Origin of the sequence: Pseudomonas sp. MWU13-2100, assembly GCF_023242365.1 — a bacterium.
Taxonomy (GTDB): domain Bacteria; phylum Pseudomonadota; class Gammaproteobacteria; order Pseudomonadales; family Pseudomonadaceae; genus Aquipseudomonas.
The window spans coordinates 57,672-248,563 of sequence record NZ_JALLIX010000004.1; the positions used below are offsets into that span (position 1 = coordinate 57,672).

Genomic DNA, 190,892 nt, shown 5'->3' on the forward strand with positions numbered 1-190,892 from the left:
TTAGCGGACTCAGCCGCCAGTTTCAACCGGTCAGCTTTACTGATGTATTGGTTTTTTTTAACCGGTGCCAATTTGGCGCTGGCCTTTTTGGCGTTAGCCTTTAATAACTGGTTTATTTTTTTACGACGATTCATGTTTTCCGACTCGGTTTGTCAACTGCTGAATGATATCAGCTTATCGATTGACCGATCAGTCGACTGAGAGGCTGCCTTGGACCCCAAGGCAAAATTGGAGGGATCGAACCGCTCGCTCGTGTCCATCCGAATATTTCGCAGGTTCAGCGTTTCCAGGTGTGACGCGTACAGGACCTCCGAAAAATAGCTGATCAGGATCGAGCGACGGCGTGCGCCGACTGAGTTCAGGCTGCCCGCATGCACCAGATCGACATCAAATACCAGGATGTCACCCGCAGAGCCTGCAAGCCGCACCGAGCGGGACTCGTCATTGAAGTCGAATGGCGGCTCTCCCGGCGCGGGGCGATGGCTGCCGGGGACAATACGCGTCGCGCCGTTCTCGGGGCCATAATCGTCGAAATAAGCCAGGGCAGCGACCATGTCGCCGGGGCGTTGGGCCGACAGGTCGCGGTGCAGTTGCTGCTGTCCGCCACCGGCAAGGGGCTCGCGGCCCTCCACCTGCGAGAGGAAAAAGCGCTCTGCGATCAACTCCCCCACCACCGTCAGCAGCTGTGGCAGCCGACACACCGCCTGCACCGTCGAATCAAGGTCCAACAGCGAATGGCGACAGTCCATGCCCCGCGGCACTGGCCATTGGTCCGAGGGCTTCACGCCCGCATCGAACACGGCACGAAGATCATCCAGCCACTCAGCCGGGATCGCGCGGCGCAGCAGTACATAGCCCTCTCGATGGAGTTGTTCACGGTCAGTCATATTCACCATTCAGTGCAGAGGGGTCAGGCCGAGTCGAGTTTTTCAACAGCATAGGCCGAAAGCGGACACTCAATAACATGAATCTACCCGCGCTCACAGCACCCGACTGAACTCAACAAGCGTGGCTTTCAAATAGTCAAGCTGGGCACTGGTAAAACCAAGATTATGATCCAACCCTCGATTGCGAATTTCGGTGATCTGGCTGTCCTTATCAATATTTCCAATTTGAGCAAAGCCCTCGCGATGAAGAGCAATAACGTGTGGATTACCTTGAACGCCTGCCTCTTGATGAGCTTTTAACACAATACCCACAGGGTGCCTTATATCAGCCGAGAACACCAACTTTATGATGATACCGCTGGCATCCGTGGCGTTTTCATTGCCGAACTCTCTGACCTTGCCCAGAGAGGATGAGATCCAGTAGCGATAGTTTGCCGTATTATGGTGATCAAACACCGGCTTAAACGGGTTAGGCGCGCCATTAATAGCGTTCCATTCAGCCTGGGATATTTTTCGATAATACGTATTAGGCACGCAGACGCCGGAGACTTTGAGCATTTTATCAAAAGCAGACGAGTTAAATAATTTATTGCTCAGCCAAAAATTTTGCAGCTCATCCCTGGTTTCCTTCAGCATCCGCTTCTGGCTTTCAGCATTACGCCACTGTACGTATAATTCTTTCTTAATATGGGGATTGCTAGCAATATGGCCTTCGTTATGCACTTCCGTCATCGACGGATTCCATTTCTTTGTCTTGTTACCTATGCGCATATGGCGCCCCTCTCCAAAGTGCAAACCATCATGAACGTTTGTTTGTTAAAGTCTTTTATTATTTTTCATAAAGCTGAGCCCGCCTGACAAATTCTAGCTTCAAATTCACGGGCTCGCTATGCGGCTTTTGCTGGCTTCAGGCGCCGCCATTTGAAATGCGCGGCATTGCTCGATAGAGTCGCGCCCCGATCCGGGCAAAGGTGCCGGATGCTTGTGGTGAAAAGGGGTTGCCGTTGAACGAACAGAGATTGTCCATGCGCCTGGAGCGCGTGGCGGCGCATGTGCCCGCAGGGGCGCGCCTGGCCGATATCGGCTCGGATCACGGCTACCTGCCGGTGGCGTTGCTGCGCCGTGGCGCCATTGCCGCGGCGGTGGCTGGCGAGGTGGCCTTGACGCCGTTCCACGCGGCCGAACGCACTGTGCGCGAGAACGACCTGCAACAGCGGATCAGCGTGCGCCTGGCCAATGGCCTGGCGGCAATCGAACCGGGCGACGGCATCACGGCGATCAGCATCTGCGGCATGGGCGGCGAGACGATCCGCGACATCCTCGACAGCGGCAAGGCCCGCCTGAGCGGCCAGGAGCGCCTGATCCTGCAGCCCAACGGCGGCGAGCAGCCACTGCGCCAATGGCTGATGGAAAACGGCTACAGCATCCTCTGCGAGGAACTGCTGCGGGAAAACCGCTTCGATTACGAAATCATCGTCGCCGAGCGCGCCGGGCCGGTGATGTACAGCGCCGAGGAGCTGTACTTCGGCCCGTTGCAGATGCGGGCTCGCAGCCCGGTGTTCCTGGCCAAGTGGCAGCGCCTGCTGCGCGAGAAGCAGAAGACCCTGGGCAATTTCGCCCGGGCGCGGCAGGCGGTGCCCGAGGAGAAGGTGCGGGACGTTGCAAGGCAGGCGCGGTGGATCACTGAGTTGCTGGCTTGATGAGTGATGGCTCCACTACCCAGGAGTGGAGAAGCAGCATTCGGCCAGAACCTATAATTTTCGACGGGCAGTTTCCAACCATAGCGGTTATTCGGACGCTTCCAGAAACCGCGACAGCGATTTCGCCAAGGCATCGAACACCAATGCGATACGCCTTACTCGCCGGAGGTCTTGGTGCATTGCAATCCATACACCTACTTTAAAATCGACCAGTTTCGGTAGCACTCGCACCAGCCCATGCCGACTCGCCAACTGGCTAGAGCACATCCCAATTCCCAGTCCTGCCCTCAGCGCCGCAAATTGGGCCAGATGATCGTCAGTACGAATGACCGCGCGTTCCGCCGTGCACAAATAGCCCTGTTGCCCCAAGAATGCTACCTCCGTCAGATTGCGATCCGGACCAATCAGCGAATACTTGTCTAATTCGCTTTCATGGCGAGGAGTGCCATTCAGCGCTACCAGTTCTTCGGTTGCGTACAGCCCTAACCGAAGATCCCCGACATGGCGGGTCACCACCGCAGACTCGGTGGGGCGATGAATACGCACCGCGACATCGGCCTCTTGCATCGCTAGATCCTCTTGGCGATTGCAGACGCTCAGTTCCAGCCTCAACTCCGGATGCGCATTACGAACATCTCGCAACAGAAGAGGCAATACTTCAACACTCATTAAACGACTACTTGTTACGCGCACGGTGCCCCCTGGCACGCTGGCTTCGGCGGAAGCGGCACGGGTGAATGCCTCGGCGGCCAAAGCCATGGACTCGGCATGGCCAACCAGCCCTCTCGCAGCGTCAGTCGGCATCAACCCCTTTGGCGAGCGTACAAACAGGCTCATCCCGACGCTTCGCTCCAGTTCGTCTATACGGCGTCGTGCAGTGGCTTGCGCCACACCCAGTGCTCTTGCAGCGGCGGAAAGGCTGCCGGTTCTAAGGACTGCCAGGAAAACACGCTGAGTTTCCCAATGAAGCTGCGGTGTATTCATACATTTCCTATGAGCTGCTAGGTAAGTTTGATTAGTTTCAATCATACCCAGACTCGCGCATGCTTTCCCCAACCCTACTTTGCCCATCCAGCGCCCATCCGCGCACCACGAGATAAAGCTGATGATACTTTCGGGAACCTGCCGTTGCGGACACGTCACTTTTGAGACCGATTGCCCACCTGTCATGACTACTGCTTGTCATTGCGTCGGATGTCAAAAAATGTCCGCTAGCGCATTTTCTCTGACGGCACTTTTTCCTGCTGCAGGCTTTGCAGTGACCCAAGGCGAAACGGTCATCGGTGGTCTACATGGCCCGACTCGCCACTATTTCTGCGCACACTGTCTGACTTGGCTATTCACCCGGCCCGCCGGAGTCGACGAGTACGTAGGTGTGCGCAGTAGCCTGTTGGAAAACCCGCAGCACTACCCACCGTTCATGGAAACCTGGACGAGAGAGAAATTACCTTGGGTGACGACCGGGGCTTCGGTCAGTTATGAAGCACTCCCGGAACCGCAGGATTATCCAGCACTGATGTCTCAATTTCGATCCGGGGATAAGTAAGCGCAGCTGCGTTGCCGTTTTGAAACCCTATCCAGTGGGGGCCTTGTGAATGTTGTCCCAAGCAAACAATATTCGTGTCCGGTGAACCTACCTTGCGCAGTTAAACGGGCGCCCACTCATGCGGCAGCAGCTCCATAATTTCACTCGCCCGCTGCGTCGGTGGCTCGTTTTCTGCCTGATGCAAGAGGCAGAGCGGCGATGATCACGCCTTTGGCCGAGCGCAGCAGGCGCGCCGTGCTGTCGTGAGGCAGGAGCATGCTGCCCATCGGCGTCAGCGTAGCGGCGGCCGTGGCCAGCAACTTGGGGTCCAGACCGAACAGCATGGCCGAGCCGCTGGCCCCACCGAGCAGGCCCACGCCCCCTTCAATGAACACACAAGCGCCTTGGAAGTCCTCGCGGAGCAGACTGCGGGCGGCGATCGAGTCTGCAACCAGCACTTTGTCGAACGACGTAAAGTCTTCGCTAGCGCCCGCTGCCCCGACGCTCTTGCCCCGCATGTGCAAGTTGACCTTGCCGAACCGCGGCAGGCGCGCGCCGACGCCCATGCCGACCCCGACCGAGCCATAGCGAAACTGCTGGTCGCCACCCCTTGGGGTCGGTCAGTGTCAGTGCCCCGCCAACGGCGGCCGCGAACACTACGGTCAATCCGCCACAGCTGGCAGTCTTGTAGCGCCAGTCACTGACAGTTACAGGTAATGGGATTTGCATTTGAATATCCTTATTTGGGCCGCGCCATCTGGCGCCGGCGCATCCATGCGGCCATGTGGTAGCCGCCCCCTGCGCTGAACACGATTGCGAACAGGCCCGCCAGCAGGCTCGCACCCCATAGCGCGCCATGGTCTTCAATGATCGCGGTGCTGGAGGGTGCATCGGCGCGGTAGAGCACCGTCACTGAGTCGCCCACCGCGTAGCCGAATATAAACCCGCTCTCGGGGTAGCTGACCGCCTTGCCCGTGGCGTCGGTGAAGTCAATTTGTGGGTGGCTGCCGCCCGCATTCAGGGCGCTGACATGCCCTTCGGCGCGTTGCGCCAGGGCCAGAAAGCCCAGCCGGTCTTCGACCAGCCATAGGGTGAGGTAGAGCAGACACAGGCCCAACGGGATGAAAATCAGCGCGCGGGGCAGATCGCCCCGGCCAGAAGATGGCGTCTTGGTCATGGCAGGTCCCTTGCGTCGTCCGTAAACGCCGGCTATTACAATGAGCGGGTGGGTATCTGTCAATCGGATGGGGAAGAACTGCGCCTGGCGCTACCAAACCTCACGCAGTCCACCGCCGCGCTGACCCTTGGGGGCGGCAACGTTCGCGTTGCCGCTGCGGCCGCCTCCATATAGACCCTCCCTTCGTAAAGAGCGGTCGCTTGACAGAAAGCCTACCTACTAGTAGGTTTACAGCGCCTGGCCGCCCGCTGGTTGACTCCTCCTCCCAGGGGGCCAAGCATATCCGGCGTTGCGCGGTAACTTTATGGGATTGTCTATGAACACAGAACTGTCTGCGAAGGCGACCGAGATTGCCGATTATGCCCAGTCGTTGCTGGCACTCGGGGGCTACAACAGCTTCAGTTATGCGGATATCGCCGAGCGGGTGCGCATCACCAAGGCGAGCATTCATCACCATTTCCCCAGCAAGGCCGAGTTGGTCCGCGTCGTGGTCGCCCGGTATCGCGAGCAAGCGCGGGAAGGCTTGGCGGCGCTAAGCCGACAGATTGCCGATCCATTGGCACAGCTCAATGCCTATGTCGATTATTGGTCCACCTGTATCCGTAATGGCAGCTCGCCGTTCTGTATTTGCGCAATGCTGGCCGTCGAACTGCCGACGATTCCTGAAGAAGTCGCGACCGAAGTTCGCGGGCATTTCCAGGACCTGACGGATTGGCTCGCAGCGGTCCTCGAAAAGGGCACCGCCACCGGGCAATTTCACTTGCAGGACAGCCCGACGATCGAGGCAAAGGCCTTCATGGCCAGCGTGCATGGAGCAATGCTGGCCGCACGAGGGTTCGCTGATCCCGAATCCTTCAAGACGCTTGTTCAGTTGTCCATCAGCAGGCTGACTTCAGCTCGCTGATCCGTCTTGAGAAGACCGGTGCAGGCCGGTCTTTTTTTCACCCTCACACCCAACCAACTAGTAGAGAGACATCCACCATGACTCACCCTATATCGTCTTTAGGCGCCATCCATACCGTTATCAGCCTGATTCCGGTTATTGCGGGCGCCTACAGCTTTATCCGCTATGACAAGATCGACCCGAAGACGCCCGCCGGCAGTCTCTACCTCATCAGTTTGACGCTAACGGTCGCCACGTCCTTCGGGGTCTCCAGTACCGGTGGTTTAAATGCCGGGCATGCGTTTGGCCTCTTTGTACTGCTTGTCGCCTATGCCGGTGCGTGGGCGCCAAAGATGAGTTTTCTGGGGCGCGCCCGTCCGTATCTGGGCGCCTTCGGACTGTCGTTCAGTTTCCTCCTGTCATTCGTGCCTGCTACCAATGAAACCCTGACCCGCCTGCCCCTCTCGCATCCGCTGGCCGATCATCCGATGGCACCCGTGGTGCTGAACACGCTAGTGGTGTGGCTAGGCTTCTTCATCGTGGGGTTTGTTGCACAATGCCGGCAGATTTATTCACGGAACAAGGCCTTGGTACAAACATAACGCGGGATCATCAGACAGTTACGCGGCTCAAGCACGGTATCCCCTCGGCATCATCGCCAGCAGCAATCCCAACGAGCCGCATACCAGCAAAGTCAGGCCCAACGCCTGGGACCACGCCGCCAGCAACATCCCCACCCCCATCAGCAAGTAATACAACAAGCCGAACAACGCACCGGCGGTGCCCAATCGATCAGCATAGTTCGAGAGCGCCGACCCCAGGACATTGGGAATCGCCATGCCAAACGCCAGCACCACCAGCAGCATCGCCAGCACAAACAGCGCGCTGTCCTGCAGCAGCCATACGCCCACGCCGCCCGACAATCCCGCCAGCGCAGCCATACGGATCAACTGGGCACCGCTCAATCCTCGGCGCAACAAGCGTTTGTTGAACCAGGCACCCAGGCCCGACCCCATGGCCAGCACCACACCACTGTAACCGAACAGACGGCCACTCGACCCCAGCGTTTCAAACATGAAGGGCGCGAGGCTGTAGTAGCTGAACAGGGCAATGTTGAACACCGCTACCAACAGCGCCGAGCGCCAGAGTTCCAGGTCCCGCAGCATGCGCCACAACGTCTCGAACAGACCGGCAGTGACCAACTGCTGCGGCCGGGTTTCCGGCAGCGCTCGCCAGGACCACAGCGCCAACCCCAGGGACAACAGCAACAGACACCCCAGCATGCCTCGATAACCGAAGGCCTGCACCAGACTCGCCCCACCAAACAGGCCGATTGCCGGGCTGGCGGCCAACGCAATGCCCACCAGCGAAAACACCTGCGCCAACTGCGCACCGCTGAAGCGGTCGCGCAGCAGGGTCTGCGTGACCACCGAGCCCACCGCCGCACCAAACGCGGCCAACACCTGGGCAACCAACAGTGCCTCAAAGGTGCGGGAGGCCAGCGCCAGCACCGACGCCGCGGCGTACAACAACAGCCCCGCGAGCATGGCCGGCCGCCGCCCGATCCGATCACACAGCCGCCCCCACAGCACCACACCGAAGGCGAAGGACAGGAAGTACACCGACAGGGTTTGCGCCGCCTGCCCCGGCCCCACGGCAAAGGCCCGGCTGATATCCGCCAGCGCAGGGCTGTAGAGGGTTTGCGCGATTTGCGGGAACATCAACAGGGCAATCGCCAGCCCCAACCACTTTGTTGACTTCATCACGGCTGCACTCGCCAGAAAAACAGGCGGCCAGTTTGAAGCGTGTCAAATGTCGTATTATCAAGACTCGGACAACTAATCATTGAAATCGGACAATCGATGGCCTGGCTCGACGCCCATGACGCGTTCAACCCCGACCGGTACCCGGCGCCGGTGATTGGTCTCGCGTCCACGCTGGGCGATCACGACTCCGGCCTCCATCAACATCAACGAGGTCAGCTGCTGTTTACTCATCAGGGCTGCACACGCATCACGCTGGCGCAGCAACTGTGCCTGCTGCCGCCCTCCCGCGCCGCCTGGATCCCCGCGGGCGTGAAACACCGCGCCGTGATGCAGCAGGCCGTGGACTATCGATCAATTTATCTGTCAGCCGAGTTATGCGCCGAACTGCCACGGCAGGTCTGCGTGATCGCCGTCACGCCGCTGTTGCGCGCCGTCCTGGAGCCCATCGCCACGGCCGACTTCGACACCGATTGGCGGCAAGGCAAATTCGTCCATTTGCTGGGGCTGTGCCTCAGCGAAATTCGCGACGCGGTGCGCCAGCCCATGCTGTTACCCCTGCCCCGGGACCGGCGCTTGAAGCCACTGCTGGCCATGCCCGAACAACTGCCGCCGAGTGTCCAGACACTCGAGCAGCAAATCGGCGCCAGCAGCCGGACCATCGGCCGTATTTTCCAGCGCGAGACCGGCATGAGCTATCAGCAATGGCGGCAACAATGGCGGTTGATGCGGGCCATCGAGCTGCTGTCCACCGGCCGCAGCCTCAGCTACAGCGCCTTCGAACTGGGCTTTTCCAGCGACAGCGCGTTTATTGCGTTCTTCAGGGACCTGACCGGCACGACACCGGGGGCGTGGCTCAAGTAACCCCGCTCAACCGTACCGATGCGCCGATGGACGCTGAACGAAATGAAGCGCTAGTTAGGCGCTGAACTGGAGAAGGTCACCCATGGCCGGACGGGCGGACCACGCATGAAGTCTCGCCAATCGGCTGTGGGCAACCTAAGCACATCTACGCGCAGCAAGCGACGCCACTTCCTACATTTAACCCGGAAGCAACTGGCTATCTCGACCCATTGAGAAGGAGACATCATGAATAGATCAACGGTGGTGTCTGACGCGTTTTCAACCATCAGCGTGCCACCGGAAAAAACGGAGTCGCGTAGAGGCTTGGGAGGCCGAAGTGCAAAACCTGGCATCAAAATCCTCTCTGACACGAACAGAGAAACAACGGCTCCAAAAAACCGAAGATCTGGGTCGAGAACTGCATGGCTCGATCAGCGAACTGCGCACCGAAATCAAAGATCTCAGCGAATCGGTCGAAGCCCAAAGTGCACAGATAAGCGCTCTTGGCCTGGCCGCGGCTAATCACGGAAACGAGCTGCGCACTGAAATCAGAGAGCAAGGCAGCGAATTTCACTCGGCAATGGAAAAACAAAGCAACGAGCTTCGTGCCGAAATCAGAGAGCAAGGCAACGAATTTCGCTCGGCAATGGAAAAACAAAGCAACGAGCTTCGAGCCGAAATCAGAGAGCAAGGCAACGAATTTCGCTCGGCAATGGAAAAACAAAGCAATGAGCTTCGAGCCGAAATCAGAGAGCAAGGCAACGAATTTCACTCGGCAATGGAAAAACAAAGCAACGAGCTTCGTGCCGAAATCAGAGAGCAAGGCAACGAACTTCGCCTTGCAATAGAAAAACAGAGCCATGAGTTCTGGATGGCTATGGAAAAGCAAAGCAATGCGCTTCGTAACGAAACCAAGGGCCAGGGCGTCGAGCTACGGGTTGCAATCAAAGAGCAGGAAACTGCTCTCCAACTGCTCGCTGTCAAACTAGAAGCCTCCAACAAAGAGGTCGAGTCGAAATTCAAGCTCGTGTACTGGCAGCTCGGCATTGTCCTCGTCACTGTGGCGCTTCCACTGACCAAAACAGCCTTCGACTACATCGTAGGCAAATAGCTTTTTGTTGATCGCAGCAGCGCGTCAGAACAGGCACGTATTGCGCCAGCCTACGCCGTGCCGGCAAGAGCCACTGCGATGCAGGCACAAATCCAGGCCGGCAGCCCCCTTCTCGACATACGAAGCCCGTCAAGCCAAGCGCCGTGCGTTCATGCGCTCTTCAAAGACCTGAGCGCCCCTCCTCGGGCGCCGGGCAAAAAAATGATCGATTCAAGCAAAGCAACCCCAATACTCAGCCACGAAAAAGCTAATTAATGATTTTTTCAGTCATTAACTCTTGCTAATCACGATCACTTCAATCACTCTCGTTCCAATTACAACAAAACGAGAGACCCTCTTCATGAAATTCCACGGCATCGTTCCCGCTTTAGTCACCCCGTTTACCGCCGACCAGCGTTTGGACGAAAAGGCCCTGCGCGGCCTGGTCGAAAGCCTGATCGAAGCCGGTGTTCATGGCCTGTTCGTGCTGGGCACCAACGGCGAATTTTTTGCCCTGTCCGATGAAGAAAAACTCGAAATCGTCCGTATCACCCTCGACGCCTCGGCGGGCCGTTTGCCCGTAATGGTCGGTACCGGGGCGTTCAGCACCCACGAAGTGATTGAAATGAACAAACGCGTCGAAGGCATGGGCGCCGATGCGTTGTCCGTTATCACCCCATACTTCAATGCCGTCAGCCAAGCAGAACTGATCAAGCATTACGAAGCCATCGGTAACGCCACCTCGTTGCCGGTGATGATGTACAACATTCCGGCCAAGACCGGCATGTCCATCGGTATGGGCGCCGTGGCCACCTTGTCGCAACATCCACAGATCAAAGGCATCAAGGACAGTGCCGGCAACTTCGACAACCTGGTGCAGATGATCAAATACCGCAGCGACGACTTCGCGGTATTCGCCGGCACTGACTCCCTGATCTACTGGAACCTGCTGGCCGGCGGCGACGGTGCCGTGGCCGCCACCGCCAATGCCGTGCCTCATGTGGTCATGTCCATCTGGAATCAGTTCCAGGCCGGCAACCATGACGCCGCCAAAGCCGCCCAGGAACTATTGCGTCCGCTGCGCGATGCTTTCGCCCTGGGCACCATGCCCTCTGTGCTGAAAAAAGCTACCGACCTGTTGAACGTGCCGGTCGGCCCCTGCCGCGCGCCGGTTACGTCCCTCGATGCGGCGACCACGCAAAAACTCGAAGAGATCCTGGCTGTTTACCACCAAAACGCCTGAGGGGGCTGACATGTCCGCGACCTATCACTTCCAGACCGTCAAGAACATCATCCACGGCCCCGGCAGCCTGGAGCAGTTGGGCGAAAAACTTTATCTACTGGACACCCCGCTCAAGCAGGTGCTGCTGGTCACCCAGCAGTCCATGCACCGCCTCGGTGTCACCGCGAAGATCAAAGAGCAGCTCACCAGACGTGGCATCGCCGTGCAGACGATTGATAACGTCGAAATCGAACCGACCCTGGAAAACATCGAGCGGGTCTTTCACGAGCAGGTCGCCCCCTTTGCACCGGACGCGTTGATCGCCGTGGGCGGCGGCAGCGTGCTCGATGCGGCCAAGCTGTTCGCCGTGATGCTGACCAACGATACCCCGCTCAAGGCGCTGCTCGGGATCGACAAGGTGGGCAACCCCGGCAAGCCGATGGTGCTGATTCCGACCACCTCGGGCACCGGCTCCGAAGTCACGCCCAACGCCATCGTTACCTTGCCCGACGAAGAATTGAAGATCGGTGTCGTCAGCCGTCACTTGCTGCCAGACCTGGTGATCCTCGACCCGTTGCTGACCCTGAGCCTGCCCAAGGCGATCACCGCCGCTACTGGCATGGATGCGTTTACCCACTCCCTGGAATCGTTTATTTCCACCAAGGCCAACCCCATCAGCGACACCTTTGCCCTGGAATCCATGCGCCTGATCGCCGGCAGCATCGTCGAGGCCTATCAACAGCCCGACTCGGTGCGGGCCCGTGGCGATATGCTGCTGGGTTCGATGTACGGCGGCCTGGCACTGACCGGAGCCGGCACCGCCGCCGTGCATGCCCTGGCCTATCCGCTGGGCGGCAAGTTCCATGTCACCCATGGCGTCGCCAACGCGATGCTGCTGCCCCATGTCATGGCCTTCAACCTGGACAGCTGCGCCGGTCGCCTCAAACGCGCCGCCTGTATCTGTGGCGTAGCCCTGGAAAGCGACAGCGACGAAGCGGCCGCCGGCAAACTGATCGAACAGATCAGCGAGTGGACGGCGACCCTGAACATTCCGCAGAACCTGCGCGAATTCGGCGTGGCCGAAGAGCATCTGGCCGACATGGCGGTGGCCGCGTCGAAGGTGACGCGCTTGATGGCGAACAACCCCAAGGCCCTCAGCCTCGACGATATCCAGCAGCTTTATGGGTGCCTGCTGCCATGAGCACCACGCCCATGCCACGCCTGCTGATCATTGCCGATGACCTTTCCGGGGCGGCTGACTGCGCCGCCGACTTCGCCGGGCGTATGGTCACGCAGGTGATTCTCAGCCACGTCGGGCTGGAGGTCGGCGCGTCGCTGGGCACGGAGGTGATCGCCCTCGATCTCGACTCCCGGCGCCTCGATGCGCAAGCCGCCGCCGCGGCCCATCGCGATGTATTGAGGATGGCGCAGGTGGCTGAGCTGCCACTGTACAAAAAGATCGACTCCACCTTGCGCGGCAATGTGGCAAGCGAAGTGGCCGCGTTGCAAGCCCTTCGCGGCATGGCTTTGGTGGCGCCGGCGTTTCCGTTGATGGGCAGGACCACCGTGGACGGGGTTCAACACCTCGATGGCGTTCCCGTCGATCAAACCGACGTCTGGCGCAATGAGCGCCTCGCGGGCACGGCCAATCTGCTGGAGCAGTTGAGTACCCAAGGTCTGCGCTGTGCGTCGCTGTCTCTTGATGCCGTACGCGACACAGAGCGATTGCAGGCCGATCTGCTCAGGCATTTGGTCGCCGGGGTACAGGCACTGGTGTGTGATGCGCAAACCGAGACGGACCTGGCGAATATCGCCCAGGCGTCGGCGGCGCTGCATACGCGGCTGTTCTGGGTCGGCTCCGCCGGACTGGCCCGACACCTGCCACAGGCGTTGGGTTTTGCGCCGGTCTCACCTCGGTTGAATGGTCCGATCAACGGACCGGTACTGAGCGTGGTGGGCAGTATGTCCTGTCACTCCCAGGTGCAAGCCGACTACCTGGCTGAACACAGCGATCAACTGCGCGTGCGCCTTGCCCCTGCCACCTTGTGCGCGGGACCGGCGACGGCCGAATGGCTATCCATCGCCGCCACAATCGAGACGGCCCAGCAACAGGGTCGGCATGTGCTGGTCAGCCTGCAACAGGGGCACCGCGATCCCGGCCTGGCCGCGCAGTTGAGTACCGCCCTGGCCCAATTGCTCCAGCCCGCCCTGCTCCGCTCTGGCGCGCTGATCGCCACCGGTGGCGAAACCGCCCGCGCCATGCTCGGGGCCGCCGGCATTCAGCGCCTGGACCTTCAGGGCGACCTGGCCCCCGGTGTGGTCTTCTCCCGCGCCCGCTGGCGTGGACGTGAGCTGGCCGTCGTCACCAAAGCTGGCGGCTTCGGCCAGCCCAGCAGCCTTTTCGATGCCTGGCGGCAATTGACCGCCACGCCGCACCCCTAACAAAGGAAGACCACTATGTCTGAGCGTCCCGTTATCGGCATCACCATGGGCGATGCCACCGGCGTCGGTCCGGAAATCATCATGAAATGCCTGGCTCACGCCGCGCTGTACGAAACCTGCCGGCCGCTGGTGATCGGCGATGCCGCTCGACTGGCCGATGCCAACCGTATTGTCGGCGGCAGCCTGAAAGTGAACAGCATTGAACGCCCCGCTCAGGCACGCTTTGAGCACGGTGTCGTCGACTGCATCGACCTGGGGCTTATTCCCGCCGATCTGCCCTACGGCAAGCTGTCGGCTATCGCCGGCGATGCCGCCTTCCGTTACATCGAGCGTACGGTGCAACTAGCCGAAGCCAGTGAGCTGGATGCCATTTGCACCGCGCCGCTGAACAAGGAAGCCTTGCATGCGGGCGGCCATATTTTCCCAGGCCACACTGAGCTGCTAGCGCACCTGACCGGCATCGAAGAGGTCTCGATGATGCTGATGACGCCGACGCTGCGGGTCATTCACGTCACCACCCATATGGGCATTATCGATGCCATCGCCAAGATCGAGCCCGGCCTGGTGAAACGCACCATTGAGCGCGCCCGCGAAACCCTCGTACGCGCCGGTATCGAAGACCCACTGATCGCGGTCTGTGGCATCAACCCCCATGCCGGGGAAAACGGCTTGTTCGGTTACGGCGAGGAAGCCACCAAGATCCAGCCTGCCATCGACGAGCTGCATGCGCGCGGCTGGCGTGTGGAAGGACCGCTGCCGGCGGACACCCTGTTCTTCCGCGCCGGGCGCGGTGACTTCGATGCGGTGGTTGCGATGTATCACGACCAGGGCCATGGCCCGGTAAAAGTCATGGGCCTTGAAGCCGGGGTGAATGTCACGGTCGGCCTGCCGGTGATCCGCACCTCCGTCGACCACGGCACCGCCTTCGACATTGCCGGGAAGGGGATTGCCGACGAACGCAGCCTGACCGAAGCGATGCGCCAGGCCGTGGAGCTGGCCGCCCACAAGCGCAGCCGTACGGCGGCCTGATTGCCCACGAACGCCTGAGTCAGCAAAACCTATAAAAACAATATGAGGACATCACCATGAAAATCGTCTGCACCTCACCGTCTTTTGCCAAGTATTCGACGGTCCCCCTGACATTGCTGGGCGAGCAGGCCGTCGAATGCGTCAACCTGCCGGCCGACATCGGCGAAGACGAGTTCATTGCCCAGGCCAAGGGCGCACAAGCGGCCATCGTCGCCTTCAACAGCATCAACGCCCGCGTGCTCGATGCACTGCCCGAGCTGCGTATCGTCTGCAAGCACGGCGTCGGCGTGGATAACATCGACCTGCCCGCCGCCCGTAAACGCAAGGTGTGGATCTGCAATGTCCCGGACTCCAACAAGCATGCGGTGGCGGACTACACCTTTGCCCTGCTGCTGGCCTCGGCCCGCAAGATCGCGCTGGCCGATCAACAGACCAAAGCCGGTGAATGGCCGCGTTTGTTCGGCGCCGATGTCCACGGCAGGACCCTGGGCATCATCGGGCTGGGCAATATCGGCAAGGAGGTCGCGCGGCGCGCGGCAGGCTTCTCGATGCAGGTGATCGCCCATGATCCCTACCCGGACCAGGTCTTTGCCGAGGCCAACGGTATTCGGTTGGTGGCGTTGGACGCGCTGCTGGCCGAAGCCGATTACGTCACGCTGCATATCGGCCTGAATGACGCGACCCACCACCTTATCGGTGCCGAACGCCTGGCCTTGATGAAACCGCACGCCCACCTGATCAATGCCGCACGGGGCGGCATTATCGATGAAAACGCCTTGTTTGCCGCGCTGCAAAACGGCCGCCTCGGTGGTGCCGCGCTGGACGTTTTCGAAGAGGAACCGGCCACCCGCCACCCACTCTATGCCCTGCCGAACGTGATCGCCTCACCACATATCGCCGGCTACACGCCAGGGGCACTGGACATTCTGAGCCTGACTTGCGTGCGCAACATTGTCGCGGTGCTGAAAGCCAATGCACGCCCCGAACACGTGGTGAACGGCCTCTAGCTCGTCCGCGCCGCCGACCTCAAGCCACTCAATGTGCTAGGCCATCCGGCCTGCCGTGGGCGCAATCACGCTGTTGCCGAACACCCCGAACACCGAACCCGGAGTTGGAACCATGCATAACAATAATAAGGCTTCCTCGGTACGTTGGCTGATCGCCGGATTGATGTGGACCGCCATTGCGGTCAATTACATCGACCGTGTCGTGCTTTCCGCCGCCGCCCCCATCATCAGTAAAGAGTTCGCCCTGAATACCGCGGAAATGGGCCTGATCATGTCGGCGTTTTTCTGGTCCTACGCCCTGCTGCAGTTGCCGGCAGGTTGGTTGGCCGACCGTTTCGGCCAGAAACTCACCCTCGGCGGCGCGGTACTGTGGTGGTCGGTGGCCACCGCCATGACCGGCCTGGCAAACGGCTTCAATTCCTTGTTCGCGCTGCGGGTCGGCCTGGGCGTGGGTGAAGCGGCGGCCTATCCGAGCAACGCCGGGATCTCCTCGCGCTGGTTTCCGGATAAGGAGCGCGCCACCGTCGCGGGCATCTTCGACAGCGGCTCGAAATTCGGCGGCGCGATCGCCATGCCCTTGATCGTCTGGCTGATCGCCCTGGTGGGCTGGAAGATGACGTTTGTCCTGAGCGGCTCCATCGGAATTGTCTGGGCACTGGTCTGGTTTGCTTTTTACAAAAACGATCCCGAACAGCACAGCGGGGTCAACGCAGCCGAACTGAAGTACATCCGCGAAGGCCAGCGGCGCCAGGAAGGCACCGGCGACAAGCCGACAATGCGCTGGTACGACCTGCTGCGCTACCGCAACGTCTGGGCCATGTGCCTGGGGTTTTTCTTCATCAACTACAACTCGTACTTCTTTATCACCTGGCTGCCCACCTATCTGGTGAAAGAGCGTGGCATGGACCTGATCTCCATGGGCTTCGTCGCGGCGCTGCCATTGCTGATCGCCATGCTGGTGGAAATCTTTGCCGGCTGGCTGTCCGACCGTATCTACCGCCAGGGGCGCTGGTCATTGACGCGGATTCGCAAGACCTTCCTGGTGGCCGGCCTGTTGATGGCCTCCTGCATCGGCTTCGCCGCCTTCGCCGAGTCGTCGTGGCTGGCCATCGTCCTGCTGTGCATCGCCAAGTCCGGCACCACGGTCGCGGCCACTCAGGTCTGGGCCCTGCCCGGCGATGTCGCGCCACGGGGCATGACCTCGATGCTGGCCGGCCTGCAGAATACCGTGTCGAACATGGGCGGCGTGGTCGGTCCGATCATCACCGGGTTTATCGTCGCCGCCACGGGGTCCTTCATTCCCGCCCTGCTGTTTTCCGCCGGATTGATTGTCGTGGCCATTCTCAATTATCTGTTTCTGCTGGGTGATGTCGAACCGATCCAGGAGCTGCCGCAAGCCCCGAGCCCGCAACCCGTCTGAACCCTTGATCGATAAAACGCTCGGACGCTCAGGGCGTTTTACCCGCTGACTTTCCCGGGCGACCTTTTACGGCCTCGTTGAAAAACCGTATAAAGGCACTCGGGCCAGATCTCCAGGACATCCATGAAAGTTGCCACACGCCGCCAAGCCATTCTGAACCTCGTGCTGTCAGGCACTGCGAACGTCGAGGAGTTGTGCCTGCATTTCGGCGTCTCCGAGGCCACGATGCGCCGGGACCTCACCGCCTTGGCGGAAGAAGGACTGATCTTGCGCACCTATGGCGGGGCCGCCCATGTCGGCCTGCGTGAGCCGGAGACCTCCGTCGAGGAACGGCGCTATCAGCACAGCCAGGAAAAGCTCGCCATTGCGCGTGCGGCGCTGGCCCATGTGCGGGACAACGACACGCTATTGCTCGATGGCGGCACCACGACCTGTGCATTAGCGGAGCTATTGGTGGCGCGGCGCGGTTTGCATGTGATCACCAACAATATCCTCGCACTGCCGGCCCTGGCTCGGCTTCCGGAGGCCAAGATCACCCTGCTCGGTGGCGAACTGCGGGCCTCCAGCATGTCGACCTTCGGTGCCGCCGCGCAGGCAACCTTGGAGCACTTGAGTGCCGACAAGATCTTTCTCAGCGCCGATGGTGTTGTGGCCGAATTGGGGCTCTGCGAAGCCAGTGCCGATCAGGCTTACCTCAAGGCCAACATGATCGGGCGCTCGGCCCAAGCCTTCGTGTTGGCTGACGCGACAAAACTGGGGCGCGCACTCCAGCAACACTGGTCGCCCCTGAAAGGGCCGTGGACGCTGATTACCGACTCGCTGGCGGATGAGTCGCTGCTGGCGCCGTTCCGGGTCAACAAACTGATCAGCATTGAAATAGCCAACGACTGACTGTTTCTATAACAAGGCCAAGGCGTCCGCACCTGCAGCAATGCGAAACGGCGCTGATGGGGCGTTGGCCGCCCGCCCCGGGAGTACCAGGCTCACGCGTTATGCGCAGAGCGAGGCGGACCCGCTCATGGCCGGCTGAGGTTATCCGTGATCGCCGTCACCACCATGCAGCCCTCGTCCACGCAACGTTCGGTGTCACCCGCCATGACCCATTGTGCAAACGCCTCACCCGGCAGCGGGATCGAGAACAAATAGCCTTGCCCGACTTCATAGCCCTGCGCCATGAGGATGTCGCGCTGGGCGACCTGTTCAATGCCTTCAGCCACCACGTGCAAGCCAAGCCCCTTGCCGATGCCAATGACGGACTCACTCAGGGCGCGGCAGGAAGCATCGCGCTCCAGGTCGTCGACGAAGCTCTTGTCCAGTTTCAACTCGCTGATCGGTAGGCGCCGCAAATACCCCAGGCTGGAGTAGCCGGTACCAAAGTCATCGATGGCCAGGCGCACGCCCAAGGCGTGCAAATCGCGCAGGGTTTGCTCGGTACCTGCGCTATTGGACAGCAAGACGCCCTCGGTCAACTCTACACACAGGTCGCTCGGCTGCAAGTCGCAAAATTGCAATTGCCGGTCGATCAACTCGGCCAAATTGCGATTGTGGAAGTTGATCGGCGACAGGTTGATCGACAAGGAAGGGATCCCCAACCCTTGCCGACGCCACTGCGCCAGTTGCTCGCACGCTTGCTCCAGTACCCATTGACTCAGCGCATTGATCAGCCCGCACTCCTCGGCCAGAGGAATGAACCGGTCGGGCCCGATAGGGCCCAGCGTCGGATGCACCCAACGCGCCAGCGCTTCGGCCCCCACCAGTCGTCCGCTGCGCAGATTCACCTGCGGCTGATAAACCAGATACAGCTCATCGCAGGCTAAGGCCCTGCGCAAGTCCGTCTCCAGCATCAAGCGCTCCTGGGCGGTCTTGTTCATCTCCTCGAGAAAGAAACTGAAGCTGCCGCGTTCGACTCGCTTGGCCTGGTACATGGCGATATCGGCGCAATGCAGCAGGCTTTCCATATCCTGCCCATCCCTGGGGAACAGGCTGATGCCGATACTGGCCGACAACACCACGCAAGTCCCGGCAACGGTGGCCGGGACGCTGAGGGTCAGCAGCAGCCGCTCAAGAAAGAACGTGACCTGGGTCGCGCCCATCCGTGGCAACACCAGCACGAACTCATCTCCGGACAAACGCCCGACAATGTCCGACTCCCGCAGCACACTGCGCAGCCGTTGCGCCATGACTTGCAGCAGTTCGTCCCCCGAGGCGTGCCCCAGGGCATCGTTGATCTGCTTGAAACGGTCCAGGTCGACAAAGAGTACCGCCAGTTCGGTCTGCTCTTCAGCCGCTTCAAGCAGGGTCCGCTCGGCCTGGGCCAAGAGGAAATTACGATTGGGCAAGCCGGTCAGGGCATCATAAAAGGCCAGCCGCAGAATGGACTGCCGGGCCTCTTCCCGCTCCAGCGCCAGCAGGCACAGGTGGATACCTGCCGTCACCAGATGGGTATGAAGAGGATCAGGTCCACGAGGTTCCCTGAAGTAGAGCGCAAAGGTCGCCGCGACCCGTCCCGCAGCGTTGTGCACCGGAAACGACCAGCACGCCCGGAAACCCGACTGTTGCGCCAGGACCCTGTAGTCGGCCCAGAGCGGATCGTGGAGGATGTCCGTCACCAGAACCGGCTCGCCCCGGTAGGCCGCCGTGCCACAGGAGCCACTGGCCGGACCGGCTGACAGGCCCTCAATCGCCCTGGAGTAGTCCGGCGGCAAACCCGGGCTGGCCAAGGGGTGCAGGATTCCGCTCTTGTCCACACTGAGGATCGAAACCGCGACCTCGGGGGCAATGTGTTCAATCTCCTGGCACAGCAAGGTCAACACGCTCTCCAGCGACGCCTCTTTCAACAGCGCGCCGATGATTTTGTCCTGCAACACCTCATGCAGCTTTGTCCGGGTAATGTCGGTCAACACGATCACGATGTTTTCGACCTTGCCCCGGGCATCGAACACCGGCGTCGAGGAAACATGCAGCCACAGCCGTTGGCCATTACGCTTACCGATCAGCGCGCTGGTTTCATTGGATTGACCGCCGAGGAGTTTTTCCAACACCTGCTGTGCATTCGCCTCGGCTTGGGTACCCGGGGTAAAGAATATCAGCAGTGACTGACCGATCACCTCTTCACGGGAATAGCCCAACAACCGAACGAACCCGTCATTGACATAAATGAGGTCGCCATTCGCATCGGCGATACAGGTGGCCGAACGGGTGGCATTGACGGATATCGAGAGCAGGCGGTGCTCGATGTCCTTCAAGCGTGCCTGGGTGATGTCCTTGAGAAAGGCGGCGTAGAGAATGCGGTCCTGCAAGGTGATTTTCGAGATGGACAACGAGCCCCAGCGTTCTTCGCCATCCTTGCGCACAATACGCAGATCCCGGCTGGAGCCGACAATCTTGTTGACCCCGGTCTCGCGGTTGGCGCTGATAAAACCGTCATGTTGGGCATAGACAGCCTGAGGCACCAACGTATTGACGTTGTGGCCCAGCACCTCGTTGCGCGGGCACCCCCAGAGCTGCTCGGCCGCCCCATTGAAGAACACCACGCAGTTGTGATCATCAATGACCACCACTGCATCGATAGCCTGCTCCAGTGTCTGCACGAAAAAGGGTTCCGCTTCTTCGCCACTGATCAATCCGACGCTAGAGTCCATTTTTTTACCACTGACGGATACAAACCGTTCTTGACGTGTCAGTTTAACGGCTCTGTGTATTTACGCTGTAGACCGCCTGAGTTTTTTGCAAAAAAAGTTAAGCCCGCCGGTCGCCGCACACAAGGCACACGCAATGGCTGCCATTTTTTGAGGGGAGGTCATATCACTGGAATCCCCCCTGGCATCTTCGACGAGCATTCGCCCCTCGTCGGTCAAGCTCATGGCACGTGTAGTGCGGTTCAAAAGACTGACGCCGAAATGGGCTGCCAGCGCCGCGAGCCGCTCCGATACGGTGGTCGATGACAGCCCCACCTCGCGCCCCGCCGCCGCGAGGCTGCCTTTCTCAACTATTTGCATGAAAAGCGCGATGTTATCGAGCAGCATTAAACGGATTCTCCGGATTATGTTTCCGTAGATAGCCGGTTTTTCCGTAAAAGACAAACACCTAACCTGACCTCGCCTTCAATAAGCGAGAAACGTTCAAATGACAGCGCACATCCGCATCGGCCATATCGACCTGTCCTTTCATGAGGCAAGCGCCCTGGAGGTCGGTCGTGTCCTCATCGAACAGGGTCACACGGTGAGCTATGCCTCGGCCGCTCACGAGGCGGCATTCGAAATGCTGGGACGTGGCGAAGTCGACACCCTTGCATCCGCCTGGCTGCCGTCCAGCCACGAAAAGTATCTTGATCCGCTGCTCGCTCGGGTCGAGAAGGTCACCGTGCTCTATGAGCCCTATTGCATCTGGGGAGTCCCGGACTTCGTAGCGGTGACTGACGTGAAAAGCATTGAGGATCTTCTGCGAGAACCCGCTTTAAGCCGTATGGAACGTTTGATCCAAGGCATAAATCCGGGTGCTGGCATCAGCCGGTTTTCGACTGAAATGATCGCTGATCGTGCGCAACGACGCCCGCGAACGAATGGGTACTCGCGCGATGGAAGCGCTGTCGCGGCTCTACATCGGCAACTCGAAGTTGAGCGCCCTCGAGGACGCGTTGCGCAAACAGGCTTCCAGCTGACCACCGCGGTATATTCATCTCTGGACCGTAGCTGGGTTTTCTCTAAGATAGTCTCTGCCCTCTCCGTCGATCCCCACCCAACAACCAGGAATTGCAATGTCCACCCTCAGCTTTCGTAATGCCGTGCCGTCAGACGCTGCGCGCTGCTATCAAATCGAGTCCTGCGCCTACGAAGGCGACGAAGCCGCGACCCTGGAGAAGATTTCCACGCGCATCGGCCAATACCCGCAGGGTTTTCTGATTCTGGAGGATGGCGGTGAAGTCATCGGTTTCATCAACAGTGGCTGCGCCCACGAGGTGGTGATGTCCGATGAGGCCTTCAAGGAGCTGGTGGGGCATTCAGCCGATGCACCAAATATCGTGATCATGTCCGTGGTGCTGGATCCCGCGCAGCAGGGCAAAGGTCACTCCACGCGGATGATGGGCGAGTTCGTCCAGCGCATGAAGGCGCTGGACAAGAAAACCATCCACCTGATGTGCAAGGAGCAGCACGTGGCGCTGTATCAGCGCATGGGCTATCGCTACGTGCGGCCCTCGCCTTCCGACCACGGCGGGATGGCCTGGCATGAGATGGTCATGGAGCTCTAACGCCTGCTCACCCTGTACCCGAGATCAAAAACGCGGCTTGAGCGCCTTCCAGTCCGGCTTGTAACGCTGCATCTGCCGCACGTCATCGCGCTGGCGGATACCGCAGCTCAAGTACTGGTCATGCAGCTTGCCCAACTGGTCGTGATCCAGCTCAAGACCCAACCCGGGGGCGCGGGTAATTTTCACGCAGCCGTCGACAATCGGCAGCTTGCCGCCCCTGATCACCTCTTCATCCGGTTCCTGCCAGGGGTAATGGGTATCGCAGGCGTAATCGAGGTTGGGCACCGAGGCCGCGACATGGGCCATGGCCATCAGGCTGATTCCCAAGTGCGAGTTGGAATGCATGGACACCCCCAGACCGAAGGTCTGGCACATCTTGGCCAATACCTGAGTGTCGCGCAGGCCGCCCCAGTAGTGGTGGTCGGCGAGTACGATCTGCACGCTGTCCAAGGCCACGCTGCGGCGAAACTCATCGAAGTCGGTGACCACCATATTGGTCGCCAACGCCAGACCCGTGCGTTTGTGCAGTGCGGACATGCCCTCCAGGCCCGGTGTCGGGTCTTCGTAATATTGCAGGTCATCGCCCAGCAGTTCGGCCATGCGAATCGAGGTTTCCAGGGACCAGTTGCCGTTCGGGTCGATCCGCAGCGGATAACCCGGGAACGCCTTTTTCAGCGCTTTGATACACGAGACCTCATGTTCCGGATCCAGCGTGCCGGCCTTGAGCTTGATGCTCTTGAAACCATAGGTCTCGATCATGCGCCGCGCCTGGGCCACGATCTGCTCCTCGTTCAGGGCTTCTCCCCAACTGTCCGGCTTGTAGGGCGAGTCGACATGCTGGGCGTACTTGAAAAACAGATAGGCGCTGAACGGGATCTCGTCACGGATCGCACCGCCCAGCAGATCCACCAGCGGCACATTCAATGAGTGTGCCTGCAAATCGAGAAAAGCTACTTCGAACGCCGAATAGGCGTTGCTCACCGCCTTGCTGGCGTGGGAACCCGGCGCCAGCTCCGCACCGGCGAGGCGGGTGGTTTTGTTCGCCGCCACAGTGGCCTGCACGATGGCGCGCATTTTATTGAGATTGAACGGGTCGAGGCCGACCAACTGGTCTTGCAGCTGCTGCTGGATCGCCAGCGCCGGGGCATCGCCGTAGCTTTCGCCCAGGCCGATATAACCGTTGTCGCTCTCGATCTCGATGATCGAACGCAGCGCAAAGGGCTCGTGAATACCACTGGCGTTGAGCAACGGCGGATCGCGAAAGGCAATGGGGGTGACGGTGACGCGTTTGATTTTCAAGAGACTGCTCCCTGTGGGCCTAGGCTCAAGGCTTGATGACTGATCGGTGTTTTGGCGGCCGGGCTCTCGGCGGGTTTAGCGGGCTGCGCGCGCGGGGCATTGCCACGGGGAGCAGTACGCACGAAGAAGATCACCACGGCCGCCACCAGCGAGGTGGCCGCCAGGCCATAGAGTCCGCCTTCGATGGAGCCGGTGGTCTGCTCCAGGAAACCGAAGGCGGTCGGCGCGACGAAACCGCCGAGGTTGCCGATGGAGTTGATCAAGGCGATCACCGCCGCGGCGATGCGGGCGTCCAGATAGCCTTGCGGAATCGGCCAGAACAACGCGGAGGCGGCCTTGAAACCGATCGCGGCAAAACAGATGGCGACGAACGCGAAAATCGGCCCACCCGTGGTGGACATGAACATCCCGAACGCGGCAATCACCAGGGTCAATGCCACCCAGGCCTGCTGGTGCTTCCATTTGCTGGCCATGGCAGCGAAACCATACATTGCGACGATCGAGATAAACCACGGAATCGAGTTGAAGAGACCGACGTGGAAGTCGCCGATATTGCCCATTTTCCTGATCATGCTCGGCAACCAGAACGTGGCGCCATATATGGTCAGGGCAATGGAAAAGTAGATGAAACAGAACAACGCGATCTGCCTGTCCGCCAGCAGTTTGAACATCGACGGCTTGACCGTCAGCACGGCTTCGCGAGCCTGCTGTTCCAGTGCAATGGCACCAATCAGCGCGGCCTTTTCTTCTGCGCTCAGCCATCTCGCCTGGTGCGGATGGGACTGCAACCAGAACCAGACAAAACCGCAGAGCACGATGGAAGCAAAGCCTTCAATCAGGAACATCCACTGCCAGCCATGCAGGTTGAATCCGTTGACGCTCAGCAGCGCACCGGACACCGGGCCGGAAATCACCGACGCGATGGCCGAACCGCTGAGAAAGATCGCCATGGCCTTGCCCCGTTCGGTCGACGGCAACCATTGGGTGAAGTAGTAAATGATGCCCGGAAAAAACCCCGCTTCAGCCGCACCGAGCACAAAGCGCAGCACATAGAAGCTGGTTTCGCCGCGCACAAAGGCCATGGCCATGGCCGCCGCGCCCCAGGTGAACATGATGCGCGTCAGCCAGGCCCGCGCACCGTAGCGTTGCAGCAGCATATTGGAGGGGACTTCGAATATCGCGTAACCGATGAAAAACAGCCCGGCACCCAAGCCATAGGCCGCGGCGCCAATGCCCAGGTCGGTTTCCATGTGGCTGCGCACAAAGCCGATGTTGACCCGGTCGATGTAGTTGACGATGAACATCACCACGAACAGCGGCAGCACATGGCGCTTCACCTTGGCCGCGGCTCGGGCCAGCAGATTCGGGTCCGGCGGACTCTGGAGGGTATTCAAGGGCGACTCCCGATCATTGTTTTTTTAGGGACAAACCGATCATGGACGCCAGCATTGATCCCGTCTAATCTAACTTGGCATTCGATTGATACCTGGATTAGATCAATGTTCGAGCTCACCCAACTGCGCTGTTTCACTACCGTGGCGACCGAACTCAACTTCCGTCGCGCCGCCGAACGGCTGAACATGACGCAACCGCCCCTCAGTCGACAGATTCAACTGCTGGAGCACCACCTGGGCGTGGAGTTGTTCACCCGCACGACCCGCAGCGTCGCCCTGACCGCCGCCGGCCGCGCCTTCTTCATTGAGGCGCAGAACTTGCTGGAGCGCGCCCAGCAAGCCGCCGCCAGCGCCCGGCGCTTCGCCGTAGGGGACATCGGTTCGGTCAATATCAGCTTCGTCGGCAGTGCGGTGTACGAATTCCTGCCCAAGGTCATCGCGGAAGCACGGCTCAAACAACCCCATGTCAAAATCGAGCTGTCGGAGATGAACACCTACCAGCAACACGAGGCCCTGCGCGCTCGCCGTATTGACCTGGGCATCGTCCGCGCTCCGTTGCTGGAGCCGGGCTACGCCACCGAGTGCCTGGTACGTGAGCCGTTCGTCTTGGCCGTGCCCAGCAATCACCCGCTGGTCAGCGCTGAAAGCGTGTCCGTCCAGGATCTGGATGAACAACCCTTTCTCATGTATTCCCACGCGGCCTACCCGCCCTTCAATGAACTGCTGACCGGCATGCTCCGCTCGGCTCGCGTCGCCCCGCAGTACGTGCAATGGCTCGGCTCCTCGCTGACGATCCTGGCGCTGGTCAACGCCGGGATGGGTCTGGCCCTGGTGCCGCGCTGCGCCACCAGCGTCGTGTTCAAGAACGTGGTATTTCGCAGCATCGATCTGGGCGAAGGCGTGCAGAGCGAGCTGCATCTGATCTGGCGCGAGAACAATGACAACCCGGCGTTTGCGATGCTGTTGGAGGGGATTCGAAAAGCGGTGCGCGAGGGTTGGGGAGGATGAAATCCGGCCGGCCGTTCGATCAATGAATCGCTACGTGGGCGCCCTGCTGATACTCCCGCGGCGTACAACCGAACTCACGACGGAATACCGTGTGCAGGTATTGCGCCGATTTGAAGCCGCAATTCTGGGCGATATCGGCAATCGCCGAATCGGTGTGTTCCAGTCCGTTGGCCGCCGCCGCCAGCTTGAAGCGCAGAATTTCGTCGTGCACGCTGCAGCCGCGCTCCTTGCGAAAGTGCGACTCCAACGATGAGCGCGACACACCCACGTACCCCGCCACCTGCGCGGTCTTGATGCCCTGGCAGGCGTATTGGCGGATGAAGAGCAGCGCCTGCATGACGTAGGGGTTGCCCAACGGTTGATGCAGACTTGAGGCCTGCACGTTGATCGCATCAGGGGCTATCAGTATCTGCGTACCCGTCGACGGCATGCCGTGCAGCATCTGGTGGAGCAGCTGCGCGGCGGTCCGCCCCATGGTTTCAGTGCCTTGAATCACGGAACTCAACGGCACCCTCGTCAGGCTGCGGGTCAGTGGGTCGTTGTCAATGCCGATCAACGCTACCTGCTCCGGCACGGCGATCCCGGCGGTCAGGCAGGCTTGCAGCAACTGCCGGGCACGCGCGTCACTGACGGCGATGATGCCGATGGGTTTGGGCAAGCTTTGCAACCAGGCGATCTGCTGTTCGACGGCGCTGTCCCAGAGCGGCGCGCTGGTGCCCATGCCGCGATAGACCTCGACAGGCAAGCCATCGCGTTTAAGCAGCCGGCGAAAGGCTTTTTCCCGCTCCTGCGCCCAGCGATTGGCTTGCGCTTCAGGCAGACTGAAACAGGCAAAGCGGGTCAACCCGGCCTCGATCAGATGCTCATAGGCCAATTTCATCAGCGCGTCATTGTCGGTGGCGACATAGGGAATGCCCTTCGGATAGGCGCGCTCATCCTGATAGGAGCCGCCCACCGCCACCACTGGCAACTTGATCCCGGCCAGCGCCTCGCCGATCAGCGGGTCGTCGAAGTCGGCAATGATCCCATCACCCTGCCAGCGCTCGATCCCTTTCAACCGACAGAGAAAATCCTCTTCAAGGAACAGGTCCCAGGATGCGCGGGTGCTGCTCAGGTAGTTGCCGATGCCGCTGATAATGCCGCGATCGTAGATCTTGCTGCCATTGAACAACAGCGCAATGCGGTGGACGGGTGGGACGGTTTTCATTGTTTTGATCCTGGACCGGTCAACACAGACTAGGCGCGCAAACGATGAATCTCAATACTCAAAATCGCACTGCGCATTGGTGATTTTCATAATTTTCAGCCACTGGGCCGTTGCTAGTATCGAGGTACAGCCAAGAACAACAAGGACATTCCAATGCCGTTCTTCCCCGTTGTCGACAAGATTCGCTACGAAGGTCCCAGCAGCGACTCTCCCTTAGCTTTCCGCCACTACGACGCCAACAAGCTGGTCCTCGGCAAACCCATGCGCGAACACCTGCGCATGGCAGCCTGCTACTGGCACACCTTCGTCTGGCCGGGGGCGGATATGTTCGGTGCCGGCGCCTTCAAGCGCCCGTGGCAACACGCCGGGGATCCAATGGAGCTGGCCATCGGCAAGGCCGAAGCAGCCTTCGAGTTCTTCTCCAAACTGGGCATCGACTACTACAGCTTCCACGACACCGATGTCGCCCCGGAAGGCAACTCGCTGAAGGAATACCGCAACCACTTCGCGCAGATGATCGACCACCTGGAGCGCCATCAGGAACAAACCGGGATCAAACTGCTGTGGGGCACCGCCAACTGTTTCAGCAACCCGCGCTTTGCCGCGGGCGCCGCCAGCAACCCCGACCCGGAGGTGTTCGCCTGCGCCGCCGCCCAGGTATTCAGCGCCATGAACGCCACCCAACGGCTTAAAGGGGCCAACTACGTACTGTGGGGCGGTCGTGAAGGTTACGAAACCCTGCTCAATACCGATCTGAAACGCGAACGTGAACAATTGGGCCGCTTTATGCGCATGGTGGTCGAACACAAGCACAAGATCGGTTTCAAAGGCGACCTGCTGATCGAACCCAAGCCCCAGGAGCCGACCAAGCACCAATACGATTACGACAGCGCCACGGTCTTCGGCTTCCTGCATCAGTACGGGCTGGAAAACGAGATCAAGGTCAATATCGAGGCCAACCACGCGACCCTGGCCGGGCACAGCTTCCATCACGAGATCGCGACAGCCGTCTCATTGGGGATCTTCGGCAGCATCGACGCCAACCGCGGCGATCCGCAGAACGGCTGGGACACCGACCAGTTCCCCAACAGCGTCGAGGAGATGACCCTGGCCACCTACGAAATCCTCAAGGCCGGAGGTTTCACCCATGGAGGGTTCAACTTCGACTCCAAGGTCCGTCGCCAGAGCGTAGACGAGGTCGATCTGTTCCACGGCCACGTCGCGGCAATGGACGTCCTCGCCCTGGCCCTGGAGCGCGCGGCGGCCATGGTGCAGAACGATCAACTCCAGCAATTCAAGGATCAACGCTACGCCGGCTGGCAACAGCCGCTCGGCCAAGCGGTGCTGGCGGGTGAGTTCAGCCTCGAATCACTGGCCGAACATGCCTTCAGCCACGAGCTGAATCCGCAGGCCGTCAGCGGTCGGCAGGAGATGCTCGAAGGCGTGGTGAACCGTTTCATCTACTCCTGAGGACAGGCAAGCCCCGGCGTCGCGGTGACATTCTCACGACAAATCCATGCTCGCGGAGCCCTGCGACGCTCTACAGTTCCACCGGCAACTTATGCATCGTCAGGCAGTGTCTTTCAAACAACAATAAAAGGACGCACCATCATGAACCTACTAAAACGCACCCTGCTCGCCAGCGCTCTGGCCCTGCTCTCGCTACCGGCCATGGCCGATGCCGCCCACCCGAAGATCGGTTTCTCCATCGATGACCTGCGTCTGGAACGCTGGTCACGAGACCGTGATTACTTCGTCGCGGCGGCGGAAAAAATGAACGCCAAAGTCTTCGTACAGTCGGCCGATGCCAACGAGCAGAAGCAGATTTCGCAGATTGAAAACCTCATATCCCGTGGTGTCGATGTGATCGTCATCGTGCCGTTCAATGCCACCGTGCTGACCAATGCCGTCGCCGAAGCCAAGAAAGCCGGGATCAAGGTGGTCTCCTACGACCGGCTGATCCTCAACGCCGATATAGACGCCTACATCTCCTTCGATAACGAAAAGGTCGGCGAAATGCAGGCCAACGGCGTGCTGAAAGCCGCCCCCAAGGGCAACTACTTTCTGCTCGGTGGCGCGCCCACGGACAACAACGCCAAGGTCCTGCGCGAAGGTCAGATGAAAGTGCTGCAACCGGCCATCGACAAGGGTGATATCAAGATTGTCGGTCAACAGTGGGTAAAGGAATGGAACCCCACCGAAGCCCTGAGCATTGTTGAAAATGCCCTGACCCGGAACAACAACAAGATCGATGGCATCGTCGCCTCCAACGACGCCACCGCCGGCGGCGCCATCCAGGCACTGGCCGCGCAGCAAATGGCCGGGAAGGTGCCGATCTCAGGTCAGGACGCAGACTTGGCAGCGGTCAAGCGGGTGATCGATGGCACCCAGACGATGACCGTCTACAAGCCGCTGAAACTGATCGCCTCCGAAGCGGCCAAGCTCTCGGTGCAACTGGCGCGCAACGAGAAACCCACCTACAGCTCGCAATACGACAATGGCAGCAAGAAAGTCGACACCATCCTGCTCACCCCGATCCCGTTGACCAAAGACAACATCGACCTGCTGGAAAAGGACGGCTTTTATACCAAGGCGCAGATTGCCGGACAGTGACCCATCGAGCTGTACAGTGTGAGTACCTCGCCATGTCCGACTACCTGCTGCAAATGAACGGCATCGTCAAAACCTTTGGCGGTGTCAAAGCCTTGAATGGCATCGACCTCAAGGTCAAGCCTGGTGAATGCGTGGGGCTGTGCGGCGAGAATGGCGCCGGCAAATCCACGCTGATGAAAGTCCTGTCGGCGGTCTACCCCCATGGCACCTGGGAGGGAGAAATCCTCTGGGACGGGCGGCCCTTCGAGGCGCATTCCATCAGCGACACCGAAGCCGCCGGGATCGTCATCATTCACCAGGAACTGACCCTGGTCCCCGATCTGTCGGTGGCCGAAAACATTTTCATGGGGCATGAGCTGACACTGCCCGGCGGGCGCATGAACTACCCGGCGATGATCCACCGTGCCGAAGCCCTGATGCGTGAACTCAAAGTGCCAGACATGAACGTATCGCTACCGGTTTCACAGTACGGCGGTGGCTACCAGCAACTGGTGGAAATCGCCAAGGCACTGAACAAGCAAGCGCGTCTGCTGATCCTCGATGAACCCTCGTCGGCCCTGACCCGCTCGGAAATCGAGGTGCTGCTGGACATCATTCGCGACCTCAAGGCCAAGGGCGTTGCCTGCGTCTATATCTCCCACAAACTGGATGAAGTGGCCGCCGTGTGCGACACCATTTCGGTGATCCGCGATGGTAAACACATCGCCACTACCGCCATGACGAACATGGACATTGCGCAGATCATCACCCAGATGGTCGGACGGGAAATGAGCAGTCTCTACCCCACTGAACCCCATGACATCGGCGAGGTGATTTTCGAGGCGCGCCATGTCACTTGCTACGACGTCGACAACCCCAGACGTAAACGGGTCGACGATATTTCGTTCGTCCTCAAGCGTGGGGAAATCCTCGGCATCGCCGGGCTGGTCGGCGCCGGACGCACGGAACTGGTGTCGGCACTGTTCGGTGCCTACCCTGGTCGCTATCAGGGTGAGGTCTGGCTGGACGGCCAGCCGATCGACACCCGCACGCCACTCAAAGCCATCCGCGCCGGTCTGTGCATGGTGCCTGAAGACCGCAAGCGCCAAGGCATCATTCCGGACCTGGGGGTCGGCCAGAACATCACCCTCGCCGTCTTGGACAACTACTCGAAAATGACCCGCATCGACGCCGAAGCGGAACTGGGCTGCATCGACAGGGAAATCTCGCGCCTGCACCTCAAGACCGCGAGTCCGTTCCTGCCGATCACCAGCCTCTCCGGCGGCAACCAGCAAAAAGCCGTGCTGGCGAAGATGCTCCTGACCAAACCCCGCGTGCTGATTCTCGATGAGCCCACCCGCGGGGTGGATGTCGGCGCCAAGTATGAGATCTACAAGCTGATGGGAGCGCTGGCGGCCGAAGGCGTGTCGATCATCATGGTGTCCTCGGAACTGGCCGAAGTGCTGGGCGTTTCCGACCGCGTGCTGGTAATCGGCGAAGGCCAGTTACGCGGTGACTTCATCAACCACGAGCTGACCCAGGAACAGGTGCTCACCGCCGCGCTCAACCACCCCGATGACCATAACAATAATGATCGGAAAACCGCGTAGATGAATCAGGTCAAACAATTTTTCACCCGCTACAAAATGCTCGCGCTGGTGATCGCCGTAGCGATTATCTGGCTGTTCTTCAGCTGGCAGACCGACGGCGGGTTTCTTACCCCGCGCAACCTCTCCAACCTGCTGCGGCAGATGTCCATTACCGGGATTCTCGCCTGCGGCATGGTGCTGGTGATCATCAGCGGCGAGATCGATTTGTCGGTGGGGTCATTGCTTGGCCTGCTCGGCGGCCTGGCGGCAATCCTCGACGTGATCTATCACGTACCGCTGTTGGCGAATCTGGGTATTGTCGCCGTCTGCGGATGGATGATTGGCTTGGCAAACGGCTTTATGACAGCCTACCTGCGCATTCCGTCTTTCATTGTGGGCCTGGGGGGCATGCTGGCGTTCCGCGGGATTCTGCTGGGGATCACCGGCGGCACCACCATTGCCCCTGTATCCGCGTCGCTGGTCTATGTCGGCCAGGGTTATTTGCCACACACGGTAGGCGGCGGGCTCGGCGTACTGCTGTTCGCCTTGACACTTTTCCTGACCTGGAGGCAGCGCCGCAATCGTGCCCTCCATGGCCTGGCGGCCCACTCATTGGTTCGTGACGTGTTACGCGTGGTGTTGATCGGCGCGGTGTTGGCCGGGTTCGTCTATACCCTGAACAGCTACGACGGCATCCCGGTTCCGGTGCTGCTTCTGCTGATTTTGCTTGGTCTGTTCAGCTACGTCACCAGCCAGACCGTGTTCGGACGCCGTATCTACTCAGTGGGCAGCAACATGGAAGCCACGCGCCTGTCGGGTATCAACGTGCAGGCCGTCAAGCTGTGGATCTTCGGTATCATGGGCCTTATGTGCGCCCTGGCCGGGGTGGTCAATACCGCGCGCCTGGCCGCGGGCTCACCCTCGGCCGGGAACATGGGCGAACTGGACGCCATCGCCGCCTGCTTCATTGGCGGCACCTCCATGCGCGGAGGCTCGGGCACCGTTTACGGCGCCCTCCTCGGCGCGCTGGTCATCACCAGCCTGGACAACGGCATGTCCATGCTCGATGTCGACAGCTACTGGCAGATGATTGTCAAAGGCAGCATTCTGGTGCTGGCCGTGTGGGTGGACGTGAGCACCCGGACCGGGCGCCGCTGATCGTCTGCCGCCCCTGACATCAAGGCCGTCCACCGGAATTACCGGCGCCGCTCAGCCAGCCCTCAATTAAGCAATCCGAGGATATAAGCTTTAACCGCGGCCTCGGTCTTGTTGGCCGCATTCAACTTGCGCATGGTATTGACCAGATGAAATTTTACGGTGCGCGCATCAATCGACAGGACGCAGCCAATCTCACTGTAGGTCTTCCCGATAGCCGTCCATTTCAGCACCTCCTGCTCACGCGAGGTCAGTTCTTGAGTGGCTTCGGGCACCCACTTGGGGGTGATCAAGTTAGCCATCGTGGAGTGCACATTCATCGCGACCCACATCATTTTTTCTTCATTCGACAGCATTTCCTTTTCGCTCAAGCGATCGGCCGAGCGCATCAAGGACAATAAGCCGATCGAACCAAAACCGCCATGTACCGGCATGCTCCAACCGTTACATAACCCTGCCTGTTGCGCCTCTTCCCAAAACTCCGGTCGTCCAATCGGATTGGTCGCGGACCAGATCAGTGGAGTGCTATTTCTCAACCCGTGCTGGACCGTAGGATCGATTGCAAAATAATTATTACTGACGTACTTCTCTTCCCAGCCTTTCGGAAAATCCGACAAGAGATAAAAACCAGGATCAGTGACGGGAATAGGTATACGCATGCCATAGGAGCAATGTTCAAACCCCAGCTCGGACGTTATCTGCTTCAACCCTTCAAACAGAACAAGCTCGGACTTTGATTCCGTGCACAAGTTAAAAATCCTTTCGCGAAACTCGTCCAAAATTCTCATCCTGTTACACATTGGCACTGAGGTGCCATTCCAACCCCGTGACACAGTGCGTAGGATTCTCCATCGTGCCCCTATCACGGCACCAAAAAACTTGATGCTTCATCACTGAGCTCCCATCCTTGTGAGTAGCGCGATCATTTCGCAACCTATAGCTATCAATCGAGAACGACTATGCTGACTCCAGACGGATACATTCGCATGACATTCAGCGATTTCTGCACCCTGTCGCTGAAGCAGGATATTGCCTGGCCTGACCCCTCACTGCTGGAAGAACTTCGAGGCCTGGGCGTCAGCGTCGAATCGGCCGGGTACTGCGAGTGGGCCGGGGATCGCACAATACCACGGGTCAGTCTAGGTTGGGGGTGGTTGCGGCGCGCCAATACCGCCACCCTCGTATTAGCCCCCGGCGGCATCAGCTCCAACGTCATGTTGCGCACCCCCAACGGCTATGATCTGGGCGCCAAATTGACTGAAGAACTGCTCGCTTCCTGGCTCCACAGTCAACCCTGGCAAGTTGGCGTCCCTCAGCCCTGCTGAGCGCCCCCCCCCTGCCCAAAAGGGCAGCTTATCCTGATCAACCTCTTGTGACTAACTAAGGATTCATTTTCAACAGTCCGAGAGTCGCATGCTACAGACCATAACCGGCACCGCCAGGGAGCTAGGCTCTCGCGTAGAGACGGCACTGGCATCATATCGTCATAAGATTTTCCTCGAAAAACTGGGATGGCCGCTCCCCTCCAAAAACGGAGAGGAAGTTGACGAATTTGATCGAGCCGATACTGTTTATGTTGTTGCAAAAAACCCACTGGGTGACATTTGCGGGTGCGCCCGACTCCTCCCCACGACACGCCCTTACTTGCTCAGTGAGGTGTTCCCCGAACTGATGGGTGACACCCCTCTGCCACACGCCGCCGATACTTGGGAGCTCTCTCGCTTTTCCGCAACAGCGCTTAACGAACCCAACAGCAATACACTCCAATCCTGGAGAAACACCTGCACCCTGGTGGCAGAAACTGTCGCGGCAGCGATTCAACTCGGGGCCGCACGGTTAATTGCCTTCTCCGCAGTGGGCAACGAACGTCTCTTGCGGCGTATGGGTGTCACGGTTCACCGGGTGTCAGCGCCGCAGTTGATCGATGGAAAACCAGTACTGGCATTCTGGATTGAGATTGATGAGCAAACGAAAAGCGCACTCAATATAACCTACCCACCCTCCTCGCACCCGCTTAAAACAAACTCATAGTTTTCACGAAAAGCCCCTATCTTGCTTATCGCGCGCTACATACGGTTTTGGCCATATCACAATATTCCAGTTGCCTATCTGTAAAGCTGTCCACGTCAACAACCAGAGATCACAACTTCGATTTTTTCAGTATTGAACATATCGACTTAAACCGCGCAGGAAGCCTTTGAAGAATGAACAGCCATCATGACCCGCTCCTCGGCAGCTCCCAACCTGTAACCCCCCTCCCTTTATCCACTGCCCAGCGCGGGGTGTGGGTAGCACAGCGCATAGACCCGAGTAACCCTCGCTATAACTGCGCAGGATACCTTGAGATTGTGGGGCCTGTTGAGGTTGAGCTCTTTCAGCAAGCCATCGCCCTTGCCTTGCAGGAGACAGAAGCGCTACGGGTACGATTCGTTGAGAAGCAGGGTGAACCCTGGCAGGTCATTGAACCGCACGACGCTCAGCCACTGATGGTGATTGACCTGAGCGAACAAGCCGATGCTCGGCAGGCGGCCCAGTCCTGGATGAAGCGAGACCTGAGTACCGCCCAGGACCTCACCCACTCACAACTGCACCTGCATGCACTGTTCAAGCTGGGTCCTGAGCATTCATTCTTTTACCTGCGTTATCACCATATCCTGATGGATGGGTACGGCCAGACGCTCTATTGGCGGCGTATCGGCGAAATATACAGTGCATTGTCGGCGCAACAGGAATGCCCCGTTTCCAACGCCAGCCCCTTGTCCGTGATTCTTGCAGACGAAGCCCAATACGAGGCAAGCGCCAAGCACGAGGAAGATCGACAGGCGTGGCTGGACAAGTTGCAGCAACCGCCGGCGTCCTTGCAACTGTCCGAGAGCGTCACGCTTTCCAACCGCGGCATGCGCCGCCTGAGTACGCCACTGCCGGCGCTGATGGAAACTGGCTTACAAGCATGTGCCAGGTCCATCGGGACACGCTGGTCGGTACTGATCATTGCTGCAATGGCGATCTACATCCGCAAATTGAGCAACAGCAATGACCTGCTGCTCACGCTGCCTGTTTCAGCCCGGCTGGACGCCGCGGCACGCTCAACACCCACCATGCTGGCCAATGAACTGCCGCTGCGTCTCCATGTAACGCCCCATTCGTCTTTCAAGCAGCTGGTCCACGACGTCACACGTAACCTCGGCTTCGTTCTGGCCCACCAGCGTTATCGTGGCGAAGCCCTTCACCGGGATCAACAGCGTGGCGGTGCGCGCACGCGTCTGGGCGGACCGGTGATCAACGTCATTTCGTTTGACCAGGAAGTTCGCTTTGGTGATTGCGTGACGGTGCCGCACTACCTGTCTACCGGCCCAGTGGAAGATCTGCTGATCGGCTGTTACGGGCGAGCCGATGGCAGCGGGCTACAACTGTTCTTCGACGCCAATCCGGAGCGCCATAGCCAAGCGGACCTGAAAACGCATCAAGATCGGTTTCTGCAAGTATTGGGTGCGCTCCTGGAGGCGGAACCCGACCTGCCCGTCCAAGGGATCGATGGCCTGTTACCCGTTGAACGAAGCCTGCTGGCGAAGTGGAATGCGACTGAACGCCCCTATGACCTGACTCGCAGTCTTGATGAGCTCTGGGACGAACAGGCACGGCGCACACCTGATCGCATCGCGCTCGCAGGTCCTGCAGGCACGCTCACCTATAGCGAGTTGCAGAGCGCCATCAATCGTTTGACCGCTCACCTGGTCGCCTTGGGCGTGCAGCCTGGGCAGAGAGTGGGGGTCTGCGACGTTCGCTCGCTAGAGATGGTCATTTCCCTGTTCGCCGTACTTAAAAGCGGTGCCGCTTACGTCCCACTCGATCCGGAACTGCCGAGCGAGCGCCTTGCCTTTCAGGTCGCTGATGCGCAGTTGGTAATGGTCCTGACCCGCAGCACCCTGACCAGCACCCTCGCGGAACTGCAGGACAGCGAATGCATGATCCTCTGCGTGGATCGAACGTTGCCTGATTTACCCCATCCGGCCGTCCCGTTGAAGCACCTCGCCAGCCCGGAACAAGCCGCCTATGTGATCTACACATCGGGGTCGACCGGGCAGCCCAAAGGTGTCGCGGTCCCCCATCAAGGGGTGGTGAATCGCATTCTGTGGATGCAGGAACAGTACTCGCTTCAAGCCGACGATTGCGTACTGCAAAAAACCCCCTTCACCTTTGATGTCTCGGTCTGGGAGTTTTTCTGGCCATTGCTGTTCGGCTGCCAACTGGTCCTGGCCGAGCCTGGCGCTCACCGAGACCCGCGTCACATTGCCCAACTGATTCGTGACTACAAGGTGACCACCCTTCACTTCGTGCCCTCCATGCTCGATCTCTTTCTCGAAGAGCCCGGTCTGTCGGATGCGAGTCCGTTACGTCGCGTTTTTTGCAGCGGCGAGGCCTTGCGCGCAGGTACCGTGAAGACTTTCTTCGAAACCTTCACACCTGCGACTCAAGTCGCCTTGCTCAACCTCTACGGCCCCACAGAGGCGTCCATCGACGTCACGCACTGGACCTGCTCCGCGGCCGATACACAGGGCTCGGTACCCATTGGCTACCCCGTTGCCAATACCCAGTTGCATATCCTCGATGAGGCCAGGTGTCCGGTGCCGATCGGAACGGTGGGTGAGCTGTACATCAGTGGTGTGCAGGTTGCCTTGGGCTACATCAACAGGCCGGAAATGAGCGCCATGCGTTTCTTGCCCGATGCCAACGGCCGGGGCCAGATCTACCGCACCGGTGATTTGGCGCGCTATCGACGAGACGGCGCCATCGAATTCCTCGGACGCCTGGATGACCAGGTCAAGATCCGCGGATTTCGTATCGAGCCCGGAGAAATTGAAAGCGTCCTGATGAGTCATCCCCGCGTCGCAGTGGCTGCCGTCACAGCCTGGCAACCTCCCGTGGGAGAGCCCCGCCTGGTGGCCTATATCGTAAACACCACCGGTGAGACCTCGTCGACGAAAGAACTGGTCGAGCATCTGTCACTCAGCCTGCCTGAGTACATGATTACGCAGCATTTTGTGTTCCTCGACGCGCTGCCCCTTTCGCGAAATGGCAAGCTTGACCGTAGCGCGTTGCCGGCACCGCTGATCGAGCAAGTCCGTGCTGCGTTGCCCCTCGAGACACCCGAGGAACACCTGCTTGGCGATATCTGGCAAAGCCTGTTGGGCATCGACTCGCCCGATCCCGAGCTGTCATTTTTTGCGCTGGGTGGGGATTCAATGCTCGCCATTCGCGCCCGTTCACTGGCCGAGCAACAAGGTTACAGCTTCGACGTCCAGGACGTTTTCAACTACCCGACCCTGCGCCAACTGGCCACACGCTTGCGACCGTTCAACAGGGAAACGCCGGTCACCCGTGCTCAACCTTTCGATCTGTTGCGCCCGCAGGATCGCTCGCGGCTACCTTCCGGCCTGGTGGATGCCTATCCCTTGTCCGCGATGCAAGGCGGGATGATTTACCACGCGGAACTGGCCAGCGACAGCTCGGTCTACCGCGTGGTGACCAGCCTGCATATCGCGACCCGTCTTGATGAGACGTTGTTGCGCAACGCCATCGACGCCACCGTGCAAAGGCACCCGGTACTTCGAACGCGCTTTGACCTTTCAACGTTCAGCGAGCCCTTGCAGTTGGTGCAGGAGCACGCCACAGCGCCACTTGAAGTGATCGACAGCCTGCTGGGACAGCCGGCGGAGGCCATCGACAGGCACCTGGCGGCCTGGGTCGATAACGCCAAACACCATCATTTCGAGCTTTCCAATGCCTCATTGATGGCCTTTACCGTCCACCTGCGCGAGCCCAATGCCTTCCAACTATCGGTCATCGAGCACCACGTCATCCTCGATGGATGGAGCGATGCGGCGATGCTGGAAGAAATTGTCGAACGTTATGCCGCCGCACTGGAAGGCCAAGACCTCTGGCTGCCGCAACTCCCCTCGTCCTACCGCGACTTCGTGGCTGCCGAGCGCGAAGCCATGCTGGACCAGTCGGCCCGTGACTTCTGGCGCAAAACCTTGGCCGGCAGCGAACCCACCCTCCTGCCACGCGCCAGTGACAAGCCCTTGGGCAGCAACACCAGCCGACACCGAGCATTCGAAGTCAGCGTAGCACCTGCGCTGCTGGGCCAATTGCAGCAGTTGGCGCGCACACAAGCCCTGCCCTTGAAAAGCTTGCTGGCGGCGGCGCACCTGGCCGTTCAGCGCCTGGTGGGCAACGCCGAGCACGTAGTCACCGGGATGGTGGTCAATGCCCGACTGGAAGAGGATGGTGGTGATGCCGTACTCGGGGTGTTCCTCAATACGCTGCCGCTGAGCGTCGACACCCGCGAGCAAAGCCTGCTCGAGCTGGCCCAGCGCGCCTTCGCTTTCGAGCGCGATGCCGCCCCCTACAGGCGCTTTCCCTTTACCGAGATAGAACAACTGGCCGACGGCCTGCAACTGGACAGCTATGTCAACTTCATTGATTTTCACAGCCTATGGAAACGCCGAGACGCAAACGGGGCTCTGATTCGTCACGGCATCGGTGTGGCAGAGACCAACTACCCCTTGGCAGTGAACTTCCTCATTGATCCGGTCGAGGGGCATTTGCGCGCATGGCTGGACTGTGACCTGAATAGTCTGGATGAAGCGTTCTGCGACCGGCTTGCCGGTTATTACGCCAAAGCGTTGATCGCCTTGGTGCAACAGGGTGACTGCTACGTCGCTGAGCTGGCACTGATGGAGCCTGCCGAGCACGTCAGGCTCGATGCCTGGAACCAGACGGACGTCGACTTCGACAGAAGCGCCACCGTGCACAGCCTGTTCGAGCAGCAGGTGGACCTCACCCCTGATGCGATCGCACTGGCCCACCGCGATAGCGACATCAGCTATCTGGCACTCGATACACAAGCCAATCGCCTGGCTCACCAGCTCATCGCCGGAGGGCTCAAGCCTGGCAGTCTGGTAGGGGTCAGCCTCTACCGAGGCATCGACATGGTGACAGCCATCCTTGCCGTGCTCAAGGCTGGCTGCGCCTATGTGCCACTCGACCCGGAGTACCCCTACCAGCGTCTTGCTTTCATTGCCGAAGACTCCGGCTTGGCAGCCCTGGTAGCGGAACGCAGCTGCCAGATAGTCGACCGGGTCCAGCACTGTGTGCTGATCGACCGCGACAAAGCGGCTATCTCACAGCGCTCAAGCCAGCGCCCCAATCTGGAGCTGGAAGCCGAAGCCACGGCCTATGTGATCTACACGTCCGGCTCTACCGGCTTGCCCAAAGGCACGGTCATTCGTCATCGCAACGTCACCAACTTTTTCGAAGGCATGGACCGACGTATCGGCTGCAAGGCGCAAGACACCGTACTGGCGCTCACCAGCATGTCCTTTGACATCTCCGTACTGGAGTTGCTGTGGCCACTGGCGCGAGGAGCCAAGGTGGTTATTGCCGGGGAGCGGATCATCCAGAACCTGGTGCCGGATCCCCAGGCCGCGGTCCGTCCTCTTGGACTGAGCCTGTTCTTCTTTTCGGCAGGCGCTGCCGATGATCAACGCCAGGAAGGTTATCGCCTGGTGCTGGAAGGCGCAAAAGCAGCGGACGCCATGGGACTGGAGGCCATTTGGACTCCGGAGCGGCACTTCCATGAGTTTGGCGGACTCTACCCTAACCCTTCAGTCATGTCCGCCGCGCTGGCGGCAGTGACCCAGCGGATCGCCATACGTTGCGGCAGCATCGTGGCGCCCTTGCACGATACGCTGCGAATGGCCGAAGAGTGGTCGCTGGTCGACAACATCTCACAAGGACGGGTTGGACTGGCCTTCGCTTCAGGCTGGAATGCCAATGACTTTGCCTTGGCGCCGCAGGCGTATGCCAATCGCAAACAGCAGATGCTTGAGCAAATCGACGAATTCAAGCGTCTCTGGCGAGGCGACTCGGTCGAACGGATAAATGGCAACGGTGACAGCGTCGCATTGCGCATTTTCCCAAGGCCCGTTCAGTCGCAACCGCCTATGTGGCTGACGTCGGCCGGCGCCATGGAGACCTTCGAACGTGCGGGGGCAAGCGGCGCGAACCTGTTGACCCACCTTCTGGGTCAGGACATCGACGAACTGGCACGCAAGATCAGTACCTATCGCAACGCCCGAAAAGCAGCAGGACACGCCAGTCCCGGACACGTGACGGTAATGGTGCACACCTACCTCGACGAAGACGCCGAACTGGCGCGCAGCAGGGCACGCGGCCCCTTCAGGGAATACCTGCGGACCTCCACCGAGCTGTGGCGGCTGTTGTTCTCCAGCATGGGCGTCGAGTACCCCGAAGTCATGACCGAGGAAGACATCGACTCGGTTCTGGATATGGCGGTTGATCGCTATTTCGACCGATCAGGCCTGTTCGGCTCTCCGGAATCGGTGAGCCCCACCTTGCGCGCCCTGGCCAGTGCCGGTGCGGATGAAGTGGCATGCCTGGTGGACTTCGGCATTGCCACCGATGACGCGTTGCAAGGCATAGCCGCACTGGGTCGGCTCAAGCAATTGCACGATGCCCAAGTGGCCGATGCCAGACATTGCTTTGCGCAACTGTGCCGTCGGCATGAGGTGACGCTGGTGCAAGGCACCCCGTCACTGATTGCCGCGGTCTGTGCGGAACCGCAAGCACTGGCAGCCCTGGAAAGCACCCGGGCAGTACTGGTCGGTGGGGAAGCATTCCCCGCGGGGCTGGCTGACCGTTTGCTGGCAGCCCTGCCCCACACACGCCTGTTCAATATGTACGGCCCTACCGAAACAACCATCTGGTCGACCGTGCACGAGTTACAGCGCCACCAGCATGGCAGCCTGATCCCGATTGGCAAACCCATCGCCAACACCGAGGTGTTGATATTGGATGCCCAGATGCGGCGTCTCCCCATCGGGGTGGCCGGCGAGCTGTGGATCGCGGGTGAGGGTGTATCCGGACTGTACCTTGGCCGCCCGGACCTGACGGCCGAGCGCTTCCCTGCCCATCCGCAGGGTCGCGGGCAGATTTATCGCACGGGCGATCGGGCACGCTGGAGGCCGGACGGCACGCTGGAGCTGCTCGGTCGTATCGACCGTCAGGTCAAGATTCTCGGACACCGTATTGAACCGGATGAAGTGGAAAGTGTGCTATCCCGGCATCCGGATGTCACCGCAGTGGCTGTTGTTCCCGTTGAAACCGCGACCGGCTATGAACTGATCGCCTATCTCTCCATGCAGGCCAATCCGGCCGACGCGCTGGCGCAAGACCGCCACATCTCGCGCTGGGGCGATATCTGGGAAGGCGCCTACGCCAACCCACAAAGCGGCGTCAGTCATGTTCCAGGCAGCGAGTTTGCAGGCTGGGCAAGCAGTTACACCGGGCTCCCCATCCCGATCGAGGAGATGCAAGAGTGGTTGGATCACACCGTTGCACGCGTGCGCAACCTGCTACCGCGCTCACTGCTAGACGTCGGGGTCGGGGTCGGCTTGTTGCTTCGCAACCTTGCGCCGTCGGTTGAGGCCTACCTGGGTATCGATGTGTCACAAACCGCATTGGCGGCCGCCAAGCAAAGCCTGTCAACGGTTGAGCATGCCCAGTGTCGGGTTGAACTGATCCATGGCGATGCCGGTGAACTGTCTTCGGTCACTACCGGAGCGGCTGATACGGTCGTCATCAACTCGGTCATCCAGTACTTCCCGAGCAGCGAATACCTGGAACGGGTAGTGACCGAGGCCGCGCGAGTTGTCAGCCCCCACGGCCAGGTGTTTATCGGCGATGTTCGCCATCTCGGCCTGCTGGAAGCCTTCCACGCTACTGTCCAATTGGAAAAGGCCGCGCCGCTGACAACGGCGGCCGAGCTGATCAACAACATCGCACGCAACGTCAAGGAAGAAGGTGAGCTCTGCCTGGCACCCGGTCACTTCATCGAACTGGCCAATCGGCTGGGTGGCTTCAGCGAGACACGCATCGAGCTCAAGCGCGGTCATGCCATCAACGAGCTGACCACGTTCCGCTATGACGTATCACTGATTGGCCGCGCCAAGCCGCAACCACACGAACCTGGCGTGAGCCGTGCGTGGGGCAGCCCCGAGCAACCCGCGAGCTTGGCCGCGCTGGAACAGTCGCTGTCCCGGATCGGCCAGGCGCCATTGACCGTCACCGGCATAACCAATCTGCGCCTGGTCAAGCCCCTGGCCCTGCTTCGCTTATTGGCCGAAATGCCATCCAGCACCATTGCCTGGGAACTGCAGCGCCAATTGTGGCTGGTCGAGGATCCGCACGCGCTCAATCCAGAAGACATCGCCAGCCTGGCTGAACGTATGGGCCTGGAAGTTCGACTGTTGATGCCGGAGCAAGAGCGGATGGATCGTTTCGATGCCTACTTCTCGCTACCCACGCCTCGCACTCAGCCCACAGAACGAACGGATGTTCAGTCCGCAGCCGTGTCCTTGGAGCAAACCTCTTGAATACGTCGACACGAACCAACAACCCCCTCGCGTCTATCACTCAGTCGGCCCTGCGCACCCAGTTGCGCCAGTTCGCCCGGCAACACCTGCCTGCCGCGATGCTGCCCTCGCGTTTCGTGCTGCTGGACGCGTTACCCAAGCTGCCCAATGGCAAAGTGGATCGCAAACGCCTGCCTGCGATCGAATTGACCCAGGAGGGCCGCGCCACGGGCGCGCAGGTCTACCAGCCGCCAGGTACTGCGGATGAGTTCCAACTGGTGCAGATCTGGCGTGACTTGCTGGGGGTCGAAAAAATCGGCATCACCGACAGTTTTTTCGACTTGGGCGGCAACTCGCTCAGCGCGGTGCAAATGATGGCCCGGGTGCGTGAAAGCTTCGGCACCTCGCTCAGTTTGCGCCAACTGTTCGAGAAACCGACGGTGTCCGCGCTCGCCCTGATGCTCGATGTGTCGCGCTCTGGAATTGCCGCATCGGCCTCTGGCGAGCGCAGCATGGCCCCCTCCGCCCTGCTCGAAGAGGCCCTGCTACCTGCCGATATCGTGCCTGTGGCGTTCATACCCGGCCAACCGACGGGCCCCTACAACAGGGTGCTGCTGACCGGCGGAACCGGATACACCGGTGCCTTTCTGCTACGCGAGTTGCTTGATCGTTCACAAGCCAGCATTGATGTGCTGGTGCGCGCCGCCGATACCGAACAAGCCAATCTCCGTATTCGCCAGAACATGGCCGAATACGGTTTGTGGCGTGACGCCGATGCGGCTCGCCTGCACGGTATTGCCGCAGATATCGGACGGCCATGGCTCGGCCTGGATCGTGCGAGCTACAGCGCACTGGCAGAGTCTGTCGATCTGGTGGTCCATAACGGAGCCCTCTCCAACTATGTACAGTCCTATTGGCAGCTCAAGCCTGTCAACGTACTGGGCACACTGGAGGTACTGCGCTTCGCCTGCCATTCGCGGACCAAGCCGGTTCACCACATTTCATCCCTGGCGGTATTTCCGGTGCTCAACGGCGAGCATCACTACAGTGAAGGGCCCCTACACAGCCCCGAACACGTGCTGGGCGGCTACCAGCAAACCAAATGGGTAGCCGACCGCCTGGTTACCCAGGCCGGCGAGCGTGGCCTGCCGGTCTGTATCTATCGACCCGGCCAGATCTGTGGCTCGCAAAGCAGCGGTGCGGCCTCCAGCGATACCTTTCTCAATGCTGTCATCAAAGGCTGTATCCAGGCTGAAGCGGCCCTGCCCTTCGACATCACCCTGGAGATGGTCCCCGTCGACTTCTGTGCCGCCGCCGTAGCTCATATCGCTCTCAACGGTCGACACCACGGACGCACGTTCCACCTGACAGGCGCTCGCCGCCTGCACTGGCAGGACGTGATCGACATGATCCGTGACTGTGGATTCCCCCTGCGGGACCTCTCCTACCAGGATTGGTACCGGGCAGTGGTCGGCGCTGTCGAGCGCGGCGAAGACAATGAACTGGCCAAGTACCTGATGCTGTTTGCCGAACATGAACCGTCGGCGGATGTCGGCCAGACCGGGGCGGCCTTGAGCTTCGACACTTCGCAATTGGATGCCGCCCTTTGCGGATCGGGGATTCATTGCAGGCCCCTGGACAGCGCGATGATGGCGACTTACCTGGACTACTTCCAACGCAGCGGCTTTCTGAAACCGCTGCCCGCCTTGTGAAACCCAACTGTCTCTCACCGCATATGAGCCGCCCGCTGGCGCGCGACTGGAGGATATGAACATGGTCAATTTGCAAAACACACCAACCGTACTGGAACTGATGCGCCACCACGCCTTGAACCGAGCGGATCAGGAGGCGGTCACACTGGTGCAGGACATCGAGAATGATGAAGCGCTGACGCTCAGTTATCGACAACTTGATGCCGCCGCCCGCGAATTGGCGGGCTGGTTGCAGGCCCGCTTCAGCACCGGCGAACGCATCCTGCTGCTGTACCCCGTGGGCCTGGATTTCAGCATTGCGTTCATGGCCTGTATCTACGCCGGGATGATCGCGGTCCCGGCACCGCTGCCCGGGCAATATCGGCACGAGCGCCACCGGGTGAAATCGATTGCGGTCGATGCCGGAGTCAGTGCGATCCTCACGGACCAGGACAATCTTGAAAAGGTCAAGACCTGGGGCAACGAAGAAGGTTTGCGCGGCTGTACCTACCTGGCCACCGATCAGCCTATCGAGTCAGATGCCAGCTGGCGCGCGCCGCAGATCGATCGCCAAACGGTAGTGCTGTTGCAATACACCTCGGGGTCAACCGGCGACCCCAAGGGCGTCATGATCACCCATCAAAACCTCTTGCATAACGTAGACAGCTACCGCCAGGCGCTCGGGTTCGACGAGAACACCCGTTTCGGTGGCTGGATCCCCCTGTTCCACGATATGGGGCTGATGGCGCAGTTGCTGCCCGCCCTGTTCCTCGGCAGCAGCTGTGTACTGATGACTCCCCAGGCGTTTGTGCTGCGCCCCTACAGCTGGCTGCGAATGATCGACAAGCACGACATTCACTATTCGGCCGCGCCAAACTTCGCTTTCGATCTTTGCTGCCGGCGCGTCACCGACGAACAATTGAGCCGACTCGATCTCTCTCGCTGGGCCTTTGCCACCAATGGCTCCGAGCCGATCCAGGCGGCGACCCTCAAAGGTTTCAGCACGCGCTTTGCGCTTGCCGGTTTCAACCCCGAAACCTTGTGCCCCTGCTACGGCATGGCCGAAGCGACAGTCTATGTCTCCGGCTATGGAAAGCGCGGCCCGTTGATCCGGAATGTGGACCTCCAGGCGCTCGCCAGCAAACGCTTCGAACTCGCCCGTGATGGCCAGCCTTCACGCCAACTGGTCAGTTGCGGTGTCCCGGTGGGGTTTGACGTTCGTATCATATGCCCCTCCTCACACGCTGCATTGGCCGCCGACCAGTTCGGTGAAATCTGGCTACGTGGCGACAGTGTTTCACCCGGGTACTGGCGCAAGGAAGCGGCCACGCAGACCACGTTCAACCTCACCACTGCCGAGGGCGAGAGCGGCTTCATGCGTACGGGGGATCTGGGCGTGATCCACCAGGGCGAGCTCTACGTCTGCGGCCGCATCAAGGAAATGCTCATCGTCCGGGGTCGTAACCTGTACCCCCAGGACATCGAGTTCGAACTGCGCCGCCATCATCCGGAATTGGCCAGTCGCCTGGGCTCCGCCTTCGGTGTGATGCTGGAGGGTGGTGAAGCGCTCGTGGTCACCCACGAAGTGCGCGGCCTGCCCGACACAGAGAAGCTGATCAGTCTCAGCCAGGCCATTCGCGGCACCGTCATGCGCGAGTTTGGTATTTACGCCGTGGGCGTGACATTGCTGCGTTCAGGCAGCGTAAGGCGGACCACCAGCGGCAAGATCCAGCGAGGGGCAATGCGTGAGCTGTTTCTGGCCAATGAACTGCCGGCGCTGTACGAGTCCCTGGATGCCACCGTTCAAGAACTGCGCCTGATGCAAGCGAAGAACGGTCTCATTGCCCAGGACCCGGCAATGGCCGGTGAATCAGCATGACGGGGCAAACCTCCTGTACTGAACCGGTAAGCCCAGCGGCGATTGGCTTGCTGTCGCCGGAACCCGTCGATCAGCAACTGGCCCGCCTGCTCAGAGCCTCCCAACGTTCCCGGGGGGCGTTTGCCGACGACCTATTGGCCGACCTGGACAGGCAGGAGGTTTTTCCATCAGCCGCGTGCCAAGTGCTGAATGATTTTGGCCTGCCTGCGTATTACGTTCCCCTGCAACACGGGGGGAAGCTCAACGACATGACCGAGTTGATGCAACTTTGGCGCGCGATCTCCCGTCACGACCTGACAGTCGCCATTGGCCATGGAAAAACCTTCCTGGGTAGTGTCTGTTATTGGCTGGCAGGCAGCCCGGATCAGCAGCTCCGGGCGGCCAACGAGGTCATCACTGGCAGTGTCTATGCCTGGGGGTTGACCGAACGCTCCCATGGCAGCGATTTATTGGCCGGGGAGCTGACGGCCACGCCGCAGGATAATGGCTGGACGCTGGAAGGTGAGAAATGGCTGATCAACAATGCCAGCCGAGGTCAAGTGATGTGCCTGCTGGCACGCACCTCAGCCGCCGGTGGTTCGCGGGGGTACAGCCTGTTTGTGTTGGACAAGCGCTTGCAGCCCGACACGGCTTTCAGCCTGCTGCCCAAGGTGAAAACCCATGGCATCCGTGGCGCGGACATCAGCGGCATAGCCCTGCACAAGGCCTTTGTGCCCCAACAGGCGATGATTGGTGCCCCAGGTGCAGGTCTTGAAATCGTCCTCAAGGCCTTGCAACTGACCCGTACCGCGTGCGTCGGGTTGTCATTGGGTGCGGCAGATCAGGCGTTTGAGATTACCGTGGATTTCATGCGGGCACGTGCCCTCTACGACCACCACCTGATCGATCTGCCTCTTGCCCGTGCCACCCTGGGCGAAGCGCTCGCCATGCACCTGTGCGCAGAACTGGTCGGGCTAGCCGCTACCCGCAGCGTCCACGCATTGCCCGAGGAGATGAGCGTGATCTCCGTGGTTGCCAAGGCCTTTGTTCCCGGCACCGTGGAGAGCCTGATCAAGCGGCTCGGTGAAATGCTCGGTGCCAGGGCTTTTCTCGATCGCGTGCATCGCGACGGGATGTATCAGAAGCTTGAGCGCGATCACCGTATCGTGCCGATTTTCGATGGCAGCACGGTGGTTAACCGCAGCAGCCTGATCACCCAGTTCCCGCTACTGGCCAGTGCCTGGAAACGGCCTCGGACCAGCACCACCGGCCTGGAGATCGTGTTGACCCCTGGCCTGGATCTACCTGCGCTCAACCCCGCACAGCTGCAGTTGATTGCATTGCAAGGCTGCAGTGTCCTGCAAGGACTGCCCAAGGCCTCAGCCCGAATCATTGCGCTGGCGACGGCGAAAAAAATCCCCAAACCCGTGGCCAGCCAATGCCGGCGCCTGCTTGCTCACGTTGAAGCACTGTACCGCGAGCTCGATCAGTACACCCCCACAACAGAGGGTGTTCCAGACGCCGCGTTCGAATTGGCAGGCCAGTATGAACGTTGCTTCGCCGGCGCAGTTTGCCTCCAGTTCTGGTTGTTCAATCACACCCGCGACGATGGCCCCGCATTGCGGCGCAAGCCGCAATGGCTGCAAGCGTGCCTTGCCTGGGTGCTGGGCACGCTGGGCGACCGGACAGAGGGTGAAGACAACGCCTTTGAAGCACTGACGTCGCTGCTGCTGGACCACGGGACAGCGTGGCCCGTTAACGGCATCTCCTTGCTGCGTGACACACCAGAAGAGGCTCATCCATGAACCCGACGCTACAGCCAAACGATGTCTCGCAACTCGAGGCACTCCTGGGCGATCCATGGCAAGTCCACAACACCACCGGTTTCAGTGCGGTCATTGATGCAGATGAACGCCAAGAGCTGTTACCGGCCGGAGAAACACTACTGGACCAATACCAACTCAATGCTCAATTCGTGCCGTTGGAATTGGGGGGACGCCTGGTCAGCCTCAATCGGCTGATCGCGGTGATGCGCTGTATCTTCCGGCGAGATCCGAGCCTGGGATTGGGATACGGTGCGAGCTCATTCCTCGCGGCCGTGAACGTGTGGACTGCTGGAAACCCCACGCAACAAGCCCAAGTGGCAGACGTACTGCTCAGCAACGGCAAGCTGGCGTGTGCTTATCATGAGCTCGAACACGGCAACGACATCTCCCGTGTCGCATGCCGCGCACAGCTCGGGCAGGAACGACTCACACTTGAGGGCGGCAAGCAGGTGATCGCCAACGCCGCGAGGGCCCGGGCACTATTGGTCTATGCCAGGACAGCCAGCGGCACAGGCGGCAGAAGCCATTCACAAATACTGTTTGAACGAGCGCAGGCTTCAGCGGGGAGCCTGGTGGACCAGCCGCGCTACAGCACTTCGGGGATGCGCGGGATCGCACTGGGTGGGGTCGAATTCAAGCAATGCGAGCTCCCCGTCGACAACCTGGTCGGAAAGCCGGGTCAAGGTCTGGAAACCACGCTCAAGGCGTTCCAACTGACCCGTGTCGCATTGCCGGGAATGTTCAGTGCCATCCTCGACAGCGGCCTACGCCTGACATTGAAACATTGTCGTACTCGCAGGCTGTACAACAAGCCCGCCAGCGAGCTGCCACAGGTTCGCGCCCGATTGGCAGAAAGTTTTGTCGACCTGCTGCTGTGCGATGCATTTGTCAGCGTTGCCGCCAATGCCGCCCATGTGGTCCCCGCCGAGCTGAATCTGTATGGCAGCGCCGTCAAGGCCCTGGTCCCGGCCGTCCTGGTAACGGCAATGGACTCATTGGCCAGTGTCCTGGGTGCGCACTCGTACGTGCGTGAAGGGGAAATGGCGATCTTTCAGAAGCTGCTACGTGATTTGCAACCGGTAGGTTTTGGGCATGCCGCGCGTATCAGTTGCCTGATGACTTTGCTACCGCAACTCCCCCTGCTGGCCAAGACCGGCTGGAACAGTGCAGCACCTGCTCCAAAGGGGCTCTTTGCGCTTGATTGGCAGCAGTCCCCGTTACATTTTGATCGTCTGGCGCTGTCCAGCGGCGGGCAGGACACCTTGCTCGCGTTCTTGCTGACGCTCTCGACCCAAGAGACACCCGAAGGTCGTTACGAAAGCGAGATTTTTCACTTGGTACGTCTGTTTGCCGACGAACTCAAGGCCCTTCGCGAACAATGTGCCGCCCTGCCCGCCCAGGAAACAACCGCGCGGGCGAGTCCGCAAAGCTTCCGCCTGGCCAGCCGCTACAGCGTCCTGCTGTGCGCCTCGGCCTGTCTGGGCATATGGCGGACACAGCAGGAGAACACCCGCGATCCGTTTCTGGCCGAGCCCGCCTGGGTCCTGGCCGTGCTGCTGCGCTTGGCTGCGCTTTGCGGACTGCCCCGTCAACGCCTGTCCGCGGCACTGACTGAAACGCTGCTCGACGAACTGACGCGGCGCTACTTGTCCCGGCAGAGCTTCGATCTGGCCCGACTGCCGTTGGCCGCGACGGCGGGTTGGCACTGACGCCCGATACACCCTAGGCACAGCTCACTCCACCACCACACAGGATTTTTTCGATGTTGACGCAAACATGTCCCACATTTTCCGCAGATGAATTGAGTCGTTGGCTGGCGACCCGCATTGCCGACTACGTCAACCTTCCCCTGGATGCCATTGAGCCTGATGTGCCTTTGAGCGAATACGGACTCGACTCCGTCTACGCGCTGACACTGGTAGGTGAAGTCGGCAGCCATCTTGGCATGGTTGTCGACCCGACCGTGATCTGGGACTTTCCAACCCTGCGCGCGCTGGCTCAAGCATTGGCCGGCAATGCGGGCAGTTGCTGATGCAGCACCTCAAGGACTCAATGGAGAACACCATGGACGCGGCGCTATACGACATTCCGACACAACGAACCTGCCCCTTTGATCCGCCACCCGAGTACCGGCATCTGCGTGTCGAGCAGCCGATACTTCGAGTGAAAACACCGCGTGGCGACAGTACCTGGCTGGTAACGCGCTACAAGGACATTCGCGCCGTCCTGAGTGACAAACGCTTCAGTTCAGATCCTCGTCGACCAGGATTCCCCTCCTATCTGACCGGTGATATCGCCCCGCCCCCCGGTTTTTTCCTGTTGATGGATGACGCTGACCACAAGCGCCTTCGCGCCTTGATTGTCGGTGAGTTCATCGGACCTCAACTTGAGGCGCTGAACCCGCTGATGCAGAGCGTGGTCGCACGGAACATGGCAGCGCTGGAATCACTGACGCCGCCCCAGGATCTGATTACGACCTTCGCCCTGCCGATTGCAGCCCAGGTGATCTGTGAGCTTCTGGGGGTTCCGTACGCCGACCACGGTTTTGTTCAGGAGCGCACCGATACCATCCTCGACAGAAGCCGCTCCCCGGAGGAGCAAGAAGCCGCCGTGGTCGAATTGATGGGGTATTTCGACCAGCAGGTGACCCTTAAGGAAAATGCGCCCGGAAACGACCTGATCGGCAGACTGATTCAGGACCCGGTGCGCTACAGCCAAGTCAGTCACGATGAGCTGGTCGGCCTGGCGGCTTTGCTCTTGCTCAGCGCCTACGACACGATGGCTCAAGTCATCGGGCTGGGGACCGTGGTCCTGCTTCAACAACCGGAACAGTTGAACGCCTTCCTGGAAGAGCCGGCCTTGGCGGATAACTTCATTGACGAAATGGTCCGCTATCTTTCGGTCAACCACACCGGCCTGCCCCGGGTAGCAACCGCTGATGTCGAAATCGGCGGCCAGCTTATCCGGGCTGGCGAAGGTGTCGTGGTCATGCTCAACTCAGGTAATCGGGACGAACTGATCTATACCCAGCCCGACCAGCTCGATATCCACCGCAAAGCCAGGAACCACCTGGGCTTTGGTCATGGCCTGCACAAGTGCATCGGCGCCCATTTCGCCCGGGCCGAGCTGAAAATTGTCTTTCGCAGCCTTTTCAAGCAACTGCCTACCCTCGCATTGACCTGTCCCATCGATGCCCTGCCGTTTCGCCACGAAATGGTGTTGTATGGTTTGAAACGACTACCGATCACCTGGACCGATGGCCCCAGGCAAGCCGCTACCGAGCCGGTCCATAGCAGGCCTGTCCAGGTGCCACCGAACGAGGCAACGCAGCGAGGCTGCCCTTACACGGGGAGCCCACTATGATCCATGTTCTGGCCTTGTCCGGGAGTTTGCGAGCAGCCTCGGTGAACACCGCATTGCTGCGCGCCTGCGCTCGGCTTACCCCTGCGGACATGAACGTCACATTGTTCGAGGCCATGGAGCAAATCCCTTTGTTCAATCCCGACAATGAGGGACATGAGGCCCCCGCCGTGCTGTCACTGCGTGAAGCGCTGAAAAATGCCGATGCGGTCATTATTGCCAGTCCTGAATATGCCCATGGCGTGACAGGTGTCATCAAGAACGCATTGGACTGGATCGTGGGCAGCGGCGAACTCGAGGCCAAACCCCTCGCCCTGCTCAACGCCTCGAAACGCCCGACTCACGCCCCCGCCGCGTTGAGGGAAACCTTGACCATCATGGGCGCCCACGTACTGGACTCAGGCTCCCCGACGTTATCACTCTCCAGCAATCAGGTGAGTGAGGAGCAGGCCCTGGCCATGCCAGACATCACTACTGCACTGAAAGACATGCTCTCGGCCCTGGCCCAAGCCATCGGGGCCAGGGCACTCGAGTGCGAGCCTGCTGAGTACCCCAGGCCGTCTTCGATCACTTTTGATTCACCAAAGAGATAAAAACCATGAGTCTCTCCACACAAACACCACTACACACCGGACAATCACGCCCGGCCTTGATCCTGCTGGCCATTCTGCTGGCAATCTTTGTCATCCCGACGTCGATTTCGGGCACGGCCGTCGCATTGCCAAATATCGCCCTGCAACTCAAACCCGAATTAACGACCTTGCAATGGGTGGTGACGGCATTCAACCTGACATTTGCCTGCTTCACACTCGCCTGGGGCGCCGTGGCCGACATTATCGGGCGTAAATTGGCCTTTACGCTGGGTGCCCTCATTTATGCCGCCGGCGCCCTGATCAGCGCCACGGCGACAGACATCCTGGTCCTGGATTGCGCCCGCGCAGTTGCCGGCATCGGTGCAGCGGCGATTTTTGCCGCGGGCAGCGCCATATTGGCAACGGAGTTCGATGCCGCCGCTCGACTGAAAGCCTTTGCCATGGCCGGTGCAGCGGTCGGGATCGGCGTGGGTATCGGCCCGACGCTCTCCGGGTTGCTGGTGGAGAGCATCGGGTGGCGCTCCATTTTCTACGTGCATGCGGGCATCATTGGCGTGGTGATCGCCATTATTCCTGCAATGCGACTGCAGGCACCTCATTTCAGTAATGCGCGGATCGACTACGTCGGCATTACGCTGTTTGTCCTGAGTGCATTGCTACTCGTCACCGGCATTGTGCAAGGCTCCCAGTGGGGTTGGGGCAGTCGGGACACCATCGGCTTGTTTGTCTTGTCCATGGTTTCGTTCACTGCCTTTATCCTCGCCGAGCGGTACCAGCGCCAGCCCATGCTGGACCTGTCGATCCTGCGTAACCGGCAATTCGTTGGGTGGTGCCTGGCCACCGTCACCCCGTCCTTCGGTTTTTTCACCTTGCTCACCTACCTGCCCAGCTACTTGAGCTCGGTCGCCGGATACAGTGCGGGGACAACTGGCTTGGCCATGTTGTTACTGGCCTTGCCACTGTTTATCTGCCCGGTGATTTCCGCAAAGCTCGTAGAAGCCGGCATCAAGGCCAAGACTGTATTATTCGTGAGCCTTGGCGTCCTGATCGTGGGTGATATTTGCCTTCTGTTCATCAGCACCGGTGCATCACTCCTTGCGTTTGCAGGCCCCATGCTGCTCGTCGGCGCGGGAACTGGCCTGTGTGCGGGCCTGGCCGACGGCCAGGCACTAGGCAACGTCGCACCAGAGAAGTCCGGCCTGGCAGCCGGCTTCTTGAACACGCTTCGCCTCGGCAGCGAAACGATTGCCATTGCATTTTACGGCTCTTTGCTGGCGACCAACTTGCATAAGGTCATGAGCGCCGATTTACCGGATTTTGCGAGGGCACTGGATATCAAGCTACTGGCCAACACGGTTGCGACAGGCAATCTGACAACGCCGCTACAATTGGTCGATGCCAGCCATGCCGAGCTGTTCCGGACGTTCATGGACTCGAGTTACAACGCCTCCTTCCACGATGTCATGCTGGTGCTCATTGGCATCTGCATCCTCCTGTCCCTCGTCATAATCAAACTCCTCAGCCCCTCTGCAAACACCAAGCCTCGCTTGGCCACAGCATCTGATCAAGCCTAGAGGGCATGAGGGATTGGCGTCCGGAGAAGCCCGGGCACACCGGGCGCCGAATAAAGGGCGCGCAGCCCGACGATTTTTCTACCTGATCACCGTCGGCGAACGGATTGCCCAGGCCCCTCGCTTCAAGGGCGCATTTCAGCGCCCCGGCTCACCACACGAAGCAGCGACGGCGAAATATCGCCTGTCCCTGCTTCCCCCTACAGACATCGATAAATGTGCAGGTTTAAATAATCTGCTCAAATCAAATCGTTTGAGTGATGCACTGAACAATCAGATGTGACAGTGGAATATTGATATAACAAAAACCAACAAGACATTATTCATATTCAACTCGCTGACACTTCGACTGTTCGGAACAAGACAACGCCCTCCCGCCGTCCCTGCTCTATCACCCTTCAGCAGGGAAACGAACAGCCACAGATGGAAAACGGCTCCCACCGTAATGGATAGATCTGGGACCGCCAACAGCACGATCACTCAAGAAGGACTCTTATGCATGTGATCATTACCGCCATCGGCTCAGCCGGTGACGTTCACCCCTTTGTCGGGATCGGCCGCACACTTGCCGCACGCGGGCATCGGATAACGTTTTGCGCCAGCGCCGCGTTCGCCCCGTTGATCGAGCGTTGTGGCTTCACGTTCTTGCCCTTGGGTACCCGGGAGGAATATGACAAGGTCATGGCCGACCCGGCGTTGTGGCATCCTCGGACCTCGCTTCCCACCCTCTGGAAAACCATCGCCAGTACGTTGCGCGAACAGTATCGGCTGCTGGAGCAAGCGTGTGACGATCAGACCGTGATGCTGGGCTCCTTGTGGGCATTTTCCGCACGTCTGCTGCAAGAGAAACGCGGCATCCCGCTGATCACCGCGCAAGTCTCGCCATTCGGCTTCTGGTCGGCCGCCGCGCCCTCCACCCATCCACCGGGAACGAACTTGCCGGCCTGGTTTCCCTATCCGGTCAAACGCACCTTGATGAGTGTCATCGAACGCCTCTTTCTGGATCGGGCCATGGCGCCGGAACTCAATGGTTTCCGCAGCGAGTTGGGCCTGCCACCGGCCAAGCGCATTATCAGCCAGTGGATCTCCTCACCCGATCGGGTATTGGGTCTGTTTCCAGAATGGTTCGCCCCCGTGCAACACGACTGGCCCACCCAGACCGGACTGACCGGGTTCCCGCTATTCGATGAATCCAGCTTCCAGGAAACCGATGCCGAGCTCGATGACTTCTTGAATGCGGCCTCACCGGTGGTGTTCACCCCGGGTTCGACCATGGTCGATAGCGGCCAGTACTTTGCCGCGGCGGTGGGGGCACTCAAGTTGATCAACCGTCGCGGTGTGTTTCTGACCAACCAGCCGGTAGACCCGACGGTGGCCGCCGAAGGACGGATTCTGGTACGCCGTTACGTACCGATGAGCCGCATCCTGCCGCAGAGCTCGGCTCTGGTGCATCACGGTGGCGTCGGGACTACGGCGTTGGCGATAGCCGCCGGGGTGCCGCAAATCGCCACGCCTTTCGCCCATGATCAGTTCGACAACGCCGCGCGAATGGAGCGTTTGGGTTGCGGCTTGCGAGTCTTCCCTCCGGCTTCCGCCGAGTCGCTGGCGAAGGCGCTGGACCAGGTGTTGAACAGTCATGAAGTGCGCGCAAGCTGTGACCGCTATCGCAAGTTGATACCCAGCGGTGAGTCGGCGTGTGAAGCCGCGGCACTGCAAATTGAAGCACTTGCCTGGCGCTGACAGGTATCGCAAAGCCTCATCAGGGATGATCAGTGACAGGGAGTGAACGGCCGGCCGTTTGCTTTGCCTGTCGACTTTCGACAAGGACGACGAATATGCACAACAACCCTATGACCCAGGTCACGCCCTCTTCGACTGGAGAGCCTGCGCTTTACCCACTGACCGCCCCCCAACTGGATATCTGGCTGGACCAGACGCTGCATGGCGAGACCCCTTTGTACAACATCGGCGGTTATGCCCGAATCAACGGCGTGGTGGATGCGGCAAGGCTACAACAGGCCATCGATCAGGTCGTCCGCGACCACGACGCCCTGCGAATCCAGTTGGAACCCGGATCGCCCGATCATCCCCTGCCGCGACAACGTTTCCTGGTGTCGGTCAGCGTGCCGCTGGCCTTGCTCGATGTGTCAGGGCAAGACGACCCAGAGGCCGCCGCGCTGGCCCTGATGCAGGAAAACCTGCAGACCCCGTTTTCCTTTGATGGCGGGCTGTTGTTGCGCATGGTCCTGCTCAAGGTTGGCGAGGGCCTCTACTACCTGTTCGTCAATTGTCATCACCTGATCGTCGACGGTTGGGCCTTTGCCATGCTCGGCCGAGCGGTCAGCCAGGCCTATACCGTACTCCAGAACCAAGGGGAAAGCGCGGCATGCGCGCCGACTTATCGGGCGTATATCGAGCGGCAAAAAACCGACCGGGACTCGCCGTCCTTTCAGCGCCAACGCCAGTACTGGCTGGATAAATACCGCAGCCTGCCCGAGCCGCTGCTCACGCCCCGCCATGAAAGCCGATTCGGACAGCGCCTGGCCCCCAGCCAGAACCATGCCTGGCGCTTGCCTCGCGCGCTTTACAATCGCCTCGGTGAACTGGCGAAGGCCTCCAGCCAGGCGACCGTGTTCCATGTGATGCTCGGGGCGTTGTACAGCTATTTCACGCGGGTCGCCCAACGCGATGAACTGGTGATCGGCCTGCCCGTCCTCAACCGCGCCAATGCCGCACACAAAGCCACCCTGGGTTTGTTCGTCGGCATGAGCCCGGCACGTCTGAGCCTGGGCACCGACCTGGGCTTCAGCGAGTTGGTCAGCAAGATTGCCCTGACGCTCAAGCAGGACTACCGCTATCAACGTTTTCCATTGAGCGAGCTCAATCGTGAACTCGGGCTGCAGAACCTGGGCCGGGGCCAGTTGTTCGACCTGGTGCTGTCCTACGAACTTGACGCTGACACCTGGTATGGTGCGGCCCCCGCGCAGCCGGTCAAACTCAGCAATGGATACGAACAACGACCGCTGGCGCTGCATGTGCGTGAGGCGGCGCCGGATGCCGATGTGTGGATGCACTTCATCTACAGCGAGGTCTATTTCGACGCGGCGCAGATCGAGGCGCTGCAACAGCGCTTCATGAATATCCTGCACGGCGTGGTCGCTGATTTTGACGTACCGGTAAAAGCCCTCGACCTGATGCCGGCACCTGAACGCCGGCAGATACTGGAAGAGTGGAATCGCACCGACGTCGACTACCCGAAAGAGCCTTTGCTTCATCAGTTGATCGAAACCCAGGTCGCCGCTCGCCCCGAGGCGATCGCCGTACGCTTCGAAGAGCAAACGCTGAGCTATGGCGAACTGAACCGTCAGGCCAATCAGTTGGCCCACAGCCTGATTGAAGCGGGCATCCGCCCGGACGCTCGCGTCGCTCTCTGCGTGGAGCGCAGCCTGGAGATGGTGGTGGCTCTGCTGGGCATTCTCAAAGCCGGCGCCGCCTACGTGCCGATGGACCCGGGTTATCCAGCCGAGCGCTTGCGCCATATGCTCAGCGACAGCGCGCCGAGCACCCTGATCACCACCCGCGCGCTACTGACTGGCCTGCCCGCCGTGACGGTACCGGTACTGTGCCTGGATACCGACCATGCACGCCTGGCCCGGCAACCGCAGCACAACCCGGACGCCACCGCGCTCGGCCTGACGCCCCAGCACCTCGCCTATGTAATTTACACCTCCGGCTCCACGGGCTTGCCCAAAGGGGTCATGAACCAGCATGACGGGGTCGTCAACCGACTGCTCTGGGCCCGCGATGCGTATGGCGTCGATGAGCACAGCCGGATCCTGCAGAAGACCCCGTTCAGTTTCGATGTGTCGGTCTGGGAGTTTTTCCTGCCACTGCTCAGCGGCGCGCAACTGGTGGTCGCCGCCCCTGGCGGGCATCAGGACCCGGGCTATCTGATGGACATCATGGTGAGCAGCGGCATCACCCTGTTGCATTTCGTCCCATCGATGTTGCAACTGTTTCTCGACCAGGTAGAGCCGCATCGCCTGCCTGAGTTGAAACAGGTCCTGTGCAGTGGCGAAGCCTTGCCTTATGCCTTGCAGGAACGGTTTTTCGAACACTTGCCCAAGGTGCGGTTGCACAACCTCTATGGTCCCACCGAAGCGGCGATCGACGTCACGTCCTGGCATTGCCGCCCCGGTGCACACCCAGGCATCGTCCCCATCGGCAAGCCGATCGCAAATACCCAATTGCATATCCTCGACGCGAACCTGCAACTGCTGCCGCCGGGGATCGCCGGAGAGCTGCACATCGGCGGGATCGGGGTCGCCCGGGGTTACTTGAATCGCCCGGAGCTGACGGCCGAACGCTTTATCCGCGACCCCTTCCAGGTGGCTCCCCAGGCGCGCCTGTACAAGACCGGCGACCTGGGCCGTTGGTTGCCCGATGGCAGCATCGAGTACCTGGGGCGCAACGATTTCCAGGTGAAGATCCGTGGCCTGCGCATCGAGCTGGGCGAGATCGAAGCGCGACTGGTGGCTTGCGCGGGCGTCAAGGACGCGGTAGTGATCGCTCGCCAGGCGTCGGCGGACGATACCTGCCTCTGTGCCTATCTGGTGGGCGAACCGGGATGGCTGCTGTCACCGCAGGTGCTTCAGGAAGCCCTGCGCCAACAGGTCCCCGACTACATGGTGCCCAGGCATCTGATCCAGCTTGAGCAACTGCCGTTGAACGTCAACGGCAAGCTGGATCGCAAGGCCCTGCCCGAGCCCGAAGCAGACTTGGGCAGTCGCGATGCAACCGCGCCACGCACAGCCTTGGAACAGTCGCTGGTCGACCTCTGGCGGGACAATCTCAAGCGCGCGACGCTGGGCATCCACGACAACTATTTCATGCTCGGCGGCGACTCCCTGAAGGTCATTCACTTGCAGGTCAAGGCCCGTGAACAGGGGATCATGCTGACGCTGGCACAGATCTACCAGCATCCGAGCATCGCGCAGCTGGCCCAGAGCGTGGAGGCCCAAGAAGGTCTATCGACGAATCTGCCGCCCTTGCTGCGTACGGCGCCTTTTGCCCTCGTGCCGCAAGCCATCCGCCTGGCCAGCGAGGAGGTGTTCGAAGACGTGTTTGCCGCGTCGCAGTTGCAGGTCGGGATGATCTACCACGCGATGATGCACCCGGAGTCAGCGATCTATCACGACATTTTCCGCTACCGCCTGCGCCTGCGTTGGGATGCCGCAGCCTGGGAGCGGGCTTGCAACGCCTTGATCCGGCGCCACCCGGCCTTGCGCATGTCGTTCGATGTCGCTCATGCCGATGCCCCCATGGCCCGGGTGCACAGGACGGTCGAGGCGCCTGTGCGGATCATCGACGCCGTCTCCCTGAGTACCCTTGAGCGCTCGAACGCCGTGGCCGCCCATGTGGAGGGGCGCAAGCGCTACCGCGCCGACTGGCAGCGGGCACCGCTGTACCAGCTCTGCGTCTTTGTCGCGGCGGATGAAATCGACCTGGTGTTCAGTTTTCAACATGCGCTGCTCGACGGCTGGAGCGTCGCCACCTTGATGCGTGACCTGATCACGCTGTACACCTCGGCGCAAGGCGCGGACGCACTACCGGCCTTGACCAGCACACCTGCCGACTTCGTCAGCCTGGAGCTGGAGGCTTTGGCCAACGAGGCCCATGGCCGGTTCTGGAGCGAATACCTGCACGACGCACCCGTCGCCTCCATGACCAGTTGGGTCCCTGCGCTGGCCCCTGACTCAACGCCGCACCGCTCGGCCTATCGAGAAATGCCCGTCGCGGATCTGGCCCGGCTCGAAGCCTTCTGCCGCGAACAGGACCTGCCGTTGCGCGCCGTCTTGCTGGCGGCTCACGGTTTCGCCCAAGCCATCCTGTCCAATCAGCAGGAAGTGCTGTGTGGCGTCATCAGCCATGGTCGACCTGAGTTCGAGGACGCCGCCTCGGTGCTGGGTCTGTTCCTCAACACCCTGCCCGTGCGCTTCAGCACCCTGGGCCAGAGTTGGCTTGAGCTGATCCGCGGGGTGATGAGCCAGGAGCAACAGGTGTTCCCCCACCGGCGTTACCCGTTCGCTCTGATTCACCGCGAAACCTCGGTCAGCTTGAACCTGGTGTTCAACTACGTCGATTTTTATGTACTCAACGACATGCTGGCGCAGGGTAAGGAAATCCTCACCGACTGGGAAACCACGGAAGCCAGTAACTACGACCTGCTGACCACCGTGGGTCGTCACCCGGCCAACGGTTCGCTGATGTTGAAAATGGACTACCGCCCCGCACGCGTCGCGACCCTCCAGGTCGAGGCCTATGCCGATTACCTGCTGCGCACACTGGAGTTGATGATCGCCGCCCCCCAGGCCACGCCACGCATACCGGCCTGGCGGCCAAGCCTCGAGCAAGGCACGCCGACAGCGGTCACGGCTGTCCCCCGGCGCAATCTTTCGACCCTGTTACTGGACAGCTTCACCCGCCATGGCGAACAGATCGCCGTGAGTTTCGAACAGGCCCGGCTGTCGTACCGCCAACTGGCAAACGCCAGCGCACAACTGGTGAGTTGGCTGCACCAGCAGGGTATCGGCCAAGGCGATCGAGTCGCCATCTTGATGCCGCGCTCGCCCGACCTGATCGTCGCGCTGCTGGGTGTGGTACAGGCCGGCGCCGCTTATGTACCGATCGACCTGAGCTACCCGCAGGAGCGCATCCGACTGATTCTCGAGGATTCGCAACCGCGCCTGGTGCTGTTCGCCGATGCCTCCGCGAACCTGGTGACGGCGCTGGCCGGCACGCTGGACCAGCGTCACTGGGACAGCGTGGCCGCCGAGTTCAGCGACGACCTGCCGGGCAGCCATGCGCGGGTCGCCTCGATTGCCGCCGAAATTGCCGCTGACGACAACGCCTACTTGCTCTATACCTCAGGCTCGACCGGACGCCCCAAAGGCGTGGCCATGCCGCACCAGGCATTGACCAATATGATCCTCTGGCAAAACCGCCGGCAGGCAGAAGGCTCCAGCACGGCGGCAGCGCTGAAGACGCTGCAATACTCGCCCATTTCGTTCGACGTCTCGTTTCAGGAAATTCTCTCGACCCTGACCTGCGGTGCAGAGCTGGTGATGATTGATGAGGAGCTGCGCTATGACTTCATCCGGTTACTGAGATTTATCGGCACACAGGGCATCAATCGGCTGTTCCTGCCCTACGTCGCCTTCCAGGGCCTGGCCGAAGTCGCCCTGCAACTCGGCATCCGTCCCGCCTCGCTGCGCCAGATCAATGTGGCCGGCGAGCAGCTGAAAATCACCGCCGAAATCCGCGCCTTGGTGGATGGTCTCGACGACTGCCGGGTCGAAAACCACTATGGTCCGACCGAAGCTCACGTGGTCAGCAGTCTGAGACTGGAGGGCGCCACGGCGACCTGGCCGAGCCTGCCGTCGATCGGCACGCCGATCGACGGGGTACGCCTGCATGTCCTCGACGCAACGGGCAACGCCTGCCCGGTCGGGGTCGTTGGCGACCTGTTCATCGAAGGCTGGTGCCTGGCGAACGGTTACTGGAATCAGCCCGAACTGAGCGCGGAACGATTTGTCCAGCGCCAGCTGGAGGGGGAGCCCCGGCGCTTGTACAAGACCGGGGACATCGGGTTTTACTTGCCCTCGGGCGACCTGGTCTATCAAGGCCGTAGTGACGCCCAGGTAAAAATTCGCGGCTATCGCGTCGAACTGGGCGAGATCGAAATCGCCATGCTCGGCTCGCCTCAGTTCGGTGCCGATATTCAGCAGGTAGCGGTGATCGACAAGCTTGCCGCGGATGGCGGGCGCTATCTGGTGGGCTTCGTCCAGGTCATCGAAGGTCGCCAGCTGGACCTGGAGCGACTCAAGGCCGAAATGCGCCTGACGCTGCCCGATTACATGCTGCCCAACACCCTGGTCGGCATCGCACAGATACCGCTGGGCCCCACCGGCAAGATCGATCGCCAGCGCCTGCAAAAGGTCGACGTTGAACATACTTTGCTGCGTCCGTTTACCGGCCCCAGAAATGCCTGTGAAGACTTGCTGCAGGCCTATTGGCAAGAAACCCTGGAGCTGGAGGACATCAGCATCCATGACAACTTCTTCGAGCTGGGGGGCAACTCGCTCAAGGCGGTCCGGCTGATTGCCATGCTGGCCAGGCATCAGGACTTCGAGCCGTCATTGTCCGACTTCATCCAGGCCCCGACGATTGCCGAATTCGCCAAAGTCTTGCAGCCGAGCGAAACGGACCTCCCGGAAACCGGCACGCTGGTGGACTTCAAAAATGCCACGCGGGCACCGACGCTGTTCCTGGTGCACCCCATCGGCGGTCACGTGCTGTGTTATGCCGCGTTGGCGCAAGTTCTCAAGAACCAGGTCCACCTCTATGCACTGCAAGCGCCGGGCACCTGGGATAGCCGCGAACCCTTGCCATCGGTACAGGCCCAGGCGGTGCACTACGCCGATGCCATTGAACAGGTCGCACCACAAGGTCCGCTGAACATCGGCGGCTGGTCCTATGGCGGCGTCGTGGCGTATGAGCTGGCGAGTGAGTTGAAACGCCGTGGGCGGCGTCTGCATAACGTGTTTTTGCTGGACACCATCGTGCGGGTCAACCAGGGCGAGGTGCAAATAGAACGCAGCGAGTTCATGAACTGGTTCATGTGGGAATTGCTCAGCGGCGATGGCCAGGAAGAGTACGACTACCACGCCCTGGACTTCTCTGCGATGGGCGACGCACAAGCCTTCGAGGCGATCAAGCAGCACGGAGTCAGCCAGGGCATCTTCAACGCGAGCATCACCGTGGTGACCCTGGATCAACTGTACCGGGTTTTTCACGCCAACTGGCAATCGCTACTGGATTATCGATTCCCGCCAGAGGACTTGCCGCTCACGCTGTTCGCCGCGGACGTCGAGTTACCCGATGTGCTGCAAGCCCCCCACGAACTGGTGGGGACCGCCTTTCGCGATCCCTACCGTGGCTGGCGCTCGATTGCGCCACAGGTCGAACGAATCGCCGTGGAGGGCGACCATTTGACCATGATGCGCCAGCCGAATATCGAACGGGTGGGTGCCTTCATCCAGTCACGCATTGACGCGGCGCTGGCCGGAACCACTCAAGCCATGGCGGAATCCGCGTAGCCGTCACGGGCGCTCGCAGTGACGCAACGGGATTAACGACCCCGCTTGACTCAACGCCCGGTCGTTCCGGGCCCGATTAAAGGTGAAACAGCATGACAGAACCCAGGAAAGCCATAGTCGCGGGGGCCGGTATCGGCGGACTGACCGCGGCCATCGCGCTGCAGCGGGCCGGCTGGCAGGTCAAGGTCTTCGAAGCGGCCCCGACGCTACGGACCAGTGGCAGCGGCTTGTCGGTCATGGCCAATGCCATGGCGGCGCTGCATTCGATCGATGCCCATGTCCCGGTGGAACAAGCCGGCCAGGTGATCCAGCAGTTCTTTTTCAAGAAACACAATGGCGACCCCATCACCAGCATGCCCATCCACGCGATCGGCGAGCAATTGGGGCATCCCAATATCAATATCCAACGCCCGTTGCTGCTGCGGGCCCTGGCCCGGCAGCTTACACCGGACACCCTGACCACGGGGTTGCGCTGCGTCGGTTATGCCCATCGCCCGGATGGGGTCGAGGTGTCGTTCGAAGACGGCAGCACGCACCAGGCAGACCTGCTGATTGGCGCCGACGGCCTGAACTCGGTGATCCGCCAACAGATGCTCGGCGAAACCCCCACCCGTCCCTCCGGCTATATCGCCTGGCTGGCGCTGACGCCACTCAGCCACCCGGTCATGACCGAGGGCTATGTCGCGCATTACTGGGGACGCGGCAAGCGCTTCGGGCTCTGCGACGTCGGGGATGGCCAGGCGTACTGGTGGGGAACCTGCAACCATGATAACGCCGCACAGGCCGCCTTGAGCATCAGCAAGCAAGAGGTGCTCGGTGCCTACGCCGGCTGGGCACCGGAAGTCATTGCAGCCATCGAGGCCACCCCCGAGAGTGCGATCCTGAAAATGCATGCCCGGGATCGTGAGCCGGTGGAGCAGTTCTGCGAAGGCCATGTGGTGCTGTTGGGCGATGCGGCCCATCCCATGCTGCCGAGCCTGGGCCAGGGCGCCGCGCAGGCGATTGAAGACGCCGTGGTGCTGGCCGAGCACCTGGCACGAATACCGGACCTGCGCAGCGCGCTGGCGCAGTACCAGGCGCGGCGGCACCCGCGGGTCAACGGGATCGTCAATGCCGCACGCTTCATGAGCGGCATCGAACAGGCCGAGTCGAGGCTCCTCTGCTGGTTGCGCGAGTGGTATTTCCGCCTGACCCCACAGAGCAGTTTTCGCAAGAAGAACGTCGACATCTTGTCGTTCAAACCCATCGCCTGAACCGGCGGTGATCCAGCGGCCTCACCAGGCGAACCTGCGTGCCTGATCGGCGATCAAAAGTTCGCCGGCGTGTTGGCGCTGATGATTTCGGCTTCATCCTGGCCGATGTTGCGAAAGCTATGGGGCAGCGTCGTCGGGAAGTAATAGCCGTCCCCGGCCGTCAGCACGCTGATCTGGCCGTCCACCGTCAACTCGATGGTGCCGCGGGTGACCAGCCCGCACTCTTCACCGACGGCATGCACGATCGGTTCTGCACCAGAACCTGCCCCGGGAGCGTACTGCTCGCGCAACATCCGCATTTGCCGGCCCGCCACTGGAGCGCCTACCAGCAGCAGTCGGAGTCCGTCACGGCCCAAATCCGGTTGTTCATTGGCACGGAAAATATAGCGCTGCTCCTCCACCGGCTGATCGAAAGAGAAGAAGTCCGCCAAGGTCATGGGAAACCCTTCGAGAAGCTTTTTCAACGAACTGACGGAGGGACTGACGCGATTTAATTCGATCAGCGAAATCGTTCCGTTGGCCAGGCCGCTGCGCCTGGCCAGCTCCCGCTGGGATATCTTGTAACTTTCTCGCACTAGCTTGAGTCGTGAACCCGTATCCATGACAGCCCTATCTAGAACCTGAGGATGGCGAGGGATGGCCTGCAGGTGCCGTACGAAAATATTTCCGTGCCCCCGAAAATTTGTCGCCTGATTAGATCATGTTTGCAGGCACAGAACCTAGCCAAGCGAGTGCGGTTATCGAAACCCACGAGCAAAAGCGCCACTCGATTGAATGACGCTGCGCCCGGCGCAATGCGAGCCGCACCAGGCTGACCCGATCGCCAGCCCGTGCCAGGTTGACCATTGCGTTCTGATTGAGGACGGCACTGGGCCCCGCCCCTCACGGCTCGACGAACGACATGCAGGACGGTACCGCCAGATGTTTTCGTTTGAATTATTGGGAGATGCTGTCTTCCAGCCACAACAAGTCGGTATCTTTGAACCCATAGCGTTGGGCAGGCACACGCGCGCAGATCCGGTCTTTCTGCAACGGATCACTCAGGTCCACGAGTTTTGGCGTTATATGGACATTCAAGACCGGTATATAGAACAGCTTCACCTTGGGCGTCAAAAGCGATTGACTGTGCTGCTCGACAACGACGCCAATGCCGCCACTCTTCAGTTGAACAAGCGACCCCACAGGATAGATACCCACGCACTTCAAGAAAGCTCGAAATACTTCATCATCAAAGTGCCCCTCCCAGGATGACATTTTCTGGATCGCGACGGCCGGATCCCATCCCTCGTTATAGGAGCGATCGGAAGTGATTGCATCATAGACGTCGCAAACCGCGGCCATCCGGGAAAAGAGACTGATCTGTTCGCCTGCCAGTTGATGCGGGTAGCCCTTGCCATCGACCCTTTCGTGATGGTGCAGGCATACATCCACGACCATTTCGCACACCTGCGACGTGGCCAACAGCTTTTTTTCTCCTTCCAGAGGATGGGTACGAACCAACTGCAGTTCCTCGTCGGTCAATCGCCCCGGTTTGTTGAGGATGGATCCAGGGATGGCCATTTTTCCAATATCGTGCAACAGGCCGGCGAGTCCCACCCTGCGTATCAATGCTTCAGGCAGGCCCAGTTGATTACCCAAGGCAATCATGAGGGCGCAGACGGCGACCGAATGCATATAGGTGTAATCGTCGAGACTTTTCAGCCGAGCCAGGCTGATAAACGCGTCAGGATGACGTGAAATCGAACTGGCAATGTCATCGACAAGTGCGCTGATGTTTTCCAGTTCCAGGGCACGGCCCATGCGCGCGTGTTTGAACATCTCGACCACGGCGCCGTGGGATGTTGCACAGAGTTTCCGGGCGGCAACCAACTCATCACTCATCGCTATTCGCGGGATATGCTGGGAACAGGAAGAGCCCTGGGGAGGGACCGGGAGTGATTCTGACGTTTCGCTGGAGCAACCCAATGCGCAACGAACATCCGGCTCAAGGTGAGTGGGGCGATCTCGCCAGAAAGGCCTTGCCTCGCTGTCGGGAGCCACCTGATAGAACTCATGACATTTCAACATGACCTGCCCCCGTCGATTTTTTATTCTATGGCACTTCTTGTAGAGCCGCCTTGGCAGCAGTGTCAAAGCCGGGGGTGGGTAATGCCTGTTGGCCCACCACCGCTCTTTCGGTCGAGGTACATCCGGGTCGGCTTGCGACGGTTCGACTGCTTGGAAGGGATACTGGCTTAACAGTGGCACCGCCACCATCGGTGAATCCCTATTCTGGGGTAGGGATACCGGAAACGGGGTAGGAGGATCCCTACATCACTATGGAAGTCAGGCTTATTCGTCAGCCTGGGAGACAATCCGCTTATCGATAAGCCGTAAATCATCATCGAAGGTATACAGGTGGGGAACACCGGTCGCCAACTCGTAGTCGATGATCTGCTCCGGCGTCATTTGCTCGATGTGCATGATGATGGAGCGCAGGGAATTTCCGTGAGCGGCAATCAACACGCTCTCACCATGGCGAAGATGCGGAACAATTCGTGCCTGATAATAAGGCAGGGTTCTGGCCGCGGTCATTTGCAGGCTCTCGCCATTGGGCGGTGGAATATCGTAACTGCGGCGCCACAGATGCACCTGCTCGGCGCCGTAATGCTGGCTGGCCCAGTCTTTTTGCAGGCCTTGCAGATCGCCGTAGTAACGCTCGTTGAGCTTTTCCGAGACGTGGATTTTCAGTTCGTTCGCATCGCCGTCGGTCGGCAGGAAATGTTCATACCATTCACTGCTCTGTTCATGTACCCGCACATACTGCGCGCAACGGTGATTCTGCCTGAGGATCTCGTACAGGCTGTCCTGTGCCCGCAACAGGGTGGAGGTAAAGGCCACATCAAAATGTTCGTTCCTCAGCAACGCCCCCGCCTGTTGCGCCTCGATCACGCCCTGCTGGCTGAGCGAAACATCCACCCACCCGGTAAACCGATCCTGCAGGTTCCAGATCGACTGGCCATGCCTGACCAGGAACAACCGGCTCACGATGCTTGCCTCTGCGGTTCAACCTGCGGGTTCATGATGTATTCCCCCAAATGGCGCTACGCTTTGCGATTGAGTGACAGGCGCTGTTCCACCGCCAGAACATGCTGGGTCGTGGCCAGTACCGCGTCCGGATTGAGGCTGATCGAGTCGATACCAATCTCGACCAGATACTCAGCCATCTCAGGATAGTCGGACGGTGCCTGTCCACAAATACCGGAGTGACGGCCGTTGCGCCTGGCCCCCTCCACCGCCAGGCGAATCATCTGTTTCACTCCCGGATCGCGCTCATCGAAATCAAAGGCGACAATTTCCGAATCGCGATCCACACCGAGCGTCAACTGGGTCAGGTCGTTGGAGCCGATGGAAAACCCGTCGAACAGCTTGGCAAAGGCATCGACCTGGATGACGTTGTTGGGAATCTCGCACATGACGTAGACCTCCAGCCCGTTTTCCCCGCGTTTGAGGCCATGGCTGGCCATCGCCGCCAGGACCTTTTCGCCCTCCTCGACGGTGCGGCAAAAAGGGATCATCAACTTGACGTTCACCAGACCTATCTTGTCGCGCGCCCACTTCATCGCCGCGCACTCCAGCGCAAAACCTTCGGCATAGGCCGGATGAGTATAACGGGAAGCGCCACGAAAGCCGATCATCGGGTTGCCTTCCTCCGGCTCGAAAAACTTCCCGCCCAGCAGCGTCGCATATTCATTGCTCTTGAAGTCGCTCATGCGCACTACGCAGGGTTTTGGATACACTGCCGCCGCAAGGGTGGCGACGCCTTCGGCCAAGGTCTTCACAAAAAAATCCGTCGGATCCTTGTAGGCAAGACTCAAGGCAGCGATCTTTTCACGTGTCAGGTCATCCAACTTTTCCGGGTGCACGAGCGCCATCGGATGCACCTTGATATATTCACTGATAATGAACTCCATACGTGCCAGGCCGATGCCATCTACCGGTAGCGAGGCAAGACTGAAGGCCTGGTCGGGATTACCCAGGTTCATCATGATCTTTGTTTCAGGATGTCCCAATTGACTGAGATCGGTCTGTTGAATGTCAAAACCCAGAATACCTTCATAGACATTCCCGGTTTCGCCTTCGGCGCAGCTGATGGTAATCGGTGTACCGGTTTTGATCTGCCCTGCCGCGTTCACGGCGCCCACGATGGCGGGAATGCCCAGTTCACGCGACACGATGGCGGCGTGGCAGGTACGCCCGCCGCGGCTCGTCACAATCGCCGCGGCGGTTTTCATGACGGGTTCCCAGTCCGGTGTCGTGCTATCCGAGACCAGCACCTCGCCCGGTTGAAACTCACTCAGGTGCTTGGCATCGTTGATGATCCGCGCCTTGCCCGCGCCAATTCGGGTCCCGACCGCCTTGCCCGTGAGCAGGACTGTCGATCTTTGCTTGAGATGATAGATCTCAAGCTGGTTCCCCTTCTTTTGCGACTCGACCGTCTCCGGTCGTGCCTGCACCATATATAACTGCCCATCGATCCCGTCTTTGGCCCATTCCATATCCATGGGCTTGTAAACACCGGCTTTGCTCGAATAGTGCTTTTCAACCTTGATGGCATAGTTGGCCAGCACCATGACATCCGCATCGGAGATGCAAAAACGGGTTCGTTCGTTGCTCGGTGTATCGATATTCCTGGTGTATTCCAGCGCAATATTGCCGCTGTTGAGCGTGTCGGTGAAAATCATCGTCTTTTCCTTGCTGCCCAGGCTGCGCTTCAGGACAGCACGATACCCCTCGAGAAAGCTGGGCTTGTGCACATAGAAACTATCGGGGATGACCGTGCCCTGCACGACATTCTCACCAAGCCCCAACGCAGCATTGATGAACACGACATCCCTGAAGCCGGTTTCCGTGTCCAGTGAGAACATCACGCCACTGGCGCCTATATCGCTACGCACCATTTTCATGACCACGACGGCAAGATAGACCTTGTAGTAATCAAAGCCATTGTCGTATTTGTAGTGAATGGAGCGGTCGGTAAAGTTGGAAGCCAGGCAACGTTTGTAGGCATCGAGCAGGGCATCGTCACTGGTGATGTTGAGATAGGTGTCGTTCTGCCCGGCAAATGAGGCCTGTGGCGAATCTTCGGCGGTCGCCGAGGAGCGCACCGCCAATGAAATGTTTTCGCCATACTCCTGTTTGAGTTGGGCATAGCTTTGCAATATCGCCGTCTTCAAATCCTCCGGCAGCGCACAGCCGTATACAATCGCCCTCGCTTTTTCCCCCCGCGCCTGCAAGTCCTCGATGTTGTCCGGATCAAGTCCGCCCAGTGCCGCATGCAGGGGCTGCCAGGCCCTATTATGCTCAAGCACATACCGATACGCCTCGGACGTAATGGCAAAACCGTTCGGGATGCGTACCCCCTCAGCGGCCAGGCTCTGGTACATCTCTCCCAACGAAGCATTCTTGCCACCGACCAGCGCGACATCGTTGAGGCCCAACTCTTTGAACCAACGGATATGAATAGGTGAATGCGTCACGATGTCTCTCCACTTGATGGGAAACGGTTTTGTCGGCAGCTTGCGTAGTCATGGATTACGGATAGGGAAAATCTCCTGACCGGGTGTTCCGGATACACGCTGCATCGGCGGAAATTACGGGAGCGGCACCTCCACGCCCGCCCTCAACAACTCCAGGTACAGCTTGCTGTAGGGCTTTACCGCCTGATGCCAGTTGAACGGTGCGCCCATGGCACGACATCGCATGGCATTGAGCAATCGGGGATTGGCGAACACCTTGATCGCCCGCGTCAGTGCCGCGGTATAGCTTTGCAGCGTCGCCTCTTCGAACAGAAAGCCGGTCACGCCATCTTCAATGGTGTCAGCCAACCCGCCAGTCTTACGGGCCACCGGCAAGGAGCCGAAGCGCTGGGCATACATCTGGCTCAAGCCGCAAGGCTCATAACGCGACGGCATCAATAAGAAGTCGCTACCGGCAAACAGGCGGCGTGCATCCGTTTCGTTGAATCCGATATGCGCACCGATCCGCCCCGGAAAACGCAGGGCCAGTGCGCGAATGGCTTCCTCTTCCTGCGGCTCACCACGACCCATGATCGCAATTTGTCCGCCCTGACTGACGATATGCTCGGCAACACCGATGGTCAGGTCCAGGCCCTTCTGGAAAACCAGCCGCGATACCACGGCGAATAACGGGCCGGCGCAAGGTTCAAGCTCGAACAGGCTGCGGATGTGATCGGCGTTGATTGCTTTGCGCGGCCATTCGTTCGGGGCAAACCGGCAAATCAGGTGCTCATCGGTTTGCGCATCCCAACTGGCATCGATTCCATTGGGAATCCCGCTGAGCAACCCTTGCCTGGCCTTGCTTTGCAGAAAGCCTTCCAGGCCACAGCCAAAAGCCGGCGTGGTGATTTCCTTGGCGTAGGTCGCGCTCACCGTGGTGATATGGCTGGCATAAGCCATGCCCGCCTTTATAAATGAGAGCTTGCCGTAAAACTCCATGCCGTCGACACCCAGCGCATGGTCGGGAATACCCAGTTCGCGGCTGCAGCTGGAGCTGACCATGCCTTGATAGGCAAGGTTGTGGATGGTGAAGATGCTGGGTGTCGACTGGCCACGCCAGCGCATATACGCCGGAGCCAATCCAGCGGGCCAATCGTGGGCATGCACCAGCTCCGGACACCACGAGGTTTTCACCGCGCCAATGGCGAAGTCGGCGGCGGCAAGGCCGAGACGGGCGAAGCGGATATGGTTATCAGGCCAGTCACGGCCGTTGTTATCGACATACGGTGTGCCTTCACGTTCGTACAGTTCAGGGCAGATCAGCACATAAATGACCAACCCGTCCTTCATCTCCATCCGTCCGATCTTGCACGCTGGCAGGGCCGCATAGCCCCCCAGTTCACCGACGATATGCATCGGGTTATCGCCGGCGAGCACTTGCGGGTAGCCAGGAATCAGCACGCGGACATCGTGCTGATGGCGCATGGCTCGCGGCAGCGCGGCCGATACATCGCCCAACCCCCCGGTTTTCACCAGATCAGCCAACTCCGAGGTCACAAACAGAATCTTTCTTCTGTGAGTCAGGGCCGCGGTACTTGGCGGTGACGTCAGTAGTTGCAGCAGTGGAGCACTCGTCGAAGCGCAGACCGGTAAAGAGGTCAGCTCGCTGGCCGACAGGTTGAAACGCTCTCCCCGGCGGGAGGTGACTGCAACGCCCATGATTTTTCCCTTCCGCTATCAAGTCGGTAGAACGTTGTTGTCCGGCCAGTATCCGGAGCCCTTGCCAGTGGCTTCTGATCTTGATCAACAAATGGCTATCTATTGATCCGCAAACGCTACGACACCATGCAGAAGGAAGACACGACGTCGGGATCGGCCTCAACAAGGCATAGTTGACTTAGCTCAATGATTTTCCGTGGCTCAGGCGTAGAAGAGATTGACGGGTTCCCGCGACCCTCCCCCGAGCATCAGTCAGAGGACACCATCATGAGCGATTTGAGTCTGCGTAATACCATTTTGGAAGCGCTTGAATTCCAACCTGAAATCGATGCAGCCAACATCGGCGTGGCGGTGGAAAACGGCGTTGTCACACTCTCCGGCCATGTCAAAAGCTACGCTCAGAAAGTCAGCGCCGAGCAGGCGGTGAAAAGCGTCAAGGGTGTGCGCGCACTGGCCGAAGAAATACAGGTCAGACTGGCAAAAGGTGCCGGCATGGACGACGACACCATCGCCACCCGCGCTTTGCATATCATCTCCTGGAGCTCCGATATTGCCGACGACGCAGTCAAGGTCATTGTGCAGAAAGGCTGGATCACCCTGGAAGGCGAAGTGGACTGGCAGTATCAGAAAGAAACGGCAGAACGGGCCGTGCGCAAGCTGTCCGGTGTGCTGGGGGTGAATAATCAGATCACCCTGCGGGCGCGGGTGGACGTGGTCGATATCCAGCAACGTATCGAAGACGCCCTCAAGCGCAACGCCGAGATCGATGCCAAGGGCATTCACGTCAAGGTCGATGGCGATGTGGTGAAGCTCGAAGGCAAGGTTAATCTATGGCGTGAACGCCAGTTGGCCGCCCGGGCAGCCTGGTCGGTGCCAGGGGTGAGGAAGGTACAGGATCACTTGTTGATTGCCTGATTCACATGCCTGGAGGACAGCTATGCTGGGAGCATTCGCTCACTTCAGCCGTGTCACTATTGAACTCGGCCGGGACTGCGGCATCCCGGTGATTGGATGCTTATGGGCAAGACCATGAAAAACATGGCTGGCTTCTCGAATATGGGGCTCATCGTTTCAGTACGTGGCAGCGTCGTAGACGTTCACTTCGAGTCGCAGCTTCCGCCCATACACTCGCTGTTGCATACCGGGGTGGACGGCAAGGTTTTCATTGAAGTTTTTGCCCAGCTCGACGCACACCGTGTGCGGGGCATCGCCTTGACCCCCACCCAGGGACTTGCCCGGGGTATGCCGGTTACTGATAGCGGTGGGCCGCTATTGGCCCCCATCGGCAAGGAAATCCTGTCACGGATGTTCGATGTCTTCGGCAACGCCATCGATCGGCTGCCGGCGCCCGAGGTGGGTTGGCGCAGTGTGCATTGCCCACCTCCGCCACTGGCGCACCGTACGACCCAATCCGAAGTGTTCGAGACCGGTGTCAAGATCATTGACGTGCTGATGCCACTGGAGCGCGGCGGCAAGGCCGGTTTGTTTGGTGGCGCGGGAGTCGGCAAGACGGTGCTGCTGACCGAGATGATCCACAATATGGTCGGCCAGCGCGAGGGGGTCAGCATCTTCTGCGGCATTGGCGAGCGATGTCGCGAAGGCGAGGAGCTTTATCGCGACATGAAGTCGGCCGGCGTGCTCGACAACATGGTGATGGTGTTCGGCCAGATGAACGAGCCGCCAGGGGCGCGCTTCCGGGTCGGGCATGTGGCACTGACCATGGCCGAATATTTCCGTGATGACGAGCACCGTGACGTGCTGTTGCTGGTCGACAACATCTACCGTTTCATTCAGGCCGGCATGGAAATCTCCGGGCTGATGGGGCAGATGCCGGCCCGCCTGGGCTATCAGCCGACCCTGGGGACCGAGCTGGCGCAACTGCAGGACCGTATCGCCAATACTGACTCCGGCGCCATCACTTCGATCCAGGCGGTGTACGTGCCGGCGGACGATTTCACCGATCCGGCTGCGATGTACACCTTCTCGCACCTGTCGGCGTCCATCGTGCTCTCGCGCAAACGGGCCAGCGAGGGGCTCTACCCCGCCATCGATCCGCTACAGTCAAACTCGAAAATGGCCACGCCCGGGGTTATCGGCGCGCGACATTACGCCTTGGCCCAGGAGATCCGCCGCACCCTGGCGCAATATGCCGATCTCAAGGACATCATTGCCATGCTCGGCCTCGAACAATTGTCGAGCGAAGACCGCAATGTGGTGGCGCGCGCGCGCCGGCTGGAGCGTTTTCTCACCCAGCCGTTTTTCACCACGGAGCAATTCACCGGCATGCAGGGCAAGCTGGTCAGCCTCAAGGACGCCCTGGACGGATGCGAGCGTATCCTGCGAGACGAGTTCAAGGATGTGCCGGAGACGGCGCTGTACATGATTGGCAGCATCGACGAAGCCATGGACAAGCACGTCCCGGAGGGGAGAAATGCCGTCAACCAGCATGCACCTTAGGATTCTGCTGCCTTTCAAGGTCTTCGCCGAGGAGCTCGAGGTCCTGCGCATCGTTGCCGAATCACTCAGCGGAGCCTTTGGCCTGCTGCCCAACCGACTCGACTGCGCCGCGGCCCTGGTGCCGGGCATCCTGACCTATGAAACGAGGGAGGGAGGCGAAGTCTGCCTGGCGGTTGATGAAGGCGTGCTGGTTAAAACCGGCGGCGAAGTCCTGGTCTGCGTGCGCGATGCGATCGGCAACATGGACCTTGCACAGCTGCGCCAGGTGATCGAACGGGAGTTCCTCAGCCGGCACGAGCAAGAGCAAAGCATTCGCTCGACCCTGGCCAAGCTGGAAAGCAGCTTTATTCGTCGCTTTGCGGCCCTGCATCATGAGTGATAACGAGAAAAAGCCGACACCCGGCGAAAAAGCCTTCAGCCAACAAGTCGCCAGCAAGGCCGCCCGCAAAATCAAGGCTCAACGCCATAGGACGCGGACGGTCTGGTCAGGCCTGGGGATGATGGGGCTGATCGGCTGGTCGGTGGTGATTCCGACCCTGCTCGGCGCGGCCGCCGGCCTGTGGCTGGATGACCGCTACCCGGGCGGGCGCTCGTGGACCCTGGCACTCATGGCCGCCGGCCTGGTGCTGGGCTGTTTCAATGCCTGGCACTGGGTGGCCAAGGAAGAGCGCGAAATACGCGAACAGGAGACCGATGACGATGAATGAGCTAAGCCTCCTGGCGCCCCTGCTGGCCGGTGTGGTGCTGGGTATCCTGTTCTTTGGCGGCCTGTGGTGGACTGTTCGACGGGCGATCGCGTCGCAGTGGGTCGGGTTGTGGTTTTTTGCCAGCCTGCTGGTGCGTACAGCCATCGTCCTGGTGGGTCTCTACCTGGCCTGCGGCGACACCTGGCAGCGCTGGCTGGCCGCCTTGTTCGGCTTTGTCGTGACGCGCCTGTTCATCATGCGACTCTCGCGCCCGACGCCGGTGAACCCGGAGGGTGACCATGCACCTTAGTCCGGATGACATCGTGCTGTGGCAATACGGCCTGTTCAAGATCAACGCGACCATCGCCTTCACCTGGGGGCTGATGCTGGTGCTGACACTGGGCTCCCATCTGATCACCCGGCGTCTGGCGACAGGGCTGGAGCGCAGCCGCTGGCAGAACCTGCTGGAAATTGTGGTGACCGGCATCGTCACGCAGATCGGCGAAGTCGGCCTGGTCCAGCCGCGCAAATACCTGGGTTTTCTCGGCACCCTGTTCCTCTTCGTGGGAGCGGCCAGCCTGTTCACCATCGTGCCTGGCTACGAGCCACCGACCGGATCCCTGTCGACCACCGCGGCGCTGGCCATTTGTGTGTTCATTGCCGTGCCGTTGTTCGGTATTGCCGAAAGCGGCCTGGCTGAATACCTGAACGCCTACCTGAAACCGACGGTGATCATGCTGCCTTTCAATATCGTCAGCGAGTTGTCGCGCACCTTGGCCCTGGCGGCCCGGCTGTTCGGCAACATGATGAGCGGCACGATGATCCTGGCCATCCTGCTGACCATCACCCCCTTCATCTTTCCCGTGCTCCTGAGCGCATTGGGACTGTTGACCGGCATGGTCCAGGCCTACATTTTCAGCATCCTGGCGGCGGTCTACATCGCCGCGGCAACCCGCTCGCGCAAGTCGCCCAGAACCCCCGAACCAGCCTCAACCACATGACCCCCCGGAAGGCGTGACCATGGACAGCATGACAATTATCGCGGTGGCATCGATCATTACCTCGGGCCTGACCATCGCCATCGGCAGTATCGGCCCGGCGCTCGGCGAAGGTCGCGCGGTAGCCACCGCGCTCAGCGCCCTGGCGCAACAACCCGACGCATCGGCGACCATTACCCGCACCCTGTTTGTCGGCCTGGCGATGGTCGAATCGGTGGCCATCTACTGCTTCGTCGTCTCGATGATCCTGATTTTCGCCAACCCATTCTGGAGCCACGCCATCGCTCAGGTCGCTGGAAAGTAGATCATGCTTATCGACTGGTTCACTGTCGGCGCACAGATCCTCAACTTCCTGATTCTGGTCTGGTTGCTCAAGCGCTTTCTCTATCATCCGATACTCAATGCCATCGACGCCCGTGAACAGCGTATTGCCAAGGAACTGGCGGACGCCGACGCGGAAAAAACCGAGGCCGGACAGGAACGTGAAGCATACCAGCGCAAGAACGCCGCCTTCGACAAGGAGCGCGCGGCATTGCTCAGCCAGGCAACCGACGCAGCGAACAGCGAGCGCCAGCGCCTGCTCGATGCCGCACGCCAGGAAGCCATCAACCTGGGCGCCAGGCAGCAGGACAGCCTGCGCAGTGAAGCCCAGGCCCTGCATCAGGAAATCTTTCGCCGTACGCAACAGGAGGTCTTCAGCATTGCGCGCAAGGCATTGAGCGACTTGGCCGGCGCGACACTGGAAGAGCGAATGGTCTCCACCTTCATAGCGCGTCTGCGGTCCCTGGGTGCCGCCGACCAGCAAAGGCTGGCCGGCGCCCTGCAGAACAAGGCCCTGCCGATAGTCGTGCGTAGCACCTTTGAGCTATCGGCGGCGCATCGTGCCAGCCTCGAAGCGGAACTCCAGGCACTGCTCGGGCGTGTCACCACGGTCAGCTTCGAAACGGCGGCGGAGCTGGTCAGTGGCATCGAGCTTTGTACCGACGGACAACAGGTGGCGTGGAGCATCGCCCACTACCTGACGGAGTTGGAAAGCACCGTCGGCGATCTGCTCACGGTCAATACGGCGACCAATGCCGTCTCCGGAAAGGAAGACAGCCATGCCTGATGAGTCACTGGGAAATGTCCTGGAGCAGACCTTTTCCCGTATACGGGAAGCGACAGAGGCCTTTGTGCCGTCGCTGGCCCCCCAAGAGATCGGGCGGGTGCGTAGCGTCGCACCGGGGATCGCCAAGGTGTCCGGCCTGCCCAGTGTCGGCTTCGAGGAGGTGCTGATATTTCCGCGTGGGATCAAGGGCATCGCCTTCAATATCGACGAAGAGGAAATCGGCGTGGTCCTGCTCGGCGATTACTGGGAGCTGCAGGCCGGCGACCCGGTCAGGCGTGGCGGGCATGTCGTTGATATACCGGTCGGTGACGCGCTGCTCGGGCGCACCATCGATCCGACGGGACGGCCCCTCGATGGCTTGGCGCCGCTACCACCTGGCTCGCGCCTGCCGCTGGAACGACCGGCCGCGCCGATCATGGACCGGGCTCCGGTCAGCGTCCCACTGCAAACCGGCATCAAGGTGATCGATGCGCTGATTCCGGTCGGGCGTGGGCAACGCGAACTGATTCTCGGCGATCGACAGACCGGCAAGACGACCATCGCGCTCGATACCATCATCAATCAACGCGACAAGAACGTCGTCTGTGTCTATTGCGCCATTGGCCAGCGTGCCTCCGGCGTCGCCAAATTCATCGACACGCTACGGGAAAAAGGTGCCCTGCCCTACACCGTGGTAATCGTCAGCGAAGGCAACAACGCGCCCGGGCTGGCCTATATCGCCCCCTATGCCGCAACCAGCATCGCCGAGTACTTCATGGAGCAAGGCCGTGACGTGCTGGTGGTCTACGACGACCTGACCCAGCATGCGCAAGCCTATCGGGAACTGTCACTGCTGCTGCGCCGGCCCCCCGGACGCGAGGCTTTTCCTGGCGATATTTTCTATATCCATTCGCGTCTGCTCGAACGCAGCACGCATCTGCGCCCGGAACTCGGTGGGGGTTCACTGACCGCCTTGCCGATCATCGAAACCGCCGCCCAGGACATTTCCGCTTATATCCCGACCAATCTGATTTCCATCACCGACGGCCAGATCTATCTGTCGCCTTCACTTTTTGAACTTGGGGTGCTGCCGGCGGTGGATGTCGGCAAGTCGGTTTCACGGGTCGGCGGCAAGGCGCAAAGCGCTGCCTACCGTGCGGTCGCCGGCGACCTGAAGCTGGCCTATGCGCAGTTCGAGGAACTCGAAACCTTCGCCCGCTTTGGCGCCCACCTCGATGAGGCCACTCGCCAACTGATCGAGCATGGCCGGCGTATTCGCGCCTGCCTCAAGCAGCAGGAGCTCTCGCTCCTGTCGACCGCCGTGCAAATCACCGTTTTGCTGGCCTTGACCGCGGGACTCTTCGATCCAGTCCCCCTGGCCCGCATGGTGGGGGCCGAGCAGGCCGTCTGGGCCGCGGCAGCCAAGCTTCCCGCCGCACTCGGCGCGAGTCTGGCAAGCGCCGAGAAACTGAGCGATGCCGACAAAAAGTTGATGACCGAACTCGCCCGGCAGGCCGTGGCGCGATTCCTGGCGGCGCCCGATGACCAGGTGCCGTCATGAGCGACACCGGCGCCAGCCTGCGGCGCAAGATCGCCAGTGCCGGCGATCTCGAATCCGTGGTGCGCACGATGAAAGCGATGGCGGCGTCGAACATCAGTCAATATGAGAACGCCGTGCGCTCGCTGGCGGACTATGACCGAACGGTGCAACTCGGCCTGCTGGCCTGTTTCCGCCAACGCCACGGCGGCGCCTTGGGCCGGCGCAAACAGCAGGACGCGGGGACGGTCTGTGCGGTGGTGTTCGGCTCCGATCAGGGACTGGTCGGCCAGTTCAACGATGTGCTCGCCGAGTTTGTCCTGGCAACGCTGGGCGCTTTACCGAACAAAAAAATGCTCTGGGTGGTTGGCGAGCGCATCCAATCACGCCTCGCCGACAGCCCATTGAGCATTTCCAGCGACTTCATCCTGCCGAACGCCATCGTCGAGATCGCCCCCCTGGTCAGCCAGGTTCTGCTTGAGCTTGAAAGCCGACGCGAGCGAGGTGAAATCGATCAGGTCTACCTGTTTCACAACCGCCCCAAACCCGGGGCGCTCTACGAATCGGTCAGCCAGCGCATGCTGCCATTGGACGATGCCTGGCAGCGCCAGTTGGCCAGCAGGCCCTGGCCCACCAATAACCTTCCCGAAGTTCAGCAAAACGGCGAACAGGTGTTGCTCGCGTTTATTCGCGAGTATCTGTTTGTCTCGCTGTTCCGTAGCTGCGCGGAGTCGTTGGCCAGCGAAAATGCCAGTCGCTTGGCGGCCATGCAGCGGGCGGAGAAAAACATCGGCGAACTGCTGAAAACCCTGGGGGACGATTTTCACCGACTCCGCCAGGACACCATCGACGAAGAGCTGTTCGATGTGGTTTCCGGCTTCGAGGCCTACGACCACTGAACTGGCCTCAACGTTGCCATGCGATCAGTGCGTTTTCCGCCGGCAGAAAGGCCTCCGGGTGCCAGGCGCGCACCCGTGGGGTGTAATCATCCAGGGGCCGCGTGGCAGCCAGCGAGAGGGAAAAGATATAGCCGTGGACGCTGCCGGGAATCGGGCCGGTGGCATTCATCGGCAGGCATTGCGCCGGGAACTCGTCGCGCGGGGCAGCACAAAGTTCTACCCTTACCCATTCCAGGGCGATCTCCCCCAGATAGACGGGCACGCTGATATGTAGCCGAGCGCCGTCAAGACTCGCATCGAGCGTTCCAAAATGTATTTTGTCCCATCCCGCGGTCAATCCCGTCTCCCACACCAGAAGCTCGCGTGCGAGCCCGGCCTGGTCCTCGCGGCGGCGGCGGAACGCTCGAATCGCTGGTTGGTAAAAACCATCCAGGTATTCGAGCAGCATGCGGTTACTGCTGAACTGCGGCCCCAGTTGCGACATGCTGGCACGCATGCGTTGCACCCAGGCACGGGGAATGCCCTGGGTGTCGCGGGCGTAGAAGGATGGCACCACGGCATCCTCGAGCAGGCGATACAAGCACTCGGCATCGGCCACATCGTCGCTGGGCGCGTCAGTGCCGATGGCCCAGCCGCAATCGGGCCGGTAGGCCTCCGCCCACCAGCCGTCGCGTTCGGACAGGTTCAATCCGCCATTGACCAATACCTTCATGCCGCTGGTGCCGCAGGCTTCCCAGGGGCGTCGCGGCGTATTGATCCAGACATCGACGCCCTGTACCAGGTGCTGGGCCAGTTCGAGGTCATAATCTTCCAGGAACACCACGTGCCGGCGCAGACCGGGACAATGAACGAATTCCATCCAGGCCTGGATCAGTTGCTTGCCCTGCTCGTCATCGGGATGGGCCTTGCCGGCGATGATCAGTTGAACCGGACGCTGCTCATCGGTGAGCAGACGTCGCAGGCGCTGCGGGTCATGCAGCAACAGGTTCGGGCGCTTATAGTCGGTGAAGCGCCGGGCGAAACCGAGCGTGAGGCAGTTGGGATCGAGCACCTGCGCGGCCTCTGCAACCCGTTGCGCGGACTCGCCACGCTGCCCGAGATGCCAGGCCAGACGCTGGCGCGCGTACTTCACCAGATCAAGGCGTTGCTCGCCGGCCATGGTCCACAGGGCCTTGTCGTCACTGTTGGAAAGTGGCCCCGGGAGCGACTCCACGCTACCGAGCCAGCGCTCCTTGCCACAACTGCTGGTCCACAGGTGATCGGACCACACGGAGTCCCAGGAAGGCACATGGACGCCGTTGGTCACATGCCCCACGGGTATTTCCTGAAATGGCCAGCGTGGATAGAGACCGCTGAACAGTCGACGACTGACCTCGCCATGCAGGCGACTGACTGCATTGCACTGGGCACAGCCACGCAGGGCGAGAAAAGCCATGTTGAACGGCTCGTTGTCGTCCAGCGGATCACGCCGGCCCAATGCCAGCAGTTCGCGCAATGAAATATCACCGTCTTCAAGGTAGCCGCGGGCGTACTTGCCGATCAGCGCGGCGGGAAAGACATCAAACCCCGCCGCCACCGGCGTATGCGTGGTGAAGACATTGCCGGCACGCGTGGCCCACCAGGCTTCCCGGAACGATATGCCCATCTTGCGCATGAAGCAGCGGGCACGCTCCAGCACCAGCAAGGCGGCATGGCCTTCGTTCAGATGGCACACGTCCACGTCAATCCCCAGGGCCTCGAGCACCGTCCAGCCGCCGATACCGAGCACCACTTCCTGGAGCAGACGCATTTCCGAACCGCCGCCGTACAATTTGGAGGTGATCCCGCGGTCGCCGGCGCCATTGAGCAGATCGTTACTGTCCAGCAGATACAGGCGCGTACGTCCGACGATGGCCTGCCACACCCGCAAATACAATGTGCGGCCCGGAAGCTCCAGCGCAACTTTCAGCCAGGCGCCGTCGCTGCCGATGGCCGGCTGGATCGGCAGGCTGGTCGGGTCGTTATAGGGATAGGCCTCATGCTGCCGACCGGCCAAGTCGATGCTTTGCCGAAAATAGCCTTCCTGATAGAGCAAGCCCACTCCGACTACCGGAGCGCCCAGGTCGCTGGCCGTCTTAAGATAATCCCCGGCCAGCACACCGAGTCCGCCGGCGTAGAGCGGAAAGGCCTCGCTCAGACCGAACTCCATGCTGAAGTAAGCGATCCGCGCCGACTCGGCGGGCGCCGGCAGTTGGGCATACCAGCCCGGCTCGCCGAGATAGCGCCGGTGCTCTTCGATGGCCTGCGCGAACTTGTGCGAGAACGAGGCATCCCGGCAGAGCTCCTCAAAACGCTGCGGCGACGCGTTCTGCAGGATCATCCAGGGATTATGGGTACGTTCCCATAGCATCGGATCAATCGCTTTCCAGAGATCGTCGAGCGCATGATTCCAGGTCCAGCGCAGGTTGAGCGCCAGCTCGGTCAATATGAAGAGTTGCTCCGGTAACTCGCGTGGCAAGAACGCGTACACGTCGACACCTCAAGGCAATGATAATCAGATCAGCGCTCTGACCGCGAGAATGCTGCCCGGCACCGAATACAGTGCCCGCTCGGTATTGCTACCGATCAATCTATCGACCCCCACCCGATGCACCGTTCCCATCACCACCACATCGGCCAGGTACTCTTTGACAAACTCACTGATCACCGGTACCGGCAGTCCCATGACAAAATGTCGCCGGTCGGGTGGGATATCATAGCGATCAGCCAGGGTGACAAAAGCCAGGTGCAGGGATTCACGCAACTCCTCGATAAAGTCCTCGCCCCAGCCACCCTGGATCAGCGGCGCATCGCCATTGAAGGCTGGCGACAAGTCATAGGCGTAAAGCAGATGAAGTGGAACATCGCATTGCAAGGCCAATGTGTTGGCGGTATGAATGATCGTGTCATTCAGACCACTGATTTGTGTCGATGGATCGAGGGGGTCGACCGCGGCCACGACCCGGTGTGGCAGCCCATAACGAGCCTGATTGACTAAATGTACGGGAATCGGACATTCGCGCAGCAAGTGACAATCGAGTGGTGTGATAAACACTCGCTTGAGTAGCAATTCCATGGTGACATCCTTGATCAACAGATCGGGCTTGAGCTCTTCGATCGTCTGCAAGATGTCCAGCAGCGGATGGGTCGTACAGATCACTTGCACCGTCACCTCCAACCCCTGGCCCCTGAGCCGTTCAACCTCATCAGCCTCCCAGCGACGATAGCGGCGCAGATAACGTTGTTGATCGATTTCGCCGTCATTCCCTTGCCAAAAATGAACCATCGGCAGAGGTCCGACAATGGCCCGTATATCCAACGCCGCGCCGCTTGCCTTGGCCAACGCGAAAGCACGACGCATCGCCGGCGACTGCTGCTGGGTTCCATCGACGATCAATAATAAACGTTGATATTGACCCATCACACACCTCGGTTCGACGCCAGAGTTCAAGTACCGGCACACCTCCAAGACTGCGCCCGCAGCCCCCTCCCCCAGTTTGATTTAGCTCAAGCACGAGGCAATGAATGCCTGCCAGCACGAGTCTCTGAGCCATTCCGTGAACCGCGGCCATATGTCAGACGGTTTGCCGTCGTCCACCTACGGTGAAACGCTCCTCCCAGGCCTTTTCGTAATCTTCACGAGAAAAATCGTCAGGGGACACGCCCTGCTCGAATGCCCTGAACACCTCCCTGGCGTAACGCAGGTTTTTCGGGCACATAGGTGCCGCGGGCACGTACATGACGTTCCCCCAGCCTTGTTGATTGTCCACGGGCGCAACGCTATGGATTACATCGCAATGCCACCAAACCGAGTCGCCGGCCTGAACATCCGATGGAATGCCGATACGCTGACGCAGGCCATCTCGGCCAACGCGGGAATAGCGAGTGCATGTGCATAGTGGCCATGCACGTATTCCAGGACTCGGTGGATCCGCGCGAATAGCGTCCAGGAGGTATCAACCTCCGTGGGTACTTTCTCGTAACGCTTGAGACTCAGATCACTTTGAGACAGGCATCGCAAACTCGGCCCCCTGTTCAATGCTCTCCGACCAGCGCTGCATGATCGACTTCTGCTTGGTGTAGAAGCGCACGCCCTCCTCTCCATAAGCGTGCATGTCACCGAACAGGCTTTTCTTCCAGCCGCCAAAGCCATGCCAGGCCATCGGCACCGGAATTGGCACGTTGATGCCGACCATGCCCACTTCGATACGGCGGGCGAATTCGCGGGCGACATTGCCGTCGCGGGTGAAACAACTGACGCCATTGCCGAACTCATGTTCGTTGACCAATTTCAACGCTGCGACGAAGTCAGGTACGCGCACGCAGGCCAGGACCGGGCCAAAGATCTCTTCGCGGTAGATACTCATCTCGGCGGTGACGTGGTCGAAGAGTGTCGCCCCCAACCAGAATCCGTTCTCCAGGCCTGGCTCGGCCGGTACAAAGTCCCGGCCATCGAGCAGCAACTGCGCGCCAGCCTCCACGCCTTGAGCAATGTAACCGCTGATTCGCTCACGGGCGGCCCGCGAAACGATCGGCCCCATCTCCGCCTTCAGGTCGCGGCCGTCGGTGATGTTCAACTCACGACCGCGCCGGGTCAGTGCCGCGACCACCTGGTCCGCCACATCGCCGACCAGGACCGCCACCGAGATGGCCATGCAACGTTCGCCGGCGCTGCCGAACGCGGCACCGATCAGCGCATCGACGGTACGCTCGATATCCGCATCGGGCATGACGACCATGTGGTTTTTCGCGCCGCCCAGGCCTTGCACGCGTTTACCGTGACGAGCGCCGGTTTCGTAGATGTATTGGGCGATAGGCGTGGAACCCACGAAGCTGATCGCCTTGACGTCGGGGTGCCCGATCAGTGCATCAACTGATTCCTTGTCGCCCTGCACGACGTTGAAGACACCTTTGGGCAACCCGGCTTCGCGAAGCAACTCAGCCATGAACAGCGCGGCGCTCGGATCAGTCGGGCTCGGTTTGAGAATGAAGGTATTACCGGCAGCGATGGCAACCGGGTACATCCACATGGGCACCATCACCGGGAAGTTGAAGGGCGTGATACCGGCGACAACACCCAGCGGCTGGCGCATGGTCCAGTTATCCATGCCTCGGGACACCTGGTCGGAATGATCGCCCTTGAGCAGGTTTGGAATACCACAGGCGAACTCCAGAATATCGATACCACGGTCCACTTCACCCTGGGCGTCAGTGAAGACCTTGCCGTGCTCGGCGACGATAATGCGGGCCAGATCGTCCTTGCGCATGCGCAGCAGGTGCAGGTACTGGAAAAGTACCCGCGCACGGCGGATGGGTGGAGTATCGCTCCACGCCGGGAACGCCGCCTTGGCCGCCTCGACAGCTTCGCAAACGGTCTGGCGGCTCGCCAGCGCAACGCGCCCGGTCACCTCACCCGTGGCTGGGTTGTAGACGTCCTGATAGCGATCATCGCGGGAAACGCGTTGATCATTGATGAAATGCTCGATCGAGGGGGTCATGGCAATGGGTCCAGGTTGAGAGTCGGGCCGGCAGCGTTGCAAGCCAGCGGTGAAACTCACGATAGGCTTTCAGTTTGTTCAAAACCAGAGCAGAATCCAGAACTGATTGTGCATTTATGAGAACAATAAAATCGTGGAAAAATCTGAAATCGAAGGGCTCTGGAGCCATATCCACTGGCTATCGGTACTGGAGGAACAGGGCACCTATACTGCGGCGGCGACACGCCTGGGTGTCAGTAAATCCGCAGTCAGCCAACGTATCAGCGATCTTGAAAAGGCCACCGGCACACGCCTGGTGACCCGCACCACACGCAGCGTGCGGCTTACCGATGCCGGGCTGTCATTGACCCGGGAAGTGCGCAGCGCCTATGAGCAGATTGCCCGCAGTTTTTCCTCGGTGCGGGACTCGGCCGGGGAAATCCGCGGCCTGCTACGTCTGACCGCGCCCGTTGCCTTCGCCCGGCAGCAACTGGTGCCTCACCTCGCTGAATTCCTCCAGCAGTACCCGCAGGTGCGCATTCAGCTGGATGTTTCCGATGCCCTGAGTTCACTGGCCGCCGAGGGATATGACCTGGCAGTGAGGCATGGTTTCCAGGTACCGGAAACACATGTGGCCTGGAAGCTCTGCGACACCGCTTCCGTGCTCGTCGCCACCCGGGAATACCTGCAGCGCGAGGGTGAACCCCGAGAGCCTGGAGAGCTCCCCGCACACAATTGTCTGTATTACCCACGCGGCACTGATCAGCCCGCCTGGACCTTCGAACGAACCAAACGAAGCGCAAAAGATGTAGAACGCATCACGGTGCCCATCACCGGCAGCTTTGCCACCAACAACAGCGAAGCGTTGCGCGACTCGGCGCTCAGTCATCTGGGCATCGCCCTGCTACCTGACTTCAGCGCCCATGCCGCGCTGTCCAGCGGCAAGCTGGTGCAGGTGCTCAGGGGCTGGACGTTGACGGGGGCCTTCGCCGACGAGATTTATCTCATCCGCCCCTACTCGCCCCATGTCCCTAAATCGGTGACGGCTTTGGTCAGTTACTTGAAGCAGAAGCTGTCAGGCGGATTTCAAACCGTGTGATCGCGTCGGCGATGATCCGTTATTGATGGCGCTTGGACTGCGGCCCACGCACTGGGCCGCGGTTCTCGCATCAGTGCACCAGCAGGCTCGCTTCAGGCTTTTTTGCGAAGACCTTGCGCGGCAGCAGCAACCAGGCCAGTGCCGGCAGCAGGATCAAGGCGCCGAGCATATTCACCAGGAACATGAAGGCCAACAGGATGCCCATGTCGGCCTGGAACTTGATCGGCGAGAAAGCCCAGGTCGACACTGCTACCGCCAGTGTCATACCGGTCAACAGCACCACCTTGCCAGTGAACAGCAGTGCCTGGTAATAGGCCTGGGCCAGGCTGTCACCGACACGCATCCGCGCCAGGATCACGCTCAAGACATAGAGCGCATAGTCAATGCCGATGCCCACGCCAAGGGCGATCACCGGCAGAGTCGCGACTTTCACCCCCATCCCCAATGTCACCATCAGCGCCTCGCACAGAATCGAGGTGAGCATCAGTGGCAGCATCGCGCAGAGGGTGGCACGCCAACTGCGGAAGGTCAGCAGACACAGCAGGCTGACCGCGCCATACACCCAGAACAGCATCTCGTGCATGGATTTTTTTACCACTATATTGGTCGCGGCTTCGATGCCGGCACTGCCGGCGGCCAGCATGAACTTGACCTCAGGCACCGGATGCCCGGCGATAAATTGCTCACTGGCCGCCACCACCCGGCTCAGGGTATCGGCCTTGTGATCGGCCAGGTAAACGTACAGCGAGAGCATCGAGCAGCCCTGGTTGAACAGCTCCCGTGGGGCCCGAGTCTGTACCGCGCCCAGCGCGCCGTCATTGGGGATCAGCTCATACCATTTGAAGTTGCCTTCGTTGTAACCGACTGTTGCCATCTTGCTCAACGCCGCCATCGAGGAGGTCGACTCCACTCCGGGCAGTTGCTCCAGCCGCCAGGCCAACTCGTCCACCGCGGCCAGGCTGGCATAGCGTGTGCACTGATCCTCCGGAGTCTTGATCATGACCACGAAAATATCCGAGCTGGCCGCATAGTTGCCGGTCATGAACTGCGCGTCACGGTTGTAGCGCGAGTCGACTCGCAACTCCGGGGCACCGGGATCGAGATCGCCGATCTTCAGTTGCAGGCTCATGGCAAAACCGAGCGCGGCCAGCAGCAGGCCGCCGAGCAGCACGCCAATGGCCCAGCGGCGCTGGGTGAACCGATCGAGAAAGTGCCACAATGGATGCTTGATCCGCGTCTGCAGCCCGGCGGTTTCCGAGCTCAGGCTGCGTTTTGCCGCTGCCGAGCTGACACCGACATAGCTGAGCAGGATCGGCAGCAGGATCAGGTTGGTGAAGATCAGCACCGCCACACCGAGGCTGGCGGTGATCGCCAGGTCCTGGATCACCCGGATATTGATCAGCAGCAACACCGCGAAACCCACCGCATCGCAGAGCAACGCGGCCATCCCGGCGGCGAACAGTCGACGGAAGGTATAACGCGCGGCCACCACCCGGTGGGTACCGCGACCGACGTCCTGCATGATGCCATTCATCTTCTGTGCACCATGGCTCATGCCAATGGCGAACACCAGAAACGGCACCAACGCCGAGTAAGGGTCCAGCTCAAAACCCAGGGTCGCCAGCAGACCCAGTTGCCAGAGCACCGCCACCAGCGAACAGATCACCACCAGCAGGGTGCTACGCGCGCACCGGGTATAACCATAAAGCACTACCACGGTCACCAGTACCGCCACCACGAAAAACAGCAGGACCTGGGTTAAGCCCTCGATCAGATCGCCGGCAATCTTGGTGAAGCCGGTGATATGGATGCGCAGGTCTTCGGTCTGGTACTTGTTGCGCAGGGCTTCCATCTGTCGGGAAAATTGGCCGTAGTCCAGGGCTTTTCCGGTCTGCGGGTTGATTTCGAGCAAAGGTAAGAAGATCACGCTGGACTTGAAGTTGCCGGCCACCAACTGGCCGACCTCACCGGAGCGGGCAACATTGGTGCGCACTTGCTCGATACTGGCGGCAGACCCGTCGTAGTCGTCAGGGATCACCGTACCGCCATCGAGGCCCTCTTCCGTCACCGCGGTCCAGCGCGTGGTCGGAGTCCATAGCGATTTCATGTAGGGCCGGTCCACGCCCGGCAGCAAATAGAGCTCGTCGTTGAGCTTGGCCAGCGTGTCAAGGTAGCCCTTGGTGAAAATGCTGCCCTGCCTGACCTCCACGGCAATCCGCAACGAGTTGCCCAAGCCACTCAGCTCACTGCGATTGTTCAGGAAGTTGGCAACATAGGGGTGGCCGCTGGGAATGGTTTTCTCATAGCTGGCGTTGATGCCGATGCGCGTGGCTTGCCAGCCGAGCAGCAGGGTCACCAGCAGACACAGCAGGATCACCCACGGACGGTGGTTGAAGATCGCCCGCTCGGCGAAGTTGCCCGAAGCCTGGTCGAAATCCTCCAGGCGACTGATCACGGTTTGCGTTTTGTCGTCTTTCAAGTCTGACTCCTGTTGCACGGGCCATGGCCCGATAGCGCTACACCGTGAAGTTTCAAGGTTTGCCGGAGGCCCGCGAATCCTGGTCGGCGGCCACGCCAGTCAAACCGACACTGGCCAGACTGCCGTCGGCTGCCTGTTGCACGGCCGCGACCGTCGCGCCGTCGCGGCTCTGACGTTTGTCGAAGCTGCGACCCTGGTCATGGCTGAGCAGCAGTTCCCCGCTCTGGCTGGCCAGCAGCAGGCTGCCATCCCGTAGTTCGATGGCACTCGCCAGCGTTGACTCGACACCGGTGTCGAGGCGTCGCCAACTGTTGCCACGGTTATCCGACCACCAGGCGTTACCGCGCAAACCATAGGCAATCAAGGCGCCCTCACGGGTGCCGAGCAGGCCGAAAAAACTACCTTCATAAGGTGACTTCAGGGCCTGGAACGAATCCCCGGCGTCGCTCGAACGCAGCAACAGGCCTCGCTCGCCTACCAGCAGCAGATCGTTGCCTGCCGCACGAATGCCGTAGAAGTTCAGGCCTTGTGGATTGTCCACATGCCACATCCAGGGCTGCCAGCTTCGCCCACCGTCGTCGGTGCGATAGATCTGGTTGTAGGCGCCGACGACGTAGCCGTGCAGCCGATCACTGAAGTACAGATCGAGAAACGGCTTGTCCGGTCCGTCACCCAGTAGATGCCGGGCCTGCTCCAGGTTGCTGGCACCACGCGGTTGCTCGGCATCGCGCTGCGCGGCCTGCACCGCCAGCGCGGCGGCAGCTTCGCCGTCGAGCTGTTTGTGCCAGGTTTCACCGCCGTCCTCACTGTGCAATACCACCCCCAGATGACCGACTGCCCAACCCTGCCGGGCATCGACGAATTGCACCGCCGTCAGGCTGACGTTGACCGGCACACTGGCCTGACGCCAACTTTTCCCCGAGTCGTCCGAGAGCAGCACGATGCCGCGCTCACCGACCGCCACCAAACGCTCCCCGGCCCGGGCCAAGCCGAGCAATACCGCGCGCGGGGCCTTGGTGGTGGGCAGTGCCGGTTGCTGCAGTACCGCAAAGGTCGCGGCCTGCGCTGCAGTGGACATGCTCGCCCACAGGTACAAGACCAAGGCACAGGGGCCCCATCGCCGGCCAATACGCGCAAAGATTCTTTCAACATTCATATTTTTATCCTGCTTGGAAAGTCACTGGCGACCGTGACGGGCTGCTCGCCCGCCACGGCTGCCCGTGGTTCAACGCATGTTTTCGTTGGCCATGGCGTCCGGCGTGAAGAAGGAGGCAGAAGGTTTCGCGACTTTCTGGTACTGCACCGCCAGGTCATTGCTCGATGAGTTGAGGAAGTAGGCGCCGGTGTCGAGGTTGTAACTGCCCCACATGACCTGCGCGGTCAGCACCGGCAAGTCCGGCGCCAACAGCGTCAGCGAATACATCTGGCGCCCCAGCTTGCCCTGGGCGTCATAGCCGTCAGCCATCAGGATCTGCCAAGAGTCCTCGTCGATGTAGTAGGTCCGACGCGGCACCACATGACGCTTGCCGGATTTGAGCGTGGCCTCGACCACCCAGACCCGATGTTTCTCCCAGCGCACCAGGTCGGGATTGAGGAAGTTCGGCTTGACCAGATCATCGCTCTTGGCCAGGCCGGCGCGGTTATTGTTGTAAGCGACGATCAGTTCTTTCTTGCCCATCAGCTTGAGGTCGTAGCGGTCGGTCGGCCCGAACAGCATGAAGGCTTCGTCGAACAGGCCGACACCAGAGGTGACGAAGTCCGGGGTGTCATAGGCAATATTCGGTGCCCGGCGCACCCGGCGCTGACCGACCAGGTACTGCCAGGCCGCACGGTTGGCCGGGTCCAGGTCCCAATGGGTCATCAGGCCTTCACCAGCCTTGGACGACGGCAGCTCGGTGAACAGTTTGCCAATCAGGTATTTGCCGGAGAAATTTTCCGGGCTGCCGCTTTCGATGTAATAGGGAAACTGGTAGGTATACAGCGCCCGGGTGGCCTGGACTTTCTTGCCGCCCGCGGTCATCAGCCAGGTGTCGAAAGGTGAACTGATGGTGTCACCGCCCTGCCAGGACAATCGGTAGTTCCACAGGACTTGCGCGCCGTTGTCGGGAATCGGAAACGGGATACCGCCATAGGCGCCGGTGACTTTCTCGCTCTCGACGTCCAACGTGGCACGGACGGCATTCTTCGCAGTATTGTCATACACCCATTGCGGGGCGGCGGCCGAACGGTGGGTCGGATAGACGTCCAGGCGATAGTCCGGGTATTTCTTCAACAGAATCTTGGTGCCTTCGGCCAACTCGTTGGCGTACTGCGCCATATTCGCGGCCTTGATCGAGTACAGCGGTTTCTCCCCGGCGAATGGATCGGCACGCTTGTCACCAGCTTTGTAGCCGGGCGCGACCTGGGTATAGCCGCCATTCCAGGCCGGGATGCTGCCATCGGCGTTGCCGGCGCGCTCGCCGCCAAGGGGTGTCAGTTCGGATTTCAAGCGGGCGGCCTGTTCGGGCGACACCGCCGCCTGCGCCAGGCTGATGCCGGCCAGGGCCAGGGTGAGGACGCAGGTATTGAGAAAAGCGTTGTTCTGCATGGCGAATCCACCTTGTTAGAATGAGGTTTTCACATAGAGCGAAACGAAGTCGCGGTCGGCCAGCGATTGCCCGTAGCTGAAATTGCCGTCCTGACGCAGCCCGGCTTTCGGTGCGCCGAAGAAGTTCACGTAGTTCAGGCCGACATCCCAGCGCTGCAGATAGGTGGCCTTGAGCCCGACACTCCAGTCGCCGGAGTGGGTATTACCGAAGCCCGATTTGTTCACCGCCGAAGAACGTCCGTCGAGCACCACGCCCATGCCGATCGGCACGGTCAGGTCGACCCCATCGACAATCTGGAAATACGCCGGCTCCACCAGCACCCGCAGCGCCGTGGCATCGCGGGTGGTGTTGGAGTCCAGGGCCGCAGCGTTCTCGGTGATACTCAGTGTGCGGTTCCAGGCCAGCTCGGCCAGGGCCGAGCCGCCATCCCAGAAGGCCGTCGGCGACAACAGATAGATCGCCGACAGGTTGGCGTGGGCGGTTTTGCCGCGGGCAAACAGCGAGTGGTCGCCGCCGTCCGCCAACATGCCCGGGGTCACCACTTGCAGATTGCTCACCAGCGGCGCATTCCAGCGAATCGAGGTTTCACCGGCAAAGTTGAACGGGCCCCGGGCCGTGGAGAAGCTCATGCCAGCCGTGCGGATATCTTCGGCGTAGACCTGACGATAAGCGCCCAGGATCGGCAACCTGCTGGCCGCGGCGGCCGGGCCGTCGAGGTAGGCGTACAGGCCGATCGGAGTTTTGTCGTGATATTGCGCGGCGTAAAAACCCAGTTCCAACTCGGTCCCGCTCGGTTTGAAGCGAATCTGCATACCGCCCTGCCCCGAGTTTTTCGGTTTCAGATCACCCGCGTTCACCGTGTCATTACCGAACACCTCACGCAGCGAACCGCTGCCGTAGCCGATGGCGTCGGTATCGCTCAGGTAGCTGCCGGCACCCGGCAGGTTGGAGCGCTCCCACTCGAACTGGTAGTAGGCGCCCACCGACAACTGCGGGTTGATCTGCAACTGCCCGGAGATCTGGTTGACCGGACGCAGGATCTCCTTGAACTGGGTCCCTGGCACACTGAGCAACTTGACCACATCGGTCGGGCCCTGGGCATTGGCGATACCATTGCCGCCATAGAACAGGCTTTCACCGTAGACCAGGCTATGCCGCCCCAGACGCACCACGCCCTGGGAGTCTTCACCGAGATCCCCCCGCAGGAACACGAAGGCATCAAGGATTTCGGCGTCGCGACCATTGAGCTTGCGAGTGTCACTGAGGAAATGCGGTTGTTCGCTGCTGTCGGTTCCCTGGTTGTAGATATCGTCGTACCAGGCCGCGCCGCTCACCCGCAGCCCGTAGTTCTGCCGACTGAGGTCCATTTCGGAAAACAGGTCCAGGCGGTTGGAAACCAGGCCGGTGCTGAAATTTTTATCACCCTGGCCCTGGATCGAGGGGTACAGGCCGTTGGCGGTTGGTGCATTGGTCAAGCGGCTGTCCTGCCCCTGCAGACGCCAGGCCTGGCTGTACTTGATGGTGTTGTCCCAGCGCAGTTTCCAGTCGGAATCGCCGAGATCCAATTGCATCGCCTCGGCCCTTTCAAGCATCGCGCCTGCGCTGCATAACACCAGAAACAGGGCACCGTGCCTGAAACGAAAGCCACCTGTTACGTTGTCCATGGACGCTCCTCATTATTTTTATTTTTGGCATGGCTTTGCACGTATGGCGCCAGCCAACACGCTCGGGTAGCGGCCTGCGCCGCTGTTTACGGGTTTGTGTTTCAGATGTAGGTAGAAGCCAATCCGCCATCGACGGCCAGGTTGACGCCGTTGATCCAGCGCGACTCGTCGGCACACAGGAAAGCGATCACCGCCGCCACCTCATCGGCATAACCGGGACGCTTCATGCGATGGGCATCGGCCTGGGTCCGGGCCTCGCCGAGCATGCTCACGAAGTCGCCGAGGATGGGGGTGAACACCGGGCCTGGCGCCACGCTGTTCATGCGCACCGAATGCTCGAGAAACCAGGGCTGGGCCTGCAGATAGTTCCAGACGATCAAGGCTTCCTTGAAGTACTGGTAGCAGGTCTGGTCCGGGACCGGGTGCCCGGCCAGCCAGGCTTGCGCGGCGGCAAAACCCTCGATGCGCGCCAGCTCCTTGTGCAGCTCCAGGCGCAGCGGCCACTCGGCACCAAGGATCGAGGCGATATTGACGATGCTGCCCCCCGCCGTGATGCGCGGCAGCAGCGCGCGGCTCAGGTGACGCAAGCCGAGGTAGTTGACCTGCGCCAGCAGTTGCGGGTCGGCGGTACCCGGGACTCCGGCGATATTGCACAGGCTATCGATCCGTGCGGGTAGCTGCGGTAACAGCCGGTCGATACTCTCGGCGCTGCTCAAATCGCCCAGGACAAAGCCATCCAGGGTCATGTGCGGAGCCTTCAGATCCACGCCGATCACCTGGGCGCCGTGGTAGCGCAGCAGGCTTGCCGTGGCGGCGCCGATACCCGAGGAGACCCCGGTCACCAGCACAATCTTGTTATCAAGCTTCATGTTGTGTCCTCTTATTGTTTTTGTGTGTTCACCAGGCTGGCCGATCGCTCGCGTCGGCCTGTCTTTCTCAGAACGGGTAGCGCGGCGCGGTGTCCTTGACCGTCACCCACTGCCATTGGGTGTATTCGTCCCAGTCGGCCGGACCACCCACGCTGCCGGCATTTCCCGAACTGCCACGCCCGCCGAACGGATTGATGCACTCGTCAGCCACCGTCTGGTCGTTGATATGCAGCAGGCCGCAATTGAGTCGCTCGCCCATCGCCATCGCGCGTCCGAGTGAAGGCGAGATGATTCCCGCCGACAAGCCGTACTCGGTGCGATTGGCCAATTCGATGGCCTCCTCGTCGTTGGTGAAACTCACCACCGTGGCCACCGGGCCGAAGATCTCCTCGTCGAACGCGCGCATGCCCGGACGCACGCCGGAAAGCACCGTGGGTTGGTAGAAGAGCTGGTCAAACTCGCCACCCGCCTCCAGCCTTGCCCCCCCCCTCAAACTGTCCGTGACGATTTCATGCACGCGTTGCAACTGGCGCTGGTTGATCAAGGGCCCGAGCACCGCCTCGCCACGAGCGGCATTGCCGACCGTGATCGTCCGGGCTTTTTCGGCCAAGCGGCGAACCAGCTCCTCAGCAATCGATTCATGGACCAGGATGCGTCCGGTGGCCATGCAGATTTGCCCCTGATGCAACCAGGCGCCCCAGGCGGCATTGCTCGCCGCCAGATCGAGATCAGCGTCTTCGAGAACGATCAGCGAGTTCTTACCACCCAGCTCCAAGGCCACTTTCTTCAGATGACGACCCGCCACCTCCGCGACCTTGCGACCCGCGGCGGTGGAACCGGTGAACGCGATCATCCGCACATAGGGGTCGCGGCACAGCGCCTCGCCGGCCACTGCCCCGCCCGGCAACACCTGCAACAGGCCTTTGGGCAGGCCGGCAGCCTCGAACAGCCGGGCAATGATGAAACCGCCACTGACCGGGGTTTGCGGATCGGGCTTGAGCACCACGGCGTTGCCGGCCGCCAATGCCGGTGCCACCGAGCGCAGTGAGAGCACCAGGGGGAAGTTGAACGGCGAGATCACCCCGACCACGCCGTGGGGCAGGCGACGGGCATAAGACAAGCGCCCTGCCTCACTGGGCAGAACCAGACCATGGGGTTGCGACAGCAGACCGGCGGCCTGATGCAGCAGGACGATCGCCTCCCGGACCTCATGTTCGCCCTTGAACAGACTGCCGCCACTTTCCCTGGCGATGTACAGCGCCAACTCGGCAAAGTGTTGCTGGGCCAGTGCGGCGGCCTTGCGGAAGATCTCCGCACGTTCCCGTGGCCCCAATGCCGCCCAGGCCGGCTGCACGCGGGCAGCGGTGAGGCTGGCAAAGGCGATGTCAGCCGCATCGGCCAGTCCGGTAATCGTCAGCACTTCACCGGTGGCCGGCTCACGCACACTATTGCTGCCACCCAACGGGCGTATCCAGTCGCCGGTGAAAATGCGCTCACACCACAACTCGTCCTGCAGGAAATCAGAGGGTTCACTTACCGCCATTTCGGCCTCCCGGCTCTTGTGTTTGTCATCGCCCGACGCAGCCTCGCCGAAGCGCTGAAGTCGTCTGCGTGGTGAAAGCACTAGAGCAAGGGCCATGCCGATTTCCCGCGCTCCGTCGCTCTTTGGACAGCGAAGGCTCTGGCTTGAGGGTTCGAGAGAGGAACCCGCGGATCGAACAGCAGCACCGGCGCGGGCCCGACACGGCGGTACTTGTTCAAATGATAAAGTTATGCTTAATAACTATTTCGACGTTGATCATTTCGATCAGTCAACGCGCTCAGGGGCATAACAATGAACAATCCCCATTCGCTGTTCCCGGATCTCGCGATGCTGGAGGAGCATTTTTCTCCCCGAGGAGACAGTACCCAACTGGTCGAGGGCAACTCACCGACCCTGGCCGAGCTGACCGAGTGCCTGTTCTTCTCCCCGGTCGACGGGCGCATCTGGCTCAATGACCAGCGCATGCTGCTCTTGCACAGTTCATCCTTCGGCGCGTTACGTCGGGAGATCATTGATCGCCAGGGGCTGGAACAGACCCGTGGCCTGTTTACCCGCACCGGCTACCTGTCCGGCGCACGAGATGCCCGACTGATCCGTGAGCGCTGGCCGGACGCCGAGGCCGCGGCGATTTTCTCCGCCGGTACGCGCCTGCATACCCTAGAAGGCATGACCAAGGTCGAACCCCTGCATTTCAAGTTCGACGCCGATTCCGGCTTTTACCAGGGCGAGTTCCTCTGGCATCACTCCTGCGAAGCCGACGAACATATCGCTGCCTACGGGATCGGCCAGGACCCGGTGTGCTGGACCGAACTGGGCTATGCCATCGGTTATGTCAGCGGGCTCTTCGGGCGCCTGGTGATCTTCCGCGAAACCGAATGCCGGGGTATGGGCCATGAAACCTGCCGCGTGGTCGGCAAGACCGCCGAGCAATGGGGCGATGTCGAGCAGGACCTGAGTTATCTCACCGCATCACCGGCCTACTCCCCTTTGAGACAGCGCCAGACCCCGGCCCCCGCGCCCCAGGATGACAACGAAGTGCCCGGCGGGCCCAAACCCATTGGCGCCAGCGCCGCCTTCAATGCCGCCACCCTCGCCTTGCAACGCGTGGCGCCGACGCCGGCAACGGTGCTGTTCAGCGGCGAATCCGGGGTCGGCAAGGAGCTGTTTGCCCGCCAGTTGCATCAGTACAGCCCACGCCATCAAGCGCCTTTCGTGGCTCTCAACTGCGCCGCAATCCCGGATAACCTGATCGAAGCGGAGCTGTTCGGCGTCGAACGTGGAGCCTACACCGGCGCGACCCATTCGCGCCCCGGACGCTTCGAACGGGCCCATGGCGGCACCCTGTTTCTCGATGAAATCGCCAGCCTCAGCCTGCCCGGACAAGGCAAGTTGCTGCGAGCCTTGCAGGAGCGTGAGATCGAACGCGTCGGTGGCGGTCAGCCGATCAAGGTTGATGTGCGGGTGGTGGCGGCTACCAATGTCGACCTGCGCAAAGCAGTAGCGGCCGGAGAGTTTCGCGAGGACCTGTTCTACCGCCTGAACGTCTTCCCCATCACCCTGCCGCCGCTGCGCGAGCGACGCGACGACATCCCGTTGCTGATCAATGCGTTCCTGCGGCGCTTCTGCCTGGACTACGCGCGCAAACCCGCCGGGCTGACCATGCGTGCGCTCAAGGCGCTGCTGCGCTACGACTTCCCCGGCAACGTGCGGGAACTGCAGAACCTGGTGGAGCGCGGCCTGATCGCCAGCGAAGATGGCCAAGCCATCGACCTGGTCCACCTGTTTCGCAACGAGCCCATCCCCCGGGAGCTGTACTCTCTGGACGATAACGGCAGCTTGGCGGCCATCGACCAGAGTCCCACCGGCACACAGCCGCGCCCGGCCTTGCTGGAAACCCTGACCCGGCTGGAACAGGGTTTCTCCATCGAAGGCCTGGAGTCACGCCTGATCGACGAAGCGCTGCAACACAGCGCGGGCAATCTGGCGGCGGCGGCGCGCCTGCTGGGGTTGAGCCGGGCGCAGTTTGCCTATCGCCTGAAGAAGTACCAACAGGCATCGACCTGACTCAGGCCCGCGCCTCTAGACTCAACCACCCGAAGTTGCCTCAGCTCGCGCCGGAACCGGCCAATTGATAGTCCTGTGCCGGGCCTGGAAGGCAAGTGTGGATAAGCTTTATTTAATAAAGTATTTTTGCGACAAAGATAATCGATTATCCTGCAGGCTTTCTTACCTGCCTATCCAGAAGGACCTCCCGTGACTGGACTGCGTGAACGCCAAAAAGCCCTACGCCGCCAGGCCATCAGCAAGGCGGCAGTGGAGCTGTTCGAGCGCCAGGGTTTCCAGAACACCACCATCGAACAGATCGCCAACCAGGCCGGGGTCTCGGCACCCACGGTGTTCAAGTACTTCGGCAACAAGCAGGAAATCATCCTCGAAATCCTCCACGCCGCCGACCAGCGTGCCCTCAAGGACACCCGCAGCCAGATCCCCGAAATGGATGATCCGGTCGACACGTTGTGCTACCTGGAACAGCTCTTGACCCGCTACGCCCTGGAAGTCATGCATCCCAGCCTCTGGCGTGAACTGCTGCCTTTGATCCTGTTTGGTGGTGACAACGAACTGCCCGCGGGCTACCGCGCCATGAACGATGCGTTGCGCGCGGAAATCAGCGGCCTGCTCAGGGACCTGCAACAGGCCGGCAAGCTGCGCGCCGACCTCAACGTCGAGACAGCCGCGTTCCTGCTCAATGACTATGCGCACCTTCAGTTGCTGCGCCTGGTCAACCAGGCGCAGCCGGACCTGGAGTCCCACTCCAGCCAGGTACGGCGCATTACCGCCCTGCTGTTCCAGGGCATGCATGCCTGAGCGGCAGCCGCGTTGATCAGCGATTGGTCTTGATGTTTGTCCAGGTACGGGTGCGAATCCGTTCCATGGCTGCCGGCATGGGTTGCAGGGCGAACAGCGTTTTGCGCGCCGCGTCCGGAACATACATATTGGGGTTGTTACGGATGTCGGCATTCACCAACGTGGTAGCGTCCTTGTTCGGGTTGGGGTAACCGATCTTGTTGCTGATCCGGGCGATCACATCCGGTCGCAGGATGTAGTTGATGAACTCATAGGCCTCCTTGGCATTCGGTGCGTTGGCCGGCACCACCATCACATCCGACCACATCGGCGCACCTTCCTTGGGTAACGCCATCTCGACCTTGACGCCCTTGCCGGCGGCATCGGCCAGTTGCTTGGCCAACGCCACGCCACCCGACCAGCCCACCGCAACGCAGATATCGCCGTTGGCCAGGTCCATGCCATAGCGCGACGAGTTGAAGTAGGTGATGTAAGGACGAATTTTCATCATCGCCGCCTGAGCCTGCGGATAGTCCTCACGTTTCTGGCTGTTGGGATCGAGGCCCTTGTAGTGCAAGGCGATGGGCACGATCTCGTTGGCCGCGTCGAGAAAGCCGACGCCGCAACCGGCCAGCTTGGCGAGATTCTCTGCCTTGAAGATCATGTCCCAGCTGTTCATCTGCACATTGGCACCCAAGGCCTGCCGGACCTTGTCGACGTTGTAGCCGATCAGGGTGGTGCCCCATAGGTATGGCGCCGCGTAGCGATTGCCGGTGTCGCCTACCGCCTCCAGGGACTTCATGAACTCGGGGTCCAGGTGCTGCCAGTTGGGCAGTTGGCTGCGGTCCAGAGGTTGGATGGCACCGGCCTCGATCAAGTGGCTGATATTCGAGCTGCTCGGGTACACCACGTCATACCCGGAATTGCCGGTCAGAAGCTTGGACTCCAGGGTCTCGACACTGTCGAAAACATCGTAGATCGGACGGATACCGGTTTCCTCCTGAAAACTCTTCAGAATCTCCGGCGGCAGGTACTCGATCCAGTTGTAGATCCGGACCGTCCGCTCTTCAGCCAGACACAAACCACTGGCCAGCAACGAAACGACAGCACCCAGCAAGGTGTTACGCAAAAGACGGTTCATGATGAAACACTCCAGCGCGGCCGCGAAGGCTCGCGGCACTTAGTAGCGGTAGGTGAAATACAGTTCCAGCGCGCTGAATTTCTGATCGTCGCCGAACACTTGCCTGGCTGCCGCCAGCGGCTTGACCCAGTTATAGGACAGCGAGGTGGACAATGACTTCGAAGTGGCCCAATCCAGGAAGATGACACTCTCGTCGGCAAACCGCCGATCATTGACCGCTGCGCCCTGGTAGTTTTTTTCATCCAACCAGAACTGGTAGTGAATCGCACCCAGGGTCAGGGTTTCGTTGAGATGGGTCTTGAGCGAAAACTGTTGAACATTTTCGTTACTATTGAACAGCAGGTAGTTGCCGACCACATCGCCAATCAACCAGGTGCTCCAGTCGACGAAGCCCTTGCTCAGCGGATCCCAGGCCTTCTGCCGATTATCGGTGAGGTTGTCGTCGCCGGAGAAACTCGCATAGCGATAGCCGATGACCGGGGTCAGTGGCAAGGTATTGAAAGCGTAATCCGCCTGGCCATACCAGGCATTGGCATCATAATCGACGCCCTCGCCACTCCCCCGTTCCAGGGCATATTCGCCATTCAGGGTCAGGTTCGCTATGCCCGGCACCTTGGCATTCAGCGCCCTGAGGTTGTACACCAGCATCCCGTCCCGGCGTTGAGGCAGGGTGCTGCCCTTGGGGCCCAGCGCATTGACCTTCATCGCCATGGCCCCCAGCGTCACCTGATCGTCGAGGTTGTAATCCAGGTTGACGCCCGTCATGCGAAAGTCCCCCAGGTCGGCATCGGTACGCAAGGTGAAGGCCTGGGCCTTCACGGCCGCATGCTCCCAGGCCAGGATCGCCGAATCCCTGAAAGCCGTTCTCGGGGCAAGCCAATAAGCACCATCCTTTTTCTGGTCGAGGTTGCCGTCCATGACGATGAAGCCGGTGCCGATCAGGTAGTTCTGCCGACCAGCAGTCAAGGTCCACTCGCCGCTGCGAAATCCACCGTAGAGCTCTTCTGTTGCCACCTTACCGTCGGAACTACGGGTGAAACCACCGGCATCACCATCGCCCAAGGTCTTCGCCGCCACCAGCGAGCCACCGCCCAGCAGGCTGAAGTCCGGCTGCACGGCATACTCCAGCTTGACCCCGGGTTTTACGTAGAACTCCTGCCAGTCAACGCTGCTGCCGTCCCTCCGACCATTGCGGATATCAACCCGGCCGCGACCGAAGTTGACATTGCGGGTGAACAGCGTAGCCCCGCCCGCCGTGAGGTTGACCTCACCCTTGAGGTCACCATCCTCGAAGGTGTAGCCCGCCAGCGCCGCCTGGGTAGCCAAGGGTAACCCGACTGCCAATAGCGTTCGGGTAAAACGCATCATGGGAAACATAGTGAAGCTCCTGTGTGATTTATTGTTGTTACAGGGCAGATGAACGGCGGCGCAGTACGCCGCCAAGACCCCTTCGGGTCGGATGAATCGACAGGCAAGGTTGTTGTTTTAAGGGAACTTCAACGACTCAGATGAGTGGCGATGGCGCGCAGCATGCGCACGCTGTCAGCATCGAATGGACTGACGGCATCGACCAGCGATGACTGCTTGACGATCACCACGCCGGAGCACTTGTCGACGAACAGGTATTGGCCATGAATCCCGCCCGCCATAAGCGCCTGGCTGTGGTCGTTGAAGACGTACCACTGGCTGCGATAGGAAGCCCCGGGTGTCCACTGGGAGAAGTCCGGGTCCGCAGCGTAGAGCGCGGGATCGGAGCCGGCGGCAATGCGCGCGACGGTCTCGCTCGACAGCAACTGCAAGCCGTCGTGGCGGCCATCGTTGGCCAGGAGGCGACCGAAACGGGCCATATCCCGCAGGGTGGCGCTGAAACCGGCACCGGCAACACTGCGCCCCCAGGGGTCGGCCATGAAGTAGCCGTCGCGCTCACAACCCAACTGGCTCCAGATCTCTTGCAGCAACTGGTCGCAGGCCTTGCCCGAGGCACGTTCCATGACCCAGGCCAAGGCTTCGGTAGTGGCGGTCACATAGTGGAAAAAGCCACCATGCTCACCGCGCTTCTGCAGGGACGGCAGGTACTGGTATAGCGACTCGAACCGGGCATACCGTGCCGGTGCCGGCTGGAACCCGCAGGCGTAGCCGTACTGCGAACTCTCGGAGTCGGGATCGTCATAGACCTCGCTGTAGTCGATGCCCACGGCCATGTCGAAGAGCTGCCGCACGCTGGCATCGGCAAACGCGCTGCCCTGCATCTCCGGCACGTAATGCACCGCGGGCAATGCCGGGTCGAGGAGTCCCTCGCAGACCAATTGCTCGCCCAGGGCGCCAATCAGCGACTTGGTGACCGAGAACATGACGTGCCGGTCCTGCGGTTGCTGGCCGTTGAAGTACCGCTCGAACAACACCGTGTCGCCCTGCATGACCAGGAAAGCATCGGTGTGACTGGCCACCAGGTGATCAATAACGCTGACGCCCAGACCGCATTCGCTGGCGAAATGCAGCTCATCCAGCGCCAGCGGCGCCTCCTTCAACACACTGGCCGGACCTGTACCGGCCTGCACGTCGACGGACGGACGCAGGCGTGCCAGGTTGCGAAAACCCCACTGGTTGAATGGCGGATGCATCCAGTTGGACCAGGTGACACGGCGTTCTGGTTCGGCCGGAAAGCCTTGCATGAGTGACGGCGCGATACGCTCACCGGCTGAAGACTCATTGGTCTCGACATAAAGACCGGCCAGCAAAGGCAGGTGGTTCTGACTCATCGGGTTGACCCTGGAAATGACTCTGCGTGAGAGCAGATGCAGGCAAATAATTAACCGAGACTATTTGTTTAGTCAATAAAATATTTAATAAGATCAATTAAAGTCTCGACACCGCGCGGCGCAGATACTCATCAAATGATTTAATGGATCCACTAAAAATAAAAATGGCATTTTTTATTTGACTTGATCGTTAAAAACAAACCTAATGGATCCACTAAAGACAAAAAAAACTGGGAGAATCGCCATGTATCTCAAGAACACCTGGTACGTCGCCTGTACGCCTGATGAGCTCGACAAGCCCCTGGGCCGTCAGATCTGTGGTGAAAAGATGGTTTTCTACCGTGGGCATGAAGGCCAGGTGTCGGCCGTCGAGGACTTCTGCCCCCATCGCGGCGCTCCGCTGTCACTGGGATACGTCGAAAACGGCAATCTGGTGTGCGGCTATCACGGCCTGGTCATGGGTTGCGATGGCAAGACCGTGGCAATGCCGGGGCAGCGAGTCCGGGGGTTCCCCTGCAACAAGACCTTCCGCGTGGTCGAGCGCTATGGATTTGTCTGGGTCTGGCCCGGCGATCAGGAACAGGCCGACGCAGCGCTGATCCCTCATCTGGAATGGGCAATCAGCGATCAGTGGGCCTATGGCGGAGGCCTGTTTCATATCCAGTGCGACTACCGCCTGATGATCGACAACCTGATGGACCTGACCCACGAAACTTACGTGCATGCATCCAGCATCGGCCAGAAGGAAATCGATGAGGTCGCGCCGATCACGACGGTCGAGGGCGACGAGGTGATCACCGCCCGCCACATGGAAAACATCATGGCACCGCCCTTCTGGCGCATGGCTCTGCGCGGTAACAATCTGGCCGACGATGTGCCGGTGGACCGTTGGCAGATCTGCCGCTTCAACCCGCCCAGTCATGTGCTGATAGAGGTCGGTGTGGCCCATGCGGGCAAAGGCGGTTATCACGCCGATCCGCAGTTCAAGGCGTCGAGTATCGTCGTCGACTTCATCACCCCGCAAACAGAGACTTCGATCTGGTACTTCTGGGGGATGGCGCGCCACTTCAACCCGCTGGACCAAGCCCTGACCGCGAGCATCCGCGAGGGCCAGGGGAAGATTTTCAGCGAAGACCTGGAGATGCTCGAGCGCCAGCAGCAGAACCTGCTCGACCATCCTCTGCGCAACCTGCTCAAGCTCAATATCGACGCTGGCGGCGTACAGTCGCGCCGGGTCCTGGAGCGTCTGATCGCTCGGGAACGCGCCCCACGGGAGTCGCTGGCATGATCGAGGTGCGGGTGGTCTCGCGCCACAACGAAGCCCTGGACATCTGCAGCTACGAGCTGGCCAGCGTCGATGAACAAGCCTTGCCGGCTTTCAGTGCCGGCGCCCATATCGACGTGCACCTGCCCGGCGGCCTGGTCCGGCAATACTCCCTGTGCAACCATCCCGAAGAACGCCACCGCTACCTGATCGGCGTGCTCAAGGACCCAAGCTCCCGGGGCGGTTCACGGGTCATGCACGAGCAGATCGAGCCGGGCACTCAGCTGTCGATCAGCGAACCGCGCAATCTCTTTCCGTTGGTCCATGAGGCCAGGCGCAGCCTGCTGTTCGCCGGTGGGATCGGCATTACCCCGATCCTCTGCATGGCCGAACGCCTGGCGCACAGCGGCGCGGATTTCGAACTGCATTACTGTGCCCGTTCCCGGGACCGCGCGGCCTTTGTCGAACGTTTGCAACACGCGCCATTTGCCGAGCGGGTGTTCCTGCATTTCGATCAGGAACCCGAGACTGCACTGGATGCGGCCAAGGTCCTGGCCACGCCTGAACACGACACTCATGTGTATGTGTGTGGCCCCGGTGGCTTTATGCAGCACGTGTTGGACACGGCCAAGGTCGCCGGCTGGCAGGAGCCATGCCTGCATCGCGAGTACTTTGCCGCCGCCCCCATCGACACCGGCGCCGACGGTCGTTTCTCGATCAAGCTCGCCAGCAGCGGCCAGCTCTTCGAAGTACCGGCCGACAAGAGCGTGGTACAGGTGCTGCAGGACAACGGCATCGAGATCGCCATTTCCTGCGAACAGGGCATCTGTGGCACTTGCCTGACGCGAGTCCTGGAGGGCGTGCCGGAACATCGCGACCTGTTCCTCACCGAGGATGAACAAGCCGCCAACGACCAGTTCACCCCTTGCTGCTCGCGCTCGAAAACACCGCTGCTGGTGCTCGATCTCTAGTGATCAGTCAATCAATCCGTGAGCGTCATAAAACGGATAGGGTCCGGGATATTCGCCAAACACGCCGTTATGGGTCACCAGCGCCTGCTCATGCCAGTGATGCAACAGATACCCCGGCGGTTCCAGATTGAAATGCGCCGGGGCGGTTGGTTGCAGATCCAGCACGATTTGATGTGAGGTGCCGGGGCACACACAAATCAGGCTAGCGCCGAAGCGTCGCTGCATCGGCCGATGCAAGTGCCCGCACAACAAGCGCTCCACCTGCCGGTGACGGGCGATGAGCTGCTCCAGCGCCGGCGCATTGATAAACGGCTCGCGGTCCATATGGCCAATGCCGCTGATAAACGGCGGATGATGCAGAACCAATAGCGTCGGAGCCTCGGGACGACGGGCCAGCTGTTCATCGAGCCAACGTAGCTGGCTGTCCTGCAACTGGCCGCCATGGGCACCGGGCACGCTCGTGTCCAGACCGATAAGCCGCAGCGGATGATCCTCCACCACCCAATCCAGTGGTTCACCGGCCGACCTCGGCAGGTAGGTGTGGTCGGCGAATGCCGCCAACAAATGTTCCCGATTGTCGTGGTTACCGGGCACCAGGTAGAAAGGCATGCGCAGGCGTGCCAGTTCGGGGCGCAGCACGGCATATTCATCAGGACGCCCGAAGTCCACCAGATCGCCACTGACTACCACGATGTCGGGCCGCGGATGACGGGTATTCAGATGATCGACCGCGCGCCGCAACGCACCCAGGGTATCGACGACGCCATAACTCAGCCGCTCAGCGGCTTTGAGATGCAGATCGCTGATCTGCGCAATGAGAAAAGGAGGGTTCAAAATAAGCTCTCTGGAAACCAGGACGTTGGGATTACAGGGTGAACAGCACTTGCGGCTCGACGGCCAAGGCAATCAGCGCGCCGGTGGCATGGATGACGCCATCGGTACTGTCCACCAGCAATGGCTGTGCGGCGCCGACATCGACCAGCAGGCGGCTTTGCGCCCCCTGGAAAAACTGACCGACAAGACGTCCGCGCAGGTGCCCCTGACACTCCATCACCCGCAGATGCTCAGGGCGGCAATACACGGTGGCGGGCAGGCTGGCGCCTTTCCAGGGCAATTCGCCGCCGCTGACTTTCAAACCATCGCGCGTGCGCTCGATCACCGGAAAAGCATTGAGGTTGCCGACAAAACTGGCGACAAAAGCATTGGCCGGCTGCTGGTAGATTTCCCGCGGGCTGGCCAATTGGGCGACGCGACCGTGCTCCATGACCAAGATGCGATCGCCCAGTGCCATGGCTTCGCCCTGATCGTGAGTGACAAACACCGCGGTGATTTTCAAACTGCGCAGCAACTGATCCAGCTCGCCACGCAGGCGCTCACGTAACTGTGCATCCAGCGCCGCCAAGGGCTCATCGAGCAGCAACACCTTGGGCCGTGGCGCCAGGGCACGGGCCAGGGCGACCCGCTGACGCTGACCGCCGGATAACTCGTGAATACGGCGTTTGCCGTGATCAGGCAGCCCGACCAACTCCAGCAACTCCGCACAGCGCTTGTTGCGCTCGGCGGGTGACAAACCGCGGATTTTCAGGCCATAAACGATGTTGCCGGCCACATCCAGGTTCGGAAACAAGGCATAGTTCTGAAACACCATGCCCACGTCACGACGCTCGATGGGCAAGGGTGTGACGTCGCTGTCGCCAAATATCACCCGTCCAACGTCCGGGCGCTCAAGACCTGCGATCAGGCGCAAGGTGGTGGTTTTACCGCAACCGGAAGGCCCCAGGATCGCCAAGGTTTCCCCGGCTTCGATGGTCAGGTTCAGATCATGTACGGCAACGGTGCCATCAGCGAACGCCTTGCGACAACCTTCTAGGCGAATGGTGGTTCCGGTCATCGTTTTTCTCCACGGGAAAGACGGCCGCTGATGGCCTGCAACGCAATGAGCAGCGGTACGATCATCAGCAGAAATATGAGGGTGTAGGCACTGGCGACTTCCAGCCGGGCCGAGGCATAGCTGTCGGCCAAGCCCACCGGCAATGTCTTGGTCATCGGGGTATGGAGCATCCAGGTCAGGTTGAACTCGCCCAACGACAGGGTGACCACCATCAACACACCGGCGAGAATCCCCGCCCGGCAGTTGGGCAGCACCACATTGAAGAAACGCCGGATCGGCCCGGCGCCCAGGCTGGCTGCCGCCTCTTCCAGAATCGGCAGATGCTGGCGCTGCATCACCGCCATCACCGGGCGCACCAGAAACGGCAAGGTGAACAGCACATGGCCGACGAGAATGAATAACCAACTGCCGCGAAACCCGCCGAACCGACCATAGGTGAGCAGCAGTGCCAAAGCGCTGGCCAAACCGGGCATCGCCACGGGCAACACCATCAGCTCCTCGAACGCGCGACTGAAGCGATTGTTCATCCGTACCAACGCATAAGCCGCGGGTACGCCAACCACACAGACACACAGCGCGCAGGCCACTGCCAGTTCCAGGGACAGCCAGACGGTGGGCGAATAAGCCTGCCAGACTTGCACCAGCCAATCGAACGTCAGACCGCTGGACATTCCCTGGAAATAGTTACGCGTCAATCCGGCCAGCAGCGACATCAACACGGGGACCAACATGAAAGCGCAAACCAGCAGGGTAAACACCAGTTGCCCGACAAACAGTGTTGAACGCTTCACAAGACCGCCCTCGAAGGTTTCACCAGTGTGCGGGCCAGCAACAGCACCAGCCAGGTCAGCACGCCCAACACCACCGACAGCGCGGCGGCCAGGGCAAAATTGGCGTAGTTGGTGAACACGTTATAAATCGCTACCGGGGTTACATTCAGCCGCGTGCCCAGGGTGAAGGCGGTGCCAAAGGCGCCCATGGACGTGGCAAAGCAGATCGCCCCGCATGACACCAGCGCCGGCGCCAGACCTGGGACGATGACATCGCAGACCACTCGCCAGTGGCCCGCACCCAGCGAATGGGCGGCTTCTTCCAGGCTGCGATCCAGGCTTTCACACGCCGCCATCACAGTGAGAATCACCCGCGGAATCGAGAAGTACAGGTAACCGACAAACAGTCCTGTCAGCGAGTAGGCAAAAATCCAGCGCTCACCCGCCAGCTCAAGACCCAGGCTGGCGAACAGCCCTTGGCGGCCGGCCAGCAGGATGACCAGAAAGCCGACCACCACGCCGGGAAATGCCAGTGGGAAGGTCAGCAAGGCGACCAGTGCCGAACGGCCGAAGAAGCGCTGGCGCGAGAGAAACACCCCGCTGAAGCCGCCTACCAGCAGCGCCGCGAGAGTCACCACCAGGGCCAGCACGCAGGTCTGCGCCAGACTGCCCAGGTATTGCACGCTGCTCAGCACCTGCCAATAACCGCTGTCGCTGCCCTCGCGACGTTGCCCGCCCAGCACAATCAGGTGCGCCAGTGGCAGTAACCAGAACGCGAACAGCACGGCCGCCGCCGGCGCCAGTGCCCAGGCGAAGGTCGGCCGCAAGCGCGGCACGAAGGTCCGGCCCGAGCGGCCTTCGCGGGCTTTGACTTGCGAAGCCATCACTTACTTGACCTCACTCAGATAACGTGCGGAAAAGACTTCCTGCACCGCCGCCATATGCGCGTAATCGACCACGCCGGCGCGGGCATAATCACTGTCCGGCAGAAACTGCGCGGCGACGTCCGCCGGCATCTTTATCGCTCGCACTGGCCGCAGGTAGGCCTTGGCCCACAGTGCCTGGCCTTGATCGGAGAGGACGAAATCCAGCACCTTCTCGGCATTGACCCGATGCGGGGCATTGCCGACCATGCTCATTACGTAAGGCACGCTGATGCTGCCTTCCTTGGGAATCACAAACGCCACGTTGGCATTGTCCTTGTAACGCGCCCGATAAGCGTTGAAGTCGTAATCGACCAGAATCGGCAACTCACCGGACAGCACCCGGGCGTAGGCCGTCTGCTTGGGCACGATGGGTGCGTTTTTCGCCAGTTTCTGGAAGTAATCGATGGCTGGAGCGAAGTTATCCAGGCTGCCGCCCATGGCTTGGTTGATGGCCACCGCCGTCACGTAACCGACGAAAGCACTGGATGGATCGAGGTAGCCCACCATGCCTTTGTATTCCGGTTTGAGCAGGTCGCTCCAGCTTTGTGGCACTGGCAAACCACCCAGTGCATCGACGTTGACCATAATGCCCAACGTGCCGGAATGAATCGCAAACCAGTGACCTTCCGGGTCTTTCAGGCCGGCGGGAATCTCCTCCCAGCCCTTGGGTTTATACATGCCGACCACGCCGGCCTTTTGCGCCTGCAAGCCGAAGGTGACGCCGTAATACACCACGTCAGCCACCGGGGCGGCCTGTTCGGCGACCAATTGCGCCAGTGACTGGCCGGAGTTCTTGTTGTCCTGTGGAACCTGCACGCCCGTGGTGTCGGCAATCGCCTTGAGTTGCGTGCCCCAGTCCGCCCACTCCGGCGGGCAGTTGTAGCAAATCGCCGTTTGCGCGGCCTGCGCCAGGTTGACCACGCCGCACAGCAGCAACGCGGCCAGGGTTTTACTGATGCGGATCATCAAATGTCTCCTCGTAGGGTTGAGTACTTTCGCCTGGCCGGATATGACAAGGCAGGCAATGGGAAGCCGGTGCGGCGCCGGCGATCTGCGCCAGCAACTGATCGATCACGGTATAAGCCAGCGTCGCGATGGGTTGAACGACGCTGCACAATGTCGGGTGTATCTGGGCGCCCATGGCGATGCCATCAAAGCCGATGACCGAGAGCTGTCGAGGTACCTTCCAGCCGTTACGTCGCAGCTGCGCAATCAGGCTGATTGCCAGCAAATCGTTGGAACAGACCAGCGCACTGAGCGCTTGCGGGCCGTGTAGAAACGGCTCGATAGCGGCAAAATCAGCCTGGGTGTGGGCGGGCATTTCGATCACAGGCAAGCGGTCAAGACCGGCCTCATGCATCGCATCGCAATAACCGGCGTAACGCAGGCGAGCGCGGTCGGACTGCAAGGCGGGACCGGCGACCATACCGATCCGCCAATGCCCCGCTTCCAGCAGATAACGGGTGGCCAGCGCCATGCCCGCGCGGTTATCCACGGACACGCTGCTGTAGTCAGGATTGCCGGGCTGGTGGTAGGCCAGTACAAAGGGCGTGTCCTCCCTGGCAAGGCTTTGCAGTACCCGGCTCCGCTCGGCATCCGTGACCGTCAGGACCAGACCATCGACGCGCTGACGCAACAATTCCTCGACCACCGCGCTTTCACGTTCGCTGCTGTAGTCGGTGGTAGCCAGCAACAGGTTGTAACCGCGCAAGCGCGCCGCGCGTTCCATCGCCTGGAATTGCTCGGCGAACACCGGGTTGAGCAGATTGGGCACCACGACACCAATCAGTTTGGTGGTTTGCAGACGCAGTTGGCGGCCAAGACGATTGGGCCGGAAACCCAGTTCACGCGCGGCGGCGAATACTTGTTCTCGAGTCGCTGGACGCACCACTTCAGGGGAGGCAAAGGCTCGCGCCGCGGTCGCCCGCGAAACACCGGCCAGTTGTGCAACCTCTTTCAAATCAGTCATTTTTGCTCGCTTGAGATCGATCTCATTGAGCGCGACATTACTCAAGGAACATGGCGTTCCCGCGACCAAAAAATGACAATTGGATGTCAGGCGCCCCTCGCCCACCTCGACGCCGTCCGAGGCCAGTGCTCAGGTGCCCATCAGTGCCGCCGGCAAGACCGGAATCAAGAGCGGAGAATAACCTTCATCCGCTGTTCGGCCGCCGTCGAGCCGAAGATCTCGGCATAGCGCAACGTGGCGTTGGCGTGCTCGCGCATGATCGCTTCGGCACGCGCGCCCTGGCGGTTGACCAGGGCATCGAACACCGCATGGTGTTGCATATGCGCGTAGTTGAAACGCCGATACTCGCGAACCATGTCGTGACGGTCCACCGCCAGGGCGGTCACCGAGGCAAAAGGCAAGTGGTCGTTGCGCGCCAGGGCGTCGGCGATGGCCGGGTTGTGGCTGCCTTCGACGATCACCTGGTGAAAACGCATGTTGAGGTCGTGATAGAGCTCAAGGTCCTCGACGGTCACATAACCCTTGTCGAACAACTGATCGCCTTGCGCCAGGCACTGTTCAAGGGTCGCCCGGGCATCGTCCGAGAGTCCACGCTCGGCGGTCTGACGCGCCGCCAGACCTTCAAGCACACCCCGCACTTCGACCGCCCCGGCGATATCATCGGGGTTGACGGAGCGTACCTGGAACCCACGCCCACCAAAACGCACCAGCAAGCCTTCCTGCTCCAGTGTGCGGAACGCCATGCGCACCGGCATCCGCGAGACGCCGAAAAGCTCCGCCGTGGGGTTTTCCATCAGCCGTTCGCCAGCCGCCAATTCGCCGGAGGCGATCATCTTGCGCAGCGCGACCAGCACCGTTTGACCGGGCTTACTCATCCAGGCAACTTCCAGAAAGGTGGGTCGCCATAGTAACGCAAGGTTTGGGCTAACAGCAGGACGCTCTTTCCTGGCGGACACGGCACTGCGGGGCCGACGGTCGAACATCAGACTTGCGTAACGGCGCCTCGCCACTCTGGCGCCTTGCCCTCCTCCCGCGCGCCCCCCCCCCACTCATGCCAGGAAAGGCAGCGGCGCGCGAGCGGCATGAATCGCGGCGATTCGCAGGTCCGCTTCCGGCAGCAGATAGGCAAAGAAGAATCCGGCACTTTGCAGTTTGTCCGCCCGCTGTGAATCGGTTTCGGGTAACGCCCGGGACACACGCGCCGAGCGGGTCCAGGCAAATGCCAGCAGCGCCAGGCCGCACAAGCGCAGAAAGTCACCCGCGGCCCGATAAGGGTACTGAGCGTCCTCGATCGCCTGTTGTGCCACTTGCCCTTGCAGGCGCTCGAGTTTGTCGCCGAGCGCTTGCAGTTCGGCGGCGATACCCGCGCACTCCGCGCAAGTGGCGGCCTGCTCGGCCTCTTCGCGCATGATCGACAGCAACTCGGCAAAAGCCCGGCCCTGATCACCCAGCACCTTGCGCAGTAACAGGTCATTGGCCTGAATCTCGTTGCTGCCCTCGTAGATCATGGCGATACGACTGTCGCGCAGGGTCTGCTCGATGGCGAACTCGGTCACGTAGCCGTAACCGCCGAAGACCTGCAGGGCCTTGCTGGCCAGCGTAAACCCCTGCTCGGTGAAATAGGCTTTGATCACCGGGGTCAGCAGTTCGCTCAACTGCCCGGCACGCTGCCGGCTTTGAGGATCGGGCCCATGCTCGGCCTGATCCAGCAGGTGCGCGGCCCAGTAACCAATGGCGCGCATGCCCTCGGTGCAGGCCCGCAGTTCAAGCAAGGTACGGCGCATGGCCGGGTGGAAATGGATCGGATCGGCCGCCTCGGCGTCAACCCCCGCCGGGCGTCGCGGGGCACGCATCTGCTTGCGCTCACGGGCATAGGCAAAAGCGTTCTGCCAGGCCGCTTCGGCGTGCCCGAGACCTTGCAGGCCGACATGCAAGCGCGCCGAGTTCATCATCACGAACATTGTCGCCAGGCCCCGGTTGGCTTCGCCGATCAGCCAGCCCCGAGCCGCCTCGAACACCAGGGAACAGGTGGCGCTGCCCTTGATACCCATCTTGTGCTCGATACCATCGCAACGCACGCCATTGGCCTGCCCCGGTTCCAGCAGCTTGGGCACCAGGAACAAGGAAATCCCGCGGCTGCCCGGCGGTGCGCCTGGCAGCCGCGCCAGCACCAGATGGAGGATGTTCTCGGTCAGATCCTGTTCGCCGCCGGAGATAAACAGCTTGTTGCCGTTCAGGCGGTAGCTGCCGTCACTCTGCGGCTCGGCGCGACAGCGCAGCAGCCCCACATCGCTGCCCGCCTGGGGCTCGGTCAGGCACATGGTCGGCAGTGCTTCGCCGCTGATGATCGAGGGCAAATAGTGCGCCTGGATCCACTGCGGCGCATGGCTCTTGAGGCACAGGTAAGCACCGTGGGCGATACCGCTGTACATGGCCCAGGCGTGGTTGCTGGCATAGAGCATTTCCTGCAAGGCAGCGTCCAACAGTTGTGGCAGCCCCTGGCCGCCCAGGCTTTCCGCGCAGGCCAGGGCCGGCCAGCCGCCTTCGACAAAGGTCCGGTAGGCCTCGGCAAAACCATCCGGCGTACGCACCCGGCCTTCGGCGAAGTGGCAGCCCTGGCGATCACCGCTGCCGTTGAGGGGCGCCAGCACCGCGCTGCTGAAGCGCCCCGCTTCTTCCAGGACCTGCACGGCCAGAGGCAGATCCAGGCTCGCGAAGGCGACGCTTTGATGCCACGCCAGCGGGGCTTGCAGCCAGTGTTCAAGAACGAATTGCATGTCGCGCAATGGCGCCTGGTAGTGCCACATGGAAAGCCTCGTTTCAGAAAAAAATGTCCACCGCCGGTCAGCCGCGCGACGCCACGTCAGCCTTGATACGCCGGGTTCTCGATCAACAACGCCATGCCCTGGCCGCCACCGACACAAGCGGCCGCAATGCCGTAGCGCAGATTGCCCTCGCGCAGTTGCCGGGCCAGGCTCAGCACCAGGCGCAAACCGCTGGCGGCCAAGGGATGGCCCAAGGCGATCGAGCCGCCCCGCCGGTTGAGCCGGTCGCCATCCAGTCCCAGCGCCTGGGCCACGGCCAGCACCTGGGCAGCCTGGGCCTCGTTGATTTCCAACAAGTCGATATCGGCCAGGGTCAGCCCGCTGCGCTGCAGCAGCAACTGGATCGCCGGTACCGGCCCTATGCCCATGAATTCCGGTGCCACGCCCACCACGGCACTGGCCAGCAGATGAGCCAATACCGGACGACGGGCCGCGGAGGCTCGCCCCACCAATGCCGCCGCGGCGCCATCGACCAGCGCGCAACTGTTGCCGGCGGTTTGCACGCCGCCGTCATGCACCGAGCGCAACCGGCTCAAGCTCATCAGGTCGGTAGGTCGCGGGTGACTATCCTGGGTCACCCGGTCCACGCCCCGTGGCAACTGGATGCCTCGCGCTTGATAGCCGGCCAGCTCAAAGCGCTCATTGCCCAGCGCCACCAGTTCCGCTGCAAACCAACCGTCTGCCTGGGCCTGCAGCGCCAGTTGATGACTGTCCAGGGCATAACGATCCACCACTTCGCGACTCAGCCCATAGCGCTGGGCCAGGTTCTCGGCGGTGGCGATCATATCCAGGCCTGGCGCCGGGTCGTAGAGCGCTTCCCAGAGAAAATCCTTGAATCCCACTGGTGCACCGAGACGGAAACCGTCGCGGTGGGTGTAGGCGGCGATCGGATTGCGCGACATGGATTCAGCCGCCACGCACAGGGCCAACTGCAGCCCGTCATCCAGTTGCCGGGCGGCTTGCCGCAAGAGTTCGAAACCGGTGGCGCAGATGCGCTGCACCGCCAGTGCCGGAACCCCTTGCGGCACGCCACTGTAAAGGCCGATATGCCGTGGCAGCAGATAGGCGTCGAAACTGGCCTGGGCCATTGAGCCGGCGAGCACGCTGTCCACATCAAGGGGGTCCATGGCCGCCCGAGCCAGGACTTCGCGCCCGACCTTGATCCCCAGGTCGATGGGCGAAACCTGAGCCAAGGCTCCGCCGAGATCGACCCAGGGCGTGCGCAGGGCCTCGAAGATCGCCACATCGGCAAAATCCGAGTATTGCCCGGCGCTGCTCACAAGCCTGACCCGGCACGCAGGACCGACGGTTCCAGCCCGCGATACAGCGCCTCGACCTTGGCCGCCCGCCACTGCAACACCGCGCGCTGGTTGATCGAGCCCTTGTCGGTGATTTCGCCACGGTCGATGGAGGGCGGCTCGTCGAGCAGCGCAATCCACTCCAGGCGACTGGAATTGCCGCTGGCATCACGGTTGAGCCGTTGCAGCCAGTCGGCGAACCATTGGCGCACCGGCGCGCTGGCCAGGACCTCGGTATCGCTGGCATCCGGGCCCAGGCCCGCCAGGCGTCGGCACTCATACAGCCGGGGAAAGACCAAAGCCCCGAGGCATTCGCGATCCGGCGCCGCCACCACCAGATCCTGGACATAGGGTGAGCCTTCGAGCACCGCGCGATTACGCAGAGGGCCGACACTGACAAAGACCCCGGAACTCAGCTTGAAATCCTCGGCAATACGGCCATCGAACATCAGCCCCAGTTGCGGGTCCCGAACGTCAGCCAGCTTCAAGGCATCACCGGAACAGTAGAAACCCTGGTCGTCGAACACCTCGGCGGTCTGCTGCGCTGCGCGCCAGTAGCCGGGCATGATGTGCGGCCCGCGAAAGCGCCCTTCCAGCTTGCCGTCCACCGGCACCAGCCGCACTTCACAACCCGGGGCCGGCAAACCGATATAGCCGGCCATGGACAGCGGCCCGGTGGTGAAGGTGCAGGACGGCGCCGCCTCGGTCATGCCGAGCCCGGCCATCATGCGGATGCGTTCGCCGCAGTGCGCTTCGGCGATCCGATCCAGGCGATCCCAGACGCTCTGGGACAAACCGGCCGCGGCGAAGAAGAACAGCTTGATCCGGGAGAAAAAACGCTCGCGCAGCTCGTCGTCCTGCTCAAGGGCGCTGACCAGTTCCTCCCAGCCCTTGGGCACGGTCAGGTAGGCGGTGGGCGACACCTCCTTGAGGTTGCGCAGGGTTTCAGCAAATCCCTGGGCCGTGGGCTTGCCGTCGTCCAGGTAAAAGGTGCCGCCGTTGTAGAGCACGATGCCGACGTTGTGGCTACCGCCGAAGGTGTGGTTCCACGGCAGCCAGTCCACCAGCACCGGCGGCTCTTCGCCGAACACCGGAAAGGTCTGCAGCAACATCTGCTGGTTGGCGCAGAGCATGCGCTGGGTGGTGATCACCGCCTTGGGCAAGCGGGTCGAGCCGGAGGTGAACAGAAACTTGGCGATGCTGTCTGGCCCGGTGGCGGCAAAGGCGCAATCGGCTTCGGCCCCCCCGGGCTGTTGCAACAGGCTGGCAAAGCTCGCCTGAGACCGCCCGGTTATTTGCCCACGCACGCTGATCAGCGGCGTCTCGAGTGGCAACACCGCATCGATCGCCCGCTGGAAAGCCGAAGCCTCGCTGACGAACACCAGCCCCGGTTGCAGCAGATCGCAGACATGCCGCAGCTTGGCGAAATCCTGGGACAACAACGAATAGGCCGGCGATACCGGGCAATAGGGAATACCGGCATACATGGCGCCGAGGGCGATCTGCAAATGCTCGATGTCGTTGCCCGAGAACAGCGCCAGGGGCTTCTCGGCCGACAAACCATAACCCAGCAGGCTCCGGGCAATAGCCCGGACACTGGCGAGCATCTCGGCGTAGCTCACTCGACGCCAATCACCGCCAGCCTGGCGAGCAGCGATAAAGGTTTGTTGCGGGCGCACTTGGGCCCAGTGCACCAGGCGATCCAGCAGGCGCTTCGGCAACTCGCCCAGGGGCTCCAGGGAGCGCATCCGCAGGATGCCCTGCTCTTCGCTGACCTCGACCGCGGGGTGACCGATGGACACCTGGCGATAGCGCGGCCGACGGGTCTCGGTGTGGGATGGCGATCTGAATTCGGAACTCACGTGCTTGTCCTCCATCAAGGCACGCCGGCACCGCTCCGCACGGGGCGGCTCGGGAAGCGTGGCAGCCGCTGGCTGCAGCCTTGTTATTGTTATCTCTGGCCTGCACGCGGGGCGGTCTCCCGAGGGAGCCGACACCCGACAGTGCGACGGATGCTCAGATCGGGTAGTGCCGCGGTCCATTCTGCAAGGTGACCCAGCGCAACTGGGTGAAATGCTCGATGGATGCCTTGCCGCCAAAACTGCCATAGCCGCTGGACTTGACCCCACCGAAGGGCATTTGCGCCTCGTCGTGCACGGTCGGACCGTTGATATGGCAAATGCCCGACTCGACTCGCTGGGCCAGGGCCAGGGCGCGACCGCTGTCGCGACTGAAGATCGCCGCCGACAGGCCGAACTCGGAATCGTTGGCCAGGCGCAGCAGATCTTCGTCACCCTCGCCGCGCAGCAACACCGCCACCGGGCCAAAGGATTCCTCGCGGTACAGGCGCATGCTTTCGGTGACACCATCGAGCAGGGTCGGTTGCAGAATACTGCCCGCCAGTTGCCCGCCCGCCACCAGCGTCGCACCTTTGTCCAGGGCATCGTCGATCAACAATTTGATGCGCTCGCCGGCACTGGCATCCACCAGCGAGCCGAGCACCGAATCCTCGGCGCCCGGGTCGCCGGCAGGCAAGCTGGCGATCTTCGCCGCCAGCTTGGCGACAAAGGTATCGGCCACCTTGGCATCGACGATCAGGCGCTCGGTGGACATGCAGATCTGCCCCTGGTTGAAGAACGCACCAAAGGCCGCGGCCTCCACCGCCGCATCCAGATCGGCGTCTTCCAGTACCAGGAACGGTGCCTTGCCCCCCAGCTCCAGCAAAGCCGGTTTGAGATGGCGCGCCGACAGCTCGCCGACGATGCGTCCGACATGGGTCGACCCGGTGAAGTTGACGCGGCGCACCGCCGGATTGGCAATCAGCCGCTCGACAATCGCCGCGGCATCCTGGGGGGCATTGCAGATGACGTTGACCACGCCATCGCCCAGCCCCGCGTCCTGCAACACCTGGCCGATCAGCCGGTGCGCCGCCGGGCTCAGTTCCGAGGCCTTGAGCACCACGGTATTGCCGCAGGCCAGGGGCATGGCGATGGCCCGGGTGGCGAGAATCACCGGAGCGTTCCATGGGGCAATGCCCAGCACCACGCCGCACGGTTGGCGCAGGGCCATGGCAAAACTGCCAGGCACATCGGAAGGGATGACTTCGCCGTTGATCTGGGTGGTCATCGACGCCGCCTCACGCAGCATATTGGCCGCCAGCTGCACATTGAAGCCGTACCAGTTGGCCATGGCGCCGGTCTCGCCGGCAGCGGCGATAAATTCCGCGCCGCGGGCCTGCAACTGCTCGGCCGCCCGCAGCAGGCGGATGCGTCGTTCGTTGGGCGCCAACGCCGCCCAGGCAGGGAACGCCGCCTTGGCCGCGGCCACGGCGGCATCGGCATCTTCCAAAGTCGCGGCGGCAACCCGCGACACCACCTCGCCAGTCACCGGATTACGGCGCTCGAAGGTTCGACCGTCGCGGGCGGGGCACGACTGGCCGCCGATCAGCAGGGGCACGTCCAGCATGGTGATTCCTCTTTATTGTCTTTATCGGGAATACAGTCGAGGGCGCTACAGTAGCGCCATGGCGCCTGGGCGAACAGTTGGCGGGCGCTCGATCGCCCGGCCAGTCGCCCTGTCAGCAACGCCGCGGCTCAGCGCTTGTAAGCCTGCAAGCCGGGCTTGATGCTCTTGTCATCGAGGAACTGTTTCATGCCCTGTTCGCGACCGCCTTCGGTATCCAGCAGGCGCGACTGGTCGAGCTTGGCGTACAGGTAATCCTCGTTCTGCTCCCAGGTCAGTTCGCGGCAGCGTTTGAAGCCATGCTTGGCCGCACGCAGCACCACCGGGTTTTTCTCCAGCAGGTTGCGCGCCAGTTCAACGGTGACTTCGCGCAACCGCGCCAGTGGAACGCTTTCGTTGACCAGGCCCATCTCGGCGGCCTTCTGCCCGCCGAAGGTCTTGCCGGTCATGATGTAGTACAGCGACTGACGATGGCCCACGGTGTCGGCCATGGCCTTGCTGACCAGGTTGCCCGGCGGAATGCCCCAGTTGATTTCGGAGAGGCCAAAGGTCGCTTCGTCGGCACAGATCGCCAGGTCGCAGGCCACCAGCGGGCTGAAGCCGCCGCCGAAGCACCAGCCGTTGACCATGGCGATGGTCGGCTTGGCGTACATGCGCAGCAGCTTCCATTGCCACTGCGAGGCTTCACGACGGATTTTTTCCTGGAGAATTTCCGGGCCGGCATCCACTTCGCGAAAGTATTCCTTGAGATCCATACCCGCGGTCCAGGCCTCTCCGGCACCGGTCAGCACCAGCACGCCAGCGGCCGGGTCCTGCTCCAGGGTTTCCAGGACATCGATCATCTCGCGGTTCAGGGTCGGGCTCATGGCGTTGCGTTTTTCCGGGCGATTGAGAATGACCCAGGCGATGCCTTCCTCGATTTCAACCTTGACCGTTGTCCAGCGACCTTCGTAGTTGCTCATGACGATTACTCTCTTGTTCTTGACTTGACGATGAGTGAAAACTAAACCGGCAACATAGTTATGTCAATTAACCATTAATGAAATTAACAAAATATTTTCCCCGTGGATCCCGCCCCAGCGCCCATGGATATGACAGCGGTCATAGCTATCCCCGGCCGACCTCGGCAAACTAGATAGCCTTATTAACCGCCAGCCCGAGGATTCCCCCTGCAATGGCCAAGTCTTCCAAGATTGCCGCCGCCCCCGAGGCCCTTGTCGTCGCCGCCGAACCCCAGGCGCCGCTGGACTCCGCCCTGGACGACCTGATCGGTTACGCCATGCGCCGGGCTCAGTTGAAACTGTTCCAGAACCTGATCGGTCGGCTCTCGGCCCACGACCTGCGGCCGGCACAGTTCTCGGCCCTGGCAATCATCGATCAGCACCCCGGGCTGATGCAGGCCGACCTGGCCAAGGCCCTGGCCATCGAACCGCCCCAGGTCGTACCGCTGCTGAACAAACTGGAAGAGCGGGCGCTGGCGGTTCGGGTGCGCTGTAAACCGGACAAGCGTTCCTATGGGATCTTTCTCAGCAAGACCGGCGAGTCTCTCCTCAAGGAGCTGAAACTGATTGCCACCCAAAGCGACCTCGATTCCACGGCCACCCTCGACAGCCAGGAACGCGAGGAACTGCTCCGACTGCTGAAGAAGGTCTATCAGCAATAGCCGCAAGCGCTGGCACGCCCCCGGCGGAGCGACCGACGCAAGACCTGGCGCAGCGGGGCAATCACCAGATCGGCAAGGTGTAGGTCACCAGGAAGCGGGTCTGGTTTTCATCGCGGAAGGCCGCGCCAGTGGGAAAGTCATTCCGGTAAATCGACTTGCGCGCCAACAACCCAACGTTCTTCAACGGGCCACTCTGGACCACATACCCCAATTCCATCTGGAACTCGCGCTCCTTGCGGTCTTCGGCGTTGAAAGCCGCCAACTCGATATGGTCGCCGCGCACATAACGCAGCCGGCTCTTCAGGCCCGGCAGGCCGGCCGCCGCGAAGTCATAGTCGTAGACGGCCTGCCAGGTTCGCTCCTTGGCATTGAGAAAGTCCGAACTCATGGTCAGCTCGCTCATGCCCATCAATTCGGTGCCGGACACATAGGGCGTTGCCGTATCGCCACTGGCATGCATGTAACCCAGGCCCAGGCGGTGGCCGCCGAGACGATAGCTGAACAGCGCGGAGAGGTTGCGGTTATCCACTTTACCGGCCTTGGCGCTGCCGTCTTCATCACTGAAAAAACTGCGCAGATCGGTGGTCAGCACACCGTCGCCCAGGCTCAGGTTATGCAACAAGGCCAAAGTGTTCTGCTGGTACAGATCCGTCACCTCGGCATGGTAGGCACGCAGGCTGAGGTCCTTGTTGACCTGGTAATCAGCACCGACATAGGCCATATGGGACGTGGTGGCGGCGCCATTGAAACGTTGATTGGGCGAGGCGATGCTCATGGGTTGGTAGTCGGTGGAATCGCGCTTGGCGATGCGGTCGATGTAACCGGTGTTGAACGTCAGTCCGTCGATTTCCTTGGAACTGAGGATGGTCCCACGGAAGGTCTGCGGCAGCAGCCGCGACGGACTGGCAAAGGCGAATGGCAGGAAGATCGATACATCACCGGTCTTCAGCGTGGTTTCGCTGAAACGCATCTTGCCGGTCAATCCCAGGCGCGCATACTCGTCCGCCGCGCGCTTGCTGCTGCTGGACACCGGTAGCAGCTCGGTGCCGCTGCGATCCGGCGACGAGTCCAGCTTGACCCCCAGCAACCCACGGGCATCCAGGCCCAAGCCCAGTTTGCCCTCGGTGTAACCGGACTCCATGTTCATGAAGAAACCCTGGGCCCATTCCCGGGCGGCGGTTTTCGCGCCGCCATCCTTATAGTCCCGATCCAGGTAGTAATTGCGCAGAGTCAAGGTGCCATGACTGTCGTCGACGAAGCCCGCGGCCAGCAATTGAGTGGAAAACACGCTCAAGCCCAGCAAGGTCAGGCAACGAGCGTGATCCGGAGTGCGGACAGGTGTGGCTGAGGTCGCCGCGAAGGCTTCCCGGGGGAGGTTTGGCATGTTCGATGTCCACTTATTGTTGTTGTTTTGAACGAGACCCAGCACACGCTGGCAAGGTCCGTGGACAGAGAATGGAAAGAGCCGGGGGAGTCCGTCAACCTACAATGACCGATAATCGAACATTAATATAGTTAACCATTTAACAGGTAACGCATACAAAAAATAATAACTATTTGTTTTACATAGATAATTTTCTAATTCTCATCAGAAATCAGGCAGCATTCATTTTTTAGTTATATTTGTTAATCTTAATCTCAACCTGAGACAGCCGCCCGCGCTGGCCAGGCCCAGCACTACAACAAAAACAATAATGAGGCTCGCCCATGGACAATCCATCACGTCGCACGACGCTGACCATTGCTTTGTGTTTTATCGTTGCACTGATCGAAGGCTTCGACCTGCAGGCGGCCGGTACCGCCGCTGCGGGCCTGCGCCAGACCTTCGCCCTGGATCCGAAAATGATGGGCTGGGTCTTCAGTGCCGGGATCATCGGCCTGCTGCCGGGCGCATTTTTCGGCGGCTGGATCGCCGATCGCATCGGTCGCAAGAAAATCCTGATCGGTGCGGTATTGCTGTTCGGTGTTTTCTCCCTCGGCACCGCTTACATCAGTAGTTTTTCCAACCTGTTGCTCGCGCGTTTCATGACTGGCCTGGGCCTGGGCGCCGCCCTGCCCAACTTGATCGCACTCTGCGCCGAAGCGGTGGGCGAACAACGCCGCGGCACCGCTATCAGCATCATGTATGCCGGTGTCCCCTTGGGTGGCGCTCTGGCGGCGGCGGTGGCGATGCTCTTCACCGAGCATTGGCAGACCACCTTCATCATCGGTGGCCTTGTGCCCCTGCTGGTAGTCCCCTTGATGCTGGCGCTGCTGCCCGAGTCGACCGCCTTCCGGCAGCAACAAGGGGTCGCCGCCGCGGAGCGCGCCTCCACCGGCCAGGCGCTGTTCGGTGAAGGCCGGGGCCGCACCACCCTTGCGCTGTGGGTGAGCTACTTCTTTACCCTGACCGTGATGTACATGTTGCTCAACTGGCTGCCTTCGCTGCTGCTGGAACAAGGTTTCAGCAAGCCGCAGGCCAGCTTGGTGCAGGTGCTGTTCAACATCGGCGGTGCGCTCGGCTCCCTGCTTGGCGGCCTGCTACTGGATCGCTGCAACGGTATCAAGGTAGTGCTGTTCGTGTATGCCGGGTTGCTGGCAGCGTTGGCCGGAGTCGGCCTGTCGCTGGGCATAGTGCCAATGGCCGTCGCCGGGTTTGCCGCGGGGCTGTTCGTGATGGCCGCGCAATTGGTGCTCTATGCCCTGGCGCCGCCTTCGTATCCGACCTCGGTGCGGGCCACCGGAGTGGGTGCGGCCGTTGCGATCGGCCGCCTGGGATCAGTGACTGGTCCCCTGGCGGCGGGACAGATTCTGGCAGCCGGGGCGGGTACCACTGGGGTGTTGCTGGCGGCTTCACCTGGCTTGGTGATTGCCGCGTTGACCATCATCGGCGTGATCGCACGAGCGGCCCCGCTGAACGTATCGATGAAAAACGCCAAGGCCTGATATCCGTGATCAAGGTGGAACCGAACCAGTGGGAGCGGGCCCGCTCCCACACGCATCACGCTTAACCGTTGAGAGCGCTCTGGCAGGCATTCACTGGCGGCACACACTGGCGCCAGGGCTGGGCCTGTTCCAGTTGCGCGGCCAGGGCCAGCAAGGTCGCTTCCTCGCCAAAGCGGCCGGCGAAATGCGCGCCCATGGGCAAGCCTTGCGCGCTCCAATGCAGCGGCACCGACATCGCCGGTTGTCCGCTGGCGTTGAACAAAGCGGTAAACGGCGAGTAGCTGTGGAAGCGCTCGATCAATTCATCAAGGCTCAGGCTGGCGTCGCGCAGATCCAGCTCGCCGATTGACACCGGTTCACGGGTCAGGGTCGGGCTGAGGATCAGGTCGTAATCCTGCATGAACAGCGCCAACTGCCGACCGAGGGCATGGATCCACTCCACGGCCGCCGCATATTGCGCGCCGCTGACCCCACCCTTGTCGCGCAAAATGATGCGTGTGCGGACCTCCAGCTCCTCGGGCCGCACCGGCGCGCCACGCATCTGTCCCAACAGCTCGACGTAGTTGCGCGTGCTGGCACCGATGATGGTGAACACCTGATCGAGAAACTCGGGCAGTACCACCGGTAACCGGGCAGGCTCAACCCGATGTCCCAGGGACTCGCACAGGCTCGCGGCCTGATGCACCGCCGCCAGACTTTGCGCGGAGGTCGGCCAGGGCCCGAGCTGATCCACCAGGGCGATCCGCAATGGCCGTGGTGCCTGCTCCAAGGCCGTCACATAAGACCGTGCCTGCCGCGGCGCGGCATAGGGCGCGCCCAGATCGGCCCCAGCCGTGGCATCAAGCAGCGCCGCGCTGTCGCGCACCGACAAGGTGATGCAGTGGTTGGTCCCCATGCCCGCCCAGCCCTCGCCGATCATCGGTCCGGAGGGCAGCAAACCACGGCTGGGCTTGAGCCCGAAAACCCCGCAACAGGACGCCGGCACCCGCAACGAGCCACCGCCGTCATTGCCATGGGCAAAAGGCACCACCCGTGCCGCCACCAACGCCGCCGCCCCACCGCTGGAGCCGCCAGCACTATGCTGGGTATTCCATGGGTTGCGGGTGGCGCCAAAGCGAGTCGACTCTGTGGAGTAGGAGGTACCGAATTCCGGTGCCGTGCTGGTGCCGACAATCAGGCAACCGGCGCGGCGCAGGCGGGTCACCACCTCAGACTCGAAATCGGCGCGAGCCGCGCCCAGGGCCAGGGAACCATTGGTCATCGCCGCTCCTCGCACCGGCGCGAACAGGTCCTTGATCAAGGTCGGCACACCGGCAAACAGCCCCTCGCGAACCCCGGGCTCGAGTGCCGCTTCGCGGGCCTGCTCGTAGAGCCGCTCGGCCACCGCATTGAGCTGGGGCTCGACCCTCTCCAGACGTTCGATCACCGCGTCGAGCAGTTCCACCGGCTGCACGTCGCCGCACCTGACCAGCGCGGCCAGGCCGCTGGCGTCTTCTTTGTCCAATAGCTGCTGAATGTCTTGCATGCTTGATACTCCGACTCTATTTCAATGACGAGGGGGTGGATACGGCGACAGCATTCGAGCGCTGACGCGCCAACGCGGCGATCCCCCACAGGAACGCGGCAGCGACACTGGCAAGGGCCAGCCATGCGATGGAATGGCGCAAGTCACCCGTAAACGCGCCCAGAGCCACCACCACCAAGGGGCTGACGAACTGACCGAAATACAGGCAGGCGGTGAAGCCGCCCAGTCCGCGACCACGGGTTCTGGCACTCAGGGCCTCCATCACCGGCGCCATGACATTGGGTACCAGCAGCCCCGCGCCCAAACCATGGATCAGCACCGCCAACAGCACTTGCTCATAGCTGTGCCCGCGCATCAGCAACCACAGCCCGATCCCCAGCAACAGCAGCAATAGCCCATTGGTACCAGCGATCCCCAGGCGCCGCCGCAGCAGCGGCCAAGCCAGGGAGCCGCCCAGGGTGGCCAGCAGGCTCAGACCGGCGGACAAACCGATCAGGGTGCTCGACGTTACGCCGAGACCGACCAGCAAGATGGGGGTTTGTACCGGCACCACAAAGCACAGCACCATACCGCCGAGGATCAGCAGATAACCCACAACCAGCGGCAGGAACGCCACCCGCTGCGCGCCTTGCGCCTCGACGGACGGCTGGGCACTGACCGGTTCCCAGAGCAGCTTGAGCATGGCTGGTACCAACAGCAGCGGTAATAGATAGAGAAGGAACGGCAAGCGCCAGGAATGCTCGCCCAAAGCGCCGCCCAGGACGTAGAACAACGCACCGACCAGGCCGATGGTGACCACCTGGCGATTGATGTAGTGCAACCGTTCCTCACCCTGCCAATAGTCGGCGATCAGCGCCGCGCAACAGGTCATCACCGCTGCCTCGGCCACCCCGAACAGCAGGCGTACCGCAACAATCGAGAGCAAGTCGCCGAGCAACGCCGGCAGCGCGCCGAGCAAGGCATAGAGCACGGTGGCAAACACCAGCAGCGCCTTGCGTCCGACCCGATCGGCGAGCCAGCCGGCCAGTGGCGCGCACACGGCAATCGCCAGCGCCGGCCCGGTCACCGCCAATGGCAGCAGCACACCGGCCTGGGGATTGAGTGGAGCGAACTCGGCCCCCAGTTTCGGCAGGATCGGCGCAACCATCGCCGCGCCCATGATGGTCAGACTACTGCCCAGCATCAGCACCAGCCCTTCACGGCGCCCCGTGGCCTGACGCGTGACGGGCGTGGCCAGAGTCGAAGCAGAATGCACATCGGTCATGATCCGGCCCTCAGAAGCTTTGGGAAACGCGCAAGGCGACGGTGTAGCCTTCGGCGCGGTTGCTCGCGCCCTGCTCTTTGTAAACGTGCAGCCAGATCGGCGGCAGCCCCGGTTTGAAGTAGCTCAGCGCCGGCCCCACGGCCAGTACCCGGGCCCGATTGCCGCCGACCAGGGCTGGGGCATCGTCATCGGTGAACTGGCGGTAGTAGTAGCCGCCAATGCCAGCGGTCCAGGGACCGAAGTGCTGGCCCACGGCGAACTCATGCCGGTACTCCACGCCGTTCTTGTAGTGGGTGGCCGGGTTGCGCGTGTTGACGTCCAGCTCAAAGCTCGACGACACCTCGAAACCGCTGTCGCTGATGTAGGTGCCGTTGACGATGGGGGAAAACGTCCAGTGATTGAGTCCTGGAGAAATCAGTCGGTTCTTGTCGTAGTCGCCAGTGGGCGTCTGGATCTGCAGTTGAGTGTTGATGAACAGGTTGGGCGACAGGTTCCATTGCAGAATCAATGGCAGCAACTGCACATCGGCCATCCGGAACGGATCGGCCGCAAGCTTCAACGGACCGCCCGGTGTTGGCACCTCCAGAGAGGCATCCATCTTGAAGAAAGGCACCACCGCGCCAAAGCCGTATTTGGCGCCCAACACGCTGTAGTTCGTCATGCGCATATAGGCCAGACCAAGGGACAGCACGTCCAGGGAGAACTTGTTATCCACCGAGCGCCCATGGCTGTCTTTCTGCACACGGGTCGAATAAAAGGCGGTACGCAGGCCCAGGGTGCCGAATGGCGTGGCCGGCGGCATCATTCCCGCGCCGAAGTCATAGACCCCCACGGCGGTGGTCGGTGCACCGTTTTCAGTGGCCTGCGCGGCGTCGCACAAACCGAACAGCGCCAAGGTGAGCACGGTGACGCGGCGAATGCTTGAATTATTGTTGTGGTGACTCATCGAATGCCCCTCCCAATCAAATGGTGTGGGCCATCCTAGTAACGGTCCCGGGTAGCGGGTTATCCGTTTTCAGCACAGTTGATGGCGACGCAAGGTCTGCGATGGCGTCTCGCCGAACAGCGTCCGATAATCGCTGGCAAAGCGACTCAGGTGCCAGAAGCCCCAGCGCGCCGCCACCTCTTGCACCCCGTGCTCATAGGGGCTGTCACGCAGCTCACGGCGCACCGCGTTGAGGCGCAGTGCCCGCAAGTAGGCCACGGGATTGATACCCAGGGTTTCCTGGAAACAGTACTGGAGTTTGCGCCGGCTGGCGCCGATGTGATTGCACAGGTCGAGGATCGACAGGGGCTCGTCCAGATGCCCCAGCGCATATTCCCTGGCACGATCGACCATGCGCTTGCGCGCCGTCGGATTGAGGGGCGGCGCCTGATCCGGTGCCACCAGTTCCAGCAACTGCACCATCACCGCGTCGCGGATCCCATGACGAATCGCCTCATGACCCAGCAGGTTATCTTGCCCCTGATCGGCAGCGGCCAACTCATCGAACAACAGCGTCAGTTCGGCTTGCACCGAGGAAGTGCCCAAACGGTAACACCTGGGAAGATCGGTAATTCGAAACCGGCTGGCCTGGCGTTCCAGAACATGCTCCAGGGCCTGGATTTCAACCGTGACGGCCAAGAGGTCCAGATGCTCGGGGATGCGCAGATCGGGCAAATGCTCACCATGAGCCACCAGCAGGCTCTGCTCATGGATCGGATGCCCGGCGCAAAACACCGGTCCCTGTGAGCTCAGTGGCACGCTGAAGGTGATGGCCCCCGCCCAGGCGCTACCGCTCTTGAGCATGGACTGATTGGTGCGGTCGCGCACCAGCTGCATCCAGCCGGCACGGAACTCGATCAGCTCGCCCTCGAAGAGCCCCGGCGTCATCTGGTCGTAACGCACCTGCCAGCCACCCATGTTACGCGCGTGCTGATCGATATCATGGGTGTGATATCGCTGAATCGCTGAAGGCATACCCGAGGTTGCCGTGGTGGTTTCCACGGCTGAATTATTGTTGTTCATGGAAGGATCCTGTTGAGCACACAAGGCTTACAGGCAGTTGCTTACGCAAGTTCCATTCCGCCACATCGACCACTGGCGCTATTGTGCCGAAAATGGCTAATGGCGACGCCGCAGCCTACGCCGGCCACACCGCAGATCCAGCATCGCTACCTCACGACTGGGCGTCCATTTCCTCCCAAACCGCCTCAGCCAGATGGAAGGTGGCGTTGGCCGCGGGAATGCCGCAATAGATCGCGCTCTGCATCAACACTTCCTTGATCTCGTCGCGGGTCACGCCATTGTTTTTTGCCGCACGCAAATGCAGGCGCAACTCCCCTTCGCGGTTCATGCCGATCAGCATGGCGATGGTGATCAGGCTGCGGGTGTGCCGCGGCAATCCGGGGCGGGTCCAGATATCGCCCCAGGCATGCCGGGTGATCATCTCCTGGAACTCGCCATTGAACGGGGTCAGCTTTTCCAGACTGCGATCCACGTGGGCATCGCCGAGCACTTCGCGGCGTACTTTCATGCCGGCTTCGTAGCGTTGTTGTTCGTCCATTTCAGGATCCTGTTCTAAGGTTTGAAGGCGTGATGTTCGGCCAGCGCGCGCTGGACCCAGCGCTGTGACTGGCCCAGGTAACAGGCCGGGTCCAGCAGGCGGCCCAGCGCCTCGGCGGACAGTTGCGCGGTCACTTGCGGTTCGCCAGCAAGCACCTGACGCAGGTGCGCGCCCTGCTCCACCGCACGGCGGCAACATTGTTCGATCAGATGGTGCGCCGCATCGCGGCCAATACGTCGGGACAAGGCAATGCTCACGGCTTCCGCCAGCACCAGCCCTTTGGTCAACTCCAGGTTCTGCCGCATGCGCCCGGCGTCGACCTCCAACCCTGGCGCCACTTGCAAGGCCTGTTGCAGCGAGCCGGACACCAGGCAACAGAGCTCCGGCAAGGTTTCCCATTCGGCATGCCAGAGGCCGAGGCTGCGCTCATGTTCCTGCGGCATTGCGCTGAACATCGTCGCCACCAGCCCGGGGGCCCGGGTCGCCGCGCCGATCATCACTGCCGCGCCGACCGGATTGCGCTTGTGCGGCATGGTCGAGGAGCCGCCCTTGCCGGGTGCGGCCGGCTCGAACACCTCAGCGGCTTCGGTCTGCATGAGCAAACTGAGATCGCGTCCGACTTTACCCAGGCTGCCGGCGATCATGCCCAGCAGACTGGCGAACTCCACCAGCCGATCACGCTGGGTGTGCCAAGGCTGGTCGGGCAAGTGCAGATTCAATTCAGTGGCCAGCGCTTCGGCCACCGCAAAAGCCTGGTCGCCCAAGGCCGCCAGGCTGCCCGAAGCCCCGCCGAATTGCAGGCACAGCAAACGCGGCTTGATTTCCATGAGGCGCTGGCGATGACGAGTGATAGCGCCCAGCCAACCGGCGATTTTCATACCCAAGGTCACGGGTGTCGCCTGTTGCAGCCAGGTACGTCCGGCCAGCGGCGTGCTCGCGTAGCGCGTGGCCTGCTCGGCGAACGCATCGGCCAAGCGCGCCAGATCGCGCTCCAACAGCTCGATGGCGCAACGCAGTTGCAGCACCAGGCCGCTGTCCATCACGTCCTGACTGGTGGCGCCCATATGCAGGTAACGCTCAGCCGTCGGGTTGACCGCGGCAATCTTCTTGCCCAATGCCTTGACCAGCGGAATCGCTGAATTACCGGCATTGCCGATGGCCACGGCCAACTCGTCGATATCAAACAGCTGCGCGCGACAGGCCGCTTCGATATCGGCAACCACCTCCTGGGGAATCAGCCCGCTGCTGGCTTCGGCACGGGCCAGGGCGGCTTCGAAATCGAGCATGCCCTGCAACCGGCCCTGATCGGAAAAAATCGCCCGCATGGCCGGCTGGGTGAAATAGGCATCGAAAAGTTGATTCGTCGGTCTGTTCAAACCACTGCTCCAGGATTCATGAAAATCAGTGAGGCGCTCTCAGGCAGCATCCGCATGGCTGACCAGTCCCTTGATCACGACCGCCAGGGTCGCCAATGCCGCGGGTACCACCAGGGCGGTCAGCACCTGTTCGAAGTTCCAGCCCAGGCCCAATAACGTCGCCCCGGCCCAGGCTCCCAGGATCGCGCCGAAACGACCAATGCCGAGCATCCACGACACCCCGGTGGCGCGCCCCTGGGTTGGATAGAAGCGCGCGGCCAGTGAGGGCATCGCCGATTGCGCGCCGTTGATGCACATGCCGGCCAACAGCACCAGGGCGGCCAAGAGGCTGACATGGCCGAGGCTCTGCCCCACCAGCCAGGCGAATACGCCCGCCAACAGGTAGGCAGCGCCAATGACCTTGTGCGGATTGAATTTATCCATCGCCCAGCCCACACCCACGGCACTGAGCACGCCGCCGAACTGGAACAGCGCGCCGATAAAGGCCGATTGCTCCATGCTCGCGCCGCTGTCATGCATCAGGGTCGGCAACCAGCTGGTCAGCAGGTACACGATCACCAGCCCCATGAAATAGGTCAGCCACAACAACAGGGTCCCCGCGCTATAGGTAGCGGAGAAAATTACCTTCAACACGTTGCGACTCTGTACCACCATCTGTTCGGGCACGCTGAAGCCGGTGGCCGCCGCAACCTCCAGCGGTGCAATCGGTGCCAGCACCCGACGAATCCGTTCCACACCACGATTGCGTACCACCAGAAAGCGTGCCGACTCCGGCAACCGGAACAACAGCACCACCGCCAGCACCAGCGGCAAAATCCCGCCGAGCATCAGCAGGCTGTGCCAACCCAGCAGTGGAATCAGCTTCGCCGAGACGAACCCGCCGCAGGCCATGCCCAGATTGAAACCGCAGAACATGCTGGTCACCAGCAACGACTTGAGCCGCTCCGGGGTGTATTCGGACAGCAGCGTGGTGGCATTGGGCATCGCCGCCCCCAGGCCCAGGCCGGTCAACAGACGCAGGGCCAGCAGTTGATCGATATTGCTGCTGTAGGCCGACAGCAAACTGAACGCGCCGAACAGAAACACCGCCACCACCAGCACCACTTTGCGCCCGAAACGGTCGGCCAGGGGGCCGGAACCCAGGGCACCGAAGACCATGCCGATCAGCGCGGCACTCATCACCGGCCCCAGGCTGGCACGATCAATGCCCCAGTCCTGGCTCAAGGCCGGGGCAATAAAGCCCATGGCCGCCGTGTCCAGACCGTCGAGAAAGACGATCAGGAAACACAGCAGCACCACCCGCCATTGATAGCTGGAGAGTGGCTTGGTGTTGATCAATAGCTGAACATCAAGCGTGCCCACCACGGGCACAGGGGCGAATAACGACATACAGGCATTTCCTTCTTATTATTATCGGGTCGCTTGCATCGGCAAGCGCCCTACAAGCGCACGCAAGCCACAACCTTAGAAATCGAAGAACACCGTTTCCGCCTCGCCTTGAACATGGATGTCAAAACGATAGGCCAGCTTGCCGTCAACCGTGCAACGCTTGGCAACCAGGGTCTCACGGCGTTGCGGTTGTTCGATCAGGTTCAGTACCGGATCGAGCGCATTGGCCTCGGCTTCGTCGTCGAAGTACAGACGGGTCTGCAGGTGAATGTTGATGCCCCGGGCAAACAGCGAAACATTGATGTGGGCCGCCATGGGCACACCGGCGGCATTGTTCAGCGTACCGGGCTTGATGGTCTTCAGCAGCCACTCGCCGGTATCCGTGGTGGCGGTACGGCCAAAGCTGTTGAAGGCTTTTTCCAGGTTGTAATCGCTGTCGTAGACCCCTTCGTGGTTGGCCTGCCAGAACTCCAGGAACGAATCGCGAATCAGGTGACCATTACCATCGTAGACATGGCCCAACAGCAGGATATGCTCGCCCGGCGCACCGGGTTTGGCCATCTCGTTCCAGATTTCCTGCTCGCGCGGCGGGTTGCCGGCGGCCTCCAGCGCCAGGCCGATATGCACGTAGGGACCGGCGGTCTGCGAAGGGGTTTCAGGCAGAAGTTGAACGGGCATGCGCGTGCCTCCTCAGCGGTTTTCGAAGTGGGTCTTGCGCTGGCCGCGCAAAACGATATCAAAGCGATAAGCCAGGCAATCCATGGGATTGGCCAGGCTCATGTCGAGCCTGGCGATCAGGCTCTGCACCGCTTCCGGATTGGCGATCGACTTGACGATCGGGCACATCGGGATAAGCGGGTCGCCTTCGAAATACAGCTGGGTGATCAAGCGCGTGGCAATCGACGGGCCGCTGATGGAGAAGTGGATATGCGCCGGACGCCAATCGTTGGGACCATTGCGCCACGGGTACGGGCCTGGCTTGACCGTGCGGAAACTGTAGTTGCCGTCGCGGTCGGTCAGGGCCCGGCCGACGCCACCAAAATTCGGATCGATGGGTGCCAGGTAGCTGTCTTTCTTGTGCCGGTAGCGGCCACCGGCGTTGGCTTGCCACATCTCCACCAGGGTATGCGGGATCGGCTTGCCGTACTGGTCGCAGACCCGCCCGGCGACAATGATGCGCTCGCCGATGGGCAGGCCGCCATTGTTGAAGTTCAACAGCAGATCGTTATCGTGCTGGTTCATCTTCAGATGGGAAAAGTCCGGGCCGCTGGTTTCCGACAGGGACTGAGGAATGCTCACCAGGGCCTGGCGTGGCGAACGCAGGATCGAGGTTTTGTAATCAGGCGTCAGGGCTTTTGGGTGCCAATTGCGGTCACGAATGACGAAGCGGCTGTTGTCCGCGTCAGACATACCAGTCTCCTTATTGTTAGAGGTAAAGCTGCATGGCTAGCAGTCTGTGCCTCAGTCTCCCCTGATAGAGTCCTCTGCAAAACTGAAAAAACCGACCTTATCCATATCCAAATGGTTATGGATAACAACCCTCGCGGTAGGCCTGCCCCACCTCGCGCAGCACCTCCACGCACCATTGCGCCGCCAGTGGCATCGGCAGCGCCGGATTGCTGCACAACCCCACCGAACCGCCCGGTTCGCGAATCCCCAACTCCAGTTCGACCAGTTCCCCGCGACTCAGGTCCTGTCTGACCGCGTCGAACGGCGCGACCCAGATCGCCTGGCTGCATTGCACGTAGCGTCGACTCAGGGTCAACGACAGAGTCTCCAGGCGCTGGCGCGGCGGGCTGATGCCATGCTGCACAAACAGACTGTCGGCGAACTGGCGAATCGTCGTCCCCGCCAGCGGCAATACCAGCGGGTAGCCTTCGAGGTTTTTATGGGCCTGAGGATCGGCCAACAGTGGATGACCGCTGCGCACCACCAGGGTCATGGATTCGCTGTACAGATGCTCGAACGCCAGCCCGAGGATCTGCGGGCTGTCCGTCATGCGTCCGACCACCAGATCCAGCTCGCCGACCCGCAGTCGCGACAACAGGTACGCACTCGGCCCGGTCACCACGCTGATCACCAGTGCGGGATGGCGGGCGTGCAAACGGCAGACGACCTCGGGCACCAGCACGCTTTCCACGGTCGAGAGCACGCCGAGTCTCGCGGTGATCGGCTCGTGCTCGCCGGAACGCAGGCTATTGACCCCTTCGCGCAACGCCTGGACACTGGGACCGGCGTAACGCAGGAAGGCCACCCCGGCCTCGGTCAGCGCCGCACCGCTTTTACTGCGCACGAACAAAGTCGCGGCCAGGAGGGTTTCCAGCTCCTTGAGGGTCTTGGACAGCGCCGGCTGGCTGATCGCCAGTTTGTCCGAAGCACGCGCCAGGCTGCCCTGGCGCGCCACTTCGAGAAAACACACCAGATGACGGAATTTGATTCGGGTATCGATATTCACCGCAGTTCGCTGCCTTCGAGGTCGGGCATCCGCTAACGCTGGATACGGAATTGTTTCGGTGACAGCCCCGTGCCGCGCTTGAAAAAGCGCGAGAAGTAGGCCGGTTCGGAAAAACCCAGGCGGTCCGACACCTGGTTGATGGTCATCGCGGTGTAGACCAGGTCGCGCTTGGCTTCCAGCAACAGCCGCTGGTTGATCATCTGCAATGCCGATTGCCCACAGAGGCGCCGGCACAGGGCATTGAGGTGAGCGGTGCTGATGCCCAATGTCGCCGCATAGTGCTCGATGGGCAGGTGTTCGCGAAAGCGCTGCTCCAATGTCCGGGTGAACACCTGCAAATGCTCGCGCCCCCGCTCAAGCGGCGACGCGTCCGGTGCCGACAACTCCAGGCCGCGCCGAGCGAGCCAGATGGACAGCACCGTGATCAACGATTGCAGCATCGGATCACGACCGGGTTGCTGTTGGCTGTACTCCCGGGTGATGGCTGAAAACAGCGTGTCCAGATACGGATGCGCGGAGCCGATCGGGTAACAGGCCGCCGTGGTCAGCACCGGACTGTTGAGCGAAGCACCCAGCTGTTCGGCCAGGGGCAGCGCCAGGCTGAGCACGTGGCCTTGGATATCCTCGGAGAACTTGAAGGTGTGTACGCTCAGCGCCGGCACGACTTGCAGCGAAGGTGAATCGATGTGGTGAATCGCGTCTTCGACTTTCAGCGTCGCCCGCCCTGCCTGCACGTACAGAAGCTGCACCAGGTCGCTGTGCCGATGGGGTTTTATTTCCCAGCCGTGCAGTTGGCTGCGCTCGGGGATCGACTCGCAATGAATCAGGTCGGGCGTCGGCCAGACGCCGGTTTCACCGTAGAGTTTGAACACCGGAACAGGCACCGCGAAAGATTTCGACATTTCCCGCCTCTTGCGACGATCCACGAAAAGTCCATGGAATGCGTCGGATATTGCCTTCTTATCCGTGCTTTAGCCACTAAAAATACAGGAGACAAAAACAACAGCACCCCGCAAGGTCCCCGGCCTTCAGCGGTACCAGACAGGACTCTCTCTCATGAAAACCCAAGTCGCTATCATCGGCTGCGGCCCGTCCGGCCTTTTGCTCGGTCAACTGCTGCATCGCGCGGGCATCGACAACGTCATCGTCGAACGCAAGAACCCCGAATACATCCTCTCGCGCATTCGTGCCGGCGTGCTGGAACAAGGCATGGTCGATCTATTGCGCGAAGCCGGGGTCAGCGAGCGCATGGACGCCCACGGATTGGTGCACGACGGCTTCGAACTGGCCTTCGACGGACGCTGTGAACGCATCGACCTCAAGACACTGACCGAGGGTAGAACAGTCATGGTCTATGGCCAGACCGAAGTCACCCGAGACTTGATGGACGCACGTGCCGCCGTGGGCGCAATGACTGTTTACGATGCCGAAAATGTGCAGCCCCACGGCATGAAGAGCGACAGCCCTTATGTGACCTTCGAGCGTAACGGCGAGACCGTCCGCCTGGACTGCGATTACATTGCCGGCTGTGACGGTTTTCACGGTGTCTCGCGACAATCGATACCGCCAGAGACGCTGAAGATTTTTGAACGGGTCTACCCTTTCGGCTGGTTGGGTATCCTGGCCGATACCCCACCGGTCAGCCACGAACTGGTCTACTCCAACCATGAGCGTGGCTTCGCCTTGTGCAGCATGCGCTCGCCGACACGCACGCGTTATTACGTGCAGGTAGGTGCCGAGGAAAAGGTCGAGGACTGGTCGGACCAACGTTTCTGGGAAGAGCTCAAACGCCGCTTGCCGGCCACGATCGCCGAGCACCTGGTCACCGGTCCCTCGATCGAAAAAAGCATCGCGCCCTTGCGCAGTTTTGTCGTCGAGCCCATGCAATATGGCCGGCTGTTCCTGCTCGGCGACGCGGCCCATATCGTTCCGCCCACGGGCGCCAAAGGCCTGAACCTGGCGGCGAGCGATGTCAGCACGCTGTACCGCATCCTGCTCAAGGTTTATCGCGAGAGCCGCACCGACCTGCTGGAGAAATACTCGCAAATCTGCCTGCGTCGGGTCTGGAAAGCCGAACGTTTTTCCTGGTGGATGACCTCGATTCTCCACCGTTTTCCCGACACCGATGCCTTCAGCCAGCGTATCCAGAAGACCGAACTCGATTACTTCACAAGCTCGGACGCCGGACGCAAGACGATTGCGGAAAATTATGTCGGGCTGCCGTATGAAAACATCGAGTGAGACGCGCGGACCTGCTTTTTTTGCCTCCCAAACGCACAAGGCCAAGGTTTCCGGCAGCGCTCGGGAGCAACTCGCGAGAAATATGAGAACGCTTCAGACTGGGTGATCGGTCGTTTCAGAAGATAGGTTGCTTGTCCGGTTTCGAGATCGCTACCTGTGCCGGTGGCAGAGGAGCCTGGCGTTTTTTTGCGATCACACAACTCAACCCGTGGAAAGCTGCGCAATGAACTCTTGAAAACGCTGGTGACGCAACGCCTCTGCTTCATCTCCCTCACCCACCGCACTACCTTGACCAAACGTTCGCAGCCAATGCAGATAAAACTGCATTGGCATTGCATCAAGGTCGACATATGATTTGACGGAACCAGCTGTCGCGGCCTCTGGTACGCAACCAGATGTGAATCTCTGCACTCTCGGAAAATTGCGGCTCGGCATCAAACGCAATCAAGCAAGCCCCACCGTCAATTGCCTTGCCCATCAGAATATTGCGCTTGATCAGAACCGTATCCCCATCGCCAGGCAGTTCGTAGCAACCATCGAGTGTCGACACGAACCACTGCCGCTGAAACCGTGTGATACCCAATGGCTCTGCCGGAACCTGGGCGATAGTCCTGATCACCTCACCTACAACCGAGACCACGGAGCCGCCGGCAGCCACCGCCCATAGTTCACCCTGTGGACCTTCGACACCGGCAATCAGATTGACGAACGTATTGGCCTCTTCGGGCCATGGGCCCGGCACACGTTGCCATACCCCTTCGGCTATCCGACGCAGGATAAGGCCTGTATAGCCCAATGCGAACACCGCCTGAGCCGTCACCACAATATTGTTGATCCCGCCCATCGTGCCCACGACATGATCGTCATGCTCAAGCAGGGCGAAATCGCCCGACGTCCAACGATACAGGCGCCGCGCAAATGTACCGATCAGTAAGCTACCGCTGCTCCAACACAGGCAACCGGCGAGCTCGGTTTTTTCGCCGCCTGGCGTCAAGTAACCTATTCGCCGTGAAAACCAGCTGCTGCGCGCCTCAAGTTGCAGATGGGGCGTGAGCTTCTGCCATCCATCGTGCAGATCAAGGTCAGTGTTGGTGACCAATTGGTCTTCGCTGGTGATTGCCCATATCTGTCCATCGCCGTCACCAACGATTGCCTGGATGGCATCCGGCACCCACGTTTCGGGCTGAAAATGGAACTTGTCCCCGTTCAGTTCGCCACTGATGATCCAAGAAGACGTATGCCCATCATCGTCCAGCACGTGAACAGCAAACCAGGGGCGCCCACCGGCCATCGTCAGATCGGCCAACTGATAGCGCCTAGCGGAGTGGGCAACGAGTGGTTTGCTCATATCGTGGCTCATGTCGCAGGTACCGGTTGTTGATTGACCGTCGGTGGGACGTCGTGAAACAAGGGCAATTCCCTGTCCATCGTCCAACCCGCCGCAGAATAGAACTCGCGGGCTTCAATCAGCAGCGCCACGGCCACCGCACGACCGACCCCCTGGCGCTCCGTCCAGGTCATGAAACCTGCTTGCGCCAAGGAAAAGCCTTTGACGTTGAAGCGTTTGAACTCGCTTCCGTTAGCCAGGCCACTGCTCATGACCGCCACATCCACACCCAGCTCAGCCGTCGTGTAAACATGGGCCATCCATTCAAGAACATGCTGCAGGTACTCGCCCGTCGTTGGGTTCCTGGCAGGTTGCTTCGGATCTCCACGCATCAGTTTTCTGGTTTGCTTCTGCGCATCGGTGACAAACTTGTGCTGCGACCCACTGTTCTGCGAGTCCTGCATGAAGGTGGCAAAGCTGTGATTGAGACTGAAGGACTGCCCCCTGAGCAGCGATCCGCGCAGCACCTTGTCGGGGATCAGGTGGTCAGCATCGAATCCGCGATAGATGTTCAACACGTTTGCGTTCGCCGCGGACTTGGTCTGGGAGATGATCTTGTAGCCACCAGCCAGGGTCGGCATGCGCAACAGTTCGCGAACCGCCCTCTTGCTGTTGGCGTCCAGCGTATCGGTGCGCCAATCCAGCCGATTGATCTCGTTGGCCAACCTGATCGTTGCCTCGATTTCATCGCGCAGCACATCGTCCTGGAGCGGGTACGCGGCCTCAATGACACTGGGCCGCAGATCCGACACCGAATAGGCCGGGTTGGACAGGATTTTCGAGATAACCTCTCGCGCCTCGCGCTCACTCAGCTTGTGGCCATCGGTACGCGGATAGGAAATGCCACCGACGTCAAATGACTCGACGAAGGTGTTCTGAAGGGCCTGATGCGCGGCGGCGAACGCGGCCTGAGCGCTCTGGTCGGCGGGATCGCGCAACGCCGCGTCATAAGCGCGGCGCATCAGGCCCATGGCGTCGAACCCGTCATTCATCTGCAATACCCTCTGCGGTCACGGCCAGCGCGTTTCCACGCATCAGGCCTTCAATATGTTTGCCAAACGTCGATGGTCTGCCATGTCCACGCGCCTGCATCCAGGCCAACAATTGGTCGACTGTCGGCTCCAGCAGGGAACGAGTGCGTGTCGCATTGTCTTGGGGTGTAACTTGCAAGGTCGGTGGTTCGTCGGCGCTGAGCAAGGCCTCCACCTCGGGTTGAGCCCAGGAACCCGTGTGTCGACCCAAGCCATCGGGGTCGATGCCAAACCAACCGCCATAGGCGCCCTGCCGTCCCGTAATCACCTCAACTCCGATCTCAACCGGGCGGGTCGCAGGCTTGCCAGGCCACGTCAGCGGATAGATCCTGCGCACGGTGTGCATCTCGCCATCTCGTAATGACGAGGCCAGCATCAGCTTCGACATCATCTCGTAGAGTTGCCGCTGTCGTGGGGAGAATGCGGCCATCTTCGAACTGTCGGCTTCGATGGCGATATCCAGCGGAACCAGTGCCCCGTGTGCTCCGCAACGTCCACCGTCTACAGTGTCCGACGCATCAGCCGGAGGTGGTGTCATAGGCTTGGAGCACGCACTTTCGTCCAGGGACGGCGCAACGCTGCGTGACTCCCAGGTATTCAAGTCAACAACAGGCTGGTTGGAGAACAGCGCGACTACAGAACCCTGCGCATCGACAGTTTCCGCACAGGGGCCGGCAATGGGCGTCGAGCAATCCTGTGCCGGGCACTGGTCGTCGAACTTCGCCGCCCAGGTGCGCAGAAATTCGAGGTAGTCCTCCTCCCGGGCATCGGCACTCCAGGAAAGACGTGTCAGCGCCTCATCGAATGCCATTAGCAGCTCGTTGGCGCTGATTTGCTCCAACCAGGAATCCTTCAGCAGTTTCCCGGCCTGGGTTCGCCCGGACTCCGTCAGGAACAAACGCCCCTGACCATCCAATGCTGCCCAAGCATTGCCGTTCAATTGTGGCTCGGGATCCTCCGCGCCTGAACGCAACTCATACAGTTTCTGCAGCGCGCTCATGGTGCTGGACGGCAGCCAGCCAAAACGCCGGAACGCTTCCTGCAACACCAGGTTGGTACCCAGGCTTTCAGCGGGGGGCAGCAGGCAGGTTTCGCGCTCAGTCAGGCATGGCGTCGGTGAAACAACTGCATCCGCCAACATGGCAGACAAAACTGGGGCATCCTCTATCCGATCGCTCCCCCACGTTCGCCACCCTTCGGCTCCGCGAAGCACCATTAAACGGGCGGGCACTGCAGTACCGTTCACCAGCAGAGTTATAGCGATGCCAAATCGTTTACCGGGCAATCCCTCGGAATCACCATGGCCCGCCAAGGCCCTCAATAATGGGCCTTTGACCCGACCACCACCGGGAATGCCATGGCGCAGATAGACCGAACCGATAAGGTTATCCAACACCCGCAGGGCAATGGCGCCATACGCCAACCCCATGTTCAAGGCGCGACACATGCTGGCAGCACGTTGCTCTGACGTGGTTCCCTCGACTTGAACCAGCTTGCCCTCCTCGGATGCCCGCTCCATTTCCGGCTCGGTCAGCGAATGGAAACGTACGCGGCGCACCTGCCGGACGTGCATGAACCAGGGAGCGTCCTTGAGCACTTGAATCATGTGCCAGGCAATGGCCTCGCCCTGGGCGTCATCGTCAGTGCCAAGCACGAGTTCGTTGCATTGCAATAAACGGCTACCGGTGTTCCGCAGGGCCGTCGCGAGGTCATTGCCTTCGCGCTCGCTCAGTTGCCAACGAGGCTTGAGCCCGTCCCGCCAGCGAATCGCCCCGGCACCGGGCAGGTCGCGAATATGACCGCCGCAGCCAAACACCTGGGTTCCAGCAGGCACCAGATCCTGAATGATTCTCGCCTTGTGGGCGGACTCGACGACCATCAGGGTGGTGGGTCCCAACTTGCAGGCCGGCACACGTGGTGCGCCGGTCATCCGCTCATTTTCCGACTCCCGGACGCCTGCAAGGCACCTCCCGACGATGGCGGAAGGTAGATCATTGGCCGGATCCATGGCCTGCTGGGAAAAGAACAGGTCAGAGTGGCCGAACAGAATGAAACTCTTCTGCGCCCGGCTGATCGCTACATTGAGCAAACGACCATCGTCACGGTCGATGAACACCCGCTCGCGGTGATTGCTCTCGGTTCGACGGCTGGCGCGGCTTTCCCTGTTCACGGCACTGAACAACACCACTGGCTTTTCAGCCCCTTGCAGCGTATGGACGGTACCGATGGTCAAGCGCCCGCTCAGGTTGTCGTCGAAAGGATCGAGTTCCTCGCGCACCAAATTTCTGATGGCCTCGACCTGACCACGAAACGGCGTCACGATCGCGACAAGTTTCTCCAGCGCAACCGGCTGATCCGGGTTGCCTTCGGCCCGCGCCCCCCACTTCGCCAAGCGTGGCCCGTTGTGCTTGAGCCAGTGCACGATCGCCTTCGCCTCGCCGGGGTTCGACCAGGAGTCGCCCTTGCTGGGCTCATCGTTCGGCCCTCCGGTCTGATAGAACCCAAGGGGCGGCAGCGGGAAAGAATCTTTCATACGCTTGCGCAACAGCTTTTCCGAGGTGTTATCAAGCATAGGCAGTTCGGCGTCCGCAAACAGTCCTGGCTGCGGGTTGGGGATTTTTGGCACCAACTCCCGCTCAAGCAATCGCCCCTCAGCATCACGATCATGGTCGTGGTACAGCAGATCGATACAGACATTGATGATCGATTCGGCGCACCGATAGTGCTCTCGCAACAACAGCCCGTCCCGTAGCCGGCCATCTGGCATCGCCTCGGCAAAGGAGGCCCCGGTGGCCGCCAGCGTCATGATTGAACCGTCCGCGCAATCAGCACCACGCCGCTGCAGATCACCCAAACAAGCCGGATCAGACCAGCGATCCAGCACCTGCCGGGCATCCACCTCCGGCGTTACCGAGGACACCGGCGATAGTTGTTTCATGTCACCGACGACCACCGCTTTTCTGGCCAGGCTCAGCACCGGCACACCCAGCTCCGGCGCGGCCTGCCCGGCTTCGTCGATGATCAGCAGATCAAGAAAGGCAAAAAGCGGCTGCCGTGCTTCGGCCAACAAGCGCGGCGCACTGTGCAGGGTGGCGACAATACATGGGAACAGCATCGCTGCACGTCTTAGCGCAGCCTTTCGGCTGCCAGGTTCGGGTTCTGCGATGACACTGACCAACCAGCGAGTTTCCCAATAGCGTGCTGCCAACTGGAAAATGATCGGCCGCCAGACCACGTCCAGCAATTTCTGCTGCTGCGCCCGAAGATGCTCGGGGCCGGTCGCGGCACGTAACTCCGTCAGTATTTCCTCGGCCCAGCGAGAGGACCAGGCTTCGCTAGGAAAACGGGCAGCAAGTTCATTCGGGTCGGTCAGAAATTCGATATCGGTCTGGCGATCAATTGCCGAACACAAGCCGCTGCGCAACACGTCGGCAAGTGTCATCAAGTGTTTGCAGAGCACTTCCCGGGATTGCGACGGCACTGCCGATGCAGCCTTCTGCACAAGACGGATATGGCGTGTGGCGTCACTGACCTGGTGCTTTTGCTCAACGCTGAACAGCGAGCCGAACAGGGGCTGAAGTTTAGTGAAGGCATCTTCAAAATACCCCGCCAGCGCAAATGCCGCCGCTGCAAAGTCCTCATACGGCTGCTTGAGGCTGGAAGAACCGACGCCCAGGGTACGCAAGCGCTTTTGCCTGATTTCCAGCGTGGTGAATTTCTTCCGATGCGAGATGCTTTTGGCCTTCGAAGGTGCACTTGCCGTGAACCCCAGAAGCTTCTTGCCGATGGGATTCAACCAACGTCGCGCCAATGGGTGCCGGCTGCCCACGGCCCCGTCAAAGGTGCCCATAACGTTTTCGACGCTCTGGTTGGTCGCCCCACAGACAAAGGTCACCGGGCAATGCTCGTCGTTGTCATAAGCGGCCAACACCCACTGGTTGGCAATCATCGCTCGCAACATCGCCGTCTTCCCGGTACCCGGCGGCCCGCTTACGGCGATAACTCCGATTTCGTTCCCCAATCGTCCAAGGGACTGCAATGCACGGCGTTGCGAATCGTTCAAGGGGTCGGCACAACGCTTGGCGTCCGGCGTGTCGAGACTTGCAGCCTTGTCGACCATTGCCACGTGCCGGGCAACCATTTCCGCCGGGCTCAAGGCGCTCACCTGAACGGCTGATCGGTAGCGCCCGGCACTTATGAGTTGTCCAAGCGCTCCGATCGAATGTGCCCTGGGAATGGCCTTGTACACGTTCGATAGCGCCCGAGTCGCATATCCCGGCTGCCGTGGCACCGCAATCCATTGCCCGGAGATCGTCGTCAGGCCGGTCTCTGCTCCGTCGGCCTGAACACGATTGAACAGGGCGAAACAAGCGTCGACGTAGGTCCTCAAGTCTGGACTTTGATTCAGGGTCGCGATAAACGACTTCAACTCCTCCCGGTAACAATCGAAGTGACCGATGGCTGGGGGCAAGTCGTTGAAAGTGACCAGTGGCTGCGGCTCAAGCCATTGCCTGACCACCCGCGGTCGGCGGTCGCTGGAATCACGGGGGAGGCAAACCTCGTGGCGGTCGTTCAGTTCGAAGGGGAACCAGAACGCTATATTCAACCTGGCAGGTTTGAGACTTGCCTTTTTCTCTCCCTGCGCCGGTTTCTTATCCGGATCAGGCCAGGTGACCTGAACCTCATCAGCTGTGGTTGTGTGGTGGAACACCAGCGCCATGGGAATCCGCGGTTCTTCGCTCTGCTCGTCTAACTCATTTGCGCCCTCTGGATCCTGCTCGAGCTCATCAAGCGCTTCTGCCTCACGCTTGCGCTCGGCTTCAGCGGCACGCTCGGTGATGACCGCCAAGGCCAGCGCTGGCCGCTTCCCGAAACCGAGATCGAAAGCCGGCCACGCCAGACGGGCATAACTTTTCAGAGGGATGCGAACATCGGCTGACTGCAATCCGAGCAGATCGTCCTCGACCAGCGCTTTATGCCAGTAACCGAGTATATCGGGCGGTAACTGGGCGACGACCTCCTTGCGGTGTTCACTCTCGCTCGAATCCTGACTTTCATCTTTGAAAGTACGCGCGGTAGCTGAATCAAATCGTAAGCGCTTCCTCAATTCCATGAGTCGACTGAACATGCCTTGCTCCCTGAGCAGTCTGGCCAGCCTGCGAACAGCAGGCCGCCGAAATAAACAATGATGGCGTATTGCCCTGCCTGGCGCAATTTGAGGAGTGGAAACCAGAATACCTAGCTAATGCGAGGCTTGGGACTTAGATGCTCTGATCGCCCAGCACCCGAGAGCATTTCTCCATGGTGCTGATGGACACTGGCAAGGAGGTAGTAATCTCGGGGCTTGGGCTCAGGCCTGTTGGTTTGAAATTCTTAGTAGAAAAAGTGGCTAACGCTTCCATTCACATCCGTCCCTATCCAAATGAGTCAAGTTCTCATCCTACTCCACAGCACAGCACGCACGGAGCAAAAAACGCTCTGCGGAGCGAAACCTATTTCCATCTATGCGGCAGCTCAATAGCGTCCAAGAGGTATTAGCCTCCGTTGGCAGAACCGGATCCGACCATGGGCTCCTGGACGCAAGAACTGGCTCTTCGCAGGGTCGCTACGCAGCGGAAAACGGGCGGCGGCCATCATGAGTTTGATCCAGTCGGCGCGCATGAATGGGCATGATCCGTATGCCTATCTCAAAGATGTGCTGACGCGGCTGCCGACGCAGCGGGCAAGTGAGACTGGCCACCTGCTCCCGCATAAGTGGACGCCCGTTTAATCACGCAAGATGTGAGGGGGCAGAAGGATATGCATCCGACAGTGATGGATAAGCAACGGGAGGCCCGTGCGCGCTGACTGGCGGTGAAGGAACCAACGGCGAAAGCCGGATCCGAGATTGATCGGTTCTCGCGGTGGACTTATAAAGTGCTTCACGCTAATGTCCTATGCGGAAAAACTGACGCATTCCGGTTACTTAAAAGGAGATATTTATATGGAAGTACGTTGCACATCAATCGAAGAAGTTCGTCAGCACATAGACCGCATCGACCGCGATGTGGTTGCACTCCTCGCCAGGCGCGGCAACCTCGTCACCCAGGCGGAGGCTTTCAAGAAAACCACTGATGATGTGCGCGCTCCAGCGCGAGTTGAACAGGTCATCAGCAAAGTGCGCGGAATTGCAAACGATTCCGGTGCCTCACCTGATGTCGTGGAGCGGGTATACAGAGCCATGATCTCTGCATTCATTGACGAAGAGTTGAAAACTCACTCAGCCCTGAAAGATAAGTCTTAAAGTCGTCAGCTTTCATAATCACCGAGGCTCAGCGAAGCTGGAATTTCAGCCCAGCACGCCAATACATTGATCCTATTTTTGGCTGAGCGCCGCTATCGATACTCCCGAAGCGACGAAGGTGAGTCCTGCCCCTACGTTCAGGCCATTCACCAGTCGTGGCCTCTGACGCAAAAACCGGGAGAGTGCAGTAGCAAATACGCCCATGAGTGCGAATCCCACTGCCGTAAGTACCGCGAACCATATGCCGTACACCAGCATCTGCACGCTCACTGAGCCGCGTTGTGGGTCTACGAACTGCGGGATGAACGCAAGAACGAAAAAACCAGGCTTTGGATTGAGTGCTGCCGAGAGTAATCCTGTGAGAAAAATGCTCGGCAGAGATTGTCGAGTCGCTGGTCGGAAGCTAATCAGGCTACGAGAGCGTAGTACTTTGATGCCGAGCCAAAGTAAATAACCGGCGCCGATAAGCTTGACGACCCAGAAGGCTACTACGGACGTTTGCATAAGCAAAGTCAGTCCTAGCGAAGCAGTTGCCACATGAAAAAGAATTCCCGCCCCGGATGCCATTCCCGATACGATAGCGGCTATCCTGCCCTGACTGAGTCCTCGGCCTACGGCCAGCAGATTGTCCGGGCCTGGTGCGAGCACCAATAGCAAGCAGGCGGCAGTATAGGCAAGCCAGATATTGATCGGAAACACGGCATTCTCCTTAGGCCTCAACGAGGCATCCATCCTCATGTAGCGAAAGACTGTGCCCGCACCAGGCTGCAAAGTCAAAGCCACTGCATTTGAGAAGATGTGTTTGCCGAAAGGTTACCTTAATCTTGGACTTAAACGCACTGGATGGTACTGGATTTCAGTGGTTCCCGCCGGAACGAAAAAAGAACCCGAAGGTCCTGATTTCATTCACTTACAGAATTCAGTGGAACTCTGTATCGCTATATTTTGAGCGGAAAACGAGGCTACCGCCCCCCGCTACAATCCACTGATTCCGAACGCCTTTGTCGTGCAACAACCTTGCTTATAAGCGAGATGATGGACAGTGGGATTGGGGCTGGCAAGTGCCACCCACTTCAAGGTGAACTGACCTCTCAGTAGCCCGCCTCTCGCTGATGCCGGAACGCCAGTACATACACAACTTCTTCCGAGGGAACAAAACGGTAAAGCGCGACATAACCAGCGTCACCAAAGGCAATGACCAGCTCTCGCAACTCAGGTAATTCAGCAAACGGTCGACCGATGTTGGGGTCGGTTTCCAGGCGAGTCAGCTGCTGTTCAATGATTTGAGCCGCCCTGCGCGCCACCTGCGGGTCTTTCTCCAACAGGAAACGTCGGCAACGCTCCAGCCCTTCACCAGCACCTGCGGTGACAATCAGTCGTGGCACTTGGGAAGCTCCGACTCTTCCTCAGTCCCCCAGGTTTTCAGCCAGTCACGGGTCTCGGCTCCGGTCAAATGCTGGCCCGTTTCCTGGTAGGCCTTCCATGAAGCGAGCGCCTCTTGCTTGAAGCTTTCCCGGGCCTCTTCACGCTCTACATACTGAGAGAGGGCTTCACGCATGATCCAGTGAGCCGAACGTTGTCGGGCGCCTGCCAACAGCTGGATGCGGTGCTTCAAGTCCTCATCGATTTTGATCGACGTCGCCATGCTGGCCTCTCCGATATTCATAGGTATTACCTTTGAATAAGGTAGCAAGCACGATGCAGACTGTCTATTCAGAGGAGTGCCTTGAATGGGTTTCCAAGCTGTAGCCTGACGGATGGTCACAAGTGACAAATCCATCGTGCGTGCGATCATCCAGATGGCTCATGCACTTAACCTTTGTACGATAGCCGAAGGTGCCGAAGACGAAGCTACGCGTGCATGCTTACAACAATTGGAATGCGACGAAGTGCAGGGCTATTTGATCGCCAAACCGATGGTGGAAGATCAAGCGGCGACGTTTATTCGTGAGTACAGGGACGGTTGGCGTGGGTGAGGGGCAAACGCCGTTACGGTAGCACGTAAGGCGCGAAAGCCTTGGTCACCGCTACCGTGCCGAACACATTGACTTCGAATGGGCGACGCCTCTCTTCCATCGACGCGCCCTTCAGCTCAACTCACTTTCCCGGATGCGCTTCTTGTCGATCTTCCCTACGCTGGTCCTCGGAATCTCGGCGACAAACTTGAACTGCTTGGGAATCGCCCACTTATTGATCCGCCCCTGCAGGACAAACGCTTGCAAGTGCATCACCAGCATCTTGTGGTCGAGATACTGCCCAGGCTCGCACACCACCAGCGCCATCGGCCGTTCGCCCCACTGTTCATCCACAATGCCCACCACCGCGACCGACCTGACCGACGCATGCTCGCTGATCAGGCTCTCCAGCTCCAGGGAACTGATCCACTCCCCTCCCGTCTTGATGACGTCCTTGATCCGATCCTTGATTTCCACCCCGCCCAAGGCGTCGATAGAGGCCATGTCACCGGTGTGCATCCAGCCATTGCGCCACAACTCGGCGCCCTTTTCCGGTTCCTTCCAGTAACCTTGGGTCAACCAGGGCGCACGCACCACGATCTCACCCAAGGACTCACCGTCATGAGCGACGTCATTGCCACTGGCATCGATGATTTTCAGATCGACCATCGGCACCGGCGTCCCGGTCTTGATGCGCAGGGCCAACTGGATGTGCATGGGTAATGCCAGCGCCTCTTCACGCAGGTAAGTCGTGCACAGCAACGGACAGGTTTCCGACATGCCATAACCACTGTGCACCTCAATCCCCCTGGCGCTTGCTTCGCTGGCAAGGCCCAGGGTCAGGGCGCTGCCCCCCAGGAGCATTTTCCAGCCATCCAGGCGGGTCCCGGCCGCTTCCTCGCAGCCCAGGATCATTTGCAGAATGGTCGGCACACAATGGGAAAAGGTGACGTTCTCCTCACGATACAGCCGGACCAGGCTATTGGGTTCGTAACGGCCGGGGTACACCTGCTTGAGCCCCATCAGGGTGGCGACATACGGCACACCCCAGGCATGCACGTGAAACATCGGCGTGATGGGCATGTACACATCATCGCAACGTAGCAGCGGTAGACTGGCGCCCAGCGTTCCCGCCGCATTCAAGGTGTGCAACACCAGTTGGCGGTGAGTGAAATAGACCCCCTTCGGCTGCCCGGTCGTGCCTGTGGTGTAGAACAGGGTGGCCACCGAGTTTTCGTCAAAGTCAGGGAAGTCGTACTGGTCCGTTGCCTGGGACAACAGCTGCTCATATTCACCCAGCACCGGCAGAGCCGTCTCGGCTGCCGTGTCGTCAGTGAGCTGCAGGTAACCTTTGACCGTACCCAGTTGCCCGTGGATCGGCTCGATCAAGGGCAGAAAATCATCATGCACCAGCACCAGGTCATCCTCGGCGTGGTTCATGGTATAGAGCACCTGATCCGGAGAAAGACGAATGTTCACGGTATGCAGCACCGCGCCGATCATCGGCACGGCAAAGAAACACTCCAGGTAGCGATGGCTGTCCCAATCGAGCAGAGCCACCGTGTCCCCGGCCTTGACCCCGGCAGCCGTCAAGGCATTGGCCAGTCGGCGGATACGCTGGTTGAGCGTCTGGTAGCTGTAGCGCAGTTTGTCGGCATAGACGATCTCCCGCCCAGGCTCGTAGCGAACCCCTGACAGCAGCAATCGCTTGATCAACAAGGGATAGGTATAAGCGCCTTGGGCCGGAGGAATGATTTTTGTCGCCATCATATGGTTGAGGTTCCTTTTCCTTTCGATCAGAAGTGCGTTGCGTCCAGCTCGTACAGGCATTCGCTACCGGCCCTGAGCGAAGCGCTCAACGAGTGGATGCGTGGCAACAGGCGGGCAAAGTAGAAACGTGCGGTACCCAGTTTGCTGACGTAGAAGTCCTCCTCCGCCTGCTTGCCCTTGGCCGCTCGGGCCATCAGCGCCCACATGTAGGCATAAGCGGTGTAGCCGAACACCTGCAGGTACTCGACCGAGGCGGCACCGATTTCGTTGGGCGTGTTCGTTGCCCGATCCAGCAACCACTCCGTCAGCTGGTCGAGGGTGTCCACGGCGGCGTTCAAAGGCTTGCAGAACTCGCCGAGTCCAGCGCCGGCGTTGGCGGTGAAATGGCGGATTTCAGCGGCGAACAAACGGTAGAGCGCCCCGCCGCTACCGACGATCTTGCGCCCGGCCAGGTCCAGTGACTGGATACCGTTGGTGCCTTCGTAGATCTGCGTGATGCGGACATCGCGAACCAATTGCTCCTGCCCCCATTCGCGGATGTAACCGTGGCCGCCGAAGATCTGCTGGCCATGCAACGTGGTCTCCAGCCCCATGTCGGTGAGAAACGCCTTGGCCACCGGGGTCAGCAACGACACCAGCTCCTGGGCGCGAGAACGGGTTGCCGGGTCCTCGCTGTACTTGGCGGTATCGAGTTGCAGGGCCACATAGCTGGAAAATGCCCGCCCCCCTTCATTCAAGGCCTTCATGGTCAACAGCATGCGCCGCACATCCGGATGCACGATGATTGGATCGGCGGCCTTGTCGATGGCCTGCGGGCCACTTGGTGCGCGGCTCTGGATGCGCTCTCGGGCATATTCGACAGCGTTCTGGTACGAGCGCTCGCCCAACGCCAGGCCCTGAATCCCCACCCCCAGGCGTTCGTAGTTCATCATGGTGAACATCGCCGCCAGGCCCTTGTTCGGCGCATCGACGATCCAGCCGGCGGCCCCATCAAAGTTCATCACGCAGGTCGCGGACGCCTTGATACCCATCTTGTGCTCAATGGAACCGCAGGACAGGGCGTTGCGCTCGCCCAGCGAACCGTCGGCATTCACTAACACTTTGGGCACCAGGAACAGTGAAATGCCCTTGGGGCCAGCAGGTGCATCCGGCAGCCTGGCCAGCACCAGGTGAATGATGTTTTCAGCCAGGTCGTGCTCGCCGCCGGTGATGAAGATCTTGCTGCCGCTGATCCTGTAGCTCCCATCCGCCAAAGGCTCGGCCCGGGTTCGAATCAGGCCCAGATCGGTGCCGGCATGCGCTTCGGTCAGGCACATCGAGCCGGTCCAGACGCCGGCGTACAGGTTCGGCAGGTAACGCTCCTTGAGCGCCTGGCTGGCATGAACATTGATCGACAGGCAGGCACCGGCGGTCAACATCGGGTATAGACCGAAAGACAGGCTGGCTGAACTGACCATCTCCTCGACCTGGGCCGAAATGGCCTTGGGCATGCCCATGCCGCCGAACTGCGGGTCGCCGCCCACGCCCACCCAACCGCCTTCGGCGAACGCCCGGTACGCCGCGACGAAACCGTCCGGGACGGTCACTTTGCCGCGGCTCCATGTGCAGCCTTGTTCGTCGCCACTGCGGTCCAGCGGCGCAATCACTTCGGCACTGAGCTTGCCGGCCTCTTCGAGGATCGCGACGGCCGTCGCTTCATCGATCACCTCGGCCAGGCCAGGCAGCCGGGCCCATAGCCTGGGCGCCTCGAAGACCTCGTTGAGGACAAAGCGCATATCGCGCAAAGGGGCTCTGTAATCAGACATCGTTGGCTTACTCCGCAATGGCCCGGGCGTGATCCCGGCCTGGATGTTGGCTTGGGGCGGTTTCACCGGTGTGCCCCGCAGGGGCGGCCTCCGGCACGGGATGACGATCAAGCGACTCCCCCCGCAACAAGAAATACGACAGGGCAGGAATCAGAATCAGGGCGCCGAGCATGTTCCACAGGAACATGAAGGTCAGCAGGATGCCCATGTCCGCCTGAAACTTGATCGGCGACCAGGCCCAGCACACCACGCCGGCCGCCAGAGTAATGCCCACCAGGCCCACCACTCGGCCGGTAAACGCCACGGCGTTGCGATAGGCCAGCGCCAGCGGCAGGCCCTGGCGCTGGTAGTGCAACTGCACACTGAGCAGGTACAACGCGTAATCGACACCGATCCCCACCCCCAGGGCAATCACCGGCAGGGTCGCCACTTTTACGCCAATGCCCATGACCACCATCAACGCCTCGCAGAGGATCGAGGTCAGCATCAGTGGCAACAGCGCCACCAGCGTGGCGCGCCAACTGCGGAAGGTCAGCAGGCAGAACAGCGTCACCGCCGTGTAGACGTAGAGCAACATGGTGCGATTGGCCTCGCGCACCACGATGTTGGTAGCCGCTTCGATACCGGCGGTCCCGGCCGCCAGCAGGAACTGGCGATCCGGGCTGCTGTTGTCCTTGGCGAACTTGTCGGCGATACCAACTACCGCTTCCAGGGTCTGGGCCTTGTGATCCTTGAGAAAGGCAATCACCGGCATCAGCGAGCAATCGGTATTGAACAGTTCCGGGGAGTTGACCGAGGCTTGCTGCGCGGCGTAGTTCAGGACGTCCTGGTTACGCTGGATACTGTTGAGCTTGGGGTTGCCCTCATAGGTTCCGGCCGTGATCTGGCGCACGGCGTTGACCAGCGAAGTCGTTGCCTGCACCCCCGGATACTGCTGCAGCTCCCAGGCCAGGCGGTCGGCGAGGATCAGCGTCTTGTAGCTCAGGCAACCTTCGGCGGGCGTCTTGATCATCACCGCGAACAGGTCGCTGGACAGCGCGTAGTGCTGGGTGATGTAGGCGTTGTCACGGTTATAGCGGGAATCGACCCGCAACTCCGGGGCACCACTTTCAAGGTCGCCGATCTTCAGGTGCAGGCTGATAACAAAGCCACCGACGCCTATCAGAAGAGCGATCAGTACGGCGCCCGTGGCCCACCGGGCCGTGGTGAAACGGTCGAGCCAGTCCCACAGTTTGCCAAAGCCCCGATGACGGTCCGCGCGGTTGTCGATGCTCAAGGCACGCTCTGCCGCCTTGGCGCCGACGCCGACATAGGACAGCGCTACCGGCATCAGTAACAGTGAAGTAAAGATCAGCACCGCCACACCGATGCTGGCGGTGATGGCCAGGTCCTTGATCACCGGTATGTCGATCACCATCAGCACGGCGAAGCCCACCGCGTCGGCCAGCAGCGCGGTGACACCGGCAACGAACAGACGGCGAAAGGTGTAACGTGCGGCGATCAGCTTGTGGGTACCACGGGCGATGTCCTGCATGATGCCATTCATCTTCTGTGCCGCGTGGGAGACCCCGATGGCGAAGATCAGAAACGGCACCAGTACCGAGTACGGATCGATGGCATAGCCCAGCCAGGCGACGATACCCAACTGCCAGATCACCGCGACCAACGAGCAGCCGACCACCAGCAAGGTACTGCGCACACAACGGGTGTAGAGGAAAATGATGATCAGCGAGGTGACCACGGCCAGGCCGAAGAACATCATCACCTGAATCAGACCATCGATCAGGTCACCCATCAGTTTGGCGAAACCGATCACCCGGACTTTGTACGGACCCTTGCCCTCTTCTCCGGCCTTGCGCGCGGCACTGTCGCCGGCGAATTCGATCTTGTCGCGCAGCTGTTCTTCGAGCATCTGCGAGAACGCTTGGTAGTTGATCGGCTGGCCGCCGGCTACCGCCTTGTCCAGCAACGGGACCACCAGCATGCTCGACTTGAAGTCGCTGGCCACCAGGCTGCCGACGAGGCCGGCGCGGGAGATGTTCTGGCGTAACTGTTCGATCTGCTCGGGCTTGCCCTGATAGGTTTCGGGCATCACCGGCCCACCCTGGAACCCCTCCTCGGTGACTTCGGTCCAGCGTACCGCCGGACTCCACAAGGACTTCATCCAGGCGCGATCGACACCTTCAGTGAGGAACAACTGGTCGTGGGCTTGCTTCAGCACATCTAGGTACGCGGGGTCGAAAATGTCGCCTCGGGTGTTCTCGATCACCACCCGCACCGAGTTACCCAGGCCACGTAGCGATTGACGATTCTCCAAAAAATTCTGGATATATGGCTGGCTGCGGGGAATCATTTTCTCGAAACTGGGACGCAGTTCCAGGCGCGTGGCGGCCATGTAGCCCAGCACCACGGTGACCAGCGCCATCAGCAGCATGAACAGCGGGCGCTGATTGAATACCAATCGTTCCAGGCGGTTTCCGGAACGGCGGTCGAAGTCCCGCACGTCGCGGATCACCGGCATGGTGTCTTGCTTGATAGTGCCCATGTCTGGGTTCTCGCTCTAAGGGTTCGAGGTCTTATTCTTCGGGCAATGCCTGGACACCACGGTTGCCCACCACCACCAGGACACCATTGACCGCCTGGACGGCACCGGCCACCGGTAGCGGCACGGGCTCGCGCACCAGGCGCATGTCCGCGCCGCTCCCCTGGCTGAGCAACATCTGCCCGCCCTGGGTAAACAAGCGGTAACGACCACTGGCGTCGACAATGCCGGCGGTGATGCTGATGTGCAGGCCGCTGTCCAGCGGGATCCAACTGAGGCCGCCATCGGTGCTGCGCCACACGTTGCCGCGCAAACCGTAGGCGAGCACTTCGCCAGGTTTGCCGAGCACACCGAAAAAACTGCCCTGATAGGGCGTCGGCACCGCGGCGAAGCGCTGACGGGTGTCATCCCACTTGAGCAACAGGCCCTGTTCCCCGGCGATATACAGCCCGTCGCCGGTGGACACGATGGCGTTGAGGTGAAAGCCCTGCGGGTTGTCGGTGCGGTCCTGGAACGGGGTCCAGGTCTGGCCACCATCCTCGGTGCGCAAAATCAGGTTGAACACACCAACCACGTAGCCCAGTTTGTCGTTGGCGAACCAGACGTCGAGCAAGGGTTTGTCCGCGCCCTGCGCCACCAGCCGCTGCCCCTCGGCAACCAGCAACGGCCATTGTTCGTTGCCCGGTTCGGCCCTGGCCAATGCCCCATAGTGCTCGACCAGCAAGGCACCGATCTGGCGACCGTCCAGTTGCTTGTGCCAGGTCGCGCCGGCGTCGCTGCTGTGCAAGACCACGCCGTCGTTGCCCACCGCCCAGCCCTGCCGCGCAGACGGGAAGTTCACCGCGCTGAGATCGGCGCTCACCGGCACCGCGGCTTGCTGCCAGTGTTTGCCGGAATCGTCGGAATAGAGAATGTGGCCACGCTGCCCGACCGTAACCAAGCGCAGACCGGCGCGCGCCACGCCCAACAACGGGCTGCTGAGCGCCAGAGGGCTGGCTCGGGCCGGCAGATCCAGCACATCAATGTAAGCGCCCGCCTGGGCCAGGCCCTGCAACAGCACAAACACGGCGCCCAGGGCCAATTGCAGGTATTTTTTATACAAACACATACCGCGTCCTCTTCGAAAAGCTGCGCAGGAACACACAAGCGTGCAGTCCGACGTTCAAACTTCGCCGCCCAGACGAACAACCACGCACCAGCCCACTGCCTTGTCAGCAGTGGCCCGGAAGGACGTGTTGTCGTCGTGCGCTTAGCGAATGCCGCTGCCGGCCAGCGACTCCGGCGACCACTGCGCCTTGGAGAGCGGCTCGATGTACTTGATACCGCCGTAGGGCCCTACCACACCGTTGATGTTGTAGGAGCCGCCGACCAGGTCATAGATCATGAAGGGCGTGGAGTCCGGGATCTGCTTGTCATAGCTTTGGCTGAGGAACGCAAAGGAGCCACGGTACAACTGACCGCGGGCGTCGTACTCGTCGGAAGCCAGAGCGGTCCAGCTGTCTTCATCCAGGTAGAAGCGACGCTTCTGGTAGATGTGCCGAGCGCCGGCCTTGAGGGTGCCCTCCACCACCCAGACACGGTGTTTTTCCCAGCGCACATAGTCGGGGGCCAGGTGATTGGCGGTGGTCAGCGACTTGGGGTCCTGGGCGTAGGTCAGCTTGTAGGTGTTGTAGGGCACGATCATTTCCTGCTTGCCCACCAGCTTCCAGTCGTAACGATCCAATGCACCGTTGAACACAAAGACATCGTCATAGGTGCCCGCACCAGCGGTGCCAGGGTTAGGCGTGTCGTAGGCCAGATCCGGCGCCAGCTTGACCCGGCGCTGGCCTGGCAGGTACTGCCAGCCGCGGCGCGGCTGTTGCAACGGGTTGGCGGCGTCCTTGAGCATCACGGCCTCGCCGGCCCGGCGTGCGGGCCCGGTGTAAGACAGCTTCATCTGGTAATACACGTCGGTGCTGCCGATCGGCTTCTCCAGGTTTTCGTAAATTGGATAGGAGATGAACGCTTGCCCGGTGATGGCCAGGCTCGCAACGCCGGCGGAATCGACGTTCCAGGAGTCGTACTTGGAGCTGATGCTGACCCCCTGATAACGCAGCAGGAAGTTCCACATGGCCTCATTGCCCGTCTGTGGAATCGGAAACGGCACGCCGGGCAGCACGTTATCGATGGCCAACCCGCCTTCCAGGGACTTGGCGCCAGTGGCATTTTTCACACCGTTATCCAGCACGGCCTTGGGTAGCATGACGGTACGGTGAGTCGGATAGACATTGATATGGAAGGTCGGGAAACGTTTGGCCAGTTCGGCGCTGGTCGCCGTGAGTTCACCCTTGTACTGATCGACATTCTTGCCATCAATCACCAGCAGCGGCTTTTCATCGGCAAAGGGATCCGGACGCATACTGTCACCGGTCTTGAAACTGGCCGGCGGGGTACTCAGGCCACCCGAATAGGCGGGTATGGAGCCGTCGGCATTCCCGGCTTTTTCAGCTCCGACCAAGGTCAGGCTGCTGCCCAGTTTGGCGGCCTCCTGAGCCGAAACAGCGGCCTGTGCCTGAGCGGCGACGGCCATGGCCAGTGAAACGGCCAGCAATGTACGCACGAATTTCATCTTGTTGTTCTCCTGCCAGCGTGACTGGGGCCATACGTGAATCAAAAGGTGGTTTTCATCGTCAGATACACGGCGCCACGGTCCGCGGTGGTTGCGCCGCCTCCGGAAAAGGCCGAGTAACCGCCGGCATAACAGGCGTAGTTCTGGTTGCCGCTGAAGGCGTTCGGTGTCGAGCCGTTACCGCTACCGGCAGCGGCCGCGCCGCTACTCACGCCACTGACGTCGCACTTGTCGGTCTTGCCAAAGGAGTCCACGTACTTGAGGTCGACAAAGTATTTGTTGTACACAACGGCACCGAAACCGACGGCATAGTTGCCAGTGTCCTTGGCTCCTCCACCGGACACCGGCGACACACCGGCGATGCCGGCGTTGATGGACAACGGCATGTTCAAGTCGACACCGGGTAACACCTGATACCAGGTCGGGGTGAAGTTGACGGCGATGCCCCAGTTGTCCCGGGTCGGCGCATCGATACCGCGATAGCTGGCCTGGCCCTTGTAGAGCGCCGCATTCTTGCTATCGAGTTTGAGCAGGTTGCTGTAGTACAGCTCGGAGAGCAGGGTCGCCGAATCGAACAGCGACGTTTTGGGCAGGGTCATCAGACCGTTGAGCGTCCAGTGCAACGTATCACCGGTGGCGCTCATACTGTCGCCGTTGCTCGGTGTGTCATAGATCACCCCCGTCGCGGCCGTGCGCGCCGGCAGCAGGCCCAGGCCGGCCCCCAGACCATTGGGACTGGTGGAGCTGACAATCGCCGGGATACTGGCCAGAGGCATGTTGTGACGGATGCTCAGGTCCGAGCCCACGCTCACACCGTCTACCTCCTTGGACAGGCTCAGGCCGAAGATATGGATGTCGTCGGCATAGGCCAGTTGATAGGTGCTGGTGCTCAACGAGTTGAGAACGTTGACGACCGGGCTCGGCGACGGCCCTTTCGAGGTGATGCCGCGAGCATCGAGCCAGGCCTGGGGCAGGATGTCCGAGGTCTTGCGATAGTAGATACCCAGCGTACCGTCCAGCCAGTTGGGCGACCACTTGGCCATAACCCCCCAGTCGCCTATGTTGCTCGGCGTCAAGTCAGTCCCGCGACGCACATTCGTCAGTCCGTTACACGGCGCCAGGCCGCAGTTCGTCGGGGTGCCCACCGGAGCGTTGGTGTTGCCCAGCAGGAACGACTGCGCACCGGACCCGACCAGATCGGAACCGCCGTAGAAGGTCCCGGCTTCCGGCAGGCGGGCGGCATCCCAACGGAGGAAATACTGGGCACCGACCGTCAACTCGGGATTGACGGTGAACGACATCGACAGCTGGTTACGCGGAACGAACAGCTCCTTGGCTTCGGTGCCAGGCGAGGCCGCCAGCTTCGCCAGGTCCAGGCCCGACTGGCCATAGCTCATCGAATGCACCGGGTTGAGCACCGTCTCGCCCCAGAACACGTTGTGCTGACCCGCTTTAACACTCAGCAGGGACTCTTCGCCCACGTCAGTGCTATAGAACACGAAGGCATCCAGGATTTCACCGGAAGGACCGGTGTAGTAACGCTGGGCGTAGTTGCTCAGGTTCGAACTGCCATTGCCGACGCCCTTGACCCCCGTAGGCCGTGGATCGTTGGCCACCAGGCCGGACCTTGAGCCATTGCCGTTGACGAACGGATTGGCAGTGGAGCCGACATTTTCATAGGCCCGGTCATACCAACTGGCGGTACTGACACGAAAGCCCATGCTGTTCTTGTAGACCACGTCCATCTCGGTCAACAGGTCGACACGATCGGTGACCGTGCTCCCGGCCTTGCGGAAGTTGTAGTCGCCATCGTTGTTGTTCGGCGTGCCCAACATACGCTTGTCGGCGTTTTCGGTGCGCACCCCGTAGTTGTATTTGACCGTGTTATCCAGGCGCGCGCTCCAGTCCGGGTTACCCGTGTCCAGCTCCATCGCCTGGGCCGTCGGCAGGGCCGTGGCCAGAATGGCCGAGGCCAGCAAGGTGTACCGCGAGGGTGCGAACCCGAGACGCTTGTTGTTATGCATTGCGTTGTCTCCGCCATTTTGTAGTTGTTTTAAGCGCAGCCGCCCTCACGCAACCCCTTGTGCCAGAGGCAACGTTTTTCAGGAATGAGGGCAAATGCCGGTTGGCGTGGGGCCAGCCGGCGCCTGAATTAGCGATCCAGCTCCAGGACCAGGGCTTCGGCCTGCGGCCAGGGGCCAAAACCTGCCGCTGGATTGAGATGACCCACCGCGCCGAAGTTGCGCAGTTCGGCGCCCCAGCCTGCGGCCAGGCCGGTGACGGCCGAGAGGCTGGCCAGGTGATCGTTGCTGCTGGCGGCGACGATCGCCGGGAACGGCAACGGGCCTTGGGGTAGAGGATTCCAACCCTGGCGACGCAGGGTTTCAGAGCAAGGGTAGCCTTGCGGCCAGTCGGCATCGAGATCCGGTGGCGCGACCAGCAAGGCGCCCTTGATCGGGCGGGTGTACTGAGCCGCCCAGTGGGCAACCATCAACACGCCGGCGCTGTGGGCCACCAGGATCACCGGCCCGTCGATCTGCTCCAGTTCGTGCTGGATCGCCCGCACACGCGCCGCGCAGTCGAGCTTGTCGGTTTCCAGCGGCGGCACACTGCGCACCTTGCAAAGCCTGGCGGCCAGCAGCGTTTGCCAATGCTCGGCCACGTGCTCGCGCAGGCCCGGTACGATCAGAACGGTTGCGGCAGTTAGCAGTCTGTCCACTTCAACACCTTCGCTTTCTCGATGACTCGACTGGCTCTATCGCCAGAGGCTTTTTGTAGGACTGACATTAAAGAGCGCCCAACCCTGCCGCTTTTCATTGGACGTCAGGCACTTTTCTTTTGATGACAGATTTCCCGGCGCGGGCGTGCCGCGACCACCGGTCTCAAGACCCGGCGAGTGGGTCGCGGGTTGCCGTAATCATTGAGTGAAGGGCTCGGGCTCCCGTCAGTCGCGGTGATCCGGGACTGAACGGGGTGCGTTTCATCAACTTTGTTACAACTGTTCAAGTTCCGACGCGCTGGATATAGTCGACAGGCTCGTTTCCATCGCCACCGGCCCAGGAAAGACCTCTGCATGCCAAAGCTTGTTCGCGCCGCCGTCTTGACCAACTATCTGGAGGTCACCCAATACCTGGGCTTCAACCCGCGCGATGTGCTGGCCGGCGTCGGCCTGAGCAAGGCCCAACTGCAGGCGCCCGAACAGCGTATCGCCATCGATGCCGCCGTGCGCCTGCTGGAAGACTCGGCCGCCGCCAGCGGCTGCCAGAACTTCGGCCTGAGCATGGCGGAATCGCGCCAGCTCTCGGACTTTGGTGTGGTCAGCCTGCTGCTCAGCCACCAACGCACGCTGCGTGAGGCCCTGCAGGTGGTGGTGCATTACCGGCACTTGATGAACGATTCGCTGGCCATCTTTATTGAAGAGGCCGGCAAGATGGTGATCATTCGCGAGGAGGTGGTCACCGAATCGCCGATGCCCTCCCGGCAAGCCATCGAGCTGGCCATCGGCGTGATGTTCCGTCTATGTGCCGCGGTGCTCGGCACCCACTGGCGCCCCTACAGCGTCAACTTCACCCACCAGCCCCCCGATGACCTGCACCTGCATCGTCGTCTGTTCGGCTGCACTCTGGAATTTGGCAGCGAGTTCAATGGCATTGTCTGTTCCAATGCCAGCCTCGACATGACCAATCCCCATGCCGATCCGGCCATGGCCCGTTATGCGCAAAGCTATCTCGACTCGCTGCTCGGCCATGAAGGCCCGTCGATGCTGTTCGAAGTGCGCAAGGCGATCTACCTGTTGTTGCCGATGGGCCGCGCCACCATCGAGCAGATCGCCCAGACCCAGGGCATGAACGTAAGGACCCTGCAACGTCGCCTGAAGGACGACGGCTGCGCCTTCAACGACCTGATCAACGACGTACGCCGCGACCTGGTGCTGCGCTACCTGGATAACCCGAACTACTCGCTGGGACGGATCGCCGACATGCTCGGTTATTCCATGGCGAGCTCCTTCACTCGCTGGTTCATCACTCAGTTCGGCATGCCACCCGCCACCTGGCGCAGCACGCAAAAGCAGGCTGGCGGCAAACTCTCGAGCGACTCCACGCCGCCCAGATCCTCCTGAACGCGAGGCAAAAAAAACGGCAACTGCTGGTACAGTCGCCGCGAAAAAACCGGTGTGTGTGACACCGGTCGAGCACCCTGCGACGACGAGGTATCAACGCAGTGCCGCCTGGCCAGCAAGCACGTACAGCCGCGCTTAAAAGCCCCAGTGCAGCAATAGCAGCACCAGCACGGCCAGGAATACCGTCTCCCCCACCATCAGCAGAATGGGCTTGATACCGACAGAGGCCAGTTCCCTGAGCTGGGTTTTCATTCCCAGGGCGCTGATGGACACCACCAGACTCCAGCTCGACAGCTTATTGACCGCACCCTGAACCGCCGGGATCACCCAGCCGGTACTGTTGAGACAGGCCAGCAGCAGAAAACCGACAGCGAACCACGGTAGCAGCGGTGGACGCTTACCCGTCGGGTCGGCCCCCTGCAGACGAGTGACCATCGCGCCACAGACGATCACCGGCACCAACATGGCCACCCGCATCAACTTGACCACCGTTGCCGTATCACCGGTCTCGGTCGACATGCTGTAGCCCGCACCGACCACCTGAGCAACATCGTGGATCGTGGCCCCGAGGAACACGCCAGCCATTTTCGGTGACAACGACAGCCAGTTGGCAATCATCGGGTAGAGGATCATTGCGGTGGTGGACAGGGCCGACACCCCGATCACCGTGAACAGCGTGGCGCGTTCCTTCTGCGGATGATTGGGCAGCGCCGCTGCCAGCGCCAGCGCCGCCGACGCACCACAGATAGCGGTTGCGCCCCCCGTGAGCAGGCCGAACAAGCGCTGGAAGCCCAGCGCCTTGGCCGCCACCACCGAGACGCCAATGGTCACCACCACCAGAATCACCACCAGGGCCACGGGCTTCCAGCCCAGCGCGGCAATCTGTTCCAGGGTAATGCGCATCCCCAGCAGCGCCACCCCCATGCGTAGCACCGTACGCGCAGTGAACTCGATACCGGCCTTGCAGGTACCGTCACCGGCCAGGAAGTTCAGGCCCATGCCCAGCAGCAAGGCAAACAACATCACCGGCGCACCGTAGTGCTCGGACAAGAACGACGCGGCCGCCGCAACGATCAGGCTGACCACAAAACCGGGCATCAACTCACGCGTTCGGCTATGGATACGGATAATTGCAATAGCGCTCATAGCGCGGTCTCCTCGGAAACGATGACGATGAATGCCTGGCCGTCAATGACTTCGACCGGGTAGCTGGCGACTTTGAGCAGGGTTGAATTGAGCAGGTAGCCGCTGCGCAGATCGAAGCGCAGACCATGGGCGCAGCATTGAATCACCCCGCCCTCAAGGCGCCCGCCACACAGCGAGGCCCCCTGATGGGGACAACTGTCATCGATGGCGAATAGCTCACCGTCAATATTGAACAGCGCCAGGCTTTTCTCCTCGAATTCCACCAGCGCACGGTCACCCACCTGCGGGAGTTTTCCGGCAGACACGGGGACACGCCTGCTCATACGGCTTGCCACGCGCGCGGGTTTTCCTGAAGGGCCTCGCCCATGACACCCAACAACACTTCGGCAGGCTGGGCACCAACCGTCGTCAGGCAACCATTGAACTGAAAACTGGGCACACCGCTGGACGCCGCCGCGTCATTGCCTGAAAAGGGACTGGCGTCCCCTTTCAGACAGTCCGCCAATTCGTCCATGTCGTAACCACACGCTTGACCGATGGCCAGCAAGGTCTGCGGGCAACCCAGGTCCTCGCCAAACCGGAAATAGGCGGCGAACAGACGATCCAGCAACGCGTCGCGTCGAACGCTATCGCCCAGCACGCTGGCACGCGCCAGCAAGCGATGGGCATCGGCGGTATTGGGCATGATGGCGATGCGACTCAGGTCAATGGCCGCCCCCACCGCCATCGCGGCCCGTTGCACCTGGAGCTGACGCAGACTCACCGCTTCGTCACTGCCCAGGCGCTGGCGATAAAACTCGGTGAAGGGCTCGCCCTGCACCGGCAGGTGTGGCAATAACTGCACCCCATGCCACTGCGTGGTGATTTCCACCCCCGGTTGCTGGAGGCGCAACAGGTCCTGCGCACGATCCAGTTGACGTTTGCCGATCAGGCACCAGGGGCAGATGAAATCGAAAAACACATCAATACGTAAATGACTACTCACACCTTCACCCCTGATGTCGCTTCACTTTCCAAATCGTCGGCACGCTCGCCGGCCAGCCGGGCGATATCCTTGTGGTAATGGCACTTGGCATAAAAAAACACCGCCGCCGCCGCGATGCTCACCAGGGGCACCCACTGGAACGCGGCATGTAAGCCGATCACATCAGACAGCTTGCCGGTGATGAACGGCCCGGGCGCCAACCCCAGCAGGTTGTTGGCCAAGGTCAGCGTGGCAAAGGCCGTTCCATGGACCGAATAGTGGGTCAGGTTGGCGACCATCGCCCCGGCCGGGCCCGTGGTACCGGCGGCCATCAGCATGCCCAGGCAGATCAACAGCAGTTGCGCAGCCCCCGCCGACAAGGCGAACGCCGCTGACAGCAGCAGGCAACTGCCCAGGCAGTAAGCGATGGCCAGGGCTACCTTGCGCTCCGGGCAGTGGCGACACAGGCGGTCGCTGAGCATGCCGCACAGAATCATCCCTGCGCCGCTGCACAGCACGATGATCGCCGCGACGCCACCGGCCTTGTCCGTGGCCATGGCGTAATACCGATTGAGGTAGCTGGGCATCCACACAATCACAGTGCCGCCGACGAACAATTGCAGGCCGCTGCCGATATAGGCCGCGATCACCGAGCGGCTGGAACACAGCGTGCTCAGCGGACGCTGGACCGCTGCCGCCGCCTTGTTCACGGCCAGGCTCGCGCGTTGCGGGGCAATGCGCGCTTCGCGGACGATGATCGGGTAAAGCACCGCCAGCAGCAGGCCGAACAACGCCATGCCGGCGAACGACCAGCGCCAGCCCAGCTTGGCGGCGATGGCCCCGCCCAGGGCCATGCCCAATACCGAACCGAACATGCCACCCGCCATGAAGGCACTGGCCAGGGTTGCCCGCAGATGCTTGGGAAACACCGAAATCACCACGGCGATGCCAACGCTGCCGTAGGCCGCCTCGCCGACACCCACCATGAAGCGGGCGATAAACATCTGCGGGTAATCCTGGGCCAAGCCACAGCCCAGGGTCGCCAGGCTCCACAGCAAGGCCATCAGCGCCAGACTCTTGACCCGACCGAAGCGATCCGCCAGCAGCGAGAGAGGAAATGTCAGCAGGCCGACCATCAGGGCGACAACGCCACTGAGCAGGCCGAGCTGGCCATCGCTCAGGGCCCACTCCCCCTTGAGCAAGGGGAACACCGCGTTCAGGACCTGGCGCGACATGTAATCGGAAATCAACAAGCCGAACGTCAGTGCAAAAACGATCCAGGCATAGGTGCGCGTAACGCCGACGCCACTGCAGTCGTCATCGGCGGCGATTGGGTGAAAGGCCATGCAGCCTCCTCGAAACTCGGTTTTATTTGTTGTTATCGAGCGTGTTGCAAGGCACTGAACGGAAGGCCCTCGGCCTCCCGTCCAGGCTGCCGGTCAGCCGCGTTGCGGTACACCCTTTTGTCCAGCCTTGCGGTTGGGCGCCATACCGTTGGCCAACAGGGTTTCTTCGATACTCTGGTACTGCACACCGATACGGTAGATCTCACGGGCTTGTTTGCCCGTGGCGATGTCACGCCCCAGTTCATGGGCGATGCGCACGGTCTGCTGGATCTGCTGCACCGAGCTGAAGCGCTGGCCGTGGTGATCGATGATGGTGTCTTCAATGCCCACTCGCGGGTGCATGCCCATGGCCATTGCCATGGTGTTGAACGGCAGCACGTTCTTGAGCAGCGATTCGGACGTCAAGGTGCAGCCATCCGGCGCGCGGTGGACAAAGTTGAAGAAGTTGAACGGATTAGGCCCGTCGAAACCACCGCCAATGCCGATCCAGGTCAGGTTCAACGGCCCCATGTAGGCGCCCTTGCGCACCAGACGCTCAAGCGTCTCCATGGCATGCATGCCGGTCAGTTGAAAATGCGGCTGCACACCCGCCGCCATCAGTCGACGCAGGTGCTCCGCGACCCAGGCCGGCCCCGCAGGCACGGTCATCTCGCTGTAGGCCGCCTGATAGGCCGGGTTGGCCAGGGAGGTGCCTTCCAGGTATTCCGGATACAGCAGCTCCATGATGTTCATCTGGGTGGTGTTGATGGCCACCGTGACCTGGTCCGGTTTCGGCGTCAGCTCGGCCAGCATATGACGGGTATCATCAGACAGCCACTTGGCGGCTTCACCATCGCTTTCCGGCGCGAAGGAAATCGAACCGCCGACCTGGATGATCATGTCCGGTACGGCTTCGCGCACGCCGGCGATCAATTCGTTGAACTTGGACAGGCGCTTGGAACCCTTACCGTCCAGCTCGCGCACATGCAGGTGCAGGACCGTGGCACCGGCCTCATAACAATCGACCGCTTTCTGCACTTGCTCGGCCATGGTCAGCGGGATGTCTTCGGGAAAGTCTTCCGGCATCCACTCCGGGCCATAGGGCGCCACGGTGATGACCACCTTTTCCATGTTTTCCGGGTGCAGGGAATCGTCGAAGAATTGCATGAGTTACTCCTATTATTATGATTGTCCGCCTGCCCGGGGTCATACCGGGCAGGCGTGTCTGCGAGTGCGAATGCAGCGGCGGTCGATCAGAACGTCTTGTCGCCGATAATCCCGGCACGCTCCATCTTGCGATGGCACGGCGGGTAATCCATGACGGCGTAGTGCTGGGTACTGCGGTTGTCCCAGATGGCGATGCTGTTGGGTGTCCAGCGCCAGCGCACCTGATACTCGGGGATATAGGCCTGGCTGATCAGGTAGCGCAGCAACTCGCCGGCCCCTGGATTGGCGTCCTGGCCGAAGCGCACCCGTTCAGGGGTGTGGTAGTTGCTGAAGTGGGTGGTAAAGGCGTTGACGAACAACACCTTTTCGCCGGTTTCCGGATGGGTGCGCACCACCGGGTGCTCGGCATCCGGGTACATCGCCTTGAGCGCCAGGCGTTTTTCGATCGGCATGGCCGCGCCGAAGCTGGCTTCGATGCTGTGGCGGGCACGCAGGTCGGCAATCTTCGCCTTCACGTCATCCGGCAAGCGGGCATAGGCCTCCACCATGTTGGCCCACATGGTGTCACCGCCGACCGGCGGACACTCCACACACCGCAGCACACAGCCCATTGGGGGGGCCTCGCGCCAGGTGGCGTCGGTGTGCCAGGCGTTCTCGTAGCGGTCGCTTGGCTGATCCGGACTCTTGTAGATGCGTACCAGCCCCGGATGATCCGGGTCGCTGCCGGCCACCGGATGATCCTCCAGCTCGCCGAAGCGACGGGCGAAGGCCACATGCTCGGCACGCGTGATGTTCTGGTCACGCAGGAACACCACCCGATGCTTGAGCAACTGGGCACGAATCTCGGCAAACAGCCCCTCGTCATGCAAAGCATCGGCGAGGTTGACACCGATCAACTGCGCACCGATGTTGTAGGTCAATTGTTCGACTTTCATGGAAGGCGGCCCCCCTAGATGACGAAGATCGATGAACCAGTGGTCTTGCGTGACTCCAGGTCACGATGGGCCTGTACGGCATCCTGCAAAGCATAGTGCTGGTTGATCTCTATCTTGATTCGACCGCTGCCAACGTGGTCGAACAGCTCGCCAGCCAGAGCGGCTTTTTCCGCCGGGTCGGCGATGTAGTCTGCCAGCGCCGGGCGGGTCAGGAACAGCGAGCCCTTCATCGCCAGCAGTACCGGATCGAAGGCCGGGATCGGACCGGATGCCGTGCCGACGCAAACCATCAGGCCGCGACGCTTGAGCGAATCCAGGGAGCCCATGAACGTGTTCTTGCCGACACTGTCGAACACCACGTTGACCCCGACGCCGCCTGTCAATTCACGAACACGCGAGGCGACGTCTTCATGGCTGTAGTTGATGACATGATCGCAACCATGGGCCCGGGCGACTTCCGCCTTGGCCACGGTGGACACGGTGCCGATCACGGTCAGGCCAAGCAGCTTGGCCCACTGTGAAACGATCAGGCCCACACCACCGGCGGCGGCATGCAGCAAAATACTGTCGCCGGCCTTGAAGTCGTAGATACGACGCATCAGGTACGACGCCGTCAGGCCGCGCATGGTCATGGCCGCAGCCGTCTCGAAACTGATGGTTTCCGGTAGCTTGATCAGCGGCGCAGCCGAGATCAGTCGTTCGGTGCTGTAGGCCCCCAGGGTGTTGAGAAAACCGGTGTAGGTAACACGATCCCCCACCTGCACATGGGTGACGCCCTCACCGACGGCCTGCACGACACCCGAAGCTTCAACCCCTATACCGTTGGGCATCGGGATCGGGTAGGTGCCGTTGCGAAAGTAGGTGTCGGCATAGTTCAGACCGACCGCCACATGACGAAGACGAACCTGGCCTGGACCAGGTTCGCCCACTTCGACGTCCTCATAACGAAGGACTTCGGGACCTCCGGTTTCGTGAAAGCGTATGGCTTTGGCCATGTTTTCTTATTCTCCAGTCTGCAATATTGGCGTGCTGCGTCGATTTACGCTGATTGGACTGTAGGACTCCGGCATGCGCACCGCTTCTCATCAGACGACAATGGCTTTTCATTTGATGACAATTTTAGCGGGCAGGTATGCGCTATTCGCAGGGCAGCGTGTGAAGGGAGGGGCTTGGCGTATCACGGCGCGAATTGCGCTCCAGGTCCTGCAATCTTGCTTTTCCTCCCAACGTCGCCTTAGCCAATAGCGCGGTGCCACCATCATGAGAGAAGGGACAATCATGAAGAGAATTGGATTTCTATGGCTGGGGGTTCTGGTCTTGTCGGGTTGTCAAAGCGATCGCCCAGACCCAGGAGCAGTTGCCAAGGAATGGTCAACCAACACCTCTCAGTTGGGAATTCGCCCCATCTACCCGCCGCGGGAAGTCTATCCGAGCGACGTGTTCATCAGCGTCGGATATGACGTCGACTCTATCGACGAAATCCCTACCAAAGCCTTCAACATTTTGCCGATACGTTACGCCCACATTCCCAACCTGAAAGAAGTGGCTGCGCTGGAAAAGGACCGGCTGCGATTCCCTTTCCCGCCATGCGTGACTACAACTACCGCGTTTTGCTCGACCGCGACAGCCGCGTAGTGCCGCGTTACCCCGGCGCTGAGGAGAAGGTACTGTGGCTGCAACTGGACAACGGCCGGCTGGTTTCACAACGCGAATTCGCCAACGCCGCCGACTTGCGCACAGCACTGGATAACGTGGCAAATCCATAACGGCTTTGTCGGGCCGGGGCTGTTTATCGTTCGAGAAATCGCCAAGGCCCATGGCGGAAGTACAACGGATTGCTCGGATGCACGGAGTGTGCACGGCCTTCGACATCCCCTTTCCGATCATCAGCCCATCGCCCTGAGGCCTTAACAACCTCCCTACACTCTCTCTATTGAGCCACGCCCGACCCACGACCTACAATCGCCGGCCCTCACACGAGAGATCACACACCCATGACAGCACCTGCCTCCCCCATCGCCGGGTCGGACCACCGCTGGCTCGCCTTGATCGTCCTGTGCCTCGGGGAGTTGATGATCGTGCTCGACACCACCATCGTTAACGTCGCGCTGCCTTCGATCCAGACCGACCTGCACTTCACGCAGACCTCCCTCGCCTGGGTGGTGAACGCCTATATGCTGACCTTCGGCGGCTTCCTGCTGCTGGGCGGCCGGCTGGGGGATCTCTACGGGCATCGACGCCTGTTCCTGCTTGGCATCGGTTTCTTCACCCTCGCCTCGCTGGCCTGTGGCCTGGCCCACAACCAGGAGACGCTGATCTGGGCCCGGGCCTTTCAAGGCCTGGCCGCCGCCGTGGTGAGCGCCGTGGCGCTGTCGCTGATCATGGACCTGTTCAGTGAACCGGCCGATCGGGCCAAGGCCGTGGGTGTCTACGGTTTCGTCTGCGCCGGCGGCGGCAGCCTCGGCGCCCTGCTCGGCGGTGTGCTCACCAGCACCTTGAGCTGGCACTGGATCTTCCTGGTCAACCTGCCGATCGGGGCAGTGGTGATCGCGCTGAGCCTGCGCCTGCTGTCGAACAGCCTCAACCAACACCCGTCCCGTGACCTGGACGTCGCCGGCGCACTCACCGTGACCGCCTCGTTGATGCTGGCGGTCTATGCCATCGTCAATGGCAACGAGATGGGCTGGGGTTCGCTGCGCACCCTCGCGCAACTACTGATTGCCATCGGCCTGCTGCTGGCCTTCCTGGTCATCGAGACCCGCGTCAAAACCCCGCTGATGCCCTTGCGCCTGTTCCGCCTGCGCAACCTGGCGATTGCCAATATCGTCGGGGTGCTCTGGGCGGTCGCGATGTTCGCCTGGTTCTTCCTGTCGGCGCTGTACATGCAGTTGGTGCTGGGCTACACACCCTTTGAAGTGGGGCTCGCATTCCTTCCCGCCAACCTGATCATGGCGCTGTTTTCACTGGGAATCTCGGCCAAGCTGGTGATGCGTTTCGGCATTCGCCTGCCGCTGGCCGTCGGTCTGGCCCTGGCGACCTTCGGGCTGCTGTTGTTCGCCCAGGCGCCGGTCGCAGGCCACTTCCTGCGCGACGTCCTTCCGGGCATGGTACTGCTGGGCCTGGGCGCGGGCATTGCGTTCAACCCACTGCTGCTGGCGGCAATGAACGATGTCGCGCCATCCGAGTCGGGACTGGCCTCCGGGATGGTCAATACCGCCTTCATGATGGGCGGCGCACTGGGGCTGGCGGCACTGGCCAGCCTGGCTGCGGCACGCACCGAGCAGCACCTGGCGGCGGGCGGGCCGGCACTCTCGGCCATCAACGACGGGTATCAGATCGCCTTCCTGGTAGGTGCGGTGTTTTGCGCGCTGGGCGCCGGCCTGGCCGCGGTGATGATGCGCGACAAGACCGGTGAAGACCCGGACGGCGTCGAAGCCTAACTCGCGGCCTGCCGTTCAAGCCGACCGATATCGGCCATGAATTTCTCCGCCGGCAAGGGGTGCCCCAGCAAGTAGCCTTGCAGGGAGTCGCACCCCAGGCGGGTGAGAAAGTGCTGCTGCACGTCGGTTTCCACCCCTTCGGCAACGATCCGCAACCCCAACGCCTGACCCAGCGCGACAATGGCTGAAACGATCGCCGCATCGTCGGTGTCATGCTCCAGGTCGCGGACAAAGCCACGATCGATCTTCAGCTCGTTGGCCGGAAGGCGCTTGAGGTACATCAGGCTCGAATAGCCAGTGCCGAAATCGTCGATGGAAAGGTCCACACCCATGTCCGAAAGCTTCTGCAACACCTCCATGCTCGCATCGGCGTCATTCATGGCTGTGGTTTCGGTGATCTCCAGGGTCAGGCTGTTGGCCGGCAACTGGTGCCGGGCCAGGGCACTGGCCACGCTGTCGACCAGGCCCACATGACAGAACTGCAGGGCCGAGAGATTCACCGCGATACGCCAGTGCTGGTAGCCCTGCTCGTACCAAAGACGCATTTGCCGACAGGCTTCGTCCAGCACCCAGTCGCCGATAGGGATGATCAGGCCGGTCTTTTCCGCCAAGGTAATGAACTTGTCCGGCAGCAACAGCCCTTCCTCGGGGTGCTCCCAGCGCAACAGGGCCTCGGCGCCGACCGGCGTGCCCTTGAGGGCGTCGAACTTGGGTTGGTAAAAAAGACGGAACTGCCGCTGTTCCAGGGCCTGGCGAAGATCCTGCAGCAGTTGCAACTGCTTGCGCGCATTGCTGTTCATCGAGGCGTCGAAGAAACTGTGACCGTTCTTGCCGGCGCCCTTGGCGTGGTACATCGCGGCGTCAGCGTTCATCAGCAATTCCTCGGCGGTCTGGCCATTACCCGGGAACAGCACGATGCCGAGGCTGGCGGAGATCTGCAGGTCCTGCTCGCCCACCCGGAACGGCCGAGAGATCAGGCTGACCTGACGTGACGCCACTTGCAGCGCATCGTCCGGCTCGACCAATTGCACCAGCAATACGAACTCATCGCCGCCAATCCGGGCCAGGGTGTCCTGGCTGCGCAGATCTTCACGCAGGCGCAGGGCGACCTCGCGCAGCAACTGATCGCCCATATGGTGACCGAACGCATCATTGACCGGCTTGAAGCCGTCCAGATCGATGAACATCAGCGCAAAACAGCCGCCTTCGGCCGTGGCCTTGTTCATCGCCTGGTCGATCCGATCCGCCAGCAACACACGGTTCGGCAAGCCGGTCAGGGTGTCATGCAACGCCAAATGGATCAGCTCCTGGTTCGCCTGGCTCAGCGAGTCGGCCAGTATGGCCGTCCGGGCTTCGAGCCGGGCATCGAGCAACGAGGTCAACAGGGCGATCGACAGCACCGCCAGGCTGGTCACCAGCACCAGGTTGTCCAGGCCCTTGCCCGACAGCCCGCTGCCCAGCGCGCCACAGAAACTGCCCTGACTGAAGTTGGCGGCCGCCATGCCGGTAAAGTGCATGCCGACAATCGCCAAGCCCATGATCACCGCCGCCCCGCTACGGGCCACGCGCACATAGGGGGTACTGCGCCGCAGGCGGAAGGCGATCCACAAAGCCGCCGCCGAAGCGACCACGGCAATCGCCAGCGAGGCACCGAACAGGGTCGGGTCGTAATCGATACCGGGCTGCATCTTCAGCGCCGCCATGCCGCAATAGTGCATGGCACTGATACCGGCCCCCATGATCAGGGCACCAAAGGCCAATTGCGCCGCCGGCAGGCTGGGCTGGCTGACCAACCACAGGGCAAAGCCACTGGAAAGAATGGCGATCAACAGTGACAGAAACGTGAGCGGTCCGTCGTAGGCCAAGGCGATGGGCAGCTTGAACGCGAGCATGCCGATAAAGTGCATGGACCATATGCCCACGCCCATGGCCATGGCACCGCCGGCCATCCAGAGGTATACCGCTCGACCGCGGGCCGTGGCAATCCGTCCGGCCATATCCAGCGCGGTATAAGAGGCCAGGATCGCCACACAAAGGGACATGAAGACCAGCGCGGAAGAATAGCTACCAATGAGCATGACGAATCTCTGAAACATCGAACCGGGCAACCCCCGGAGTCGGTGAAAAAACGACGGATTGTACCTGCTTCCCTGCACAATGCATGGTGGAGTATTGGCTACTTGCCATTATTCAGGAGGCCTCGCTCGCCGTACAGCTCGGAGCCCCGGGGGGGCCGACCAACGGCACGGTTTATAGGTGATGTTCCAGATCGACCTCTTCGACACTTTTTTGACCTTCTGGTCATTAACCGATGATAGTCGATCATGGCCAAGTCGCTTCGGTCGTCAGGCTTGGTCAAGCCCCCTCCTTGGGATATTCACGCTTGATTCGCTCGATATAGCGCGACACCGCCGGGGCCTTTTCAAAACGCCGATAAATCAGCGACAACCAGGAACTCGCCGCGCAGCCGTGGATCGGCCGATACAGCACATTCGGCAGGTTAACATGGCCGATCACCGACTCAGGGACCACCGCCACGCCCCGGCCCAGGGACACCGCTGCGATCACCGCCACCAGCCCGCCGGGCTGTGGCCCCAGCTTCGCTGGGCGGCGACCTGCAGGGTGCCGCTGATCTGCTTGATCTGGGGTTTGATCGAGGCTAATCGCATTGGCTGGAACAGCCCGCTGATCTGTCCGCGTATCGGCCCCGGGAACGTGCCGGCATGGCCTCGGGGATGAGCACCACCATGCGCTTCAGCGCGATCATGCTGACCATCGGGGTGTTTGGTGCCTTGCTCGCCGGTCATGCCGAACAATTGCTCCAGGCCAGCCTCACCGCCCAGGCCGCCCCCTGGCTCGATCAGACCCGGGCGATTGCCTCGCGGGGGGTCGCCGGTGACATGCCGGCGGCCATGGCAACGCTGCCGGAGTCCGCGCGCCCGGCGGTCCAGCCCTTGGCGCGCGCGGCCTTCGTCGGTGGCTTTGGTACGGTGCTCTGGGTCGCGGGGTGGTTGGCGATGTCGGGGGCGTTGGTGGTGGGCCGCTTGATGCGCCATCCCCTGCCCGTCAGCCGATCGTATTCATTGGCCAGGGAATAAATCCATGCGGGGCTCGTCGTACGGGCACTGAAATTATTCAGCAGCCCAAATGAGAGCCCCATCATGAAAAATGTCCTGATTACCCTGACCCTGATCGCCATGAGCAGCATTGCCAGCCTCGCCAGCGCCGCTGAGCAGAACAGCCCGAAGGTCGAGGATTACAGCTACTCGACTCACCTGGATGTCGCCAAGGTCCTCGCTACTTCAGACACTCAGTACTGCGGCATCGGCCCACGGGAAATGACCTACGAAGACCATCAGGGCGTGGTTCACACCCTGCGCTACCAGGCCTTCGGCAACTATTGCAACAACGAAAATTGACCGGCCCCTACAGTGGCAACTGCGGTTGCGGGGACTGGATCGAAGCCAATACCCGCTCGGCGTTTTCCGTGCAACTGGTTCCTTCGGGTCGGTTGCGGATGCTGTTGACGATTCCCAGCAACTGCATCTTGCTATGGGCCAGGCGAGCCTGCATCGCTTCGATCTGATCGATCTTGCGCTCCAGGCTCTCGACCATGACCTCATGGCCCAAGCTCCCCGTCTCGGCCGCCGGCACCAAGGCCCGCAGTTCCTCAAGACTGAAACCTGCCTGCTGTGCGCATTGAATGATCGACAAGGTCTGCAACACCTCGGCCGGGTACTCACGGTAGCCGTTGGCCTGGCGCTGTACCTTGCGAATCAACCCCTGGGCTTCATAGAACCTGATCTTCGAAGCCGCCAGGCCACTGCGCAGGGCCAGTTCACCGATCTTCATAAAGAGCCTCGAATGGACGCTTGACATTAAAGTTAGGTTTAAGCTTAGCCTGAACTCCCCACTGACCCGGAGTCAAGCATGTCACCCTTTCAAGCGTTGCTTTTGCCCAACGGCGTCCAGATCCCGAATCGCATCGCCAAGGCTGCCATGGAAGAGAACATGGCTGACCTGGATAACGCGCCTTCCGTCCAGTTGATGGAACTCTACCGTGCCTGGGCCGACGGCGAACCGGGTTTGCTGCTGACGGGTAACGTGATGGTCGACCGTCGCGCCATGACCGGCCCAGGCGGTGTGGTGCTGGAAGATGAGCGCCACCTGGATAAATTCCGCCAGTGGGCCGCCATCGGCCGGGCCAAGGGTGCGCAGTTCTGGATGCAGATCAACCATCCCGGGCGCCAGACCATGGCCAATCTCGGCCAGATTGCCTGGGCGCCGTCCGCGGTCGCGCTGGACCTGGGCGGGTTCTCGAAGATGTTCGCCGAGCCTCGGCCCATGAGCGAAGCCGACATCGAGGAGGTGATCGGGCGTTTCGCCAACAGCGCCCGTCTCGCCGAGCAAGCCGGCTTTACCGGTGTAGAGATCCACGCCGCCCACGGCTACCTGATCAGCCAGTTCCTCTCGCCGCTGAGCAATCGGCGCAGCGACCGTTGGGGCGGCTCGCTGGAAAATCGCGCACGCCTGTTGCTGTCGGTGGTCACGGCGGTCCGGGCGGTGGTCTCAGCGAACTTTTGCGTGGCGGTCAAACTCAACTCGGCGGACTTCCAGCGTGGCGGCTTCGACGCCGACGATGCCCGCCAGGTGATCGAATGGCTCAACGATTTGCCGGTGGACCTGGTCGAACTCTCGGGCGGCAGCTATGAGGCCCCGGCCATGCAGGGCGAAGCACGGGACGGTCGCACCCTGGCGCGGGAAGCTTATTTCATGGAAATGGCCGGCGAGTTGGCGAAGGTGGCGAAAATGCCAGTGATGGTCACCGGCGGCATTCGGCGCTTGCCCATTGTCGAGCAGGTGCTGGACAGCGGCATCGCCATGGCCGGTATCGCCACCGCGCTGGCCGTGGATCCGTACCTGCCCCGGCATTGGCGCGAAGGCCGAGACAGCCATCCGCAACTGCCGCCGATCCACTGGAAGAAAAAGCCACTGGTGGCCTTGGCGAGCATGGCGGTGGTCAAGTTCCAACTGCAGCGCCTGAGCAAGGGCAAGCGCCCTCACCCCGAAGTTTCGGCGGCGTGGGCGCTGCTGCTGGATCGGTTGTTTATCGGGCGACGGACCAAGCAGTATCGCGCGGCGATGAAAAACCTGAGTACCTGATCGCGTTAGCGCCCGGAAAACCGCAACCGCGACAGCATCCTCAAATCACCTTCCTGGTAGTACCCATCACTCCAGCTGTTGTCCGGCGACAACGGCTGGACCTGCTTGAGTTCCAGCTTCTTCGCGTAATAGCGGAACCGGTAATGCTCGTAGAAGCGCAGGATCTCCAGCCCATAACGATCAGCCAGATCGACATCGCCACGGATCACCAGGTAGTTCTCGTCGTTACCGTCGCTGGCCCCGACACTGAGGTTGTGACTACCACTGATAATGGTCGGCGCATCGGTGGTGAAGTCGGTGACGATGGCCTTGGTGTGCACCAGCAGATTGCCCTTCTGGCCCAAGAGACCTTCCTTGATCCATCCCTCCAGGCCGGTGTTGAGCAGCGCCGTGGCGACGAAGTCATCGGTGCGGTCGGCGTGAATCCCCGAGATGCTGCTGGCGGTATTCTGCAGGCCGAAACGCAGCACATCGTCATGGGGCTTGCCGAGCAAGGCGTCGAGGATTTCCTGGGGCAAGGCGAAGGCCGTGGCAAACAGTACGTCCTTTTGCGCAGCGCTGATGATCTGCACGAACTCCTTCAAATCGCCCTGCCCGGTACGCGGGGAAAACCCGGCGAACAGCGGCTGGCTCGGGTCCATGGGATTGTTCTGGGTGATCCATTTGCGGGTCGCCGCCACATCCGCCGGCGCGGCCCAGATCTCCTCGAAGACCTGGGTGTACTCGCTGGCCAGACGGCTGTCATCGAGCACATGCACCACGTTGGCCTGGCGATACACGCCGTTGGCGGTGAAGTTGGTGCTGCCGCAGAGCACCGCTTCAGGCCGGTACTCGCCACCGGCATCGCGCTGGCTGAGGACGATGAACTTGTCATGGAAAATATTGCTGGTGACCCGTCCGCGTTTGTTCTCGACCGGAATCGGCGCCAGGCTCTGCTCATTCAGGGTGGTGTCTTCATCGCCGACCTTGGCGTGGTACAGCACGCGAATCCGCACACCGCGCTGCTGCGCCGCATTCACCGCATCGACGATCGCCTTCAACTGATACTCATAGATGGCGATATCCAGGCCCCACTGCACATCCGTCGCCCGGGCGATAAAGCCGAGCAGTTCCTCCAGCAGGCCGTTTTCCAGCCACAGGCGCGCCGCATCGGGCCAGGCTTCGATGGGCAGGTTCTTCTGGGTGGTGATCAGTTTGTCCAGGTCGGGAAACTTGCGTTCAAAACCCTGGCTGGCCGCCACCGCACGGTTGAAGATCACCCGCTGGCCCTTGGGCAAGCCATTGTCGGTGGTCACCGTTACCGCCAGTGACTCGCCCAGTTGCGGCGCATCGGGCGTGCCGTAGGCCAGGTACACCCGATAATTGCAGGTGCTCCCGGGCTCGACGTTATAGTCAGCCCAGCGGAATTTCTGCAACGGCGCCAGATTGCTCGGCGTTGCATGGTACTGGGGGAAAGTGTGCTCCTTGCCGGGGAACGTCAGGCTATTGAACAGGAACTCCCAGGGCTGGCTGCCCTCCTGGCGTTCGATGGCAAAACCGAGCAGGCCGGCCCGCCGCGATTCGGCAAGGTCGATGGCCAGCAACACGCCGCTGGTCCCGGCGTAGGCCTTGACCCGAAAATCGTCCTGGGTATTGGTCTGAAGTACGCGCATGCATCACATCCTTGGGAAGTCCGCTGAGGTGTTCGAGGGTAGCGAATTTTTATGACGCCGGGCGATTCACCCGCCGACTTGCAACATGAAATTTTCCACCCGAGGTTTCCAGCGTCCTGCCTTGATCGGCGATAAGCGCCAGGTTAACGTCTGGATCCATCCGTCGCTCCCGACGACCGAACCAGAAAGGACATGCCATGGACACACCCTTGCATCCCAGCGTAGGGCCGGCTCTCAGCTTCAACGGCGGCTTCGTCGACACCCTGGGCTTCCTCGCCTTGCAGGGCCTGTTCACCGCCCATGTCACTGGCAACTTCGTCACCTTGGGTGTGAGCATTGTCCATGGCACCTCCGGTGCATTGCCCAAGCTGATCGCGCTGCCGGTGTTCGTGCTGGTGGTGGGGCTGACGCACCTGGCCGCAGTGGCCATCCATCGACGAGGACTGGCACCGCTGCGCCTGCTGCTGGTCACCCATACCCTGTTGCTCGCGGCTTTTGCCTTGCTGGCGATTCTCTGGGGTCCCTTTACCGACGGTGACAGCGCCACCGCGCTGATCACCGGCATGACCGGGGTCACCGCCATGGCCATTCAGAACGCGATTTCCCGCCAGCATATGAAAGGTACCCCGCCAACCACGCTGATGACGGGCAACGTCACCCAGTTCGCCGTCGATGTGTTTGCCCTGTGGACCGAGCGGGATATAGAACAACGGACAATCATCAAGCAACGTCTGAAACCGATTTGCTCGACACTGCTGGCCTTTGCCTCAGGCTGCATCAGCGCCGCCTTGCTCTATCTTGCCTGGGGCTTATGGGCGCTGATCCTGCCGGTGGTGGTCGCCGTGGGCGTCTGCCTGGGTGTCCACCGCGGCAACCGGCGCAAGGCCTAGGGGCTGCCACAAGGTTTCTTCCCGCATCAAAAGGACAGGATCAATGAAACTTATCGGAATGCTGGACTCACCTTACGTGCGCCGGGTCGCCATCACCCTCAAGCACCTGGGCATCGCCTTCGAACACCAGTCGGTCTCGGTGTTTCGTGACTTCGAGCGCTTTGCGCAGATCAACCCGGTGGTCAAGGCCCCGACCCTGGTCTGCGACAGCGGTGAAGTGTTGATGGACTCCGGGCTGATCATCGAGTACCTGGCGCTGCTCGCCGGCCCGGGCCCGGCCTATACCAACCTGGCCGAGCAAGTGCGCGGACTGCGGCTGATCGGGCTGGCTCTGGCGGCTTGCGAAAAATCGGTGCAGATCGTCTATGAGAAGAACCTGCGCCCGGCGGAAAAACAGCACGGGCCCTGGTTGGAAAGGGTCGGCGGCCAATTGGCAGCCGCCTACACGCAAATCGAGCACGAACTGGCACGCCAACCGCTGCCGCAGGACGGCACGATTCGTCAGGAAGGCATCAGCCTGGCGGTTGCCTGGAGCTTCAGCAAGATGATGCTCCCCGAGCAATGCCCGGCGACACGCTATCCGCACCTGGAACAATTCACCGCTTATGCCGAACGCCTGGAGATTTTCCTGAGTACCCCGGCAACCTGATTCCCCCCGCGTTCTTGCAGCGGGTCGACGGTCAGTGACCTGGCCGTCGACCCGCCACCATAGTGGCAAACTGGCATTTCGGCGAAACTCGACAATACTTGGCGCGAAAGGAATTCGCAGTTCGTCTCTCCCCTCGAAACGGAGTTCGCCATGAAGTCGCAAGAGCTGGAACTTGACGTGGCTGTGGTCGGCGGTGGCGTCTCAGGCACCTACAGCGCCTGGCGTCTGCAACAGGTTCATGGCGATACGCAGAACATTGCCCTGTTCGAGTACGGCGACCGCATTGGCGGCCGACTCTTCAGTATCAACCTGCCGGGCCTGCCCAATGTGGTCGCCGAAGTCGGCGGCATGCGCTACATCCCTGGCCCCGACGGCCATGTGCTGGTGGACAACCTGGTCAAGCACCTCAAGCTGCCCAGCCAGGATTTCCCCATGGGCGCGCCCAAGCCGGTCTATTCGAAGAACAATCTTTTTTACCTGCGCGGCAAGCGCTTCCGTTATCGCGACTTCGTCGAAGCCCCGGAAAAGATCCCCTACGACCTGGCCTGGTCCGAGCGCGGCTTCTGCCCCGAGGACCTGCAAGTCAAGGTGATGAACTACGTGTACCCGGGCTTCGACAAGCTCAGCCTGTGCCAGCAGATGCAGGTCACGGTATTCGGCAAGGAAATCTGGCGGTATGGCTTCTGGGACCTGCTCTATCGGGTGATGAGCAACGAAGGTTATCAGTTCATGAAGGACGCCGGCGGCTACGACGCCAACGTCGCCAACGCCAGCGCCGTGACCCAGCTGCCCGCCACCGAATACACCGACACCACCAAGTTCCTGACCCTGAGCAAAGGTTTCCAGAGCCTGCCCCTGACCCTCGCGGCAAAGTTCGCCGAGCTGCCAGGCCAACTGCCGGGCAAGCAACGAGTACAGATGAACCAGCGGCTGACCGCCATCACCTACGCCAAGGACGGCGACTTTCCCTACCGCCTGCACTTCCAGGCCACCACCACGGAGGATGGCAGTACCCGCGACTGCGGCGGCCAGTCCGTGGTCAAGGCGAAGAAAATCATCCTGGCCATGCCCCGCCGTTCCCTGGAACTGATCGACTCGCCGTTCTTCAGCGACCCCTGGCTCAAGGACAATCTCGGCTCGGTGCTGGTGCAATCGGCGTTCAAGCTCTTCCTCGCCTATGAACAGCCCTGGTGGCGCTCCCTCGGGCTGGTGGCCGGGCGCTCGGTGACCGACCTGCCGGTGCGGCAGATCTACTACATGGGCACCGAATGCGAGCAGCAAGGCGGTGAACCGACCCTCAACTCGTTGCTAATGGCCTCCTACAACGACATCGGCACTGTGCCGTTCTGGAAAGGACTGGAAGGCGGTGCGCCGTTCGTTGGCCACATGCCCAGCAACCTGGCCGGGCTGCTCAAGACCGAGCCGGTGGTGCCCAGGACCCAGTTCACCGTCAGCGACGAAATGGTCCGGGTGGCGCAGATGCAGGTCACCCAGGTCCATGACCAGGTGGAACTGCCGCGGCCCTATTCGGCGGTCTATCACGCCTGGGACGCCGACCCCTACGGCGGCGGCTGGCATGAGTGGAAAGCCAATTACCGGCTCGACCAGATCATCTGCCGCATGCGCCGACCGGTGGAAAACCAGCAGATCCATATCGTCGGCGAGGCCTACTCTTATGGCCAGGGCTGGGTCGAAGGCGCCCTGACCGTGGCCGAATCGACGCTCCAGGACTTCTTCGGGCTCAAACGTCCGACCTGGCTATCCAGGCACTACGCCCTGCTGCCGGTGCCGACACCTGACGGTTGCGCCCTGGAACCGGGCAAGCGCCCAGCCTGCAAGGACTGCGCGGACACCCTGAATGAAGTGACTCAATTTGCCTATAAGGGGATCGACCATGGCAATACGTAGAGACTTTACCGTCGCTGACTACCTGCTGGCCCGGCTCCTTGAACTGGGTGTCCACAAAGTGTTTCAGGTCCCCGGCGATTATGTCTCGGAATTCATGGATGCCCTGGAAAAGTCCACCGATATCCAGCCGGTCGGCGAAGTCAATGAAATGAGTGCCGCCTATGCGGCCGACGGCTACGCCCGCTATGCCGGGATCGGCGCGGTGTCGCTGCAATACGGCGTCGGCACCTTCAGCGCGGTGAACGCCATTGCCGGTGCCTATGTCGAGCGCAATCCGGTGGTGGTCATCAGTGCCAGCCCGTCGGCGAAGAATCGCCAGATCATCTGGTCGGCGGACGTCCTGTTCCACCACTCCACCGGCGACCTGGAAGTCGGACGCAAGGTGTTCGAGAACATCACCGTCGCCTGCGAGCTGCTGGACGACAGCCGTACCGCGCCGGCGCTGATCGACCGGGCGCTGGTCGCCGCCATCAGCCAGCGCCGGCCGATCTACCTGGAAGCCTGGCAGAACGTCTGGGGCGAACCCTGCGAAGAGCCTGTAGGCGAACTCTCTGCCCTGCCGGCCGCCTGCGACCTGCTGTCGCTGGACGCGGCGGTCGAGACCTCGGTGCAACGCCTGCGCGAAGCGAAAAAGCCGTTGATCATGCTCGGTATCGAAATCGCCCGTTTCGGCCTGCAAAAGCAGGCCCTGCACCTGATCGAAGCCAGCGGCCTGTCGTTCACCACCTCGCTGGAAGCCAAGACCGTTGTCGACGAAAACCACCCGCAATTCATCGGCACCTATGCCGGCACTGCCTCACGGCTGTGGACCCAGGACCTGGTGGACCAGACCGACTGCATCCTGGCCATCGGCGTCATCTTCACCGACGACTATCTGCAACTGTTGAAGAAGGATTTCGGCCAGATCATCCTGGTCAACACCCAGCTGGCCCGCACCGGTTTGCAGTACTACCCCCATGTTCCGCTGCCGCAGTACCTGACCGCGCTGACCAGCGCCCTCGGCCTGGACCAGGACTTCCCGCTGCCCTTGCGTGCGCGCGAACCGCTCTCGCCGCTGCTCAAGATAACCGACCACGACGCCCCCCTGAGTTACGAGCGGTTCCTCGACACCCTCGCCGACTTCGCCCGCGAACAACGCCTGTGGGACAACAGCGCACTGATCCTCGGTGAAAGCTCGGCGCTGTATGCCGCCAGCAATATCATGGGCATGCCCGAAAACAGCTTTGTCGCCGATGCCATCTGGGGTTCCCTGGGGCACGAGACCGGCTGCGCCCTGGGGGTGGCCCTGGGCGGCCAGCGCCGGCCGCTGGTGGTCGCTGGCGACGGCGGCTTCATGATGATGTGCCAGTCACTGTCGACCCTGGTGCGCAATCGCGTGAACGCCGTGGTCTTCGTCATGAGCAACGAGGTCTACGCCATCGAGCAGGCCTTCGTGAACATCAATGCGTTCAAGGAACACGGCGAGTTCGCCCCATTCGACATCCTGCCCGGCTGGGATTACCTGGCCCTGGCCAAGGGCTTCGGCGCCAAGGGCTACAAGGTCTCGACCCTGGGTGAACTGCGCGAACTGCTGCTCAAGCTGCTGGTGATCGACGAGACCGTGCTGGTCCAGGTGGTCATTCCGCAAAAAGACCTGGCGCCGCAAATCGAACGACTCGCGTCCTGAAAGGAGCACTCATTGCATGGCTGTATTGCGTCTTGCTGTCGCTGCCCTGTTGCTCACCGGCCTGGGTGGCACCCGTTACCCGATGGTCAGCCTGAAGGACGCCGAACAGGTCGAAGCCTTCTATAGCCAGGGCATTGCCCTGCAATATGGCTTCAACTTCTCCGAAGCGATCCGCGCCTTCTAGCAGGCCAGCCGTTTCGACGAAGGTTCGGCCATGCCTTATTGGGGCATTGCCTTGTCGGCCAATTCCAATATCAACAGCGACGCCAACCGGGCAAGACGGTGCCGGCGCTGCTCGACCAACAACTGCAGAACGCCTGGCGCAACGCGACCATCGACGCCGCGCCACCAGGCTTCGTTACACAATGAGTACTTGGGCTTGCCCACGGGGCTTTTGGTGCTCTCACGGGCCTCTTCGCGAGCAAGCTCTGCTCCCACAGGGGCCGGTCTCGGCGATAGTTCGCGGCGAAACACGGATCTATTGTAGGCGCTGGCTAGCCGGCGATGGCGGCGCTGAATTCACCATCGCCATCGCTGACAAGCCCAGAACCCGGATCAGCCCGGCATGCACTGGAAGTCGCCGGTCTCGGCGACTTGCTTGCCATGGGAATCCATCAGGCGGGCTCTGACGTCCTGGCCCAGGCTCGACTCCACCAACTTGTAGTGCTCACCGGCCTTGAACTGGTTGTAACTGACTTCGCCCGAACAGTCCTGCTGGTTGCCATCGCCCCACGGCATCTCCACCAGCATCACGTTCAGCTTGTGGGCGCCAGGCGGCACTTGGAAGAAACGGCCGTCGTCGATTTTCTTGCCATCGACCTTCTCGGCAAGCATGTCGTTCGGCGCTTCATCTTGCAGACCGATCCAGGCCTCGCTCGGATCCGCCTTCGGCATCGGGCCGGCACACGCGGAGAGCAGAAAGGCCAGGCCCAGGGTTGGAAGCAGCATCAGGGGTTTGAATGTCATGGTGTTCTACCTCAAAGATGAAAAAGTCTGTCAGCTATCAAATGCAGGAAAACTTCCTGGACTGGGCCACGGTCACGCCACGGTCGTTCACCAGTTCAGCCCCAACATTGGCGCCGGCTCCCGACTCCACCAGGTGATAGTGTTTACCGGCCTTGAACTGGTCGTATTCCACCAGGCCGGAGCACTCGGGCTGATCGGAGTTACCGTTGGCGCCCTGGACCAGGAGCACTTTCAGATCGTGCTTGCCCGGTGCCACTTCGAAGTAGCGGCCGTCGTCGACACGCTTGCCATCCACACGCTCTGCCAGCAGGTCGTCGCTCGACCCCTGCCCCAGGCCGATCCAGGCTTCGCTCGGATCAGCCTTGGGCACAGGGGCCGCGCAGGCAGACAGCAGGCAAACCAGTCCAAGGGTCGAAATCAGCATCAGCGGCTTAAGTGTCATTGAATGAATTCCTCTCATATTCAAGTGCTATATCGCTGGACGGAAAATCCGTCTGATCGAGACGAAGAGTGGCGAACTAGAGGCGTTTGTACAAATGAACCCACATGAAGGGATTTTCAGCCGTTATCTAAAAGATCCTTCATGTTGGTGAAAGCCAAACGTTAAGTTCCAGACGCAAGACTGCCGGTGTTTGCAATTCCACTCCCCGGAGGTTCAGGCATGCTCGGGCTGGTAAAGACCGCACTGCTCAAGCCCTACACGTTTATCGTGTTGGCGATATTCATCTGCATCATCGGGCCGCTGGCGGCCGTGCGTACCCCCACCGATGTGTTTCCCGATATTGGCATTCCGGTAGTCGCGGTGGTCTGGCAATACACCGGTTTGTCTCCCGAAGACATGGCCGGTCGGGTGATCTACACCTACGAACGCTCCCTGAGCTCCACGGTCAACGACATCGAACATATCGAGTCGCAATCGCTGCCGGGCATGGGCATCGTCAAGATCTTCTTTCAGCCGGGCGTCGATATCCGCACCGCCAACGCCCAAGTGACCGCAGTCTCGCAGACCGTGCTCAAGCAAATGCCGCCGGGGATCACCCCGCCGCTGATCCTCAACTACAGCGCCTCGACGGTACCGATCCTGCAGATGGCGTTTTCCAGCCCGACATTGTCGGAAGCGAAGATCCGCGACCTGGTGCAGAACAACATCCGCCTGCCGCTGACCGCCGTGCCGGGCCTCGCGCTCCCCACCCCGATGGGCGGCAAGCAACGCCAGATCACCCTCGACCTCGACCCGCAAGCGCTGGCCGCCAAGGGCCTCTCGGCGCAGGACGTGGGCAACGCCCTGGCCGCACAGAACCAGATCATTCCGGTGGGTACCGCCAAACTCGGCCCCTACGAATACACCGTGCTGCTGAACAACAGCCCGAAAATCATTGAAGAACTCAACGACCTGCCGATCAAGACCGTCGATGGCGCCCTGATCACCATCGGCCAGGTGGCCCACGTGCGTGACGGCTCGCCACCGCAGACCAACATCGTACGGGTCGACGGCCGCCGCGCAGTGCTGATGCCGGCGATGAAGAACGGCAATATCTCCACCCTGTCGATCATCGACGGCATCCGCAACATGCTGCCGCTGATCAATGAAACCCTGCCGCCGGCGCTCAAGACTTCGTTGCTCGGCGACGCCTCGGTATTCGTCAAGCAGTCGGTGGGCAGCGTGGCCCGCGAAGGTATCATCGCCGCCCTGTTGACCAGTGCGATGATCCTGCTGTTCCTCGGTAGCTGGCGCTCGACCCTGATCATCACCGCCTCGATTCCGTTGGCGGTGCTCTCGGCCATCGCTCTGCTGGCCGCCAGCGGCCAGACCCTCAACGTCATGACCCTTGGCGGGCTGGCGCTGGCGGTGGGGATCCTGGTGGACGATGCGACGGTGACCATCGAGAACATCAACTGGCACCTGGAACAGGGCAAGGCGGTCAACGACGCGATCCTCGACGGCGCGAAACAGATCGTCGGCCCGGCCTTCGTCTCGCTGCTGTGTATCTGCATCGTGTTCGTGCCGATGTTCATGCTTCAGGGCATCGCCGGTTTCCTGTTCAGGCCGATGGCCCTGGCGGTGATCTTCGCCATGGCCAGCTCCTTCATTCTCTCGCGGACCCTGGTGCCGACCCTGGCGATGTTCCTGCTCAAGCCCCATGTGGTCGAAGGCGGCAGCGGTCATCATCCCGAAGATGAATTCATCAACCATCACGAAGGTGAACAACACAGCAAGCCACGCAATCGCCTGCTGCAAGGCATGCTGAATTTCCAGCAGGGCTTTGAGCGCGGCTTCTCCACGGTGCGCGACGTCTACCACGGTCTGCTGCAACTCGCGCTGGGTTGCCGCAAGCGTTTCCTGCTGGGTTTCCTGGCCTGTGTGCTGGCGTCCTTCAGCCTGCTGCCGAGCCTGGGCGAAGACTTCTTCCCCGCCACCGACGCCGGAGCCCTGGCCCTGCACGTACGCCTGCCACTGGGCACGCGAATCGAGGAAAGCGCCGCCACCTTCGACCGTATCGAAGCGCGGATCCGCGAGGTGATTCCCGCCGAGGAACTGAACAATATCGTCGACAACATCGGGATTCCGTTGAGCGGTATCGACATGGCCTATAGCAGCAGCGGGACCATCGGCCCGCAGGACGGCGATATCCAGGTCACCCTCAAGGCCGATCACCAGCCCACCGCCGACTACGTGAAAAAGCTCCGTACCGCATTGCCTGAAAGCTTCCCCGGCAGCCACTTCGCCTTCCTCCCGGCGGACATCAGCAGCCAGATCCTCAACTTCGGCGCGCCAGCTCCGCTGGACGTGAAAATCTCCGGACGCAGTGCCGAGGAAAACCGCGTCTTCGCCCTCGAACTGCAACGGCGCCTGCAACACGTACCGGGGATCGCCGATCTGCGGATCCAGCAATCGGTCGGCTACCCGTCGCTGGAAGTGAAGGTCGACCGCATGCGCGCCAAGGGCCTGGGCATCACCGAGCGTGACGTCACCAACAGCATGGTCGCCTCCCTGGCGGGCAGCTCCCAGGTGGCTCCAACCTTCTGGCTCAACCAGGCTAGCGGTGTCTCCTACGGCGTGGTCGCGGCAACCCCGCAATACCGCCTGGACAGCCTGCCGTCACTGGAAGCGCTCCCGGTCACCGGCAGCAATGGCCAGTCGCAGATCCTCGGCGGCCTGGCAACCATCAATCGGGTGCAGAGCCCGGCGGTGATCACCCACTATAATATCCAGCCGACCCTGGACATCTACGCCAGCGTGCAAGGCCGCGACCTCGGCGCGGTGGCCCATGACATCCAGAAGATCCTCGACGATGCCTCGTCCTTGCGGCCCAAGGGCGCGATTGTCAGCCTGCACGGGCAGATCGATGCCCTGCATGAAGCCTTCAGTGGCCTGAGCTTCGGCCTGCTGGGCGCCGTGGTGCTGATCTACCTGCTGATCGTGGTCAACTTCCAGTCCTGGGTCGACCCGTTCGTGATCATCACCGCCTTGCCCGCGGCGCTGGCCGGGATTGTCTGGATGCTATTCCTGAGCGGCACCTCGCTGTCGGTACCGGCCCTGACCGGGGCCATCCTCTGCATGGGCGTGGCCACCGCCAACTCGATCCTGGTGGTGAGCTTCTGCCGTGAACGCCTGGCCGAACACGGCGACGCCCTCAAGGCCGCCCTGGAAGCCGGCTATACCCGGTTCCGCCCGGTCTGCATGACCGCCCTGGCGATGATCATCGGCATGTTGCCGCTGGCCCTTTCCGAAGAACAGAACGCCCCTCTCGGACGCGCCGTTATCGGCGGTCTGATCCTGGCGACCACCGCCACCCTGCTGTTCGTCCCTGTGGTGTTCAGCCTGGTGCATGGTCGCCAACCTATTCGCGCCGTAGCTGGAGAAAACACCCATGACTGATCGCAAACCTTCGGGCAAACGCCTGCTTTACATGGGCATCGGCGGTCTGACCCTGGCCGCCCTGCTGGTTGCCAACGGGATTGCCGCGCGAACCCGCCATGAAAAGTCCGTGACCGCCTGGACCGAAACCGCCGCCATCCCCATGGTCAGCGTCTTCAAGCCTGCGCAGAACGCCGCCGGCGACACCCTGCGCCTGCCGGCCCACCTGGAAGCCTGGAGCAAGGCGCCGATCCATGCGCGGGTCAGCGGCTATTTGAAAGACTGGAAAACCGACATCGGCAGCCAGGTCAAGGCCGGCCAGATACTCGCTGAAATCGACAGCCCGGACCTCGACCAGCAAGTCGCCCAGGCCCATGCCCACCTGGTGCAGGAACAGGCCAATGCACGCCTGGCCGCCACCACCGCCACCCGCTGGCAGAACCTGGTGGAGACCCATTCGGTGTCGCGCCAGGAGGCCGATGAAAAAAGTTCCAACGCCGCCGCGGCCAAGGCCAATGTCGAAGCCGCGGCCGCCGACTACGCACGACTGTCGGCGCTGGAAGCGTACAAAACCATCCGCGCGCCGTTCGCCGGCACCATCACCGCCCGCAACACCGATATCGGTCAGTTGATCAAGGCCGACAACGACAGCGACCCGGAGCTGTTCGACATCGCCGACACCCATCAGTTGCGGCTCTACGTGCCGATCCCGCAAAACTACGCCAGCGTGATCCGTCCCGGTCTCGAGGTAAAACTGACGGTACCGGAACATCCGGGCCAGCAGTTCAGTGCGAAACTGCTGGGCAACTCCACCGCGGTCGACTCGCGCTCCGGCACCCTGCTGGCGCAATTCGTCGCCGAGAACCCGGACAACGTCCTGCTCCCGGGCGACTATGCCGAGGCCACGCTGCCGATCCCGGCGGACACCCACGGCGTCAGCATTCCCGCCAGCGCCTTGATCTTCCGCGCCCAAGGTACCCAGGTGGCCGTGCTGGACGCCCAGTCCCATGTACACCTGCGCGATATCCATATCGGCCTGGACCTGGGTGAGCGCCTGGTCATCGACCAGGGCCTGAAACCCGCCGATACCGTGATCGACAATCCGCCGGACGCCCTGCGTGAAGGCGACCCGGTGAAACTCGCCGACGCCGGAGGCCAACATGTCCCCAAGGCTTAAGCGCAGCGCCTGGCTCTTGATCGCGACCTTGCAGGGCTGCTCCCTGGCGCCGACCTACAAGCCGCCGCAACTCGAGTTGCCGGAGCATTACCGCGAGCAGACCAGCGACGGCCCCTGGCACCTGGCACAACCGGGTGACAAGCTGTCAGAGCAATGGTGGTCGCTGTTCCAGGACTCGCACCTCAACGACCTGCAGCAGCGCCTGCTCAAGGCCAACCCGGACCTGGCTGCCGCCCTGGCGCACTACGACGGTGCCCAGGCCTATGCGAGCCAACTGCATGCCGGGTTGTTCCCGCAGATCAGCGCCAGCGCACAGCCTCTGCGCCAGCGCCAATCAGACAATCGTCCGTTGCGCGGCAGCACCCAGCCGGCGGTGTATAACAGCAACACCGCAGGCTTCGCGCTGAACTTCGACCTCGACCTGTGGGGACGGATTCGCAACCAGGTGGCCGCCGGCGATGCCCAGGCCCAGGCTTCCGGCGACGACCTGGCCGTGGCGCGCCTGAGCCTGCAACAGCAGCTGGCGACCTTGTATATCCAGCTCAATGGCCTGGACGCCCAGAGTCGGATTCTCACCAGCTCCCTGGATAACTACACCCAGGCCCTGCAACTGACCCGCGATCGCTACCAGGGCCAGATCGCCTCGGAAATCGACCTGACCCGTGCCCAGAGCCAACTGGCCGAGGCCCAGGCGCAACTGGACGAAGTGCACGGCCAACGCAACCTGGCCGAACATGCGATTGCCGAACTGGTGGGCGAACCGGCCAGTGACTTCCAGTTGCCGACGACCCAGGCGATCCTGACGATTCCCAAGGTGCCCGGCGCCCTGCCCAGCGGCCTGCTGCAACGCCGTCCGGATATCGCCGCGGCGGAACGGCGGGTGTTTGCCGCCAATGCCGGGATCGGCGTGGCCAAGGCCGCCTGGTACCCGGACTTCAGCCTGACCGGCTTGCTCGGCGGCCAGACCCAGGGCAGCGGCAGCCTGCTGTCGGCGGGCAATCGCTATTGGGCACTGGGGCCACTGGTCAACCTGCCGATTTTCGACGGCGGCCGCCTCAGTGCCCAGGAGCACCAGGCCAAGGCCGAATTCGACGAGGCCTCAGCCCATTACCGCAGCCAGGTCTTGCGTGCGGTGCGCGAAGTCGAGGACAACCTGGCACAACTGCGCGATTTGCAGCGTGAGGCCCAGGATGAGCAGCAAGCGCTGAGTGCGGCGCAGAACACCCAGACCCTGGCGATGAACAGCTACCAGGCCGGGGCGGTGAACTACCTGGACGTGGTGACGGCGCAGACTGCGGCGCTGCAGGCACAGCGACAATTGCAGGCGCTGCAGACCCGGCAGTTGCAGGCCAGCATCGGCCTGATGAGCACCTTGGGGGGTGGTTGGAGCACTCAGGGCTGACACTGACGTATCCTGTGGGAACGTTCTCGCTACTACTCCCTTTTCGCTCCCACAGGGCAGTCTCTTATGGAAAACCAACACCTCCTATACGCAGGTCCCTTGATCTCCCTCGCCCTGCTCTGGGTCGTTGCCGCGGTCACGCCAGGATAAAATTTCTTTATCACGGCCCAACTCGCCGCCAGTAACTCGCGCAAGCACGGCCTGGTCTGCGCATTGGGTGTCGCCACCATCTTCGCCGCGACCATGCCAAGCTCCCCACCCGCCCCGCTGCTGGCCACGGCCGTCGCGATCATGACCAGCCTGTCCGTCTGTTGGTATTCCAGCGTCGCCCTGGTATTTGCCAGCTCGCCGATGTCAGCCTTCTATAGCCGCTGCCGCAAAGGCCTGGACCGCTTTGCCGGGACCTGCTACCTGCTGTTCGGCGCTCATCTGTTGGCCAATCGCTGAGTCAGGGACGCAGGATTTCACCGTCCACCGCGTCGCCGATTTTCAGGAAATGTCCGCCGGCGACGTGGTGCAAGGTACGCAGCTCATCGTGTCCCTCAAAATGCCAGCGCCCCTCGCTGAACACCCGCGAATCAGCCTGGGCGGAAATGACTTCGGCCAGGAACAGATCGTACTGTTCCTGGTTGTGCGGCTCCGCCAGCAAGCGGCACTCCAGCCAGGCGACACAGCCCTCCAGCATCGGTGCATCGATCTTCTCGCCCTTGAAAGTTTCCAGACCGTAGGCATCGAACTTGTCGCGGCTATGACTCTGGCTCAGCTCAAGGCCGGAAGTGCTGCCAACGGTTTGCACAACATCGGCCTGGGCCACGCAGGGCACGTTGATCACAAACGTGCCCGAGGCTTCCAGCAGACGCCGCGTCCAGGTGGACTTGTCGATCACCACCGCGACCTTCGGCGGTTCGAAATCCAGCGGCATGGCCCAGGCGGCCGCCATGATATTGCGCTGGCCGTCGTGGGCGGCACTGACCAGCACCGTAGGGCCGTGATTGAGCAAGCGATAGGCTTTGGACAAGGGCACGGCGAGACGCTGATCGGCGGACATAAGCGATGTTTCCTGACAAAAATACAGAAGGAACATCCTAGGTGAGCACGCCTGGGAAACACAGCCCCCCTCGGCCGAAGAAACTGCATCGTTGCGTGTCGGTCGCGGCCAGAACAATTCAACCGCAAGACTCGGAGTTTTCCTGCCTCGCAGCCCACATAAGCTGAGCGAGAACTGAATCTTCCGACAGGAGAACACCATGAATACCTCATCCCAAGGAAAACCCGTGGAAAAGGATCCCCGCTGGCAAGCGGTACTGGCGCGAGACGCAAGCGCCGACCGAGACTTCGTCTACGGTGTCAGGACCACGGGCGTGTATTGTCGCCCGAGCAGTGGCGCGCGTCGGCCCAACCCGGAAAATGTCGAGTTCTTCGATACCCCCGAACAGGCCGAAGCCGCCGGTTATCGGCCAAGCCGGCGTGCCGCCGCCGACCAGACGTCGAGCAATGAACAACATGTGGCCCTGGTGACCCGGGCCTGCCAACTCATTGAAACGTCCGATACCCCACCTTCACTCAATCCCCTGGCCGAACAACTGGGTCTGAGTCCCTTTCACTTCCATCGGGTATTCAAGGCGGTCACCGGTCTCACACCCAAGGCCTACGCCATTGGCCTGGATCTGCCGCTGGACCTACGCGGCACGGCCTTTCAGGAACGGGTCTGGCAGGCTCTGCGCAATATCCCGGTGGGTAGCACCGCCAGTTATGCCGACATCGCACGGATGATCGGTGCGCCGAAATCCTTCCGCGCCGTGGCCCAGGCCTGCGGCGCCAACAGCCTCGCCGTGGCGATCCCCTGTCATCGGGTGGTGCGCAGCGACGGCAACCTGTCCGGTTACCGCTGGGGCGTCGAACGCAAGCGCCAGTTGCTGGATCGGGAAGCGCAATAGGTTGCCACCCCACAGGGTGTGCGGCGCCCCAACGCCGCCTCACCCTGGCAACGCACGGGATCGTGCTCGCGCCCCCAAGAATAAAGATTGCAAGCTAACGATCTCCGCCTTTACCCTTCCCCACCCGCGTATCGCCAAGGCTTCGGCGTCAATAATGTCCTCCGTATCAAGCGTGCTGCTGCCTATCTTTGCCCTGATCCTGGTCGGTTTCCTCTGTCGTCGGACCAACCGCCTGGGACCCAATGCGGCCTCCGAGATCAACCGCATGGTGGTCTGGCTGTGCCTGCCGGCGTTGCTGTTCAAGGCCACGGCGACGGCGACCTGGGAGCAGATCTGGCACCCGGGGTTTGTCCTGGTGTTTACCCTCAGTACCCTGGCGATGTTCGTCCTGACCTTGTTGCTGCGCTGGCGCAAGGCCGGACATTTCGCCGACGCAAGCATCGATGCCCTCAGCGCGTCGTACGCCAACACCGGCTATATCGGGATTCCGCTGTGCGTGATGATGCTCGGTCAAAATGGCCTGGAGCCGGCGTTGATCGCCTCCTTGCTGGTGGTCTGCGTGCTCTTCGGATTGGCCCTGGTATGCATCGAGATCGGTTTGCAGACCGAGCGCCAGGTACACCGGATCGTCTTCAAGGTACTGCTGGCCCTGGCGAAAAATCCGCTGGTGGTTTCACCCTTGCTCGGCGCGTTCTGGGCCTGGGGCGGCACGCCATTGCCGGCGCCCTTCGAGAGGTTTCTCAGCCTGCTGGGCGCCGCGACCATTCCTTGCGCACTGGTTTCCCTCGGGCTGTTCCTCGCCCACAAACAACAAGGCCCACGCCAGGGCGCGACGATGCTGGTGCTGATCAAGCTGATCGCCCACCCGCTGCTGACCTGGTTCCTGGCCTTCAAGGTGTTTCATCTGCCGCCGCTGTGGGCCAATTCTGCGTTGCTCCTGAGCGCACTGCCCACCGGTACCGGACCCTTTATGCTGGCGGAGTACTACAAGCGCGAGGCCTCGGTGGTGTCGAGCACCATCCTGATTTCCACGCTGGGGTCGCTGGTAACGCTGTCGATCTGCCTGTATGTGATCGGCAACTGACCGGTTCTAGTTCGCGGATTTCAAATCCTGTGCCAGTAGCCACTCACGCGTGTCGCTGAGCACCTCATCGGCCAACCGCGGATCATCACAAACCCGCGCCAGCACCATGGCCCCGACCATCGCGGCCCAGCTACCAGTGGCGGCGCGGCGCTTTTCCTCAGGCGTGACGCCGGGCATGGCCTGGCTCAAGCGCTCGAGCTGACGACGAATGCTCGCGGTCATCTGCGCCCGTGCCTCGGCGGACTGGCGGCTGGTTTCCGACGCCAGCCCGGCCATCGGACAGCCACCGGCACAATCCTGCAGGTGCGCGGCACTCAGATACTGCGTGACATAACCGGCCACATCGCCCCCCGTCGGCACCGCCGTCGAAAACACGTGGGCCAGCGACTGGGCCACCAGATCGTCCTTCGAGGCGAAATACCCGTAGAAGCCACCATGGGTCAGCCCGGCCGCCTTCATCACCTCCGACACGGTGACCGCCTCATAGCCCCTGGCGCGAAACAGCCGACCGGCGGCCTCGAGGATATTGCGCCGGTTCTCCGCCACCTGCTCGCGACTGACCTTCATTGGAAACCTCCGCTAATAGGCTTGACAGTATACATGACAACCATCATATTTATTAAACATGACAGCCGTCATGAATAAATCATTCCGCTGAGGATTACCGTCATGACAGTCAAATCCGCCGTTTTGATTACCGGCGCTTCCACCGGTATCGGCGCTGTTTACGCCGATCGTTTTGCCAAGCGCGGTCACGCGCTGGTGCTGGTGGCTCGGGACAGGGCCCGCATGGACACACTGGCCGAACGGCTGCGGCAGGAAACCGGCGTTTCGGTGGATGTGGTCCAGGCCGACCTGACCGACGCGGGCGATCTGGCCCGTATCGAGTCGCGGGTTCGCGACGATGCGACTATCGGCATCCTGATCAATAACGCCGGGATGGCCGGAGCCGGGACTTTCCTGGAACAGACAGCGGATGCGGTGAGCCAGGTCATCAACCTGAACATCACCGCCCTGGCCCGTCTGACCAGTGCAATCACGCCACGCCTGGTCCAGGCCGGCACGGGGTCGATCATCAACGTCGCCTCGGTGGTGGGCCTGGCGCCGGAACTGCAGATGACGGTCTATGGGGCGACCAAATCCTTTGTGCTGTTCTTCAGCCAAGGGCTGAATATCGAGCTCGGTGCCAAGGGCTTGTATGTGCAGGCCGTCCTGCCGGCCGCCACCCGCACCGAAATCTGGGAACGCTCGGGCAAGCGGATCGAGGATCTGCCGGCGGTCATGGAAGTCGATGACCTGGTGGACGCGGCGCTGGTGGGTTTTGATCGCCGTGAAACCGTGACCATTCCACCGCTGCCCGATGAAGGCCAATGGCAAGCCCTGGAAGCCGCTCGCCTGGCGATGTTGCCGAACTACATGCAGGTCCTGCCGGCGGCGCGTTATCGCGATGGCGCCTGAGGTCGGCATTTCGGCGCGATAGCCCGCGTTTTGCCCCTGGACTCGCTACTGCGGCCAACGCGGTCAATTGCAGGAGCCGGCTTGCCGGCTCCTGCAATACCCAGTCTGAACGAGAGTTGGCGGTGTGACGCGATCCTGTGGGAGCGGAGCTTGCCCGCGAAGCTTCTGGCGGCCTTGCCGGCGCCATCGCCGGCAAGCCGGCTCCTACAATGCCCAGTCTGAGCGAGAGTTGGCGGTGTGACGCGATCCTGTGGG

150 protein-coding genes and 6 pseudogenes (1 of these 156 only partly in view) are annotated in these 190,892 nt (G+C 61.0%); 73 read left to right on the forward strand and 83 right to left on the reverse strand.

Translation table 11 applies throughout. The features are described 5' to 3' along the window. The 3 genes from M5B99_RS04440 to M5B99_RS04450 all read right to left on the reverse strand — a co-directional run. Positions 1–134 carry the 5' portion of a DUF2986 domain-containing protein gene (locus M5B99_RS04440; protein WP_248802832.1) on the reverse strand. 28 nt of this gene lie to the left of the window's left edge, so the window shows 134 of its 162 coding nt (coding positions 1–134); it begins with the start codon at positions 132–134; its stop codon lies off the left edge, out of view. An 18-nt stretch (positions 135–152) separates the two neighbouring features. Next, a complete protein-coding gene (locus M5B99_RS04445) occupies positions 153–887 on the reverse strand; it encodes a phytanoyl-CoA dioxygenase family protein (RefSeq protein WP_248802833.1) in 735 nt (244 codons plus the stop codon). A gap of 93 nt (positions 888–980) precedes the next feature. Then, the gene (locus M5B99_RS04450; protein WP_248802834.1) at positions 981–1,619 is read right to left on the reverse strand and encodes a hypothetical protein; all 639 of its coding nucleotides are present in this window, start codon (positions 1,617–1,619) and stop codon (positions 981–983) included. A gap of 272 nt (positions 1,620–1,891) precedes the next feature. Here M5B99_RS04450 and M5B99_RS04455 point away from each other — a divergent pair, with 272 nt between their 5' ends. Then, positions 1,892–2,587, forward strand: a complete 696-nt coding sequence (locus tag M5B99_RS04455; protein WP_318654559.1) for a tRNA (adenine(22)-N(1))-methyltransferase — start codon at positions 1,892–1,894, stop codon at positions 2,585–2,587. An 87-nt stretch (positions 2,588–2,674) separates the two neighbouring features. On the opposite strand, the gene M5B99_RS04460 is transcribed toward M5B99_RS04455, so the two are convergent. Beyond that, complete coding sequence (locus M5B99_RS04460; protein WP_248802835.1) at positions 2,675–3,571, reverse strand: LysR family transcriptional regulator; 897 nt, start codon at positions 3,569–3,571, stop codon at positions 2,675–2,677. A gap of 121 nt (positions 3,572–3,692) precedes the next feature. On the opposite strand from M5B99_RS04460, the gene M5B99_RS04465 reads away from it, so the two are divergent. Further along, complete coding sequence (locus M5B99_RS04465; protein ID WP_248802836.1) at positions 3,693–4,133, forward strand: GFA family protein; 441 nt, start codon at positions 3,693–3,695, stop codon at positions 4,131–4,133. A 140-nt stretch (positions 4,134–4,273) separates the two neighbouring features. On the opposite strand, the gene M5B99_RS04470 is transcribed toward M5B99_RS04465, so the two are convergent. Both M5B99_RS04470 and M5B99_RS04475 read right to left on the reverse strand, forming a co-directional pair. Continuing rightward, the gene (locus tag M5B99_RS04470; protein WP_248802837.1) at positions 4,274–4,678 is read right to left on the reverse strand and encodes a hypothetical protein; all 405 of its coding nucleotides are present in this window, start codon (positions 4,676–4,678) and stop codon (positions 4,274–4,276) included. A 173-nt stretch (positions 4,679–4,851) separates the two neighbouring features. Next, positions 4,852–5,289, reverse strand: a complete 438-nt coding sequence (locus M5B99_RS04475; protein ID WP_248802838.1) for a DUF3592 domain-containing protein — start codon at positions 5,287–5,289, stop codon at positions 4,852–4,854. A gap of 289 nt (positions 5,290–5,578) precedes the next feature. Here M5B99_RS04475 and M5B99_RS04480 point away from each other — a divergent pair, with 289 nt between their 5' ends. Next, positions 5,579–6,193 carry a TetR/AcrR family transcriptional regulator gene (locus M5B99_RS04480; RefSeq protein ID WP_248802839.1) on the forward strand — a complete coding sequence of 205 codons (615 nt, stop codon included), beginning with the start codon at positions 5,579–5,581 and terminating at the stop codon, positions 6,191–6,193. Between the two features lie 77 nt (positions 6,194–6,270). Next, on the forward strand, positions 6,271–6,774 hold the full coding sequence (locus M5B99_RS04485; protein ID WP_248802840.1) for a hypothetical protein: 504 nt from the start codon (positions 6,271–6,273) through the stop codon (positions 6,772–6,774). 27 nt (positions 6,775–6,801) lie between these two features. Here M5B99_RS04485 and M5B99_RS04490 read toward each other — a convergent pair whose 3' ends face one another. Continuing rightward, positions 6,802–7,935, reverse strand: coding sequence for an MFS transporter (locus M5B99_RS04490; protein ID WP_248802974.1), 1,134 nt, complete (start codon positions 7,933–7,935; stop codon positions 6,802–6,804). A gap of 99 nt (positions 7,936–8,034) precedes the next feature. Here M5B99_RS04490 and M5B99_RS04495 point away from each other — a divergent pair, with 99 nt between their 5' ends. The 9 genes from M5B99_RS04495 (at position 8,035) to M5B99_RS04535 (ending at position 17,879) form a co-directional block, all read left to right on the forward strand. Next, positions 8,035–8,799, forward strand: a complete 765-nt coding sequence (locus M5B99_RS04495; RefSeq protein WP_248802841.1) for an AraC family transcriptional regulator — start codon at positions 8,035–8,037, stop codon at positions 8,797–8,799. Positions 8,800–9,115: 316 nt separating this feature from the next. Beyond that, a complete protein-coding gene (locus tag M5B99_RS04500; RefSeq protein WP_248802842.1) occupies positions 9,116–9,889 on the forward strand; it encodes an apolipoprotein A1/A4/E family protein in 774 nt (257 codons plus the stop codon). 340 nt (positions 9,890–10,229) lie between these two features. Further along, a complete protein-coding gene (gene dapA, locus M5B99_RS04505; protein ID WP_248802843.1) occupies positions 10,230–11,111 on the forward strand; it encodes a 4-hydroxy-tetrahydrodipicolinate synthase in 882 nt (293 codons plus the stop codon). Positions 11,112–11,121: 10 nt separating this feature from the next. Beyond that, on the forward strand, positions 11,122–12,291 hold the full coding sequence (locus tag M5B99_RS04510; RefSeq protein ID WP_248802844.1) for an iron-containing alcohol dehydrogenase: 1,170 nt from the start codon (positions 11,122–11,124) through the stop codon (positions 12,289–12,291). Then, the gene (locus M5B99_RS04515) at positions 12,288–13,532 is read left to right on the forward strand and encodes a four-carbon acid sugar kinase family protein (RefSeq protein WP_248802845.1); all 1,245 of its coding nucleotides are present in this window, start codon (positions 12,288–12,290) and stop codon (positions 13,530–13,532) included. Before M5B99_RS04510 ends, M5B99_RS04515 begins: the two co-directional genes overlap by 4 nt. A 15-nt stretch (positions 13,533–13,547) precedes the next feature. Continuing rightward, positions 13,548–14,561: a 4-hydroxythreonine-4-phosphate dehydrogenase PdxA gene (pdxA, locus tag M5B99_RS04520; RefSeq protein WP_248802846.1), complete on the forward strand. Its 1,014-nt coding sequence runs from the start codon at positions 13,548–13,550 to the stop codon at positions 14,559–14,561. Positions 14,562–14,617: 56 nt separating this feature from the next. Next, positions 14,618–15,568: a phosphoglycerate dehydrogenase gene (locus M5B99_RS04525; protein ID WP_248802847.1), complete on the forward strand. Its 951-nt coding sequence runs from the start codon at positions 14,618–14,620 to the stop codon at positions 15,566–15,568. Positions 15,569–15,680: 112 nt separating this feature from the next. Then, entirely contained in the window at positions 15,681–16,988 is a 1,308-nt protein-coding gene (locus M5B99_RS04530) for an MFS transporter (RefSeq protein ID WP_248802848.1), read from the forward strand. A gap of 123 nt (positions 16,989–17,111) precedes the next feature. Next, positions 17,112–17,879, forward strand: coding sequence for a DeoR/GlpR family DNA-binding transcription regulator (locus M5B99_RS04535; RefSeq protein WP_248802849.1), 768 nt, complete (start codon positions 17,112–17,114; stop codon positions 17,877–17,879). Between the two features lie 125 nt (positions 17,880–18,004). Here the strand turns inward: M5B99_RS04535 and M5B99_RS04540 are convergent, their stop codons facing one another. Next, entirely contained in the window at positions 18,005–20,629 is a 2,625-nt protein-coding gene (locus tag M5B99_RS04540; RefSeq protein ID WP_248802850.1) for an EAL domain-containing protein, read from the reverse strand. Between the two features lie 60 nt (positions 20,630–20,689). Continuing rightward, positions 20,690–21,013 carry a helix-turn-helix domain-containing protein gene (locus tag M5B99_RS04545; RefSeq protein ID WP_248802851.1) on the reverse strand — a complete coding sequence of 108 codons (324 nt, stop codon included), beginning with the start codon at positions 21,011–21,013 and terminating at the stop codon, positions 20,690–20,692. Between the two features lie 100 nt (positions 21,014–21,113). Here M5B99_RS04545 and M5B99_RS04550 point away from each other — a divergent pair, with 100 nt between their 5' ends. Then, positions 21,114–21,767, forward strand: coding sequence for a glycine betaine ABC transporter substrate-binding protein (locus M5B99_RS04550; RefSeq protein WP_248802852.1), 654 nt, complete (start codon positions 21,114–21,116; stop codon positions 21,765–21,767). Beyond that, complete coding sequence (locus tag M5B99_RS04555; protein ID WP_248802853.1) at positions 21,745–22,236, forward strand: GNAT family N-acetyltransferase; 492 nt, start codon at positions 21,745–21,747, stop codon at positions 22,234–22,236. The genes M5B99_RS04550 and M5B99_RS04555 overlap by 23 nt, the downstream gene beginning before the upstream one ends. Positions 22,237–22,260: 24 nt before the next feature. Here the strand turns inward: M5B99_RS04555 and M5B99_RS04560 are convergent, their stop codons facing one another. Both M5B99_RS04560 and M5B99_RS04565 read right to left on the reverse strand, forming a co-directional pair. After that, the gene (locus M5B99_RS04560; RefSeq protein ID WP_248802854.1) at positions 22,261–23,535 is read right to left on the reverse strand and encodes a glucarate dehydratase family protein; all 1,275 of its coding nucleotides are present in this window, start codon (positions 23,533–23,535) and stop codon (positions 22,261–22,263) included. Continuing rightward, positions 23,532–24,929, reverse strand: a complete 1,398-nt coding sequence (locus M5B99_RS04565; RefSeq protein ID WP_248802855.1) for an MFS transporter — start codon at positions 24,927–24,929, stop codon at positions 23,532–23,534. The genes M5B99_RS04560 and M5B99_RS04565 overlap by 4 nt, the downstream gene beginning before the upstream one ends. A gap of 105 nt (positions 24,930–25,034) precedes the next feature. On the opposite strand from M5B99_RS04565, the gene M5B99_RS04570 reads away from it, so the two are divergent. Next, positions 25,035–25,937: a LysR substrate-binding domain-containing protein gene (locus tag M5B99_RS04570; RefSeq protein ID WP_248802856.1), complete on the forward strand. Its 903-nt coding sequence runs from the start codon at positions 25,035–25,037 to the stop codon at positions 25,935–25,937. Positions 25,938–25,956: 19 nt separating this feature from the next. Here M5B99_RS04570 and M5B99_RS04575 read toward each other — a convergent pair whose 3' ends face one another. Continuing rightward, positions 25,957–27,144, reverse strand: a complete 1,188-nt coding sequence (locus tag M5B99_RS04575) for a XylR family transcriptional regulator (protein WP_248802857.1) — start codon at positions 27,142–27,144, stop codon at positions 25,957–25,959. A 153-nt stretch (positions 27,145–27,297) separates the two neighbouring features. Here M5B99_RS04575 and xylA point away from each other — a divergent pair, with 153 nt between their 5' ends. The 4 genes from xylA to M5B99_RS04595 all read left to right on the forward strand — a co-directional run bounded on the left by xylA (position 27,298) and on the right by M5B99_RS04595 (position 32,483). Then, the gene (gene xylA, locus M5B99_RS04580; protein ID WP_248802858.1) at positions 27,298–28,614 is read left to right on the forward strand and encodes a xylose isomerase; all 1,317 of its coding nucleotides are present in this window, start codon (positions 27,298–27,300) and stop codon (positions 28,612–28,614) included. Between the two features lie 141 nt (positions 28,615–28,755). After that, on the forward strand, positions 28,756–29,757 hold the full coding sequence (gene xylF / locus M5B99_RS04585; RefSeq protein ID WP_248802859.1) for a D-xylose ABC transporter substrate-binding protein: 1,002 nt from the start codon (positions 28,756–28,758) through the stop codon (positions 29,755–29,757). 32 nt (positions 29,758–29,789) lie between these two features. Next, positions 29,790–31,346, forward strand: a complete 1,557-nt coding sequence (xylG, locus tag M5B99_RS04590; RefSeq protein ID WP_248802860.1) for a D-xylose ABC transporter ATP-binding protein — start codon at positions 29,790–29,792, stop codon at positions 31,344–31,346. After that, the gene (locus M5B99_RS04595) at positions 31,347–32,483 is read left to right on the forward strand and encodes a sugar ABC transporter permease (RefSeq protein ID WP_248802861.1); all 1,137 of its coding nucleotides are present in this window, start codon (positions 31,347–31,349) and stop codon (positions 32,481–32,483) included. It begins immediately after the preceding gene. 62 nt (positions 32,484–32,545) lie between these two features. Here M5B99_RS04595 and M5B99_RS04600 read toward each other — a convergent pair whose 3' ends face one another. Next, the gene (locus tag M5B99_RS04600) at positions 32,546–33,259 is read right to left on the reverse strand and encodes a LuxR family transcriptional regulator (protein ID WP_248802862.1); all 714 of its coding nucleotides are present in this window, start codon (positions 33,257–33,259) and stop codon (positions 32,546–32,548) included. Between the two features lie 180 nt (positions 33,260–33,439). Here M5B99_RS04600 and M5B99_RS04605 point away from each other — a divergent pair, with 180 nt between their 5' ends. The 14 genes from M5B99_RS04605 to M5B99_RS04670 all read left to right on the forward strand — a co-directional run bounded on the left by M5B99_RS04605 (position 33,440) and on the right by M5B99_RS04670 (position 64,226). Further along, a complete protein-coding gene (locus tag M5B99_RS04605) occupies positions 33,440–33,805 on the forward strand; it encodes a DUF4902 domain-containing protein (protein WP_263860401.1) in 366 nt (121 codons plus the stop codon). Between the two features lie 88 nt (positions 33,806–33,893). Further along, on the forward strand, positions 33,894–34,511 hold the full coding sequence (locus M5B99_RS04610; RefSeq protein WP_248802864.1) for an acyl-homoserine-lactone synthase: 618 nt from the start codon (positions 33,894–33,896) through the stop codon (positions 34,509–34,511). A gap of 173 nt (positions 34,512–34,684) precedes the next feature. Next, on the forward strand, positions 34,685–42,937 hold the full coding sequence (locus M5B99_RS04615; RefSeq protein ID WP_248802865.1) for a non-ribosomal peptide synthetase: 8,253 nt from the start codon (positions 34,685–34,687) through the stop codon (positions 42,935–42,937). Further along, positions 42,934–44,628 carry a thioester reductase domain-containing protein gene (locus tag M5B99_RS04620; protein ID WP_248802866.1) on the forward strand — a complete coding sequence of 565 codons (1,695 nt, stop codon included), beginning with the start codon at positions 42,934–42,936 and terminating at the stop codon, positions 44,626–44,628. The genes M5B99_RS04615 and M5B99_RS04620 overlap by 4 nt, the downstream gene beginning before the upstream one ends. 61 nt (positions 44,629–44,689) lie before the next feature. Further along, positions 44,690–46,486, forward strand: a complete 1,797-nt coding sequence (locus tag M5B99_RS04625; protein WP_248802867.1) for a fatty acyl-AMP ligase — start codon at positions 44,690–44,692, stop codon at positions 46,484–46,486. Next, positions 46,483–48,270 (forward strand): acyl-CoA dehydrogenase family protein, encoded by a 1,788-nt coding sequence (locus M5B99_RS04630; protein WP_248802868.1) that lies wholly within the window; start codon positions 46,483–46,485, stop codon positions 48,268–48,270. The genes M5B99_RS04625 and M5B99_RS04630 overlap by 4 nt, the downstream gene beginning before the upstream one ends. After that, a complete protein-coding gene (locus tag M5B99_RS04635) occupies positions 48,267–50,000 on the forward strand; it encodes an acyl-CoA dehydrogenase family protein (RefSeq protein ID WP_248802869.1) in 1,734 nt (577 codons plus the stop codon). Before M5B99_RS04630 ends, M5B99_RS04635 begins: the two co-directional genes overlap by 4 nt. A gap of 53 nt (positions 50,001–50,053) precedes the next feature. Then, positions 50,054–50,323 (forward strand): acyl carrier protein, encoded by a 270-nt coding sequence (locus tag M5B99_RS04640; protein ID WP_248802870.1) that lies wholly within the window; start codon positions 50,054–50,056, stop codon positions 50,321–50,323. After that, positions 50,323–51,654: a cytochrome P450 gene (locus M5B99_RS04645; RefSeq protein WP_248802871.1), complete on the forward strand. Its 1,332-nt coding sequence runs from the start codon at positions 50,323–50,325 to the stop codon at positions 51,652–51,654. The genes M5B99_RS04640 and M5B99_RS04645 overlap by 1 nt, the downstream gene beginning before the upstream one ends. Then, a complete protein-coding gene (locus M5B99_RS04650; protein WP_248802872.1) occupies positions 51,651–52,244 on the forward strand; it encodes an NADPH-dependent FMN reductase in 594 nt (197 codons plus the stop codon). Before M5B99_RS04645 ends, M5B99_RS04650 begins: the two co-directional genes overlap by 4 nt. A gap of 5 nt (positions 52,245–52,249) precedes the next feature. After that, complete coding sequence (locus M5B99_RS04655) at positions 52,250–53,818, forward strand: MFS transporter (protein ID WP_248802873.1); 1,569 nt, start codon at positions 52,250–52,252, stop codon at positions 53,816–53,818. Between the two features lie 492 nt (positions 53,819–54,310). Continuing rightward, the gene (locus tag M5B99_RS04660) at positions 54,311–55,555 is read left to right on the forward strand and encodes a glycosyltransferase (RefSeq protein ID WP_248802874.1); all 1,245 of its coding nucleotides are present in this window, start codon (positions 54,311–54,313) and stop codon (positions 55,553–55,555) included. A gap of 95 nt (positions 55,556–55,650) precedes the next feature. Then, positions 55,651–62,973, forward strand: coding sequence for an amino acid adenylation domain-containing protein (locus M5B99_RS04665; RefSeq protein ID WP_248802875.1), 7,323 nt, complete (start codon positions 55,651–55,653; stop codon positions 62,971–62,973). Between the two features lie 92 nt (positions 62,974–63,065). Continuing rightward, on the forward strand, positions 63,066–64,226 hold the full coding sequence (locus tag M5B99_RS04670; protein ID WP_248802876.1) for an FAD-dependent monooxygenase: 1,161 nt from the start codon (positions 63,066–63,068) through the stop codon (positions 64,224–64,226). A 53-nt stretch (positions 64,227–64,279) separates the two neighbouring features. Here M5B99_RS04670 and M5B99_RS04675 read toward each other — a convergent pair whose 3' ends face one another. From M5B99_RS04675 to glgA, 5 genes are all read right to left on the reverse strand, one after another. Beyond that, positions 64,280–64,828, reverse strand: coding sequence for a cupin domain-containing protein (locus M5B99_RS04675; RefSeq protein ID WP_248802877.1), 549 nt, complete (start codon positions 64,826–64,828; stop codon positions 64,280–64,282). Between the two features lie 334 nt (positions 64,829–65,162). Further along, a complete protein-coding gene (locus M5B99_RS04680) occupies positions 65,163–66,293 on the reverse strand; it encodes an HD domain-containing phosphohydrolase (protein ID WP_412548691.1) in 1,131 nt (376 codons plus the stop codon). A gap of 264 nt (positions 66,294–66,557) precedes the next feature. Next, positions 66,558–67,253, reverse strand: a complete 696-nt coding sequence (locus tag M5B99_RS04685; protein ID WP_248802879.1) for a 2,3-bisphosphoglycerate-dependent phosphoglycerate mutase — start codon at positions 67,251–67,253, stop codon at positions 66,558–66,560. 56 nt (positions 67,254–67,309) lie between these two features. Continuing rightward, positions 67,310–69,745, reverse strand: coding sequence for a phosphoenolpyruvate synthase (gene ppsA, locus M5B99_RS04690; RefSeq protein WP_248802880.1), 2,436 nt, complete (start codon positions 69,743–69,745; stop codon positions 67,310–67,312). 114 nt (positions 69,746–69,859) lie between these two features. Further along, positions 69,860–71,443 (reverse strand): glycogen synthase GlgA, encoded by a 1,584-nt coding sequence (gene glgA, locus M5B99_RS04695; protein ID WP_263860402.1) that lies wholly within the window; start codon positions 71,441–71,443, stop codon positions 69,860–69,862. Positions 71,444–71,710: 267 nt separating this feature from the next. On the opposite strand from glgA, the gene M5B99_RS04700 reads away from it, so the two are divergent. From M5B99_RS04700 to M5B99_RS04745, 10 genes are all read left to right on the forward strand, one after another. Next, the gene (locus tag M5B99_RS04700; RefSeq protein WP_248802881.1) at positions 71,711–72,358 is read left to right on the forward strand and encodes a BON domain-containing protein; all 648 of its coding nucleotides are present in this window, start codon (positions 71,711–71,713) and stop codon (positions 72,356–72,358) included. 114 nt (positions 72,359–72,472) lie between these two features. Beyond that, positions 72,473–73,900, forward strand: coding sequence for a F0F1 ATP synthase subunit beta (gene atpD / locus M5B99_RS04705; protein WP_412548692.1), 1,428 nt, complete (start codon positions 72,473–72,475; stop codon positions 73,898–73,900). After that, complete coding sequence (locus M5B99_RS04710) at positions 73,875–74,279, forward strand: F0F1 ATP synthase subunit epsilon (protein WP_248802882.1); 405 nt, start codon at positions 73,875–73,877, stop codon at positions 74,277–74,279. The genes atpD and M5B99_RS04710 overlap by 26 nt, the downstream gene beginning before the upstream one ends. Continuing rightward, on the forward strand, positions 74,272–74,607 hold the full coding sequence (locus M5B99_RS04715) for an AtpZ/AtpI family protein (protein ID WP_248802883.1): 336 nt from the start codon (positions 74,272–74,274) through the stop codon (positions 74,605–74,607). Before M5B99_RS04710 ends, M5B99_RS04715 begins: the two co-directional genes overlap by 8 nt. Further along, on the forward strand, positions 74,600–74,896 hold the full coding sequence (locus tag M5B99_RS04720; protein ID WP_248802884.1) for an ATP synthase subunit I: 297 nt from the start codon (positions 74,600–74,602) through the stop codon (positions 74,894–74,896). The genes M5B99_RS04715 and M5B99_RS04720 overlap by 8 nt, the downstream gene beginning before the upstream one ends. Continuing rightward, positions 74,886–75,587 carry a F0F1 ATP synthase subunit A gene (locus tag M5B99_RS04725; protein WP_248802885.1) on the forward strand — a complete coding sequence of 234 codons (702 nt, stop codon included), beginning with the start codon at positions 74,886–74,888 and terminating at the stop codon, positions 75,585–75,587. The genes M5B99_RS04720 and M5B99_RS04725 overlap by 11 nt, the downstream gene beginning before the upstream one ends. Before the next feature lie 19 nt (positions 75,588–75,606). Next, positions 75,607–75,888, forward strand: a complete 282-nt coding sequence (locus tag M5B99_RS04730; protein ID WP_100943204.1) for a F0F1 ATP synthase subunit C — start codon at positions 75,607–75,609, stop codon at positions 75,886–75,888. 3 nt (positions 75,889–75,891) lie between these two features. Beyond that, the gene (locus M5B99_RS04735) at positions 75,892–76,692 is read left to right on the forward strand and encodes a F0F1 ATP synthase subunit delta (protein WP_248802886.1); all 801 of its coding nucleotides are present in this window, start codon (positions 75,892–75,894) and stop codon (positions 76,690–76,692) included. Further along, on the forward strand, positions 76,685–78,232 hold the full coding sequence (locus tag M5B99_RS04740) for an alternate F1F0 ATPase, F1 subunit alpha (protein ID WP_248802887.1): 1,548 nt from the start codon (positions 76,685–76,687) through the stop codon (positions 78,230–78,232). The genes M5B99_RS04735 and M5B99_RS04740 overlap by 8 nt, the downstream gene beginning before the upstream one ends. Beyond that, the gene (locus tag M5B99_RS04745; RefSeq protein WP_248802888.1) at positions 78,229–79,107 is read left to right on the forward strand and encodes a F0F1 ATP synthase subunit gamma; all 879 of its coding nucleotides are present in this window, start codon (positions 78,229–78,231) and stop codon (positions 79,105–79,107) included. The genes M5B99_RS04740 and M5B99_RS04745 overlap by 4 nt, the downstream gene beginning before the upstream one ends. Positions 79,108–79,114: 7 nt before the next feature. Here the strand turns inward: M5B99_RS04745 and glgP are convergent, their stop codons facing one another. The 4 genes and pseudogenes from glgP to M5B99_RS04765 form a co-directional block, all read right to left on the reverse strand. Continuing rightward, a complete protein-coding gene (gene glgP / locus M5B99_RS04750) occupies positions 79,115–81,616 on the reverse strand; it encodes an alpha-glucan family phosphorylase (RefSeq protein WP_248802889.1) in 2,502 nt (833 codons plus the stop codon). Positions 81,617–81,640: 24 nt separating this feature from the next. Next, the gene (locus tag M5B99_RS04755) at positions 81,641–82,546 is read right to left on the reverse strand and encodes a universal stress protein (RefSeq protein ID WP_248802890.1); all 906 of its coding nucleotides are present in this window, start codon (positions 82,544–82,546) and stop codon (positions 81,641–81,643) included. A 154-nt stretch (positions 82,547–82,700) separates the two neighbouring features. Continuing rightward, positions 82,701–82,955 (reverse strand): annotated as a pseudogene (locus tag M5B99_RS04760) (YbiU family protein); the annotation flags it as partial. A 168-nt stretch (positions 82,956–83,123) separates the two neighbouring features. Beyond that, positions 83,124–84,623: a CoA-acylating methylmalonate-semialdehyde dehydrogenase gene (locus tag M5B99_RS04765; protein WP_248802891.1), complete on the reverse strand. Its 1,500-nt coding sequence runs from the start codon at positions 84,621–84,623 to the stop codon at positions 83,124–83,126. A gap of 133 nt (positions 84,624–84,756) precedes the next feature. Between M5B99_RS04765 and M5B99_RS04770 the strand changes: the two genes are divergently transcribed. Next, on the forward strand, positions 84,757–85,701 hold the full coding sequence (locus M5B99_RS04770) for a LysR family transcriptional regulator (RefSeq protein WP_248802892.1): 945 nt from the start codon (positions 84,757–84,759) through the stop codon (positions 85,699–85,701). A gap of 70 nt (positions 85,702–85,771) precedes the next feature. On the opposite strand, the gene M5B99_RS04775 is transcribed toward M5B99_RS04770, so the two are convergent. The 6 genes from M5B99_RS04775 to M5B99_RS04800 form a co-directional block, all read right to left on the reverse strand. Beyond that, on the reverse strand, positions 85,772–88,180 hold the full coding sequence (locus M5B99_RS04775; RefSeq protein ID WP_248802893.1) for an efflux RND transporter permease subunit: 2,409 nt from the start codon (positions 88,178–88,180) through the stop codon (positions 85,772–85,774). A 52-nt stretch (positions 88,181–88,232) separates the two neighbouring features. Then, positions 88,233–89,336: a WD40/YVTN/BNR-like repeat-containing protein gene (locus tag M5B99_RS04780; protein WP_248802894.1), complete on the reverse strand. Its 1,104-nt coding sequence runs from the start codon at positions 89,334–89,336 to the stop codon at positions 88,233–88,235. 69 nt (positions 89,337–89,405) lie between these two features. Next, positions 89,406–90,767: a DUF1329 domain-containing protein gene (locus tag M5B99_RS04785; RefSeq protein ID WP_248802895.1), complete on the reverse strand. Its 1,362-nt coding sequence runs from the start codon at positions 90,765–90,767 to the stop codon at positions 89,406–89,408. Positions 90,768–90,782: 15 nt separating this feature from the next. Then, a complete protein-coding gene (locus tag M5B99_RS04790; protein ID WP_248802896.1) occupies positions 90,783–92,432 on the reverse strand; it encodes a DUF1302 domain-containing protein in 1,650 nt (549 codons plus the stop codon). 101 nt (positions 92,433–92,533) lie between these two features. After that, positions 92,534–93,301, reverse strand: coding sequence for a coniferyl-alcohol dehydrogenase (locus M5B99_RS04795; RefSeq protein WP_248802897.1), 768 nt, complete (start codon positions 93,299–93,301; stop codon positions 92,534–92,536). A 67-nt stretch (positions 93,302–93,368) separates the two neighbouring features. Continuing rightward, positions 93,369–94,844 (reverse strand): benzaldehyde dehydrogenase, encoded by a 1,476-nt coding sequence (locus M5B99_RS04800; RefSeq protein ID WP_248802898.1) that lies wholly within the window; start codon positions 94,842–94,844, stop codon positions 93,369–93,371. A gap of 291 nt (positions 94,845–95,135) precedes the next feature. Between M5B99_RS04800 and M5B99_RS04805 the strand changes: the two genes are divergently transcribed. Together M5B99_RS04805 and M5B99_RS04810 are read left to right on the forward strand one after the other, a co-directional pair. Then, positions 95,136–96,908 (forward strand): sigma-54-dependent Fis family transcriptional regulator, encoded by a 1,773-nt coding sequence (locus M5B99_RS04805; RefSeq protein ID WP_248802899.1) that lies wholly within the window; start codon positions 95,136–95,138, stop codon positions 96,906–96,908. A 189-nt stretch (positions 96,909–97,097) separates the two neighbouring features. After that, positions 97,098–97,709 carry a TetR/AcrR family transcriptional regulator gene (locus M5B99_RS04810; protein WP_248802900.1) on the forward strand — a complete coding sequence of 204 codons (612 nt, stop codon included), beginning with the start codon at positions 97,098–97,100 and terminating at the stop codon, positions 97,707–97,709. Positions 97,710–97,725: 16 nt separating this feature from the next. On the opposite strand, the gene M5B99_RS04815 is transcribed toward M5B99_RS04810, so the two are convergent. The 3 genes from M5B99_RS04815 to M5B99_RS04825 all read right to left on the reverse strand — a co-directional run bounded on the left by M5B99_RS04815 (position 97,726) and on the right by M5B99_RS04825 (position 101,588). Continuing rightward, positions 97,726–98,829 (reverse strand): polyamine ABC transporter substrate-binding protein, encoded by a 1,104-nt coding sequence (locus tag M5B99_RS04815; protein ID WP_248802901.1) that lies wholly within the window; start codon positions 98,827–98,829, stop codon positions 97,726–97,728. Positions 98,830–98,868: 39 nt separating this feature from the next. Next, positions 98,869–100,206 carry an alginate export family protein gene (locus M5B99_RS04820; protein WP_248802902.1) on the reverse strand — a complete coding sequence of 446 codons (1,338 nt, stop codon included), beginning with the start codon at positions 100,204–100,206 and terminating at the stop codon, positions 98,869–98,871. Positions 100,207–100,325: 119 nt separating this feature from the next. After that, on the reverse strand, positions 100,326–101,588 hold the full coding sequence (locus tag M5B99_RS04825; RefSeq protein WP_248802903.1) for a serine hydrolase domain-containing protein: 1,263 nt from the start codon (positions 101,586–101,588) through the stop codon (positions 100,326–100,328). Between the two features lie 244 nt (positions 101,589–101,832). On the opposite strand from M5B99_RS04825, the gene M5B99_RS04830 reads away from it, so the two are divergent. Then, a complete protein-coding gene (locus tag M5B99_RS04830; protein ID WP_248802904.1) occupies positions 101,833–102,876 on the forward strand; it encodes an aromatic ring-hydroxylating oxygenase subunit alpha in 1,044 nt (347 codons plus the stop codon). Next, the gene (locus M5B99_RS04835) at positions 102,873–103,823 is read left to right on the forward strand and encodes a PDR/VanB family oxidoreductase (RefSeq protein WP_248802905.1); all 951 of its coding nucleotides are present in this window, start codon (positions 102,873–102,875) and stop codon (positions 103,821–103,823) included. Before M5B99_RS04830 ends, M5B99_RS04835 begins: the two co-directional genes overlap by 4 nt. Before the next feature lie 3 nt (positions 103,824–103,826). Here M5B99_RS04835 and M5B99_RS04840 read toward each other — a convergent pair whose 3' ends face one another. The 12 genes from M5B99_RS04840 to M5B99_RS04895 form a co-directional block, all read right to left on the reverse strand. After that, positions 103,827–104,657, reverse strand: a complete 831-nt coding sequence (locus M5B99_RS04840) for a phosphodiesterase (protein WP_248802906.1) — start codon at positions 104,655–104,657, stop codon at positions 103,827–103,829. Between the two features lie 31 nt (positions 104,658–104,688). After that, entirely contained in the window at positions 104,689–105,714 is a 1,026-nt protein-coding gene (locus M5B99_RS04845) for an ABC transporter ATP-binding protein (RefSeq protein WP_248802907.1), read from the reverse strand. Further along, positions 105,711–106,505 carry an ABC transporter permease gene (locus M5B99_RS04850; RefSeq protein WP_248802908.1) on the reverse strand — a complete coding sequence of 265 codons (795 nt, stop codon included), beginning with the start codon at positions 106,503–106,505 and terminating at the stop codon, positions 105,711–105,713. Before M5B99_RS04850 ends, M5B99_RS04845 begins: the two co-directional genes overlap by 4 nt. After that, positions 106,502–107,368 (reverse strand): ABC transporter permease, encoded by an 867-nt coding sequence (locus tag M5B99_RS04855; protein WP_248802909.1) that lies wholly within the window; start codon positions 107,366–107,368, stop codon positions 106,502–106,504. Before M5B99_RS04855 ends, M5B99_RS04850 begins: the two co-directional genes overlap by 4 nt. Before the next feature lie 3 nt (positions 107,369–107,371). Continuing rightward, a complete protein-coding gene (locus M5B99_RS04860) occupies positions 107,372–108,376 on the reverse strand; it encodes an ABC transporter substrate-binding protein (protein ID WP_248802910.1) in 1,005 nt (334 codons plus the stop codon). After that, positions 108,360–109,379 (reverse strand): LacI family DNA-binding transcriptional regulator, encoded by a 1,020-nt coding sequence (locus M5B99_RS04865; RefSeq protein ID WP_248802911.1) that lies wholly within the window; start codon positions 109,377–109,379, stop codon positions 108,360–108,362. The genes M5B99_RS04860 and M5B99_RS04865 overlap by 17 nt, the downstream gene beginning before the upstream one ends. 164 nt (positions 109,380–109,543) lie before the next feature. Then, entirely contained in the window at positions 109,544–110,254 is a 711-nt protein-coding gene (locus M5B99_RS04870; protein WP_248802912.1) for a GntR family transcriptional regulator, read from the reverse strand. A gap of 174 nt (positions 110,255–110,428) precedes the next feature. Further along, positions 110,429–112,186, reverse strand: coding sequence for an acyl-CoA dehydrogenase (locus tag M5B99_RS04875; RefSeq protein WP_248802913.1), 1,758 nt, complete (start codon positions 112,184–112,186; stop codon positions 110,429–110,431). Positions 112,187–112,242: 56 nt separating this feature from the next. Beyond that, positions 112,243–113,484, reverse strand: coding sequence for a thiolase family protein (locus M5B99_RS04880; protein WP_248802914.1), 1,242 nt, complete (start codon positions 113,482–113,484; stop codon positions 112,243–112,245). Then, on the reverse strand, positions 113,481–115,364 hold the full coding sequence (locus tag M5B99_RS04885; RefSeq protein ID WP_248802915.1) for a feruloyl-CoA synthase: 1,884 nt from the start codon (positions 115,362–115,364) through the stop codon (positions 113,481–113,483). The genes M5B99_RS04880 and M5B99_RS04885 overlap by 4 nt, the downstream gene beginning before the upstream one ends. 154 nt (positions 115,365–115,518) lie before the next feature. Beyond that, complete coding sequence (locus M5B99_RS04890) at positions 115,519–116,967, reverse strand: aldehyde dehydrogenase (protein WP_248802916.1); 1,449 nt, start codon at positions 116,965–116,967, stop codon at positions 115,519–115,521. 128 nt (positions 116,968–117,095) lie between these two features. Further along, positions 117,096–117,926, reverse strand: a complete 831-nt coding sequence (locus M5B99_RS04895) for a p-hydroxycinnamoyl CoA hydratase/lyase (RefSeq protein ID WP_248802917.1) — start codon at positions 117,924–117,926, stop codon at positions 117,096–117,098. A gap of 212 nt (positions 117,927–118,138) precedes the next feature. On the opposite strand from M5B99_RS04895, the gene M5B99_RS04900 reads away from it, so the two are divergent. Beyond that, on the forward strand, positions 118,139–118,627 hold the full coding sequence (locus tag M5B99_RS04900; RefSeq protein WP_248802918.1) for a MarR family winged helix-turn-helix transcriptional regulator: 489 nt from the start codon (positions 118,139–118,141) through the stop codon (positions 118,625–118,627). 61 nt (positions 118,628–118,688) lie between these two features. On the opposite strand, the gene M5B99_RS04905 is transcribed toward M5B99_RS04900, so the two are convergent. Next, complete coding sequence (locus tag M5B99_RS04905; RefSeq protein WP_248802919.1) at positions 118,689–120,011, reverse strand: OprD family porin; 1,323 nt, start codon at positions 120,009–120,011, stop codon at positions 118,689–118,691. Between the two features lie 323 nt (positions 120,012–120,334). Between M5B99_RS04905 and mhpT the strand changes: the two genes are divergently transcribed. Further along, entirely contained in the window at positions 120,335–121,552 is a 1,218-nt protein-coding gene (mhpT, locus tag M5B99_RS04910; protein WP_248802920.1) for a 3-(3-hydroxy-phenyl)propionate transporter MhpT, read from the forward strand. 61 nt (positions 121,553–121,613) lie between these two features. Here mhpT and M5B99_RS04915 read toward each other — a convergent pair whose 3' ends face one another. The 11 genes from M5B99_RS04915 to M5B99_RS04965 all read right to left on the reverse strand — a co-directional run bounded on the left by M5B99_RS04915 (position 121,614) and on the right by M5B99_RS04965 (position 133,009). Beyond that, positions 121,614–123,077, reverse strand: a complete 1,464-nt coding sequence (locus tag M5B99_RS04915) for an amidase (RefSeq protein ID WP_248802921.1) — start codon at positions 123,075–123,077, stop codon at positions 121,614–121,616. A 16-nt stretch (positions 123,078–123,093) separates the two neighbouring features. Then, on the reverse strand, positions 123,094–124,341 hold the full coding sequence (locus tag M5B99_RS04920; protein WP_191488062.1) for an MFS transporter: 1,248 nt from the start codon (positions 124,339–124,341) through the stop codon (positions 123,094–123,096). 10 nt (positions 124,342–124,351) lie between these two features. Next, the gene (locus M5B99_RS04925; protein WP_248802922.1) at positions 124,352–125,287 is read right to left on the reverse strand and encodes a transporter; all 936 of its coding nucleotides are present in this window, start codon (positions 125,285–125,287) and stop codon (positions 124,352–124,354) included. A 69-nt stretch (positions 125,288–125,356) separates the two neighbouring features. After that, entirely contained in the window at positions 125,357–126,349 is a 993-nt protein-coding gene (locus M5B99_RS04930; protein ID WP_248802923.1) for a helix-turn-helix domain-containing protein, read from the reverse strand. A 151-nt stretch (positions 126,350–126,500) separates the two neighbouring features. Then, positions 126,501–126,887 carry a 4-carboxymuconolactone decarboxylase gene (gene pcaC / locus M5B99_RS04935; RefSeq protein ID WP_191488065.1) on the reverse strand — a complete coding sequence of 129 codons (387 nt, stop codon included), beginning with the start codon at positions 126,885–126,887 and terminating at the stop codon, positions 126,501–126,503. Between the two features lie 14 nt (positions 126,888–126,901). Then, entirely contained in the window at positions 126,902–128,263 is a 1,362-nt protein-coding gene (locus M5B99_RS04940) for a 3-carboxy-cis,cis-muconate cycloisomerase (RefSeq protein WP_248802924.1), read from the reverse strand. A 39-nt stretch (positions 128,264–128,302) separates the two neighbouring features. Beyond that, positions 128,303–129,652, reverse strand: a complete 1,350-nt coding sequence (locus M5B99_RS04945; RefSeq protein WP_248802925.1) for an MFS transporter — start codon at positions 129,650–129,652, stop codon at positions 128,303–128,305. A 75-nt stretch (positions 129,653–129,727) separates the two neighbouring features. Then, positions 129,728–130,330, reverse strand: coding sequence for a protocatechuate 3,4-dioxygenase subunit alpha (gene pcaG, locus M5B99_RS04950; protein WP_191488068.1), 603 nt, complete (start codon positions 130,328–130,330; stop codon positions 129,728–129,730). A gap of 12 nt (positions 130,331–130,342) precedes the next feature. After that, positions 130,343–131,062, reverse strand: coding sequence for a protocatechuate 3,4-dioxygenase subunit beta (gene pcaH / locus M5B99_RS04955; RefSeq protein ID WP_248802926.1), 720 nt, complete (start codon positions 131,060–131,062; stop codon positions 130,343–130,345). A 115-nt stretch (positions 131,063–131,177) separates the two neighbouring features. After that, positions 131,178–132,107 carry a pca operon transcription factor PcaQ gene (pcaQ, locus tag M5B99_RS04960; RefSeq protein WP_248802927.1) on the reverse strand — a complete coding sequence of 310 codons (930 nt, stop codon included), beginning with the start codon at positions 132,105–132,107 and terminating at the stop codon, positions 131,178–131,180. A 32-nt stretch (positions 132,108–132,139) separates the two neighbouring features. After that, positions 132,140–133,009, reverse strand: a complete 870-nt coding sequence (locus M5B99_RS04965) for a helix-turn-helix domain-containing protein (protein WP_248802928.1) — start codon at positions 133,007–133,009, stop codon at positions 132,140–132,142. Positions 133,010–133,163: 154 nt separating this feature from the next. On the opposite strand from M5B99_RS04965, the gene pobA reads away from it, so the two are divergent. After that, on the forward strand, positions 133,164–134,348 hold the full coding sequence (gene pobA, locus M5B99_RS04970) for a 4-hydroxybenzoate 3-monooxygenase (protein WP_248802929.1): 1,185 nt from the start codon (positions 133,164–133,166) through the stop codon (positions 134,346–134,348). A 337-nt stretch (positions 134,349–134,685) separates the two neighbouring features. Here pobA and M5B99_RS04975 read toward each other — a convergent pair whose 3' ends face one another. The 3 genes from M5B99_RS04975 to M5B99_RS04985 are packed head-to-tail and all read right to left on the reverse strand — an operon-like array spanning position 134,686 to position 141,894. Continuing rightward, positions 134,686–135,696 carry a hypothetical protein gene (locus M5B99_RS04975; protein ID WP_248802930.1) on the reverse strand — a complete coding sequence of 337 codons (1,011 nt, stop codon included), beginning with the start codon at positions 135,694–135,696 and terminating at the stop codon, positions 134,686–134,688. 8 nt (positions 135,697–135,704) lie between these two features. After that, positions 135,705–136,727: a hypothetical protein gene (locus tag M5B99_RS04980; RefSeq protein ID WP_248802931.1), complete on the reverse strand. Its 1,023-nt coding sequence runs from the start codon at positions 136,725–136,727 to the stop codon at positions 135,705–135,707. Beyond that, entirely contained in the window at positions 136,720–141,894 is a 5,175-nt protein-coding gene (locus tag M5B99_RS04985) for an AAA domain-containing protein (RefSeq protein ID WP_248802932.1), read from the reverse strand. Before M5B99_RS04985 ends, M5B99_RS04980 begins: the two co-directional genes overlap by 8 nt. Before the next feature lie 420 nt (positions 141,895–142,314). Here M5B99_RS04985 and M5B99_RS04990 point away from each other — a divergent pair. Both M5B99_RS04990 and M5B99_RS04995 read left to right on the forward strand, forming a co-directional pair. Further along, positions 142,315–142,536 (forward strand): annotated as a pseudogene (locus tag M5B99_RS04990) (transposase domain-containing protein); the annotation flags it as partial. A gap of 213 nt (positions 142,537–142,749) precedes the next feature. Continuing rightward, positions 142,750–143,049: a chorismate mutase gene (locus M5B99_RS04995; protein WP_248802978.1), complete on the forward strand. Its 300-nt coding sequence runs from the start codon at positions 142,750–142,752 to the stop codon at positions 143,047–143,049. Positions 143,050–143,121: 72 nt separating this feature from the next. Here M5B99_RS04995 and M5B99_RS05000 read toward each other — a convergent pair whose 3' ends face one another. From M5B99_RS05000 to M5B99_RS05010, 3 genes are all read right to left on the reverse strand, one after another. Beyond that, a complete protein-coding gene (locus M5B99_RS05000; protein ID WP_412548693.1) occupies positions 143,122–143,748 on the reverse strand; it encodes a LysE family translocator in 627 nt (208 codons plus the stop codon). A 392-nt stretch (positions 143,749–144,140) separates the two neighbouring features. Continuing rightward, positions 144,141–144,434, reverse strand: coding sequence for a type II toxin-antitoxin system RelE/ParE family toxin (locus tag M5B99_RS05005; RefSeq protein WP_318654560.1), 294 nt, complete (start codon positions 144,432–144,434; stop codon positions 144,141–144,143). Further along, positions 144,422–144,694, reverse strand: coding sequence for a CopG family ribbon-helix-helix protein (locus M5B99_RS05010; RefSeq protein WP_177144514.1), 273 nt, complete (start codon positions 144,692–144,694; stop codon positions 144,422–144,424). Before M5B99_RS05010 ends, M5B99_RS05005 begins: the two co-directional genes overlap by 13 nt. Before the next feature lie 136 nt (positions 144,695–144,830). On the opposite strand from M5B99_RS05010, the gene M5B99_RS05015 reads away from it, so the two are divergent. Further along, a complete protein-coding gene (locus tag M5B99_RS05015) occupies positions 144,831–145,025 on the forward strand; it encodes an EAL domain-containing protein (RefSeq protein WP_248802934.1) in 195 nt (64 codons plus the stop codon). A 111-nt stretch (positions 145,026–145,136) separates the two neighbouring features. On the opposite strand, the gene M5B99_RS05020 is transcribed toward M5B99_RS05015, so the two are convergent. The 7 genes from M5B99_RS05020 to M5B99_RS05050 form a co-directional block, all read right to left on the reverse strand. Beyond that, positions 145,137–146,774, reverse strand: a complete 1,638-nt coding sequence (locus tag M5B99_RS05020; RefSeq protein ID WP_248802935.1) for a fatty acid--CoA ligase — start codon at positions 146,772–146,774, stop codon at positions 145,137–145,139. Positions 146,775–146,800: 26 nt separating this feature from the next. Continuing rightward, positions 146,801–148,579, reverse strand: a complete 1,779-nt coding sequence (locus tag M5B99_RS05025; protein WP_248802936.1) for an acyl-CoA dehydrogenase C-terminal domain-containing protein — start codon at positions 148,577–148,579, stop codon at positions 146,801–146,803. Between the two features lie 7 nt (positions 148,580–148,586). Next, positions 148,587–151,124: an efflux RND transporter permease subunit gene (locus tag M5B99_RS05030; RefSeq protein WP_248802937.1), complete on the reverse strand. Its 2,538-nt coding sequence runs from the start codon at positions 151,122–151,124 to the stop codon at positions 148,587–148,589. A 31-nt stretch (positions 151,125–151,155) separates the two neighbouring features. Next, positions 151,156–152,229: a WD40/YVTN/BNR-like repeat-containing protein gene (locus tag M5B99_RS05035; RefSeq protein ID WP_248802938.1), complete on the reverse strand. Its 1,074-nt coding sequence runs from the start codon at positions 152,227–152,229 to the stop codon at positions 151,156–151,158. A gap of 141 nt (positions 152,230–152,370) precedes the next feature. Continuing rightward, positions 152,371–153,729 carry a DUF1329 domain-containing protein gene (locus M5B99_RS05040; RefSeq protein ID WP_248802939.1) on the reverse strand — a complete coding sequence of 453 codons (1,359 nt, stop codon included), beginning with the start codon at positions 153,727–153,729 and terminating at the stop codon, positions 152,371–152,373. A gap of 41 nt (positions 153,730–153,770) precedes the next feature. Further along, positions 153,771–155,753, reverse strand: coding sequence for a DUF1302 domain-containing protein (locus tag M5B99_RS05045; protein WP_248802940.1), 1,983 nt, complete (start codon positions 155,751–155,753; stop codon positions 153,771–153,773). A 128-nt stretch (positions 155,754–155,881) separates the two neighbouring features. After that, positions 155,882–156,448, reverse strand: coding sequence for an RBBP9/YdeN family alpha/beta hydrolase (locus M5B99_RS05050; RefSeq protein ID WP_103499251.1), 567 nt, complete (start codon positions 156,446–156,448; stop codon positions 155,882–155,884). A gap of 354 nt (positions 156,449–156,802) precedes the next feature. Here M5B99_RS05050 and M5B99_RS05055 point away from each other — a divergent pair, with 354 nt between their 5' ends. Next, on the forward strand, positions 156,803–157,849 hold the full coding sequence (locus M5B99_RS05055; protein WP_248802941.1) for an AraC family transcriptional regulator: 1,047 nt from the start codon (positions 156,803–156,805) through the stop codon (positions 157,847–157,849). 135 nt (positions 157,850–157,984) lie between these two features. Here M5B99_RS05055 and M5B99_RS05060 read toward each other — a convergent pair whose 3' ends face one another. The 7 genes from M5B99_RS05060 to M5B99_RS05090 all read right to left on the reverse strand — a co-directional run bounded on the left by M5B99_RS05060 (position 157,985) and on the right by M5B99_RS05090 (position 164,381). Continuing rightward, a complete protein-coding gene (locus M5B99_RS05060) occupies positions 157,985–158,995 on the reverse strand; it encodes a YeiH family protein (protein ID WP_248802942.1) in 1,011 nt (336 codons plus the stop codon). Next, positions 158,992–159,318: a Rieske (2Fe-2S) protein gene (locus M5B99_RS05065; RefSeq protein WP_248802943.1), complete on the reverse strand. Its 327-nt coding sequence runs from the start codon at positions 159,316–159,318 to the stop codon at positions 158,992–158,994. Before M5B99_RS05065 ends, M5B99_RS05060 begins: the two co-directional genes overlap by 4 nt. Further along, positions 159,315–159,980, reverse strand: a complete 666-nt coding sequence (locus M5B99_RS05070; RefSeq protein WP_248802944.1) for a DsbA family protein — start codon at positions 159,978–159,980, stop codon at positions 159,315–159,317. Before M5B99_RS05070 ends, M5B99_RS05065 begins: the two co-directional genes overlap by 4 nt. Continuing rightward, complete coding sequence (locus M5B99_RS05075) at positions 159,977–161,305, reverse strand: MFS transporter (protein ID WP_248802945.1); 1,329 nt, start codon at positions 161,303–161,305, stop codon at positions 159,977–159,979. The genes M5B99_RS05070 and M5B99_RS05075 overlap by 4 nt, the downstream gene beginning before the upstream one ends. Before the next feature lie 93 nt (positions 161,306–161,398). Further along, on the reverse strand, positions 161,399–162,451 hold the full coding sequence (locus M5B99_RS05080) for a 3-keto-5-aminohexanoate cleavage protein (RefSeq protein ID WP_248802946.1): 1,053 nt from the start codon (positions 162,449–162,451) through the stop codon (positions 161,399–161,401). Between the two features lie 86 nt (positions 162,452–162,537). Then, positions 162,538–163,386 (reverse strand): TauD/TfdA dioxygenase family protein, encoded by an 849-nt coding sequence (locus M5B99_RS05085; RefSeq protein WP_248802947.1) that lies wholly within the window; start codon positions 163,384–163,386, stop codon positions 162,538–162,540. 14 nt (positions 163,387–163,400) lie between these two features. After that, positions 163,401–164,381 carry a quinone oxidoreductase family protein gene (locus tag M5B99_RS05090; protein WP_248802948.1) on the reverse strand — a complete coding sequence of 327 codons (981 nt, stop codon included), beginning with the start codon at positions 164,379–164,381 and terminating at the stop codon, positions 163,401–163,403. Between the two features lie 585 nt (positions 164,382–164,966). Between M5B99_RS05090 and M5B99_RS05095 the strand changes: the two are divergent. Both M5B99_RS05095 and M5B99_RS05100 read left to right on the forward strand, forming a co-directional pair. Beyond that, positions 164,967–165,152, forward strand: a pseudogene (locus M5B99_RS05095) (FAD/FMN-containing dehydrogenase); the annotation flags it as partial. Between the two features lie 228 nt (positions 165,153–165,380). After that, complete coding sequence (locus M5B99_RS05100) at positions 165,381–166,826, forward strand: DHA2 family efflux MFS transporter permease subunit (protein WP_248802949.1); 1,446 nt, start codon at positions 165,381–165,383, stop codon at positions 166,824–166,826. Here M5B99_RS05100 and M5B99_RS05105 read toward each other — a convergent pair. Beyond that, positions 166,823–168,904, reverse strand: coding sequence for a putative bifunctional diguanylate cyclase/phosphodiesterase (locus tag M5B99_RS05105; RefSeq protein WP_248802950.1), 2,082 nt, complete (start codon positions 168,902–168,904; stop codon positions 166,823–166,825). The genes M5B99_RS05100 and M5B99_RS05105 overlap by 4 nt on opposite strands. 277 nt (positions 168,905–169,181) lie before the next feature. Continuing rightward, positions 169,182–169,465, reverse strand: a pseudogene (locus M5B99_RS05110) (LysR substrate-binding domain-containing protein); the annotation flags it as partial. Between the two features lie 48 nt (positions 169,466–169,513). Between M5B99_RS05110 and M5B99_RS05115 the strand changes: the two are divergent. After that, positions 169,514–169,924 (forward strand): annotated as a pseudogene (locus M5B99_RS05115) (MFS transporter); the annotation flags it as partial. Positions 169,925–169,987: 63 nt separating this feature from the next. Beyond that, on the forward strand, positions 169,988–170,245 hold the full coding sequence (locus tag M5B99_RS05120; RefSeq protein WP_248802951.1) for a DUF2790 domain-containing protein: 258 nt from the start codon (positions 169,988–169,990) through the stop codon (positions 170,243–170,245). Positions 170,246–170,252: 7 nt separating this feature from the next. On the opposite strand, the gene M5B99_RS05125 is transcribed toward M5B99_RS05120, so the two are convergent. Continuing rightward, complete coding sequence (locus tag M5B99_RS05125; protein ID WP_248802952.1) at positions 170,253–170,678, reverse strand: MerR family transcriptional regulator; 426 nt, start codon at positions 170,676–170,678, stop codon at positions 170,253–170,255. 78 nt (positions 170,679–170,756) lie between these two features. Here M5B99_RS05125 and M5B99_RS05130 point away from each other — a divergent pair, with 78 nt between their 5' ends. After that, complete coding sequence (locus M5B99_RS05130; protein WP_248802953.1) at positions 170,757–171,989, forward strand: NADH:flavin oxidoreductase/NADH oxidase family protein; 1,233 nt, start codon at positions 170,757–170,759, stop codon at positions 171,987–171,989. 5 nt (positions 171,990–171,994) lie between these two features. Here the strand turns inward: M5B99_RS05130 and M5B99_RS05135 are convergent, their stop codons facing one another. After that, the gene (locus tag M5B99_RS05135; RefSeq protein ID WP_248802954.1) at positions 171,995–173,641 is read right to left on the reverse strand and encodes a phospholipase D-like domain-containing protein; all 1,647 of its coding nucleotides are present in this window, start codon (positions 173,639–173,641) and stop codon (positions 171,995–171,997) included. 197 nt (positions 173,642–173,838) lie between these two features. Between M5B99_RS05135 and M5B99_RS05140 the strand changes: the two genes are divergently transcribed. The 5 genes from M5B99_RS05140 (at position 173,839) to M5B99_RS05160 (ending at position 178,938) form a co-directional block, all read left to right on the forward strand. Further along, the gene (locus tag M5B99_RS05140) at positions 173,839–174,531 is read left to right on the forward strand and encodes a YoaK family protein (protein ID WP_248802955.1); all 693 of its coding nucleotides are present in this window, start codon (positions 173,839–173,841) and stop codon (positions 174,529–174,531) included. Between the two features lie 43 nt (positions 174,532–174,574). Beyond that, positions 174,575–175,180, forward strand: coding sequence for a glutathione S-transferase N-terminal domain-containing protein (locus M5B99_RS05145; RefSeq protein WP_248802956.1), 606 nt, complete (start codon positions 174,575–174,577; stop codon positions 175,178–175,180). 150 nt (positions 175,181–175,330) lie between these two features. Beyond that, complete coding sequence (locus tag M5B99_RS05150) at positions 175,331–177,088, forward strand: flavin monoamine oxidase family protein (RefSeq protein WP_248802957.1); 1,758 nt, start codon at positions 175,331–175,333, stop codon at positions 177,086–177,088. Beyond that, a complete protein-coding gene (locus M5B99_RS05155) occupies positions 177,075–178,754 on the forward strand; it encodes an alpha-keto acid decarboxylase family protein (protein ID WP_248802958.1) in 1,680 nt (559 codons plus the stop codon). The genes M5B99_RS05150 and M5B99_RS05155 overlap by 14 nt, the downstream gene beginning before the upstream one ends. Before the next feature lie 16 nt (positions 178,755–178,770). Next, complete coding sequence (locus tag M5B99_RS05160) at positions 178,771–178,938, forward strand: hypothetical protein (protein ID WP_248802959.1); 168 nt, start codon at positions 178,771–178,773, stop codon at positions 178,936–178,938. A gap of 371 nt (positions 178,939–179,309) precedes the next feature. On the opposite strand, the gene M5B99_RS05165 is transcribed toward M5B99_RS05160, so the two are convergent. Together M5B99_RS05165 and M5B99_RS05170 are read right to left on the reverse strand one after the other, a co-directional pair. Beyond that, a complete protein-coding gene (locus M5B99_RS05165) occupies positions 179,310–179,720 on the reverse strand; it encodes a hypothetical protein (RefSeq protein WP_248802960.1) in 411 nt (136 codons plus the stop codon). Positions 179,721–179,757: 37 nt separating this feature from the next. Further along, positions 179,758–180,162 carry a hypothetical protein gene (locus M5B99_RS05170; protein WP_248802961.1) on the reverse strand — a complete coding sequence of 135 codons (405 nt, stop codon included), beginning with the start codon at positions 180,160–180,162 and terminating at the stop codon, positions 179,758–179,760. Positions 180,163–180,381: 219 nt separating this feature from the next. Between M5B99_RS05170 and M5B99_RS05175 the strand changes: the two genes are divergently transcribed. From M5B99_RS05175 to M5B99_RS05190, 4 genes and pseudogenes are all read left to right on the forward strand, one after another. After that, the gene (locus tag M5B99_RS05175) at positions 180,382–183,600 is read left to right on the forward strand and encodes an efflux RND transporter permease subunit (protein WP_248802962.1); all 3,219 of its coding nucleotides are present in this window, start codon (positions 180,382–180,384) and stop codon (positions 183,598–183,600) included. Continuing rightward, on the forward strand, positions 183,593–184,756 hold the full coding sequence (locus M5B99_RS05180) for an efflux RND transporter periplasmic adaptor subunit (RefSeq protein ID WP_248802963.1): 1,164 nt from the start codon (positions 183,593–183,595) through the stop codon (positions 184,754–184,756). The genes M5B99_RS05175 and M5B99_RS05180 overlap by 8 nt, the downstream gene beginning before the upstream one ends. Further along, a complete protein-coding gene (locus M5B99_RS05185) occupies positions 184,740–186,158 on the forward strand; it encodes an efflux transporter outer membrane subunit (protein ID WP_248802964.1) in 1,419 nt (472 codons plus the stop codon). The genes M5B99_RS05180 and M5B99_RS05185 overlap by 17 nt, the downstream gene beginning before the upstream one ends. Before the next feature lie 66 nt (positions 186,159–186,224). Further along, positions 186,225–186,605: pseudogene (locus tag M5B99_RS05190) on the forward strand (hypothetical protein). A 1-nt stretch (position 186,606) separates the two neighbouring features. On the opposite strand, the gene M5B99_RS05195 reads toward M5B99_RS05190, so the two are convergent. Continuing rightward, on the reverse strand, positions 186,607–187,206 hold the full coding sequence (locus tag M5B99_RS05195) for a flavin reductase family protein (protein ID WP_248802965.1): 600 nt from the start codon (positions 187,204–187,206) through the stop codon (positions 186,607–186,609). A 199-nt stretch (positions 187,207–187,405) separates the two neighbouring features. On the opposite strand from M5B99_RS05195, the gene M5B99_RS05200 reads away from it, so the two are divergent. Both M5B99_RS05200 and M5B99_RS05205 read left to right on the forward strand, forming a co-directional pair. After that, on the forward strand, positions 187,406–188,095 hold the full coding sequence (locus tag M5B99_RS05200; RefSeq protein WP_248802966.1) for a bifunctional transcriptional activator/DNA repair enzyme AdaA: 690 nt from the start codon (positions 187,406–187,408) through the stop codon (positions 188,093–188,095). A gap of 154 nt (positions 188,096–188,249) precedes the next feature. Beyond that, positions 188,250–189,179 (forward strand): AEC family transporter, encoded by a 930-nt coding sequence (locus M5B99_RS05205; RefSeq protein ID WP_248802967.1) that lies wholly within the window; start codon positions 188,250–188,252, stop codon positions 189,177–189,179. A 6-nt stretch (positions 189,180–189,185) separates the two neighbouring features. Here M5B99_RS05205 and M5B99_RS05210 read toward each other — a convergent pair whose 3' ends face one another. Then, entirely contained in the window at positions 189,186–189,746 is a 561-nt protein-coding gene (locus M5B99_RS05210) for a TetR/AcrR family transcriptional regulator (protein WP_248802968.1), read from the reverse strand. A 102-nt stretch (positions 189,747–189,848) separates the two neighbouring features. On the opposite strand from M5B99_RS05210, the gene M5B99_RS05215 reads away from it, so the two are divergent. Further along, entirely contained in the window at positions 189,849–190,637 is a 789-nt protein-coding gene (locus M5B99_RS05215; protein ID WP_248802969.1) for an SDR family NAD(P)-dependent oxidoreductase, read from the forward strand. Positions 190,638–190,892 lie beyond the last annotated feature (255 nt).

Excerpts from the sequence above, each read along its gene's own strand:
- M5B99_RS04445 (WP_248802833.1), bottom strand. The coding sequence starts at position 887 with ATGACTGACCGTGAACAACTCCATCGAGAGGGCTATGTACTGCTGCGC.
- M5B99_RS04450 (WP_248802834.1), bottom strand. The coding sequence starts at position 1,619 with ATGACGGAAGTGCATAACGAAGGCCATATTGCTAGCAATCCCCATATT.
- M5B99_RS04460 (WP_248802835.1), bottom strand. The coding sequence starts at position 3,571 with ATGAATACACCGCAGCTTCATTGGGAAACTCAGCGTGTTTTCCTGGCA.
- M5B99_RS04465 (WP_248802836.1), top strand. The coding sequence starts at position 3,693 with ATGATACTTTCGGGAACCTGCCGTTGCGGACACGTCACTTTTGAGACC.
- M5B99_RS04470 (WP_248802837.1), bottom strand. The coding sequence starts at position 4,678 with ATGGGCGTCGGCGCGCGCCTGCCGCGGTTCGGCAAGGTCAACTTGCAC.
- M5B99_RS04475 (WP_248802838.1), bottom strand. The coding sequence starts at position 5,289 with ATGACCAAGACGCCATCTTCTGGCCGGGGCGATCTGCCCCGCGCGCTG.
- M5B99_RS04485 (WP_248802840.1), top strand. The coding sequence starts at position 6,271 with ATGACTCACCCTATATCGTCTTTAGGCGCCATCCATACCGTTATCAGC.
- M5B99_RS04490 (WP_248802974.1), bottom strand. The coding sequence starts at position 7,935 with ATGAAGTCAACAAAGTGGTTGGGGCTGGCGATTGCCCTGTTGATGTTC.
- M5B99_RS04495 (WP_248802841.1), top strand. The coding sequence starts at position 8,035 with ATGGCCTGGCTCGACGCCCATGACGCGTTCAACCCCGACCGGTACCCG.
- dapA (WP_248802843.1), top strand. The coding sequence starts at position 10,230 with ATGAAATTCCACGGCATCGTTCCCGCTTTAGTCACCCCGTTTACCGCC.
- M5B99_RS04510 (WP_248802844.1), top strand. The coding sequence starts at position 11,122 with ATGTCCGCGACCTATCACTTCCAGACCGTCAAGAACATCATCCACGGC.
- M5B99_RS04515 (WP_248802845.1), top strand. The coding sequence starts at position 12,288 with ATGAGCACCACGCCCATGCCACGCCTGCTGATCATTGCCGATGACCTT.
- pdxA (WP_248802846.1), top strand. The coding sequence starts at position 13,548 with ATGTCTGAGCGTCCCGTTATCGGCATCACCATGGGCGATGCCACCGGC.
- M5B99_RS04525 (WP_248802847.1), top strand. The coding sequence starts at position 14,618 with ATGAAAATCGTCTGCACCTCACCGTCTTTTGCCAAGTATTCGACGGTC.
- M5B99_RS04530 (WP_248802848.1), top strand. The coding sequence starts at position 15,681 with ATGCATAACAATAATAAGGCTTCCTCGGTACGTTGGCTGATCGCCGGA.
- M5B99_RS04535 (WP_248802849.1), top strand. The coding sequence starts at position 17,112 with ATGAAAGTTGCCACACGCCGCCAAGCCATTCTGAACCTCGTGCTGTCA.
- M5B99_RS04540 (WP_248802850.1), bottom strand. The coding sequence starts at position 20,629 with ATGGACTCTAGCGTCGGATTGATCAGTGGCGAAGAAGCGGAACCCTTT.
- M5B99_RS04545 (WP_248802851.1), bottom strand. The coding sequence starts at position 21,013 with ATGCTGCTCGATAACATCGCGCTTTTCATGCAAATAGTTGAGAAAGGC.
- M5B99_RS04550 (WP_248802852.1), top strand. The coding sequence starts at position 21,114 with ATGACAGCGCACATCCGCATCGGCCATATCGACCTGTCCTTTCATGAG.
- M5B99_RS04555 (WP_248802853.1), top strand. The coding sequence starts at position 21,745 with ATGTCCACCCTCAGCTTTCGTAATGCCGTGCCGTCAGACGCTGCGCGC.
- M5B99_RS04570 (WP_248802856.1), top strand. The coding sequence starts at position 25,035 with ATGTTCGAGCTCACCCAACTGCGCTGTTTCACTACCGTGGCGACCGAA.
- M5B99_RS04575 (WP_248802857.1), bottom strand. The coding sequence starts at position 27,144 with ATGAAAACCGTCCCACCCGTCCACCGCATTGCGCTGTTGTTCAATGGC.
- xylA (WP_248802858.1), top strand. The coding sequence starts at position 27,298 with ATGCCGTTCTTCCCCGTTGTCGACAAGATTCGCTACGAAGGTCCCAGC.
- xylF (WP_248802859.1), top strand. The coding sequence starts at position 28,756 with ATGAACCTACTAAAACGCACCCTGCTCGCCAGCGCTCTGGCCCTGCTC.
- xylG (WP_248802860.1), top strand. The coding sequence starts at position 29,790 with ATGTCCGACTACCTGCTGCAAATGAACGGCATCGTCAAAACCTTTGGC.
- M5B99_RS04595 (WP_248802861.1), top strand. The coding sequence starts at position 31,347 with ATGAATCAGGTCAAACAATTTTTCACCCGCTACAAAATGCTCGCGCTG.
- M5B99_RS04605 (WP_263860401.1), top strand. The coding sequence starts at position 33,440 with ATGCTGACTCCAGACGGATACATTCGCATGACATTCAGCGATTTCTGC.
- M5B99_RS04610 (WP_248802864.1), top strand. The coding sequence starts at position 33,894 with ATGCTACAGACCATAACCGGCACCGCCAGGGAGCTAGGCTCTCGCGTA.
- M5B99_RS04615 (WP_248802865.1), top strand. The coding sequence starts at position 34,685 with ATGAACAGCCATCATGACCCGCTCCTCGGCAGCTCCCAACCTGTAACC.
- M5B99_RS04625 (WP_248802867.1), top strand. The coding sequence starts at position 44,690 with ATGGTCAATTTGCAAAACACACCAACCGTACTGGAACTGATGCGCCAC.
- M5B99_RS04630 (WP_248802868.1), top strand. The coding sequence starts at position 46,483 with ATGACGGGGCAAACCTCCTGTACTGAACCGGTAAGCCCAGCGGCGATT.
- M5B99_RS04635 (WP_248802869.1), top strand. The coding sequence starts at position 48,267 with ATGAACCCGACGCTACAGCCAAACGATGTCTCGCAACTCGAGGCACTC.
- M5B99_RS04640 (WP_248802870.1), top strand. The coding sequence starts at position 50,054 with ATGTTGACGCAAACATGTCCCACATTTTCCGCAGATGAATTGAGTCGT.
- M5B99_RS04645 (WP_248802871.1), top strand. The coding sequence starts at position 50,323 with ATGCAGCACCTCAAGGACTCAATGGAGAACACCATGGACGCGGCGCTA.
- M5B99_RS04650 (WP_248802872.1), top strand. The coding sequence starts at position 51,651 with ATGATCCATGTTCTGGCCTTGTCCGGGAGTTTGCGAGCAGCCTCGGTG.
- M5B99_RS04655 (WP_248802873.1), top strand. The coding sequence starts at position 52,250 with ATGAGTCTCTCCACACAAACACCACTACACACCGGACAATCACGCCCG.
- M5B99_RS04660 (WP_248802874.1), top strand. The coding sequence starts at position 54,311 with ATGCATGTGATCATTACCGCCATCGGCTCAGCCGGTGACGTTCACCCC.
- M5B99_RS04665 (WP_248802875.1), top strand. The coding sequence starts at position 55,651 with ATGCACAACAACCCTATGACCCAGGTCACGCCCTCTTCGACTGGAGAG.
- M5B99_RS04670 (WP_248802876.1), top strand. The coding sequence starts at position 63,066 with ATGACAGAACCCAGGAAAGCCATAGTCGCGGGGGCCGGTATCGGCGGA.
- M5B99_RS04675 (WP_248802877.1), bottom strand. The coding sequence starts at position 64,828 with ATGGATACGGGTTCACGACTCAAGCTAGTGCGAGAAAGTTACAAGATA.
- M5B99_RS04680 (WP_412548691.1), bottom strand. The coding sequence starts at position 66,293 with ATGTTGAAATGTCATGAGTTCTATCAGGTGGCTCCCGACAGCGAGGCA.
- glgA (WP_263860402.1), bottom strand. The coding sequence starts at position 71,443 with ATGGGCGTTGCAGTCACCTCCCGCCGGGGAGAGCGTTTCAACCTGTCG.
- M5B99_RS04700 (WP_248802881.1), top strand. The coding sequence starts at position 71,711 with ATGAGCGATTTGAGTCTGCGTAATACCATTTTGGAAGCGCTTGAATTC.
- atpD (WP_412548692.1), top strand. The coding sequence starts at position 72,473 with ATGAAAAACATGGCTGGCTTCTCGAATATGGGGCTCATCGTTTCAGTA.
- M5B99_RS04710 (WP_248802882.1), top strand. The coding sequence starts at position 73,875 with ATGCCGTCAACCAGCATGCACCTTAGGATTCTGCTGCCTTTCAAGGTC.
- M5B99_RS04715 (WP_248802883.1), top strand. The coding sequence starts at position 74,272 with ATGAGTGATAACGAGAAAAAGCCGACACCCGGCGAAAAAGCCTTCAGC.
- M5B99_RS04720 (WP_248802884.1), top strand. The coding sequence starts at position 74,600 with ATGAATGAGCTAAGCCTCCTGGCGCCCCTGCTGGCCGGTGTGGTGCTG.
- M5B99_RS04725 (WP_248802885.1), top strand. The coding sequence starts at position 74,886 with ATGCACCTTAGTCCGGATGACATCGTGCTGTGGCAATACGGCCTGTTC.
- M5B99_RS04730 (WP_100943204.1), top strand. The coding sequence starts at position 75,607 with ATGGACAGCATGACAATTATCGCGGTGGCATCGATCATTACCTCGGGC.
- M5B99_RS04735 (WP_248802886.1), top strand. The coding sequence starts at position 75,892 with ATGCTTATCGACTGGTTCACTGTCGGCGCACAGATCCTCAACTTCCTG.
- M5B99_RS04740 (WP_248802887.1), top strand. The coding sequence starts at position 76,685 with ATGCCTGATGAGTCACTGGGAAATGTCCTGGAGCAGACCTTTTCCCGT.
- M5B99_RS04745 (WP_248802888.1), top strand. The coding sequence starts at position 78,229 with ATGAGCGACACCGGCGCCAGCCTGCGGCGCAAGATCGCCAGTGCCGGC.
- M5B99_RS04755 (WP_248802890.1), bottom strand. The coding sequence starts at position 82,546 with ATGGGTCAATATCAACGTTTATTATTGATCGTCGATGGAACCCAGCAG.
- M5B99_RS04765 (WP_248802891.1), bottom strand. The coding sequence starts at position 84,623 with ATGACCCCCTCGATCGAGCATTTCATCAATGATCAACGCGTTTCCCGC.
- M5B99_RS04780 (WP_248802894.1), bottom strand. The coding sequence starts at position 89,336 with ATGAATGTTGAAAGAATCTTTGCGCGTATTGGCCGGCGATGGGGCCCC.
- M5B99_RS04785 (WP_248802895.1), bottom strand. The coding sequence starts at position 90,767 with ATGCAGAACAACGCTTTTCTCAATACCTGCGTCCTCACCCTGGCCCTG.
- M5B99_RS04790 (WP_248802896.1), bottom strand. The coding sequence starts at position 92,432 with ATGGACAACGTAACAGGTGGCTTTCGTTTCAGGCACGGTGCCCTGTTT.
- M5B99_RS04795 (WP_248802897.1), bottom strand. The coding sequence starts at position 93,301 with ATGAAGCTTGATAACAAGATTGTGCTGGTGACCGGGGTCTCCTCGGGT.
- M5B99_RS04800 (WP_248802898.1), bottom strand. The coding sequence starts at position 94,844 with ATGGCGGTAAGTGAACCCTCTGATTTCCTGCAGGACGAGTTGTGGTGT.
- M5B99_RS04805 (WP_248802899.1), top strand. The coding sequence starts at position 95,136 with ATGAACAATCCCCATTCGCTGTTCCCGGATCTCGCGATGCTGGAGGAG.
- M5B99_RS04815 (WP_248802901.1), bottom strand. The coding sequence starts at position 98,829 with ATGAACCGTCTTTTGCGTAACACCTTGCTGGGTGCTGTCGTTTCGTTG.
- M5B99_RS04820 (WP_248802902.1), bottom strand. The coding sequence starts at position 100,206 with ATGTTTCCCATGATGCGTTTTACCCGAACGCTATTGGCAGTCGGGTTA.
- M5B99_RS04825 (WP_248802903.1), bottom strand. The coding sequence starts at position 101,588 with ATGAGTCAGAACCACCTGCCTTTGCTGGCCGGTCTTTATGTCGAGACC.
- M5B99_RS04830 (WP_248802904.1), top strand. The coding sequence starts at position 101,833 with ATGTATCTCAAGAACACCTGGTACGTCGCCTGTACGCCTGATGAGCTC.
- M5B99_RS04835 (WP_248802905.1), top strand. The coding sequence starts at position 102,873 with ATGATCGAGGTGCGGGTGGTCTCGCGCCACAACGAAGCCCTGGACATC.
- M5B99_RS04845 (WP_248802907.1), bottom strand. The coding sequence starts at position 105,714 with ATGACCGGAACCACCATTCGCCTAGAAGGTTGTCGCAAGGCGTTCGCT.
- M5B99_RS04855 (WP_248802909.1), bottom strand. The coding sequence starts at position 107,368 with ATGGCTTCGCAAGTCAAAGCCCGCGAAGGCCGCTCGGGCCGGACCTTC.
- M5B99_RS04860 (WP_248802910.1), bottom strand. The coding sequence starts at position 108,376 with ATGATCCGCATCAGTAAAACCCTGGCCGCGTTGCTGCTGTGCGGCGTG.
- M5B99_RS04865 (WP_248802911.1), bottom strand. The coding sequence starts at position 109,379 with ATGACTGATTTGAAAGAGGTTGCACAACTGGCCGGTGTTTCGCGGGCG.
- M5B99_RS04870 (WP_248802912.1), bottom strand. The coding sequence starts at position 110,254 with ATGAGTAAGCCCGGTCAAACGGTGCTGGTCGCGCTGCGCAAGATGATC.
- M5B99_RS04875 (WP_248802913.1), bottom strand. The coding sequence starts at position 112,186 with ATGTGGCACTACCAGGCGCCATTGCGCGACATGCAATTCGTTCTTGAA.
- M5B99_RS04890 (WP_248802916.1), bottom strand. The coding sequence starts at position 116,967 with ATGCTGGACGTGCCCCTGCTGATCGGCGGCCAGTCGTGCCCCGCCCGC.
- M5B99_RS04895 (WP_248802917.1), bottom strand. The coding sequence starts at position 117,926 with ATGAGCAACTACGAAGGTCGCTGGACAACGGTCAAGGTTGAAATCGAG.
- M5B99_RS04900 (WP_248802918.1), top strand. The coding sequence starts at position 118,139 with ATGGCCAAGTCTTCCAAGATTGCCGCCGCCCCCGAGGCCCTTGTCGTC.
- M5B99_RS04905 (WP_248802919.1), bottom strand. The coding sequence starts at position 120,011 with ATGCCAAACCTCCCCCGGGAAGCCTTCGCGGCGACCTCAGCCACACCT.
- mhpT (WP_248802920.1), top strand. The coding sequence starts at position 120,335 with ATGGACAATCCATCACGTCGCACGACGCTGACCATTGCTTTGTGTTTT.
- M5B99_RS04915 (WP_248802921.1), bottom strand. The coding sequence starts at position 123,077 with ATGCAAGACATTCAGCAGCTATTGGACAAAGAAGACGCCAGCGGCCTG.
- M5B99_RS04920 (WP_191488062.1), bottom strand. The coding sequence starts at position 124,341 with ATGACCGATGTGCATTCTGCTTCGACTCTGGCCACGCCCGTCACGCGT.
- M5B99_RS04925 (WP_248802922.1), bottom strand. The coding sequence starts at position 125,287 with ATGAGTCACCACAACAATAATTCAAGCATTCGCCGCGTCACCGTGCTC.
- M5B99_RS04930 (WP_248802923.1), bottom strand. The coding sequence starts at position 126,349 with ATGAACAACAATAATTCAGCCGTGGAAACCACCACGGCAACCTCGGGT.
- pcaC (WP_191488065.1), bottom strand. The coding sequence starts at position 126,887 with ATGGACGAACAACAACGCTACGAAGCCGGCATGAAAGTACGCCGCGAA.
- M5B99_RS04945 (WP_248802925.1), bottom strand. The coding sequence starts at position 129,652 with ATGTCGTTATTCGCCCCTGTGCCCGTGGTGGGCACGCTTGATGTTCAG.
- pcaG (WP_191488068.1), bottom strand. The coding sequence starts at position 130,330 with ATGCCCGTTCAACTTCTGCCTGAAACCCCTTCGCAGACCGCCGGTCCC.
- pcaH (WP_248802926.1), bottom strand. The coding sequence starts at position 131,062 with ATGTCTGACGCGGACAACAGCCGCTTCGTCATTCGTGACCGCAATTGG.
- M5B99_RS04965 (WP_248802928.1), bottom strand. The coding sequence starts at position 133,009 with ATGTCGAAATCTTTCGCGGTGCCTGTTCCGGTGTTCAAACTCTACGGT.
- pobA (WP_248802929.1), top strand. The coding sequence starts at position 133,164 with ATGAAAACCCAAGTCGCTATCATCGGCTGCGGCCCGTCCGGCCTTTTG.
- M5B99_RS04975 (WP_248802930.1), bottom strand. The coding sequence starts at position 135,696 with ATGAGCAAACCACTCGTTGCCCACTCCGCTAGGCGCTATCAGTTGGCC.
- M5B99_RS04980 (WP_248802931.1), bottom strand. The coding sequence starts at position 136,727 with ATGAATGACGGGTTCGACGCCATGGGCCTGATGCGCCGCGCTTATGAC.
- M5B99_RS04985 (WP_248802932.1), bottom strand. The coding sequence starts at position 141,894 with ATGTTCAGTCGACTCATGGAATTGAGGAAGCGCTTACGATTTGATTCA.
- M5B99_RS04995 (WP_248802978.1), top strand. The coding sequence starts at position 142,750 with ATGGAAGTACGTTGCACATCAATCGAAGAAGTTCGTCAGCACATAGAC.
- M5B99_RS05010 (WP_177144514.1), bottom strand. The coding sequence starts at position 144,694 with ATGGCGACGTCGATCAAAATCGATGAGGACTTGAAGCACCGCATCCAG.
- M5B99_RS05020 (WP_248802935.1), bottom strand. The coding sequence starts at position 146,774 with ATGATGGCGACAAAAATCATTCCTCCGGCCCAAGGCGCTTATACCTAT.
- M5B99_RS05025 (WP_248802936.1), bottom strand. The coding sequence starts at position 148,579 with ATGTCTGATTACAGAGCCCCTTTGCGCGATATGCGCTTTGTCCTCAAC.
- M5B99_RS05030 (WP_248802937.1), bottom strand. The coding sequence starts at position 151,124 with ATGGGCACTATCAAGCAAGACACCATGCCGGTGATCCGCGACGTGCGG.
- M5B99_RS05035 (WP_248802938.1), bottom strand. The coding sequence starts at position 152,229 with ATGTGTTTGTATAAAAAATACCTGCAATTGGCCCTGGGCGCCGTGTTT.
- M5B99_RS05040 (WP_248802939.1), bottom strand. The coding sequence starts at position 153,729 with ATGAAATTCGTGCGTACATTGCTGGCCGTTTCACTGGCCATGGCCGTC.
- M5B99_RS05045 (WP_248802940.1), bottom strand. The coding sequence starts at position 155,753 with ATGCATAACAACAAGCGTCTCGGGTTCGCACCCTCGCGGTACACCTTG.
- M5B99_RS05055 (WP_248802941.1), top strand. The coding sequence starts at position 156,803 with ATGCCAAAGCTTGTTCGCGCCGCCGTCTTGACCAACTATCTGGAGGTC.
- M5B99_RS05060 (WP_248802942.1), bottom strand. The coding sequence starts at position 158,995 with ATGAGCGCTATTGCAATTATCCGTATCCATAGCCGAACGCGTGAGTTG.
- M5B99_RS05065 (WP_248802943.1), bottom strand. The coding sequence starts at position 159,318 with ATGAGCAGGCGTGTCCCCGTGTCTGCCGGAAAACTCCCGCAGGTGGGT.
- M5B99_RS05075 (WP_248802945.1), bottom strand. The coding sequence starts at position 161,305 with ATGGCCTTTCACCCAATCGCCGCCGATGACGACTGCAGTGGCGTCGGC.
- M5B99_RS05080 (WP_248802946.1), bottom strand. The coding sequence starts at position 162,451 with ATGCAATTCTTCGACGATTCCCTGCACCCGGAAAACATGGAAAAGGTG.
- M5B99_RS05085 (WP_248802947.1), bottom strand. The coding sequence starts at position 163,386 with ATGAAAGTCGAACAATTGACCTACAACATCGGTGCGCAGTTGATCGGT.
- M5B99_RS05090 (WP_248802948.1), bottom strand. The coding sequence starts at position 164,381 with ATGGCCAAAGCCATACGCTTTCACGAAACCGGAGGTCCCGAAGTCCTT.
- M5B99_RS05100 (WP_248802949.1), top strand. The coding sequence starts at position 165,381 with ATGACAGCACCTGCCTCCCCCATCGCCGGGTCGGACCACCGCTGGCTC.
- M5B99_RS05105 (WP_248802950.1), bottom strand. The coding sequence starts at position 168,904 with ATGCTCATTGGTAGCTATTCTTCCGCGCTGGTCTTCATGTCCCTTTGT.
- M5B99_RS05120 (WP_248802951.1), top strand. The coding sequence starts at position 169,988 with ATGAAAAATGTCCTGATTACCCTGACCCTGATCGCCATGAGCAGCATT.
- M5B99_RS05125 (WP_248802952.1), bottom strand. The coding sequence starts at position 170,678 with ATGAAGATCGGTGAACTGGCCCTGCGCAGTGGCCTGGCGGCTTCGAAG.
- M5B99_RS05130 (WP_248802953.1), top strand. The coding sequence starts at position 170,757 with ATGTCACCCTTTCAAGCGTTGCTTTTGCCCAACGGCGTCCAGATCCCG.
- M5B99_RS05135 (WP_248802954.1), bottom strand. The coding sequence starts at position 173,641 with ATGCGCGTACTTCAGACCAATACCCAGGACGATTTTCGGGTCAAGGCC.
- M5B99_RS05140 (WP_248802955.1), top strand. The coding sequence starts at position 173,839 with ATGGACACACCCTTGCATCCCAGCGTAGGGCCGGCTCTCAGCTTCAAC.
- M5B99_RS05145 (WP_248802956.1), top strand. The coding sequence starts at position 174,575 with ATGAAACTTATCGGAATGCTGGACTCACCTTACGTGCGCCGGGTCGCC.
- M5B99_RS05150 (WP_248802957.1), top strand. The coding sequence starts at position 175,331 with ATGAAGTCGCAAGAGCTGGAACTTGACGTGGCTGTGGTCGGCGGTGGC.
- M5B99_RS05155 (WP_248802958.1), top strand. The coding sequence starts at position 177,075 with ATGGCAATACGTAGAGACTTTACCGTCGCTGACTACCTGCTGGCCCGG.
- M5B99_RS05160 (WP_248802959.1), top strand. The coding sequence starts at position 178,771 with ATGGCTGTATTGCGTCTTGCTGTCGCTGCCCTGTTGCTCACCGGCCTG.
- M5B99_RS05165 (WP_248802960.1), bottom strand. The coding sequence starts at position 179,720 with ATGACATTCAAACCCCTGATGCTGCTTCCAACCCTGGGCCTGGCCTTT.
- M5B99_RS05170 (WP_248802961.1), bottom strand. The coding sequence starts at position 180,162 with ATGACACTTAAGCCGCTGATGCTGATTTCGACCCTTGGACTGGTTTGC.
- M5B99_RS05175 (WP_248802962.1), top strand. The coding sequence starts at position 180,382 with ATGCTCGGGCTGGTAAAGACCGCACTGCTCAAGCCCTACACGTTTATC.
- M5B99_RS05180 (WP_248802963.1), top strand. The coding sequence starts at position 183,593 with ATGACTGATCGCAAACCTTCGGGCAAACGCCTGCTTTACATGGGCATC.
- M5B99_RS05185 (WP_248802964.1), top strand. The coding sequence starts at position 184,740 with ATGTCCCCAAGGCTTAAGCGCAGCGCCTGGCTCTTGATCGCGACCTTG.
- M5B99_RS05195 (WP_248802965.1), bottom strand. The coding sequence starts at position 187,206 with ATGTCCGCCGATCAGCGTCTCGCCGTGCCCTTGTCCAAAGCCTATCGC.
- M5B99_RS05200 (WP_248802966.1), top strand. The coding sequence starts at position 187,406 with ATGAATACCTCATCCCAAGGAAAACCCGTGGAAAAGGATCCCCGCTGG.
- M5B99_RS05205 (WP_248802967.1), top strand. The coding sequence starts at position 188,250 with ATGTCCTCCGTATCAAGCGTGCTGCTGCCTATCTTTGCCCTGATCCTG.
- M5B99_RS05210 (WP_248802968.1), bottom strand. The coding sequence starts at position 189,746 with ATGAAGGTCAGTCGCGAGCAGGTGGCGGAGAACCGGCGCAATATCCTC.
- M5B99_RS05215 (WP_248802969.1), top strand. The coding sequence starts at position 189,849 with ATGACAGTCAAATCCGCCGTTTTGATTACCGGCGCTTCCACCGGTATC.